This window comes from Rhizobium johnstonii 3841, from assembly GCF_000009265.1.
Lineage (GTDB): Bacteria > Pseudomonadota > Alphaproteobacteria > Rhizobiales > Rhizobiaceae > Rhizobium > Rhizobium acaciae.
In genome coordinates this window covers 2,109,863-2,338,027 of sequence record NC_008380.1, presented here as the reverse complement: position 1 = coordinate 2,338,027, position 228,165 = coordinate 2,109,863, and the positions used below count along the sequence as shown (strand labels likewise).

213 protein-coding genes, 8 tRNA genes and 6 pseudogenes (2 of these 227 only partly in view) are annotated in these 228,165 nt (G+C 59.1%); 105 read left to right on the top strand and 122 right to left on the bottom strand.

The genetic code is table 11. The features are described from left to right. From RL_RS11485 to RL_RS11475, 3 genes are all read left to right on the top strand, one after another. On the top strand, positions 1 to 1,100 hold the 3' portion of the coding sequence (locus tag RL_RS11485; RefSeq protein ID WP_011651811.1) for a GNAT family N-acetyltransferase. It extends 91 nt beyond the left edge of the window; only the last 1,100 of its 1,191 coding nucleotides appear in the window; the start codon falls outside the window, past its left edge; it ends in the stop codon at positions 1,098 to 1,100. A gap of 154 nt (positions 1,101 to 1,254) precedes the next feature. Then, positions 1,255 to 1,686: an HIT family protein gene (locus tag RL_RS11480; protein ID WP_028742055.1), complete on the top strand. Its 432-nt coding sequence runs from the start codon at positions 1,255 to 1,257 to the stop codon at positions 1,684 to 1,686. Between the two features lie 57 nt (positions 1,687 to 1,743). Further along, on the top strand, positions 1,744 to 2,034 hold the full coding sequence (locus RL_RS11475) for a Dabb family protein (RefSeq protein WP_011651809.1): 291 nt from the start codon (positions 1,744 to 1,746) through the stop codon (positions 2,032 to 2,034). A gap of 73 nt (positions 2,035 to 2,107) precedes the next feature. Here the strand turns inward: RL_RS11475 and clpA are convergent, their stop codons facing one another. The 6 genes from clpA to RL_RS11445 all read right to left on the bottom strand — a co-directional run bounded on the left by clpA (position 2,108) and on the right by RL_RS11445 (position 7,974). Further along, positions 2,108 to 4,600, bottom strand: a complete 2,493-nt coding sequence (gene clpA, locus RL_RS11470) for an ATP-dependent Clp protease ATP-binding subunit ClpA (RefSeq protein WP_011651808.1) — start codon at positions 4,598 to 4,600, stop codon at positions 2,108 to 2,110. Between the two features lie 10 nt (positions 4,601 to 4,610). Then, the gene (clpS, locus tag RL_RS11465) at positions 4,611 to 4,961 is read right to left on the bottom strand and encodes an ATP-dependent Clp protease adapter ClpS (protein WP_017988219.1); all 351 of its coding nucleotides are present in this window, start codon (positions 4,959 to 4,961) and stop codon (positions 4,611 to 4,613) included. Positions 4,962 to 5,237: 276 nt separating this feature from the next. Continuing rightward, positions 5,238 to 5,609, bottom strand: coding sequence for a phasin family protein (locus RL_RS11460; RefSeq protein WP_028742056.1), 372 nt, complete (start codon positions 5,607 to 5,609; stop codon positions 5,238 to 5,240). Between the two features lie 273 nt (positions 5,610 to 5,882). Beyond that, entirely contained in the window at positions 5,883 to 6,086 is a 204-nt protein-coding gene (locus RL_RS11455) for a DUF3126 family protein (protein ID WP_003539277.1), read from the bottom strand. Positions 6,087 to 6,226: 140 nt separating this feature from the next. Beyond that, a complete protein-coding gene (gene cysE, locus RL_RS11450; RefSeq protein ID WP_011651805.1) occupies positions 6,227 to 7,060 on the bottom strand; it encodes a serine O-acetyltransferase in 834 nt (277 codons plus the stop codon). Positions 7,061 to 7,188: 128 nt separating this feature from the next. Beyond that, positions 7,189 to 7,974 (bottom strand): alpha/beta fold hydrolase, encoded by a 786-nt coding sequence (locus RL_RS11445; protein ID WP_011651804.1) that lies wholly within the window; start codon positions 7,972 to 7,974, stop codon positions 7,189 to 7,191. Positions 7,975 to 8,132: 158 nt separating this feature from the next. On the opposite strand from RL_RS11445, the gene RL_RS11440 reads away from it, so the two are divergent. Beyond that, entirely contained in the window at positions 8,133 to 8,378 is a 246-nt protein-coding gene (locus tag RL_RS11440) for a zinc-finger domain-containing protein (protein WP_003539274.1), read from the top strand. A gap of 27 nt (positions 8,379 to 8,405) precedes the next feature. Beyond that, a complete protein-coding gene (locus tag RL_RS11435; protein ID WP_011651803.1) occupies positions 8,406 to 9,560 on the top strand; it encodes an FAD-dependent monooxygenase in 1,155 nt (384 codons plus the stop codon). Between the two features lie 30 nt (positions 9,561 to 9,590). Here the strand turns inward: RL_RS11435 and RL_RS11430 are convergent, their stop codons facing one another. Next, the gene (locus RL_RS11430; RefSeq protein ID WP_011651802.1) at positions 9,591 to 10,781 is read right to left on the bottom strand and encodes a cystathionine beta-lyase; all 1,191 of its coding nucleotides are present in this window, start codon (positions 10,779 to 10,781) and stop codon (positions 9,591 to 9,593) included. 360 nt (positions 10,782 to 11,141) lie between these two features. Here RL_RS11430 and RL_RS11425 point away from each other — a divergent pair, with 360 nt between their 5' ends. The 4 genes from RL_RS11425 to RL_RS11410 all read left to right on the top strand — a co-directional run bounded on the left by RL_RS11425 (position 11,142) and on the right by RL_RS11410 (position 15,437). After that, positions 11,142 to 12,167, top strand: coding sequence for an amino acid ABC transporter substrate-binding protein (locus tag RL_RS11425; RefSeq protein WP_011651801.1), 1,026 nt, complete (start codon positions 11,142 to 11,144; stop codon positions 12,165 to 12,167). A gap of 102 nt (positions 12,168 to 12,269) precedes the next feature. Then, positions 12,270 to 13,472 (top strand): amino acid ABC transporter permease, encoded by a 1,203-nt coding sequence (locus tag RL_RS11420; protein ID WP_011651800.1) that lies wholly within the window; start codon positions 12,270 to 12,272, stop codon positions 13,470 to 13,472. 1 nt (position 13,473) lies between these two features. Then, positions 13,474 to 14,628 (top strand): amino acid ABC transporter permease, encoded by a 1,155-nt coding sequence (locus tag RL_RS11415; RefSeq protein ID WP_011651799.1) that lies wholly within the window; start codon positions 13,474 to 13,476, stop codon positions 14,626 to 14,628. Between the two features lie 35 nt (positions 14,629 to 14,663). After that, on the top strand, positions 14,664 to 15,437 hold the full coding sequence (locus RL_RS11410) for an amino acid ABC transporter ATP-binding protein (RefSeq protein ID WP_011651798.1): 774 nt from the start codon (positions 14,664 to 14,666) through the stop codon (positions 15,435 to 15,437). A gap of 161 nt (positions 15,438 to 15,598) precedes the next feature. Here the strand turns inward: RL_RS11410 and RL_RS11405 are convergent, their stop codons facing one another. Further along, on the bottom strand, positions 15,599 to 16,198 hold the full coding sequence (locus tag RL_RS11405; RefSeq protein ID WP_173364439.1) for a hypothetical protein: 600 nt from the start codon (positions 16,196 to 16,198) through the stop codon (positions 15,599 to 15,601). 470 nt (positions 16,199 to 16,668) lie between these two features. Between RL_RS11405 and RL_RS11395 the strand changes: the two genes are divergently transcribed. Both RL_RS11395 and RL_RS11390 read left to right on the top strand, forming a co-directional pair. Continuing rightward, on the top strand, positions 16,669 to 17,118 hold the full coding sequence (locus RL_RS11395; protein ID WP_011651796.1) for a DUF3597 domain-containing protein: 450 nt from the start codon (positions 16,669 to 16,671) through the stop codon (positions 17,116 to 17,118). Positions 17,119 to 17,264: 146 nt separating this feature from the next. Further along, the gene (locus RL_RS11390; protein ID WP_011651795.1) at positions 17,265 to 17,576 is read left to right on the top strand and encodes a hypothetical protein; all 312 of its coding nucleotides are present in this window, start codon (positions 17,265 to 17,267) and stop codon (positions 17,574 to 17,576) included. 185 nt (positions 17,577 to 17,761) lie between these two features. Here the strand turns inward: RL_RS11390 and RL_RS11385 are convergent, their stop codons facing one another. Next, positions 17,762 to 17,941, bottom strand: a complete 180-nt coding sequence (locus tag RL_RS11385; protein WP_003539245.1) for a hypothetical protein — start codon at positions 17,939 to 17,941, stop codon at positions 17,762 to 17,764. A 407-nt stretch (positions 17,942 to 18,348) separates the two neighbouring features. Here RL_RS11385 and RL_RS11380 point away from each other — a divergent pair, with 407 nt between their 5' ends. Then, the gene (locus RL_RS11380; RefSeq protein ID WP_011651794.1) at positions 18,349 to 18,639 is read left to right on the top strand and encodes a DUF982 domain-containing protein; all 291 of its coding nucleotides are present in this window, start codon (positions 18,349 to 18,351) and stop codon (positions 18,637 to 18,639) included. Between the two features lie 230 nt (positions 18,640 to 18,869). Here the strand turns inward: RL_RS11380 and RL_RS11375 are convergent, their stop codons facing one another. From RL_RS11375 to RL_RS11350, 6 genes are all read right to left on the bottom strand, one after another. Continuing rightward, positions 18,870 to 19,658: a DUF4145 domain-containing protein gene (locus RL_RS11375; protein ID WP_011651793.1), complete on the bottom strand. Its 789-nt coding sequence runs from the start codon at positions 19,656 to 19,658 to the stop codon at positions 18,870 to 18,872. 431 nt (positions 19,659 to 20,089) lie between these two features. Continuing rightward, positions 20,090 to 21,907 (bottom strand): TniQ family protein, encoded by a 1,818-nt coding sequence (locus tag RL_RS11370; RefSeq protein WP_041936315.1) that lies wholly within the window; start codon positions 21,905 to 21,907, stop codon positions 20,090 to 20,092. Further along, a complete protein-coding gene (locus tag RL_RS11365; RefSeq protein ID WP_011651791.1) occupies positions 21,907 to 22,893 on the bottom strand; it encodes an AAA family ATPase in 987 nt (328 codons plus the stop codon). The genes RL_RS11370 and RL_RS11365 overlap by 1 nt, the downstream gene beginning before the upstream one ends. Positions 22,894 to 22,895: 2 nt before the next feature. Continuing rightward, complete coding sequence (locus RL_RS11360; RefSeq protein WP_011651790.1) at positions 22,896 to 25,124, bottom strand: integrase catalytic domain-containing protein; 2,229 nt, start codon at positions 25,122 to 25,124, stop codon at positions 22,896 to 22,898. Positions 25,125 to 25,168: 44 nt separating this feature from the next. Next, positions 25,169 to 25,807, bottom strand: a complete 639-nt coding sequence (locus RL_RS11355) for a hypothetical protein (RefSeq protein WP_011651789.1) — start codon at positions 25,805 to 25,807, stop codon at positions 25,169 to 25,171. A gap of 37 nt (positions 25,808 to 25,844) precedes the next feature. Beyond that, a complete protein-coding gene (locus tag RL_RS11350; protein WP_041936314.1) occupies positions 25,845 to 26,024 on the bottom strand; it encodes a hypothetical protein in 180 nt (59 codons plus the stop codon). Between the two features lie 862 nt (positions 26,025 to 26,886). Here RL_RS11350 and RL_RS11345 point away from each other — a divergent pair. The 7 genes from RL_RS11345 to RL_RS11315 all read left to right on the top strand — a co-directional run bounded on the left by RL_RS11345 (position 26,887) and on the right by RL_RS11315 (position 33,814). Next, positions 26,887 to 28,014, top strand: coding sequence for a hypothetical protein (locus RL_RS11345; RefSeq protein ID WP_129557791.1), 1,128 nt, complete (start codon positions 26,887 to 26,889; stop codon positions 28,012 to 28,014). Positions 28,015 to 28,750: 736 nt separating this feature from the next. Further along, the gene (locus RL_RS11340) at positions 28,751 to 29,179 is read left to right on the top strand and encodes a hypothetical protein (protein WP_011651785.1); all 429 of its coding nucleotides are present in this window, start codon (positions 28,751 to 28,753) and stop codon (positions 29,177 to 29,179) included. Positions 29,180 to 29,597: 418 nt separating this feature from the next. Further along, positions 29,598 to 30,467, top strand: coding sequence for an AAA family ATPase (locus RL_RS11335; protein ID WP_041936313.1), 870 nt, complete (start codon positions 29,598 to 29,600; stop codon positions 30,465 to 30,467). After that, entirely contained in the window at positions 30,464 to 30,922 is a 459-nt protein-coding gene (locus RL_RS36915) for a hypothetical protein (RefSeq protein ID WP_011651783.1), read from the top strand. The genes RL_RS11335 and RL_RS36915 overlap by 4 nt, the downstream gene beginning before the upstream one ends. A gap of 1 nt (position 30,923) precedes the next feature. Then, positions 30,924 to 31,421: a hypothetical protein gene (locus tag RL_RS11325; protein WP_011651782.1), complete on the top strand. Its 498-nt coding sequence runs from the start codon at positions 30,924 to 30,926 to the stop codon at positions 31,419 to 31,421. Beyond that, positions 31,418 to 32,299 (top strand): CBASS oligonucleotide cyclase, encoded by an 882-nt coding sequence (locus tag RL_RS11320; protein WP_011651781.1) that lies wholly within the window; start codon positions 31,418 to 31,420, stop codon positions 32,297 to 32,299. The genes RL_RS11325 and RL_RS11320 overlap by 4 nt, the downstream gene beginning before the upstream one ends. A 9-nt stretch (positions 32,300 to 32,308) precedes the next feature. After that, the gene (locus tag RL_RS11315; protein ID WP_041936312.1) at positions 32,309 to 33,814 is read left to right on the top strand and encodes an SAVED domain-containing protein; all 1,506 of its coding nucleotides are present in this window, start codon (positions 32,309 to 32,311) and stop codon (positions 33,812 to 33,814) included. A gap of 24 nt (positions 33,815 to 33,838) precedes the next feature. Here the strand turns inward: RL_RS11315 and RL_RS11310 are convergent, their stop codons facing one another. The 5 genes from RL_RS11310 to RL_RS11290 form a co-directional block, all read right to left on the bottom strand. Next, positions 33,839 to 34,750: an ImmA/IrrE family metallo-endopeptidase gene (locus tag RL_RS11310; RefSeq protein ID WP_011651779.1), complete on the bottom strand. Its 912-nt coding sequence runs from the start codon at positions 34,748 to 34,750 to the stop codon at positions 33,839 to 33,841. Beyond that, on the bottom strand, positions 34,747 to 35,073 hold the full coding sequence (locus RL_RS11305; protein WP_011651778.1) for a helix-turn-helix domain-containing protein: 327 nt from the start codon (positions 35,071 to 35,073) through the stop codon (positions 34,747 to 34,749). The genes RL_RS11310 and RL_RS11305 overlap by 4 nt, the downstream gene beginning before the upstream one ends. 159 nt (positions 35,074 to 35,232) lie before the next feature. Beyond that, positions 35,233 to 36,000, bottom strand: a complete 768-nt coding sequence (locus tag RL_RS11300) for a metallophosphoesterase (RefSeq protein ID WP_011651777.1) — start codon at positions 35,998 to 36,000, stop codon at positions 35,233 to 35,235. After that, positions 35,997 to 37,910, bottom strand: coding sequence for an AAA family ATPase (locus tag RL_RS11295; RefSeq protein ID WP_011651776.1), 1,914 nt, complete (start codon positions 37,908 to 37,910; stop codon positions 35,997 to 35,999). Before RL_RS11295 ends, RL_RS11300 begins: the two co-directional genes overlap by 4 nt. A gap of 36 nt (positions 37,911 to 37,946) precedes the next feature. Beyond that, on the bottom strand, positions 37,947 to 38,336 hold the full coding sequence (locus RL_RS11290) for a hypothetical protein (protein ID WP_049778375.1): 390 nt from the start codon (positions 38,334 to 38,336) through the stop codon (positions 37,947 to 37,949). Positions 38,337 to 38,799: 463 nt separating this feature from the next. Between RL_RS11290 and RL_RS11285 the strand changes: the two genes are divergently transcribed. The 6 genes from RL_RS11285 (at position 38,800) to RL_RS36910 (ending at position 46,517) form a co-directional block, all read left to right on the top strand. Further along, positions 38,800 to 39,333: a PIN domain-containing protein gene (locus tag RL_RS11285; protein ID WP_011651774.1), complete on the top strand. Its 534-nt coding sequence runs from the start codon at positions 38,800 to 38,802 to the stop codon at positions 39,331 to 39,333. A 126-nt stretch (positions 39,334 to 39,459) separates the two neighbouring features. Continuing rightward, positions 39,460 to 40,263, top strand: coding sequence for a DUF3800 domain-containing protein (locus RL_RS11280; protein WP_244432371.1), 804 nt, complete (start codon positions 39,460 to 39,462; stop codon positions 40,261 to 40,263). Positions 40,264 to 41,630: 1,367 nt separating this feature from the next. Then, positions 41,631 to 42,599 carry a hypothetical protein gene (locus RL_RS11270; RefSeq protein WP_011651772.1) on the top strand — a complete coding sequence of 323 codons (969 nt, stop codon included), beginning with the start codon at positions 41,631 to 41,633 and terminating at the stop codon, positions 42,597 to 42,599. 18 nt (positions 42,600 to 42,617) lie between these two features. Then, positions 42,618 to 42,974, top strand: a complete 357-nt coding sequence (locus RL_RS11265; protein WP_011651771.1) for a hypothetical protein — start codon at positions 42,618 to 42,620, stop codon at positions 42,972 to 42,974. A 34-nt stretch (positions 42,975 to 43,008) separates the two neighbouring features. Further along, positions 43,009 to 44,784 (top strand): caspase family protein, encoded by a 1,776-nt coding sequence (locus tag RL_RS11260; RefSeq protein ID WP_041936310.1) that lies wholly within the window; start codon positions 43,009 to 43,011, stop codon positions 44,782 to 44,784. A gap of 170 nt (positions 44,785 to 44,954) precedes the next feature. Then, entirely contained in the window at positions 44,955 to 46,517 is a 1,563-nt protein-coding gene (locus RL_RS36910) for a lipase family alpha/beta hydrolase (RefSeq protein WP_049778374.1), read from the top strand. A gap of 428 nt (positions 46,518 to 46,945) precedes the next feature. Here RL_RS36910 and RL_RS11250 read toward each other — a convergent pair whose 3' ends face one another. After that, positions 46,946 to 48,199, bottom strand: coding sequence for an endonuclease/exonuclease/phosphatase family protein (locus RL_RS11250; RefSeq protein ID WP_011651768.1), 1,254 nt, complete (start codon positions 48,197 to 48,199; stop codon positions 46,946 to 46,948). A gap of 439 nt (positions 48,200 to 48,638) precedes the next feature. Continuing rightward, the gene (locus RL_RS11245) at positions 48,639 to 49,184 is read right to left on the bottom strand and encodes a CHAT domain-containing protein (RefSeq protein WP_348645722.1); all 546 of its coding nucleotides are present in this window, start codon (positions 49,182 to 49,184) and stop codon (positions 48,639 to 48,641) included. Here RL_RS11245 and RL_RS39060 point away from each other — a divergent pair. Then, positions 49,180 to 49,320 (top strand): annotated as a pseudogene (locus RL_RS39060) (flagellin); the annotation flags it as partial. The gene RL_RS11245 and the pseudogene RL_RS39060 overlap by 5 nt on opposite strands. On the opposite strand, the gene RL_RS11240 reads toward RL_RS39060, so the two are convergent. Further along, positions 49,321 to 49,884, bottom strand: a complete 564-nt coding sequence (locus tag RL_RS11240; RefSeq protein ID WP_011651766.1) for a recombinase family protein — start codon at positions 49,882 to 49,884, stop codon at positions 49,321 to 49,323. A 127-nt stretch (positions 49,885 to 50,011) separates the two neighbouring features. Here RL_RS11240 and RL_RS11235 point away from each other — a divergent pair, with 127 nt between their 5' ends. The 3 genes from RL_RS11235 to RL_RS11225 all read left to right on the top strand — a co-directional run bounded on the left by RL_RS11235 (position 50,012) and on the right by RL_RS11225 (position 52,079). Then, positions 50,012 to 50,701 (top strand): winged helix-turn-helix transcriptional regulator, encoded by a 690-nt coding sequence (locus RL_RS11235; RefSeq protein WP_122330863.1) that lies wholly within the window; start codon positions 50,012 to 50,014, stop codon positions 50,699 to 50,701. A 183-nt stretch (positions 50,702 to 50,884) separates the two neighbouring features. Next, the gene (locus tag RL_RS11230; RefSeq protein WP_011651764.1) at positions 50,885 to 51,637 is read left to right on the top strand and encodes a hypothetical protein; all 753 of its coding nucleotides are present in this window, start codon (positions 50,885 to 50,887) and stop codon (positions 51,635 to 51,637) included. Between the two features lie 118 nt (positions 51,638 to 51,755). Then, positions 51,756 to 52,079, top strand: coding sequence for a hypothetical protein (locus tag RL_RS11225; RefSeq protein ID WP_011651763.1), 324 nt, complete (start codon positions 51,756 to 51,758; stop codon positions 52,077 to 52,079). Here the strand turns inward: RL_RS11225 and RL_RS11220 are convergent. The 3 genes from RL_RS11220 to RL_RS11210 form a co-directional block, all read right to left on the bottom strand. Then, positions 52,060 to 52,446 carry a hypothetical protein gene (locus RL_RS11220; protein WP_011651762.1) on the bottom strand — a complete coding sequence of 129 codons (387 nt, stop codon included), beginning with the start codon at positions 52,444 to 52,446 and terminating at the stop codon, positions 52,060 to 52,062. The genes RL_RS11225 and RL_RS11220 overlap by 20 nt on opposite strands. A gap of 466 nt (positions 52,447 to 52,912) precedes the next feature. Further along, positions 52,913 to 54,514 carry a hypothetical protein gene (locus RL_RS11215; protein WP_041936309.1) on the bottom strand — a complete coding sequence of 534 codons (1,602 nt, stop codon included), beginning with the start codon at positions 54,512 to 54,514 and terminating at the stop codon, positions 52,913 to 52,915. A gap of 9 nt (positions 54,515 to 54,523) precedes the next feature. Then, positions 54,524 to 56,971 (bottom strand): phospholipase D family protein, encoded by a 2,448-nt coding sequence (locus tag RL_RS11210; RefSeq protein WP_041936308.1) that lies wholly within the window; start codon positions 56,969 to 56,971, stop codon positions 54,524 to 54,526. A gap of 484 nt (positions 56,972 to 57,455) precedes the next feature. Between RL_RS11210 and RL_RS11205 the strand changes: the two genes are divergently transcribed. The 6 genes from RL_RS11205 (at position 57,456) to RL_RS11175 (ending at position 64,450) form a co-directional block, all read left to right on the top strand. Beyond that, complete coding sequence (locus RL_RS11205) at positions 57,456 to 58,373, top strand: ABC-three component system protein (RefSeq protein ID WP_041936307.1); 918 nt, start codon at positions 57,456 to 57,458, stop codon at positions 58,371 to 58,373. Further along, on the top strand, positions 58,360 to 58,611 hold the full coding sequence (locus RL_RS11200) for an ABC-three component system middle component 6 (protein WP_041936306.1): 252 nt from the start codon (positions 58,360 to 58,362) through the stop codon (positions 58,609 to 58,611). The genes RL_RS11205 and RL_RS11200 overlap by 14 nt, the downstream gene beginning before the upstream one ends. Next, positions 58,608 to 60,368, top strand: a complete 1,761-nt coding sequence (locus RL_RS11195) for a DUF2326 domain-containing protein (protein WP_011651757.1) — start codon at positions 58,608 to 58,610, stop codon at positions 60,366 to 60,368. Before RL_RS11200 ends, RL_RS11195 begins: the two co-directional genes overlap by 4 nt. A 120-nt stretch (positions 60,369 to 60,488) precedes the next feature. Further along, on the top strand, positions 60,489 to 61,250 hold the full coding sequence (locus RL_RS11190) for a metallophosphoesterase family protein (protein WP_011651756.1): 762 nt from the start codon (positions 60,489 to 60,491) through the stop codon (positions 61,248 to 61,250). Positions 61,251 to 61,469: 219 nt separating this feature from the next. Next, complete coding sequence (locus RL_RS11185) at positions 61,470 to 63,320, top strand: nuclease-related domain-containing DEAD/DEAH box helicase (RefSeq protein ID WP_041936305.1); 1,851 nt, start codon at positions 61,470 to 61,472, stop codon at positions 63,318 to 63,320. 857 nt (positions 63,321 to 64,177) lie between these two features. Continuing rightward, entirely contained in the window at positions 64,178 to 64,450 is a 273-nt protein-coding gene (locus RL_RS11175; RefSeq protein WP_017959920.1) for a hypothetical protein, read from the top strand. Between the two features lie 296 nt (positions 64,451 to 64,746). Here RL_RS11175 and RL_RS11165 read toward each other — a convergent pair whose 3' ends face one another. Then, on the bottom strand, positions 64,747 to 64,941 hold the full coding sequence (locus RL_RS11165) for a hypothetical protein (RefSeq protein ID WP_003577126.1): 195 nt from the start codon (positions 64,939 to 64,941) through the stop codon (positions 64,747 to 64,749). 1,272 nt (positions 64,942 to 66,213) lie between these two features. Between RL_RS11165 and RL_RS11160 the strand changes: the two genes are divergently transcribed. The 3 genes from RL_RS11160 (at position 66,214) to RL_RS11150 (ending at position 68,644) form a co-directional block, all read left to right on the top strand. Then, a complete protein-coding gene (locus tag RL_RS11160) occupies positions 66,214 to 67,281 on the top strand; it encodes an IS110 family transposase (protein WP_011649142.1) in 1,068 nt (355 codons plus the stop codon). 686 nt (positions 67,282 to 67,967) lie between these two features. Next, positions 67,968 to 68,186, top strand: coding sequence for a hypothetical protein (locus RL_RS39685; RefSeq protein WP_129557789.1), 219 nt, complete (start codon positions 67,968 to 67,970; stop codon positions 68,184 to 68,186). Between the two features lie 191 nt (positions 68,187 to 68,377). Continuing rightward, the gene (locus RL_RS11150; RefSeq protein ID WP_011651748.1) at positions 68,378 to 68,644 is read left to right on the top strand and encodes a DUF982 domain-containing protein; all 267 of its coding nucleotides are present in this window, start codon (positions 68,378 to 68,380) and stop codon (positions 68,642 to 68,644) included. Here RL_RS11150 and RL_RS11145 read toward each other — a convergent pair. Next, the gene (locus RL_RS11145) at positions 68,628 to 69,038 is read right to left on the bottom strand and encodes a hypothetical protein (protein WP_129557788.1); all 411 of its coding nucleotides are present in this window, start codon (positions 69,036 to 69,038) and stop codon (positions 68,628 to 68,630) included. The genes RL_RS11150 and RL_RS11145 overlap by 17 nt on opposite strands. A 72-nt stretch (positions 69,039 to 69,110) precedes the next feature. Here RL_RS11145 and RL_RS11140 point away from each other — a divergent pair, with 72 nt between their 5' ends. Further along, on the top strand, positions 69,111 to 71,501 hold the full coding sequence (locus RL_RS11140) for a hypothetical protein (RefSeq protein ID WP_011651746.1): 2,391 nt from the start codon (positions 69,111 to 69,113) through the stop codon (positions 71,499 to 71,501). A gap of 434 nt (positions 71,502 to 71,935) precedes the next feature. Here the strand turns inward: RL_RS11140 and RL_RS11135 are convergent, their stop codons facing one another. Together RL_RS11135 and RL_RS11130 are read right to left on the bottom strand one after the other, a co-directional pair. Beyond that, positions 71,936 to 72,166 carry a hypothetical protein gene (locus tag RL_RS11135; RefSeq protein ID WP_041936301.1) on the bottom strand — a complete coding sequence of 77 codons (231 nt, stop codon included), beginning with the start codon at positions 72,164 to 72,166 and terminating at the stop codon, positions 71,936 to 71,938. An 89-nt stretch (positions 72,167 to 72,255) separates the two neighbouring features. Further along, positions 72,256 to 72,438 carry a DUF3606 domain-containing protein gene (locus RL_RS11130; RefSeq protein ID WP_011651744.1) on the bottom strand — a complete coding sequence of 61 codons (183 nt, stop codon included), beginning with the start codon at positions 72,436 to 72,438 and terminating at the stop codon, positions 72,256 to 72,258. Between the two features lie 336 nt (positions 72,439 to 72,774). Here RL_RS11130 and RL_RS11125 point away from each other — a divergent pair, with 336 nt between their 5' ends. The 3 genes and pseudogenes from RL_RS11125 to RL_RS40525 all read left to right on the top strand — a co-directional run. Continuing rightward, a complete protein-coding gene (locus tag RL_RS11125) occupies positions 72,775 to 73,683 on the top strand; it encodes a Ku protein (protein ID WP_011651743.1) in 909 nt (302 codons plus the stop codon). Positions 73,684 to 73,694: 11 nt separating this feature from the next. Continuing rightward, the gene (locus RL_RS11120) at positions 73,695 to 74,507 is read left to right on the top strand and encodes a Ku protein (protein WP_011651742.1); all 813 of its coding nucleotides are present in this window, start codon (positions 73,695 to 73,697) and stop codon (positions 74,505 to 74,507) included. A 1-nt stretch (position 74,508) separates the two neighbouring features. Then, positions 74,509 to 74,763: pseudogene (locus tag RL_RS40525) on the top strand (hypothetical protein); the annotation flags it as partial. A gap of 172 nt (positions 74,764 to 74,935) precedes the next feature. Here the strand turns inward: RL_RS40525 and RL_RS11115 are convergent. Both RL_RS11115 and RL_RS11110 read right to left on the bottom strand, forming a co-directional pair. Further along, complete coding sequence (locus tag RL_RS11115; protein WP_244432370.1) at positions 74,936 to 75,877, bottom strand: hypothetical protein; 942 nt, start codon at positions 75,875 to 75,877, stop codon at positions 74,936 to 74,938. A gap of 210 nt (positions 75,878 to 76,087) precedes the next feature. Next, positions 76,088 to 76,300 (bottom strand): annotated as a pseudogene (locus tag RL_RS11110) (transposase domain-containing protein); the annotation flags it as partial. 306 nt (positions 76,301 to 76,606) lie between these two features. On the opposite strand from RL_RS11110, the gene RL_RS11105 reads away from it, so the two are divergent. Beyond that, positions 76,607 to 76,786, top strand: a complete 180-nt coding sequence (locus RL_RS11105) for a hypothetical protein (RefSeq protein ID WP_025393262.1) — start codon at positions 76,607 to 76,609, stop codon at positions 76,784 to 76,786. Beyond that, positions 76,773 to 77,870, top strand: a pseudogene (locus RL_RS40520) (recombinase family protein); the annotation flags it as partial. The gene RL_RS11105 and the pseudogene RL_RS40520, both read left to right, overlap by 14 nt. A gap of 774 nt (positions 77,871 to 78,644) precedes the next feature. On the opposite strand, the gene RL_RS11090 reads toward RL_RS40520, so the two are convergent. The 8 genes from RL_RS11090 to RL_RS11050 form a co-directional block, all read right to left on the bottom strand. Next, a complete protein-coding gene (locus RL_RS11090) occupies positions 78,645 to 80,225 on the bottom strand; it encodes an IS66 family transposase (protein WP_244432369.1) in 1,581 nt (526 codons plus the stop codon). A gap of 69 nt (positions 80,226 to 80,294) precedes the next feature. Then, positions 80,295 to 80,648 carry an IS66 family insertion sequence element accessory protein TnpB gene (gene tnpB / locus RL_RS11085; protein ID WP_011651739.1) on the bottom strand — a complete coding sequence of 118 codons (354 nt, stop codon included), beginning with the start codon at positions 80,646 to 80,648 and terminating at the stop codon, positions 80,295 to 80,297. Continuing rightward, the gene (locus RL_RS11080; protein ID WP_011651738.1) at positions 80,645 to 81,034 is read right to left on the bottom strand and encodes an IS66-like element accessory protein TnpA; all 390 of its coding nucleotides are present in this window, start codon (positions 81,032 to 81,034) and stop codon (positions 80,645 to 80,647) included. The genes tnpB and RL_RS11080 overlap by 4 nt, the downstream gene beginning before the upstream one ends. A gap of 831 nt (positions 81,035 to 81,865) precedes the next feature. Then, positions 81,866 to 87,325, bottom strand: coding sequence for a DUF4011 domain-containing protein (locus RL_RS36905; protein ID WP_162039365.1), 5,460 nt, complete (start codon positions 87,323 to 87,325; stop codon positions 81,866 to 81,868). Positions 87,326 to 87,476: 151 nt separating this feature from the next. Continuing rightward, on the bottom strand, positions 87,477 to 88,790 hold the full coding sequence (locus RL_RS11065) for a HEPN domain-containing protein (protein ID WP_011651734.1): 1,314 nt from the start codon (positions 88,788 to 88,790) through the stop codon (positions 87,477 to 87,479). Between the two features lie 278 nt (positions 88,791 to 89,068). Further along, on the bottom strand, positions 89,069 to 89,782 hold the full coding sequence (locus tag RL_RS11060; RefSeq protein ID WP_244432368.1) for a hypothetical protein: 714 nt from the start codon (positions 89,780 to 89,782) through the stop codon (positions 89,069 to 89,071). Beyond that, the gene (locus tag RL_RS11055; protein WP_011651732.1) at positions 89,740 to 90,474 is read right to left on the bottom strand and encodes a hypothetical protein; all 735 of its coding nucleotides are present in this window, start codon (positions 90,472 to 90,474) and stop codon (positions 89,740 to 89,742) included. The genes RL_RS11060 and RL_RS11055 overlap by 43 nt, the downstream gene beginning before the upstream one ends. A gap of 228 nt (positions 90,475 to 90,702) precedes the next feature. Next, positions 90,703 to 91,632 carry an ATP-binding protein gene (locus RL_RS11050; protein ID WP_011651731.1) on the bottom strand — a complete coding sequence of 310 codons (930 nt, stop codon included), beginning with the start codon at positions 91,630 to 91,632 and terminating at the stop codon, positions 90,703 to 90,705. 269 nt (positions 91,633 to 91,901) lie between these two features. Between RL_RS11050 and RL_RS11045 the strand changes: the two genes are divergently transcribed. Together RL_RS11045 and RL_RS11040 are read left to right on the top strand one after the other, a co-directional pair. Beyond that, a complete protein-coding gene (locus RL_RS11045) occupies positions 91,902 to 92,096 on the top strand; it encodes a hypothetical protein (protein ID WP_041936300.1) in 195 nt (64 codons plus the stop codon). Positions 92,097 to 92,207: 111 nt separating this feature from the next. Further along, on the top strand, positions 92,208 to 92,534 hold the full coding sequence (locus tag RL_RS11040) for a hypothetical protein (RefSeq protein WP_041936299.1): 327 nt from the start codon (positions 92,208 to 92,210) through the stop codon (positions 92,532 to 92,534). A 541-nt stretch (positions 92,535 to 93,075) separates the two neighbouring features. On the opposite strand, the gene RL_RS11035 is transcribed toward RL_RS11040, so the two are convergent. From RL_RS11035 to RL_RS37445, 5 genes are all read right to left on the bottom strand, one after another. Next, the gene (locus tag RL_RS11035) at positions 93,076 to 93,696 is read right to left on the bottom strand and encodes a hypothetical protein (RefSeq protein ID WP_011651728.1); all 621 of its coding nucleotides are present in this window, start codon (positions 93,694 to 93,696) and stop codon (positions 93,076 to 93,078) included. Between the two features lie 157 nt (positions 93,697 to 93,853). Then, a complete protein-coding gene (locus tag RL_RS11030) occupies positions 93,854 to 94,396 on the bottom strand; it encodes a hypothetical protein (RefSeq protein ID WP_011651727.1) in 543 nt (180 codons plus the stop codon). Between the two features lie 87 nt (positions 94,397 to 94,483). After that, complete coding sequence (locus tag RL_RS40135) at positions 94,484 to 94,639, bottom strand: hypothetical protein (RefSeq protein WP_173364438.1); 156 nt, start codon at positions 94,637 to 94,639, stop codon at positions 94,484 to 94,486. 44 nt (positions 94,640 to 94,683) lie between these two features. Beyond that, positions 94,684 to 95,739 (bottom strand): hypothetical protein, encoded by a 1,056-nt coding sequence (locus tag RL_RS11025; protein ID WP_011651725.1) that lies wholly within the window; start codon positions 95,737 to 95,739, stop codon positions 94,684 to 94,686. 85 nt (positions 95,740 to 95,824) lie between these two features. Next, positions 95,825 to 96,670, bottom strand: coding sequence for a thermonuclease family protein (locus tag RL_RS37445; protein WP_011651724.1), 846 nt, complete (start codon positions 96,668 to 96,670; stop codon positions 95,825 to 95,827). A gap of 114 nt (positions 96,671 to 96,784) precedes the next feature. Here RL_RS37445 and RL_RS39835 point away from each other — a divergent pair, with 114 nt between their 5' ends. Then, positions 96,785 to 97,009, top strand: a complete 225-nt coding sequence (locus RL_RS39835) for a hypothetical protein (protein ID WP_157865197.1) — start codon at positions 96,785 to 96,787, stop codon at positions 97,007 to 97,009. 48 nt (positions 97,010 to 97,057) lie between these two features. Here the strand turns inward: RL_RS39835 and RL_RS11020 are convergent, their stop codons facing one another. The 3 genes from RL_RS11020 to RL_RS11005 form a co-directional block, all read right to left on the bottom strand. After that, on the bottom strand, positions 97,058 to 97,831 hold the full coding sequence (locus RL_RS11020; RefSeq protein WP_011651723.1) for an SOS response-associated peptidase: 774 nt from the start codon (positions 97,829 to 97,831) through the stop codon (positions 97,058 to 97,060). Positions 97,832 to 98,398: 567 nt separating this feature from the next. Beyond that, positions 98,399 to 98,866: a hypothetical protein gene (locus tag RL_RS11010; protein WP_041936297.1), complete on the bottom strand. Its 468-nt coding sequence runs from the start codon at positions 98,864 to 98,866 to the stop codon at positions 98,399 to 98,401. 465 nt (positions 98,867 to 99,331) lie between these two features. Beyond that, entirely contained in the window at positions 99,332 to 100,375 is a 1,044-nt protein-coding gene (locus RL_RS11005) for a hypothetical protein (protein ID WP_011651721.1), read from the bottom strand. Positions 100,376 to 100,771: 396 nt separating this feature from the next. Between RL_RS11005 and RL_RS39680 the strand changes: the two genes are divergently transcribed. After that, positions 100,772 to 101,284: a hypothetical protein gene (locus RL_RS39680; protein WP_011651720.1), complete on the top strand. Its 513-nt coding sequence runs from the start codon at positions 100,772 to 100,774 to the stop codon at positions 101,282 to 101,284. 10 nt (positions 101,285 to 101,294) lie between these two features. Beyond that, complete coding sequence (locus RL_RS39675; RefSeq protein WP_129557786.1) at positions 101,295 to 101,513, top strand: hypothetical protein; 219 nt, start codon at positions 101,295 to 101,297, stop codon at positions 101,511 to 101,513. A 98-nt stretch (positions 101,514 to 101,611) separates the two neighbouring features. Here the strand turns inward: RL_RS39675 and RL_RS11000 are convergent, their stop codons facing one another. From RL_RS11000 to RL_RS10990, 3 genes are read right to left on the bottom strand one after another with little or no spacing between them, the layout of a single operon-like run. After that, a complete protein-coding gene (locus RL_RS11000) occupies positions 101,612 to 104,872 on the bottom strand; it encodes an error-prone DNA polymerase (protein WP_011651719.1) in 3,261 nt (1,086 codons plus the stop codon). Beyond that, positions 104,869 to 106,383 (bottom strand): Y-family DNA polymerase, encoded by a 1,515-nt coding sequence (locus tag RL_RS10995; RefSeq protein ID WP_041936296.1) that lies wholly within the window; start codon positions 106,381 to 106,383, stop codon positions 104,869 to 104,871. The genes RL_RS11000 and RL_RS10995 overlap by 4 nt, the downstream gene beginning before the upstream one ends. Beyond that, positions 106,304 to 107,059, bottom strand: coding sequence for an ImuA family protein (locus RL_RS10990; RefSeq protein ID WP_041936556.1), 756 nt, complete (start codon positions 107,057 to 107,059; stop codon positions 106,304 to 106,306). Before RL_RS10990 ends, RL_RS10995 begins: the two co-directional genes overlap by 80 nt. Positions 107,060 to 107,368: 309 nt before the next feature. On the opposite strand from RL_RS10990, the gene RL_RS40515 reads away from it, so the two are divergent. From RL_RS40515 to RL_RS10975, 3 genes and pseudogenes are all read left to right on the top strand, one after another. Continuing rightward, entirely contained in the window at positions 107,369 to 107,536 is a 168-nt protein-coding gene (locus RL_RS40515) for a hypothetical protein (protein WP_244432367.1), read from the top strand. Then, complete coding sequence (locus tag RL_RS10980) at positions 107,533 to 107,868, top strand: hypothetical protein (RefSeq protein ID WP_011651715.1); 336 nt, start codon at positions 107,533 to 107,535, stop codon at positions 107,866 to 107,868. The genes RL_RS40515 and RL_RS10980 overlap by 4 nt, the downstream gene beginning before the upstream one ends. A 116-nt stretch (positions 107,869 to 107,984) precedes the next feature. Beyond that, positions 107,985 to 108,275 (top strand): annotated as a pseudogene (locus RL_RS10975) (DNA polymerase IV); the annotation flags it as partial. Here the strand turns inward: RL_RS10975 and RL_RS39980 are convergent. The 4 genes from RL_RS39980 to RL_RS10960 form a co-directional block, all read right to left on the bottom strand. Beyond that, positions 108,271 to 108,411, bottom strand: a complete 141-nt coding sequence (locus RL_RS39980) for a hypothetical protein (RefSeq protein ID WP_162039350.1) — start codon at positions 108,409 to 108,411, stop codon at positions 108,271 to 108,273. The pseudogene RL_RS10975 and the gene RL_RS39980 sit on opposite strands and share 5 nt — an antisense overlap. A gap of 132 nt (positions 108,412 to 108,543) precedes the next feature. Then, positions 108,544 to 110,835 carry a hypothetical protein gene (locus RL_RS10970; RefSeq protein ID WP_041936294.1) on the bottom strand — a complete coding sequence of 764 codons (2,292 nt, stop codon included), beginning with the start codon at positions 110,833 to 110,835 and terminating at the stop codon, positions 108,544 to 108,546. A gap of 65 nt (positions 110,836 to 110,900) precedes the next feature. After that, positions 110,901 to 111,194 (bottom strand): hypothetical protein, encoded by a 294-nt coding sequence (locus RL_RS10965; protein WP_041936293.1) that lies wholly within the window; start codon positions 111,192 to 111,194, stop codon positions 110,901 to 110,903. 1,024 nt (positions 111,195 to 112,218) lie between these two features. Beyond that, positions 112,219 to 113,178: a hypothetical protein gene (locus RL_RS10960; protein ID WP_011651712.1), complete on the bottom strand. Its 960-nt coding sequence runs from the start codon at positions 113,176 to 113,178 to the stop codon at positions 112,219 to 112,221. Positions 113,179 to 113,556: 378 nt separating this feature from the next. Here RL_RS10960 and RL_RS10955 point away from each other — a divergent pair, with 378 nt between their 5' ends. Together RL_RS10955 and RL_RS10950 are read left to right on the top strand one after the other, a co-directional pair. Next, positions 113,557 to 114,717, top strand: coding sequence for a RelA/SpoT domain-containing protein (locus RL_RS10955; RefSeq protein WP_011651711.1), 1,161 nt, complete (start codon positions 113,557 to 113,559; stop codon positions 114,715 to 114,717). Between the two features lie 165 nt (positions 114,718 to 114,882). Then, on the top strand, positions 114,883 to 115,437 hold the full coding sequence (locus RL_RS10950; RefSeq protein WP_011651710.1) for a DUF5710 domain-containing protein: 555 nt from the start codon (positions 114,883 to 114,885) through the stop codon (positions 115,435 to 115,437). A gap of 310 nt (positions 115,438 to 115,747) precedes the next feature. Here the strand turns inward: RL_RS10950 and RL_RS10945 are convergent, their stop codons facing one another. The 3 genes from RL_RS10945 to RL_RS10935 form a co-directional block, all read right to left on the bottom strand. Next, positions 115,748 to 120,301, bottom strand: a complete 4,554-nt coding sequence (locus RL_RS10945; protein ID WP_011651709.1) for an ATP-binding protein — start codon at positions 120,299 to 120,301, stop codon at positions 115,748 to 115,750. Between the two features lie 363 nt (positions 120,302 to 120,664). Further along, a tRNA-Arg gene (locus RL_RS10940) sits at positions 120,665 to 120,741 on the bottom strand. A 57-nt stretch (positions 120,742 to 120,798) separates the two neighbouring features. After that, entirely contained in the window at positions 120,799 to 121,104 is a 306-nt protein-coding gene (locus RL_RS10935) for an ETC complex I subunit (RefSeq protein WP_003539138.1), read from the bottom strand. Between the two features lie 640 nt (positions 121,105 to 121,744). On the opposite strand from RL_RS10935, the gene RL_RS10930 reads away from it, so the two are divergent. Next, positions 121,745 to 121,821 (top strand) — tRNA-Pro (locus tag RL_RS10930). A gap of 59 nt (positions 121,822 to 121,880) precedes the next feature. Here RL_RS10930 and RL_RS10925 read toward each other — a convergent pair. Both RL_RS10925 and RL_RS10920 read right to left on the bottom strand, forming a co-directional pair. Then, entirely contained in the window at positions 121,881 to 122,369 is a 489-nt protein-coding gene (locus RL_RS10925) for a DUF192 domain-containing protein (RefSeq protein ID WP_011651707.1), read from the bottom strand. Positions 122,370 to 122,371: 2 nt separating this feature from the next. Then, entirely contained in the window at positions 122,372 to 122,950 is a 579-nt protein-coding gene (locus RL_RS10920) for a cold-shock protein (protein WP_003539135.1), read from the bottom strand. Between the two features lie 195 nt (positions 122,951 to 123,145). Between RL_RS10920 and gloA the strand changes: the two genes are divergently transcribed. From gloA to RL_RS10895, 5 genes are all read left to right on the top strand, one after another. Next, complete coding sequence (gene gloA / locus RL_RS10915) at positions 123,146 to 123,586, top strand: lactoylglutathione lyase (protein ID WP_011651706.1); 441 nt, start codon at positions 123,146 to 123,148, stop codon at positions 123,584 to 123,586. A 167-nt stretch (positions 123,587 to 123,753) separates the two neighbouring features. Next, a complete protein-coding gene (locus RL_RS10910) occupies positions 123,754 to 124,821 on the top strand; it encodes a YcbK family protein (protein ID WP_011651705.1) in 1,068 nt (355 codons plus the stop codon). A gap of 197 nt (positions 124,822 to 125,018) precedes the next feature. Then, positions 125,019 to 125,093: transfer RNA gene (locus tag RL_RS10905), tRNA-Glu, on the top strand. Positions 125,094 to 125,167: 74 nt separating this feature from the next. Continuing rightward, positions 125,168 to 125,242: transfer RNA gene (locus RL_RS10900), tRNA-Glu, on the top strand. 253 nt (positions 125,243 to 125,495) lie between these two features. Further along, positions 125,496 to 125,570, top strand: a tRNA-Glu gene (locus RL_RS10895). Between the two features lie 48 nt (positions 125,571 to 125,618). On the opposite strand, the gene recJ is transcribed toward RL_RS10895, so the two are convergent. The 5 genes from recJ to RL_RS10870 all read right to left on the bottom strand — a co-directional run bounded on the left by recJ (position 125,619) and on the right by RL_RS10870 (position 131,151). Then, complete coding sequence (gene recJ, locus RL_RS10890; RefSeq protein WP_041936292.1) at positions 125,619 to 127,421, bottom strand: single-stranded-DNA-specific exonuclease RecJ; 1,803 nt, start codon at positions 127,419 to 127,421, stop codon at positions 125,619 to 125,621. A gap of 80 nt (positions 127,422 to 127,501) precedes the next feature. Continuing rightward, a complete protein-coding gene (locus RL_RS10885; RefSeq protein WP_011651703.1) occupies positions 127,502 to 127,747 on the bottom strand; it encodes a hypothetical protein in 246 nt (81 codons plus the stop codon). A gap of 159 nt (positions 127,748 to 127,906) precedes the next feature. Further along, the gene (locus tag RL_RS10880) at positions 127,907 to 129,232 is read right to left on the bottom strand and encodes a homoserine dehydrogenase (protein WP_011651702.1); all 1,326 of its coding nucleotides are present in this window, start codon (positions 129,230 to 129,232) and stop codon (positions 127,907 to 127,909) included. Positions 129,233 to 129,298: 66 nt separating this feature from the next. Continuing rightward, a complete protein-coding gene (locus RL_RS10875) occupies positions 129,299 to 130,516 on the bottom strand; it encodes an LL-diaminopimelate aminotransferase (protein WP_028742066.1) in 1,218 nt (405 codons plus the stop codon). Positions 130,517 to 130,737: 221 nt separating this feature from the next. Continuing rightward, a complete protein-coding gene (locus RL_RS10870) occupies positions 130,738 to 131,151 on the bottom strand; it encodes a hypothetical protein (RefSeq protein WP_011651700.1) in 414 nt (137 codons plus the stop codon). Positions 131,152 to 131,301: 150 nt separating this feature from the next. Between RL_RS10870 and phaC the strand changes: the two genes are divergently transcribed. Next, positions 131,302 to 133,137 (top strand): PHA/PHB synthase family protein, encoded by a 1,836-nt coding sequence (phaC, locus tag RL_RS10865; RefSeq protein ID WP_222277490.1) that lies wholly within the window; start codon positions 131,302 to 131,304, stop codon positions 133,135 to 133,137. 207 nt (positions 133,138 to 133,344) lie between these two features. Continuing rightward, positions 133,345 to 134,685 (top strand): DUF2778 domain-containing protein, encoded by a 1,341-nt coding sequence (locus RL_RS10860; RefSeq protein ID WP_011651698.1) that lies wholly within the window; start codon positions 133,345 to 133,347, stop codon positions 134,683 to 134,685. A gap of 39 nt (positions 134,686 to 134,724) precedes the next feature. On the opposite strand, the gene RL_RS10855 is transcribed toward RL_RS10860, so the two are convergent. Continuing rightward, entirely contained in the window at positions 134,725 to 135,882 is a 1,158-nt protein-coding gene (locus RL_RS10855; protein ID WP_041936291.1) for a pyridoxal phosphate-dependent aminotransferase, read from the bottom strand. Between the two features lie 211 nt (positions 135,883 to 136,093). Here RL_RS10855 and RL_RS10850 point away from each other — a divergent pair, with 211 nt between their 5' ends. The 5 genes from RL_RS10850 to aat all read left to right on the top strand — a co-directional run bounded on the left by RL_RS10850 (position 136,094) and on the right by aat (position 139,924). Then, positions 136,094 to 136,852 (top strand): DsbA family protein, encoded by a 759-nt coding sequence (locus tag RL_RS10850; protein ID WP_011651696.1) that lies wholly within the window; start codon positions 136,094 to 136,096, stop codon positions 136,850 to 136,852. A gap of 161 nt (positions 136,853 to 137,013) precedes the next feature. Continuing rightward, entirely contained in the window at positions 137,014 to 137,451 is a 438-nt protein-coding gene (aroQ, locus tag RL_RS10845; RefSeq protein ID WP_011651695.1) for a type II 3-dehydroquinate dehydratase, read from the top strand. A 20-nt stretch (positions 137,452 to 137,471) separates the two neighbouring features. After that, positions 137,472 to 137,942: an acetyl-CoA carboxylase biotin carboxyl carrier protein gene (accB, locus tag RL_RS10840; RefSeq protein ID WP_011651694.1), complete on the top strand. Its 471-nt coding sequence runs from the start codon at positions 137,472 to 137,474 to the stop codon at positions 137,940 to 137,942. Positions 137,943 to 137,946: 4 nt separating this feature from the next. After that, the gene (accC, locus tag RL_RS10835; protein WP_011651693.1) at positions 137,947 to 139,302 is read left to right on the top strand and encodes an acetyl-CoA carboxylase biotin carboxylase subunit; all 1,356 of its coding nucleotides are present in this window, start codon (positions 137,947 to 137,949) and stop codon (positions 139,300 to 139,302) included. A gap of 7 nt (positions 139,303 to 139,309) precedes the next feature. Further along, a complete protein-coding gene (gene aat / locus RL_RS10830; protein WP_011651692.1) occupies positions 139,310 to 139,924 on the top strand; it encodes a leucyl/phenylalanyl-tRNA--protein transferase in 615 nt (204 codons plus the stop codon). A 131-nt stretch (positions 139,925 to 140,055) separates the two neighbouring features. On the opposite strand, the gene RL_RS10825 is transcribed toward aat, so the two are convergent. The 5 genes from RL_RS10825 to gatB all read right to left on the bottom strand — a co-directional run bounded on the left by RL_RS10825 (position 140,056) and on the right by gatB (position 143,601). After that, positions 140,056 to 140,496, bottom strand: coding sequence for a DUF2155 domain-containing protein (locus tag RL_RS10825; RefSeq protein ID WP_011651691.1), 441 nt, complete (start codon positions 140,494 to 140,496; stop codon positions 140,056 to 140,058). A 115-nt stretch (positions 140,497 to 140,611) separates the two neighbouring features. Continuing rightward, on the bottom strand, positions 140,612 to 141,010 hold the full coding sequence (locus RL_RS10820; protein WP_011651690.1) for an NADH:ubiquinone oxidoreductase subunit NDUFA12: 399 nt from the start codon (positions 141,008 to 141,010) through the stop codon (positions 140,612 to 140,614). 103 nt (positions 141,011 to 141,113) lie between these two features. After that, positions 141,114 to 141,587: a GNAT family N-acetyltransferase gene (locus tag RL_RS10815; RefSeq protein WP_011651689.1), complete on the bottom strand. Its 474-nt coding sequence runs from the start codon at positions 141,585 to 141,587 to the stop codon at positions 141,114 to 141,116. A gap of 4 nt (positions 141,588 to 141,591) precedes the next feature. Then, on the bottom strand, positions 141,592 to 142,095 hold the full coding sequence (locus RL_RS10810) for a GNAT family N-acetyltransferase (RefSeq protein ID WP_011651688.1): 504 nt from the start codon (positions 142,093 to 142,095) through the stop codon (positions 141,592 to 141,594). Positions 142,096 to 142,098: 3 nt separating this feature from the next. Continuing rightward, the gene (gene gatB / locus RL_RS10805) at positions 142,099 to 143,601 is read right to left on the bottom strand and encodes an Asp-tRNA(Asn)/Glu-tRNA(Gln) amidotransferase subunit GatB (RefSeq protein ID WP_011651687.1); all 1,503 of its coding nucleotides are present in this window, start codon (positions 143,599 to 143,601) and stop codon (positions 142,099 to 142,101) included. A gap of 129 nt (positions 143,602 to 143,730) precedes the next feature. Between gatB and RL_RS10800 the strand changes: the two genes are divergently transcribed. Next, positions 143,731 to 144,042: a DUF1294 domain-containing protein gene (locus RL_RS10800; RefSeq protein WP_011651686.1), complete on the top strand. Its 312-nt coding sequence runs from the start codon at positions 143,731 to 143,733 to the stop codon at positions 144,040 to 144,042. Between the two features lie 4 nt (positions 144,043 to 144,046). Here RL_RS10800 and RL_RS10795 read toward each other — a convergent pair whose 3' ends face one another. After that, the gene (locus RL_RS10795) at positions 144,047 to 144,556 is read right to left on the bottom strand and encodes a GNAT family N-acetyltransferase (RefSeq protein WP_026237065.1); all 510 of its coding nucleotides are present in this window, start codon (positions 144,554 to 144,556) and stop codon (positions 144,047 to 144,049) included. 310 nt (positions 144,557 to 144,866) lie between these two features. Here RL_RS10795 and RL_RS10790 point away from each other — a divergent pair, with 310 nt between their 5' ends. Further along, complete coding sequence (locus RL_RS10790) at positions 144,867 to 145,124, top strand: YjhX family toxin (RefSeq protein ID WP_011651684.1); 258 nt, start codon at positions 144,867 to 144,869, stop codon at positions 145,122 to 145,124. 49 nt (positions 145,125 to 145,173) lie between these two features. Here RL_RS10790 and RL_RS10785 read toward each other — a convergent pair whose 3' ends face one another. The 5 genes from RL_RS10785 to RL_RS10765 form a co-directional block, all read right to left on the bottom strand. Next, complete coding sequence (locus RL_RS10785) at positions 145,174 to 145,449, bottom strand: hypothetical protein (protein ID WP_011651683.1); 276 nt, start codon at positions 145,447 to 145,449, stop codon at positions 145,174 to 145,176. Positions 145,450 to 145,471: 22 nt separating this feature from the next. Continuing rightward, a complete protein-coding gene (locus RL_RS10780; protein WP_011651682.1) occupies positions 145,472 to 145,972 on the bottom strand; it encodes a GNAT family N-acetyltransferase in 501 nt (166 codons plus the stop codon). Continuing rightward, entirely contained in the window at positions 145,963 to 147,444 is a 1,482-nt protein-coding gene (gene gatA, locus RL_RS10775) for an Asp-tRNA(Asn)/Glu-tRNA(Gln) amidotransferase subunit GatA (protein ID WP_011651681.1), read from the bottom strand. Before gatA ends, RL_RS10780 begins: the two co-directional genes overlap by 10 nt. A gap of 56 nt (positions 147,445 to 147,500) precedes the next feature. Further along, positions 147,501 to 147,788 carry an Asp-tRNA(Asn)/Glu-tRNA(Gln) amidotransferase subunit GatC gene (gatC, locus tag RL_RS10770; RefSeq protein ID WP_003539052.1) on the bottom strand — a complete coding sequence of 96 codons (288 nt, stop codon included), beginning with the start codon at positions 147,786 to 147,788 and terminating at the stop codon, positions 147,501 to 147,503. A 69-nt stretch (positions 147,789 to 147,857) separates the two neighbouring features. Beyond that, the gene (locus RL_RS10765; protein WP_011651680.1) at positions 147,858 to 148,562 is read right to left on the bottom strand and encodes a metal-dependent hydrolase; all 705 of its coding nucleotides are present in this window, start codon (positions 148,560 to 148,562) and stop codon (positions 147,858 to 147,860) included. A gap of 281 nt (positions 148,563 to 148,843) precedes the next feature. Here RL_RS10765 and ruvX point away from each other — a divergent pair, with 281 nt between their 5' ends. Next, positions 148,844 to 149,338: a Holliday junction resolvase RuvX gene (gene ruvX / locus RL_RS10760; RefSeq protein WP_011651679.1), complete on the top strand. Its 495-nt coding sequence runs from the start codon at positions 148,844 to 148,846 to the stop codon at positions 149,336 to 149,338. On the opposite strand, the gene RL_RS10755 is transcribed toward ruvX, so the two are convergent. From RL_RS10755 to RL_RS10745, 3 genes are all read right to left on the bottom strand, one after another. Beyond that, positions 149,275 to 149,607 carry a DUF6105 family protein gene (locus RL_RS10755; protein WP_003539041.1) on the bottom strand — a complete coding sequence of 111 codons (333 nt, stop codon included), beginning with the start codon at positions 149,605 to 149,607 and terminating at the stop codon, positions 149,275 to 149,277. The two genes, ruvX and RL_RS10755, sit on opposite strands and share 64 nt — an antisense overlap. Further along, complete coding sequence (locus RL_RS40130; protein ID WP_028742072.1) at positions 149,604 to 149,777, bottom strand: hypothetical protein; 174 nt, start codon at positions 149,775 to 149,777, stop codon at positions 149,604 to 149,606. The genes RL_RS10755 and RL_RS40130 overlap by 4 nt, the downstream gene beginning before the upstream one ends. Positions 149,778 to 149,907: 130 nt before the next feature. Next, entirely contained in the window at positions 149,908 to 150,567 is a 660-nt protein-coding gene (locus RL_RS10745) for a TetR/AcrR family transcriptional regulator (protein ID WP_011651677.1), read from the bottom strand. Positions 150,568 to 150,814: 247 nt separating this feature from the next. Here RL_RS10745 and map point away from each other — a divergent pair, with 247 nt between their 5' ends. From map to RL_RS10715, 6 genes are all read left to right on the top strand, one after another. Next, the gene (map, locus tag RL_RS10740) at positions 150,815 to 151,651 is read left to right on the top strand and encodes a type I methionyl aminopeptidase (RefSeq protein WP_003558931.1); all 837 of its coding nucleotides are present in this window, start codon (positions 150,815 to 150,817) and stop codon (positions 151,649 to 151,651) included. Between the two features lie 7 nt (positions 151,652 to 151,658). Then, complete coding sequence (gene radC / locus RL_RS10735) at positions 151,659 to 152,486, top strand: RadC family protein (protein WP_011651676.1); 828 nt, start codon at positions 151,659 to 151,661, stop codon at positions 152,484 to 152,486. A 186-nt stretch (positions 152,487 to 152,672) separates the two neighbouring features. Next, positions 152,673 to 153,860 (top strand): alpha-hydroxy acid oxidase, encoded by a 1,188-nt coding sequence (locus RL_RS10730; protein WP_011651675.1) that lies wholly within the window; start codon positions 152,673 to 152,675, stop codon positions 153,858 to 153,860. A gap of 219 nt (positions 153,861 to 154,079) precedes the next feature. Beyond that, positions 154,080 to 155,486, top strand: a complete 1,407-nt coding sequence (sthA, locus tag RL_RS10725) for a Si-specific NAD(P)(+) transhydrogenase (RefSeq protein ID WP_011651674.1) — start codon at positions 154,080 to 154,082, stop codon at positions 155,484 to 155,486. A gap of 64 nt (positions 155,487 to 155,550) precedes the next feature. Further along, a complete protein-coding gene (locus RL_RS10720; RefSeq protein ID WP_011651673.1) occupies positions 155,551 to 156,354 on the top strand; it encodes an endonuclease/exonuclease/phosphatase family protein in 804 nt (267 codons plus the stop codon). A 157-nt stretch (positions 156,355 to 156,511) separates the two neighbouring features. Next, positions 156,512 to 158,281 (top strand): B12-binding domain-containing radical SAM protein, encoded by a 1,770-nt coding sequence (locus RL_RS10715; RefSeq protein ID WP_011651672.1) that lies wholly within the window; start codon positions 156,512 to 156,514, stop codon positions 158,279 to 158,281. 134 nt (positions 158,282 to 158,415) lie between these two features. Here RL_RS10715 and RL_RS10710 read toward each other — a convergent pair whose 3' ends face one another. The 5 genes from RL_RS10710 to RL_RS10690 form a co-directional block, all read right to left on the bottom strand. Beyond that, positions 158,416 to 158,838 (bottom strand): nuclear transport factor 2 family protein, encoded by a 423-nt coding sequence (locus tag RL_RS10710; protein ID WP_011651671.1) that lies wholly within the window; start codon positions 158,836 to 158,838, stop codon positions 158,416 to 158,418. Between the two features lie 176 nt (positions 158,839 to 159,014). Beyond that, positions 159,015 to 160,499, bottom strand: coding sequence for a trigger factor (gene tig / locus RL_RS10705; protein WP_011651670.1), 1,485 nt, complete (start codon positions 160,497 to 160,499; stop codon positions 159,015 to 159,017). A gap of 200 nt (positions 160,500 to 160,699) precedes the next feature. Then, positions 160,700 to 160,784: transfer RNA gene (locus tag RL_RS10700), tRNA-Leu, on the bottom strand. 153 nt (positions 160,785 to 160,937) lie between these two features. Next, positions 160,938 to 161,528, bottom strand: a complete 591-nt coding sequence (locus tag RL_RS10695; RefSeq protein WP_011651669.1) for a GDYXXLXY domain-containing protein — start codon at positions 161,526 to 161,528, stop codon at positions 160,938 to 160,940. Beyond that, on the bottom strand, positions 161,525 to 162,628 hold the full coding sequence (locus tag RL_RS10690) for a DUF2157 domain-containing protein (protein WP_011651668.1): 1,104 nt from the start codon (positions 162,626 to 162,628) through the stop codon (positions 161,525 to 161,527). Before RL_RS10690 ends, RL_RS10695 begins: the two co-directional genes overlap by 4 nt. An 872-nt stretch (positions 162,629 to 163,500) precedes the next feature. Between RL_RS10690 and RL_RS37100 the strand changes: the two genes are divergently transcribed. The 3 genes from RL_RS37100 to trmFO all read left to right on the top strand — a co-directional run bounded on the left by RL_RS37100 (position 163,501) and on the right by trmFO (position 165,612). Continuing rightward, positions 163,501 to 163,647, top strand: a complete 147-nt coding sequence (locus tag RL_RS37100; RefSeq protein ID WP_003539019.1) for a DUF1127 domain-containing protein — start codon at positions 163,501 to 163,503, stop codon at positions 163,645 to 163,647. A 294-nt stretch (positions 163,648 to 163,941) separates the two neighbouring features. After that, complete coding sequence (locus RL_RS37095) at positions 163,942 to 164,085, top strand: DUF1127 domain-containing protein (RefSeq protein ID WP_003539017.1); 144 nt, start codon at positions 163,942 to 163,944, stop codon at positions 164,083 to 164,085. A 93-nt stretch (positions 164,086 to 164,178) separates the two neighbouring features. Then, the gene (trmFO, locus tag RL_RS10685; RefSeq protein WP_011651667.1) at positions 164,179 to 165,612 is read left to right on the top strand and encodes a methylenetetrahydrofolate--tRNA-(uracil(54)-C(5))-methyltransferase (FADH(2)-oxidizing) TrmFO; all 1,434 of its coding nucleotides are present in this window, start codon (positions 164,179 to 164,181) and stop codon (positions 165,610 to 165,612) included. Between the two features lie 113 nt (positions 165,613 to 165,725). On the opposite strand, the gene RL_RS10680 is transcribed toward trmFO, so the two are convergent. From RL_RS10680 to yajC, 5 genes are all read right to left on the bottom strand, one after another. After that, on the bottom strand, positions 165,726 to 166,193 hold the full coding sequence (locus tag RL_RS10680; protein WP_011651666.1) for a hypothetical protein: 468 nt from the start codon (positions 166,191 to 166,193) through the stop codon (positions 165,726 to 165,728). A 71-nt stretch (positions 166,194 to 166,264) separates the two neighbouring features. Continuing rightward, a complete protein-coding gene (locus RL_RS10675) occupies positions 166,265 to 167,122 on the bottom strand; it encodes a phytoene/squalene synthase family protein (RefSeq protein WP_041936290.1) in 858 nt (285 codons plus the stop codon). A gap of 2 nt (positions 167,123 to 167,124) precedes the next feature. After that, positions 167,125 to 167,511, bottom strand: a complete 387-nt coding sequence (locus RL_RS10670; protein ID WP_011651664.1) for an Mth938-like domain-containing protein — start codon at positions 167,509 to 167,511, stop codon at positions 167,125 to 167,127. Positions 167,512 to 167,515: 4 nt separating this feature from the next. Beyond that, on the bottom strand, positions 167,516 to 170,056 hold the full coding sequence (gene secDF / locus RL_RS10665; protein WP_011651663.1) for a protein translocase subunit SecDF: 2,541 nt from the start codon (positions 170,054 to 170,056) through the stop codon (positions 167,516 to 167,518). A 45-nt stretch (positions 170,057 to 170,101) separates the two neighbouring features. Continuing rightward, positions 170,102 to 170,449, bottom strand: coding sequence for a preprotein translocase subunit YajC (gene yajC / locus RL_RS10660; RefSeq protein WP_003539006.1), 348 nt, complete (start codon positions 170,447 to 170,449; stop codon positions 170,102 to 170,104). Positions 170,450 to 170,759: 310 nt separating this feature from the next. Between yajC and RL_RS10655 the strand changes: the two genes are divergently transcribed. Then, positions 170,760 to 171,632 (top strand): ATP-binding protein, encoded by an 873-nt coding sequence (locus RL_RS10655; protein WP_011651662.1) that lies wholly within the window; start codon positions 170,760 to 170,762, stop codon positions 171,630 to 171,632. Between the two features lie 164 nt (positions 171,633 to 171,796). On the opposite strand, the gene RL_RS10650 is transcribed toward RL_RS10655, so the two are convergent. The 13 genes from RL_RS10650 to RL_RS10590 all read right to left on the bottom strand — a co-directional run bounded on the left by RL_RS10650 (position 171,797) and on the right by RL_RS10590 (position 187,480). Then, the gene (locus tag RL_RS10650) at positions 171,797 to 173,398 is read right to left on the bottom strand and encodes a M23 family metallopeptidase (RefSeq protein WP_028742081.1); all 1,602 of its coding nucleotides are present in this window, start codon (positions 173,396 to 173,398) and stop codon (positions 171,797 to 171,799) included. 241 nt (positions 173,399 to 173,639) lie between these two features. Then, positions 173,640 to 174,293 (bottom strand): protein-L-isoaspartate(D-aspartate) O-methyltransferase, encoded by a 654-nt coding sequence (locus tag RL_RS10645; RefSeq protein WP_011651660.1) that lies wholly within the window; start codon positions 174,291 to 174,293, stop codon positions 173,640 to 173,642. Then, positions 174,290 to 175,063, bottom strand: a complete 774-nt coding sequence (gene surE, locus RL_RS10640; protein WP_011651659.1) for a 5'/3'-nucleotidase SurE — start codon at positions 175,061 to 175,063, stop codon at positions 174,290 to 174,292. The genes RL_RS10645 and surE overlap by 4 nt, the downstream gene beginning before the upstream one ends. 4 nt (positions 175,064 to 175,067) lie before the next feature. Then, entirely contained in the window at positions 175,068 to 176,351 is a 1,284-nt protein-coding gene (gene serS, locus RL_RS10635; RefSeq protein WP_011651658.1) for a serine--tRNA ligase, read from the bottom strand. Positions 176,352 to 176,551: 200 nt separating this feature from the next. Then, a complete protein-coding gene (tatC, locus tag RL_RS10630) occupies positions 176,552 to 177,379 on the bottom strand; it encodes a twin-arginine translocase subunit TatC (protein WP_011651657.1) in 828 nt (275 codons plus the stop codon). Continuing rightward, positions 177,376 to 177,987, bottom strand: a complete 612-nt coding sequence (gene tatB, locus RL_RS10625; RefSeq protein WP_011651656.1) for a Sec-independent protein translocase protein TatB — start codon at positions 177,985 to 177,987, stop codon at positions 177,376 to 177,378. Before tatB ends, tatC begins: the two co-directional genes overlap by 4 nt. A gap of 50 nt (positions 177,988 to 178,037) precedes the next feature. Further along, the gene (locus RL_RS10620) at positions 178,038 to 178,229 is read right to left on the bottom strand and encodes a twin-arginine translocase TatA/TatE family subunit (RefSeq protein ID WP_003538990.1); all 192 of its coding nucleotides are present in this window, start codon (positions 178,227 to 178,229) and stop codon (positions 178,038 to 178,040) included. Between the two features lie 183 nt (positions 178,230 to 178,412). Then, positions 178,413 to 179,129, bottom strand: a complete 717-nt coding sequence (scpB, locus tag RL_RS10615; RefSeq protein ID WP_011651655.1) for an SMC-Scp complex subunit ScpB — start codon at positions 179,127 to 179,129, stop codon at positions 178,413 to 178,415. Further along, on the bottom strand, positions 179,126 to 179,983 hold the full coding sequence (locus tag RL_RS10610) for a segregation and condensation protein A (RefSeq protein ID WP_028742082.1): 858 nt from the start codon (positions 179,981 to 179,983) through the stop codon (positions 179,126 to 179,128). The genes scpB and RL_RS10610 overlap by 4 nt, the downstream gene beginning before the upstream one ends. A gap of 18 nt (positions 179,984 to 180,001) precedes the next feature. Continuing rightward, complete coding sequence (nagZ, locus tag RL_RS10605; RefSeq protein ID WP_011651653.1) at positions 180,002 to 181,015, bottom strand: beta-N-acetylhexosaminidase; 1,014 nt, start codon at positions 181,013 to 181,015, stop codon at positions 180,002 to 180,004. A 116-nt stretch (positions 181,016 to 181,131) separates the two neighbouring features. Next, positions 181,132 to 184,377 (bottom strand): SPOR domain-containing protein, encoded by a 3,246-nt coding sequence (locus RL_RS10600; protein WP_173364436.1) that lies wholly within the window; start codon positions 184,375 to 184,377, stop codon positions 181,132 to 181,134. A 62-nt stretch (positions 184,378 to 184,439) separates the two neighbouring features. After that, positions 184,440 to 186,197, bottom strand: a complete 1,758-nt coding sequence (gene argS / locus RL_RS10595; protein ID WP_011651651.1) for an arginine--tRNA ligase — start codon at positions 186,195 to 186,197, stop codon at positions 184,440 to 184,442. A gap of 65 nt (positions 186,198 to 186,262) precedes the next feature. Next, positions 186,263 to 187,480 (bottom strand): deoxyguanosinetriphosphate triphosphohydrolase, encoded by a 1,218-nt coding sequence (locus RL_RS10590; RefSeq protein ID WP_011651650.1) that lies wholly within the window; start codon positions 187,478 to 187,480, stop codon positions 186,263 to 186,265. 222 nt (positions 187,481 to 187,702) lie between these two features. On the opposite strand from RL_RS10590, the gene erpA reads away from it, so the two are divergent. Both erpA and xth read left to right on the top strand, forming a co-directional pair. Beyond that, positions 187,703 to 188,035 carry an iron-sulfur cluster insertion protein ErpA gene (gene erpA, locus RL_RS10585; protein ID WP_003538958.1) on the top strand — a complete coding sequence of 111 codons (333 nt, stop codon included), beginning with the start codon at positions 187,703 to 187,705 and terminating at the stop codon, positions 188,033 to 188,035. A gap of 121 nt (positions 188,036 to 188,156) precedes the next feature. Then, on the top strand, positions 188,157 to 188,948 hold the full coding sequence (gene xth / locus RL_RS10580) for an exodeoxyribonuclease III (protein WP_011651649.1): 792 nt from the start codon (positions 188,157 to 188,159) through the stop codon (positions 188,946 to 188,948). Positions 188,949 to 188,992: 44 nt separating this feature from the next. On the opposite strand, the gene exoR is transcribed toward xth, so the two are convergent. From exoR to RL_RS10550, 6 genes are all read right to left on the bottom strand, one after another. Further along, positions 188,993 to 189,796, bottom strand: coding sequence for an exopolysaccharide production regulator ExoR (gene exoR / locus RL_RS10575; RefSeq protein ID WP_011651648.1), 804 nt, complete (start codon positions 189,794 to 189,796; stop codon positions 188,993 to 188,995). Between the two features lie 19 nt (positions 189,797 to 189,815). After that, positions 189,816 to 190,427: a hypothetical protein gene (locus RL_RS10570; RefSeq protein ID WP_244432366.1), complete on the bottom strand. Its 612-nt coding sequence runs from the start codon at positions 190,425 to 190,427 to the stop codon at positions 189,816 to 189,818. An 89-nt stretch (positions 190,428 to 190,516) separates the two neighbouring features. Continuing rightward, positions 190,517 to 191,797 carry an OmpP1/FadL family transporter gene (locus tag RL_RS10565; protein ID WP_011651647.1) on the bottom strand — a complete coding sequence of 427 codons (1,281 nt, stop codon included), beginning with the start codon at positions 191,795 to 191,797 and terminating at the stop codon, positions 190,517 to 190,519. A gap of 397 nt (positions 191,798 to 192,194) precedes the next feature. Then, entirely contained in the window at positions 192,195 to 195,038 is a 2,844-nt protein-coding gene (locus RL_RS10560; RefSeq protein WP_011651646.1) for a valine--tRNA ligase, read from the bottom strand. A gap of 115 nt (positions 195,039 to 195,153) precedes the next feature. Continuing rightward, a complete protein-coding gene (locus RL_RS10555; RefSeq protein WP_011651645.1) occupies positions 195,154 to 196,035 on the bottom strand; it encodes a PopZ family protein in 882 nt (293 codons plus the stop codon). Between the two features lie 334 nt (positions 196,036 to 196,369). Then, positions 196,370 to 197,035 carry a protein-L-isoaspartate O-methyltransferase family protein gene (locus RL_RS10550; RefSeq protein WP_011651644.1) on the bottom strand — a complete coding sequence of 222 codons (666 nt, stop codon included), beginning with the start codon at positions 197,033 to 197,035 and terminating at the stop codon, positions 196,370 to 196,372. Between the two features lie 475 nt (positions 197,036 to 197,510). Here RL_RS10550 and RL_RS10545 point away from each other — a divergent pair, with 475 nt between their 5' ends. Further along, entirely contained in the window at positions 197,511 to 197,813 is a 303-nt protein-coding gene (locus RL_RS10545; protein ID WP_028742090.1) for a hypothetical protein, read from the top strand. A 70-nt stretch (positions 197,814 to 197,883) separates the two neighbouring features. Here the strand turns inward: RL_RS10545 and RL_RS10540 are convergent. Then, positions 197,884 to 197,957, bottom strand: a tRNA-Cys gene (locus RL_RS10540). Between the two features lie 306 nt (positions 197,958 to 198,263). Between RL_RS10540 and RL_RS10535 the strand changes: the two genes are divergently transcribed. Continuing rightward, positions 198,264 to 198,584, top strand: coding sequence for a hypothetical protein (locus tag RL_RS10535; RefSeq protein WP_011651642.1), 321 nt, complete (start codon positions 198,264 to 198,266; stop codon positions 198,582 to 198,584). Here the strand turns inward: RL_RS10535 and RL_RS10530 are convergent. Beyond that, positions 198,581 to 199,033 carry an ATP-dependent DNA ligase gene (locus RL_RS10530; protein WP_041936288.1) on the bottom strand — a complete coding sequence of 151 codons (453 nt, stop codon included), beginning with the start codon at positions 199,031 to 199,033 and terminating at the stop codon, positions 198,581 to 198,583. The genes RL_RS10535 and RL_RS10530 overlap by 4 nt on opposite strands. A 310-nt stretch (positions 199,034 to 199,343) precedes the next feature. On the opposite strand from RL_RS10530, the gene RL_RS10525 reads away from it, so the two are divergent. Continuing rightward, on the top strand, positions 199,344 to 199,682 hold the full coding sequence (locus RL_RS10525) for a KTSC domain-containing protein (protein ID WP_011651641.1): 339 nt from the start codon (positions 199,344 to 199,346) through the stop codon (positions 199,680 to 199,682). Here RL_RS10525 and RL_RS37435 read toward each other — a convergent pair. Then, positions 199,679 to 200,020, bottom strand: a complete 342-nt coding sequence (locus RL_RS37435) for a hypothetical protein (protein ID WP_011651640.1) — start codon at positions 200,018 to 200,020, stop codon at positions 199,679 to 199,681. The two genes, RL_RS10525 and RL_RS37435, sit on opposite strands and share 4 nt — an antisense overlap. Before the next feature lie 96 nt (positions 200,021 to 200,116). Continuing rightward, the gene (locus RL_RS10515) at positions 200,117 to 200,434 is read right to left on the bottom strand and encodes a membrane protein (RefSeq protein WP_017991186.1); all 318 of its coding nucleotides are present in this window, start codon (positions 200,432 to 200,434) and stop codon (positions 200,117 to 200,119) included. A gap of 117 nt (positions 200,435 to 200,551) precedes the next feature. Between RL_RS10515 and RL_RS10510 the strand changes: the two genes are divergently transcribed. From RL_RS10510 to RL_RS40505, 3 genes are all read left to right on the top strand, one after another. Continuing rightward, positions 200,552 to 200,626, top strand: a tRNA-Asn gene (locus RL_RS10510). Between the two features lie 973 nt (positions 200,627 to 201,599). Then, complete coding sequence (locus RL_RS41130; protein WP_041936287.1) at positions 201,600 to 201,854, top strand: hypothetical protein; 255 nt, start codon at positions 201,600 to 201,602, stop codon at positions 201,852 to 201,854. A 158-nt stretch (positions 201,855 to 202,012) separates the two neighbouring features. Further along, positions 202,013 to 202,147, top strand: a complete 135-nt coding sequence (locus RL_RS40505; protein WP_222277485.1) for a DUF3482 domain-containing protein — start codon at positions 202,013 to 202,015, stop codon at positions 202,145 to 202,147. Between the two features lie 69 nt (positions 202,148 to 202,216). Here RL_RS40505 and RL_RS40500 read toward each other — a convergent pair whose 3' ends face one another. After that, entirely contained in the window at positions 202,217 to 202,396 is a 180-nt protein-coding gene (locus RL_RS40500; RefSeq protein WP_003558829.1) for a hypothetical protein, read from the bottom strand. A 336-nt stretch (positions 202,397 to 202,732) separates the two neighbouring features. Between RL_RS40500 and RL_RS10500 the strand changes: the two genes are divergently transcribed. From RL_RS10500 to RL_RS10460, 9 genes and pseudogenes are all read left to right on the top strand, one after another. Continuing rightward, on the top strand, positions 202,733 to 203,629 hold the full coding sequence (locus RL_RS10500; RefSeq protein WP_011651638.1) for a hypothetical protein: 897 nt from the start codon (positions 202,733 to 202,735) through the stop codon (positions 203,627 to 203,629). A gap of 206 nt (positions 203,630 to 203,835) precedes the next feature. Further along, on the top strand, positions 203,836 to 205,953 hold the full coding sequence (locus RL_RS10495; RefSeq protein ID WP_011651637.1) for a catalase: 2,118 nt from the start codon (positions 203,836 to 203,838) through the stop codon (positions 205,951 to 205,953). 285 nt (positions 205,954 to 206,238) lie between these two features. Then, the gene (locus tag RL_RS10490; RefSeq protein WP_011651636.1) at positions 206,239 to 207,330 is read left to right on the top strand and encodes an extracellular catalytic domain type 1 short-chain-length polyhydroxyalkanoate depolymerase; all 1,092 of its coding nucleotides are present in this window, start codon (positions 206,239 to 206,241) and stop codon (positions 207,328 to 207,330) included. A 54-nt stretch (positions 207,331 to 207,384) separates the two neighbouring features. Beyond that, positions 207,385 to 208,518, top strand: coding sequence for an ABC transporter substrate-binding protein (locus RL_RS10485; RefSeq protein ID WP_011651635.1), 1,134 nt, complete (start codon positions 207,385 to 207,387; stop codon positions 208,516 to 208,518). A 4-nt stretch (positions 208,519 to 208,522) separates the two neighbouring features. After that, a pseudogene (locus RL_RS41125) lies at positions 208,523 to 209,586 on the top strand (FecCD family ABC transporter permease). Next, entirely contained in the window at positions 209,583 to 210,341 is a 759-nt protein-coding gene (locus RL_RS10475; protein WP_011651634.1) for an ABC transporter ATP-binding protein, read from the top strand. Before RL_RS41125 ends, RL_RS10475 begins: the two are co-directional and overlap by 4 nt. Then, entirely contained in the window at positions 210,338 to 210,955 is a 618-nt protein-coding gene (locus tag RL_RS10470) for a hypothetical protein (RefSeq protein WP_011651633.1), read from the top strand. The genes RL_RS10475 and RL_RS10470 overlap by 4 nt, the downstream gene beginning before the upstream one ends. Then, the gene (locus RL_RS10465; RefSeq protein WP_011651632.1) at positions 210,952 to 211,572 is read left to right on the top strand and encodes a hypothetical protein; all 621 of its coding nucleotides are present in this window, start codon (positions 210,952 to 210,954) and stop codon (positions 211,570 to 211,572) included. The genes RL_RS10470 and RL_RS10465 overlap by 4 nt, the downstream gene beginning before the upstream one ends. Then, complete coding sequence (locus RL_RS10460; protein ID WP_011651631.1) at positions 211,569 to 212,075, top strand: hypothetical protein; 507 nt, start codon at positions 211,569 to 211,571, stop codon at positions 212,073 to 212,075. Before RL_RS10465 ends, RL_RS10460 begins: the two co-directional genes overlap by 4 nt. Before the next feature lie 41 nt (positions 212,076 to 212,116). On the opposite strand, the gene RL_RS37425 is transcribed toward RL_RS10460, so the two are convergent. Both RL_RS37425 and RL_RS10450 read right to left on the bottom strand, forming a co-directional pair. After that, positions 212,117 to 212,416, bottom strand: a complete 300-nt coding sequence (locus tag RL_RS37425; RefSeq protein WP_011651630.1) for a DUF6074 family protein — start codon at positions 212,414 to 212,416, stop codon at positions 212,117 to 212,119. Between the two features lie 109 nt (positions 212,417 to 212,525). Then, complete coding sequence (locus tag RL_RS10450) at positions 212,526 to 214,451, bottom strand: adenine deaminase (RefSeq protein ID WP_049778371.1); 1,926 nt, start codon at positions 214,449 to 214,451, stop codon at positions 212,526 to 212,528. A gap of 224 nt (positions 214,452 to 214,675) precedes the next feature. Here RL_RS10450 and RL_RS10445 point away from each other — a divergent pair, with 224 nt between their 5' ends. From RL_RS10445 to RL_RS10420, 6 genes are all read left to right on the top strand, one after another. Continuing rightward, positions 214,676 to 215,716 (top strand): ABC transporter substrate-binding protein, encoded by a 1,041-nt coding sequence (locus RL_RS10445; protein ID WP_011651628.1) that lies wholly within the window; start codon positions 214,676 to 214,678, stop codon positions 215,714 to 215,716. Positions 215,717 to 215,817: 101 nt separating this feature from the next. Further along, the gene (locus RL_RS10440) at positions 215,818 to 216,642 is read left to right on the top strand and encodes an ABC transporter permease (RefSeq protein ID WP_011651627.1); all 825 of its coding nucleotides are present in this window, start codon (positions 215,818 to 215,820) and stop codon (positions 216,640 to 216,642) included. Further along, positions 216,639 to 217,430: an ABC transporter permease gene (locus RL_RS10435; protein WP_011651626.1), complete on the top strand. Its 792-nt coding sequence runs from the start codon at positions 216,639 to 216,641 to the stop codon at positions 217,428 to 217,430. The genes RL_RS10440 and RL_RS10435 overlap by 4 nt, the downstream gene beginning before the upstream one ends. Positions 217,431 to 217,437: 7 nt before the next feature. Continuing rightward, entirely contained in the window at positions 217,438 to 218,496 is a 1,059-nt protein-coding gene (locus RL_RS10430) for an ABC transporter ATP-binding protein (RefSeq protein ID WP_011651625.1), read from the top strand. Between the two features lie 17 nt (positions 218,497 to 218,513). Further along, positions 218,514 to 219,911 (top strand): dipeptidase, encoded by a 1,398-nt coding sequence (locus RL_RS10425; RefSeq protein ID WP_011651624.1) that lies wholly within the window; start codon positions 218,514 to 218,516, stop codon positions 219,909 to 219,911. Positions 219,912 to 220,047: 136 nt separating this feature from the next. Beyond that, complete coding sequence (locus tag RL_RS10420; protein WP_041936285.1) at positions 220,048 to 221,313, top strand: glycerate kinase type-2 family protein; 1,266 nt, start codon at positions 220,048 to 220,050, stop codon at positions 221,311 to 221,313. Between the two features lie 83 nt (positions 221,314 to 221,396). Here RL_RS10420 and RL_RS10415 read toward each other — a convergent pair whose 3' ends face one another. Continuing rightward, complete coding sequence (locus RL_RS10415; protein WP_028742102.1) at positions 221,397 to 222,353, bottom strand: NAD-dependent epimerase/dehydratase family protein; 957 nt, start codon at positions 222,351 to 222,353, stop codon at positions 221,397 to 221,399. 94 nt (positions 222,354 to 222,447) lie between these two features. After that, complete coding sequence (locus tag RL_RS10410) at positions 222,448 to 223,431, bottom strand: lytic transglycosylase domain-containing protein (RefSeq protein WP_011651622.1); 984 nt, start codon at positions 223,429 to 223,431, stop codon at positions 222,448 to 222,450. 196 nt (positions 223,432 to 223,627) lie between these two features. Between RL_RS10410 and RL_RS10405 the strand changes: the two genes are divergently transcribed. Then, a complete protein-coding gene (locus RL_RS10405) occupies positions 223,628 to 224,350 on the top strand; it encodes a glutathione binding-like protein (RefSeq protein ID WP_011651621.1) in 723 nt (240 codons plus the stop codon). Between the two features lie 243 nt (positions 224,351 to 224,593). Further along, positions 224,594 to 225,364, top strand: coding sequence for a gamma-glutamyl-gamma-aminobutyrate hydrolase family protein (locus tag RL_RS10400; protein WP_028742105.1), 771 nt, complete (start codon positions 224,594 to 224,596; stop codon positions 225,362 to 225,364). Between the two features lie 67 nt (positions 225,365 to 225,431). Here the strand turns inward: RL_RS10400 and RL_RS10395 are convergent, their stop codons facing one another. From RL_RS10395 to RL_RS10380, 4 genes are all read right to left on the bottom strand, one after another. Beyond that, on the bottom strand, positions 225,432 to 226,091 hold the full coding sequence (locus tag RL_RS10395; protein ID WP_011651619.1) for a peroxiredoxin: 660 nt from the start codon (positions 226,089 to 226,091) through the stop codon (positions 225,432 to 225,434). After that, positions 226,088 to 226,342 (bottom strand): hypothetical protein, encoded by a 255-nt coding sequence (locus RL_RS10390; RefSeq protein WP_244432363.1) that lies wholly within the window; start codon positions 226,340 to 226,342, stop codon positions 226,088 to 226,090. The genes RL_RS10395 and RL_RS10390 overlap by 4 nt, the downstream gene beginning before the upstream one ends. A gap of 109 nt (positions 226,343 to 226,451) precedes the next feature. After that, on the bottom strand, positions 226,452 to 227,822 hold the full coding sequence (locus tag RL_RS10385) for an IS1182-like element ISRle11 family transposase (protein ID WP_011651618.1): 1,371 nt from the start codon (positions 227,820 to 227,822) through the stop codon (positions 226,452 to 226,454). 113 nt (positions 227,823 to 227,935) lie between these two features. Further along, on the bottom strand, positions 227,936 to 228,165 hold the 3' portion of the coding sequence (locus RL_RS10380) for a TRAP transporter substrate-binding protein (protein WP_011651617.1). 769 nt of this gene lie beyond the right edge of the window; 230 of the gene's 999 nt are visible here — the last part of the coding sequence; the start codon falls outside the window, past its right edge; its stop codon occupies positions 227,936 to 227,938.

Here is a 228,165-nt window from a genome sequence, read left to right as displayed (position 1 = left end):
GTGCTACGATTGCCTACAACCCTTTCGTTTCGCACGCCTTTTTATCGTCGCTGGAAGACTCCGGCTCGGCCGACGCCGAGACCGGATGGCTCGGCCACCATCTACTGCTCGAGACCGGGCGCGGCGAACTGATCGGTGCCCTGCCCGGCTATCTCAAGAACCACAGCCAGGGCGAATATGTCTTCGACCATGGCTGGGCCGACGCCTTCGAGCGAGCCGGCGGCCGTTACTATCCCAAACTTCAGTGCTCGATCCCGTTCACCCCGGCGACGGGCCCGCGGCTTCTTGTCGCCGAGGGGCTGCAGCGGCTGCCGATCCAGAGCGCGATCGCCGAAAGCCTGAAGGAGGTGGTGCGCCGGCTCGGCATCTCCTCGGCCCACATCACCTTCGTGCCGGACGAAGAGATCGGCGTCTTCGAGATGGACGGCTATCTGCACCGCACCGACCAGCAGTTCCATTTCATCAATGACGGCTATGCCAATCACGAGGAATTTCTCGAAACGCTTGCCTCGCGCAAACGCAAGGCGTTGCGCAAAGAGCGCCGCGCCGCCCTCGAAAACGGGATCAGCATCGACTGGCTGACCGGCCGCGACCTGACGGAACGCATCTGGGACCAGTTCTTCAAGTTTTACATGGATACTGGCGGGCGCAAGTGGGGCCGGCCCTACCTCACCCGCAAGTTCTATTCGCTGATCGGCGAACGCATGGCCGACGATATCCTGCTCGTCATGGCCAAGCGCGAGGGGCGCTATATTGCCGGCGCGATCAACTTCATCGGCGGCGATACGCTCTACGGCCGTCACTGGGGCTGTATCGAGGATCATCCCTTCCTGCATTTCGAGGTCTGCTATCATCAGGCGATCGACTTCGCGCTTTCGAAAGGGCTGAAACGGGTCGAGGCCGGAGCGCAGGGCGAACACAAGCTCGCACGTGGTTACCTGCCGGTGACGACGCATTCCGCCCATTATGTCGCTCATGCCGGCCTTCGCCGGGCGATCGGCGACTATCTCGCCCGCGAGCGCGCCGATGTCGAACAGATGAGCGAGTTGCTGACCGAGCACAGTCCTTTCCGCAAGGGCGAGCGTCAGCAGGAGGATTGACGCCGCCGCACCGGCCGCGTTACCCGATCAACGCATAATTCCCTAAATCGGAATCGATTTTGGGGATAAAATTATGCAGTAGTTCAAAGTGCTACAGCGTCCTTTGCGCGTTTGAAAAGACGCACGGCGCTGTGAAAAACGAGGAGATTTCGTGATGACCAGCCCGGCCGCTTATGACGACAACAACATCTTCGCCAAGATCCTCCGCGGCGAAATCCCTTCGCACCGGGTTTACGAGGACGAGCATACCATCGCCATCATGGATGTGATGCCACAGGCGCCGGGCCACGTTCTCGTCCTTCCGAAGGCGGCATCGCGCAATATTCTCGACGCCGATCCAGCCACCCTCACCCGCGCGATATCAGTCGTCCAGAAGATCGCCAATGCGGTGAAGGACGTCTTCGACGCCGATGGCGTGTTCATCGCCCAGTTCAACGAGCCGGCCGCCGGGCAAACGGTGTTCCACCTGCATTTCCACGTCATCCCGCGCCATGAGGGCATGGCCCTCAAGCCGCATTCCGGCAAGATGGAGGACGGTGCCGTGCTGGCCGGCAATGCCGAAAAGATCAGGGCCGCACTGGCGTAGGGTCAACACCCGTCGATTTCAGAGAATTCAATCCAGACAACCATTTGGAACACGATCATGATCCGCCATACTGTCGCATTCCGCCTGAAGCACGAAGTTGGCTCGGCGGAAGAAACGTCGTTCCTCGCCGACGCGCTGGTGCTTGCCAAGATCCCGAGCGTGCGGAACTTCGAGCAGCTTCGGCAGACGAGTCCAAAGAACGATTTTACCGTCGGCTTTTCGATGGAATTCGACGATCAGGCTGGCTACGACACGTACAATCTCCATCCGCTGCATGTCGCCTTCGTGCGTGACCGCTGGATGCCCGAGGTCGCCGATTTTCTCGAGATCGACTACACCAGGCTCTAAAAAGGGCGCATGCAGATCCGGAAACGCAAAAGGCCGCGAGTGACGCGGCCTTTTCCAATTCGGTGACGGTATCTTACTTCTTGCGTGGAACCTTCGGAACCGCGCTTCCCTTCTTCGGGGCGTCGCGGACCTCAGGCTCGGCCTGCGGCACCGCTTTGGCGCGGGTCTTGCGGGCTGCCTTCGTCTTCAGCTCGCCGTCATCCCCATCATCGCCTTCGGGATGCACGACCTCGGCTTCGGGCTTCGGCTTGATCGGCGCCGTTTCCGAAATGGCTTCCAGCACGATGCCGGGTTTGCCGTCTTCCTTCGGGCCGACGGTGACATTTACGACGCCGCCCTTCTTCAGCTTGCCGAAGAGGATCTCGTTGGCGAGCGGCTTCTTGATCGTATCCTGAATGACGCGAGCAAGCGGGCGGGCGCCCATCTTCTCGTCGTAACCCTTTTCCGCCAGCCAGGCGATCGCGTCCTCATGCAGGTCGAAGGTGACGTTCCTTTCGGAAAGCTGGGCCTCCAACTGCATGATGAACTTCTGCACGACCTTGTGGATGACAGCCGTCGGCAACGCCGCGAAAGGAATGATCGCGTCGAGACGGTTGCGGAATTCCGGTGTGAACAGGCGGGTAAGCGCCTCCTCGTCCTCGCCGGTGCGCTTGGACGAGCCGAAGCCGATCGCCGCCTTGGCCATCTCCGACGCACCCGCATTGGTCGTCATGATCAGGATGACGTTGCGGAAGTCGATCTTCTTGCCGTTGTGGTCGGTCAGCGTGCCGTGGTCCATGACCTGCAAGAGGATATTGTAGATGTCGGGATGCGCCTTCTCGATTTCGTCGAGCAGGACCACGCAATGCGGGTGCTGGTCGACGCCATCAGTCAGAAGACCGCCCTGGTCGAAGCCGACATAGCCGGGAGGTGCGCCGAGCAAACGCGAAACCGTGTGCCGCTCCATATACTCCGACATGTCGAAGCGCAGGAGTTCGACGCCGAGCGACGATGCCAACTGCTTTGCCACCTCGGTCTTGCCGACGCCGGTCGGACCGGAGAAGACATAGGCGCCAATCGGCTTGTTCGGCTCGCGAAGACCGGCACGCGCCAGCTTGATCGAGGTCGAAAGGGCTTCGATCGCGATATCCTGGCCGTAGACCACCGAACGCAGTTCCTGCTCGAGATTGGCGAGCACCGCTTCGTCGTCCTTGGAGACGGTCTTCGGCGGAATGCGCGCCATCGTGGCGACCGTTGCCTCGATCTCCTTTTCGGTGATCAGCTTGCGGCGCTTCGACGGCGGCAGCAGCATCTGGGCGGCACCGGTTTCGTCGATCACGTCGATCGCCTTGTCGGGCAGCTTGCGGTCGGAGATGTAGCGGGCCGACAATTCGACGGCCGACTTGATGGCGTCGTTCGAATAACGCAGGTGGTGATACTCTTCGAAATAGGGCTTCAGGCCCTTCATGATCTCGATCGCATCATCGATCGACGGTTCGCTGACGTCGATCTTCTGGAAGCGACGGACCAGCGCCCGGTCCTTCTCGAAGAACTGGCGGTATTCCTTGTAGGTGGTCGAACCGATGCAGCGAATGGCACCCGATGACAGGGCCGGCTTCAGGAGGTTCGATGCATCCATCGCGCCGCCCGAGGTGGCGCCGGCGCCGATCACCGTGTGGATCTCATCGATGAAGAGCACGGCGCCTGGATATTCTTCCAGTTCCTTGACGACCTGCTTCAGGCGCTCCTCGAAATCGCCGCGGTAGCGCGTGCCGGCGAGCAGCGTGCCCATGTCGAGCGAGAAGATCGTCGCGTCGGCGAGTGCTTCGGGAACCTTGCCTTCGACGATACGCTTGGCAAGGCCTTCGGCGATCGCCGTCTTGCCGACGCCGGGATCACCGACATAGAGCGGATTGTTCTTCGAACGGCGGCACAGGATCTGGATCGTGCGGCTCACCTCGGCGTGACGGCCGATCAGCGGATCGATCTTGCCGCCCTTGGCCTTCTCATTGAGATTGACGCAATAGGCCTTGAGCGCATCCTGCTGCTTCTTGGGGCCGCCCTCTTCCTCGCCGCCGCGCGCCGTCGGCTTGCTGCTTTCGGCTTCGTCCTCAGCACCGCGCGGGGGACGCACATCCGAAGCACCCGGCCGCTTGCCGATGCCGTGGGAGATATAGTTGACGGCATCGTAGCGGGTCATTTCCTGCTCCTGCAGGAAATAAGCGGCATGGCTCTCGCGCTCGGCGAAGATCGCGACGAGCACGTTGGCGCCGGTCACCTCTTCGCGGCCGGACGATTGCACGTGGATGACGGCACGCTGGATGACACGCTGGAAGCCGGAGGTCGGCTTCGAATCCTCGTCATATCCGGTGATCAGGTTGGAAAGTTCGTTGTCGACATATTCGACGAGCGTCTTGCGCAACGCGTCGAGATCGACATTGCAGGCACCCATGACCGCGGCCGCATCGGCATCGTCGATCAGGGCGAGCAGCAGATGCTCGAGCGTCGCATATTCGTGGTGCCGCTCGTTGGCAAAGGTCAGTGCCTGATGGAGCGCCTTCTCTAAACTAGGCGAAAATGTTGGCACGTTCAGATCCTCACTTCTTTTCCATGACGCATTGCAGCGGATGCTGGTGTTGCCGGGCGAAGTCCATCACCTGGCTGACCTTCGTTTCCGCTACCTCGTATGTGAATATTCCGCATTCGCCGACGCCGTGGTTATGGACATGGAGCATGATGCGGGTGGCACTTTCACGATCCTTCTGAAAAAAACGCTCCAGAATATGGATGACGAATTCCATGGGAGTGTAGTCGTCATTCAAAAGCAGCACACGATAAAGATTGGGCTTCTTGGTCTTCGGCTTGGTGCGTGTGATGACCGAGGTTCGATTTGCGTTGTCCCCGTTCCTTTCGCTGTCGTTCTGCATCCGGATCGGCTTTGCGATCATTGTCATTCATTCCTCAAGCAATCCGGCGGAGCATGGGAGGGTGCTTTTCCCACCGAATATCTGAAACACTAACTTAGTTCATAATAGGCTGATTTTAAGCCCCCTGTCAGACACTGCAATCAAGAAATGGCCGGCATGCACGGGAAAGACCAAAAAAGTCCCTGGTCGATCCCATGCGGGCGCTGCAGCGAAAGCGGAAACAAAAAGACCGGCCACAGATGCGTAGCCGGTCCTCGTTTTTCAATATGTAGCGCAGGTTGCGCCGTCAAAATCACGTCATGCGGCAGCAGGTGTCGCCGAAGCGACCGACTTGGGGGTCTTGCCGACGGCAGCGGCGATCGGCGCTTCATAGGGCTTGTAGGCTGATTTGGCGAGATCGGCATACATCTCACTGAGCTTCGTCGTCTCGGAGACAAAGCCTTCAAAATACGCCTTGACGTAGCTCGTCTGCAGCTCGAAAGCGGCCTCGAAGCTCTTGACGCCGGCCAGCGTTTCGAAATGCGTCACCGCCTCCTGAAAGGATTTTTTCGAATATTCAGTGGCTTCGGCGGCGATTGCCTGAAAGCCCTTGGACGTGTCGGTATAGGTCTTCAGGGCCGTGTCGACGGCTTCCTTGCTCTTCTTGTTGGCGTCTTCAAAGTTGAACATGAGCCATCCTCCGTTGGGCTGTTGGTGGCCGCAGGGTAGCTGCAATGCACAAATAGTCAAGTAGTCTTGTGCGTTGCAAAACATCCAAAGGTTGTATTGCAATAACATAACAAAGGCAGCGCGCCGGGGCACGTACGTCTTTAACTGATTTTGCTAAAATATATCAGAATGCCGCAACCGGAAGTTTTGAATAAATTCTCGTTGCGAATCGAAAAAACGAAAAAAGGACCGAACGGATCGCGCGTTCGGTCCTTTTGAAGCTTTCGAACGCGATCAGAGATCGACGTCGAGGATCGCCATCGAAAAGTTGTAGGAGCGGTCGCCGTCCTCGTCATCGATATAGACGACACCCAGAAATTCTTCGCCGAGATAGACTTCCGCAGAATCATCCTTGCGCGGACGCGCCTTGACGATCATCTGCGGGTTGAACATGCGCTTGAAATAGGCGTCGAGCTTCTTGATTTCTTCTGGCTTCACTCTGTCATCTCCGTAAGCGGTCTTGATTGGCCGCTTCTTGCACAGGAAATGCAGCGGTGTAAAGGCAAGGTTGCCGTTTGCTCATGGCCCTCCCCGCTCGGATCCCGCCGACTTTTCCTATCCTTGTTTCCAATGGGCGCTCAGATATCGGCGCCAATCACCTGGTCCATGTTGCGCGACGGCTCGGAACAACCGGCCTCACCGACGACCTTGGCCGGCACGCCCGCCACCGTCTTCTTGGGCGGCACCGCCTTCAATACGACGGAGCCTGCGGCGACTCGTGAGCAGTAGCCGATCTCGATATTGCCGAGGATCTTGGCGCCGGCGCCGATCATGACGCCGGAGCCGATCTTGGGATGGCGGTCAGCGCCCTCCTTGCCGGTGCCTCCGAGTGTGACGCCGTGCAGGATCGAAACGTTGTCGCCGATGACGGCCGTCTCGCCGACGACGAGGCCGGTGGCGTGATCGAGGAAGATGCCCTTGCCGATACGGGCGGCCGGATTGATGTCGGTCTGAAAGACGCTGGAGGAGCGGCTCTGCAGATAGAGCGCAAAATCACGCCGGCCGCGGTTCAGCAGCCAATGGGCGAGACGATGTGTCTGCAGCGCGTGGAAGCCCTTGAAATAAAGCACCGCCTCCATGAAGCGCAGGCAGGCGGGATCGCGGTCATAGATCGCCTGGATATCGACGCGCAGGATGGAGCTCCAGTCCGGCCAGTCGAGGAGCATTTCCTCGAAGGTCTGGCGAAGCAGGTTCGCCTGCATGTCGGGGTGATCGAGACGCTCGCAGATGCGGTGGATGACGCATTCCTCGAGCGAGTGGTAGTTGATCACGGTCGAATAGAGGAAGGCCGCGAGAACCGGGTCCCGTTCGGCGGCGAGCCGGGCTTCCTCGCGCAGGCTGTCCCAGATGGGATCCATCACCTTCAGCGGATGGCCTGTCTCAAAAGCACGGATGTCAGTCTTTGCGACCATCGCCGCTCTCCTCGTTGCCGGAAGGAATGCCGTTTTCGGAATGCCAATATATAGAGGAAAACGCCAATAACATATATGGGTGCCGTCGCCATGGTTTTTTAGCATGGATTTTCGGCATCAGGATGTTGTCAGCGATGGGCGACCCTTGCATAGAAGGCCAGCACCGCCTGCTTGAAAACCTTGTCGCCGACGGCGAGCATATGATCGCGGCCCGGAATATCGAGCGCTTCGGCATTTTGCATCAGCGCCGCCAATTCCTGCGGCGAGCCGGCGATATCATCCTTGGTGCCGACGCCGATCAGCGTCGGCATATCGAGCTTGGCCATATCGGAGCGGGCGACGAGATCGCGCGAGCCGCGGATGCAGACGGCAAGGGCGACGTGGTCGCTCTTCGTCTGCTCGGCGAAGGCGCGGAACATGCGGCCGCGGGTATGCGTCACCGCCTCCAGCGAGGGCGCCAGAAGTGCATCGGCAATCGGGTCCCAGTCACCGACGCCGTCGGTCATGCCGATGCCGAGGCCGCCGAGCACCAGTGAACGGACGCGATGCGGATTGGCAAGCGCGGCAAAAACGGAAATGCGCGCGCCCATCGAATAGCCCATGACATTGGCCTCTGGGATGCCAAGATGGTCGAGCAGTGCGATCGCATCGCCGGCCATGACCCAGGGACGATAGGCTTCGGCATCATGCGGCTTGTCGCTTGCGCCGTGGCCGCGATTGTCCATGGCGATCACCCGGTAGCCGGCATCGCCGAGCGTCTTCAGCCAGCCAGGATGCACCCAATTGACGTTTGCGGTCGAGGCAAAGCCGTGGATCAACAACACGGGGACGCCGGCCGGATCGCCCTCATCGAAGAAGGCGAGCTGCAATCCGTCATGGGTGAAGCTCGAAAATGTGGGCGTATTCAGGTTCATCGGGCCTTCCTTTTTGGCGCGACCATAATCGAGCGGCCTTTCGTCGTGAAGCCAAAAACTGTGGCTAAAAACTGTGCTTGGCGAGGCGGTTTGGCTCTACACATTTGCGGCGAAGGCTTATAAGGTTCGCGCACATTTCAAAGTATTCGGAGAGCGACATGGCCGGCCACAACATTCCCCACTTCCAGAACGACGGCGGTCACCGCGTTATCGAAGTCGGCGTCAAGGAATTCATGTGCACCGGCGCTTCGGCTCCCTTCGATCATCCGCATATCTTCATCGACATGGGCGACGACAACGAGAAGGTCTGTTCCTACTGCTCGACGCTCTATCGCTTCAATTCCGCTCTCAAGCCGAGCCAGACCAATCCGGCCGGTTGCGTTTTCCACGTAAAGGCGGCGTAGTCAGTCCAGATCCGGACCGGACGGACAATGCCGATCGAACATGCCGCCATCGTCGGCGCCGGGATATCAGGACTGACTGCTGCCCTCGCGCTTTCGCGCCGGGGTATCAGCTCGGAGATCTTCGAGCAGGCGGGCGAACTCACCGACATCGGCGCCGGATTGCAGGTTTCGCCGAACGCTTCCCGCATCCTTGCCGAACTTGGTATCCTTGAGGGACTGTCTAAGGTCTGGCTCGAGCCGGACGCGATCCGGCTGAGATCGGGTGGGTCGCTCCGCCAGCTCGCGGCGGTGCCGGCCGGCAAATTCGCGCGAGAACGCTGGGGCGCTCCCTATGGCGTCCTGCACCGCACCACATTGCAGAAAGCCCTTTTGGCTGCGGTTGCGGCCGATCCGCTCTGCCGGCTTCACCTTGGTGTGCGGATAGATTCGACCCTACCGCTTTTCGAGCGGGCGGCCGATGTCGTCATCGGCGCCGACGGCGTCTGGTCGAAGCTTCGGCAATCCGTGCCGGGCAGCCCCTCGCCGCGCTTTTCCGGCAATATCGCCTACCGTTTTACGATTGCCGAAACGGAGGCGCCCGCTTTCCTCGACCGGGCAAGCGTTTCGGCTTTTCTCGGCGGTTCGGCGCATCTCGTCTGCTATCCGCTGAGGGAGACCGGCAGCTTCAACGTAGTGGCGATCACCGCCGGCAATATCGCGTCGCAGGCCTGGCAAAGCGAGCCGACGGCTGAACAGCGCGCCGAGTTGCGGGCACGCCTTTCCGGCTGGAATGCCGCGATCGTCTCGCTGCTCGACAGACAGAAGAAGCTGACGTTCTGGCCGCTGTTCGAAACCACATCGGGCGTATGGCAGGACGGCCGCAGGACAGTTCTGATCGGCGACGCAGCGCATGCGATGATGCCGTTTGCCGCCCAGGGAGCGGCGATGGCGATCGAAGACGCCTATGAACTGGCCACGTTTCTTTCGAACCACCCCGTGGCGGAAGCGCTGGCGCTCTTCGAACGACATCGGGCGCCACGCATTGCGAGGCTTCGCCAGCGCGGCGCCTTCAACCGGTTCGCCTATCATGCAAAAGGGCCGATCCGGATCGGCCGCGATCTCGTGCTCGGCCTCAAGCCGCCGCTGAGCCTCGCGGCAGATCTCGACTGGATCTACGGCTATCGGGCTGTCGATCTGCCGTGAGGCGGGACCACGACGGCAAAATGTGTCTGATCAGACCGCGCTTGCCGCCGCAAAACCCCGTTCGATATCGGCCTTCAGGTCGGCCACGTCCTCGATGCCGATCTGCAGGCGGATGACCGGACCGTCCGTCGGAGCCTTGGCGACCGTGCGATCGTTGAGATAGGCGTGCAAGGCGAGGCTTTCAAAGCCACCCCAGGAATAGCCGAGACCGAAAATCCTCAGCGCATCGAGGAAGGCATGCGCCTTTGCTCTGGACTTCTCGGGACCGTCTGCGGCCAGCACGAAGGAGAAGATGCCGCTGGCGCCTTTGAAATCGCGCTTCCAGAGATGGTGCGAGGGGAAACTCGGCAGGGCCGGATGCAGCACGCGGGCGACGTCGTCCCTGCCCTCCAGCCATTTCGCGATATCGAGCGCGCTTTCATAGTGCCGCTCGAGGCGCAGGCCCATGGTGCGCAATCCGCGCAGGATCTGGTAGGCATCATCGGGTGCGCCGCAGATGCCGAGCACACCGTTTGCCTCCTTCAGCCGCTCCCAATGCTCGGCATTGGCCGAAACCGTCCCGAGCAGGATGTCGGAATGGCCGGACGGATATTTCGTCGATGCGTGGATCGAGATGTCGACGCCGTGATCGAGCGGCCTGAAATAGACCGGCGTCGCCCAGGTATTGTCCATCATGACGACGGCGCCGTGGCGGTGCGCAACCGCCGAGATCGCCGGAATATCCTGCATCTCGAAGGTGTTGGAGCCAGGAGCCTCGGTGTGGACGAGTTTCGTGTTCGACCGGAACAGTGTCTCGATGCCGGCGCCGATCTCCGGATGGTAATATTCCACCTCGACGCCCAGGCGCTTCAACATCGTGTCGCAGAAATGACGCGTCGGGCCATAGACCGAATCGACCACCAGCGCATGATCGCCGGCTGCGACGAAACCCAGAAACGGAATGGTGACGGCCGCAAGGCCCGACGGCACAAGGATTGTTCCGGCCGAGCCTTCGAGTGCGTCGATCGCCTCGCAGAGCGCATCCGTCGTCGGGGTGCCGCGCGTCCCGTAAGTGTATTTCTGCGTGCGCGTCTCCATCGCCCGCGCGTTCGGAAACAGCACTGTCGAGGCATGCACGACCGGCGGATTGATGAAGCCGTGATAATCGAAGGGGTCGTTGCCGATATGGGTCAGGCGGGTGTTGATGCCGGCATTTTGCAGCAAGCTGTCTTTGTCTTTCATGTCGGGAATAGCCTTTGGCGAAGGGTCGCGAAACCAGACTTTTGGACGCCCCGCCGTTTCCGGTCAACCCCTTGAAGATCGGTTGAGGCGACGATCCGAAATCATGGAAATTTCGATTTTCGCGTTATTTTTCCGCAACCGGACGCCTATTTCCTAGTCAACCGCCCATGAATGCAGCGCTATCTGCCAAAATGTTGCATTTCGCCGCAATTATTGGGCGTGACACTTGACCATAGTGACATTTGCGACTGTGATAGGGTCACTCGCGCCGGGAGGGTGTCGAGACAATGGGGAGGCGGCACGGATTGTCGGCACGCACTCCCCACAAGAAAAGATAAGACAACGGAAAAGGTTGGGAAAATGAAAAATAAGCTCCTGTCCGCCGCCATCGGCGCAGCAGTTTTGGCAGTTGGCGCCTCGGCCGCCTCCGCCACCACTCTGTCAGACGTCAAGGCAAAGGGTTTCGTTCAGTGCGGCGTCAATACCGGCCTTACCGGCTTTGCCGCACCTGACGCTTCCGGCAATTGGGCCGGCTTCGACGTCGACTTCTGCAAGGCCGTCGCTTCGGCGGTGTTCGGCGACCCCACCAAGGTCAAGTACACGCCGACAAATGCGAAGGAACGCTTCACCGCTCTGCAGTCCGGTGAAATCGACGTTCTCTCGCGCAATACGACCTGGACGATCAACCGCGACACCGCACTCGGCTTCAACTTCCGTCCCGTCACCTATTATGACGGCCAGGGCTTCATGGTGCGCAAGGGCCTGAACGTGAAGTCGGCTCTCGAACTCTCCGGCGCAGCAATCTGCGTGCAGTCGGGGACGACCACGGAACTGAACCTCGCCGATTATTTCAAGACGAACAATCTGCAGTACAATCCGGTCGTCTTCGAAAATCTTCCTGAGGTCAACGCGGCCTACGACGCCGGTCGTTGCGACGTTTACACGACCGACCAGTCCGGTCTCTATTCGTTGCGTCTGACGCTGAAGAATCCCGACGAACACATCATCCTTCCTGAGATCATCTCCAAGGAGCCGCTTGGCCCGGCCGTCCGTCAGGGCGATGATCAGTGGTTCGATATCGTTTCCTGGACGGCTTATGCGCTGATCAATGCCGAAGAGTTCGGCATCACCCAGGCAAATGTCGACGAGATGAAGAACTCGCCGAACCCTGATATCAAGCGCTTCCTCGGCAGCGAGACCGACACCAAGATCGGCACCGATCTCGGCCTGACCAATGATTGGGCCGCCAACGTCATCAAGGGCGTCGGCAATTATGGCGAAATCTTCGAGCGTAACATCGGCCAGGGCAGCCCCCTCAAGATCGCACGCGGCTTGAATGCTCTGTGGAACAAGGGCGGCATCCAGTACGCACCGCCGGTTCGTTAATCGAGCACCGGCAGTGAAATACCGGGAAGGCGGCCAAGCCGCCTTCCCACTCCAAAAAGTAAAAAGAAAGCCCGAAAACGGGCACAAGGGGATTGGCGCGGCATGACGCATGAGGCTGTGGATACGACACCTTTGCATGGCACCGGCTGGAGTTTCCGGTCGGCAATGTACGACCCGAAATACCGGAGCATATTTTACCAGATTCTAACAATCGTTATTCTCGTGGGTTTTGTGTGGTGGGTGGCCCACAACACGGCCGTGAACCTTGCCCGCAGCAATACGGCATCGGGTTTCGGCTTTCTTCGCGGCCGCGCCGGTTTCGAAATCGGCCAGTCGCTGATCACCTTTTCGAGTGACTCGACTTATGCGCGCGCACTTCTCGTCGGTATTTTGAATACCTTGCTGGTGGCGGTGACTGGTATCTTCACGGCGACCATCATCGGCTTCCTGATCGGGATCGGCCGGCTGTCGCGCAATTGGCTGATTGCCAAGCTCTGCACGGTCTATGTCGAGGTTTTCCGCAACATTCCGCCGCTGCTCGTCATCTTTTTCTGGTATCTCGGCGTTCTCTCCGTTTTGCCGCAGCCGCGAGAGTCGGTGGGTCTGCCGTTCAGCATGTACCTCAACAACAGAGGACTGGCCTTCCCGAAGCCGATCTTCGACACGGGCATGATAGCAGTCGGCATCGCCCTGGTGATTGCGATTGTCGCCAGCATCATCATCGCGCGCTGGGCCCACAAACGCCAAGCCGCAACCGGCCAGCCGTTCCACACCGTGTGGACTGCGATCGCGCTGATCGTCGGCTTGCCATTGCTGGTCTTCGTTGTCTCTGGCTTTCCGCTAACCTTCGACGTTCCGGTTGCCGGAAAATTCAACCTAACGGGCGGCTCCGTCGTCGGCCCCGAATTCATGTCGCTGTTTCTCGCTCTGTCCTTCTATACCGCCTCGTTCATCGCCGAGATCGTTCGCGGCGGCATTCGCGGCGTTCCAAAGGGACAATCCGAAGCAGCCGGAGCGCTGGGGCTGCATCCGTCGAGCGTGACGAGACTTGTCGTGGTGCCGCAGGCGCTGCGCATCATCATCCCGCCGCTGACGAGCCAGTACCTGAACCTGACCAAGAACTCCTCACTCGCCATCGCGATCGGCTTCTCGGATCTCGTTGCCGTCGGTGGCACGATCCTCAATCAGAGCGGTCAAGCGATCGAGATCGTCTGCATCTGGGGTATCGTCTATCTCAGCTTGAGCATTCTCACGTCGCTGTTCATGAATTGGTTCAATGCCAAGATGGCACTGGTGGAGAGATAAGATGTCGGTCGCCGATAAACCCTTTGTCAGAACGTCCATCCTTGCAGCCGAACCGCCGCCCCCCGGCGAGAGGGGAGCCGTCGCCTGGATACGTCGCAATCTCCTGGCAACTCCGAAGGACGTGATCCTGACGATCCTCGCTCTTGCGCTCATCGCATGGGCCGTGCCGCATCTCGTCAACTGGCTGTTCATCCAGGCCGTATGGTCCGGCCCGGACCGCACATTCTGCGCGACGACGCTCCAGGGCGGCATCCAGCCTGACGGCTGGAGTGGTGCATGCTGGGCCTTCATCAGCGCCAAGTACGATCAGTTTATCTTCGGCCGCTACCCGCTCGGCGAGCGTTGGCGGCCGGCGATCGTCGGGATCCTGTTCATTCTGCTGCTGGTTCCGATGTTGATCCCGTCGGCGCCGCGCAAGGGCCTGAACGCCATTCTTCTGTTCGCCGTCCTGCCGGTCATCGCCTTCTGGCTTCTTCACGGCGGCTTCGGCCTTGAAGTGGTGGAGACTCCGCTCTGGGGCGGGTTGATGGTGACGCTCGTCCTGTCCTTTGTCGGTATTGCCGTGTCCCTACCCGTCGGCATTCTGCTTGCGCTGGGACGCCGCTCGAGGATGCCCGTCATCCGGATGCTCTGCGTTACCTTCATCGAGGTCATTCGAGGCGTTCCGCTGATCACCGTTCTGTTCATGGCAAGTGTCATGCTGCCGCTCTTTCTTCCGACAGGCTGGAACGTGGACAAATTGCTTCGGGCGCTGATCGGTGTGTCGATCTTCACGTCGGCCTATATGGCTGAAGTGATCCGCGGCGGCCTTCAGGCGATCCCGAAGGGACAGTTCGAAGGCGCCGATTCACTCGGCCTCGGCTATTGGCAGAAGACCCGGCTGATCATCATGCCGCAGGCCATCAAGCTGGTCATCCCGAGCATCGTGAACACCTTCATCGGAACGTTCAAGGACACGTCGCTGGTCACCATTATCGGCATGTTCGATCTGCTTGGCATCGTCAAGCTGAACTTCTCCGATGCCAATTGGGCAAGCGCCGTCACGCCGATCACGGGCCTGATCTTCGCGGGCTTCATCTTCTGGCTGTTCTGCTTCGGCATGTCGCGCTATTCAGGTTTCATGGAACGCCATCTTGATACCGGCCACAAACGATAAGAACGCTACAACGATAAGAATGAGGGAAAATAGTCATGGCTGAAGCTCCAGCGAAAAAGCTCACCGTTTCCGCAACGGAAGTGGCGGTCGAGATCGTCAACATGAACAAGTGGTACGGCGATTTCCACGTGCTGCGCGACATCAACCTGAAGGTCATGCGCGGCGAGCGCATCGTCATTGCCGGCCCGTCGGGTTCGGGCAAGTCAACGATGATCCGCTGCATCAACCGCCTTGAAGAGCATCAGAAAGGCAAGATCGTCGTCGACGGCACCGAGCTCACCAACGATCTGAAAAAGATCGACGAGGTGCGGCGCGAAGTCGGCATGGTGTTCCAGCACTTCAACCTCTTCCCGCATCTGACGATCCTCGAAAACTGCACGCTGGCGCCGATCTGGGTCCGCAAGATGCCGAAGAAGCAGGCCGAAGAAGTGGCCATGCACTTCCTGAAGCGGGTCAAGATCCCGGAGCAGGCCAACAAATATCCGGGCCAGCTCTCCGGCGGCCAGCAACAGCGCGTGGCGATCGCCCGGTCGCTGTGCATGAACCCGAAGATCATGCTGTTCGACGAGCCGACCTCGGCGCTCGATCCCGAAATGATCAAGGAAGTGCTCGACACCATGGTGGGTCTCGCCGAGGAAGGCATGACCATGCTCTGCGTCACGCATGAAATGGGCTTTGCCCGCCAGGTGGCCAACCGGGTCATCTTCATGGACCAGGGCCAAATCGTCGAACAGAACGAACCGGCCGCCTTCTTCGATAACCCGCAGCACGAACGCACCAAGCTGTTCCTCAGCCAGATCCTGCACTAAAGCGCGGTTGCGATCTTTCAGATTCGCGTGCCGCGCTTTAGGCCTTTGTTTTTCCGCATGTCTTTGTCGCAAAACCGCTGCACACTTTTGCGAGACATGCTTTAGGAAGTATCCTTTGAAAAGACCCGCCGAACCCTGTGGTTCGGCGGGTCTTTTCACGTTCAGCGGGAGGCTGTCGCCTGCAGCAGACTGCAGAGACCGGCAAGACCGGAATCACCGCCGGAGGCGGAGATATCGGCGCAACGGACGAGCATCTTGCGCTGCTCATTGACAGGCCTCGCCTGGAAGGCCGCCAGGGTGCGGATCTGGGACGCGCTGAGGCTGCGCTCGCCCGCGGGTCTGCCGCTGCTGCCTGCCCCGTCTACCCTGCCGATGGCGAGATCGGCATCGACGCCATTACCGCTGCCAACCGAGGCCGTGGCGTTGGCATCGATTCCATCGGAACCGCCGGTGCGTGCATTGAGATCGGCATTGACGCCCCGCCCGATCCTGGCGTTGACGTCTGCGTCGAGACCGCGGCCGCCGCCGGCACTGGCGGTCGCATCGGCATTGACGCCGTTCGAGCCGCCAACGGAAGCATTGGCATCGGCGCTGATGCCGCGCCCGCCGCCAATCGAAGCCCCGACATCGGCGCTGACGGCATTGCCTGCATTCACCGACACGCCGACATCGATCGCACGCGCATTGCTTGCCGGCATGGCAAGGAGGGCGCAGGTGGATGCGAGCACTGCAAAGAACAGTCTATTGTGGTTATGGGTCATGTCTTCCTCCGTTTCCATTCCGCCGGACGATCTGCCCGGCAGTCGAAAATCGAGGAACGCGCGTACCTTCGATCGATCGGACGCCTGCAACTTCAGGACGTCCATGGCAAGGCAACGTGAAGGGATGACGAATGTTTCACGACATGGCGCAGCAAGTCGGTTCGGCGGCGTATAATGATGTTTCGCGGTTATTGAATTGCGAATCGCCCGACCGACTGTGCCAAAAGCGGGCATGTCTGCTGACAGTCGGAGGGCTGCTGAAGTATTCGCTCCGATGGCGCCAGCAATCTTCAGCCGGCGGCGAATAATCCGATGACAGCTTTTCCTTGATATCGACCACAGCTGTCGCGGGCATTGGCTTTTCCACCAGCGATTGAACATGCTAAAAATAACTCCCTTTCCGCCTGGATATATCAAGCGGGAAGTCCATGTTTCAGAATGTTCTCATCTGATGGAACTGGAGGTTTAGAATGGGCATTTTCGACAAGATCAAACATGCAATCTTCGGAGAGGCGAAAGCAGCCGAACCCGTTGCTGCCGGCGCACCGACGACAGAGCCGGCGCAAGCGCCTGCCTCACCGTCGGCAGCCCCCAGTCCGGCGCCTGCGGCCCCTGCCCCGCAGAGCAAGCCGGTCGCCACGGCCACCGCACCAGGCACAGCGACAGTCGATATCGTCCCGATCCTTGACGCGGCGGTGAAGAAGAGCGGTCAGAAACTCGATTGGCGCCGCTCGATCGTAGACCTGATGAAAGCCGTCGGGATGGATGCGAGCCTGCCCGAGCGCAAGGAACTTGCCGCCGAACTCGGCTATACCGGCGACACCAACGATTCCGCAAAAATGAACATGTGGCTGCACAAGGCACTGATGAAGCGGCTTTCGGAAAACGGCGGCAAGGTACCGGCCGACCTCCTGGATTGATCGACGACGGACAGCTGCCGCCATTTCTGTGGCGGCAGCGATGCGGGCAACGTCTCCGGCAGATGCGGATCCCCTTGCCCGCAGGCGCTGGAACCAATAACGTTTGGCTCGATACTTGGTAATCGATCAGGGGAGAATTAAATCCGATGAGATTGATGGCAGTCGTTGGTGTTGCACTTAGCCTGGGCTGTATATCGGCCGCAGAATCTCCGTCAAACTATCAATCCTACAGCGGCATTCGGGTCGATACCGACCCGGTTCTCCTGGCTCGATACGACAAGGCACTCCAACACTGCCTGCAGGAGGCAAGCTCATGGCGACGAGGCTCGCCGGACCCACAAAGCCTGCACTACAACGCGGCTCTCAGAAATTGCCTCTATAGGCGCAGCTTCGTCGACAGAGGCGTCTACGCCTACCCCATCCCCAAGGTCTACTTCGATCATTTCCTGGATCGCTGAGAAGAACCGCGCCCTTCAGAGGCCTGTCAAACAGAAACCCCGCCATTTTGGCGGGGCTGTCTTCAATCGCGATTCTGCTTCTCCTGCATAACTCCTTAAATCGGATCCGATTTAAGGATAAAAGATGCAGCCATTCAAAGTGCTGCAGCGTCCTTGCGTGTCTCAAAAGACGCGCGGCGCCACAGTCAGCGTTTGCCGCCAGCTGGTGGCCGGCCCTTGCCTGCCGGGCGGTTGCCGCTTCCGGACGCAGTCTTGGCGTCATTGCCCTGACCGAAATTGGTGCCGCCGAGATGGCCACCGCCGCTGGTATTGGCAACCTGGCGCTGCGCTTTGCGCAACAGTGCCTCTGCATTGGTCTTGCTCATGAAATTCTCCTCAATGGCTGGAAACCCAGCCGGAATGCCGGCACTGACTTCCGCGGTCAAAGACCGAAGGCATATCAGGCAGCGACGATGTGCGTTTGCTGGAGGCTTGCGTCGATCAAAGACTTGCCTGCATTCATGACGATTCCCCCTCAACCGGCATGACAATCACCCTCCGGCGGCTGCCGGACGGCGCAGAAATCGATTTTGAAAGGAAAGATCAGCCGGGACGCCAGAGCGCAAACCAAGCTCGACAAGCAATTTCGATAGATGAATCAATATGACGGCAATGTGTTTAAAACAAGTTCCCGGCTTCCTGCCTGGAGAAGCGTTGCCGACTGCTTTTGCCGATTCATAGAAGATAATCATCCTGCGGCGTCAGTTGGAACGCTTCTTGCAGAGTTACTAATATGTTTATGATGCAAGGACCAAATGTCATGAATCGGTACACATCGCATCAGTTTCCCGCGCTGAGGATCCTCATGAGCGGCCAGGAAAAATACAGCGTCGTCAGGACCCTCGGAGATGCAGCGACCATGCTCATTTCCGAATGGCCGGGCGATGATGGCGAGGAGTATGTCGTGGCGGTGAGGACATGCCTCGACGCCATCCGCGGAACCACGCCCCCGGGCGCCGCGCGGGAAGCGTTGATGAGAGCGGCTGATGAAGCCGGCATCCGCTACCTCTCGGTCGTTCACTGAGATCGCTCGAGCAGATTACAGAGAAGAATTTGCGGAAACGCTCGAGCAGTGCAAATCCGCCGCGACTTTGGTTTCTGCCCAGCTCATGGCCTGTCCTGGCGTTTCTCCCGTGACATCAGTTGGCTAACCGCATCCTCAGCCATTTGTTTTTGCCAGATTTTTTGACGCCCTCCGAGCCCACCACTCTAACCTTGTTTCGAGGGACTTACAGACCGGTTCGCCGCCTTGGGCTAAACCTCAACCACGGGGGCGTCGTCGTCTGTAGTCGGAGCGCTATTTTCTGCGATCTGGGCTCGGCCTGTCGCGATGGCGGCTTTTTTCTGAGCGGCGATCGACTTAACCGCCGCCAACCGTTGCTCGCGCTTGTGTCGTGCGACATACCACTCGTCAAAAAGCATCTCGATCAGTTCAATTAAGGCCTGAGCTTCGCCGGGATCGACATCAACGATCAGGTTGATGTCCTTCTCCATGTGTGCGCCAATATTACCGATGTCGCGCACCGCGTCGATTGCTTCGACACTCTCAGGCTCAACGCCGCGGGGAGCCGTTCCTTCATTAAGGCGCTTGTTCAATTCCTTGATCTCATCGATCAGCCGGCCTTTGGCGATACCGCAGAAATCACGGATCATACCCTGCAGGCATCGACGCGCGAGCGTCGCAGAGGCCTTGGGGCTTTTGTCCCGAATGAGGCAAGCCTCGTCATAGTCCTCAAGCAACACAGCAGGAATGAAATCTGGCTGAACCTTCGAAGCGCTTTCCGGTCTTAGGCGCCAAGCTTGCACGCTGCCGAAGACCTCGTAGTCCTGAATTTGGTGCCTGAACCGTGTGCTCCCGTAATCGAGCGTTAGCGCGACCTCGTTGCAATCAGAATTTGCGCACCGAATCGCCGTGATTTCGAAGCCGACGTTTCCATACCTCGACTCGCCCACATTCAAGAGCCGCGCGAAATGGTCGGCGTTTTGCTCGACAACGACCTGATCTCTATCACAAAAAGGACAGGTCCATTGGAAGGGGTCCATGAATTCCTCGCGACTCGTGTTGCAACTGTAGGAGCGTCGCAGAGGCCGCGATTGACAACAATAGGCTGTCGATTTAGCGCTTGTGGATAAGAGAGCGCGAGTTTCGCCCGGTCCCAGTCGCTGTCGAAGACAGCTGCTCCGCTCGCTGAAGAACAAAACGGCACTTTGTCCGGGACAATTCCGGGACTTTCAGCGTCCATTCCGGTAATTTGGAGCCTTTTTGTTGCCTAAACTGCCGCTGCGGCGCAAATCGGTGATTACGCGGCCTTGGTTTGTCCATTTTGCAAACACGTCCATTGAAATCACTTGGGAATTTTGTGACCTTCCAAACAGATGCGGGCATTCCGTGGCGTTTGATTTGGGCACATTTCCAAATGGGGCGCAAAAAAGCCCGCCGGAGCGGGCTTCAAAAATGAAAATGTGAGGCTTCGCTAGAGCGGAATGCCAGCTTGGATTAGGTCCGCCCTTCTATAGAAACGGGCGATGAAGCCTTCGGGTTCGAAGATCGGCGCGAGGCCCGCAATCTCCAATTCGACCTTGATGGCGGCCCTGTAGCCTTGACGAGACTCCGCGATCTCGGTCAGGGAAACGTGTGCGGCCTGAAACTCCGCCAGGGACTGCCGCTCGATGAACTTTACCTTCCGCCTGGTCTCACGACGGATGGTTCGCTCGCGAAGATAACCGCGCTTGATCAAGTCCGCGATTGTGATGGTTGTGGTACCGAGCGCCAGCTCAGCTTCCTTGAGACGCATAAGTTCGTCGTCGCCTCCACTCAACGGATTCACATCCAGCCTCAATGCGGAAGATGCGAGGCGGACCCGTGGCAAAATCGGTGTGGAACCTGGCACGACAAAGGCTTCCATGCTCCCATCAAGGATCATCTCCACGAGTTTGTGAAAGGGACGACGCCACGACCGAGCGGCTGAGGTGAGCGTCATAAGTCCATCATCGCTTGTTGGCTTCAACGTTTCTGTCAGCCGGCGCGTCAGTCCATCCACCTCTCCCCTGGTGAGACGGGAGTACATCCGCTCGTCACCGGTTTTCGTCTCGACGGGTTCCAGAATGCCGGCGTTAAGAAGATCGTGCACCCGCTCCTCCCGCACTCCCAACAGACCGCCAGCCTCGGTGCTTGTCATTGTCTCCGCCGCAGCCACTAGAATTGGCCGCAAAGCTTCGGCGTCGAAGTAAGTGCTGCCGTCGGGAAGCCCATCTCGAAACGCAGGATCATTTGCTTTCATCAACGACCTGATCCGGTTATGAGTGAGGCCATACTCAGCGTGGGCGGAGCCGACGGAGTAAAGGTAGCGGGTCCGCACTGGTCTCACGATGGTCTGGTCTTCCCCGAAAGGCATATTTCGTTCGAGGATATCCTGCATGAGATCGATCACCGGAACGTATGCGTTGTTTGCGGCGTTGCGCCGAAGCCATTTGATCATCGGACCCACGACGGACTCAACATACTGCGTTGTTGGCCGTTTGCGGTCGATTACCTCCACAACAACCCGTCGGATTTCATCCTCGCCCCTTACTGCTAGGTTGAAGCCCCATTCGCGCGGATCGGTCTCTTCCCGCATCCTCGCCTTGAGGTCGTGAAGGACCAAAAATTCACCGAGATAGCGAGAGAACTCAGCAGCGACGTGGGCATCCAGCCTATCGAGGAAGCCGTCTCCCACATCCCGGAATACGCGGTCGCGAAGATACCGATCAAGCTTCGGTTGACGGTTTGGGAGGGGAGCCGCTGCCGCCTGCTCGATCAATGTAAGGTTGGCCTCTACAAATAGCGGGAAGTCGTGGACATCGCCGTCGGCGGCTACCGCCACTTCCGTAAGTCGACAGGCGTGATCGGGACACCCGTCGATGCCGCGGATCGACCACCAACCACGGCGATAGGCGCGCGATACCATGCGCCCCGCCTCCCTTTCCCGATCTTCCAGCACGCATCCGGCGCAAAATCGATGCCGCCTGCCAGGTCGCATGTCCTTGCTGAGGGTCGCGCAACCCATGCGCCACGTGCCGCCAGCACCAGATGCTGCGATGGCCAGGCGTCCGAGCCGCGATACCTCCACGCCGGACCACAAGCTAACCATCGGCAGGGCCTCTGCCTCACCATGAGCGATGGCATTTGCAGTGACGTCCGTGTGGCCGAGGAACGACCGCAGCGACGAGAATCCGTTCGCTGCGGCAAGCCGGGCAACGAGATCGATTGCCGTCTCGTCGTCGTGATGTTGCAGGGTTACAGGCAGAACCATCACTTGCGTCCCTTCTTTTCGGGGGTCCAAAGATCGGCCACGGAGTTATCGGGATCGATTTCACTCCACCGGGCGGCGGTGTAGATATTGTCACTCGGCAGGCAACCACTGGTCCGTGAGTAGTTGAATGCGAAGGCGCGGAGATCGACCGTGTCCTTGCCCTTACTCATGGCCAAGAAGCAGGCCGCCTGAACTGCCTTGACGATCTCGCCGAAGCTGCCGTTGTTGGCCCAGCACAGCCGCCCGAGGAAGTCATCGGTGCGGAGTTCTTCGGGAAGCATCAAGCCACACTTTCCTTCGACGATGTCGGTCAGCACCCGCTGGATGTCGGCTCGGTCCTTGGGAAGCTTCAACGGTACGAAGCGCATGATCAACGAGCGGTTCTTAACCTGGCCGTCTCCACCCTTCAGCAGATCGGCAAGGTCCGGAACCCCCGAGAAGATCATATGCAACGGCCAGTCAGCGATCTGCATCAACGTCTTGATGCGGTCTTGCACGTCGAGGATCGCTTGGCTGCTCGAGTGACGGCGCAGATGCTGGGCTTCGTCCACGTGCAGGAAGATGATCCCGCGTTCGCGGAACTGGGTCTTCACAGTCGCGTAGAGTTCTCCTTCCGTCTGCCTGGCCTTCGACGGCACCCCGATAGCATCCAGGATCGCCACCGCGAAATCCTTCGTCCCACAGGGCTTGGGTGCCTCCAAACTCAGAAGCGGCCGCACCGTCTCGCCATACTCGTTCACCCGCGGCTGGAATTCCGGCATCCGGCGGAAGTGATGAAGCAACGCGGTCGACTTTCCGGTGCCAGAGCCCCCCATCAGGAACAGAGCGCGACGTCGGGACCCAATACCGCGGCGGCAGAGTTCAACGTTGTCGATCAGCTCCTGCAGCATCTCGGTCAACATCTTGTCGCCCGGATTCTCGATGTAGTCGTAGACGTCCGGACGGTTGTCGCCGTTGGTATCGTGTTCGATGTTCAAGGTGACCATACTCAGTACTCCTCGTAGTAGTTGTCAGAGATTTCGACCGTCACAGCCGCGGCAGTTTCAACCACGGCATTCTCGGCCGCGGCTTCGCGCTTTTTCTTCCTTGCGTCGCGCTCGCGCTCTGCGTGGTAATCGGGGATCAGGCGGGAAGCGGAGACCGATCCAATGCGCAGCGGATCATCAGGAAGCGCGTAAGCCTGCGTAACGGCAGGCGTGTCGGCTGACTTGACCGCGACCCATGCTCCAAACAGCTCCGCATCGACGACGTCGTAGTGTTCCGCCGTCAGGTTGCGAGGCGTCAGGTTCGCTCGCAGAGCCGCTGCCCTACCGCTTTCGGCAAGGCGGTTGATGGTACGGTTCATCGCCGCAAGACCGGCTTCCGCCTCCACGGCGTGCTGTGTCCGAAGATCGTGACGAGCAACGATCCACTCAGCCAGGGACAGATTACGCACGATGTCGACCTGGTTCTCGACGACGAACCAGCCCTTGTCGCCGCGGACAGCGACATGCCCGAGGTTCTCGGTATCGACCTTGATCTCGAATTCCATCTGACCGTACTTCGTGCGCTGGCGGTGCAGCTCCTCGTTGGCGTACGGGATGCCCATGAAGGGGATGCCGTACTGCCCGATGCGGCGTTTGAACTTCGTTCCGAAGACGTGCAGCATGAATTCGGGGTCCTGGCTCGGGAACTCGATGTCGTGTTCCTGAGTGGCTCGAACCCATGCGTTGTGTGGAGACGCCCCACCAAGGCCGCTGTGCGGTTTGTTGTGATAGATGTCGCAGACGCCCAGCGTGAAGAGCTGGATCATCTCGTCGACCTGCAGGCTGAGCTGATGCTCCGGGTTATAGTCGCCCTTCTCGGCGATCGAACCGAACGTCCTGCCCGCGAAGAACGACGCGATCAGCGGACCGATGGAGTGGAAGAGGCTTTCGATGAAGGGGCGCGCCTTAGGATTTCCCGCTTGCGGCCGGTTGAACGTGATCTTGGCCGCCCGCATGATGCCTTCGACCAGCGCGTTAGCGAATTCCTTGCCATTGTCACTGAAGATATTCCGCGGATGGACCATCCCGATCCAAGGGGTCTCCGCGCCGACAAAGTCGGAGATGTGCCGCTTGTCCGACATGATCATGCGGATGGCAGCCGCCGCCGATACGGCGTTCGGGTTCGTGCTCGCCCTGAAGGCAAGGATGTAACGCGTGGCGACATCGATAGCCGCTGCGAACCAGATGCGCTTACCGACCACCGCCTCCTTGTACGAGGGCGGAAGGATGTCCCACATCCCGGTCTCAACGAACAACGTCATGAGATCGACGTTCCAGAAGTCGATCTCAATGCGCTCGCCCACGGTCAACGCATTGATGCCGCGCTTGAACATCCCGAAACGCTTGAGCGCCGAGGCGCGACCGTGGCGGCCGTCCCATTTGTCGAACTCGTCGAACTTCGAGATCATCGCCTCGAACTTGTGACGGGTGACCTTCAGGAGCGGCGTGGCACGTTCTGCATTCACCTTCCCGAGCGCGGCGAGATACTCTTGATAGAGCTTCGCCATCGTGGGCTTTCGGTCCGTCATGTAATTGAGCGCGTGTTTATAGGCGAAGGCCGTCGAATCCGCGTCGACCTTGCGAAGGTGGAGGCCTGGACCATGATGGCGGTGGACGATCCCAAGCACCTCGCCGCCGCAGGCGTGGTAGCGTTTATAGTCGCGTCGGAACGTCTTCATCGACGGAGTGCCGAACGCTTGGACCTCGATCATCGCGTCGGCACGGGCGTCCGTCTCTTCTTCGTCGAGGCCGAGCATCTCGGCGATGATTTCCTTACGCCAGCCGCGAAGCTTTGCCTCGAACTTTTCCTTCGACCACCGCGGCTTCTTTCCCAGAGCAAGCCATTCCTTGTCGAAGCGGTCGATCAGCTTCTCGCGGAAGAGTGCGAGCTGACGGCGCTTGCCGGTGATGTCCTCGAAGGTGTCGTCGCCGAAGATCGCGCGCAGACGCTGGTTTTCAGGATCGTTGTATCCGTAGCGGAGCTTGGCCCCGCCGCTGACGAGCTTCGAATACATTTCGCCATGCGCCACGAAACGCTCGTCATTCGCGTTGGCCTCGTTGGTGAAGGTCCAGCCCTCTTTGTCCTGCTTTTTGGGCTTCCAGTTCACGTCGTTCTCCGTGAAGCGGTCAGCGACACGCATCTTGACGATGGAGTGATGGAAGAGGCTCGGCTTTTGGAAGTCAGTCAGCATCGGAGGCTCCTTGAAGGGCGATCGGAACACGGGAGTGGTTGGGATTATCGGCGGACCATCAACATGGTCAGGTCATCGATACGGCCAGGCGTCTCGGGTACGAGAACGCACTCGTCGATCAGCAACAGGAGCGCCGTGCGGCGAGCCCCGCGGTTCTCGCATCCGCGAAGGAGTTCGCCGAAACGGAATGGACCCTGGAACTTCTGGACGGCTTCAAACGCGCGGTCATACTCCGCATCGATACGCATCCGGCGGGCACGGAGGATGCGTTCGGCGTTCTCATATGCACCGTATGTCGCCTCGCGCTCGGTCATGAGGCGGATGCTGTGGACCGCGCCGGGTGTCATCGAGCCATTCTGGTTCTTTCGGAGGAAGCCTTCAGCCTCGATGCGCTTCAGCAGATCGCTCATCACATCGGACTTGCGGGCGTGCTTCACCGCGACGGCGACAACCTCACCATCGTCGAAAACCACACAGAAGTCGCAGATATGTTCGCGCCACTCGCCCTCGGCATCCCGATACAAAAGCACCGGAAACTGCGAGTAGATGGCCTTCACGTCCTTGCGAAGCTGGATGACCATGGATACGCGGCGTTCGAGATCGCTCTCGTGGTAGACCACCGTCTCCTGGAAGATCGAGAAACCGCGCAGCGTCTTGGCGTGCGTAGCCGGCGGCTTGCGCACGGCACGTTCGGCAACCGGCTCATTCCAGAACTTGGTCTCAGTCGTCGTTCCTACGACGATTCCGCGTTATTCCGCTTTCCCCGGCCTCGGTGGGGCCGTTCTCGGTCATGCGGTTGGCCTGACCGAAGGTGCGCGGGCTGATAGCCGGCATGCTCAAGAAGCCGAGGCCGGCCTTGTGAAGCGCGATGTGTTTGGAAACCTGACGTGCGAAATGCATGGAGCCCTCCTTTAGGCCTGAACACGACGACGACATACGGTGGCACCAGACGGATTAATCCGCCCGATGATTCACTTTGCTCGTATGCCTATCCTGTTCATTGCCTGGCTCCTCGGTCAGCGACCGTCTCTGTACATGTTTGCTCGGCAGATAAAAGGGGGGCAGATGCCGAAACGGGTCGAAAACGACTGCAATGTGCCCCTGATCGGTGCACTTAGTTATGATTTGGTTAGCGAATGGTTGACAACCGGTTCTTGCATCAAACTTGCCTCAACTTAGCTACAGGCTACGATGTGGCAACCCCAGGCGTCGCGCCGCGTGATGGAAAAGACTGGTCTGAGCGATGCTCGCACACGACGTCGATTGGTCTGATCCAATTCCGGGCAGAGAGCACGGCGAAGTTTGGGAAGGGTTGATGCGCTGGGGATCGAGCGGCAGTTAGACGCCGCAGATGGCGAAAGTGAATAGGGTCACGACCTCGTCGACCTGCAGGCTGCTCTCGTCCTCAGTTTTGGTTCAGCGCTTCGCGAGCCCCTGGTTCCAGTTCCTGCGTTATGATTGCTATCACAAACCCTCGATGCGCTTCGTCCACGCTATGTTTCGCAAACCAGCCCTGGTCCGCGATCAAGGCCATGCTCGAACTGCTCCACGTCCAACCTCGACAGGTTTGCATATGCACGCTCCGCCCGAACTCACCCGCATTGTAGAGCGTGTCTGGACCATGTCCGCGGCGCGATCGACGGACATATCGAAGACCCCAGAGTTTCGCGAACTGGACCACGTTTGCGGTGGCCTCTACGGAAAGGGAAAATGCACATACGCACTCGGGAACGCCCTCCGCTCACTAGGCTTGCCGTGTACGTTGCCAGCCGACAGCCAATTTTTGGCAATCGCCCCAACTGCGGCAGCGGAGGCGCTGCACGAAGCGTTTGTTCGAACGACTGTCAACCGTCGTTATCTCTGCCCACTCGATCAAGCTGACGACCTGCCGCATATCACGTTCGGCGCGAACCGAGTTGGGGAGTTCACAAGTTACGAATTGGCCGTTCTGATGGACGCCCAACGGCTGCGCAGGCATTTCCCAACCTACCAACTTCCTGTGAAGGAGTACGCGCAATTTCGATGGCTGGTCGTTGAGGAAGAAGTTGCCGTAACCGCGAGTCCCTTGGGCCGGGCGCTTCCTTTTCTCACCGTGGATTTCAGCACGGATTTCGGGGAGATCGATCCTCACCTGGGGCGCTTCCCAAAAGTCGTCGAGGCCGCCTTGTTTTTCCTGCTCCTCGCGCCGTGGGAGGATTGGGTTCAATCCCAAGAGGTGAACTGGCGCGCCTTCCACCTGCCCTGGATACACACGATTGATGACGACCTGTTCGTCTGGCCTAAAGTACCGCAAAGTCCAAGCACACTGTCGCGCGAACCAGACGTCGTCTATGAGCGGCACGGCAAAGAGATCGACCTGGGGGAGAAGCCCAAGGTCCTGCCGCTCAACGATGAGTTCGAAACACAGTTGCTGCAATTTGGCGAGGCAGCATGGGTGGCCGTCGAAACGGCAAGAGCAACCCCCTTATTTGAAACCCCTGTCGTTCACTTCCTCGTCCGCGCATTCGTGGCAGACGGCATGGACGAGATCATGGCTCACATGACCGCGATCGAGGCTGGGCTTGGACTGATCAGTGACCACAAGAAGGCGCAGCGGCCAAAGCCCGACCCACACAAGAACGTGACGCCGACAAACAGGGTCGCGGCGAGACTCGCGGCGCTTTTGCAGGACCCGGGTTGCGTAGCCACTTATCAGGAACTGTTCGAACTCCGAAGCGCCTTTGTTCATGGCAGAGGCGGGCTTTCGCTGATCTCCACTTCTCAGCGTGTGAGCGCGCGCAACCTCGCTCGACGTGCGGCCCAGAGCCTCGTCAATGAGGGCGCGAGGTTTTCGGGAACCCGAGAGGGCAAGTTGGAGCAACTCCTCGATGCCGGCGTGCGGTTTCTCTGACCTTACCCAGCGGGCGAGCCGACGCCGAACGCTGTGCGGACGGCCACGATAGCAGATTCAGTCGTCTTCATTCTTCCCGATCTGCTCGGGTTCTCTGACCTTGACCTTGAGCCCTTTGTGATCATGCCGTGGGCCAACAATGATGCTTTTCGTGTGCGGTTCAAAGTCCGCACCCAACCCAGCTCCGAACGAAGCTAGTCCATCTAATTGGATTTCCAGGGGCGGAACGGCCTTTGGCAAATCGACCTCTCTACAGTTGGCTACACCCTATCAGAGGCGACGCTGTTCTGTCGAGAAACAGCCGATCCTGTCAAATCAACGCTTTCCCATAAGGTCCCCTTAACGACGTTCGATCAACGCGATCCACCGTTGCCATTTTGCCTCCGCTGGTACAGAAAACATGCTCACCTTCTGCTGGAACTTTTATCGCTAAATGCCAGACTTTTATCCATATATTTGAAACACACTTGAAAGCATAGAAATTCCAGCATGTGTGATCGCGCAGAAAATCGACGCAACATAGGCGTCTCGGTAACGATGGACGTTGCGCAGAACGCCGTCACTGACTAAGTGGGCGATAGTTCAACCATCCGTGCCAAGCGGATGGTTCACTGGGGGTGCCGTATGGAAGAATCTGTATCGCAGTCGCGTCGGCCCCGAGCGGAAGCCGCTTTTCTCATACCCAGATCGATAGCCGAGGCGAAACGCCTCGATCTGGGGTTTGAAAGGAAAAAAGATGGCTTCCAAGCAATCCAAAACGTCCGCGTCGAAAATTGGTAGCGCTTTCGATGAAGAGCATTGCCGCCGCCGCCTCGCGGCTATCGCAGTCGTAGCAGAGTTGTTGTTGCGTCTTCAGCACGAAGACCCCGACCGCGACCTGACTGAGATGGCCTTGTTTGTTAGCGCGGATCAGGCACGGCTGGTGCCGAAGGACACTGCGAGCAAACACAACACAGCCGTCATCCCGATGCCTGCTCGGGCCTGTGCGCGCCACCTCCTTAACGCGCTGCTGGTCGATGATGGAGATGCTCCGATCGCGGTGAAGCTGATGTCATATCGCTTCGCCGCCGCCGCTCGTGAGGGCAAGCGGCTGGAGATGTACGAGCACGAGGAAATCGGCCGTCCGGCGGTCGCACTCCACCTCGCGGTCCGCTCGGAAGTATAATCGGGTCCTTGCCGCTCCTAACCGAGCCGCGCTGCCATCTTTTTCCGAGATGGCAGCGCGAATATTAGGCGCGGTCCTGGAAATTCGGCCCGCAAATGCTCGCCGTTCAAAATCGTCCGCGCAAGCAGCGAACCCAATTTACAAGGTTCCGCTGCTCATCCAGAGTTACGAGAAACCAGCGATCCTGTTAAATCGCCGCCTCCTGAAAGTTCGGAGTAGGCGTATTTTTTGTTCTTGACTTTTCCTCGCGGCATCCCACATTTTGTTCGGTGTGGCGGCATGGTAAATGCTTCCTTGCCGGCACTCGGTGCTTATGTTGTGTCTTATTGCGTTTTATGACACAACATGTAGTATCAAGTGAGTTTAATCGTGAGGGCCTCATCGCTGGACACGACCCACGCCGGAGAGAGTGAGCACTATGGATTCCATTGTCGAGAATACGCTGTTGCCGCGCAAAGACTTCGGCGAAGCCTGGGACGCGATCAAAGTGGAAGGTTCTGTCAAGCAGCGCCTTTTGGCCCAGTCGGTGCTCTCGCTGCAACTTCGGGAACGATACTCGTTCGAATTGATGCCCGTCCACGGGTTGATCGTCTTGACCGGTCCTCCCGGCACGGGGAAAACCACGCTCGCCCGTGGTCTCGCGAACCAGGTCGCGAAAGCGCTGGGATCAGTGCGCTATATCCAGCTCGACCCACATGCTCTCGGCAGTTCCTCCCTCGGCAAGAGCCAGAAGGAGGTTTCGAAGATTTTCCAGCAGACGATTCCCGAGTTTGCCGCCAACGAACCGACCATCGTTCTTCTCGATGAGGTCGAGACCTTGGCGGCGGACCGCCAGAAAATGAGCCTCGATGCGAATCCTATCGACGCACACCGGGCGACGGACGCCGCGCTGGCGGGAATCGACCTTCTGTGCCGAACCCACCGAAACACCCTTCTCATCGCGACCACCAACTACCCAAAGGCAGTCGACCGCGCCTTGCTCTCGCGAGCGGACTGGATCGAGGACATCGGCCCGCCCAATGCCGAGGCGCGCCGCGAGATCATTCACGACGTACTGGGCCTACTCGCCAAGCACTGGCCCCAGGTCGGCGACCTGAAGAAGGATATCGCCTCCTTCGTCACTGCCTCGGACGGCATGGACGGCCGCAGGCTCCGGAAAGCGATCACGGCCGCCGGCGCGATTTCGATCGAGATCGCCAAGGACCTCAACAAACTCAAGGCCGACCACGTGCTGGCGACGCTCAAGCGGGCGGCGGCGCAGGCGGACGTTCAGGGAGACGCAGCATGAAGGTGAAGCGCACCATTGCATCCATTCCCAAACGATCCGCGGCCGAGACCTGGCGGACGATCAGGGAGCTTATCACTAGCACCGGTTCTGTCGACGTCGACAAGCTCGTCGCGGCGGCCAGCGTAATGGAATCGCTGATCGCCGACGAGCACCCCGGTGCCGTTCCGATCGTCGTCAAGGGTGTCGGCTCCCGGCTCGTGATCTACTGCCTCTACGGCGAAGACGCCATGGAAGCGGACCTCGAGGTTGAGAAGCTCACATGGAATCCGACGGCAGGTAACTGGGCCATGACCGCCCCCACCGACGCCGACGACGTCAAGTGGATGAACGACACTCTTGCGAAGCGTTGCTCGCGAATCACGGTCCACGACGTGAATGCGGCACCTCAAGAGGAAGAGGAAGACTCTGCGGCAACGGCGAAGTCGCTGACCGTCAACTGGGGAGCGATCGAATAAGATGGCTGTCAGCACGCACAATTACACGAGGACGAACACGGCCATCTATGTTTCGGACAAGGTCCGCAACCTGATGCGCCTTCTCATTATCAACTACAACCTTGACCCGACCAAGCTGGTCGATGCCTGGTCGGATTGGGTTCAGGACGCCGCCCGCCAATGGATGGAGGATGGTGATCTGAAAAGCTTCATCATCGAGTTCTACAAACCGGGCGCGTCCGTCGCCTCCGCGCGATGGGACTTTCCGATCCGTTATGACGGCTCTGACATCGATCAGATGTGGATCGACACCGATTTCCTCAAAGGCACGTTCGCGAAAGCGCCGTCGCCTCCGGCCGGATGCACCTATCGGATTCTGCTCCAGCCGACCGCCACCGCCCGACCGCTACCCGGCATGAGCAGCGCATCGTACCTCAGCTTGGCGGGCCTTACGGCTCGCGAGGCGGGCACGGTGATTGGAACCCCTGACATCATGGCATCAGCGAAGTATTACCGATGATCACGACGGAAGAAGCATTCGAGAAGTTTCGCCAGCGTCTCGAGCTGAGCGAGGCCGAGCGTAAAGACACCATCAAGCGTCACGAGGAGGTGCGGGGCGTGATCAAGGCAGACTTTGCCGTCGATCGTGACGTCCTCACCGGCTCGTACAAGCGCCATACCAAGACCAAGCCGCTGAAGGACGTCGACGTGTTCTTCGTGCTCAGCAAGAAGGAGCGCGACAAGTACAGGGACAAGCCACCCGCGGACCTGATCAACGCCTTCGTGAAAAGCTTGCGCGGCACGTACGGTTACGACGCCGTCGAGCCGGGACGTCGCTGCGCCACCGTCGAGTTCGAGAAGAACACGAAGGACGAGGAAGGCAAGGTCCTATCGATCGACGCCGTTCCAGCCTTCGACATCGGTGACTGCTACGAAATCCCTGACCGGGTTCGGGGCGACTGGGTCAAAACCGACCCGGAAATCCACATGGAGCAGGCGACCAAAAAGAACAAGGAGCTCGGCGGGAAGTGGATTCCGCTGGTGAAGATGATCAAGCGGTGGAACCGGTCTGCCGGGAAGCCGATCAGGCCCGCGTTCCTGATCGAGGTGATGATGCAGGACCTCGTCGACCCGCCGTTCACGACCTATCCCAGCGAGGTACGGCGCTTCTTCGCGGCCGCGCAGGAGGCCATCGAACAAGTGTGGCCTGATCCCGCCGGATATGGCCCTCCGGTTTCGGAACAGATGACGCCTGAACTCGTCAAGGCGGCCAAAGAAGCGTTGCGTCAGGCCGACATCAAAGCGGCTCTGGCCGTCCGCCTTGAGAAACAGGGCAAGCAGGGGGAAGCGATCGCACTCTGGCGCGAGATCATGGGGCGTTACTTCCCGACAAAGTGAGGTGCTGCAATGGCAGAGGCGGTGTTGGCCCGACAGCAGGGCGATGATTTCCAGGCCCGGATGTTCTGGCTCAACGCCGCGCTTCTTTTGCGTGACGACGGAGCCGTGACAAAGGTCTTTTTCGAAACCGGTCCCAAGGCCTTCGACGACGTGGTGATTGACTACGCTCCCGACAAAGCCCCGCTCGACCACCATGGCAAACGGTATTTCCGACTGCACAAACAATGCAAATGGCATGTGAAACCGGGTGAATTCGGAGCCAGCGATCTGGGTGATCCTGGGTTCATCGGCGCGGAGGCGAATTCCTTTCTGGGGCGCGCTCGCGATGCCCAGCTTGCGTTTGCGCCGACGGGCGAAGGTGCCATGTTCGAGCTTCTGACGAACTGGAACATGCGGCCCCGCGATCCTCTCTGGAAGCTGACTCGCACGCAATGGAATGCGCTTGACCTGGAGGTGCTCTTTAAGGGCGGGCCGACCAGCGAGATGGGCAAACTTCGTGCGGCTTGGGCCGGCCACCTCGGAATCGACGAAGATGAATTGCGAATGCTCGCCAGGACTCTGATGATGCACACCCGCATGCAGTCGGGCGCACAGCTTCGCGAGCAATTGAACGACAGGTTCGCTTCGGTGGGCATGCGGCAGATCGGTTCCGACGAAACGGGCTTTGCCTATGACGACCTGATCCGGAAGCTTCACCTCCAAGGACGCAAGGAATTCGACCGCAAAAGCTTCAAGGACCTTGTGCGTGAAGAGAATCTCCTGGAGGGGCCGCCGGAACCTCAGAGGACGACGGTTGGCGTTCGATCATTCATGCATCCGATCGACAACCTCTCGATCCGCGTTTCCGACGTGCTTGACCTCGTCGAGGAATTTGATGGGCGCTATCTCAGAGAGGGCCGCTCGTGGAACGAGGACCTCCTTCCGCGGCTGCGCGAATTCGTCCTAGATGCCGCGCGACAGGGCGACCACATGCGGCTAGTGCTGGACGCCCATGTGTCGTTGGCGTTCGCGGTCGGGTCGATCCTCAACGTAAAGGCCGGAAAGTCGATCGAGATCGAGCAACGGACAAACGGCAAGCGTTTCTGGAGTGCTGCCGACGTTCCGATTGACAGTGTATGGCCGACGATAGTGACCGCCCGCACCGAAATGGAGAGTGGTGGCAGCGATCTCGCTGTAGCGATCGGGCTGACGCATGACATCGTGCCCATGGTCCATGACTATCTGAAATCGCGACCGGACATCGGAGCGCTGCTTACGGTGACTCTCGACAAAGGTTCTGCCTCCGGGGCGAGTGTCAAATCCGGGTCACATGCAATGATGCTCGCGGAGGCCGTGGCGGCTGCGGTGCGCAAGGAAAGACGCGGATCGACCCTGCATGTCTTCATAGCTGCGCCGAACGGGTTCACGTTCTTCCTCGGGCAGCAGCAACAGGCGCTTGGTCGAACGGCCGTATATGAATGGGACCACGATGGCCCTAAGGGCAATGGCTATTCCGAGGGTATCATCGTGGGCTGAAAAGCATCGCCGGGCGCGTGGGCCTCAGCGCCCTCTTCGCGCAAAAAACTGGGTATAGGCGTCGCCAGCTTCCTCCGGCTCCGCTTGGTATGCAGGCCCCTTGCCGTCGAAATGCAGGAGGGTGAGTTCGAAATCATACCGGTCAGTGCGCATACACATCTCAATCACGCTCTCGGGAAACCAGACCCCGGCGGCTTGGCGAACTCCGGCAAGAGCCTCTTCAGCGTCAACTTTTCTGACTGCGAGGCTGGAGGCGGGCATCTCGTACATCTCGTTCCGGGTCCGGATGAAGCGCCCCGATTTCAATGCCGCTTCGCTCGGCTTGGCCCAGTGGGCGTAGCCCTCCGTCGAAGATATGAGCATCGCTCTAGTTGTCGTGTAGCTCAGCCACCGAAGGGTCGCGGCGGTGAGAGAGACCCCATATCTTTGGGCAGCCTGGCCGAGCCGTTCAAGATCGGCTAGCTCGTTCGCGGGAATTATGCGGCGGAAGTCGTCTAGCGGCATCAGAAGCGTCGCCGCGAACTCATTTGCTTCCTTTTCAATATCCTTACCCGACCCGTGTTCGACCGCCTCTTTCGAACACCGGAATCCGCCATCGAAATCCGGGTCCTCATCCACGAGACGTCGGTGGAGCATGAAGTGACCGAATTCGTGAGCAATGGTGTAAGCGCGTCGCCCGCGGTTCTGACGTCGGTCGTAGATGATGCCCCATCTGCGCGGCTTAGTTTCGCCCGGCACCAACGCACCCTCGCATCCGTCGAGATCATCCGCCACGATCCGCTCTATGTACTCTCCTTGTGACCCCGCCGTACGCCGGGTGTACTCGACAGCCAGGCTCTCGACGTCAACGGGTCCTCTGTCGAAGCGGTCTTCGCCTATCACCGCGTTCAGCATCAGTGTGAGGTCATTGGCGGCACGCCTGGGCGACCTGGTCATTCCTTGGCGTCACTCCCAAGCAATCTTGCCATCGCCCTGATCTTCTCGCGTGTCGCCTGAGGCATGTTGCTGTATTCCCGAAAAAACGCCTTATCTTCCGCCGTCTCCAAGGTAGTTTCTCGTCCAATCAGATAATCGGTCGTCACCTCGAGTACGGCCGCTATCTCCGATAGCTTCTCGGCCGACGGACGCGGCGGATTCTTGTTCTCGAGCTCCCAGATGTAACTTTTCGACGAACCGGTTGCACCTGCGAGATCATCGAGGGTCATGCCCTTCTTCGTCCGCAACTCTTTTATTCTTTTGCCGAAAATCGCGGTCGCCATATCCCAGCTCTCCTTCCTGAAGGTTCGGAGTAGGCGAATCCTAACTCCCTTCGTAGACGACTTCAACCATTCGGAACCTTAACGTGACCTTACGCCGCTACGCGAGGACTTAGAATTCCTCTGCAAAATTTGCAGAACGGGCAGCATGATCGTGGTGTCCTAGATGTCGATCACCAGCCGCGGATCGAACTTGGACTCCTCGCCAGGATATCCCCGCGGATTTGAGACCACCCTACTCTCTCCGATCATGTAATCGTTCCGGCGATGAACATGACCATGCACCCACAAAGCCGGCCGTGTTGTTATGATCAGGCTGTCCAGATCAGAGGCGTAACATGCAGAGAAGCGGTCGTCTCGGAGATCAGGTTCGATTGAAAGGATTGAAGGCGCGTGATGGGTCACGACCACCGTCTGTCGCCCTTCGCCGTCTCGAAGTTCGGAGGCGAGAAAATTCCGTGTTTCCTGGTGCTTTCGATAAGCATGGATCGGTCGGAATTTCCGGAAGGGACGCTTCTCAAATTTGATGCGCCTGTAGTCGTTCATCCCCGCCTGGGCGGCTACCATCGCAAGTTCTGGATCGCCGCCGAGGACGCGGAAGTCGGTCCACAGTGTTCCGCCTACAAATCTGACGCCCCCGATGTCCACCGTGTCATTCTCGAGATAGTGGATATTAGGGTGCCGATCTGCGACGGCACGCGCATCCCTGATACTCTCCTGCATCGATGCGCCATAGAATTCGTGGTTGCCGGCGACAAAGACGACGGGCATCGCCTCGGCGATGTTCGCCGCCAGCCATGAAATGCTCGGACCGATGCCCCGTGTCAGAAGATCACCGGCGCAAACGAAGATATCGGCACCGTCGGGCACGGTCTGCGAAAAGGGTTGGCCGAACTCGAGATGCAAATCTGACGCGACCCAGAGTTTCATAGCCCAGTCTCCTGCCCATAGCCATCTTCCCGACTGGCTAAGCACGCGTCTCGCACGTCCTCTCCGCTGAGTTCGAGGGTCTCTGCCAAGCGCGACGCCAGTCGTTCCAACTCGTTTCGCCTTGCCGTCAAGATATCCGTTGCTCTCTGGAACTCCGCGTCCAGGCGCTGCCGGACCAAAGCCTGAAGATGCCGATCAACAATTCTGAGGCTTTCCAGTGGTCGCCTACCTGATCCCAGGTCGGTCAGAAGCCCGTCGCCGAAACCGAAGGTTCGCTCCATCATGGTCGCAAGATCGTTTGCGATGCAAAGATCGGCCCCCTCGTCGCCTCCCGCCCCAGTGGAATGATCGCCGAACACAATTCGTTCTGCCGCCATACCGGCTAGCATGATGGCAATTCTGTCTACCAAGTAGTTCGCCGTTGCAATGACCGGTAGCGGATCGTCAAACGTGGTCTTGCCGAGCGCCCCCGAACCGATTCCGACACGCCGGCCACTACTAATGGCCACTTTGACGAGCGATGTCGGCCAAAGCGTAGTCCCGACGATCGCGTGGCCGACCTCATGAACAGCCAGACGAAACCGCTCATCTGCGTTGAAAGTCCTGATCGGCGGCATGGCCTCCAACAATTCCGCTTCAGTCACGCTGGAGCCGTTGCGCTTGCGTGTCGTCCGGCGGGCGTCACGAGCGGCCTTCTCAATATCCGCGCCAGAAAATCCTTCCGAGGCCTTGGCAAACTGATCGAGGTCACCCAATGACGCGTCGGGCAAATGATAACGGACGATCGCTTTGCGCGCCTCCGCGTCAGGCAGCGGAATTTCGATAACCTTTTCGAGCCGACCAGGTCTGAGCAACGCAGGGTCAACTGCGCTCACGTTATTGGTGGCACCGATCACAACGACTCCCTCACGACCGTCGGCAGGGTCAAGGCATTCAAGCAGCCCGTTGATGACCTGCCGATTGTAGTCGTGGTTCGAAGTGTCGGCGATTGATCCGCGATCACCGAAGCTATCGAACTCGTCCAGGAACAAAATGGCAGGCTTTTCAGCCTCGGCATCACGGAACGTTTTCCGCATCGCCTTGAGCATGTCGCCAAGATGCCCTTTTGCCTGCCAAACAGCCGCCGAGCCCAGAACTAAAGGAATGCCGCAGGTAGTCGCAAGGGCGCGGGCATAGGTCGTCTTTCCTGTGCCGGGTGGCCCCGAGAGAATGATGCCGCGATCAACATCAGCCCACGTGATCGTCCCGCGCTTCCACGAAGCAATATCCTCGGCCAGTTGTAGCCCCCAGCTTTTCGCTTCTCCGTATCCTGCCAATTCCTCGAGCCGGACCGAGCCATGCTCGCGCGCCTTCGGAGGCGGCTCATCGTCAGGTCTACAAGCCGCCTTCAGATGTCGGACCACTCTGCGAATGGGTCGGTCGCGCCGGATTGCCAACCAGACTGCCGTCAAACCCAGCGAGGCCAGGTAATCTGCGTCAGTATCTGTGAGGTGCTGCCCCAGTCTCATCGCAGCAGCCTTGAAGTGGACCGGACGAGTCGGAGCCATCACCACACGATGGTCGATGATGAGTCCGAGATCGGCGGAGATTTCCGTCGCATCGGTGTAGAAAATGACGCCTCGACGAACGTGGTCGAATCTCGCGAGCAGATGCCAGCCGCTCTGGGAGATGTCGGATGCTTGGTCAACGACAACCGTCCGTTTTCCATCGACATCGATATGTCGATCGGCATTAAGCAACTGTCGGGCAGCCATTTCGTAGAGCTGTACATCTGCCGCATTCGGAAGCTGAATAGCGACAACAAAGCTCGACGCCGAGAGGAATGGGCGGATGGTGCTCTTGAGTACCATAGCGGCGACGATTGTCGCCAGATTCTGCGCGGGTTTGGCCCGCGTGGGCAGGAATGTCATGATGAGCCTCGGAGATTGATGGGACGACGAGAAGACTCAGGCTCGTATTCGTCGCACCATCGTTTCCGGGCCGATGAGGGCTTCGTCCAGCTCTACTTCGAGGAGACCCTGTAGGATCAGAGATGCAAGCGCCGGGACGGGTTGCGTTTCCCGGACCACGCGAAGGCAATCGGCAAGCGAAAGCGGTCCATGTTCGTCGAGAACGGAGAGAAGGCGTACGCGGTCGCCAAGAGGTACATTGTGACCGACGTATCGGAGAAGGTCCTTGGCGTTCTGCAGCCGGAAGCCTTCGTAGATTTCCGATCGGTCGACAACTCGGTAACGATGCGAATGCGCTCTCGCCGCCTCCACGACGATCCCCAGTTCGAACGGCACCTTTCGATCGGGCGCATCCAGAAGCCAGGATGTGCCGTCCGTGTCCTCCATGTGCAAATCAGGTGTATATCCCCCTCGCCCAACGGCCAGCGGCGGCGGAGGGCAGCTCCATGAACGAACACCTGGATTCACATCCAGGATGCAAACCATGTCTCGCACAGTTTTGGACCGGAAAACCGGTCGCGACGGACCTTTGAAACGGGCACGATTGCTTGAAAGCTGAGAAGCTTCTGTGGGTTCATGACGCGTCTGCTGAACACGATCTTCGGATGCCATACCTGACCTCAATACAAACCGAATGGACACTCCGCTTGCGCGGCGGTGTTCAACGTATTCGTATTGGAAACAGGGCGATCTTGATCATGATGTGAACATATAGAGAACAACAAAACTGGAGTCAACGGGGTCGCACCGTCTAAAATTGAGACGAAAACGCATAGCTCGATTTACGCTCCGTTAACCACAAACGGGCAAACGTCAACGAATCTCTCCTGCGAACGCTCGGATCGCAAGCATGACTGACGATATCTTTCTGCTCGACACGAATATCATCAGCAATTCCAGCAAGCGGCGGCCGCATCCAAAGGTCTCAGAATGGTTAATGGCGCAGTCCCGCGTCGCCATTCCATTCGCGGTCATGCTCGAAGTCGAAACGGGGATAGCAGAGAAGCACCGATCCGATCCGGAAAAAGCCGAGGCGCTCTGGGAATGGATGGACCAACTTCTCGACACTGAGTTCGAGTATCCCGCCCCCACCCCACAAGTGGCCCGGCTGCTTGCGAAGCTTATTTGCTGCCGTCCATTGACGCAACTTTGGCTCGCCAATCCAAAGGCCGACAACAAAAAGCCAGGACAAGACCTCTTCATTGCTGCAACGTCGATCGTATACGATATGCCGATCGCCACGCTCAATGCCAGGGACTTCGAACTGATCGACGGCTTCTTTCCGTTGCCAGGCGTCTACAATCCCGCATTTGAGGTCTGGGCGGTGGCGAGATGCAAAGTTGCGGCACGGGCAGACAGGACGTTGGCGGTCAAGGTTGCATGACGTATCAGAGGCATAGCCATGAGTCCCGCCATGCAAGGTGCCATGGTATCAGGCTGGTCCTATGATGCTCGGGGAATATCCCTTCAATACACCTTGAACATGGGTGACATTCAGGCTATGTAGGTTGTGGCTAGTGAGTCCACAGTCTCAACCGGACGCCTGAGAACACTTCTCGGGTATCCTAAGCGCGGTGTAAACGCGCGGCAACTTGGCATAGCCAACAATTTCCATGGCCCTCGCTTTGCGGGGGCCATTTTCGTTGGTGGATATTCATTGTCAAACGCGCTTGTTCTTCTCGACGAAAGTGGCGACTTAGGATGGCAACTTAACCTCCCCTATCGCCAAGGGGGTTCCAGTCGGTATTTCACCGTCGGTGCAATAGTTGGGATAAACGATAACCACCGAGTCCCGGGCAAAGTCGTGAAAGCTCTCAAGAAGGAGTTCGACTGGACCTCCAACAACGAGAAGAAATGGATCGGCATCGGCTCAGGCGTCCGGCGATCATTCGCCCATCGAGCCGTTAAAATGGTCAAGGAGAATCCCCGAGTTCATTTGCTCGTCGCGGTGATCGACAAGCAAAAGGTGCCGAAGCATATCCAGGGACACTTCCATCTTTTCTATTCTTGGATGGCATCCTCCTTGATTGGCCCGACGGTTCGTCACCTGCGCCAAGTGTCGATATGTCCTGACGAGCTCAATGCAGGTCTAGGATACGACGTTCTTATCGAGAGCATCCTTCGCAAAGATTTGTGGTTTCACATGCGGTCGCAGACCGAGGTTAGCAGGATCATCAGATCGAAGCCTCTAGAGGATGGCCTGGCATTCTGTGACTACCTAGCCGGAACGTTTCAGAGCCATTTCGAGGATGGTGATTCCGAGGCGTACAATATCCTAAAGGATCATGTCTATCTGCATATGCCGTGGTCATAGGTCAGCGATCGATCAACCGGACGCGCGGTCAGCCAGTGTTGAAGCGGGACTTTCCTTGGCGGCTTGCCTGAGTTCGCCTTCAAACGTCACCTCTTCGGCTGTGAGTTGGTCGTTGCCACGCGAAACGGAAAAAGCTGGCAGAGGAAATTCCATTCTTGGAAGTCCATAACGCGTCGTCTGGACTCCCGCCTTCGGCGCTATTCACCGTCCGGACCGCCACGCGCGAGTACTTTGCCGGCTGGTTCCTTTCCCGAGATCGCGATAAATCGAATTTCGAATGACCCGCCAACATCTCGGATAATTTGAAGATTGCCAGCCTTGGCTCCGTCAAGAACCTCTGGGATGCGCCGTTCGGCCTCGATCCTGCTCCACTCTCGCACGTGACTCATCAGATCGAATCCTTTGTTACTCAACACAAATGCTAACGCGTCGAACGTTGGGTGAAAAGAAGACGTCGACGCAAACCCGTCCCGAGTTTCCTCGACTTCGTCAGATGGAACATAAAAAGAACATCCCGCCCGTGTCAATCAAATAGAACATATCATCTCGAAACCTCAACGAAAGCTGCGGCTGCAATGCACGACCGACGCTATCTATGGGAGAAAATCCTCCGCGACAGAAGGTGGACGAAAATTCCGGCGTTCGAACGGATACCAAGGACTAGATGAGCATTCGGAGCGTTCGGGGATCAACGTCGACTCGCGGAGAATGGCGGCGTTGAAGCCCCTGAGCCATCTATCATCATCCAACGTCACAACAACTTCCTTTCCCTTTTGGGGATGACACAGGCCACCACGTCAGGTGCGGTTGGAAGCCACACTTTGACGCCAGTTCCCCCAGGTGGGTCTCCTCCGGCGGCGTCAGTTTAGCGACAACCTTACTGCAAATGACGAAGCGCTTGTCGGGTTTGCGCATAACGGCGACGCCGATCCAAATTTTTCAGGACAGTTCGAAACATTGCGCCCGGCTCATCGATTGCTTTCACCCGCGCACTCTCACTAAGACGCTTCTTGCCGGGTGATATTCAGCTTAACGAGGAGCGCGCCTGACTTCAGCCTGCATAACCATCATGTGCGGCGTGCGTCGATGGCACTCGTGTCCCGCGGCATCCCGAAAGCCATTGATCAGACTACAACGCATTAAAAGCCCGCTGAATGAACTTGATATCGCTTGGCCCAAAAATGTCGACGTCCCTTCCCTAAACCGACCGACTCGCAGAACGAGCATGGCCTATGGGTTATTCGTAGACCAACGTCGCTTTACGAAACACGACTAAATTGCAAAAATGGAACAGACACACTCGACATCACCCGAAAATAAATTAACAATACAAAAAGGCATCATCTCTAAGGGGCGGAGTAGTTGCAATGTATGCCAAGGCTTGGCTTGGGGTCATGTTACTTGCTAGCGGCTGCGCCCTCCATCCAGTTCCTGAAAACTACATGCGCATATCTACGCTTAATATTGTCAAGCAGGTGCGCTGTGAAACTCGTAACGCGATCATGGAAAGCGCGATTGGCTGGCTCACGCATGACAAGGACGTCGATGGCGTATCGAGGCAGGTGGGCTTTTCTTTACAGGCTGACCCCGACAAATACACCAAGCTGACGCCCGCTCTCTTCAAGGGCAGAGTTCACGAGCTCTTTTCCCTTTTCTGGCAAACCGGCATCGCGTTTGACTATGTCCTGGACATGACCGAAATCAACAACGTCAGCACCGAATTCAATCTGCTCAGTGTTTTCACTGGCTCAACACGCACGCTAGGTTTCAGCGCGGGCTTAGATCGGCAGCGCGAGAGCGAGCGCATTTTCACAACCACGGACACCTTCGGCAATCTGATCCACGGCGTCAGAGACGATTTTTGCGAGGAACATATCGCGAAAGAGAACATGATTTATCCAATAGCGGGCAAAATCGGGATCGCTGGAGTAATTCAAGACTTTATGCGGTTGACGCTCTTCGGAAATCTGGCGGGCAGAGCTGAAAACCGAAGCGGGCCGCCGACCTTGGCAGAGAGACTTCAGTTTACGACGACGATTACCGGGTCGATCTCGCCGAAAATAGTGTTCGCGGGACCTGGCGGACCAAGCTGGCGTTTGGCCGATGCCTCTTTGTCCAGCGCTGTTGCAACGAGAACAGACAACCATCAGGTCACAATTGGACTAGCGATCGCGTCAAGCGATGCCGGGGCCGTCGGACCACTCCGCGGCACGCTTTACGGTCCCCTGCTCACTGCGACGGGCAACCCGACTGAGCTATTGGCCGCTTCTGCAGCCCAGCAGTCGATTTCCCGCGACTTGGCCAAGCAGAGAACAACCGTGGTTATTTCCCCATAGATGGAGAGGAGCAGTCTCATGGAAAAGAAGCCAGCACCAAAGGCTAAGAACCGGAAGAAGGCAGTCTCGGCGGCGGCCGATTTGGAAACGGGACACCCGCCTCAGCCAACCTACTTGACTGGCGAGGACCCCATCAACGTCGACCTCCATGTCGTAGCGCAAGTCATGAAGCTCATAGCCAATCACGAGCAAACGTCGGCTTTTTGCGCGGAGGCCAAGAAACTCGGAGCTTTCGTGACCGTCTCACCTCAGACTATCAACTTTGTCAAGGACTTCATCGCCGCACACGAGGAAATGCGATTGCATCCGACCGGTGTGAGCGTCGTAAACCCTCGGGGCGTCTCAAGGGACTATGACTGCGATTTCGGGGGCTGAGGCAAGTCGATCAGCGGCTGCTCGGGAGGAGCAAATGACAGACAAGGTTCTAAAAGTTCTGGGAGTGCATGGTCTGGGAGACCAAAGGGCCTCGGGATGGGCAGAGGTTTGGACCGGGGCGCTGGAGTCAGCGTTTCCAAATGTGCCCGGCCTCGCGATCACACCAGAATTCATGTCGTATGATGATATCTTCGAAACCACTGAGATTTCGTTCGCCGAGAGTGTCTCAGCGATCTGGAAGCTGGCGAAGAGCGGCGTGTCGGAGATCGGCAGAAGAGACCGAGGGTTTGTTTCCGACATCTCTGACCGCATCAAATGGACTGCAGGATATGTCGTAGCGTGGGCCGAGGACGAGAAGTTCCAGCAAAAAACGCGGAATCGGGTCTTCGCTGCCATTCGCGAACATCAGCCGGACATCGTTCTCGCCCACAGCTTGGGATCACTCATAACATACAACGCCTTCACCCATTCAGATGCGAAAAAGGCGGACATGCCCGAGTTGCTGTCAAAAGTACGCTATGTGACGTTTGGCTCGCAGATCGCCAATCCATTCGTGATCCGGAACCTCACCAACGGCCGTATCCAGCCTCTAGACGTGAAATTTTGGTACCACCTCTACAACGTCCACGATGACGTCTTCACCGCACCTATCAGACTCCCCGACGCGAACAACTTCAGCCAAACCGAGACGCCATTCGATGATGCCGGCATGGCTGACCATTCGGCAGCCGGTTATCTGACCAATCCCGCCACCGTGGCGAATGTCTGGCGTTCGATTGCCGCTGAATCCACCAACGCAAGGACGTTTGCTCCTTCGATTGTCGCTCAAAGTCGTTCGGTCGTCGGCAAGCCTCGGAAAAAGCAAAAGGCCCTGTTGGTAGGGATCAACGACTATCCCGAGGCAGCTAACCGTCTCGAGGGTTGTGTCAATGATGTCTTCACGATGAGTGCAGTACTCCAAGACTGCGGGCTGCCTCCGGAGTCGATCCGCACCTGCCTCGACGCCCGCGCGACGGCCGATGGCATCGTAACGCGGCTCAAATGGCTACTCGACGACCCCGAACCCGGGGACGAGTTGGTATTTTATTACAGCGGCCATGGCGCTCGTGCCCCGGAGTACGGCGAGAATTTCGAACCTGACCACTATGTCGAGACGCTGGTTCCTTGGGATTTCGATTGGTCGCAGGAAAAGTACATCGCGGACGACCAAATCTATGACCTCTACAGCCAGCTTCCCTACGATTGTCGCCTAGTAATGATTTTTGATTGCTGTCACTCAGGTGGCATTCACCGTGACGGTGGTGCACGGCCGCGTGGGATAACCCCGCCTGACGATATTCGCCATCGGGAGCTGAAGTGGGACGGCAAGACGCAAATGTGGGTCAGCCGGGATTTCACGCGGATCAATGACAAGTTCACACCGAAGAAGGATGTCGCAACTGGCTATTTTGGAAAGGAAGGAACGACCCAGCGGATCGGACGTGCCTCCATGCTTCGCGGCACCTCGTCAACCGAATACAGCCGCCTCAAAAAGCAGGACCCCGCTCTGGCTGCTGGTCCCTATCTCCCCGTCATCATCGAAGCCTGTGGCGAAGATCAACTGTCGTATGAGTACCGGCACGGTGCGACAAGCCACGGGGCCTTCACATACAGCCTTGCTAATATCCTGAGGCGCGAAAAGAAGATCAGTTTTGAACAGTTGATCGAAAAGACACGCAGTCAGTTGCAAGAACTGCAATACAATCAAAAACCCCAAATCCTGGGCCCGACCGCAATCCTGCAACACGAGGTTCCCTGGAGCGCCACCTGACATCTAATTTCGCGACGAACGACGTCGTCGATTGTGGTTTGCCTGGCTGCCTTTGGGCTGGTGCAAGGAGCCGGGGACTCCCGTGAAGTGCAACCGGGGCCACATGGCCAAACGCCGTAGCTTTGTATGCCTATTGCGCTGAACTGATCTGAGAGGTGAGATCGACCGTCATGAAGGGCACTTGGCTCTCGCAACCCCAGAATGGCACCGTGGTGATCTTTGTTCACGGCGTAATGTCCGACGCCGAGGCTTGGCGGAACGCCAACGGCACGTACTGGCCAAGCCTGCTCACTCAAGACCCTCGTACGCGCGGTGTCGGAGTCTACATCTTCGAATACGAAACCGGGCTTTTTTCCGGGACCTATCGCATCAACGACGCGGTTGATGCCCTGACAAACCATCTGCGTCTGGACAAAGTCCTGACCGCCCAACGGCTCATCTTCGTCTGCCACAGCATGGGCGGTATCGTGGCCCGGCGATACCTGCTGCGCGAAGAGCGCGATCTCCTGGAAGCCAAAATCGAGATTGGCCTCTTTCTGGTAGCATCACCCTCTCTTGGGTCCGAGTACGCCACCCTTCTTAGCCCTTTATCCTCCGTGTTGTTCCGACACGCACAAATCGACATCTTGAGAAGCTCGGCCATGAACGCCTGGCTCCTTGACCTGGACCATGATTTCAAGGCCCTGCTCAACGCAAAGCGGTTAAAGATCATCGGCAAGGAGCTGTTTGAAGACAAGTTCATTGCAAAGAAGTTCTTCCTCATGCGAGCCGTCGTCGATCCCATCTCAGCCGCCCGATATTTTCCTGAACCTTACCGGGTGCCGCTCTCCACGCACTTCACGATCGCCACGCCCGAGGATCGGAACGCGATCCAACATCGTCTGCTCGTGGAGTTCCTCGGCACACTGGACCCCCATGTGCAGGCGGGTATCGAAGCCGTTGGGAAGGACGGCCGAATCAAGGTGGGATTCCCGGACGGAGTCCGCGCCGATGTCGTGAAGTGTCAGGTTGCACTGAAAGAGGTTGAAGGGCAGCTTCCGGGTGTCCTCTCGGTCTGGCCGGAAAGCACGCTGGCATTGGAGAAGCTGGTCGCCGGTCTTCTGGTTGAGGCTGCGGAGCACGAGAAGCCCACGTCAAGATTTCATGGTCAGCCCACGGAAACCATACGCGCGTTCCTTGATCGCGGGTATGGAAGCACCAAGAACGTGGCACGCATCCGCGCAGGGGTCGACAAGCGCGCGGAGCTGATGGTGGCCCGGATGCAGGGTTACTGGCTGCCAGTGTTTGACAATATCGTTGCCAGGAGCCTTTCGAACTTCCTCACGCTTTGTCATTTGAGCGCGTTGCAGGACCTCTCGCAGCTGCTTGCGAGCATAGACTTTCTCCGAGAGCTGATACCGGCCGACATTGAGCCGTGGATTTATCAGTCCTATTCGCGCGATGCATACCGGCAAGCCTTCGCGATCCAGCAGCCGCTTGCGTATGCCAAAGTCGATGCCCTGTCCGGCGTCACGCTAGACCACTATCGGTTCTATTGGGGGCCGGAGAGCGAGGTGATAGAGTCCGCAAGGCGGCGCGATGGTGATCCTGTGACGGGAACTTGGATCGACAAGTACCTGTACGCCCAGAACGAGCTGCAGCTGCTGAGAGGAGATTCCGCAGAAAAGTTCCGATACACGGAGGACGTCTCCATCATCAAGGTAACGGATTCGTCGGGACAAGAGCGCTTCTGACTGCCCGGCTGGTGCCGCTCGCACGAACTACATGTGCTCGTTGAAGGTCGCGCCGCCGCTGCCTCGTGTGGGAGCGCTAACGAAGGCTAATGTCGGCTTTTGGCGCTTTGCGGACCATGACCACAGGCTTCGCGTAGGCCCAAAGCTGTCAGCGCCGCAGTGCTTTCGGTTGGTGGCATTTGCTACATCATTCCGTGAAAAAGTATCGCGCGAAGAAGACGACGGTGATGGGAACTACCAGAACACATAGCGCGCAGGCACCCTTCTTTGCCTGATAGATAGTTGCTGAATTCATCGCTATTCCCGTTCTGCATGTCTAAGCTCGGTTGAATAGTGCATACCAAACGACGGCCTTGGCTGACGCGTAGGCCGATTCCAGCGACCGTGCTCGCTTGTCGCACGAGACCTCGGGCTTCATTCGGCGAAGCTCAATCACTTACCACGGCAGTGAGAGGGCAATGATCCGACAGACTGAGCAGTGGGTTCGGATGCTCCGCCGACGCTGATAGGGTCCTACCTTGCCTCCCCAAAGCTACCTTCTCGGCAGGGTGCGGGCTCGAGAATCCTGCGCCGATCATTATATGATCGAGGCCGACGGGGTTCCGACACCCGAGGTTCTCGCTGCGCTTCAGTAGCTTCTCGTCATCTGACATCTTCGCGGATTTGAGCCTCTTGCAGGCCTCATCCGAGGCCGTGTTGATGGGGCATGCTTCATCCAGAAGCGTGAGCTTGCTGCCTTCTGGTGCGCCGTCATTCACCTCGTCGATCAGCTTCCGGACCTTAACCGTCGACGGCAGCTCACTCTTGGGATCGGAGCCATCCGTCCGTGTCTTCCCAGGTTCATGGGTCTCGTGCCAGACGTTGCGATTGAAGTCGCCCAGCACGACCACCCTGTTGGTATCGGCCGACTTGCGCTCAATCCATTTTTCCAATGGAACCACTTGCTGTTGGAGAGTTATGCAAGGGTCGTCATCTCCCGCGTTGCCGTCGAGCGCATCGGGCGGATTGTCGAACGGAGAGACGCAGCCTGATTTCAAATGGACGTCGAGAAATCGGGTAAGCTTTCCATCGATCGTCAACGCCAACGCCAAGCCTGGCCGCACGCGATCCTTCTCCGCCAGCGACGACGACAAACTGAGCGCGTCCTCGACTTCGCATTCGACCGCCGGCCCGAACTCCTTCTTCCACGCGAATGCCAACCGCTGAACCTTATGGCTCCCGAAGGAGCAGACGAGGTAATCCGCCCCGTCATTTGGCAAGACATCACGCACCGCCTGTTCGCCGCTTACCTCCTGGAAGGCGATGACATCGGGCGCGATTTTATTTTCGATGAAGGTAGTCAGTTGTCCCGAGCGCTTAACGTACGCCGCCTCTGTCACCGGCACGGTGTCGAATCCCGGTGTTTTGAAAACGTCGCATGGCGGCAGGACAGATATGTTCCAGGAGATCGGTGCGTTCCGACCCCAAGGCAACTCCCAGCCTGGAGTACCGCTTTCGGCCGGCTCCCAGAGACCAGTAGCCCCATTCAACTGGAAAGGCGCGCTGCATTTGGCGATCCACGTGGTCGCCTCGGCCTTGGAAACATGCCAGCCGAGGTTCCATGTGGCGACCTTCAATTCCCTGGCATAAGCGCCTGGGCACAGAAGCAAGAATATCGAGAAAATGGTTGAAATGCGCATCATCGATCAGGCCCCCTTAGATCGAACACACCCTCAAATTGATTTCCTGACTTTATAGACAATCAACCACAATTCAATCGGTGGTGGAGCGCAGATTCAATTTTGGATATGCAAGAAAGCACTCGAGCCGAGATGCCGATTTATCTCCGTCCTGATGGAAATTCTTTGCGCCAGGCCTTCATTGTCCGAGGTCGGCGGGCGCGATCTGGAACGTCATTCACAAGTCGTCGTCGCGTAGTCAGCCAAATGGGCGACGCGGCGGATGCTGGCCACCGATCGCGTACGAGTTACCAGCCAGCGGCTTTTCTGGGCCGCCGAGTTGAGCGCCGGTCGCGACAATTATAGGATGGACAGGGTACTTCCCTCGTCACTACCTCCGACAGCCTCCCCATCAAATCAAACGGTTGTCTCGACGTAATTTCGGCAAGATTGCGTTGCTTCCTCACATATCCGCCCCTACGACCTCGAACGGACCCCAATATAGTGGGTGGGCGAATCGTCCCGCGTCTACCGCCCTCAGGTCGCGCATCGCATCGCCAAGAGCCGATGCATACGATTTGTTCGCGGCCTTGGCTCTGTTTTCGAACATTTGGGTGGTAAGCGCCGCCGTGGCCGTGGAGTCGACCGCCCAATGCGAGACGACAAGGTTACGGGCTCCCGCGAAGAAAAACGCCTTCGCAAGTCCCGACAGTCCCTCGGCACCCACCTGCTCCGGCGCGGCGGTGTTGCAGGCGGAAAGAAGAACGACATCAGTGTTCAGGTTCAATGCTGCGATATCGCTGGCCGAAAGATATCCGTCATCGATCGCCGTCGCGGCGGCGGGAGGCGTCATGATGAGGCCTGCCTCCTGAAGACCGCTGATTTCGCCCGCGAGCAGGCCGTGCGTCGCGAATGCCAATGTCTGGAAACGGGTAAGGTCTTCTGCCTTGAGCACCGTCTCCGTTGCATTCTGCCCGAGCAGCAATGAATCATCGGACACGAAGGGCATCGGGCGGTTGGTGGACGCCGACATGGAAAACACCGCCGCGAAATTGAAAGCGCTGGAGGCTCAGCAGCAGCTCGCGGTCCAGTCGCTCAACATTGCCAACGAGGCTCCCGGCAAACTCATTTCCTTGTTCCAGTGATCACTGGCACCGCATGCGCTCGATATGTCTTGCTAGAGTCCGGGGGTGCACTCGATACCGCTTTGCGACATCCGTCGCATTTTCGCCGTCGATGATGACTGCATGGTAGGCCGCGACGCGTTCATCATTGTTTAGCCGTGGCCGGCGGCCGAGCCGAGTACCTCGCGCACGTGCTGCCTCGATTCCCGCCAGCGTCCGCTCTCGAATCAACTGCCGCTCGAACTCGGCCATCGCGGCTAGCAAATGAAAAACGAGCCGGCCGCCGGCCGAGCCCGTGTCGATATGCTCCGTGAGCGACTGGAATTCCACTCCCCTCTTCCGAAGCCTTTCAATAATCCGAAGGAGATCATGTATCGATCTGCCCAGGCGATCCAACCTCCACACGACCAAGGTGTCCCCTCGCCTCACGAAACGCAGGATCGCATTCAGCCCCGGCCTGCTGGATTTTGCCCCTGAGATGCCATGGTCTTCGAAAACTCGGCAACAGACGCCGCGCAATGCAAGCATCTGAAGGTCGATGTTCTGATCATGCGTCGAAACGCGAGCGTAGCCGACTTTCGCCATTGAGGTCTTTCCATCCCGCGGCTTGACAGAAACCACCGTTTTCGACGGGCGGATACGCGGAAATGCACGATTACAATCCGGGAATAGTTGCAATGATTTAGGCAAGGGACAAAAACACGGACGACCGATGACAAAAACGGTCGTTTCTGGCCACGCCTGTAGACATTTTACGGGACACCATCCGCCGATGAGGTTCGTTTCCTTCGGCGAGTTTGCCCAGCAGCTGATCGACGTCTGGATTTCCCGGGATGATATCGAGGACCCGCTTTCCCTCTATCAGGGGGTCAGAGAGCGTCTGGCAACAAACATGGTCCTCGCCGTCATCGATTTTCCCGTCGGCCGACTCTCTAAATTTCGGGTCAACGTCGTCCGCGACTACAGCATTCCGACGAGCTATGAAGAAGTCCCTGAACTCCTCAAGACCCGGCTTCCCCTATTGCCAAGGGGGCATCTCCATCCATCGGTTGAGAAGGCGATTGCCACCCGGCGGCCATCGCTAATCGCAGAAACCGTACGCCACGGCGATTTGCAGACAAATTTCGAAATGCTAGCGCTGCCGCATCAACTCGAGAAGCATGGGGTGGATTGGTGTCTTGTCTTCGGCGTCATCCATTACCTTCTGAAATCCGCCCCGCTACGCAAGGACCTCGATGACATCGACTTGGCAATCCTCCAGCTCTTGCGCGAAGGACTTCAGATGAGGCAGATCGGGCTTCGAGTCCAACTGTCCCCACGCACGGTTGAACACCGCGTCGAACGCCTCAAAAGTCTGGCAAATGCGAGAACGCTCCACGACCTCGTCGCCCGTACCTTGTAAGCGCCGTTCGGACAGATTTAGCAGTCGGTAACGTTGCTACCTTTTGTGGCGTCTTAATTTCCCGCAGAGGGTGAAATCCCCGTCGAAAATTGCCGAAAACAAAACTCGGATGAGGGAACGTGTTCACATTCGGGCGCGCATTGATGCGACCGATTTCAGACCTCAACAGACACCGGGGACATCATGAAAATCACGTTTCTCACCGCCGTTGCCGCGCTATTCCTCGGAGGAGTCGCTGCGACGCAGGCGGCCGAAATCGACATCAATGGAATGGCTCTGGGTATGAGCGCCGACCAGATCATCGCGAAATTCCAGGAAGCCAGGCCGGAAGCTCAGTACGAGTTTGTGCGCTGGAAGCTCCCGGAAGGCACTGAATGGGTCGCAAATGGGAGGACCCTGTATAACGACCTCGCCAATCCGGATGATATGGAACACGAGCGGATGCAATTCGCGTTCACAGGATTGGGGTCGGGAAACAAGCTGTTTGCGGTCCGCCGAGAGTTGAAGTTCAGGCCGTCGCAACGCCCGACTACCGAGTCGGTGTTTGCAGCAGCCATTCAGAAATTCGGCGAGCCTTCAGTAATGGGTAAGAGTTCCACCGGCGGCATCTGGGCAGCGTGGAAATTCGGTGCCGAGCGCGCAACGGCCGAAAAACTGGAATCGCCATTGGGCTGCATCGGCATCAGTGACTTCCCAGTCGGCCTTGACGAATTCACGGTCAAGAAAGCAAAGCAATCCGCAAGCATGTGCGGCATCTATATCGACTTTGACGTCCGGGGAGATGATACGGGCCTAGCGACTGAACTCGACATGAAGATGATGAACCAGCTGCATCTGGCGCAGGATTTCGACGCCGACAATTCCGACGCGAGGAAACGGATCGATGCGGCGAAAGCCAGGAACACCCTCACTGCGGCACCCGCCCCAAAGCTCTAGCGTTGGATGCCCATGGACGATGACCGTCATCGCGCCTTCGTATCTTCAGGAAATGGCGTACTTGCCAGCTTGCGCCGGCTGTTTTCTCATTCGAAACTGATTGAGAATGAGGTGCAAAATGTATCAGATCGCGATCAATAGAGTGGCGGGCGGTTTACGCTTGTTGCGTTCTCTTATCGATATGGGAGATGTCGCTATTCTTCGTGGTGTCTTCCATCGTAATGAGGCATACATCGAGCGCCATGCAACGGAAACGGAGCGCCTCGTGCTGGCATCGGTTCGGAAGATCATGGATTCGATGATCGAGGAAGAACGCAATCTGGGCGTCGGGGCATGTCTAAATCTTTCTCATCCATCCGTCGCTGAGGCATATCAGCGCCCAGTGAAGCGGATAGTCGATATCGTCGATGCCCGCGGGGGCCTCAAACTCCAGGGAGGCTGAGGCCGTTTTCGGGATCAGCCGCTGCGGCTAGCTCTGCGACAGTCGTAAACGTATTTGCGGCGAGAAATTCAGGGTCACCGGAGGCGATCTCCCAAATTTCCTTCTGCTTGCGAAAGAAGACTTCGGCTCTTTCCAAATTCAGATTTCCCAGTTCTTCAAGAAGCGCGGCAAGCTTGGCGAATACGGCATCTTCCAGAGCGTCGACTGCTGCGCGCAGTCTATTCTCTCCTTCTGGTCCTATATCCCGGAGGCTCACGCCATCGACTAAAACCCAGTATTCTTGGTTTAGGCTGGACAGTTCAGATGATGGCAGGTCTCGAACCTTGCCAACTCCCGGCCTCACCACTTCGATTATGCGACAATCCATTGAGACGGCTCCTATTTCGGCCGTCTTACCTTTCAGGAATTAATGAAGTCTGATGGGTGGAATTCAATTACTCGCGGTTTTCTGCATTCCATCGCCACGAATTTAAAACCTGGGCCGGCGCGTCCGTCTCCTCATGAGATGAGCGTCGAAATCCGGCAATGGCGATCTCCGAGGCGGAGCCTGCATTGGTCTTGCAAAACCTTGGATAGGCGTGCCGGCTAACAAGTGGTCAACCACGCTCTGGCGGCGAACGGGGGTCACGATCACGCGCTCGCGTCGAAGGTAATTCAGCAGCCAAAGCACTCCCATGGCAGGCAGCCAAGGCAGCGGAAATTCAGCCTCACCGAAATCCAGAAACAAAGGGCGGCTCCCTCCTCGCCAACGCTCAATGATCGCCGAGGCACCATGGCTGGGCTCTGACACGAGGAGTATCGATCAGCGCGCGGGCGCTTTGATCATCTTTCGCTCAAGCTCCAAATCGCCCATCGTCGGTCCTTTGGATGAGCCCGCAAGACGCGCCGAGTGCCAGCATCGTGTATAATCGGTCAGCAGTCGGGACGAAATTGCCGGTCGCACGCTTCCGGACTCGCATCCAGCCAGCTTCTTCAAGGGCTATCCGCAATCGTTGATTTCCGTCCCCGCCCCTGACGGCCGACCAATGAACGTGTTGTCCGATCACCCAGCCTTGAATGATCTCAGCCCACATGGAAGCACGCGGTCTTTCCGAAATTGCTTCGAGCCGGGTCGACATCAGACTCATCGGCAACCGGTCTGGACGTCCGTCAATGACCCTTTGTGACGTCTGAGGAAGATCGGTTAGCTTTAGCGCATCGTTCACTGCCTTTACGACGGCGAAACTACGAGCGGCCAGACCGGGTATTTGCGTCGGGTCTTTCTGCTGAGCCTCACGTAGGGAAACCATAAGGTCAACAACAGCAGTCCCGGGTTCCGCGGCGCTTTCTGGCCACCCCGTGTCCCCACCCATCGAAACGATGGACGCGAGATAGCCGCCCACCGTTACCGATGCCCGGTAAGAGTCATCCAGGCTGGCTGCGGCAGCATCTGCTCGGTCAACCAACTCCTCAGTAGATATTGACCGAGCCGCTCCCCCGACGCTCTCCTCGGTGAGAACTCGCTCAGTCCACAGCAGCATCGCCTCGGTCGCCAGCCTCTGAAGCTGTCGGGCCTGAAGATACGCCAGCATAATCGCGGAGTGGGTAACGTGTTCGACAGCGCCGCCGATGTCTGCCGGGAGTCTGTTCGCGACGAAGCGCTTGCGTATATCGTCCTGTGTAGAGGGACCTAGCTCTTTGAGCACCCCGATCAGGTAGTCGATAGTGCCTTTGCGGCGGCGCATCGCCGGGGAGGCCAATTCATCGGAACCGATTTCGTGGAACATCAACCGGAAGACCGCGCGCTCCACATCGGACGGGTCCTCGACAGAGAGCCTCGTGGCGAAACTTTCGATCTCGGAAGCTTTGATCGAAGGCGGCGCGACGGCGAGGAGATGCGGAGACAGCACCTCCTGAACGCGTGCCTCGAAATCCATGACAGCGGGCATCACCTGCTTTGTCACGATGGCCTCATCGAGACTGAGGTAACGGAGGGCTTTGATAGAAGGACCGTATTCGGTTGGAGCCATGATGTTCGTGCGGGTCCGCTTATACTTTTCCCAAACCTCGCCCTCGAAACGGAAGGCCTGCCCCTCGGGCGTCCGCGCGATCGTCTGCCTCAGCGAAGTTGCACCCCTGAAGGGTCGACCGTCGAGGAGATGCGACCATGCATACAGGGCTTCAAATCTTTCCATGAGGTCGGCGATGACCTGCGGATCATCGACACCCTCCATGGCTGCCTGTGTCGACGCCTTCCAAGCCGCCCACGCGACGAATGTGTAATAGCGAACGTGCTGAGTGACGTTATTGATCCCCGGCGCAACGTTGTCCATGAGGTCGAGGTTGATTTGCCGGAGACCGATCGGATCGACGCCGCTCTCTCGCACTTCCAGCGCCGCGACAACCCGCACGCCACCGGCGTCGTCGAAGAGCTTGTCTATGTCGGCAAGTTTCATAGAGCCCTCCTATAGGGACACGTCAATGACGACCCGGCCGCACCTGTAGTTTTCGCATGTCGCGATCCTGTGCCGCCTGAATTTCGATGCCTTTACGCCGGGGAAGCCATGGCCGCATTTCGGGCAACCTGGCCTTTTGTCGTACTTGGTTGCCATCCAGACGATGCGGTCGTCACGGCCTTGCCTGGTGGAGTACCGCGAGATGGTGACCTCCTCGTCAATGGTCGCGCCGGCTGGTGTGACGTATGGTCCGTCTTTCGTGGCAAGCGCTTTCCGAAGATCATTCATCTTGTTCCACGGCGTTTTAGTCTCGAGAATAGATGACCATGTCTGCGTCCACTGGCTTTGCGTCATTCCGGGCGCGAGAGCCTCTTCGTTCAGCTTTCCGGCTTGAGGTTCACAAGGAACTGCGAACTCCTCTGGTACCTCCCCTCCGGTCCAGGCCTGGAGGAATTCGTGCATAGCCTGGGCCTTGCCCGGATCACCGATAACGAGCCTGGACACCGTTGCGGCAACACATTCATCCAGTCCAGTCGGATCTACATCAACGGGCCTCGAACCGGCCGCTGTCTGTAGCCACTTTGCCAGTAAGCGCGGGGTCAACTCTTCGCCGAGTGAACTGCGAGGCGCGATCTTGGCGATCATATCGAAGACTAGGAATAGTCCTGGCGCGCGGGCCGGACCAGGAGGCACTCTCACCAGTTCCTCGAAGAGTCGGCTGAAGGCCGTCTCCATGATCTGGGGCTTCACCCTCTGGGTCTGCCCCCCACTCTTTGGCTCTTTGCCGCCCCCGTGCTTACGTTTATCGCTTCCTTCCTGAGGAGAAAGGTCGTCCTCTTCCTCGTCATCGCCGCTATCGTCGTTTTCTTGCGCAGCGGCGGTCGCAAGCATACGAACAAGTGCGTCGATCAGTTCATCGCCATTGCTGACGATGCCCGATCCTCTGGCTCCATCGTGGGACAGTTCAAAAGCGTCACCCGCAGCGAAAGGTCGAATAACCTTCAGGCCCGCCGTCTGCTCACGATCTGATCTCCCTCCCCCAGTCCGCTGAGCGGCATCGATAAATGCCCGCGGTTCTCGCGACACGTATTCCATGATAGCCGTGAGGTCATTGAGCGTTTCGATACCTGCGATCATCCGCCCCAGCGAGCGAGCGATCGGCCCCCGCCTGTTCATCGCGTCGATGAAGCCGCGAAGGATAAGCCACCCGCGAAGCTCGACCGCGTCCCGCAGCAGAATTAGCTGGACCGACGATGCAACCCTCATCGGATCGAACGAGCTCGGTGGCTTGAATGCGAAGTAGCCATCTTCGTCGATGACAACATCCGGTCCAGCTTCCCTCCTCGCGCCCCAAGCGATGCTGACTGTCCAAGTCCCGGTGGTCACGCCGCCTCCCATGACACGTCCTCTGATGACCCCTCCGTCGTAGTCGACGGCAAGCGAGGAACGCTCCTCCTCTTGCGGGGCCTCTTCTCCGGTCGTATGGCATCGCAGCGCATTGGCCGATATCCAGCCGAACATCGGCGCGCGGTCGTGGATACGGGCGACGACTGCTTCGACGTTTGCTCTCCCGAGTGCCTGAACCGTCGCATTGGCGCTTCCGCTGACTATCAATCGCCCCCGGCGACAACCGATGTCGAACACCTTCGAGTGAAGCGAGCGGCTGTCGTTGAATTCGTCACAGGAAACCGGGCGAATATTAAGACCGGTGGCAGAAGCAGCCGCGAAATCGAAAACCGATGGCGCTCGTGGTGGCACCGCGATCCGGATGTTGTCGCATCCGATCGCTTCCGAGAGGGCGGCGATCCCGTGATGCGCAGAGAAGAACGGCGACACCACTGTCAGCTCCTCAGCGCCTCCCAACTCTTCTACCAGGCCCGCGATCTGCGAAGTCAAGGTGCCGGCCATAGTGTGTAGGAGACGGCCGGTTCCGCTGCCTGGCACCAAGGAGGATCGACGGGCCAGCGACACGTAGTTATGGAGGTCGGGAGAGCGTAGGCAATCGAGGAACCCTTCGGGACGAGCCTCGCGCTGAATTGCTTCGATAAGATCGGCCAATCCTGAAAAGCATGCGGAGTCCCTGCCGGGGCGAAGGACTTCCAAAACCTCGTTGTTGTAGCCCCATCCACCGAAGGAGAGATTTCCCGACCCTACGGTTGCTCTGACCTCGCCGTCTTGATCGGCGAACAGACCGATTTTCGGATGGAATACCCCGGTCGCGCAGTGAACGGGGACGAGATTGTAATCGCGACCGATACCTACCGCGCCGACATCCGCCAGCGACGAACGGTAACCTGCGATGTCGGTTACGACGGTGAAATCGCGATAGCTTCGACTGACCGCCGCCAAGGGAATGGCTTCGAGAAACGAGAGGCTGAGCGAGTAGGTCGTAAAGAACACAGATGTCCAAGCGTGCGATGCTAGCAACGCGCGCGGCGAAAAAGACAATTCCGACAACAGATTACGGCCCTCCACCACTCCCGCGAGTAGGGATATACATCGGCACGTTGAGCGCCGGAAGAGCCTTCGTTAAAAATCACACGCGAGATTGTCGTAATACTAGCAAATCGAAATCTGGACCAGGATCGAAGAGAACGGCCTATGACCGTAGGTCATAGGCCAGTCACAGTGAGTGCGTGCACGTGGTTCTCTTCGTCGCCCGAAGCGGCAGACGGGAGATCGGTTGCGCTCGAGCGCCGCCGACCGTGCGTCATGGCGAGATGCCATGCGGCAAACAAGGGATCAGCTCGTCCGCCGCGACGAGCACATATGAAGAACAAGATCGCTTGTCAACGGGATTTAATCAATGAATTCCGGAGCATGAAAAGACCTCGCGGATCGTATTGCCTTGCAGGAACCCGCATACGATACTTTTACGAGATTCTAGTAAAAGTCGTGCCAATCAACAGATGGGGGACACGTGACGCGGGTTTGGAGACAGATGCTGGAGCTGAAGCTTCGCAAAAGCCACGGCACGGCGTTCCAGGACTTCCTCGGCGAGTTCATGGGCCGCATCTATCCGGGGGACTTTGTCCCGATAAGAGCGCACGGACGTCTGGGGGACGGAGGAATGGACGGCTACCACAAGAGCACCGACACGCTCTATCAATGCTACGGTGCGCGAAATGGGGCCGTGGTTGACGTGGCAAGCGTCCGCGAGAAGATGGTTGAGGACTTCTACACCGCGCGCCGCACCACGCCGCAAATGAGAAAATGGATGTTCACTCACAATCTCATCGATCTGCCGCGGCCGATGTACGACACGCTCCGCGAGATTGATGTCATCGCCGCCCAGCACGGCATCGAGTCGGGCTTCTTCGACATACACATGTTCGGCAGTTTGCTACCTCGCCTTAGCGAGGACGATCTTGAAGACCTCATAGGAATACGCGTGTTCAACGATGCTGATCGGGATCGACTTCCTGAGACGGTCTCAAACATATTCGCAGGCATCGTTGCCGCGATGGATCAGAAGTTGCCCGACCCCTCGGAGATCGGCGAGGTGCCGCTGGATAAGATGGATTACAACCTGATCCCAACGCGATGGCGGAACAATCTCACCCTGTTTTATAGTTACTCCCCGATCGTCACAGAGATTTTGGCGGCTTATCCAGAGGAACTCGCCACCGAGACTATTCCGGCGTATCTGCGTTCCGAGTACAAAAAGCTCAAGGCGCAAGGTAATGATGCCGGATCAATCCTCAAGCATCTGCACGAAGGTCTCGCGGGTTATGTGAACGAAAGCGACGGCCGCCACGAGGCTTCGATGGCTATTCTCGCGACCATGTTTGAGTCGTGCATTATCTTCGAGGATAAAGAGGATATCCTGGTCCCGGAACTCGTCGATGATCCTGCCTAGCAAATTCCTGCCGGCTGAGCGCTCGCTGATTGTTGTCGGCGGCGAGGTCCTCAATGTCATCAAGGACAGTCCCAAGTCCGTGAGCGAGGTGTGGGAGCATGTTCGTGGTGACCGCAACAAGCGTGGGCTGACGCTGGGCTTCGATTGGTTTACCCTCGCCCTGACCTTCCTCTACACCGTCCATATGATCGACATGAAAGACGGCCTTTTGACCATCCAAAGGGCGCGCGGGCAATGATCCACGAAATCGGCAGTTCAATCCCCACATTTCGCACGCTGACATTTCGGGCCGGGTTGAACATCCTGCTCGCCGACCAGAGCAGCGAAGCCACCGACAAAGACAGTCGCAACAGCCTCGGCAAGTCGAGCATGCTCGAGATTGTTCACTTTCTGCTGGGATCGAGCATCTCTGCGGACTCTCCCTTTAAGGCCAAGGCGCTTCGCGCATCAAGCTACTGGGGGCGGTTCACGATCGGCGGCACGCGACTGCGCGTGGAAAGGCGTGTCCACAGCCCCGACAAGGTGTTCGTTTCATTTGAAAGCCCGCCGGCAAAGCGGCTCATGCAAGAAGATGACCTCCTGGACCCCTACACCTCGATCAAAGACTGGACGGCATGGCTGGGGAACCAAATTTTCGACCTGCCGCTTATCCGCGAGGGCACCGACTTCGAAAATGGCGGCCCGTCTTTTCGGAGCCTGTTCGGCTATTTCGCCCGCCGTCGATCCGACCAGGGATTTATCGATCCAGTCAAATATGCCAACGCGATCCCCGACAACGACGCGCAGGTCGCTCTTTGCTACCTGTTCGGCCTGGATTGGACGATAGCCCGCGCCTTCGAGGAACTGAAGCAGACGCAGAAGAATCTCGCATCGGAAGTTAGGTCTAAGGGACGCGCCAACCCGGAGCTAAAGACGCTGGCGGCGGTCACTGCCGAACATCTAGTTATCGAGCAGCGCGCGTCGATCCAGCGCGACGCGCTTTCGAACCTACAGGTGGCGGAGCACTACGACGAGCTGGTCAATGAGTCTGCGGCGGCAAAGAGAGAAGCGGAAACCCTGAGTTTGAGTCTTGCCGAAGTCACGAACGTGATCAATCACATCGAGGCGAGTTTCAACTCTGAAACTACCGCCAGCCTGGCTGATGTCGAAAAGCTTTATCAAGCCGTTGGCTTCCAGTTGCCGGAGAGTGCTCGACGGGGAATTGAGCGGGTCGAGGCCTTCCATGAGTCGGTGATCAGCAATCGACGTCACCATCTGTCCGAGGAGCTGAACCGGAATATCCAGCGCCGCGACAAACTCGAGGGCGAGCGACGCGCACAGACGAAGCGCCGCACGGAAATCCTGTCCTATCTCTCCGACAAGGGTGCGTTCAGCGATCTCGGGGTCATGCAACGCCGCCTCGCCGAGTTGGACGCCAAGGTTGCTTCGCTGGCGGCTCAAAAAGATGCTCTCCAGGAGCTTGAAGACAGTAAGTCGCAGAACCGCATCAGCCGCATCAAGCTCAAGGGGCGGTTCGAAGCAGACATGGGGGAGCGAAAGTTGGCAGTGCGGGCAGCCATCCTCGCCGTCGACGATGCGTTGAACGCGCTTTACACCGATGGGCGTCAAAAGTTCCTCAGGATCGAGAGCACCGAAACCGGGCCGAAATTCATCATCTGGATTGCGGGTGACCGCAGCGGTGGAATTGCCAACATGGAAGTCTTCTCCATGGACTACGGGCTCTACAAGGTGGTGTCGGGTAAAATGAACGGACCGCGCTTTCTCGTCCACGACAGCCACCTTTTCGACGGCGTCGACCCGCGTCAGACCAGCACCGCTATTGAGCTTGGCTCCAATCTGGCCGACAAGGTGGGCGGCCAGTACATTGTGACGTTGAACAGCGACAAGTTCGACAAGCTCGCGTTCTCCCAGGGGTTTGACGCCTTGAGCAAGGTGATGCCCGTCAGGTTGGAAGACAGCGAGACCGGTGGATTATTCGGATTCCGTTTCGAGTAGCGAGGCCCGCTGTGTCGGGATTGGACACAGACGAAAGGTGGCGGTGTTGCTGACAGCGAGGCGCTTTAGGAAGTGATGCCAATTATGTAGGGTGCGCTCGAAACAGACGGGAGGGCGCGTGTGGCAAGGTTTCTGGCCTGCTCGGACATTCACAACGACGTCATCGCTGTCCGCCAGCTTAGGGCTCGGGAGGCCAACGATTACGACGCGGTGATCGTGGCGGGCGATATCGGCAGCGAAAGGCCCGACGAGGTTTTCGATATCCTGCGAAGCTTCGAGTGCCCGGTTCTTTACGTCTTCGGCAATTGGGACCGGCGTCTCGAGCGCAATCGGAACTTCGGCGCGGATTGCCATCGTCTGCATCTGACGCCCTTCTCTATCGGCGGTCTCTCCCTCGTCGGCGAAAGCATTGACGGCATAGACCCAGACTGGGAGGCATCCTTAGCCGCGGCGGCGGCCGACCGTGCCCTCGCCTGCCAAGCTCATCTCGCGGAAGAGCGAGCCAAGCTCCGCACGATCATCGCGGCCCAAGCGCCTGAACGCACCATTGTCGTCAGCCACTACAGGCTGACCAAGACCAAGACATTTCTCCCCGGGGTACCACTTTTCCTCTTCGGCCATATCCATCGGTTCGAGGATGTCACCTATCGGGGACAGCGCTTCGTCAATGTCAGCGCTCTCGACAAGAAGGTGATGGTTTCCAGGAAAGGCGAGCGCGTGAAGCCAGGCGGCTACCGGTATCTGAATGACGGCAGCTATGTCGTCATCTCGCACAGCGAGCATGCGGGGTTCACCGTCGAGCCCCGCCGCTTCGATCCCGACTTCTCTGGCTGGGAGCGGATCGACGGCATATTCCATTCGTCGGCCACCGAAGTGGAGTAACTCCACATCGAGAGGCCGCCGGGAACCTTCCAAAGACACGAGGCGCAATGTCCGCGAGACTTACTATCGGCCTATCCGACGCTTTCGCGGAGAGGCTCGCACTCAAGATTTCCACGGCCGACGTTCGGCTTGTCGACGCGGTCGAGCAGCTGTTGACTGAGACCTTCATCCGCAACCACGGGCCAACAACAATCATTGCGTTACCGGAGTAGCCATGTGATGGATGATCGAGTTATTTCCCCGCCCTTAGCCCAATTGGCAAAGCTTAGACAGCCATTGACGGCGGGAGAACGCGCCGTCCTTCAGCTTTTTCGTCAGCACCTGCCCAAAGACTGGGAAATTTACTTACAGCCTCATCTGAACGGCCTGCGTCCAGATTTTGTCCTCTTAAACCCGAACGGTGGTATCGCAGTCTTTGAGGTGAAGGATTGGGACCTAAAGGCCATGCGATACTTCACCAAAAAGGGGCGATACGGACATGAGCTTTGGGCCGAGAGAAATGGCGAAGAGTTTTGCATTCAGAATCAGAATCCAGTCACCAAGGTCAATCTCTACAAGAAGGAAATTTTTGACCTCTATTGTCCACGGCTGAAAGCGAATACGGGATGGGCTGCAATCACCGCAGGCGTGATCTTTCCCTTTGCTGATGTCGACGCCGTGAAAAGCCTCCTATCTCCCTTCTTGAAAACTCAGGACGGTGAAAAGTTTGCGCAATACCAACCTGTCAGCGGGATAGTTGAGGTCACGGCCGGCAAAATCCTAGATGTCTTCCCAGAAGCAAATCGTACCAACTCCAAGATAATGTCGAAAGGCTACGCTGACGATTTGCGAGGATGGCTCCTGGAGCCAGACCTCTCGTCAACTCAGCGGACGCCGTTGGTTCTTGATCGGAACCAATTGTCGCTTGCAGAATCCAGAACCGAAAGCGGTTATCGCCGCATCAAAGGGCCTGCGGGGTCAGGAAAATCGCTGGTTCTTGCAGCCAGAGCCGCTCGCCTTGCGAACGAGGGAAAATCCGTTCTGGTGGCAACCTTCAACATTACGCTCTGGCACTACCTGCGGGACCTCATCGTTCGAGGTCTCGATGCGCCTGAGAAGTTGAAAAATGTCCGGTTCACTCACTTCCACCTATGGTGCAAGCACGTCTGTTACGACGCAGGGTGGGATAAAGGATATGAAAGGCTTTGGCACTCGAACGATCCTCGGGAGGTATTGAACACAACGCTGCCTCTCCTCGCAGATGAAGCTGTGACGCTTCCCAATATCGAACGGTACGATGCAATTTTTGTCGACGAGGGCCAGGATTACCTTCCGCTGTGGTGGAGCGTTCTTCGCAAGGCGTGCAACCCAGGTGGAGAAATGCTCTTGGTCGCCGATGCGACACAGGACGTTTATGGAACTGCCTCATCTTGGACGGATGAGGCGATGAAAGGTGCGGGTTTCGGCGGGCGATGGGCGCAGCTCGCGACCAGCTATCGGCTCCCTCCAGAGGCACTCGGGCTCGCTCGCAACTTCGCGGAAGCGTTTCTCCCAAAAGATGCCATTGATCTTCCAGAAGCGGAGCAAGGATCGCTCGACCTTTACCCATGCCGCTTACGGTGGGTCCAATGTTCTCCCGACACTGCCGGTGCGGTCTGTTCCAACGAGATACTATCGTTGATGCGTCAGACCGGAAAGCGCGGGCTAGCGAATGCTGACATCACAATGCTCACCGGAGATATGCAATCCGGAATGAACGTGGTCAACCGTCTCGATGAATACGACATCAACGTCGTAAATACGTTTGGCGACGACCATCGGCGGAGAAAGATGGGCTTCTATATGGGGGACACCAGAATCAAAGCGACCACACTGCACAGCTTCAAAGGATGGGAGTCTCGTCTGCTCGTCATATATGTGCCCGACGCGGCCCATGCCCAGAGCTTGGCTTTGGTGTATGCAGGCTTGACGCGATTGAAGCGAAGCCAAGAAGGCAGCTGGCTTACAGTCGTGTGCTCGGCCCCAGAACTGCATGAATTTGGCAGAAGCTTCCCCGACTACGCCGACGGTGCCTCGGCTACTGTGGTTTAAACACGAAGTACCTGGAAGTCGTCGACGTATCTCTACCACGTCTTGAACTTCCTCTACGGCGATCTGGACGGCAAGGAGTTGGTCCATACACTCCTCGAAATCCTTCTTTGCAATTGTCGGCTGTTTGGGATCAGTCCGGTCAAGCCTTGACCGAATGCGGCGCTTGATCGATTTCATTTGCCGATAAGCCGGAAGCGCCGTCCCTGTCACACCTTGACCAAGAAGCTTGCTACCAACTCCAGTGCTGCCGCCATGACGGGGACGGCAGCTTCGCGTCGCCAATTGCGATCGGATTAATGGCTTCTTTACGTTGGGATAAGGGAAAGCAGCTCAGCCATTCCCTTGCTTCTGGATGGCTTGTAAAACGCCTCGTATGTTGGAGCTATTGACTAGCGCGCATGAGAGCATCAATTTTTCCATCAGGGTCGTGCTCGGCATAGACGTTGCGATCTTCGTTGCCGGTGGCATGTATCACTTGATCATGAACGAGCGCCTTGCTGCCAAGGCTTCGAAATTCGGCAACATTACCTACACAACTCCGTTCACGATCCACACCGGGATCGCTTGGGGCTCTCCGGAGTGTCCGCAAGAGATCAGAGACGAGTATTTACATCTTCGCAGTCAAAGGCTGAAGCATAGCGCTGTCGTTGCGATCCCCATGTTGTTCTACCTCATTTTCCTTCGGCCTTATTATCAGTAGCGACACGAAGACCGCTTCTCTAATCGGGCATTTCGTCGCTTCTTCCTGGAATGTCCGCTGGATGGGCGATGGGAACTTCGGTGTCTCGCGGCCGTTTGGTTGCAGATGCGGCGTATCGGGCGGACATCCTGCGCCTCGGGCGGCAAAAGAGATCGTCATGGCAAGGGATGCCGACATAACCATATTAAGAAAGCGCGGAATGCTGGCGACCGTGCGCGGCGTCGTTGCGCATAGCGTGGGCGGGGCCGAAGTCGAGACTGCGCCCTGCGATATGCTACTGGGTAATGCAATTCTGCATGTCGCGAGACTGGACGTTTCGGTTTGCACGACCGCCGCCGCGAGTGTCGTTGCGGAGGGCATTATGTTGAATTGCGAGGACTGCCGTCGGCTCGCCTTGAAATATGGCGACAAGCTTGAAGTTCGTGAGTAGGAAGCAAGAGCACTGAGCACTGGCCGACCAGCTTGCTGGGGCCCAAGGAACCTCAATCGGATATCAACACGACAACCGGCCTCGGAGCCACGAGAGAATTCAGTTCGATGCTGGTGTTCGGGAGTTTCATGGTTGAGACGTGGGGCATTGGACCGCCTCGGCTGATGGTCTTTCGTCCACCATTCTTCACCTTTGAGTTCTCGTAATCGAGCAGCGTTGTGAAGCAGATGGGGATTGCGTTCATGTCGGCCTCCGATGACGGACGCCGCATGACGTAGAAAAATATCTCCTGCCATTCAGTGCGACGTGATCGCACGACCGCTGGACGCGAGATGCTCAGTAATGGCGCGCCGGATTTCGGTAACCGTGTCGAAGAGCCTGTTGTCCAAGTCGATGACATTGAAGCGGACAGCGATGAATTTGAGGCGGTTTTCGACAGGGACCGCGATCCCGACTTCCTGACCGTTGAATACGACAGCTTGCTTTTGCATAACAAACCTCGGGCGCGCCACACGGGAGCACCATCTTAGAAAAGTGGAACAAAGGGTTTACGACGCGTCAAATTGCCGTCGTAGTTCGGTATCGGATAGAGACGAGATCACGCACTCGCTGCACCATTGCGAAGAAACGAAGTCGGGCAAACAACGTCATCATCCTCCTCAAGCAAGGTCAAACGACCGCTGAGTATCGCCGGCGAGGGCCGGTTATTTCGGAACTATTCTGTAAAAAACGTAGTCGAGAAACTTCGAGTAAGCAACTGATTTTTGTTATTAATTAGCGTTTTGAATCGTATGACAATTACCGCAGGTGCGAAGTAACAAATGATGTACGTTCGTCCGACCCATCGTCGAAGGCCGTCAACGGCTTTACTGTATCGTTTGATTGTCCCGAGTCCGAAAGAGGCTGAAAGACGGTCACTTCTACTTTTAGACCTAGATAGCCTTTGTTGCACGTCGCTCTCATCGAAAGGACCACGGACTTGAGATGTTTAGGGACCGAGAAACTCGAGCGTTTCGCAAGTTGCGTCGGGATGTCTAATTGCTTTAAAATCAAAATCGACGCCCCCGGCTCTCGTCAGATACGCATCAAACCCCGGCAATGGCGATCTTGGCGATGGAGCGGGCATTGGCCTCGCAAACCCCTGGATCGACGTTCCCGAAAGCAGGTGGTCGATCAAGCTCTGCCGGACAACGGGGGTCACGATCACTCGCTCGCGTGGAACGTAATCAGCAGCCAGAGCACTCCAGTCGCCGGAAGCCAACGCATCGGAAAATCAACGTCACCAAAATCAAGGAATGAGGGGCGCTTCCCGATTGCCGAGGCGCGCTCCCATAGGACCCATGCTCGAGTTTTAGTCTCGGCCGATGGGGCGCATGTGGTGCTTTCCTCGCGGAACGACGACAGGTCTCGTTTAAGACGTAAACTCAGGGCGGCAGGCACTTATATTGGATGAGATTGTTCATTTAGACGTGCGCGGCGCATTGCTTGGCGCTCCGACATTCTGGGCGAACCAATGCCTCATGAAAGGACTCCCGGGTCGACTGCGGGCCGCCCACAGACTTCTCGGACCTAAGTCCCTATAGCGAACCAAATTACCTGTCCGCTGTTTCCTTCCTATCACGAAGGAGGTGGCATGAAAGAGGCCGCGCCCGTTGAGAGAACGGATCACTGAGATGCAGATGATGATCGAGGGACAGTCACACTTCCAGCCTTTCGGCTTATCCTATTGGGGTTTCGAAGATCTCAATAAGGGAGTTGGAAGCATGACTGCCTCTTATGAATACCATATCGGGGTCGACTACCACAAATCCTACAGCCACCTGGTGGTTCAGGACAGCAGCGGCAAGACGCTGAGATCCGGCCGGGTGAAGAACGACCGACAGTCGCTCGGCGGGTTTCTCGAACGCTATCGGGAGAACTCGCATGCGGTTGTCGAAGCGACGCGCAACTGGATGGTGATGTACGACTGGCTCGACGACATTTGTGATGATGTCGTTCTCGCTCATCCGCTGAAGGTTAAGGCGATCGCCGACGCCAAGATCAAGACCGACAAGATCGACGCGACGGTGCTGGCACATCTGCTCAGAGCCGATCTGGTACCCGAAGCCTGGGCGCCAAGCGAGAGATCGCGGGACCTTCGCGTCGCGCTGCGCGAGCGGATGTTTTACGTGCGGCTGCGCACGATGACCAAGAACCGCATCGTCACGGTGTTCGACCGCTATCCGGAGCAGACGGCGCAATTGAAGAAGCTTGGCGACCTGTTTGGCAAGGCCGGCCGCGTCCAGCTGGCTCAAGTGAACGTCTCTGAGATCGACCGCATCCAGATTGACCGTGGTCTCGCCTTCATCGGCGACATCGACATGCGGATCAAACAGTCGGAAGCAACGATCCGGGCGATGACCAAGGCCAATGCCAACGTCAAGCTGTTGAAGACGATCCCCGGCATCGGCGAGTTCTTCGCCCGGCTGATCGATGCGGAGATCGACGACATATCGCGGTTCCGCCACTCGAAGAAGCTTGCCGCCTATGCCGGGCTTGTGCCGTCGACCCATTCCTCCGGCGGCAAGACCTTCCACGGCAAGATCATCAAGCAGGGCAACAAGTGGCTGCGCTGGGCCTTCGTCGAAGCCGTCGCTCCTGCCATCGCCAGCGATCCACAGCTGCGCGCCCAATACGAGCATCTGAAGATCAAAGGAATAAACAAGGCGCGGGTGGCGATTGCGCGCAAGCTTTTGACGATCACCTTCCAGATCCTGCGTGACCAGCGCGCCTACGAGCCGCGCGGCGAAAGCACCATGGAAGGCGCGTCGACGATATCCCGGTTGTCCTGATGGCAGTCTAGCGAGCCCGGTAGAACTGGGTTGCGCTTCTCAAGGAGAATGGGAAACCGGGAGCCGAACGCCACTCTGTGACCGAAGCCCCAGGCATCAGGTCACGCATTGGAGACTGGTTCAAGAACCGAAGGACAGCAAAGCGATCTGTCCGGCGGAAAGAGAGACTTTGCCGATCGGTGCGAATGCCGGTCAAAACTTAACCGAACCCAAGGAAAAGCCGCCAAATGGTGGTGTTCTGCCCCTTGCGTTCTTTCATTGGAGGACTGCCATGACCTTTGAGCCGGAAAGCCTAGCCTACGATCAGCTTGCGAGCGTGCAGGCCGCGGTGTCCGCGGAACCAGAACTGAAAGGCGCGTCCATTTCTGTAAGCATGGTGGGCAGAAGCGTCCTGTTGGAGGGCTATGGTGGCAGGCTACGGTAATCGGGAGAAGGCGACGGCGATCGCCGCTTTGATCGCGGGTCCGGAGAACGTGCATGATAGGATGCAGGACCGCGACTCGACGACAGATAGCTAGCCACACGCCGGGAATAATGACAGAACTGGCTCCTAGTGCACAGTCCGCGTTGCGGGCACTTCGATCCGATCACCAAAGTCCTCATGGATCAATGGCAGCATGCCCACGGTCAGGGAGTCTCGCGAACTCCACCCTAAGACTTTGAAGGATTTCCTCCCGGGAGTGACCTTGGGAGCGCAGGTCTACGACCCGCGCCACGAAGCCCTGATGGTCTGGAGTAATCTTCAGCTCATTGCATGCATCGACGAGGATCGCCTGGAGGAATTCGAGGTCGTCAATGTCAATCGCGAAATCAGAAAGCAGGCCCAATTCCCCTCCCCGCAGACAGAGGCAGAGAGCGTCAACATCTCCCAAGCTGGCCCCCAAAGACCAACCGAATCATCATAGCGCGAATGCATCCGCAATCCAGCGAAATTCCGATCGTCTCCAACTAAACAAAATCGTAGAGCGCCCACTCCTTTTCAGCCGCATGCCTTCACACCCGGTCACTCCAGGTAATCAATCGTCAATTACGAATTGGGAATACACGCGTATATTACCCCTCGGGGATTGCGATCCCTGCCCTGAGGTCGACGATAATGGACTGGGACGCAACCTCTGCATTCACACCCGTCGGGCTGGCTCTGCGCGGTCAGCCAGCTCACAGGATCGTCCGCACCCTCGGCGACGCGGCATACATGCTGCTCAAGGACTGGCCCTCCGATGACGGCGAAGAATACGTCACTGCGGTGAAGGCTTGCGTCGATGCGATCAGCGGTGAAATCACTCCACAGCAATTTTGGGACGCGTTCCTGCGTGCGGCCGATGAAGCGGGCATCGCTGCTCTGACTATCGTTCACCGATGACAGCGAGTAAAAGAGGCGGATGGTTGGAAAGAGCTGTCAGCTCCGCCTCGATCCTCGCAGGCCCTCCTGCGATAGCATCGTCCTGAAGCCGCCTGGCCTTCCGGTATGCCTTTTCCATAGGTTCGGGACCGATCGTAAGGAGCAGGTTGGCAACCTCTCTCTGATGGGTCTGGAGATATCTGGATTCGGCTTCGTCGAGATTGCGTGCTTTATCGGATAGTGCCAGCGCCGCTGCGCCACGCTCCGCTTTGGCTGCCCAGTTTCTTATTGTCCAGCCGAGAACGAACGCCGTCGCAATGCCAAGATATTCCCACGTGTGCCCTCCCGGTGCCCGACGACCTATGGTTGCCACGCCGAACATCGGAAGGCGAGCCCTGCTGCCATAATTGTCCATTCATTATCGCCCTATTCGATTGCGCTCGACTTTTTGAAGGCCTTCCGGCACGAAGGGTTGGGAAGTGATTGAATGGACGTACCCCCTTGGGCAATCATGGCAGGGCTTGGCGCGCTCGAGCGCCGCGAATTGGCGGACCTCCTGGCAAACTTCGAAGCGACGACGTTCCTGAACATCTCACGGGATAAAATCGCGGACATTCTCGACCGTCTCCAGAACGGAAGCCGTGATAAAGAAGTGGCTTCCTTTACACGCCGCTTGCGTGACCTCTCCGACAAGACCGTCGCATCAGAGGCTTCGACATCCACGTTGCGTCTGCGACTCTGGACGATTGTCATGCAATCACTTGAACTCGACCCCAAATTTCCGCTCTCAACGAGGACGTCCGCCGCGACATGCGCGAGCCTGGCAAACGCCGCCGCGACCGTGATCGCGCAGCCTCTTCCAGAAGAGGGTGATGCGGCCGGCAAATCGCTTGTTGGGAGCACCATTCGGCGGATGACAACGATATCGACCGGAGGAAATGTCGCGGATTTCGATTTTCTGTTGAATGAGAAGGCCAAACTCATAGCCGATACCGTCGTCAGGGCTACTCAAACCGGCGAACTGAAGGCTGAGGATACGGCCGAGATCGAAAGTAGGGTGCGCGCTTATATCGAGACGCTACCCCCGGAAGCCCAGGATGCAGCGGTACGGGACGCACTGAAGAGGGGCGACAATGCGGCCCTTCTCATGGCTGTGTCAGGAACATCTGCTCTCGCGGTAGGGGTTGGCGTGAATCTCGCTGGCTTCAGTGCCTACGTCTTAGCCGCTCAAGCGTCCGCTTTCATTCCCTTCGTGAGCGGCCCGGCAGCAGCCTCAACGCTGTTCATGCTCGCGAACCCACTGTTCAGCGTTCCTGCTGTCGCTGGTATCGGGTATTTGGCAAGCCGACATGTCGATGGCCAGAGCGCCAGCCGACTAGCGGCGAATGTCGTCGTTCACCTCGGCCTTAGGGGGTTGTCTTTAGGGGCCGATGGACTCGCGTCTGTTCTCGATCAGTTTCGGATGGCACACTCCGGCGATCTGACCGATCTCTCCGTCGTTGATCGCCAGGCATTTCAGACGAAGATGGTTTCGGTATCAAAAACGGTTGGCGGCCATCTCCCGAAAGCACCTCGAGGTTTTCCCGGCCAACAAAGTGCCAACGGTTTTGCCAAATACTTCGAGGGTGTGGTATCCGCGGGCCGAGGCGACGCCTTGGAGATCTCAGCCGTTGGCGCAGCGACCGCGGCAGACATTCTATTCAATGCCGCGTCAATCGATCCGATGGTTGTATCCGCAGCGGACTTCTCAAGGATCGAGGACATCAGCAACATATTCAAGTTCGGGCAGTTCGCGGATCGTATTACCTCAATGACCGGCGTAGCGGCCGTTGGAGCGGGCAACAACCTTCGTGGATACGTGTCTGAACAGATCGTAGCTGCGCGGTTGGCAGAGCACGGATATGTGGTGGAATTCCCTGAGACATCGAATAACCCGGGGTTCGATCTGTTGGTCGACGGAAATCCCTTCCAGGTAAAGTGCTTGCTCGGCCTGGACGGTTTGCGCGAACACTTCTCAAAGTATCCAGACATGCCCGTGTACGCAAACGGCGAGCTTGCCGATGCGGTCCTGGCGAGCGGCGAGGCATGGGCGTCAAAGGTCTTCTATATAGATGGCTTTGATCACGAGATTGCCGACCTGATAACGCGAACTTCTCTAGAGGCTGGCGAAGCGCTCGGCGACCTTTATGTTCCCTATTTCGCGATGGCCGCGTCAACGGGTCGAAATTTGTATCGCTGGTGGCGCGGTCGTATGCCGCTGTCCGAGCTGCCGTTGTCAATTCTTGTCGACAATGCGTTAAAGGGCGGGTTGGCGACTGTAGGTGGGCTATCCGGAAAAACGATAGGGCTTCTGGCATTCGGTCCGGCTGGAGCGCTGGTACTCGGCGGTGTAGGTGGCCTCGGAGCGCTGTTTGGCACAGGATGGACCCGGGAGCAAACAACCCGGCTTCTGTCCTCTGAATGGCTTGCAGAGCTTGATGAGGCGACAGAGCGGTTTCGAGTGGTGCTCGGCGCGGCAATTCGATCAAAGATCGAACTGCTCGGGGAGAAACGAACCAAGCTTCCCGAAGGCGAACATCCGGTGCGCGATTGGGTCGACGCCCGATTTTCGGACGAGATCGTCTCGCTCGGAGAAGCTCGCTACGATCTTGAGCACGGTTTCCGTAACCTGCGTCAGCCGACGAGGGCAAGGGCATGCCTTGAGGTCATGAGGGAAGCGGCCGTACACCCTGTCGCGGTCGAAGCCGAACTGACGGGCCTGCTCAAGGTATTAGCCTCGGAGCCGTCAAAGACGAAGGCAGCGGGAAAGAAGGCTACTCAGGTGTGGAACAGTTTGGCTTCCAATATGCCAATCAAACGCAAATCCAGAGATGCTTAGACCGCCACTTGGCCTGGAATCGTGCCCGAAAGAAGGAACCTGAGACATGGACGTCAAGTATCCAGCAGCACGGGCAAACTTGTTCGACGCATTCAAGCGCAGTATGCCGGCTGGAACAAAAGCCCGTGGACGCTCAAGTTCCGATGCACGTAGTGCGACGGCCTGAAAATGAAGATCACGTGCTAACTCTTTGATCCCGATCTGCGCAGCCGGTCATCTGGAAGCCGGTGCAGGTGAAGTACGCGACGGTCCAAGTCCCCCGTCGGGTTCATGAGGTATCGCCACCCTGTACGCACAGCAGAAATAAAGGGGCGCAGGATAAACGGTGCATCCTTAGGTCATTGCCTAAGGACGGGTGCCGAGCAACTCCTACCAAGGCGATTGGCTCCGTCTACCTCGGCGTCGTCTATTCACGATAAACGACGACGGCGGAATCAATGCACAGCGTCGGAAGATGGCGCGTTGATGCGAGTGGCGGCCAGGCCGACGTAGGTCCCGATCAACGTCGTCGCCATCTCGTCTACCGATCGGCAGCCTTGGTCATAGAGCTCGATCGCGACATCGCAGAGAAACGACGACGCCTGGTCGTCCCACTCGACCTCGTAGTACCTGTACCATTCTCGGACAGCTTGCGACATGATGCGATGGTCAGTGTCCCTTGTCATTGAAGACCTCAGAAAGGCTCCTGCTTCGACTTGGCGAAGTAAGAGATCGCCGGGTTGATCGACCTTGCGAGCTTGAATTGGCCCACGGATCAATGCCGGCCGATCTCGGCTTCGACCTTCTTGCGGGAGTTTCCGGCGCTCTTGACGGCTTTTTTGACGGTGTCCTTGGAGACGCCTTCCTTCTCCGCTTCGTATTTCACCTCGTGATCCTGGCCACCGGCGACGCTGGCGCGATCCTGTACGCGGCCTCGAGATGTCTGTGTCTTTGGCATCGGGTTTCTCCTTCGAATGTACGTCCGCAGTAGAAACTCACAACGATTCCGGTGGTTCCCGAGAGATAGTGGATGATGATGCTGCGCTTGAAGCGGCTGCGGAATTCCCTAAGCGGTGCCCGGCATTGTGCTGGAGGAAGGAGGTTGCTGTGGCTGTCGAACTGAACATATCTCCACCGCTTTCCACTACTGCCGGGCGCAATTCGACTAGCGGAGACGGCGGAATCAATTTGAGAGAGAATTTCCGTAAAGTATTGAAAAATGATTCGTTTTGAGTCGGAACGAATCACCCTGACACGTCTTTGAGTCGCGTATTAATGATTCGGAGTATTTGTCATGCCGTCAGGACAGCGCGCACAATGGAAAGGCTTTCTGAAGTTCGGCGAGGTAAGCTGCGGCGTCGCTCTCTACACGGCAGCCTCGACTAGCGAGCGCATCACCTTCAACACCATCAACAAGGCCACGGGCAACCGCGTCAACCGGATCTTCATAGACAGCGAGACCGAGGATCCGGTGCCGAAGGAAGCCCAGACCAAGGGCTTCGAGATCGAGAACGGCCAGTACATCATCATCGATCCTGAGGAAGTTTCCGCCGCGATCCCTGAGAGCAACAAGACGCTCGAGATTGAGGCGTTCATCCCCTGCTCCGACGTCGACGACGTCTACTTCGACAAGCCGTACTACCTCACGCCCGACAAGATGGGCGGAGACGCGTTCGCGGCTCTCCGCGATGCGATGAAGAAGTCGATGGTCGCGGCCATCGCCCGCACCGTCCTATTTCGTCGAATGCGTACGGTGCTGATACGGCCGCACGGCAAGGGCCTGATCGCCAGCACGCTCAACTACGATTACGAGGTTCGTTCCTCCGAAAAGGCTTTCGAGGAGATGCCCAAGCTCAAGATCCAGGGCGAGATGCTCGATCTCGCCAAGCATATCATCAGCACCAAGAAGGGCGAGTTCGATCCGGCGACCTTCGACGACCGCTACGAAGCCGCCCTCGCGGATCTGGTCAAGGCGAAGCTGGAAGGCAAGTCTCTTCCGAAGCCGAAGAAGGTGCAGGTCTCGAAGCCCAACGATCTGCTGGCCGCGCTCCGCGAGAGCGCAGGCATGATGAAGGCCGCTGCGGACAAACCGAAACGCACTGCCGCCAACGCTAACGCTGGCACTGGGAGGCAGCGCGCCACGCGCGGCGCGGCAGCGAAGTCCGCCGCTTCAAAGGCTGCCCCGCAGCGCAAAGCCAGCTAGGGAGATAGACGATGGCTCCGAAATATTACTGGAAAGGCTATCTCAAACTTTCCCTGGTCACCTGCCCCGTGGCTATGACCCCGGCTACGAGCGAAAGCGAGAAGGTTCGCTTCCATACACTCAACAAGGAGACGGGCAACCGCGTCGTCTCCCGGTACATCGATTCCGTCACGGGCAAGCCCGTCAAGGACGAGAACGAAGTCAAGGGCTACGCTCGCGGGGAGAACGACTACGTTATCCTCACCGAGGACGATCTGGATGCCGTTGCGCTCGACACGGTGAAGACGATCGACATCGACAAGTTCGTCCCGGCCGACAGCATCGAGTGGATCTACCTTGAGAAGCCGCATTACCTGATGCCGGACGACGCCGTCGGCAACGAGGCATTTGCGGTGATCAGGGATGCGATGAAGGCCGACGAGGTTTTCGGCGTGTCGAAGCTCGTGATGGGCCGCCGAGAGCGGGCGGTCGTCCTGGAACCGCGCGGCGAAGGCATCGTGCTCTGGACGCTGCGTTTCGGCGACGAGGTTCGACCGGAGGAGAATTACTTCGAGGAAATCGACGAGAAAGCAGATCCGGATCTTATTCCGCTCGTCCAGAAGCTCATCAAGCAGAAGACCGCGCGCTGGTCGCCGGACATGGTCAGCGACCCGATCCAGGAAAGCCTGCTGCGGCTCATCGAGGAGAAGAAGAAGCTCCTCAAGCCGAAGAAGGCCGCCAAGGGTAGGAAGGAGGAAGCCGCTCCTGCTTCGAACGTGGTGAACATCATGGAGGCACTTCGCAAGTCGGTCGAAACAGATCTCAAGAACAAGAAGGCGGGATGACATGCATCTGGCGGATACGAGGATCGAGCACGACGCCGGCGGTTGGAAGATCGATTTCATCGGAGATGACGGCGACGCCGTCTCTGTGAAGGTCGCCGACGAGCACGCAGTCAGCGCTGATGAAGCCCTCGAAAGAGCGAAGGCCGTGATGGTGCAGTTGACCGCATACGGAACCCGAGGTGGGGGCCGTAGCCTCAACTCATACGACGCCGTCAGCAATGGCAATTTCGACGATGACGAACCGCTTCTGGACAGTACGCGGTGTTCTGATCGCACCTTCCGGATCAGTGCTCGATTGACGATGTTCGGTCCATCGATTTTCAGCTTACGCTCGAACCCCAAGAGCCGGTGCGCCGGGTTGACGTCTTTACCAGCGGGCGGCGGTTCGAGTGGAGCGACGAGCAAAAGTTGCAGATCGTTGCCGAGAGTTATGAGGCGGATGACTTGTTTGGCGGCTTCCAGCCCAATTCAGCCATGACGAGGCCATCATACCGCTCGCTTATGACGGCGCGTCTCATATTCTGCGCAAGCGGATCGTGGAATATTTCGAGCGCTCTTTGAGACTCTTCAGCCGAGAGCCAACCGTCGGATAGTCGCCAGCGTCGATAAAACATCCAGTCGAGTTTGCCTGACCGGCTATGCTCGACGCCAGCACGCGCGCGCGCCAGCTCAATTTCCGACGGGACAATCTCGGGAGGCGCGACGTCCTGCCCTCGTCGCTTGGCGTTGCCATAGTTTGAGTCTCTGACCTCGCCGCTGAGTATCACCCTCTTTTCCACATCGTCGTCAGTGATCGTCACGAGGCGGTCCATTTCGTCGTTGATGTCATCAGGCATTGTCTCGCAGGCAATTTTGACTGCTTCCACAAAGCGAACGTCTTGGACGTTTGAAGGCTTCCAGCCGTCCGCACCTCGCCAGTGGATCGTCTCTGAAGCTTCTGTCCATCGCCCGGTCTCCGTGAGACCGAGGATGGCGAGCAGCGGTAAAATGTCTGTGCTAGCCTGTGCCGCGTCCGCTGTCTTGTAGGCAGCGATACTCGCATCTGGGGCTGTCCGAGCCGGTTGATATCTCCCGGGTGGGGTGGGCGCTCCCGGATGCAAGAACGTCACATCCGCCAGTCCCAGGACAGTCACGCATAGGTCATCCCAGCGCGGTAGAATTTCGGGTAGTTTTGGACAGTCCTTCGCCAGCGCGCCTGGCCCGAAGCGCTCTGCCTGTCCCAACGCCACCAACGCATCACACCCCAACTGATAAGCTGTCATGCTGCCATCGGACCATCTCAGCGGTGATCGACTGTCCACCGGCAGACTTTCCCTCAGGAATTCGATGACAGCCCTTGGCCAATCGTCGTTCGGTCCATTCGCACTCATTCGCTTCTCGCCACTTTGCCGGGATGATGCAACTATTGCATGTCGTCGGCAGAGCGTCATGGATTTTGGCGTTGTGCGATGGATGTTGGTCAACAATCTCCTTCGAAACCAATCAGTGCCAACGAGACAGCTACAGTCAGCTCCATCGAAAGTGCCTATCGCAAGTTATTCAGACGTCTTCACGATGGAGCGTCGAGCCAGCGATCGATGTTATCTTGCTAGGCAATTCCACGGCAGCAGTTCTTCGACGCGGCTTTGTTTGTGACCGTTGACGACGGCGCTGAGCGTGGCGGTCAGATAGGCCAGCGGATCGACGGCATTTAGTTTGCAGGTCTCAACCAGCGAGGCGATAGTTGCCCAGTTCTCTGCTCCAGCGTCGTGCCCGGCGAAGAGAGCATTCTTCCTGTTCAAGGCAATCCCCCGTTCATTCTGCCCATGTCGGCGACGAAGTCGAAGTCCATTATCGCTGGCATCCGTATTTCGGCCAAAAGGTGTCTGTTCGGCGCGTCGAAGAACGAGCGACAGGTCGGTTTTTGAAGGTTTTGGGACCGACAGGTGTCGTGATCGCGATTTCGGGGTGGATGATAGATCCTGTGGTGTGCAGCGGCATGACCATGGGAACGGCACGCGTCGATCTTGCGGCGCTGATCGAACTGAACAGACTGGTCTCAGGCGGTGCGAAGGCGGCACTCTTCCGAGGTGAACATAGAATCACTCAGGAGGAAGATGATGAGATCCCGCAACACGCTGGTGCCGGCGTCGGGCCGGCAGCTCGACCTGATATTCAAAACCCGCACGCTCGACGGACTGAGCGACAAGGATCGCAAGAAGGCGATATCAACACTGGCTTGCCTGCTGATGCAGGCGGCCGGTCTGGCCGTCGAGGAGCTCAACGATGATCAGCACTGATCTGATTCCGACAGTGCTGCTTGAACGCAAGGCCGTCGTTTACGTTCGGCAGTCCACTCAGTCACAGGTGATGACCAATCTGGAAAGCCAGCGACGGCAGTATGACCTTGTTGACGTCGCACGACAGCGCGGCTTTCTCGACGTTGAGGTCATCGACGATGACCTCGGACGCTCCGCCAGCGGAACGGTCGCGCGCCCCGGCTTCGATCGTCTCGTCGCCCTGCTGTGCGCCGGCAAAGTTGGTGCCGTTTTATGCTTCGACGCCTCACGGCTCGCACGTAACGGCCGCGACTGGCACCATCTGCTCGAACTATGTGGCCTCGTTGAAGCCCGCGTCATAGATCACGATGGTGTCTACAATCCATGTCGGCCCAATGATCGTCTGCTGCTGGGGATGAAGGGCAGTATCAGCGAGTTCGAACTTGGCGTGCTGAGAGCCCGCATGCTCGATGCCGCCAGATCGAAAGCGCGCCGTGGCGAATTGCGACTTTCCGTTCCGTTCGGCTACATTTGGCATCGGGAGGCGGGGCTTGGACTGGACCCCGATCTGCGTCTGCAAGACGTAATCCGATCTATATTCGCACGCTTCCACGAGCTTGGAAGCGCGCGTCAGGTGCTGCTGTCGATGACGAAAGATCAAATCCACTTTCCGCGGCCTTCGGATGAAAGGCGCATGACCAACTTCGTCTGGACGCCGGTCCGTTATCGCAATGTAATCGGCATCCTCAAAAACCCCTTCTACGCCGGCGTCTACGTCTATGGGAAGAGCGAGAAGCGGACTGCCATCGTTGATGGACGAGCGCGTCGCAGCTATGGGCATGGCAAGCCTGTCGGCACCTGGGAGGTGATGATCCGGGATCATCACGAAGGTTACATCAGTTGGGACGAGTACGAGCGCAACCAACAGCAATTGGCGCTCAATAATTATGGCCGCTCGGGCGGGACTAAATCGGGCCGTGGCGGCAAAGCGTTATTATCGGGACTCCTGACCTGCGGACGGTGTGGGCGGCGGCTGAGTGTTGCTTATACGGGCAATCCACACAATCCTGTCTATCGCTGCGACAAGCAGAATCTAATGATGGGCTTGCCCCGGTGCATGACGTTCGGTGGCCCGAAGGTCGATGCGGCGGTTGCGCGCGAGTTGTTGCGCGCGGTAGAACCGTTAGCGATCGAAGCGACCTTTGAAGCAGAGCGGATGCACCGGGAGCGGCAAGAAGACCAGCGGCACATTCACGACCTGGAGCTACAACAGGCTCGCTACGAGGCCAGCCTGGCTGAGCGTCGCTATGCGGCATGCGATCCCGACAATCGTCTCATCGCCGCGCAGCTTGAGAAGAATTGGGAAACTGCATTACGCCGCGTGCGGGATCTGGAGGAGCGCAAGCCTGCCGACAGTCCTTCGACAATAGCGGTCGATCCAGGCACTTTCGCGAACTTGGCCGACAATCTCTTAGCTGCCTGGGAGTCGCCCGATGTGACCATGCGCGTGCGCCAGCAACTGCTGCGTACACTCATCGCCGACATTGTCGTTGATGTCGACGATGCGGTGCGTGACGTCGTGCTGACGATCCATTGGAAGGGCGGCCAGCATTCGGAACTCAAGGTCCGTAAGCCTCAGACCGGTGAACACGGTTGTGCCACCACTGAGGATGCCCTGGCGGTGATGCGCAGCATGGCTGGTCGCTGGTCCGATGAACATATCGCCGCGTCGCTGAATCGAATGGGCATGCCAACGGGGCAAGGAAAAACCTGGACCGCCCATCGGGTCGCTTCTGTAAGGCGGGTACGTGCGATCCACGCGTACAAATCAGCCGACAAAGACGGCGAATGGCTGACCATGACTGAGGCTGCGGCGGCATTAGGCGTAACTAACCATCGAATACGCCATCTGATAAAGATGAAGGTGTTGTCCGCCGAACAGGTGGTTCGCGGTGCGCCGTATCAAATCAGGGTCAGCGACCTGGCTTCTGCGACGGTCCAAGCCGCGATAGCCCTGAAGGGCCGCCCGTGTCGCATTGCTGACACGGAGACGCTTCCAATGTTTACAGATACTTAGAGAAGGAGCGCACAATGACTCAGGTCCGGCTATTGGCCGAATGGTTCGCTCGACGCTGTTGCTGTCGATCTCGATGCGGCCGTCGGTGAGGAAGAGCTTCAGACCCTCCCAGTATTTGGCCATATAGGCCAAAGCCTCGCCGAGTGGGGACTTCGTACCGACACGGGCACGGTGACTGACAAGCCAGGCCTGCATGTCAGTGATCAGTGGCGCTGATCGTTCCTGCCGTCCAGCAAGGCGAGCCTGCGGATCAAGGCCACGCAATTCGGCCTCGATACTATATAGTTCTCCGATCCGTCTGACGCCGTCATCTGCAATCGGCGCTGTTGCGTTGCGGGTGATCTCCACCAGCTTGCGACGAGCGTGCGCCCAGCAATAGGCAAGCCGGATCTCCAAGCCGACACGCTCAGGTGCGACCAGTCTGTTATATCCGGCATAGCCATCGACCTGCAGGATGCCCGAGAAGTCCTGCAATATGCGCTCGGCATGAACGCCCCCGCGACCCGGAGCGTAGGTGAAGGCAACGCCCGGTGGAGCGCCGCCGCCCCATGGGCGATCATCCCGCGCCAGCGCCCAGAAGTAGCCGGTCTTGGTCTTGCGCGAGCCGGGATCGAGAACCGGGGCACGGGTCTCGTCCATGAAGAGCTTGGTCGAGCGCTTCAGGTCCGTGATCAATGCATCGAAGACGGGGCGCAATTCGAACGCTGCTCGCCCGACCCAGTCGGCAAGCGTGGATCGGTCGAGATCGATGCCCTGGCGGCTCATGATCTGGGCCTGGCGGTAAAGCGGAAGATGATCGGCATATTTGGAGACCAGCACATGGGCGACGGACGCTTCCGTCGGCAGGCCAGCCTGGATCAGGCGTGCCGGAGCCGGAGCCTGAACCACACCGTCGGTGCAGGCACGGCATGCATATTTGGGGCGGCGAGTGACGATGACGCGGTACTGCGCCGGGACGACATCCAGCCGTTCGGACACATCCTCGCCGATGCGATGTAGGCAACCGCCGCAGGCGCAGACCAGGCTTTCCGGCTCGATCACCTCCACCACACGGGGAAGATGTTTTGGAAGAGAGCCGCGATTGATCGCGCGTGGCTTGGCAATCCTATTTCCAGTAGGAACGTCCGCCTCATCCTCGGCATGGATCGTGGCAATTGCCGTTTCCAGGTCTTCCAGTGCCAGATCGAACTGGTCGGGATCGGTCTTCTCGGACTTGCGCCCGAAGGCTGCCTGCTTGAAGGCCGCGACCAGCTTCTCAAGCCGTTCGATCCGCTCGTCCTTGCGGGCAATCTGGGCGTCTTTGCCTGACTCGCGTGCCTGGGCTGCAATCAGCATCGCCTTCAGGGCGGCAACATCATCGGGAAGATCGGCGGTATCAAGCATGGCCAGAATTTACCAAATCCCGCGCCGATTTGCCCTTGGAATCTGTCGTGCTGAGTCACAGTGCCGCAGCTATTCGATAGCCTCCGGCGTTCTCGTCTGGACGGCATGAACCCGCCGCCAGTCGAGGCCCGCAAAGAGGGCTTCGAACTGGGCGTGGGTCAGCGTCATCAGTCCATCCCGTATGCCGGGCCAGGTGAAGGTGTGATCTTCCAGCCGCTTGTAGGCCAGCACAATCCCGCTGCCATCCCAGTAGATCAGCTTCAACCGGTCCGCCTTGCGCGACCGGAACACGAAGACTGTTCCGGTGAACGGGTCCTTGTGCAACTCGTTCTTCACAAGCGCCGCCAGTCCGTCATGCCCCTTGCGGAAGTCGACTGGTTTGGTCGCGACCATGATCCGAACGCGGTTCGATGGAAAGATCATGTCGCCGCCGCCAGGGCACGCGCGATGGCGGCGATCCGGGCAGCAGGCGCACCTTCCTCAAGACGGATGGTGACAAGGCCGACGACAATCTCGGCGCGGGACACTGCTTTGGGGGTCGGCGGCTCCGGTGCGGGCATCTCGACAACCATGGCCGCGAATTCGACTGCGTCTTCCGGCTCCGGTAAAACCAGCTTCCCCTGCCGCGCCAGCGTTCGCCAGGACGACAGATGATTGGCTTTCAACCCGTGACGTTCCGCGACCTCGTTCACCGTCACGCCCGGACGCAAGCTCTCCGAAACGATCCGTGCCTTCACCTCGTCCGACCATTGGCGGTGAGCCTCCCGTCGGCTCCGTCGCTTCGTGAGAACCTCCAATGTAGTCTCCATGGAGAAACTCCTTGTCGCTCGTCCATGGAACGTCGATCACAGATCAGGCGACAACGGGCAATGTGGGGCCAGAACACCGGTTACTCTGGACACCCGGCATTAGCTGCCAAAGCTTCGTCCCCGACGCCCCTGGCCAAAATAAAAAAGGCCGGGGCGAAATCGCACCGACCTTTCCAACATCGCTCTTCACACCAGTGCCAGTACATCCGTGGTCAAAAGAGATAAGCGACTTCGGCAGTCGCGAACGCTCGCATGGAGCACTCACCAGCAACGCCGATGACCGTCAAATAGTGTCGGATTGCGTTCAATTCAAGTTGCCCGGCAAGAAGCGCCGCCAATCCGACGGAGCGCCATTGAGTGATGGCTGCCCGGGGTAAGCAACAATCGCCGAGCGACCGTAAATACGGAATTGTGTGGCAACTGGCACAAGACGTACTATGGTGGCTTGTTGCAAGCGTCGTCCGCGAGTCCCGTGATGCCAAGGCAAACCTCTTTAGACCCACATGACCGAGAACGCAAAGCAACCGCCGCGCGGCTTCGCTTTGAGAAAGCTACCGTCGAGATAGCCGCTGAGCACCGTTTTGGCGACCCTTGTGTTCGATCCACTGAGATCGAAATGTTGGAAGAAGCAAGTCGGCTCGTCAAAGACGCTCGACCGAACAGCTGACGATCCTATCGGTTGTGGTATTTGCGACATAACTCCGCGAATTTCCGGACGTCATGATTTCGTTCATGAGGTTCTCTACTCACGCGACAGGAATTAGCGCGCGGCGAGCCCCGTAGCATGCTCGGCCGAGGGAACTCCTTCCAATGGAACGTCGATCACCAGATTTATCGGGATATCTTCTCAACCACCGCCTTCCGGATTAGGCTGCCGAGCAGGATTTCAATCTCCTCGCCTTCTTCCGTGTCTATCACGCCCTTCGCCAACGGCGCTGACTGGTTCACGATCCCACGCTCCGGTTGGCTTGGCTCCTTTACGATCTTGAACTGGTAGGTTTCCTGGTTTCTGTCGAGGTAGCGCAGACGGATGGTGTCCCCTAGCCTTGCGGTAATTGTCTTTGGAGCCGCCGATCGTGCGATGGGCTCGGGTTTGGGCTCGGGTAGCGTCAGCTTTGCCTGCCTGTCGTCCTCATGTGGACGTGGTTGGGCTGGCGACGCCGTCGATTGGGTGGGCGCAATCACGATCGGCTGCTGGGACAGCGGGCGGGTCGCGCGTGCCTTGAGCTCCGTCAAGCGGGCGGTGATCGCCGTGCGAAGGCGTTCGGCTTCCCTACGTGGATTGTCGAACCAGTCCGTGCTCCAAACACGGTGAATTTTCCAACCGAGGTTTTCGAGGACTTCCTGGCGATGACGGTCGCGATCGCGCGCCGATTTGGAAGAATGATATGTCGCGCCGTCGCACTCGACGCCCATGATGAATCCATTAGGCCATTCCGGGTGCCGAAGGCCGAGATCGATGGAGTAGCCAACGACCCCTACCTGCGGAACCGCGGTGCATCCCATGGCTTCGATCTGCTGGGCGATGTACTGCTCAAGCGGTGAATCAAATGCACCGTGCGTTCCTGTGGAAGATTCAAGGAGCCCGCCGGCGCTGTATTCGAGCCAACGCTTGAGCATCAGCGCCCCTTCGTTGCCTCCCTCTTCCGCCATGATGTCACCGCTTGTCATGGACGTAAATGTGCGGACCTGCTCCTTGGCGCGGCTGAAGAGAACGTTGAGACGACGCTTACCGGTCGCCCCGTTTAGCGGACCGAAAGCCTGGCGGATGCGTTCGCCGGGTGCAGGTGGACCATATACGGTCGATATGAAAATCACATCGCGTTCGTCGCCCTGCACGTTTTCTAGGTTCTTGACGAAGAACTCCTCGAGGCCGCCTCTCTCCGCGTTCCAGCGCTCGACATAGTCGGTCGCCTTCTTGTCTCTGGCGATAGCGTATTGAAGGCGCTCGTTTATGAAGTCCGATTGTGACTTGTTCATCGCTACGATCCCGAGCGACCGATTGGGATCGGTTTTCATGAAATTCAGAGCGGCCTCGACAACTGCCTCACCCTCGATGGGGTTTAGGCCAGCTTTGTAGATGCCCGACGTGAACGTCGAGAAGACGCCCATGGACGGATCGTCCTCGTTCGATGATGGGAAAACGACCAGATCGTCGTCGTACATCATCCTATTCGAGAATCTGATCAACGCAGAATGACGCGAGCGGTAATGCCAACGCAGCATCCTACGCGGCCGGAAAGCGCTGTTTGCCATTTCCAAAACCGATTCCTGTGTGACCGCGTCGGGGTTCTCGTCATCCTCGTCGTCGCCCGCGTAAATCTTATGGAAGAAGTTCGTTGGCGGTAACTGTTTCGTGTCACCGACGATCATGGCCTGATAGGCCCTATACAACGCGCCGATGGCATCCTCGGGAGGCATCTGGGATGCTTCGTCGATCACACAGATGTCAAAGTGGATCGACCCCTTCGGAATGAACTGCGCGACGGCAAGTGGCGACATGATCCAGCAAGGCTTGAGTTCAAGCAGTGCCCGGCCCGCGCGACGCGTGATATCTCGCAGTGGAACGCGAATTCGCCGCTGGCCCGCCAGGTGCTCAAGCAGCCCCATTTCAGCATAATCGGCAACGCGGCCGCGCGAGTTTCCCGTCGCTGGCCTTGCCTTCGAGATGAGTTCCGACCTGAGGGCCTTGCGTGACAGCTTCCTGACGTTGTCGTCGGCATGCTTGAATTCCGCTCGGATATCTTCGATCTGCTTGCCGGAATAGCCGGACAACTCCGACCCATATGTCCCGTATACGCGCTCTGCGGCTGCTCGACGCACGAGCGATTCGACCATTTTAGGAAGGTTATCCGATGCGGGGACCTGCCTTTGCAGCAGATCAACTGTTTCCTGCATCCCGTAGCGGGCAACATCAGTTCTGGCCTTCGAGAGCAGGATCGCTGTCTCCAGCCCTTCTCTATCTTCCGCCGCCTCAGACAGGAAAGCACTCATGGCAAATGCATCCGGGTGGATGGCGTTAACTTTGAGGTCGCACGCGGCCTCCAGCGACGCTTCGGCCAATGCAGCACTCGCTGCCTCCCCGGCGGCCACGACAGCATTTATCTCTGCGACCAGACGTGGGAATACTTGGTCCTGGAGAGATTTGCGAAGGATTTCACCGGATTTGCCTGCCTCTTCAAGCAGAACGCCAATCGCAACAAGCGGCCTCGCTGCGGGAACATCGGTTTTCCAGCCTGCGAAGCGTCGCCCGAGTTTCGCTGCCTCAGGGAAAGAATCCAGTTGGACAAGCGTTGTCCGTAGGCGATCAACGTCGGCCGACAGCGACCGCATCGCCGACGGCGGAAGTACCTTTCCCGCTGGCCGCAAGTGGGCCTCCAGACGCGACAGCTCCTCGTGGACCTCACGCAGTCTCGCGAGAACCGCAGACGAGTCCCTGCTGAATCCCTCGACCGCCCCGAGCTTCGTCTCGGGAAGCAAGTCGCCAACGGCTGGCATGCTCTCGACGAGATCGGCGTCTGCAGTCTTCAGGAAAGACCTGATCTCGCGATGTTCGAATCCCGGTAGCGCCTTGTCGATGGCCTCGTAGAAGCGGATCAGTTCTTCAAAGGTCTGGAAATCAGTATCCCGCCCCTCGAAGCTCGGGCCGAACACTCCGCTTCGGATCGCCCGTTCGTTGAACGTTTCCTCATCTTCCAGGAAGGTTTGCAGTTGTTGGAGATCAGCGATTGCTGTGTTCTTATCGAAGGTGCCCCGCTTTGAAATCGACAGGTAAAACGCCTTCGCCTGCTTAAAAGCCCCTGAAAGAAAGCTGAATGCTCCGGCTTGTCTGATTGCAGAGAGAGGGCCTTCGATCTCGGACGCCTTCAGACGATTTTTAACCGTCACGGTCGCACTCAATTCCGTGTGCCGTTGGCGGATAACAATCGCGCGTTCCAACAGGCCTTTTAGGGTCTCGATCGAGGCAGGGTCGATCAAGCTGGCGCGGCGTTGCGCGACAACGCGTTTGCTTGTTTCCGACCATATCCGGACAGCGTTGCGAACATCTCCGACTGTCCACTCCCCGGCTCCCGAAATTCGGTGTACGAAAGCCGAGACACCGGTAACAAGCCTTTCTGCCGCAGCCGTTGCGCTCAGATGGAACTCTATTTGCAGCAACCGATCGGATGCGTCCAATTTTCCGATTCCGTTGTCCTTGCAGACATCTGCGATGCGGGCGAGCGCCTCTGCGAGGTGCGGCATCTGAGGATCGTTGACCACTTTTCCAAGGTCTGCCGCCTTCGTTTGGGCGACCACACATCGATCCAGGAATTCCGAGATCGTTGAGGCGGAGTCCATGACGGCGACCACGATATCGTCGTCCGACAGGAATTGAGGATTCCGTTCGGCGAGACGATTTGCCCACTGCGCCAGGTCGGCAATGTCGACGAGCGTGAAAGCCGGAATACCAGTCCGTTCGCCCAGCGCGGTGCATGCTTCACCAAGCGTCCGATAGGCCGCCGCGGCCTTTTCGGTTCGGGCGATGATTGAGTTCATTTTGAATGGACTTGTGTCGAGAGAAGTAGTCCCGCGCCAATATGAGCGCTTGGCGGCATCCGTGGATGATATCTGTGCAAGCCTTCGGACTGACTCAACCAGGCTGCTGATCTCGTGCTCCTTGAGGTCGGCTGTTGGCAGCCGATGCTCTGAAACGGCGGTCGGAGCGAGACTCATCAAGGCGTCTTGCGTCGCTATCGCCGCGCCCAAAACCGAGTGAACCGATCTGCCGCTTCCGTTCCATTCTTCGGAAAGGATGCTGACGTAGCGTGCGAGACGGTCCCGCGCCGCTGTGTACCTTTCTCGTTCTTGTTGCAGATAACGGGGAGACGGCTCGACTACATCAAGGCGGGAGCGGAGCGAGTCCATGAACTCCTCGCGACTCCCCTTGCCCGCGAGAAGCGGCAGGACGAATTCTCCCAACCCGACCTCTTCGAGGCGAGAATGGACCACCTTGAGAGCTGCGGACTTCTCCGCGACGAAGAGCACCTTCTTACCCTTCGCCAGCGCCGCGGCGATCGAGTTGACGATCGTGTCTGATTTCCCGGTCCCAGGCGGACCTTCGACGGCGATGTTGTTGCCTTTTACGAGATCGACCAGAACGCTGAACTGAGAAACGTCCGCCTTCTTCACCAGGTACGGCACCTGGACCTCAACATCCGGCGCATCGACTTCATATTCGTTCGCGATCGCGCCGGTCTTTCCAACCTCGGAGCCAACAAGCAGGTTCTCGATGACACTGTTTTCGGAGAAATCCGATACCGCCGTATCAAGGTCCTCGTACATCGCCATACGTGCCGCCGGAAACACACCGAACACGATCCACCGACGAACCCGCCAGGCAACCTTGGTCTGCTCGACCGCTGACACTTCTTCGAAATAGGCCTCAAGAGAGCCTCCGCCGAAAACTGGCAGTTCGATGTCGAATTCGCGTCGAAGCTTCTCGCGCAGCACGAGGTTGGTCTCAGCTTCCTCCCCTGCTCCTTCAACGGTGAACAGCGGACCTGCTGCAGTCTTCTGTCGCGACATCGTCGTTGGCAACAGAACCAGTGGCGAATAATAAACCCGGTTGTCGCCGCGCTTCGGGTCCTTCCACTCAAGGAAGCCAAATGCGCCTCGAAGCAGGTTCAGGCCCGTTTCCTGTTGCCAGGTTTTGCCCTTAGCCATAAGGCCGTTGAGCTTGCGCTCCAAATCCGGTCCCAGAAGCAACGTCTGGATGTGATCGTCGTCGTGTTTCGGGTCGATATGTTCACTCGGTGCGGGCAAATCGAACCCGGGATTGATGTCGTGATTGCGTGCATGCTGCGTGAGAGACTCGTCCTTCCGCACAATCCGCTTGGGCATTCCAAGGTTCTCGCGGATACGGTCCTTTAGGTCCCGCTCCAACTGACGCACGAGATCAGGATACTCGACGGCATCCGCGTTAAGCTTCGATTGTTGCTCCAGGTAGAAGGCATCTGTCACGAGCCCTATAGCGAACGCCTCGAGAAATGGTGCACTCTGTTCGTCCGGGGGCCCATCCTCGAGCGGTGGCAGAGCACGAAAATTAAACGAGCCGTCGGTAGACAGCGTAAAGAACACCCTGTCAGGAAGTTCGTCGATAACGCGAACGTACCCAGCAGAGCGCGAACCAAAACTCAACGAGACCAAGGGGTTTTTTGCGGACAGATCAAGTAGTCGCGGTCTGATCTCATCGATCTTCGACCGCACCAACTGGCTAAAATCCTGCGTTCTGGAAGAGATCGCGTCGGACATGGGGGACTCGCATTGCATTAGTATTTGCGAGGTGTCTCATGCGAAGGCTGTGCAAATCAAGCGAGAATCCCGTTGTTCACATTGCTACTCATAGATTGCGATAATGACGTGATCGTAAAGCCTCAGTCTTGGCGCAACTGTTCTCGCTAGGTCAGTTACCCTCATTCGGAACGAGCAACGCCTTCCATTTTCCTCCGAAAGTCGCTTCCTTTATGTCCGTGAGAAAATCCTCGTGCTTCTGCGACAGATCGACCTTGTGAAGTACGAGGTGGGCTAGATTCCATGCAATGTAGTGGATGTTGTTCAGCTCTAGTTGGGCGACACTACGATGCCCAGTGTGGACGATGCGCGACCGCAATCCGTACAGCTTCTTGAGGGCCGTATAGAAGGCAAACCGCGTCGTTTCATTTGAGGTCCACATGACGCCGGCAGCCCGAGCAATGGTATCAGTGATCGGGGCGTCCTTGTCGCCTCCAGTGAGGAGGGATTCGATAGCGGTGAAGAACAGGAGGACTCGCTCGGCTGGCTCCTTCGCCTGCCTCGCCCTTGTCATCCAACCCAACATCTGCTGGAAACGCTCGGCGACCGATTTGTTGTCTGGATTGAAGACTTTCCTGGCCACTTCGACCACTGACGCACTTTCAAATATTGTCGCGATGCCCTCGTCGACTTCATACCACGTGGGGGCTGTTCCACCGCCGAAGCTCGGCCCCTCTGGCCCAAGAGTAAGGCCTTCCATACTCCATTGATACGGATTGATTGGATGTGGCTCGACATCAGCCAATTTTGGAAACAGGCCTGGCTGCGTCTTGTATTGCAGCCTGATAAACGAGACTGCCACATCGATGAGCCATTGCGCCTGTACATCGAGAATTTTCGGCATCCCTCGCACAGAGACATCCCAACATACCTCGGGTAGATGTATAAGAGCCTCGCGGTCCCCATCCTCCTCTGTATAAGTGAATGCATTATTTCCCTTCGTTTGTTCGGAAATGCGGATTGCATCGTATTTGGCCGCTACCTCTTCAGCCAACAGCCTTCTGCTTACGATACGAACCGGGCCAACACGCACATCTTCTATCTCACCGCTAAAACGAAAGAGCTGGTTCGGGCGGATTTTCCTGTACTCGTGGTTGGCGGCATCCCTGATCGCAGCGACAACAGCAGCAGCCACTGTTTTCGAAGGTACTGTGACGTCGCTATCAAAGACCGTGTTTCGCGCGACCTCGTCCACAGTCTTGTCATGAATGCTCGAAGAACCGAAATCTTTGATCGCTCGATCCGAGAGCGCGCGAGCTGCCGCCAGAAGTTCATCGGTAAATTCGACAACGCCATGTGCCCCGCTGCTGAAGCCCCTTCCTCGCCCTTGCAATAACTCGCGAAAATCCTTGTCACTTTTCACGATCGCGGCTCGAAAGGCTTCTACATAGGCTTGAGCTGCATGCAGTATCTGCTGGTTGGTCATTTTTCGAACTCGTCAACGGGGAAGAGAAACTACGAAGTTCCATATTTTCTCGTCCAGATAGTTCTCGGCCGCGCTCTCGGCACTGAGGCAGATCAACTGGATAGGATCATCGTTGGAAAGTAATATGATAAGTTTTCCGGCTTCTCTCATCGTGCCCTGTGCTGCTCTCTTCCAATGTCCCGACCGTGCCGTACCGCTCCCACGAGATGTCTTCCATCTACCTTCGCTCCGTTCTCAGGTGATGGAAAACCATGTCCCGCAGAAATGCCAGCAACAAGTCAGGGTTCTGCGAATGTTATCTCGAGTTTCCTCGAAATGAGCCGTTTCGCACGCGCGCAGAACGCGATGACGGCTTCCTTCGAGGTCATCTGGGCAAGCGGCACGTCGAGCTGGGAGGCGGCAAGGACGCCTTCCTCCATGGTGATAAGGCCGTCTTCGTCCGGGTCCTCGATATCCTCGGGCCACGGGGCGTTTCCCCACACGTGGTGAAACCAGTTTTGCCACTCCGGAACCTCCTCGACGCACTTGAACACCATGATCGAAAGCTTGCTGTCGGCGGTCTCCACGGGAGCGAACCGCGAGGCGTCGGGCTCGATGCGTCTGTCCTGCATCTCCCAACCGGTGTCCGTGAGAATCCTGACCTCGACCAGCCAATCGCCGACACCCGGACGCGATCCTCCTCCGTCTCTCGGAACGAGAAGGAGGGATGACCTGTAGAGGGGCAGAAAATGCCAACCCCAGTGGTTGCGCGGGTCGGTCCTGGCGACCGGGACAGCCGTGAGCTCACCAGGCTTCCAGTTATAGAATTCGGTTTCGGGAAATCGCTGGCCGATCAGTGTCAGCATGTCGAGGCAGCGCCGCTGATAATCGGCGAGGAGGCGATAAGCGTGCCGGACGTCAACGAGCGCCGCGGCGAATGATTGTTCGTCGATGGACATGAGATCGCCTCTTATTTGAAATCTCTGAGGGCCGCTGATGCGGACGGGTTCCACGGACGGGCATTCCTGGCCATTGCTCCCGGGAGCTTGAGGTGCTGGTAGTCGGCGAGGCCGAGTGCCGCGACGACATCGTCGATGATCCTCGTCGTTGCGCGGGGCATCGGCTTTAGACGTTCCTCTTCGAGGGCGTCCAGGAGATTGTCCCAGCCGGCGGCGGCAACCTTGATCTCATGTCCCAGCGCCGAGACTTCGGCGGCGATCCGCTCAACGGTCACGTCTATCTTCCCTCCCAGGCCCCCGATGGCGCAGAGGAAGACGGCGTGACCGTCGTCGCCGTTGGCGTCATGATAAGCAACCCATTCCCTGGCCCATTGGCGCGCCGCTTGCGACGGATATTTCCAGAGCTTCGCTTCCACGATCAGCCGCACGGGCGTGGCAGGGTCGCCCAGCTTGAAATCGAGGAAGACATCGGGTTCCACCTTACCGTCGTCCTCGATCGCGTCACTCCATTTCGGCCAGAAGGCAATGTCCTCGAGTTCGGCGACCCTTAGGTCCGGCAGCGGCGCACCGAAAGTGCGCCGCATGATGCGCCACAGCACCTCGTCATCGAGATAGGCCAGCCGTCCGAACACGGAGGCGGTTAACAAGTCCTCCGAAATGCGGAAAGCCTTGCGCCATGAAACGCTTTCCTCGCCATTGGCCACCGGAAACCGGCCGGCTTTGCTACTGATGACCGCCTGTAGCATCCGTCCTCCTTGCGCTCGCGAGTGTCACAGGTGGCGCAAACCGGAAGCAAAGGCAAGCCCGAGTTGTGATTGCGGTTCCTACGTGATCCTTATAGTCTTCCCCCCAATGAGTTTGAATCTGCGGTAACACAGACGACGTAGAACTCGCCTCGGATCACGACCGCCCATTGTCGGCGACCACTTGCACGGCACTGGGCCGAACGAGCATCCCGAAATCTCGCATTCGCTTCAATTCTGGGAAAGCAAAGGCGCAAACCGAAGTGTGGTGCTCTTTGGCTGTAACGAGTGTTCAAGGGCCTTGATGTTCAGTTTAAGAGGCATCTGTCCTGCCATCCCGCTGAATATGCAGGTTCCCGTCGGGAGGGTTGGTATCGACTCCTCGGTCAGTTTATCGATGTAGGATACCGCACTAGCAATGGACTGCAGGTCTTTTTGATTGATCAGCCTGTGAATGAAGTAGTTGTGGGCCTGTGAGGTGATGGTCGGTGAGATGTCGTTCGGTCGCTGGCTGGCGATGGTTACGAAGACTCCGAATTTACGGCCTTCCTTGATGATCTCCTCGAACGTTTCGAGGCGATAGTCCTTCCAGCTCTCCGTCTCCCGCGAGGACTCGGTCGATAGGATATTGTGCGCTTCGTCGATGACGATGTTCAGGGTCTTGCCCTGGAAAGACGTCTTGTGTTCCTGATAGATGCGACGACACAGCAGCAGCGGGATCGTCTTCTTCATTTCCAGATTGACGTCGTTCAAATTGACGACGACCACGTTACTCGCAAAGACATCGCCTTGAATCGCCGGATTGAAAACCTTTCGAATGTCGTTCTGCTTGCTTCGCAGCTTATGGATAACAGGCGCGATATGTTCATTCTGGGCACGGTTTGCGAGAACGTCATAAATAAGCTGAACATACGAGAAGGTCACGAAGTCCGCGATAATGTCGTCCTCGAACACTAAACTTGCGACGTGCCCATAGACTGCCGTATTCTGGATCGCCGGCAAATTGCCACGGAGCCATTCCTGTCCGCACTTGTACTGGGCCGTAGTGTTGTGCCATTCGAGGTCCGAAGCGAGTTCAACCATGTTTCCGTTCTGGTCGTGCTCGGGAAGAACCTGCCGCAAGTAGTCGAACAGCAAATCCGCCCTGACCTTGTCCGACATTTGAAGTATCTGCGTAATCTGCTGCCGAACGATGTTTCTGAGATGCTCGGTCGGATCATTATGTGATGGAGCTACGCGGCCTGGTAGGCAAGTGCTTACTTATGGTTCCGAGTTGGAGCGAGCTTGTGCTGACGCCGACGTAATCAAATATATCGTGCCGCAAGTATGTGCCGGTGCACAACGTCGACGAAGATGGAGCAGTCGACGGAAATACCTGACAGGCGCTATGCTTGGCGAACCTTCCGGAATCACTAAATGGGAGCATCAGCATGCCAAGCCTCACCCAAATGACCGGATCATTGCATATTCATCAGTTCTATATCGGCAAGTTGAAAGCTAAACAGGAACAGCTTTTTGATAGCGATCCCGAATTGGCGATGCTTCTCGATAATGTGGCTGCCGTTCTGTCCGAGCACGCTGAAGTCCTGGCTTGCGACATCGCTGACATGGAATGCGATGATTGATAGGGCGTGGCAGCCATTGAGCCACTCAGTCTCTTGAATAGAATATGGACACAGACGCGAAAGGCCAGAGCCTCGTCCTGCGCCACAGCACGTCGGAAGGATCAATTTTCGATGATCAAGCCTGAACTCGCGTTCGCCATCATACTTATGAGCAACTTCGCAGCTCCGATCTTGGCTTTTATCGCTGGCCGCACATGGCCACGTTGCCGGAAGACATTGCATTTTTTGGCGGTGATCTGGGTGGTTCTGTCAGTATACGTATGCGACAGAGTGACGTTCACGCCAGATATCGCCGATGTGGGCGACGCCTCTTATGACGGACTAGATCAGTTTATATTCGTCGTCGCGATCTTCTTGCAGCAGCTGGCCATTCTAGTGACCTATATAGCTTGGTATGTGTGCAGCGCATTCGTTAAGCGGCAGCGGGCATCCCAATGACCAGACTGCCATATGGGATCGAGGCGGAGAGCAGTGCGCTCCTTGTGAATCGAAGCAGAAGTATCGTCGCCAAATGGCAAATGTCATCGCCTTCGTCGCGTGTTTGACTACTTTTCCGAGTTATCGCCGCTGTCTACGATGTCTCCCCATCCGTCAGCCGACAAATTTCAGAATGCCGTCTCCTGGCGCATTCCGGAATATGTCGGCCCAAACCGACGAATCGACTAGTTTCAGGCAGGACGTCGTTGAGGTGTTTGGTTCTGTGGCAGCCGCGGCCGTGACTGCGTGTCGCACCGCTGGCAGCGTGGGTTTAGGCGAGCGTCTGGTGGCGTTGAGAGCCAACTGATGTTATCTCTACGCCAGCAAGGAAATTCTCGTCGACAGCGCGACTTGCCGGCCAAGTCCGCATGTCTGCGATCAACGGCGCTGACCGTGCGGGTGCGATTGAAGCCCCCTTGCTATCGTCCTGACACGATAGACATCACGGCTGCCGTGGTTGCAAAGCGAGGCGAGATTTCTGTCTTCGACGATGACCAGCCATTTAGTACGGCGGATTTTGAATCGTCGCAAAGTTAAAAGTATCAACCATGGTAGCAATGGGGTCTGGGAAATACCGGTAAGTCGCAACGCGCTTTCCATGCACAATGTAGTCTTTTTGCTCGACGTCTCCCATCACGATCAGGGAAACCGTCACCCTGGAAGTTCCAAGCATCTTGAGGGCAACGATTTTTTCCTGGGGGTTCGGGCATTTTTCCCCGACGTCACACAGCCTGCCAATCAACCTCATTTGAGCGAAAGGCTCGAAACCTTGGAAAGACGAACCGCCTATGAACTTAACCATATCCTTGAAGGCCGACCATTCTGTTCCGGCGGTAATCCTCTCAAACATCGCGGCGGCATTTTTGAAGGTGAAGTCCTTTGCACCGAAAGGTGCGACCGAAGAGATCAAAAGCGTGACATGCTTTTCGCCGATCCAGCAGTCGATCCACAGATGGTTGTCGTCAGGCGCGTTGCGCTCGATGTCGCGACCTTTACAGGCTGGGTCGGCAGCCATGCTAGTGTTGGCTGGCCCCCTTATCAGCCACATGGCTGCGGATGATTTCTCAGCGGAGACAGCCCAAAGCGCCACAAGACATATGATTGCATTTAAAAATCTTGGCATCAAATTTCCTTTTCAGGCCCGTTGTGAAACTCATCCAGCGCCTACCTGTCAGACCCATTTTCCGAACCATCAAAGTCGCCACGCCGCCGAACGTTTCGGGGCGAGGCTCGATGGCGTGTTGCGCCACCGTATGCGTGTGCGCGATGGACAACCTCGCTCAGCCCCGTTGTGAGCTTTCAAAATACCGATTCACAATGACCTTGACCTCGCTTGAACTGTATCCTGGAACCCTGTGCGGTATCCCGAATGTCCTGTTTCGAAATGGCTGCCACTTGTACAGGTGTTTAAGTATCTCCGGATCAGCGTCCTTGCGCACGGTCAGATAGATCAGCCCCGCCCGCCCCGCCTGAGGAGTTTCAACGCGCTCGATCATCGACCATGGGATGAGCTTTGGCAGTTTTTGACCAGTGATGCCGTTGGGACCGATCACCATTACGGGTTTCGTGTAGTCCAATCGCCGGGCCTTCAGCGACACAATAATGATGCCGAAGAATAGCAGGATCGCGATCAGCCCATGCCCGACCCCGCTGGTGGGTCTGCTCATTTCGATCCACCCAACGGCGACGAGTGAGGTGTAGACGAATAAGAGCGCCAAGACGCAGATGACACTGATGACGGCCCTGATGCTTGGTCGCAATACGAGGACCGGCTGCGTAGCGCTCTGGTCGCGATTGGCAATAGAAGAATGGCCATCAGTCATCTTTATATCATCTCATTCGAGTGAGGGTGCGTCCCGACAGTATCCGCCAGCCGCGCACCCCTGTGACCCGAACGCCAATGCCGGGCGTCAAGTGCGGTACATGTAAAACAGCACGAGGGTGATGAGCATGATTACCATCGCGATAAATACGCGCTCCACCCAACGCATAAACACCGATTTCGATGAATTGCCCGTTAGCCACTCGCTCAGGATGTCTCCAAGGAAGAAAAGCAAACTGTCCATTTTTTTCCTGTAACCAGCTCCCAATTAACATTCACGGCTCCTCCTCACAGAGTGCTGAAGCCCGTCAGCACCCACAGCAACTGCTTACCGTCCTTCGACCACGTCGCATCCACCGACATGCTATATGGTATCGATCTGAAGGCCCGCCGAATGATGCCCGTGGTCGGGAATTTCGGACCGTCCTTGCGTATCGAGTGCACGCCGGTAACTCGCAACGTGCCATCCAGCTCTACATAAGGGCGAGCGCTACTGAAGTTCGGGTGCACGTAGAAACCTTGGGCTTCGAACCAGTCGGTTGCGTAGGATAGATTCTCGAAGGAGCCCAGCAGTCTGAACACACAGACCTCGGCTTCGTCCGCGTTATCGATCCGACCCCAGTCCATCTCCTTTAGGCGATCTGTCGACAACTCATTCGTTTCTGCCTTTTTGAGACAGGAAGATGGATCAGGGAAATCCATCATGGCGACCTTCTTGGACGCGGTCATTTCTCGTTCGAATCTGACATGAAATGGAGGCGTTCCGGGGTCAGGTTCGGGACCAGAACTGACCCAGAGCAGCTTGCCGCCATAATAGACATAGCCGGAAAGTTGGTAACCGAGATATGCCAGGACGACGTAGGCGGCATAGTTCAGCAGTTTACGGCAAGCATTGGGTTCCCGTGTCCGCCAGGCCTGCAGCCAATCACCTGCGGATTTTCCGGCGAGAAGCCAGTAGAGACACCCAGTTGCAGCAGACGCAAGCAGCGCGGCTGAAAGCCGTAAGGGATCAGTGATGGGGAAACCCGTTGCCAAAAGCCCGGCGATGATCCAGATGGTGAGATACCATCTCCAACTCTTCGCCGATTTCCATTCTGTCACCGCCAGAACGATCAGCAACGGGATTGTGCCATTGAAGAGATAGCCAGGCGCACGGAATACCACTCCCCACACGAGCGCATCGAAGACCAGCGGACCTCTCGGATTTGTGAGGCCTGCCTGAGGATGATCTGGGAGAGAAAGATGTGTCGGGATGGCGTTCAGAAACTCGAACAATGCCGCGAAAGCGACGATGCATAGGATTGTGACGAACGCGATCCTCGGCAATCGAACGAGGATTGTCATGTCAAATGTCCACGAAAGTCATCGCGCTTCGAGAGTGCGGGAAAGAAAAGGCTGCGCCCATTCGGCGGGCTTGTCGGCGGAATGATCATGATTGCTGCCCGCACCAGGGTCGAGGCGTTCTCGGACAGCGGTTTCCTTCACAGATGAACGGGACGGCAAGGCCCTCCCCGATCAGGATTTGTCCGACGTCGCGGCCGTCGACCTTTAAGACGCCGCAGCTACGTCCATGATTGCAGGCGTCCGTTCCTTCAGAACCGGCCGGACAAGCACACGGCACTTTTGTAAGCTGAAGGTTGGGGGATTTGACCAATTCCCTCAGCCGGGACGATGCACGCTCTCCCAGCTTGCGTTCATATTCACATTGGGGCGAGAACTTCTCCGGTGTGTTGAAACCAACTAGCCGTGTCCCTGCCCGCTCTCCTGCAACGTGGACCGTATCGCCGTCCGTGACGGTGAATGCTTGGTCGACCGGCCCCATTACATGCGACGACTTGCCGACCGTGCCAAGAAAGGATTGCACCGGTCCAGTTTCGAATACTGAGTAGAGAAGACCGACCATCACGATGAGCGCCACGACCACCGCGTCCCGGGCAAGCCGCCTGCGCGACCACCTGATCTGTCGTGACAGGAAGGAAGGAGAGCGGAAGCGCGGGCGACGTGTGTGCCGGGTCGTACGGGACGTCGTGACCCGATCTTGACGCGGCGTTCCATTGCCTCCGAGGATTTCATTCAGCTTCAGGAGTTGTTTATGGCTCAACCGTGCACGGTTGCCATATCTCTCCAATTTGGAGAGCACATCCGAGAGAAAGGTCCGCTGCCACGGGCTCAGAACCGCTTCCACCAATGCCCTGCGAATATTGGCTTTGAGATGTTCCGTCTCAAAGAGCGCGAACGTTGCGCCGCCTGGCTTCGAATCCGAATAGCTCTGCATCTAGCGAGACGATCCGATGCACCGAGTCGACTTTTTATAGTGAACCCAAATGGCAGCAAGAAAGGCGAGCATCGCGAAACAATACCAGCTGAAAATCAAAACAAGGAGCCATAGATGCTCGCCGTCGCGAAGGGCTACAGCCCCTGCGACCAGCGCAATATGAGCAAGGAGAAATCCAATCGTAATGAAGAGCACCCAGTGCAACCCTTGTTAGTAATTGATTGTACGCAAAACAACCGCCGCTTCCAAGATGGGGCTGCTCCCGGTTTAAAACCTGGTAAATGCCGAATTACGAAATGGGTCTGGCCTGCTGGGCAAGTGGTCGAGGATCGTTGCTAAAGAATGACCGCGCCCCGGAAAAGACGGCGCGATTGTGATGCCCATTGCCTAGAGAAGAGTCGGCTGGGACACCTGCTCCCCGGACGTGGTCACGATGGTCGAACCATAGGGCTCCCGTGAAGTCACCACGATCTGGTCATTCGGAAGCGGCCGGGCGAGCGCCTTCGCCTCCTCCCAGGGTGCACGCATCCATACGTCCACCTCTTCCTGCGTCAGCAAGAGGACCGGCATTGCCTTCGGGTGAATCGGTTTGACGACGTCGTTGGGATCGGTCGTCAGGAACGCATAGAGGTCGTCTGTGGTCAGGCCGTCTTTCACCTTCCGAACGCTTTGCCACTGGGGAACGTGAACACCCGCAAAAAACATCAGGGGCTTGCTTTCATCACGCGCGAACCATGCATTCGGCGTGCTTCCACCGTCCTGTTTGCTGGCGGGGTCGGGTTCGGCAAAGCTGGTTACCGGCACGATGCAACGGCTCTGCACACCGAACCATTTCTTCCAGTGGGGAACATTGAGGTTCCGGATGTTGGTGACGCCCTTGTCCGGCTCCATCCGGATGAGCATGTCCATGTCGACGGGTTTGCCCTTCTGGCGCAACTTCTCTGCCCGGGCCTCGGCCGCCTGCTTGATCACGAAAAATGGCGACGGCAAGCCCCATCTCGCATGGGCCAGTTGCTTGCGTCCGTCAGTTGTGTTGCGAACGATTGGCCCAGCTTGGTCCGGGTTCATCTGGTAGGCAGGCATGAGGTTGATCAGGCTCTCGGCATCCTGAGCCCATTTGCTAACCCAGTCTTTATCCTCCATGCGGTAGAGATTGCACATTGATCGCAACGACCTCCATTTCGCCTGGCCGATAGCCTAATCGTTCCGATCAGGACGTCAAATATTAGCCCATCACGCGATATTGGTGGGTTGCGATGCTTAGGGCTCCGGCCAAGAACCTGACGGGCACCGGCGCGTCGGAATGTTTTCGCCGAATAACGGCGACGTTGCCCCTCATGCTGGCAGTTGGTAGACGTGGATGCCGTTGCTGGAGCACAAAAGAATGCGACCTGATCCCGCCAATGCAGAAGAGACTGTCAAGGTTCTTGAGGCCAACGACCGCCTAAAGCGTGTTTGGATCGTCCAGCGATCTGATGGGGTGTACGTTCTCCGACCGGAAGAATGGTATCAAGACGTGTTCGAAGGGGAGATCGTCGCAGAAGGGTGGAAACCCATATATGGGAATTTCGGACTATTCGGAAGCGCCGACTTAGCCGGGAGTGAAGCGATCGCCAGTTTTGAATGGCTATTGCACTCTTCACGTACGAATATCTAGCATGCGGCAGAGATCGCACATTGATTGCAACGACCTCCATTACCCGGGAGCCAATGCGTTCGTACAGGACGTCAAACTCTCGGGTGAGAGCCCATATCATCGCCAGTGATATCGTCCGTCGGATAAAACTGACTTTCATGCGCCGATTCGGCCTCGGCTTCTTCAAGCTCGTTCGGGGAAAAGTGGTAGATGACGAGCTTGTCGAGAACATCGTCCACGTCCTGCACCATTCCGAGCAGGTCCATCGTCTTGCCCATATGGCCACGCTCACCGAACCTATCGAAGCACATGCCAGAGACCATATTGTGGAGGTCGAGCACCTTCTTCGTCGTCTCCGGCGAGAGATATGGTTCGTTCCCAAAATCGAGGGAATCGGACACGGCCTGCGCTCGACGGGACAGACCTTCCGACCGAGAGCTCGAACCATCTTCCGCGAAAACGTCATAGCACTGTCTGCCAACATGCTCCGCGTAGATCGCGATCTTCATGACATCGGAGGGCGAGATATTCTGATTGTGTCTGTACAAAATAGTGGGCATGCCAAATCCTCCACTCAGAAATGGGAATATCAGTTGCCGCATGGATGTTCCCATTTTGTTCTTTTTGACGGAGGAGTCAAGGGCGTTTTTTGTTGAGGACATCAGCGCAGCTTTTATCATTTGTAGCAACGATCCGTGAGAGTATGGACCGTTCTTGGACGGGCGGCGATGACCGCTTATGGCGCGAAGCAGTCGTCCCGTCGTGGCCACAGTCTTCGAAACTGCTTAAAGCATCTTGGTCAAGGCGGCCGGGACACCGCTTACGCCAAAAACTGGGCCTGAACGTTTTCTTGGTCCGGCCGCGAGCGGACAGCTGCTCCTACCTCCGATGGTAGGGTGATCCGATCTTGTGTCATTGCAGCAGTGAACGTTGAACGCCTATTGCTACCTTTCCTTCTGGCAAAGATTGATGATGCCCCGGGGACTGTACGGCGGAGCGCCTTGCCGCGCATAGCGAATGAACGTTCATGGTTTGAGAGAATTGAAGATCGCTCGGGCATTGGCCGCGACGACCACCGACTGTTTTATGAAAAGCTCGGCTGTGGTTCTGAATTCGTACGAGATGGCGAGCTGTTCTGATAACTCCTCTGTTGCCGTGCAGGAGAGCCAAGGTTGGCTTTTGGATCGATGGTCGTGGCATCGAGCGAAATATCCGTCCGGCCGCTGCAGATAGAAGTCGTTTTGGGAGCGATAGGTTCTGAGGCCATCGGACGCCACAATGGCCTGGTTCTTCAACATGACCTCACGTTCGCGGACCGAGGGATCGAAGCCCGGAGCCTTGACGGAAACCGTCATTTGGACAGGCTTGTCGGGAATAACGTCGGTCGGGATCAGGTGGCAAGCCATCTCGGCCCAGGGATACTCCGGTTGAGGACGTGAGCAGAACGGTCGTTTGGTCTCCATTTCTCGCCGCGCCGGACTGCCATCCAGCATGAAGACCACGGACTTCAAGGTCGCGTTGCCTCCATCCGCCTCGCCACAGAAGGCGCGGGCATCTGGATTGCTCCAGAGAATGTAATGCTCGTCACTCATTCCATTGCCGAAGAGCAAGATACCAGGCGCGACCGGAATCGCGACAGCGACATCGGCAATCCGGGCCGGATGCAGGTTGTCGAGACATGCGGCAGCAGGCGGCGCATAGCGAGCCTCCCTGATTTTCTGCTGGGTCCAGGTGACTGCGAAATAACTTCCGAAACCTAAGATGAAGACGGCAGGAAGCACGTATACGGCCCGTAGCGCCCGCAGTCGGGTCATACGGCCGATCAACACAACTCCACTTGCTATAAAACCGCTGGCGGCACCAATCATCGCGAATACCACGAGGATGATCCCGAATGCCACGCCGGCCCCGTCCGAGGCATTGACACTGGCGTATTCTGTTTTGACCAGACCTGCCGCCACGAGCCCAGCGGGTACGAGCAACCACCAACGCCGCCAGAAACATAAGGCAAGGAAGCCAATGGCGTAGGGTACGCCTACGAAACTGAGAAAGTGCCCGAGGTAGTGCATGAAGTCATCGTGTTCCGCGCTGGATGATGCTTCTATCGCATCAACCTAAAGACGAACCATGAATAGCTTCGGTTAAATTGCACGCAAAAGAGAGTTCGCGGCGATGATGAGTGGCGAGGCCTGTTAAAAAGTAGGCGCGGGCGGAATAGCCGTTTGGCGACAGGCAAGGCATTGAAAGCCGCGACATTTTATGATCAGCGCAGGCCCAAATGGCATTATTCGGCCCAAGGCGAACATAGAAAGATACGTGTACTCGGCACAGCGAAAGTAATTTTAGCTTGCATCACAAGAGAAATAGTGCATTAATCTTTAGTTATACACACTGTTTCATGTGCCGTTTCAGCGCGTCAGGCATGTAGTCGACCTACACTGCCTTGCCAGTGCACGAGGGTCGAAATGCGCAATGTTACAGCTCTCACCGCAATGTTGTTATTTGCTGCGGCGCTTGTACCTCAAGCAAGCATGGCACAAGATGCGATTGAGGTTCGCGCAGCCAAGGTATGCGCTGGCATTGGTAGTCTGGTGAGTAAATCTCAAGGTGAGGTGACTGTTGATAACCTTGAACTATCTACCACTGGTAACGGAACCGTTTCCATTAGCCGAGACGGCGTTGACCTCGGAAAGGTAAACCAGGCCGAATATAAGGACTATGTAAGCTGCCTGACCACAGTGATCGGCCTTCTATCTCCTCAGCCTAAGCCTCCTCCGCCAACCGTGACTTATCGCGTATGCTCTGGCGAGTATGAACGTGCATGCAAACCCCACGATGTTTATCTTTATTGCTATGCGGATGTAAAGTCATGGGCCGCAGCACGCTGCGAGAGCAGTATTGTACAGCGCATGAACACGTATGCCGGAAATAAATGTGGGTATTCAATAGACACAGTCGTATGCACTTCACCAAAGTAGGAAACATACCGTGCAAACGAAACTTATATTAATTATTGCCTCCGTTGGAATGGCAATAATAGGAATAATATCAATAAGTATAGTCGGTGCCGTGATATATTCATCTATTACGTATGGAAAGCCGCCAGAAATTCTTAGCAATTGGGGCGGATTGATTATAGGATTTTTTATTGGCTCATTTTTTAATTTTGTTCGCGTGGCTCTAGGAGTTGGTGATCCTAAGGGATAAACAAATCCTAGCCTTTCATCTGATTAGCAATGATCGGTATTGGTGCGATGCTGCCAATCGAAAGCAGTGAGCACCAGGGCGGGACACCGAAGTGCCATCTAATGAAAATTCCGGCTCTTCAGTCTTAGCTGATCGATATGCAAATCAGGAATGAAAATATCCCGAGACTTCATTCCCGTTGACCGCTTGCGTGAATCCGGCCTACCAGGCGTGCCGTGGCTGAATTCATCTCCCTTCCCCGTCGGCAGCCGGAATTCCAGATCGCGATCTGCAAGGCCTGTCAGGCTTCCCGAGAGATCGAACAGCTGCTGTGCAACCAGGTGAACGACATCGCCTTCGCGCTGAATGCGACCGTTGATCGCCATCATCGACGCTCCGAGCGCCACCCGCCTCGACCGCTCGAACAGCTTGGGCCAGATGACGACGTTGGCGACGCCTGACTCGTCTTCAATGGTCATGAAGATCACGCCCTTTGCCGACCCCGGCCGCTGACGCACGAGAACCAGACCAGCCGCCATTAGCCAGCGGCCGTCACGGGCCGACATCGCCTCCGTGCAGGTGACGATCCGGCGTTCCGCGAGTTCTCGACGCAGAAAGCTGACAGGGTGTTCGCGCAACGTCAGGCCGGCATGCCCGTAATCCAGGACCACGTTGTGCCCCTGCGTCATCTGTCGCAGTTCGACCGCTGGCTCCTGCTGCTCGGCAATGGTTTTTGCCTCCCGCTCTGCCGCCGCCGCAAACAGCGGCAAAGGCTCGTCTCGCAATGCTTTGATCGCCCAGAGCGCATCGCGGCGCTCCAGCCCGAGAGATGGATGAAAGGCGTCCGCTTCGGCCAGTTCTACCAGCGATGCAGCAGGAACGCCGGACCGCCGCCACATGTCGTCGACGCTGTCGAACGCTTGATCCGCTCGTGCGGCCACGATACGGGCAGCATCCGCCGTTGCCAGACCTCGCACCATCCGCATTCCAAGCCGCACAGCATGTCGGTCGGTGTCCCCGACTGGTTCCAGCGTGCAATCCCAACGGGACTGGTTGACGCATACCGGGCGAATCTCGACGCCATGCTCGCGGGCATCGCGCACGATTTGGGCCGGAGCATAGAAGCCCATCGGCTGCGAGTTTAGGAGCGCTGCGCAGAAGACATCAGGGAAATGGCATTTGATGTAGCTGCTTGCGTAGGCGATCAGGGCGAAACTCGCGGCGTGACTCTCGGGAAAGCCATAAGAACCGAAGCCTTCGAGTTGGCTGAAAGTCTTCTCCGCGAACTCCGACGTATAGCCATTGCGGACCATCCCGTTCACAAGCTTGTCCTTGAAGCGGCTCACGCCTCCGGTGAACTTGAAGGTCGCCATGCTCTTTCTGAGCTGATCCGCCTCCCCGCCCGTGAAGCCGGCGCAGACCATGGCCACCTTCATGGCCGACTCCTGAAACAGCGGCACGCCAAGCGTCTTGTGCAGGACCGCCTCCAGTTCGGGTGTTGGGTATTCGACCTTCTCCTTGCCCTCCCGGCGACGGAGATAGGGGTGCACCATGTCGCCCTGGATCGGACCCGGCCGGACGATAGCCACCTGGATGACAAGGTCGTAGAAGGTCCGAGGCTTTAGACGCGGCAGCATCGACATCTGCGCTCGGCTCTCGATCTGGAATGTGCCGAGCGTGTCGGCCTTCCGGATCATCGCATAGGTCTTGGCCTCCTCTTGCGGGATTGTCGCGAGATCGAGATCGACGTCCTTCTCCTGGTTAAGGAACGCAAAGCTCTTGGCCATGCAGGTCAGCATACCGAGCGCCAACACGTCCACCTTCATGAACTTCAGGGCTTCAACATCGTCTTTGTCCCATTCGATGACCTGGCGATCTACCATCGAGGCCGGTTCGATTGGCACCAGGTCGTCGAGCCGGTCATGGGTAAGTACGAAGCCGCCCGGGTGCTGACCGAGATGGCGTGGGGCTCCCATCAGTTGTTGCGCCAGTTGAAGCGTCAATGCGAGACGGCGGTCGTCAGGATTGAGATTGAGTTCCCTGACCTGCTTCTCTCCCACTTCCTCGGTCCACGCCCAGACCCCGGACGACAATGCCTTGATCAAGTCCTCCGGAAGGCCGAGCGCCTTGCCGACATCACGTATCGCCCCTTTTGTGCGATAGCGCGTCACGGTCGCGCAGAGTGCGGCCTTGTTGCGGCCATAGGTCTCGTAAATCCATTGGATGACCTCCTCGCGGCGTTCGTGCTCGAAGTCAACGTCGATGTCCGGAGGTTCGTCGCGTTCCTGGCTGACGAAACGCTCGAAGAGCAGATCGTTGGTTTCCGGGTCTATGGACGTGACGCCAAGGACAAAGCAGACGGCGGAGTTGGCGGCCGAACCGCGCCCCTGGCAGAGGATTCCTTGGGACCGGGCAAAGCGGACGATCGAAAAAACCGTCAAAAAATAGGGGGCATAACGCATGATCTCGATGAGCGCGAGTTCATGGCGGATCGTTTTCTCGACGTGGGCCGGCAGACCATCCGGATACCGATTTGGCACACATTCCCAAACATACTGCTCAAGCGATGCTTGAGCCGTTTTGCCGGGTACAACGATCTCTTCGGGATACTGGTAGGTCAGTTCCTCGAGACTGAAGCGGCAGCGGTCGACGATCTCCATCGTCCGTGTGAGCGCTTCCGGAAAGCGCGAGAAAAGCCGCTCCATCTCCGTCGCCGGCTTGAGATAACGGTCGGCATGACGCTCACGCTCGAAACCGACATCGTCGATTGTAGTCCGATTTCGGACGCAGGTGACGACATCCTGGAGCTGGCGGCGGGACGGATCATGGAACAGGACATCATTGGTCACGACGGTCTTCACTTTGTGCCGGACCGCCAAGTTGGACATCTCGTGCAGTCGCATCTGATCGTTTGGCCGGCGGCGCAGGCAGAGCGAGAGGTAAGCCAGGTCGCCAAAGACCTCGGCCATCTTCCGAAGCTGGATCGCGCAGGTCTCATCCGGCAGGTCCGGCAACAGGATTCCGATCAGTCCCTCAGAATAAAGTGCAACGTCGTCGAGATGCAGGATGCAGTTCGCTTTCCCGCCCCTGCTCTTCCCAAGCGTCAGCAGCCGAGTAAGCCGAGAGTATGCCGCGCGGTCGGTCGGATAGACCAGGATAGACATGCCGTCCTGAAGATCGAGACGGCAGCCGACGACCAGCCGCAAGCCAGTCGCGCGCGATGCCTCCAACGCCCGCACGATGCCGGCCAGCGAATTGCGGTCGACAATGCCGAGTGCCTCGATGCCCAGCCGCTTTGCCGTCGCGAACAATTCTTCCGCCGAGGATGCCCCGCGCAGGAAACTGAAATGCGTCGTGACCTGGAGCTCGGCGTACCTCATGCGAAGGTCCCGTGGATGAACCAGCGATGAGAACCGGTCTCCGGATCGACGCCGTCGCCGGATCGGTAAATCCAGTAGCGTTCGCCGGTTTCGTCCTCGACCGTGAAATAGTCACGAACGGCGGCCCATTCGGATGTTCGTTGCCACCATTCTCCGAAAATGCGCTCAGGCCCGTCGGCACGTTTCACCCGCCGCCGTTTTCCGCGCCAGGTAAACCAAACCGGCGGATGGTCAGGCAGTAGAGCCATCACGTCGATCAGCTCCGGGTGATCCATCAATCGCACCGGGCGCGGCCAGATCATCGGCCAGCTCTGTCCGTTCTCGTCGGCAACTGGCGAAATCCGCTGGACAGAGCGTTCGGGCACGTCGCTGGCGACAGGGGCCAGGCGGTAGATGCGTTGCGTACCGCGGTTCCCAAGGATATCGATTAGCGACGTGACGTCGACCTCGGCGGCATCGACCAGTCCGGAGACGGTCTGCTTCTCGTCCAGCGGCTCGACCATGATGGCTACGAGGCTGAGCTTTTCGATGCCGAAGCCGGGGTCAATACGTTCGATGCGGTCATGCAGGAGCTTCGTCAACCAGGGAATGTCCCGAACAGGTTTGGCTGTCCCCGCCCGCAACGCCTGAACGGTATTGTCGACGCGATGGACGATCAGGTCGGCGCGACGAACTCCGAGACCCTTTTCTTGCAAGGCGTGGCAGAGCCTGCGGACGAGTTGCGCGACATACTTGGCGATGGTTTCCGGTGCTCCGATGGGTTCCGCGAAGGAACGATGGACTTCGACGAATTCGGGCGAGCGGATCGAATCGATGGGTTCGGCCACTCTTCCGAACATCTGGTCGAGCTTGCGGGCGATTTCCGGTCCAAAACGTAGCGTCAGCGGTGCCCTCGGGGTTGCTGCCAGTTCGCCGACGGTTCGAAAACCGAGGGTGCGCAGGCTCTTCACGATCTCCCCATCGAGACGAAGCGAGGAGATCGGCAGCCGGGCCACGGTATCCGTCGTCTGCCCTGGCGGGACGATGCGCGTTTCGCCGGCGGCCGACCGCGCCAACGCATGGGCCGCTCCCCAGGTGTCGGCCACAACCGCACGGACCGGAAGTCCTTTGGCGCGGAAGCTGTTGACCAGGCGCGAAAGCATCGGTTCCTCGCCGCCCTGCAGGTGATCGGCTCCTTCGGTGTCCATGACGATCCCGTCCGGGGGGTCCATTGCCACGATGGGCGAATATTGGGTGAGCATCCACAAGGTCAGCCGTTCAAGCGCCGCGAGATCGGCAGCCGGATCGGCGTCGACCATATGCAACCCCTGGACAAGCGCCTGGGCCTTGGCCGCGGGCATGCCCGGATGCAGCCCGAGCCGAGCGGCATTGGCGTCGACCGCGAAGAGCCACCGTTTCGATCCGCTCCTGGCGACAATGACAAGCGGCGCTTCAACCGGAATAGATGGATCGGCGCGTCTGACCCGATCCGTCGGCAGCGTCGGAAGAAATACTGATACGACCCTGGCCATCACATGCACCTACTACGAAATCCGCGCTCTCTCCTGCCTTGACCCTGATCAGCTCCGCCAGCCACCGCGCCCGGCCGATCCCGGGAACCGGCAACGGTTCCGAGGGCAGGACCGATATGCGCCAGCGCGAGGCGGCCGCGGTCGGGTGTCCGAAATCCCCTGCCTCGGTCGGCCTTCGCCATCGTCGGACGATCAAGCCAATGGTGCCGGAGCTTTCGGCGGCAAGCTGCAGGCGTCGCGAGGCGACCATGGGTAACCGCACCAACTCGGCGACGACGGCCCCAAGCCCGCCGAACCGCAAGGCCTCCTCGAAACTTTCGAGCACATACTCTTCACGGACCGCCTCGACGTAGATGACACGATCCGGATGGAGTCCGACTTGGGCCAGTGCGGGCGCGAAAAGGTCGGGCCGCGCCAGACACCAGACGACCTTGCCCTTTGTCCGCGCCGCCACTCCCGCGGCAAACAGGGCAGCGGCCGCTCCGTCGATGGCCCCTGCCCCACCTCCGGCGAATTCATGGACCGCACCGTAGGCGAGCCCGCCACTCGGAAGCCGCTCATCGATCTCTCGCACCCCAAACGGAAGAACAGCTTTCGGACGGACTACAGGTCCTTCGAGATGCTGGATGCGATCTCGGAGTTCGGAGATGATCGGGTTCGCGCTGATCTGCGCCATGTAGGGCTTCATCAAAATTGGTTTCCATTACCCGCGAAAGCGAGTATGTTCCCTATTTGTTCCCAATCCAAATGTGAGTCAACGCGCATATATCGGGCGGGCATTTCGGAGATCGGTCATCCACACCGCTGCTGGATCGGAAGATCGAACGAATTCAAATCGGTAAGTGCCTACCGTCCACAGGCTTAGAAAATGTCATCGATAAGAAAAAATACCTATGGCGAACCGACGACGCTCCGAGACTATCGCGGGAGTGTCATTACGGTCGAGTGCAGGGCATATGATCGGAATGCAAAGCTGGATCGAAAGATGTTGGTCAAGCAATACGGTGCGAGTTTCACCTTCCTTCAGCTTCGCCGGCGACTGACCCTCGGCTGCTCCCGGATGAATACTGACGATGGCATCGACCGCTGCCAGACCCGCTTTCCCTGCCTGCTCGCCGCCGGTCTTTCATTTAACAAGGAGGATATCCCATGACGGAAAATGTGGTCTCGTTCGAGGAAAAGCGGTTTGAATTGTTAGCTGGCACGATCTTCGGTAGGTCGGCGGAGGAGCTGAATGCGGCAGCGATCCGTTCGAACATCGAGTTTGCCAGAAACGAGCTGAAGCTCGTTCAGAGCTATATCGATCTCGCCTATGGCGCAGAGATCGCCATTACGATGATTGACGGCAGCGGGCCGCCACTGCAAGCCCTTGCGCATCTTGGCAACGTTCTTTCCAACTACGAGCAGGTGCTGTTCGATCAGATCGCCAGCCTTGAACACCAGCTGGAAATGCTGGACTCTCCGCCTGACGAGGATGAGGATTGAGGCGATCGGGAAGCATGTGCAATCCCCTGCCCTGATGACCAACCAGACCGCGATCCGTTCCTATGTGCCATGACATTACCGAGACGTCGACCGCCGAGCCCCGACCTGTTCGCGCGATGACTGAACTTGAACCTTCGCCACAAGACCGGCCGCGAAAGATCATCCATATTGACATGGATGCCTTCTACGCCTCGGTGGAACAGCGCGACAATCCGGAGCTTCGGGGCAAACCGGTCGCCGTCGGGGGATCGGAGGCGCGTGGCGTCGTTGCCGCCGCGAGCTACGAAGCCCGCAAGTTCGGCGTTCACTCTGCCATGCCATCGGTCACGGCCAGGCGCAAATGTCCCGACCTGATCTTCGTCAGGCCGCGTGTTGACGTCTACAAATCAATCTCGCTGCAGATCAGGGCTTTTCGATCGCCTTTCCGGATTCATCGAGCTTGGTTTCGATGCGCTTCTTCCCCGACTTGAACGAGAGTTTCGAGCTCTCGCGTATCGGTGCCTCCAGACTTTCCTCCTCGGCCCCGGCCCCGGCAGAAGACATGTTGGCGAAACACGTTGATGGTATACTACATTAATCTAAGCGAAACAGACGTTGCCATTCGTCACTGTCGCCGTCGCCGCGAGGCACTACCTCGCATCGTCGTCACGCAACCGCCGTAGGGTTTCGCTTACCTCAGCCCATGTTCGCGAGCTTTGTCTCGGTTTCTTTGACGACTGTCGCGATCACACCGCGCTTGTTCATGGTGGCGATGGAGGTCTTCAGCACCTTAATCGCCTCCTTTTTGTCGCCTGACTTCTCCAGCGCCTCGGCCAGCCGGGCCAGGTCGGCGAAGTAGTCGATGTGGCCCATGGTATCCGCTGCCGCGTCTGGTGTCTTGAGCAGCGTCTCTATCTGCATCTTCGCCGCCTCTGCGACTTTGGCCGCCGTGCCTTTGACTGTCAGCGTCGCATCGGGACCGGCCGCCAGCAGCTTGTAGTTACGGAGCATCGGTGAGGAGACGGCCACCGCCGCGTGGGTCGCGGCCGGGTTGTTAGGGCAGCGCTTCACAACGTCCCGCAGCGTGTCGGTGGCCTTCGCCAGCTCCGGCGCTCCTTCGAAGGCGATGACACGGGCCACGTCCTCAGTGAAGTAGTCCGGTGCCAGCTTGCTCTCCGCGTCCGAGGCGGGCGGCGCGACGTAGATGCGCAGGACGTTTGAGATGACGATCTCCCCGTTCATGTCGACCGCCGCCTGCAACGTATAGAAGCCCGGCTCGTCGATCAGCCACCCGTTGGTCGAGATTCCGATCATGTGCGCGCCATAGATCGACGCGCCCGGTGCGATGGTGTCATGGTGCATCTCGTGGCAACGCGTCACAAACGGGCTCCAACGCTTCGTTAGCCCGCCTTCGCGCCCGACATAGACCGCAATGTGCTTGCCGTCGTCCAGCATGTCGGCCTCCACCTCTTTTGGTCCGCTCGACGCGTTGGTTAGCTTCAGCTCCAGTTTCACCGGCTCCATGAACGCATACTCGTTGACGGCGCGGTTCGGCCGAATCTCCAGCCTCCAGTTGCGTGGGAAATCGAGCGCCGTCGTGTCCTCAAACGCGTGGTTCACGAACCAATCGGAGTTGCCCATCTGTACGAAGCGCCGCGGCGCATGGCGCATGAAGATCAGTTCCTGGTCGCTGAAGCGGAACCGAAAGTCCGAGAAGAAGCTCGCCTGGCCACCTGCAACGTTGAACGGGTAGTTCATAAAGCTGCGAGCCTCCGGCTCGTTGGCGAGCGGAATCCACGGGTTGCCAAGCGCCTTCTGCCAGCTGTGCGCGAGATTGAAAGCGTGGCCCATCTCGTGAATCGCCGTCCAGAACACCATTCGGTTACGCCATGCCGCGGGGTTTGGATCGCCCGCGGGCACGGTCTGGATGAAGCTGTCGGTGAAGATGGCTGTGCCCTGTCGGTGGTTCGGGCCGATGTCGTCGAACATTATCCCGCCGAGCGAGAAGCCCTGGTCGTGTTGGCGCGCGAACAGCACCCACATCGCCCATAGCGGCTTGTCCGCGAAGCGCGACCAGAAGGCCACCATAGCGTTGTGCATCTCGCCGTCGGACCACGTGCTGTTGGACCCTGCCCCTGTGATGGGGACGAGGGACGAGTTGGGTGACATCGTCACCTCGAAGCCCGCGCGCTGATAAACCGTCGCCATCGAGATCGTCTCGTTAGGCAGGTCAGCCGGGCGGTTGGGATGGCTCTGGGTGGCGTGCGTCGTGGTAGGCGCTGCCGCGTCTGCAACGCGGTCCACCTCGAACTCCACCGCATCGAAGTAGATCGACTGGAACGCGAGGCTGTGCGTCGCGACGGTCGTTCCGCCATTGCGTAGCGTCAGCGTGTAGGTGCCGTAGCCGCGGCCTCCAGCCCGCTTGGCCTCGAAGATCAGGTTGTCGCCGGGGATCAGTGCCGCTGGACCGTCCCTATAAGTGATCCGCGCAGCGATGCGGCGCTTGAAATAGCCGATGCAGGCGTCCGACGTCACCTCGGCGATCAGGTGCGAGGTTTGGTTCGGGAACAGGCGGCGCGCCTCGACCGAGATGCGGCGCTGGGGGAAGAACCGGTCGACATCCACACGCACCGTGATGAAAGTGGGCGGAAACAGTGTCGGCGGCTGGGTCGGCGGCACCGGAAAGCCCGGCAGCAGCGGCAGTGGCGCGATCTGTCCCGGCGGCGGCACCAGCACCCGCGCGTAGCGACCGCTCACCGGCCCGCAGATGTTCAGCGGCAGCGGCACCAGCGGTCCCGGGAGCGGTGTTGGCGGCAGCGGCAGGGGGAACGGTCCAGGATTTGGCTGCAGCGGGAACTCGTCTATGGCGGCCATCGCGGCCAGGTCGTCCGGATCGCTGATCATGCCATCGGCGTAGTCGGGATGCTGGTCATCCGGAATCATCACCGCGGGCTCGGGCGTGTCGTCGGGAGTCGGTTTCTTGGCCATGGTGAAGCTCTCCTCCAAAAGTGTGGGCCGGGCCGGTCTGAACGACCGAGGCAAGCAGGCTGCTCCTACAGATATCCGGGCGTGGTCTCGGTGGCCTCGATGCGCAGCGCGCCGTTTTTCAATGTCACTTGGATGAAAGGCCGGCCGGCGACGACTCGGTGCTCGGCGGACAGGCTCAGGTCTGGCAGGCGCACGACCACCGTTTGACCCGGCTTCAGCCGCAGTTTCTCGATATGGGCAAGACCGGTCTGCATGCGGGTGCGGGCCTCGACCCGCGCAATCTCCACACCGTCCACCTCGATCACGACGGTCTCGCCGTCGAAACCTTCCTGAAGGTGCAACTCGAAGTCGATGGCCATCGCGCGATCCACGGCTTGCGTCGGCAGGGCGAGATTAGGGCACGGTCATGACGATTTCCTTCCCCGGGTGTAAAACGGCAAGAAGGACTCCGGGAACAGACGTCGCACGACCATAAAAGGCGCTTCTGCGCCAAATAACGAACTACTCTTAAAGAGAGATACTATGCAGTTTTGCAACCTGTGTCAATGACGATGCTCTCTCTGAAGTGATTTTATTAGGTATGTCTTTGAGTCTACTGAGGATAGACCAAGTGATTATGGAGATGGCAATAAGGCAGAAGAATTTCCAAGTTGACGTTTTTATCGTCTCAGCCCGCCTACACATTGGCGTTCGCCGTTATCCTGGACGCGTACAGCCATTCTACATCAGGACGCTAGTAATTCCAAAACCATGGATTTGGGTTTGGTGGGCTTCACCCTCGCTGGCTGCCGAATAAGACCGAATGATGACCGATCTCTTGTGGTCGTAACTCCCGAAGCAACGCTCCGTGAACGGAAAAATGAGGCTGCAATTTTACATAGAAATCAAGGAAATCAAACAAGATTACGGAACCGACAATCTCGATCTTGTTTTGGCAACTGGATATATAGCCCGCCTGTTTAGCAACGCTCGGATTGTCGGCATCTCGTCCGATTCTATCTAGATGTTTTGTCGGAATTTTAGAAAATTACTGATATGCGCAAGGCTGCTTGACGAACAAATGGAATGATCTGAAATTCGATATTTCAACATAGGAACAAAGCCCACGGAACGGGCTCGGGGAGTCTTCAGTCCAGGTTTCTGGTGACGTGTACCGGTTGTCCTAAATTGCAGAATTATGTAGCAAATGCCACCAGACTTGCGCCTCTGAACTCGTAGGCTCTTCCGCTAGGCACGATACAGGTCAGCGTCCGTTCGCGGCCGCAACCCGAAGGTTAGGCTGATAGAAGCGTTCAAGCGTCAATCAGCTCGGCCTAACATTGTGATACATTAAATCGCAGCAGGAGGGCGTGATCGGTTGGCTCGGGGATGCAAAGCTCAAAGTCATAGATGCGGCGGCCTGCCAAGCGGGCTTTTCTCATTTGCCTCCTTCTGCTGGTTTGCGATTGTCGCGGTTGAAAGCGGTGCCATCGGCACTAGGCCGGCCTGATTTCCAAATCCCTTGAGTACGGTCGTGCCGAGATAATCGCCGACCAGGCGCTCCGAAAAGCCAGCAAAAAACGCAACGATAAATGCAAAGTGCACCATCTCTGGTCCCTTTGCGGCGATATCAAATTTGTTCTCGCCGAGCGCAAACGATATGAGTTTGCTCTTAAACAGGGCAAACAACACAACAGCCGAGATCGCGCCAATTACAATTCTAAGGGTGGCATCAACAATATTATCTCGAGTTCTGAGATCGGTATGGATCGTGCGGCTCCGGATTCCAATTGCAATTGAAAACAGTGCGCCAAGACAGCCGATACCAGTCGCCAGCCACAAACTGTCTTCCGCCGTGAGTACGCCGAAGGCCGTGCTGTCATCGACACTTTCCCCACTGCTCAGCAAGGCAAAGATGGAGAAGATGAGGATGGAGCAAATCGTCGCATAGATGATGTAACTCGAGCGCCCAATCGACGTGCGCTCTTCAACAAGATCGACCTTCACAGCCCTAAGCAACGCCTCAGCAGACATTTGGTCGCCTTGCAGAGCGACCACCATTGCGTCGGCAGTGCGACGGTCATACCGTTTCGCCTTAGATGTATGGGTCCACGGCCAAGGCAATTGGCTTTTGCGCCAGCCGTCAATGATACCGTTTATTTCTCCCCGCAGGGGCGCAAGATGGGCTAGGGCCAGACGTTGTTCGCTGCCAAGTCCCGCATCATCGGCAAATTGAACCATGACACGCTCGGGATTGCAGTAAACGGCGTAAACGTTGCTGACTTTGCTATAGACGGCTGTTATCGGCAATCCAGTGTAGTCTTTCTCACCGACGACGATACTCGCAACGGTTTCTCCGCTCATGTGGAATCCCCCAAACCTTGTCTCCATTAGAATATACTAAACTACCAATGGTTGATGCAAGTATTTCCACTTCGACTGAATTAAACAGCAGCTGTTGATATCGGGATTCCTGCCACGCCTTGCCCAACAGCCTGAATCTTGGGATTTCCGTCTGCCGAATTGGCGTTTTGTGTACCAATGTGATGCCAGAGCTGTTTTGGCTCGCCCGACCTCCGAGACGATGGAAGAGCTCGCCGAGCGGCATCCGGAAAACGGTCACGCGGTTGATGGGAGTAGCTTAGTTTGCGCGTGTCGATCTGTGCATTGCGCTCTTTGGTTGATGATTGCTCCATTGCGAAATGCTAAAATGTCCGAGTGGACACTTGGACCCGATTCGTGATGCCGATTTATCCCGAACTTCAATTCAGCATACAGGAAGTACGAGCGGCCGGGAAAAGGCTGAAAGACGAACTGAGCCTATATTCCGATGTTGACTGGCGGGATGCGCATCATGTTTTTGCCGTCGCGAATTCGTGGCGCGACAGCCATTTCTTCCCTATGCGCTCCGTCTATCTCTCTGCCGCATATCGCATGCGCAAAATTGGCATCAAGGGTGATATGGCCGCTCGACCGAAGCGCATGCCCAGCATTCGACGGAAGCTCCGCGAGTCCGACATTCACCTCGACCGCATGCAGGATATCGGAGGCTGTCGCGCCATCCTCGATGATATCAAGGGTGTTCGATCCTTGCTTGCTGAGATCAATGAAGGATTTCCTCATCATGACCGGCGGCAATGGCCTTATATCGATGCGCCGAAAGACGACGGGTATCGTAGCCATCATATCTCTTTCGAGTTTTGCCCTCGGAAGAAGGAACAATCGGTCTTTGCCGGTCGCCGGGTAGAGTTCCAAATTCGCACACGCCTCCAACACTCATGGGCGACCGCAGTCGAAGCGGTAAGCCTGTTCAACGGCGAGGATTTGAAACATCATCACGGCAATGCCGACTGGCTCCGTCTCTTCAAGCTTATGTCGGGGGAGTTCGCCTATGTCGAGGGTTGCCCGGCTGCGCCCGGCGTGCCCGACCGGTCGCTTCGAATTGCCGAAATCAAAGCTTTAGAAACGAAGCTGGACGCGATTTCCACTTTGGAGAATATTCGCACAGCGACCACCTATGCCGAGACATACCTCTACGGTGATGGGAAGTTCTTCTTAATCGTTTACAACAACGATGACCACACCGTCACAGTCCAGCGATACTCGGAAATATTGCAGCTTCAGGCTCGCCTCGCAATCATCGAACGGCAGATCGAGGATGGCCTCACACGTTCGAAAGTCGTGACCGTCGAAGTCTCACGCGTTAACAACCTCGTGCGAACATACCCGAATTATTTCGGCGACGTGGGTGTCTTCTTGAACAACCTGAGAAGGATTGTTCAAGGTCAGGATGCTCTGGAATTCACTCTGATTCAGCAAGAGCGCGTGAAAATTCCGAAACCGCAGCCCCAAGGGGATGTGCGCAATCTGAACCGGCACTATACACGCTGGTATCCAAGCTGAAACTCCTGAGACGATAGCGGCGGCTCGAAGCGCGCCACCGCAGCACCGCCTTTGTGGCACAGGTGAAAGTAAGCGAACTTGTTTGAATTCGAGCTCACCTGGGTGCACCCAGGCGCGGGCCGGACCTTCAAATGCAGCTGGATTTGAAAAAAGAAGGTTTAAGGCATGCACGAGGATGATTGGAGGGACATCGATGGCCAGAATGTCTTTGAAATGCTCGTTGCCAACGGTGGGCCGGGGTTCTGGATACGCCGGACCACCTGGGGCGGGACCCTGGCACGCATCATCCGCGCTGGTATGTTTACCAAACATGCTCCTTACTTCGGCAATCCATCGGTCCTTATGGATGTGTACGGCCTTGAGGGCGGTCTGAAGGAAGGCCTTGCGATGGTCCCGGTCCCCGGTACCTACAAGACCTGGCGAAGAATTGAAGCACCGCCATGGGCGGAGCAGGCTAAGTTGCGACCGCGCGACGATCCCGCAATCGACGTAGCCTTGGCGGCCCTCGACCGAAGACGTGGCAAGGGAGGCCGCAAAACGCCGCACATGGAATCTGCTCCGGATACGATACGAGTCCCCCTTTCGGTCCCATACGCGCGTAAGGACCAAGCTAAGGGCATCGGGGCGCGCTGGTCTCTGACCGACAAGAGTTGGTGGTTGCCGGCGGACGACAGCTCCGCACTCTCCAAGGCGCGGGCACTCGGCTTTCTTGACGTTTAAGCGTGGGAGAGCGGGCGGGCGGACAAGTCGCGCTAATGATCGGACCACCCGAATTTGACCAAAAGGAGCTTCTTCACCCGTTTCCCCTGTCGAATCATGAGCGTTCGAGATGCCGCACCCGCGGCGCGTACTCACGTAATTGAAATCAGATACACAAATGCGTCCCCGGACGAGCATCGATAGTACAACACGCCATCGCGGCCCGTTGAGGCATGACACCAAAGCGAACGACAGGCCGCCCAACTCACCAGACGCCTAACTCTCCAGGAACCGATGCGTGGGCGAGGCGGAACGGCCAACCAACCTTTACTCAACGTTCGTGTTTTTTCAGAATCTGTTCCGCACCACGCAGTTCCAACAACAGCACTCGATCGACCACGTCGAGCAACCGCTTTCTGAGCTCAGGTTCCTGCTCCGAATTAGCGTATTCAAGGTTGATGAGTTCGTGAAGTTGGTGCCAGGCCATGTCATGTTTTTCGGGACCGTCGGCCGACGTGGTTGCATCGGCTAGTAGCTTCTCCGCGCTTGCGATAACCAGATCAGCCACATTGCCCTGCACTTCCTCCAGTAGATGTAAAAAGGCGAAGGAATCTTCATAGAAGGCTCTGCTATCCAGGAAGTGTTTGGCCAAATCGGTCAAAAGATCGAACTGATCGCGTGGGATGTGTCGGAACGTCTGAGCCGCTTTCTTTCGGACGCCATCGTCTTCGTCATCGAAGTAGCGCCGAACCTTGTCGACCGATCGCGCTCTTAGCGTCGCCTCTGCGATTGCCTGCGAGGCGATATCCGCGGAGAGCCGTCTCGCATCCAGATGAGATCGTTCCAAGCTCTCGGCCCAATCTACGTAGGTCGAATCATGGTAACTCGCGCGCATGACATGCCACGCCGCCACAAGACGAGTTCGCTCGTCTTCAGAGACGGCCATTCGGTTTAGCAGACGATTTCCGGTATCGGGAACCTGATGAATGAAATACGGCAGCAAGGCCGTAGCAGGACGCGTGATCAGGGGTGACAAGGCATTATCGGGAACCAGGCTTTGCTCTACCAGCCGTTCGAGCAGACACGCACAACGTATCTTGTCCACATTGAACATCGGTGTCAGCGGACCTGTCAGGCAGCATCGAACGCTCAGGTCCGTCTCTGTGCCAACGCGACTTTCCAACAGCTCCCACGCCTGGGAACGACGCTGCGGAATATGCCACAAAACCTGGGTGAGAGCTTCCAAGGCCCATCCACGTACGCTGTTGATCCCTCGGATGTGTAGCTTGCTTCCTCTCTCGACGAGGTACTCGATCGTCACGAGCTCCTGCCCAGCAAACGAATCGCTGAGCTCCCGGCTGTCGGTGGCGTGACCGAATTGAATATACCACAGCAGTGCGGTCCAGCACGGCTCATCCTCGCATAGGTCAGGGTAATTGTGGAAAGCACGACATATGATCTCGCCGAAAGGCCGCCCAACCCTTTCATGTGCATTCAGTATTGCTACGCGTAATGTGTCCAAGTCGACGCTCACGGCCTCCACCAGCCCCTGAAGCAATTGGCCGGCATAGACATGATTGGCATTGCTCGGAATTCGGGGAAGTAAACGAGCGAAGCGAACTGGATGCGCTTTGGTGACGCTGTTTAAAACCAAAGCTAGCTGTCTGGCTCCTCCGGTCCGTCGATCTCCGCGATCCCGTCTACTATCGCTGTGATATTCTTCAATCGCCTCGAGCCAGTTCTCGTCACTCATATGCTTGGCTCTGCTGTCCGAAATTGGAGAGCGGACCAAGGTCATCTGAAACTGGTTTGGCTGCCCGACATCCTCCTCTTGGAACTTCCTCCCGAGTTCAGCGAGGCGGCTCCGAGCTGCGCGCCCCAAGGTTTCCGGACCGATCGTGTGCAAGATGCAAAACTGCTCGTAACCGGACCGCGCCAGGTTTCCCAGACAGTAACGTCGACCTTCTGCCGTGGAATCCGCTGCGAACTCCTTGGCGTAGGCGATCTCTGGCCAATGCGTGAGGACGACGTCCTCGACAGCGCACCGGTCGACCTCTGCCAGATGCGGTAATGTTCCTCGGGCTGCGTCTGCGAAAGACTTCCACCGCGCTCCTTCCCATCCGGCCTCGAAAACCTCCGGAAACTCAAGAACGGCGAGGAAATAAATCGAAAGTGCGCTTGGATTCGCGGCAACGGTTTCAAGGTGCAGGTGGATCGCCGCCACATTCTTCCGAGGATCAATGCGATCGAGGAGGCCTCCTGCAACGTCGGGGTTCTCCAGTGCGACTCGTTGGAGCGCGCTCCGGATGAACTGCAGAAAGCGATCTGATCCTGTAGTTACTTCGCCCAAGGGCCTATAATGAAAGGTGTAGTCGACAGCACCCGAGATCGTTTTCTCCTCGATGATTTGAAAGGTGCGTGCCAAAGCGTCGACTGTCCCCTCCAGCAATGCCCTTGGTGATTTCTTGCCAAGCTCGGACAGAGAATGCAGGTCGAGTTCCTTGATTGCATCGCGCGCGAACGGGTGGTCGTCTGGGTGATGCTCGAACCACGCGTTGAAATAGGTTTTCAAAATCGATGACGAGCCGTCCACGTTTTCGCTCGCTATCCACGTCGCTATGAGCAGCTCACGGCGGAGATCATTCCCTGCAAATAGGATTGATGGCTGCGAAGCCATCAAGCGGGTGCAAAGCTCAATAAGGGCGGTGTCAGTCTTCTGTCGCCGGATGTAACCAAACCACTGAAACAAATCCGTGGCCCTCTTATCGTCGCCGCGCCACCAAGCGTCGAGGATAGCCGCAACGCGCTCCGGCCGATCGCCCGCAACACTCTCCAGCCACCACAAGAGTACACGTCTTCGTTGCTCCACCGGGCTTTCTAGCTGTTGAGCCAACCATCCGTTTTCTACGAGTATATCGAACCAGCCAGCCGTCCCCTGGATTGCGGTTCGCACAACAATGGAAAAAGGCTGACTGTGATCGTCAAGCGCGAGGACGATATTGCGCTCGGAGATGGTAGGAGAACCCAAAGCCGCTAACCATTTTGCGAGTGCGATCTTTATGTGAAACCGCACGTCCGATGAATTCAAAACTTCCTTCAATTCGCACAGGTAACGAGAGTGATCACTCTGTCGTAGACTTTCCAAAATCTGGCGCACTTGGGTGCGCCTAAACAGGTGCTGTTCGGTGGAAGTCAGCAGATCGACAACGCTTTGTTTTCCCGCAGCGAATGAACGCGCAAACACATAGTCGAAAAAACTTTCGTGGAAGAAACTGACCGTATTTCGTGATCTCACAATGAGGTGTTCGGATGCGAGGATATCAACGCCTCGATGAAAGTCGTCGAGAACGCTGGCAGGTGCGTCCAGTTTCTGGCGCGAGCTCATCCATTCGCTAAGTCGCGTCAACGGAGCCATTAGCGCCCAGCCCGGCGGCGCGCGGTTTTCCACGATGGAACTCTGCTTTTTCCTAAGCAGTTTTTCGAAGAGGTCGTTGCGGCTGGCGAACTGCGTGTCGCCAGCCCCGCCGATCTCGGCGAAAACGGCGAGATTGAGTGGCAGGCGGAGTAATTCCTGTTGCGTCGTGTCTAGCGCTTCGGCGTTGACTTGAAGTTTGGCGAGCAACGGAGCAACATCGTCCTCCCACTCCAACAGTGGAATATTCACTTGATTGAAGTCGCTGCTCTGCTTGAGCAGCTTGATGCGTTCGTCGTTCTCTATGTCGAACGTGCGGCAAACTAAAACGACGCGCACCGTCGCATATCGGCGTGCTTCGTCGATCATGCGGAGAACCGCGTTCTTGGAGGTTCCGTTGCGGCCGGATATCTCGCTGATGGCATCGAGCTGATCCACAACGAGCACAGCCGTCTGCGTCGGGGACAGCCCCTTCAGGACAGTTACCGGACTCTCTTCTGAACCGAGGAGCGCCTTGCCGAAATCCAAGGAAGACTTGCATTCCAAATGTTGATCAACCCGGAATGCCAGGTGCACAACCTCACGATCATCGAGGTCTTTCAATACCTCGCGGACGACTCCCGATTTGCCGCAGCCGGCGACACCGCTAACCATGACCACACGAGGCCCGGATGGGTTCTTGAGTAGTGAGATAATCTCGTCAGCCTGCGAACGTTCGAGGATGTGTCCTGATGCGCCGAACGGTGTGAAAGAGTTCAGATAGCCTTCGGTTTCGTCTTGCAGTTTCGAACGAAGGGTTGGCTTCAGGGACCATTCTTTGATCCGCAGCTCGGTATCGGAAGGGATTTCCGCTCGGACGGTTTCAGTGGTGAGGTCGCGATTGAGCCTGCCTTCCAAGTAGGCCCGCAATGCAGGATACGCTGCATCCGCTTTATTCTCGAAGAGTAGACTGGCGAAGTCCTCGACCGTCGCCATGATCTCGTCTTGGGGTAAGGTTCGAAATTCGCAGCGGCGAAGCCAGTCGAAAGCGACCGCCGGCTCCACCTCCACGGTGGAATAGAAACTGACGAACTTTTCTCTGGGGGTCGGTAGCAGGCCTCGATCGAAATCGGCGAAGTCGCTTGCGTACGAGGCCTTGCTCGACAGATCGGCGAGATCGACGGCAGGACTCTGCGAAACGAACACGCAGCGGTCGCGCGTTGTTGCAGAAAGACGCGCTGCAAATGCGTCCAAAACCCCTTCCCGTTCCAACGCGCGAATGGTCCAGTTCTGGCTCTGAGCATTTATCTTCGTCTGATGCCAAGACTTGAAGTCGCCCTCGTCGATTGCGAACTCAAATCCCTTGAACTCCTTGCTGATGCCCTCAAGGCGGATCGCTCTTTTCCGACCGTAGAGCACATCCAACAGTTGACGGACCGCCCAAAGGGATTCGTATATATTCCCGAATTTGTCAGAAACGCCGCCGCCAAACAAAAGCCCCTCCGAATCTCTTCATAGCCTCTGCCAGTAATTCTTTAGCTGGGAGTCGACAGCGTTGTCACTGCTCGACCCATCCGTTTGCGCTGTGCTGGTCCTATTTTGTCCGGAGAATACCGAAGCTTGCGATTATCGGCCTGCCCCGCCCCTCCCCGCCGATGAAAATACGGATTCATCCGAACAGATACCGAGGTCGAAAGCGTAACGATCTAGGCAGACGGTTGTGACGCAGTACGAGTGAAAACCAAATATGGACAAACCATAAGCCGCAAAATGCCCAGATCAGCCAGCGCAGGGACAAACCAATCCCGCGAAAACAATCGGATGATTCAAAAACAGATTTAAAATCAATTAGTTGAGTGGCGACCCCTGCAGGAATCGAACCTGCGACAACCTGCTTAGAAGGCAGGTGCTCTATCCAGCTGAGCTAAGGGGCCGTCCGGCGGCCGCGTCTCACGAGCGCGACCGGATGCGGCATATCTGGACCAGAAATCTCAATGCGTCCAGGGCTGCGTGCGGGTATAGCGGAAATTGTCCGGATAGGCGACGACTTGGCGGACCGGATCCTTCGGTGCGATGACGCGGTATTCGATGCCGTTGCGCTGGGCGTAGGCTTCGGCGAGTTCCTGCGTTTCGAAGGTGAGCTTCACCTGCTGGCGCATATCACCCGAGGAAGTGTAGCCCATGATCGGATCGATCTTGCGCGCCGACTCCTGATCGTATTCAAGCACCCAGAGATGGGTCTTGGCCTTGCCGGACTGCATGGCGGTCTTGGCTGGACGATAGATCTTGGCAGACATGACTGCAGCGTCTCCGACTATGCGGGCAGCGCCCGCCTTTCATGGTCTCAATCCCGTTGCCGGCCCGTTCTCGGGCCTTGGCATCATCGCTGAGGATAATGCCAAGAGATGAATTTTGCTTAGCCGCGAATCCCCGCTTTTTCAAGAAAAAAGGCGGTGCGCGACACGGCTGCCGACTCCGTTCGCATGACGGCCGACACCGCCTCCCTGCAAATCCGGTGATTGCCGGCCGGATTTCGCAATATTTCCGCTTGTCTCACCTTGTGATCACAACCTGATTGCCGCTGCCTTCCCTCGGCACTAGTTTGCGGCTCAATCGATTCAGTGGATTTGCAGCTCATGATCAAACGTTCGGCGGAGTTCAATGCCATTGTCATAGGTGCTAGCATCACGGCGTTCTTCTACGTTGTCATCAGCTACGCCCAATATATCGGCCTGATCGCCCACGGCTAAGGTAGCCTTGTGCTGACGTACAATTGCGCCAGGCACACCGAACTCGTGCGCCCGGCAAGCAGGCTGGCGGCCTATCAAGATTTTTCTGTCTTGCATCCACAGGTCCGGCGAGGAATCTTCGGCCAGAGCTGGATTTATGGGTTGCGACGGCGAAGTGAACCGTGTATCTCCCCTGCCATTCACGGCACGGAGTGTAGCGCAGCCTGGTAGCGCATCTGGTTTGGGACCAGAGGGTCGGGAGTTCGAATCTCTCCACTCCGACCATTCAAATATCCCGATATTGTTGAATTCCTTGACAGCCGCGTCGCGGCTCGCATGCGCCGTCACTTCGCCTTCTTCGTCGTCGTGGCGCTGACGATCCTGTCGCCGGGCTTGATTCCGAGTTTGGCAACGATGCCGGCATTGAGTTCGACGACGTATTTCACCGCAACCATCGAATCGATGATGTCGCGCGAATAGGGCACTGCCTTTTCCTTGACGTGGCGGATCGTGCCGGTGTCGTCGGCAAAAAGCATGTCGAGCGGCAGGATGGTGTTTTCCATCCACATGGTGACGCGCCGCGGCTGGTCGAAATCGAAGATCATGCCGGCATCATCGGCCATCGTCTTGCGAAACATCAGTCCGCGGGCGCGCTGATCCGGGGTCGCGGCGATCTCGACGGTGAAATGCAGCACCTTGCCCGCAGCGGTCTGGATGAGCAGCGGCTCCTTGTCGAACCGCATCTCCTCGTCAGCCAAGGCCGGCAGCGCAACCATGAAAAAAAGCGCCAATAAGGCGCTTCTGATGGCATCAAATAGGATTAGGCCGCGCATGTTCAGTGCGACCGGCTTGCCGGGCTCGGAACGTCGGGATGGATCTCTGCGGCCATCAGGCCCTTTTCGCCGTCGCCGAAGCGGACGAGAACCACCTGGCCGGGGCGGAGCTCCGTCAGGCCGAAGCGGCGGAGCGTCTCCATATGCACGAAGATATCTTCGGTGCCCTCGCCGCGCGTCAGGAAGCCGAAGCCCTTGGTGCGGTTGAACCACTTGACCAGCGCACGCTCGAGGCCGCTCGTCGCGGTAACCTGCACATGGGTGCGTACCGGCGGCAGCTGCGAGGGATGAACCGCGGTCGACTGGTCCATCGAGAGGATCTTGAAAGCCTGGTAGCCGCGCTCGCGGCGCTGGATGAGGGCAACGATGCGCGTTCCCTCAAGGATCGTCTGGTAACCGTCGCGGCGCAGGCAGGTCACGTGCAGGAGAACATCCTGCAAGCCGTTGTCGGGTACGATGAAGCCGAAACCCTTGGCGACATCGAACCACTTGACGACGCCGGTGATTTCAACAAGATCGACCGCCTCTCCTGATAGCTCGTCGAGGTCGGAGTATTCGTTCGATGAAATCCTGTCAGCCATTGTCGCCAGCCCCTCGAATACGCGTCACACTGTTACGGTTAACTGATTCTTGAAATCAAGATTAACATCTTGGTAACGGATAAGCGCAAGTCCTAGTTTTCGGTTATTCCCAGGTGCACATTTTATAAAGTTGACTTGCCCGAAGCTGACCTCGGTTCGCCGAAAAAAGCCAGCCCCAATAAAGGAGTAAATAGAATGCGTTATCTACATACAATGGTTCGTGTCAAAGACCTGGACACGTCGCTTGCCTTTTACACCACGCTGTTCGGACTGGAGGAAATTCGCCGCCACGAAAACGAGAAGGGCCGCTTCACCCTGGTTTTCCTGGCTGCTCGCGACGATCTCGACCGTGCGCGCAGCGAAAAAGCCCCCTGCCTCGAGCTTACCTACAATTGGGACACGGAAGATTATAGCGGAGGTCGCAATTTCGGCCACCTCGCCTATGAGGTCGACGATATTTACGCCACCTGCCAGAATCTGATGGACAACGGCATCACCATCAACCGGCCGCCGCGCGACGGGAACATGGCCTTCGTGCGCTCGCCCGACGGCATCTCGATCGAAATCCTGCAGAAGGGCAACCCGCTTCCGGCCACTGAGCCCTGGGCCTCGATGGGCAATACCGGCGCCTGGTAAGGGTTTTTGCCGCAAGGCTTTTGCGAGGCTTGCGGCTTTTTCGATTTCGGGTCCGGCCGGCGCCTCGGCGCTTGCCGCGATCCGACGCCGCAGGCAATCTCCTGGCGACTCGAAGCGGATAGAGAAGCGTTTTTCGCTTATTTTCCGCATCAACTGGAGACTGTCGCTTGCGTAAGATGCAGATGCGGATGCCCGTGACGGGCGCTTTGCTGATCGCCACCTCGGTGCTGGTGCTGTCCGGTTGCGCGTCGGACAAGAAGGCGCTGGATTCGGCGGCGGTGGTTCCGGCTGTGCCGGCCGCAGCACCGCAGCTGGCCACGGCAGCGCCTGCAAGCCCTGCCCCACGTTCGGTCTATACCGATCCCCGGCTCGTCAACGTCTCCGGCGTCCAGGGTGCGCCTCAGGTGGTGGCACAAGATCCGAATGCAGCAGTCCCCCCCGCCGGCTCGGCGACGGCGGCGCCCGCCAATATCGGCGGGCTCGTCCTGCAGTCGACCCGGATCAACGCGCAGGCGATGAGCATCTTTTCCGATCACCAGCCGGCGCCGCAGAACAACAGCACGTCCACCGTCATTCAGCCGCAAGCCTATGTGCCGGTGGAAGGTGCAGCACCTGCGCGAAGCAGCGTCTACAGCCAGCCGCCCGTGCCCCAACAGCCGGCGGAGCCGGTGCTGCCGCAGCAATCATCGCAGAATAGCAGCACGCAGCTTGCGCCCGTGCAGACGGCGTCGCTGGCGACGGGCAGCATTCCGACCGCGACGATGAACGCGCTCTACAGCGCGCCGAAGCAAAACCTGCTCGGCAGCCTCTCGGGCCTGCTGCACAAGGCGGCCCTGCCCGGCATGACGCGCATCGCGCCGAACGGGCTGCATCTCCAGAACGACAAGGTCGAGGTCGGCTGCTTCAAGCCCGACCTGCTGAAAGTGATCAAGATTGTCGAAAGTCATTTCGGCCGGCCGGTTATCGTCACCTCCGGCTACCGTGACGAAGAGCATAACCGCCTCGTCGGCGGCGCCGACGAATCGATGCACAAGAGCTGCGAGGCTGCCGACATCCAGATCGACGGCGTGACGAAATGGGATATCGCCGCCTATATCCGCTCGTTGCCCGACCGCGGCGGCGTCGGCACCTACTGCCACACGGATTCGGTTCACCTCGACACTGGCAAAACCCGCGATTGGAACTGGGGCTGCGGCGGCAAGCGCCCACCGATAACGACGGCAAGAGCGATCTGACGGCCGCGCGATTTCCACATTACGTTAGGGCAGCGCCGCCTCGTCTCGTTAAAGCAACAACCGGCAGCTTATTGATTCAGCTTCAATAATCGGCTTCCCGAACGCACTCGGATTTCCTGTCATTTTTTTGAAAGAAAACCGCAATTCCGCTTGCGGGATTCAAAACGCCTGACTATAAGGGCGCCACCACGAAGGAAGCGCCCTTCGTCTATCGGTTAGGACACCAGATTTTCATTCTGGGAAGAGGGGTTCGACTCCCCTAGGGCGTACCACTTTCTCTCCATAAAGAAGCCATCACTTCCGCTTGCAGAAGCCGGCGTGCGCTCCTATTTTAACGAGGCTGCCTGCGCCCTTCGTCTATCGGTTAGGACGACAGATTCTCATTCTGTAAAGAGGGGTTCGACTCCCCTAGGGCGTACCACTGTTGATGATAGGCCATCGTCATCCGTTTCGATCGACCTTGGCCGGCCCTATGAGTCCCCTTGAGGAGAACCCTTCGGGTTCGCGCAACGCGGCCCATCCTAGCCCACCGGCTCGATTTTTCTCCACTCCGCCGTAACCAACGCCGCGATTTTCCACAGCAGCAAAAAAATCGGCGAAAACGATGATTTTTTCGTGCCTTGGCGCTTGCGGCCTTCGAAGGTGCTGACTATAAGGGCGCCACCACGAAGGAAGCGCCCTTCGTCTATCGGTTAGGACACCAGATTTTCATTCTGGGAAGAGGGGTTCGACTCCCCTAGGGCGTACCACTTTCTCCCCTTGGCACTTCCCATCGTCAGCGCTCTTGCGCGACTGCTCTATTTCGCCGGCGCAGCATCGCAGACGCGGAGCTGGATGCGGCGTGCACCCTGGTAGTGGTCGGCACCGAGCGAACCGGCGACATGCAGGCTGGCGCCGCGTGAATTGATGAGAAGATTGCCAAGCGGCGTGTCGGCGGCGCGGAAGGCGATGCCGTCGAGTCGCGATCCGTCCATGGCCTCCAGCGTCACCTTCACATGTTTCTCACCGACCAGGCGGGCGTCGCGCAAACGATGCGCCGGCACGGCAAAGAGCGGCTGTGCGTGGCCAGAGCCATAGGGGCCGGCGGCCTCCAGGCGGTCGATGAGTTCGAGGGTGGCCCCGCTTGCGCCGATCGCACCATCGATCTTCAGCGTCTCGTTGGCGACGAGGCCGGCCACCGTCCTCTCGGCTTTCTCCGTGAAGAAGGTTCTCAGCCTGCCGAGATTGGCGCGCTCGACCGTCAGCCCCGCGGCCATGGCGTGACCGCCGCCCTTGACGAGCAGTCCCTCGTCGACAGCAGCCCGCACCATTCTGCCCATGTCGAAGCCGTTGATGGAGCGGCCCGAGCCGGTGCCCCGGCCGGAGGGATCGAAGGCGATCGCGAAGGCAGGCCGTTTGAACTTCTCCTTCAGCCGCGCCGCGATCAGCCCGACGATGCCGGGATGCCATTTCTCATGGGCGGTGACGATGACGGAGGCGCCCTCGCCGTCGCCATATTCGGCAAGCGCCTCGGCTTCGGCCTCCTGCAGCATGATCGCCTCCATCGCCTGGCGTTCGCGATTGAGCTCGTCAAGGCGCTGCGCGATCACATCAGCCTCTCCGGCGTCATCAAGCGTCAGCAGCCGGCTTCCGAGTGCCGCGTCGCCGATCCGCCCGCCGGCATTGATGCGCGGGCCGATCAGGAAGCCGAAATGATAAGGCGTCACGGGACCCGCGAGCCCCGCCTTGCGCAATAGTGCGGCAAGCCCGGCATTGCTCTGGTGGCGGGCAGCGACCAGCCCCTTCACCACATAGGCGCGGTTGAGGCCCTTCAGCGGCACCACATCGCAGACCGTCGCAAGAGCCACGATATCCAGCCATTGCAGCAGGTCGATCGCCAGGATGCGCTTGTTACCGGCCGCGCGCAGCAGCCGGAGCGTCGCGACCAGCACCATGAAGACGACGCCGGCCGCGCAAAGATGCCCCTGCCCCGAGAGATCGTCCTCACGGTTCGGGTTGACCAGCGCATGGCAGGGCGGCAGCTCATGTGTCACCTGGTGGTGATCGATGACGACGACATCGATATTGCGCGCGGCAGCGGCGGCCAGCGCCTCGTGGCTGGTGGAGCCGCAATCGACGGTGACGATCAGCTGAGCGCCATTGTCGACCAACTGATTGATCGCCGCCGGATTGGGGCCGTAACCTTCGAAGACTCGGTCGGGGATATAGATGGTCGCCCTGACGCCGAAATGGCTGAGAAAGCGGAACATCAGGGCCGAGGAGGCTGCGCCGTCGACGTCGTAGTCGCCGAAGATAGCGACGCTCTCGCCGCGCTCGATCGCGCGCAGGAGGCGGGTCGCGGCCTTTTCGCAGTCTGTCAGCTTATGGGGATCGGGCATCAGGCTGCGGATCGTCGGGTCGAGGAATTCGATCGCCTCGTCTACCGTCACGCCGCGCCCGGCGAGCACCCGGGCGATCAGATCCGGCAGTCCGTGGATTTGCGACATGGCCAGCGCACGGTTCTGCCCGGCCTGGTCGAGCCGCGCGACCCAGCGATTGTCGAGCGCGGATTTCTCCACGCCGAGAAACGCGCGCTGTATCGGATCGACGAGATCTGCCATGCCATACTCCGCTGACTTCATCTGCTCTTTCTACAGGAGCAGCGGAGATAACATAGCGGTGGATTTGCAGACACGCATTTTTACCAAAACACCGCCCAGATGATCATGGCGATGCCGGCGAACTGCACCAGCACGAACGAAAACAGCGTCAGCAGAATGGCCCAGTTACGGCCTTCCGTGTTTTCCTCGTCATCAGCCTCATCAGAGACCTCTTGACGAATTTCACGGTAGGCCGGCTTGAGGATTTCCTCAAGCATATCAGTATGGTCCGGCGGCACCTCGCTCGGGCAGCCATACCCCTTCCCGGCGTGGCTGTCCTTGCTCATGAAATTCTCCACGCAGACGACTCACCATCTATGGTTTAGTTATATCAATATTTCGGTATCTGTTAATATAGACTTCTGTAACGGAGGGTTGAACGAAAAGCAGAAAAACCGCCCTGCAGAGACAGGGCGGCTCAACGTCCTCCGGCAAGGGAAAAAGGTTCAGCCTTCTTCCTTGGGCCGCTCGATGCGAATGACCTGCGGCTCACCGAAGAGATAACCTTCCGACTTGATCGAGGCGACCGCCTTGCGCACCGATTCTTCCGTCGTCGCGTGGGTGACGAGGATGATCGTCTGGTGGTGCGATGGCGCCAGATGCTGTTTGGAGCGCTGGACGATCGATTCCAGCGATATGTTGTTTTCGGCCATGCGGGTTGCGACGCTGGCAAAGACGCCGGTGCGGTCGAGCACGGTCAGGCGGATGAAATAGCCGCCCTCGTGGCTCTGCATCTGCGCCTTGCGGTAGGGCTCCAGCGTCGCTGCGGGATGGCCGAGCACCGGCACGCGCTGGGCGCCCGGCTGGCTCTTGGCGATATCGGCGATATCGCCAAGCACCGACGAGGCCGTGGCGTTGCCGCCAGCGCCCGGGCCGACCATCAGCAGTTCGCCGAGCACGTCGGATTCGATCGCCACCGCATTGGTGACGCCGTCGACCTGGGCGATGACCGAATCGACCGGCACCATTGTGGGGTGGACGCGCTGTTCGATGCCGGTATCGGTGCGCTGGGCAACGCCCAAGAGCTTGATGCGATAACCGAGCTCGGCAGCGGCGTGGATATCCTCGATCGAGATGTTGGTGATGCCTTCGAGATAGATGTCGTCGGCGGCGATCTGATTGCCGAAGGCGAGGGTCGTGAGGATGGAAAGCTTGTGGGCCGTGTCGTTGCCCTCGATATCGAAGGCCGGATCGGCCTCGGCATAGCCCAGCCGCTGCGCTTCCTTGAGGCATTCGGCGAAGGAAAGCCCCTCCTTCTCCATCTTGGTCAGGATGTAATTGCAGGTGCCGTTCATGATGCCATAGATGCGCGAGACGGAATTGCCCGTCAGCGATTCGCGTAGCGCCTTGATGACCGGGATGCCGCCGGCGACTGCTGCCTCGAAGTTCAGCAACGAACCCTTCTCCTCGGCAATCGTCGCAAGCTCGACGCCGTGATAGGCAAGCAGCGCCTTGTTGGCTGTCACCACATGGAGACCACGCTGGAGCGCCGTGCGCACGGAGACGTTGGCAGCCCCTTCGGCGCCGCCCATCAACTCGACGAAGACGTCGATATCGCCTTTTTCGGCAAGGTCTTCCGGCCGGTCGAACCAGGTAACAGTGGAAAGATCGATGCCGCGGTCCCTCGCCTTGTCACGTGCCGAAACGGCCGTGATGGTGATCGGACGCCCGCAGGTAACGGCAAGCTCGTTGCTTTTCTGCTGAATGATGCGGACAAGCGAGGCGCCAACGGTGCCCAAGCCCGCAATGCCGATTTTGAGGGCATCTGCCATGGATCGATCCTGAAATGTCTCTCGTGAGAGACAGCCGCAGATCTGCGGCTGTCTTCAAGGTTGGAATTAACGGTGGGCGTTGAGCGAGATGACGTTGTGCATCGTCTCGTCCGCCGTCGACATGAACTTTTTGATGTTGCGCGCAGCCTGGCGGATGCGGTGTTCGTTCTCGACAAGTGCCAGACGGACGTAGTCGTCGCCCATTTCGCCGAAGCCGATGCCCGGGGCAACGGCGACGTCGGCCTTCTCGACCAGCAGCTTGGAGAATTCCAGCGAACCGAGATCACGGAACTTTTCCGGGATCTTCGCCCAGGCGAACATCGTCGCAGCCGGCGGCGGCACGTCGAACCCGGCCTTGCCGAAGCTTTCGACCATGACGTCGCGACGGCGTTTATAGACGTTGCGGACTTCCGCAATGTCGGAACCGTCGCCGTTCAGCGCATGCGTCGCCGCCACCTGGATCGGCGTGAAGGCGCCGTAGTCGAGATAGGACTTGACGCGGGTGAGCGCCGCGATCAGTCGCTCGTTGCCGACGGCAAAGCCCATGCGCCAGCCCGGCATGGAGAAGGTTTTCGACATCGAGGTGAACTCGACGGTCACGTCCATCGCGCCCGGCACTTCGAGAACCGACGGCGGCGGGGCGCCGTCGAAGTAGATTTCCGAATAGGCAAGGTCGGAGAGCACGATGATGTCGTGCTTTTTCGCAAAGGCGATGACGTCCTTGTAGAAATCGAGCGTCGCGACAAAAGCCGTCGGGTTCGAGGGATAGTTGAGGATCAGCGCCAAGGGCTTCGGGATCGAATGCCGGACGGCACGTTCGAGCGGTTCGAAGAAGCTCGCATCCGGCTCCACCGACATGGAACGGATCACGCCGCCCGCCATCAGAAAGCCGAAGGCGTGGATCGGATAGGTGGGGTTCGGGCAGAGGATCACGTCGCCGGGCGCGGTGATTGCCTGCGCCATGTTGGCGAAGCCTTCTTTGGAGCCCAAGGTGGCGACCACCTGGGTATCCGGGTTGAGCTTGACGCCGAAACGGCGGGCATAATAGGCGGCCTGGGCGCGGCGCAGGCCCGGAATACCTTTGGAAGAGGAATAACGGTGCGTGCGCGGATCCTGCACGACCTCGCACAGCTTGTCGACGATCGACTGAGGAGTGGGAAGGTCGGGGTTTCCCATGCCGAGATCGATGATATCGGCGCCGCCCGCTCGCGCGCTTGCCTTCAAACGGTTGACCTGTTCGAAAACATAAGGCGGCAAACGCCGGACTTTGTGAAACTCTTCCATCTCATTCCCCATGGAAAGGCGGCATTTCGGGCCGCAGTCGAAGTTCGTTCCGTCTCCCGGCGGCTGCGACACGAACTTCAGAATCGCAACGCCGTATTCATCAGACCCAAGCGACGCGGCGAATCTTTGACGGAAAGGCCGCGAAACGCGCTTTATCGGGAAAATCGTATCTTCCGATCCTTGCCGAAGGCTTTGCGTCCAAATTGCCTGAAAGGCAAGGTCTATTTGGAGATTTCAGACAGCGTATCAGTGCCGTGTTCGGCGGCGAGACGCCGCATTTCGGCGACCTTGGCCTGATATTCGGCTTCCGAAAGCGCGCCTGCCTTGCGCCGGGCGGCAAGTGCCGTCAGCTGATGCTGCAGTTCGGCCGCCTGCTCGTCGCTCATCTGGACATTGGCGGCGGTCAGCGGCGCGCCGAAATTCGGATAGCCGTCCTGGTATTTTGCAAGGCCGCCCTCGGCCGCCTCGCCCTTGGTGGCCGGCATGACGACGGCGGTCGGCGCCGCTCGCTTGGCGGCGGCTGCAGCTTTTTGTTCCGCCGTCAGATTGCATCCGGCAAGGGCCATCGCCGCCGCGGCGCAGATCAGTGCGGTGCGGTTGAAGGTTGCGATGTGCCGAATGCCGTTCTTCGTCATGCCTCAAAAATCCAGTTTTGACTGCTTCGACTGTTAAATTTGTCGCAGCCACAAAGCAATAGCATGAGCCGATGCGGGTGGAACTTGTTTTCTCGTTCGATCACGATGTACAACGAATGGATAAAAAGAGTGGTGCTGCCGCCGGAGGAAATGGTGACCGACAGCAAGCAGGAGAATGGCGGCAAGGCCGGCTTCGACGCGACCGATCTCGATCCCTATCTATTGAAGGATCCTGAGGCCATGGCGATGAATTTCGCCCGGGCGCTCGAAAATCTCGGACAAGCAGCCTCTGCCTGGCTTGCGCCGCGCGAACGCGGCGAGATCACCGAAAGCGCCGCCGATCCGATGACCGACATGGTCAAGACGCTTTCCAAGGTCACCGAATACTGGATTTCCGATCCGCGCCGCACCTTCGAGGCACAGACGCAACTGATGTCCTCGTTCTTCGGCATCTGGATGCGCTCGATGCAGCGCATGCAGGGCGATCCCACGCCACCCGAGCCGGACACCCGCAAGGACAAGCGCTTTTCGGACGAGGACTGGCAGAAGAATCCGTTCTTCGATTTTCTCCGCCAAGTCTATTTCGTCACGACCGACTGGGTGGAAAAGATGGTGTCGGAGACCGAAGGACTCGACGAGCACACCAAACACAAGGCCGGCTTCTACGTGAAGCAGATCACGGCAGCGCTTTCGCCGACCAACTTCATCGCCACCAATCCGCAGCTCTACCGCGAGACGATCGCGACCAGCGGCGCCAATCTGGTGCGGGGGATGAAGATGCTGGCCGAGGATATCGCTGCCGGACATGGCGATCTTCGCCTTCGCCAGACCGACATGACGAAATTCGCCGTCGGTCGTGACATGGCGCTGACGCCAGGCAAGGTGATCGCCCAGAACGACATTTGCCAGATCATCCAGTACGAGGCATCGACCGAAACGGTGCTGAAGCGGCCGCTGTTGATCTGCCCGCCCTGGATCAACAAGTTCTATATTCTCGACCTCAATCCGCAAAAATCCTTCATCAAATGGTGCGTCGACCAGGGTCAGACGGTCTTCGTCATTTCCTGGGTCAACCCGGATGCGCGCCACGCCGACAAGGACTGGGCGGCCTATGCCCGCGAGGGCATCGATTTCGCGCTTGATACAATCGAGAAGGCGACCGGCGAGAAGGACGTCAACACCGTCGGCTACTGCGTCGGCGGCACGCTGCTTGCCGCGACACTGGCGCTACATGCCAAGGAGAAGAACAAGCGCATCAAAACCGCGACACTCTTCACCACCCAGGTCGACTTCACCCATGCCGGCGACCTCAAGGTCTTCGTCGACGAGGAGCAGCTTGAATCGCTTGAAGAGCATATGCAGGCGGCCGGCTATCTGGACGGCACGAAGATGTCGATGGCCTTCAACATGTTGCGCGCCTCCGAGCTGATCTGGCCTTATTTCGTCAACAACTACCTCAAGGGCCAGGATCCCCTGCCCTTCGACCTGTTGTTCTGGAACGCCGATTCGACCCGCATGGCAGCGGCAAACCATGCCTTCTACCTGCGCAATTGCTATCTCAAGAATGCACTGACGCAGAACGAGATGATCCTCGACGGCAAGTCCGTGTCGCTGAAGGACGTAAAGATCCCGATCTATAATCTCGCCACCCGCGAGGATCACATCGCACCCGCCAAGTCCGTCTTCTTCGGCAGCCAGTTCTTCGGCGGCAAGGTGGAATTCGTCGTGACCGGCTCCGGACATATCGCCGGCGTCGTCAACCCGCCCGACAGGAAGAAATATCAATACTGGACGGGCGGCCCCGCCAAGGGGGACTACGAGACCTGGCTCGAGCAGGCGACCGAGACGCCAGGATCATGGTGGCCACATTGGCAGGCCTGGATCGAGACGCATGACGGCAGACGCGTGCCGGCACGCAAACCCGGCGGCGATGCGTTGAACGCGATCGAGGAAGCGCCGGGAAGTTATGTGATGGAGCGCGCCTGAGAAGGCCCAACGCATCTCTTTTTGAGACGTCGAAAGAAAGAGCGACGCAGCGTAAACAAATTAGAAACCATAATTCGTCATCCTTGCGAGACAGTCGGACGTCGTGGGTGGTCTAAATTCGGCCCATTTACGCCTGTACCGGCCCCGGCGAAGTGTAGTCAGTCAGTGCCGCCGGCCTGCGTAGCGAGTTTGAAAGACGAGTGTAGTATGGCGTGTGCGGTCGGGACGTTCGATGACGTCACCCCTCTTGGCGGATCTGCTTTCCGTTGGCGCAGATCTCGCGGTTTCCTTTACGGTGTTGTCGGCGCCGGATTTCTGACCTCGACATGGCTGATCGCGACCTTCGCGACGATGCACTCGATAGCCGCTCCCTATTCTCCGTCCGATCGCCTGGCACAGCTCGGCGCTGCGCCGAAGGTGGCTCCGTCAACGCGCCATGAGAGGCTGATCCATGTCGGCAAGGCCGACCGGCTGGCCGCCTTCGATGCGAAGCCGAAGGTCCCGCTGACGGCGAGCCTCATTCAATCCCATGCCGAAAAGACCGCCGCCGCTGCAACGGCGCTTGCGGTTCTCGCTAAAAACAATCGGCTCGCCATGGCTGCCGAACAGCCGGTCGTGGCGGCGATCTCCGACAGCGCCAAATTCCGCAAGGACGACGTGATCGCGGCGGCGCCAGTCGAGGTCGCCTCGGCAGAGACGGCCGAAGACGACGGTGACCGGATCATTGTTCCCTCGAAGGAGGCGGTCGCCGCAGCCGAACTCCCGACCTTGCTTGCTCTTGCCGATGCCGGATCCCGGCAAATCGCGCCGACCCCGGTCGAGCCAACCACACCTCCTGTCAGAACCGCCTCCATTCCCGCCTCGGCACCCACACCGGTGGCCGTCGCCGCGGCGGACGACGCGCCCCCCTTCGATCTCGTGCTGGCGCCGGATGAAGGTTCGGTGCCGCTGCCGATGGCACGTCCCGATGGCCTCATCGGCAAACCGACACCGGCCTCCAAGGGTTCGCAGCGCTCAGCCGAGCCTGTGCTTGCCTACGCCCAGCCAAACTCGCCGATCGAGGATGACGAGGACGATGCAGTGCCGCGCTACGACAAGCCGGTCTTCTCGCCGAAGCTGCGCGCGGGCGTGGCGATCTACGATATCGAAAACAGCATCGTCTATCTGCCGAACGGCGAGCGGCTCGAGGCCCATTCCGGGCTCGGTAAGATGCGCGACAACCCGCGTTTCGCAAATAAGAAGATGCGCGGACCGACGCCGCCGCACACCTATGTTCTTACCATGCGCGAGAGCCTTTTTCACGGCGTCGAGGCGCTGCGGCTGACGCCGGTCGAGGGTTCGGACGCCATCTTTGACCGTGTCGGCCTGCTCGCCCACACCTACATGCTCGGCAAGAACGGCGATTCCAACGGCTGCGTCTCGTTCAAGGATTACCGCCGCTTCCTCGCCGCCTACAAGCGCGGCGACATCAAGCAGCTCGTGGTGGTGCCGCGGCTGAACAACAAACCGTCTTCGACGCTTGCCTCGCTGTTTTCGCGGCGTAGCTGAGGATTGGAGTGCGCACCGCCGCTTGCCCGGCAGCGGACGTTACTTCAACCAGGCTGCGATTCGCTCCACCGCCTCGGCGATCTCCGCCTCCGAACCCGCATAGGACAGACGCAGCGTTCGATTTCCCTCCAGCGGATCGAAATCGAGACCGGGCGTTGCGGCGACGTCGATTTCCGCGAGCATGCGTTTGGCAAAGCCCATGCTGTCATTGGTGAAGCGGGTGACGTCGAGATAGGCGTAAAAGGCGCCGTCCATCGGCGAGGCGATCGAAAGCCCGATCTGCGGCAGTCGTCGCATCAGCAAATCGCGGTTGGCGGCGTAACTGGCCTTGTAACGATCGAGCTCGGCGCCGGCGCTTAGAGCGGCCGTGGCGGCGATCTGAGAAAGTTCGGGCGGGGATATATAGAGGCTCTGCGCCACCCGCTCGATCGGCCGAACCAGGCGCTCGGGAAGCACCATCCAGCCGATTCGCCAGCCGGTCATGCAATAATATTTGGAGAAGGAGTTGATGACGATCGCCTCGTCGGTCAGCTCCAGTGCGCTCGCCTCTTCGCCGGCGAAGGTCAGCCCGTGGTAGATTTCATCGGAGATGAAGGCGATGGAATGGGCCGCGCAGTAATCCGAAAGCGCCTTCAGCCCCTCGCGGTCGGTCACTGTGCCAGTCGGGTTGGCGGGGCTTGCGAGCAGCACGCCTTTCAGCGTGATGCCGCTTTCCTTCTGCGCCGCTTCGAGGCTTTGCGGCGTCAGGGTGAAGTGGGTCTCGGCCGTTACAGGCACTTCGAGAACCTTCAGGCCCAGCGCGCCGAGGATATTGCGATAGGCGGGATAACCGGGTCTTGCGATCGCCACCGCATCGCCGGCATCGAAGAGCGACAGGAAGGCGAGATTGAAGCCGGCCGAGGAACCGGTGGTGATGGCGATGCGCTTGGGATCGATCTCCAGGCCGTGGCGATCCTTGTAGTGCCAGGCGAGCGCCGATTTCAGCCGTGCCGTCCCCAGCGCATCGGTATAACCGATCCGGCCTTCGGCAAGGGCTGCGCGCGCCGCTTCGAGGGCCCCTAGAGGTGCCGCATGCGAGGGCTGGCCAACCGCCATCGAGATGACGGGATGGCCGGCCGCACGCCGCTTCGTCGCCTCCGCCAGGACGTCCATGGCGTGAAAAGACTCGACTTCGCTGCGTTTCGATATGGAAAACAAGATCGTTTCTCGCTCAGCTTCTGAAATCACGGCCCGACAATTGCCGCATTAATCGGCTCATCACAATCCCGCGAGGGCCGCGCGCGGACGAAAAATTCTGGTTTGAGCAGAACCGAACGCACCGTACCTTGACGCGACGCATTCAAGTCCATTAACCCGGCGACGGTCTTCTCGATGAAGAGACGACCATATCGCCGATGACGAGGATATCATGGCATTCTTCCCGAAGACCTTCACCGCACTGGCGCTTGCCGCATCGATCGCCCTTCCGCTTCCGGCGGCAGCGCTCGACGACCAGCAGAAGAAGGAGTTCGGCGAATTCATCAAGCAATACCTGATCGAGAACCCCGAGATCATGCTCGAAGTCCAGGATGCGCTGCAGAAGAAGCAGGAGGCCCAGCGGTCGGTGAAGGCCAATATGGCGATCGAAGAGAACAGCACCGACATCTTCGAATCGAAGAATGACGTTACGCTCGGCAATCCCAAGGGTGATGTCACTGTCGTCGAATTCTTCGATTATAATTGCAGCTATTGCCGCCATGCGCTTCCCGACATGCAGGCGATGCTGAAGAAGGACAAGAACGTCCGTTTCGTCCTCAAGGAATTCCCGATCCTCGGGCCGGATTCAGTCGCCGCCCACAAGGTGGCCGACGCCTTCCGCAAGCTCGCACCGGAGAAATATGCCGATTTCCATGTCGCCCTTCTCGGCACCGAAGGCCGCGCCTCTGACGAAACGGCGGTCGCGGTCGCCGCTTCGCTCGGCGTCAGTGAGGACAAGATCCGCGCCGAGATGGCAAAAAGCCCGAATGACGGTATAGTCCAGGCGACCTACCAGCTCGCCTCCAGTCTCGGCATCAGCGGCACGCCCTCCTATGTGATAGGCAACGAACTGGTGCCCGGCGCCGTCGGGCTCGACGATCTCGAAGCCAAGGTCAAGAACATGCGCAGCTGCGGCAAGACCGCCTGCTGAGCAAACCAGTCGCCAGCCGTCAGCCCATCAAATCGCCAAAATCGAAGTGTTTCAACCATGTGGACAAATGTGGCACGATTGCCGCTGGCCAATCCGTAAGGGCTTTCATTCAGCCTTCGCGGAGTCTATAGGTTGCCGTCGTACATTTTACGGAACATTCGATGACGCAAACGATTTTTGTCCTGAACGGCCCCAACCTCAACATGCTGGGTAAACGAGAGCCCGGCATTTATGGCGGCAAGACGCTCAAGGACATCGAGGCGGACTGCAAGGCCGCGGGCCGCGAACTCGGCCTCGATATCGACTTCCGTCAGAGCAACCACGAAGGCACGCTCGTCGACTGGTTCCATGAGGCCGACGAAAAGGCCGTCGGCGTTGCCATCAATGCAGGCGCCTATACGCATACATCGGTCGCGCTGCATGATGCGATCCGCGCTATTTCCATTCCCGTCGTCGAGCTCCACATATCCAACGTGCATGCACGGGAAGAATTCCGCCACAAGTCGATGATCGCGCCCGCATGCAAAGGCGTGATCTGCGGCTTCGGGCCTCACAGCTACATCCTGGCGCTCCACGCGCTGAAGAACATCACGGCATAAGAAGAAGACAGGGCAACACCATGGCTGAAAAGAAATCGGGTATCGACCAGGCACTGATCCGCGATCTCGCCAATATTCTGAACGAAACGGATCTGACGGAGATCGAGGTTGAGCAGGACGACCTGCGCATCCGCGTTTCGCGCGCCGGCACGCCGCAATATGTCCAGGCGCCGATCGCAGCACCTGGTTATGCCGCGCCCGCAGCCGCCGCTGCGTCAGCCGTTGCTGCGCCTGCCGCAGCTCCCAGCCGCAACCCGGCCAATGTCGTCAATGCACCGATGGTGGGTACCGTCTACATGGCGCCGGCTCCGGGCGCGCGGCCGTTCATCGAAGTCGGCGCAACCGTCAAGGAAGGCCAGACGTTGATCATCATCGAAGCGATGAAGACGATGAACCAGATCCCCTCGCCGAAGTCAGGCAAGGTGACCGAGATCCTCGTCGATGACGGACATCCCGTCGAATACGGCCAAGCCCTCGTCGTCATCGAATAGGCCGATGCCCATGATTTCGAAAATCCTCATCGCCAATCGCGGGGAAATCGCCCTTCGCGTGCTCCGGGCCTGCAAGGAGCTGGGTATCGCCTGCGTCGCGGTTCATTCCACCGCCGACGCCGATGCCATGCATGTGCGCCTTGCCGACGAAAGTGTGTGCATCGGCCCGCCCTCCTCGCGCGAGAGCTATCTCAACATCCACCAGATCGTCGCCGCCTGCGAGATCACCGGCGCTGACGCCGTGCATCCGGGCTACGGCTTTCTGTCGGAGAATGCCAAGTTCGCCGATATCCTCGAAGCCCACGGCATTACCTTCATCGGGCCGACGGCCGACCATATCCGCATCATGGGCGACAAGATCACCGCCAAGACGACGGCGCTCGAGCTCGGCATTCCCGTCGTTCCGGGCTCGGACGGCGAAGTGAAGACCGAAGAGGATGCGCTGAAGACGGCGGCTGAAATCGGCTATCCCGTGCTGATCAAGGCCACGGCCGGCGGCGGCGGACGCGGCATGAAGGTCGCCAAGAGCGAGGCCGACCTGATCGAGGCCTGGTCGACGGCGCGCACGGAAGCGGCAGCCGCCTTCGGCAACGATGCCGTTTACATGGAAAAATATCTCGGCAAGCCGCGCCACATCGAAATCCAGGTGTTCGGCGACGGCGAAGGCAATGCCATCCATCTCGGCGAGCGCGACTGCTCGCTGCAGCGGCGCCATCAGAAGGTCTGGGAAGAGGCGAATTCGCCGGCACTCAACGTCGAGCAGCGCATGAAGATCGGCCAGGTCTGCGCCGACGCCATGAAGAAGCTGAAATATCGCGGCGCCGGCACGATCGAATTCCTCTACGAAAACGGCGAGTTCTATTTCATCGAAATGAACACCCGCCTGCAGGTGGAGCATCCGATCACCGAAGCGATCACCGGCATCGACCTGGTGCACGAGCAGATCCGCGTCGCTTCCGGCGGCGGTCTCTCGGTGACGCAGGATGAAGTACATTTTTCCGGTCACGCCATCGAATGCCGTATCAATGCCGAGCACCCGCGCACCTTCGTGCCTTCGCCCGGTACGATCACGCATTTCCACGCGCCGGGCGGCCTCGGCGTGCGCATCGATTCCGGCGCCTATCAGGGCTACAAGATCCCGCCCTATTACGACAGCCTCATCGGCAAGCTGATCGTGCACGGCCGTACCCGCGTCGAATGCATGATGCGCCTGCGCCGGGCGCTCGACGAATTCGTCGTCGACGGCATCAATACGACGCTGCCGCTGTTCCAGGATCTCGTCTCCAACCAGGATATCGCCAACGGCGATTACGACATCCACTGGCTGGAAGAATACCTCGCCAATACACCGGCGGCATAGGACAGGAATGGCAGGATCGCGCAGGAAGTCACCAGGCATAACCCCTGACATTCTCCTGCGCGCCTATTCCATCGGCCTCTTCCCGATGGCCGAATCCGCCGACGACCCGGAAATCTTCTGGGTCGAACCGGAACTGCGCGGCGTGCTGCCGTTCGACCATTTCCATGTGTCGAAAAGCCTTGCCAAGACGGTGCGCAAGAAACCCTTCGAGATCCGTTTCGATCACGCTTTCGATCAGGTCATCGCTGCCTGTGCGGAGGAGACATCCGGGCGCCCGAGCACCTGGATCAACAGGACGATCAGATCGCTTTATTCGACGCTCTTCGACATGGGCCATGCCCATACCGTCGAAGCCTGGGAGGGCAATGAGCTGGTCGGCGGCCTCTACGGCGTCTCGCTCGGCTCGGCCTTCTTCGGCGAAAGCATGTTCTCGCGCCGAACGGATGCCTCGAAGATCTGCCTCGTTCATCTGGTCGACCGGCTGCGGGAAAGGGGCTTCACCCTGCTCGACACCCAGTTCACCACCGAGCACCTGAAGACATTCGGAGCGATCGACGTTCCGAAGGCCGATTATGCCGCGATGCTTACCGCGGCGATGGAATCGCCGCACCTTAAGTTTTAACCCAAACGCTGCCTGCTTCGGGCGGCACGCGCCAAAGCATGTCGCGCAAAAGTGTGTAGCGGTTTTTCGATGACGACATGCGGAAAACAAAGACAAGCGCGAGGAGCGAATCTGAAAGATTGCGATGCGCTTTAGCGGGCTGTCGCCTTGGTGCCGTCAGGAGCCGGGACGTCCGAGCTTGTCTTGCAGTCCTTCAGCCAGACGTCGTAGATCGGGTGCTCGACGGCGTTGAGGCCGGGGCTGGCGGCGAACATCCAGCCGGTGAAGATGCGGCGGATTTTGCGGTCGAGGGTGATCTCGTCGACCTCGACGAAACCGTCGATCTTCTGTGCTTCCGACTGGTCGCGCGAATAACAGGCCTTCGGCGTTACCTGCAGCGCACCGAACTGTACCGTCTCATTGACGTAGACGTCGAAGGTCGTGATGCGGCCGGTGATCTTGTCGAGGCCGGAAAAGACGGCAACCGGATTTTCGATGCGTGCGGCATTTGCCGCAACTGGTGGAAGCAGGGCCGAGAGCGCCAGCAGCGATCCGGCGGCACGCAGGACCATGTTCCGCGTGAAGAGCTTCATATGTACCCGTCTCCAGACATTTTCAGTTCGCGGCCGCGGTCAAGCGCGGCCAACCTGCGGGTAAAGGTCAATTGTGGCCAAAAGCCGGGTCTTTGGATCGCCCGGTCGAGCCGTCTCAGTTGCCCGGCGTCCAGGCATCGTAATCGCCGGTGACGCGCGGACGTTCACCCGGAACGGCGATGGAGCCCGCCGGACGATAGGCCTGCGGCGAACCGGTATGGTTGGGCCGGTGCGGCTTCTGCCAATCCTTGGCGACGTAGTTTTCCTTGGACGGGGGAACATCGGTGCGATGATGCATCCAGCCATGCCAGCCCGGCGGAATGGCGGAGGCTTCGGCATAACCCTTGTAGATCACCCAACGCTTCGGCAGGCCGTAGGAGGACATGCCGCCTTCGTAGTAGACGTTGCCGAATTCATCCTCGCCGACGCGCTTGCCAAAACGCCAGGTCGCAAAACGCGTGCCCATCGTCTGACCGTTCCACCAGGTAAAGGTCTGAACCAGAAGATTCCACATGTCTTTTCCTTGTGCCCGCCAGATGCGAGCCAAACCAGAATTCGTTTCCTCGCTTATGCCGTCGCCAAGCCGAATTGTCCAGCGATTCCGCGACAGTCACGGGTCATTTCAAAGCCATCTTGAAGCCGAGATGCGAGGGCTTGAAGCCCAGCCTTTCATAGAAACGATGGGCATCCTTGCGTATCGCATTCGAGGTCAACGCTACCCGCCCGATACCGCGGCCTTTTGCCTCGGCAATGGCGAATTCGATCATCAGTCCGCCGACCCCCTGCCCGCGCATATCGGCGCGTGTCTGCACCGCCTCGATAATCATCGCCGAGGAGCCTCGGCCGGTGAGCGACGTCGTCACCATCGTCTGGAACGTGCCGACGACCTCGCCGCCGCGCTCTGCGACGTAAAGCGTCTGGTCGGGCGAAGCCTCGATGACGGCGAAGGCCCTGAGATAATCCGGGAAGGCTTCAGCTTCCGTGGTATCGCCGTGACCGCCGAGTGCGTCGGCCGAAAACATGGCCACCAGCGCCGGCAGGTCTTCCCGGCGCGCCGGACGAATGAGAATGTCGGGCAACTCGGCCGCCACAGTCTCAATGCCCTTCGAGTGGTTTTTCGAAGATCAGCGCCGGAATGCCGGATTGTCCGGCTCCGCTATTCTCGTTGCGGCCGATCTCGGTGAAGCCGTGCGTGCGATAGAAGGCGATCGCGGCAGCGTTTTGCGGTTCGACTTCGAGGCGCATGATCTCGGCATCGGGAAAGCAGGTTTCGAGCTCGGCGAAGATATCGCGGCCGATACCTTGGCGCTGCAGCGCCGGCCTGACATAGAGGAGATGCAGCATGACAGTCTTCGTCAATTGCTGCGACATTGCCGCATAACCCATGCCGCCAATATTGCGGCCGTCATCGGCAACGAGGAATTCGGCATCCTTTCGCACGAGGCGCGTCTTCAGCGCCGCCGGCGAAAAGAGATGGGCGATCAGATCCGCCACCTTGGCTTTGCCATGCAGGCTGTCATAGGTGGCATGAAAGCTCTCCACCAAGAGGGCGCGCACCTTCTCCAGGTCGCGCTCGCCGGCGGTGCGGACGAAATACACCGCTTACTCCTCGATGCCGAGCTTCGCCTTGACGAGGGCCTGAACAGCCTGCGGATTGGCCTTGCCGCCGGTCGCCTTCATCACCTGGCCGACGAACCATGCTGCCATGGTCGGTTTCGCCTTGACCTTTTCGACCTGATCGGGATTGGCCGCGATGATCTCGTCCACGGCCTTTTCGATCGCGCCGGTATCCGTCACCTGCTTCATGCCGCGCGCCTCGACGATCTCGGCGGGATCGCCGCCCTCGGCGAGCACGATCTCGAAGAGATCCTTGGCGATCTTGCCGGATATGGTTCCCGCCTTGATGAGATCGATGATGGCGCCGAGCTGGGCCGGCGAAACCGGCGTCTGCTCGATGTCCTTGCCGGTGCGGTTCAGTGCGCCGAGCAGATCGTTGATCACCCAGTTGGCGGCCGTCTTGCCGTCACGGCCTGCGGCGACGGCTTCGAAATAATCGGCGATCGCTTTTTCGGAAACGAGCACCGAGGCGTCGTAGATCGACAGGCCGAGCTCGCGCACGAAGCGCTCCTTCTTGTCGTCAGGCAGTTCCGGCAGATCGGCTTCGAGCGCCTTGATGAAGGCGTCGTCGAATTCGAGCGGCAGCAGATCCGGATCGGGGAAATAACGATAGTCGTGCGCATCCTCCTTGGAGCGCATCGAGCGCGTTTCGCCCTTGTTCGGGTCGAAGAGGCGAGTCTCTTGATCGATCTTGCCACCGTCCTCCAGAATGCCGATCTGGCGACGGGCTTCATATTCGATCGCCTGGCCGATGAAACGGATGGAGTTGACGTTCTTGATCTCGCAACGCGTGCCGAAATCCTCGCCCGGACGGCGGACGGAGACGTTGACGTCGGCGCGCATCGAGCCCTCGTCCATGTTGCCGTCGCAGGTGCCGAGATAACGCACGATCGAGCGCAGCTTGGTCATATAGGCCTTGGCCTCGTCGGACGAGCGCATATCGGGCTTGGAGACGATCTCCATCAGGGCAACGCCGGAACGGTTGAGATCGACATAGGACATGGTCGCGTGCTGGTCATGCATCGACTTGCCGGCATCCTGTTCCAGATGCAGGCGCTCGATGCCGATCTCGATATCTTCGAACTGGCCCTGGCGATCCGGCCCGAGCGAAATGACGATCTTGCCCTCGCCGACGATCGGATCCTTGAACTGCGAGATCTGATAGCCCTGCGGCAGGTCGGGATAGAAATAGTTCTTGCGATCAAACAGGGAGCGCTTGTTGATCTGGGCTTTCAGGCCGAGGCCGGTGCGAACAGCCTGCTTGACGCATTCCTCGTTGATCACAGGCAGCATGCCGGGCATGGCGGCGTCGACCATCGAGACGTTCGAATTCTGCGGCTTGCCGAATTCCGTCGAGGCGCCGGAGAAGAGCTTCGAATTGGACAGCACCTGGGCATGGACTTCCATGCCGACGATGACTTCCCAGTCGCCGGTGGCGCCGGGGATGAAGCGTTTCGGATCAGGCGTGCGGACGTCGACAAGGGTCATCTGATGCTCTTTGCAGGCTGTTCTTTTCCACTGGTGAGGTAAAGGAAATGGCGTGCCGGTGCAAGGCTTTCGCCATGGCGCGCATTGCGGTTTTGCCGTCCATTAACGGAGCCGCGGTAGGGTTCCCCTATGACGATGATCGATATTATCAAATGGGCCATACTGTTTCTGGCGCTGAACCTCTTGGTGTTCTCGATCTATTTCTTTGACAAGCAGGCGGCACGTCACGGCAGGCGGCGCATCAGCGAGCGCACACTTCTCATCCTTGCGTTGATCGGCGGCAGCCTTGGCGCGCTGGCTGCACAGCAGCTGCTGCGGCACAAGACGAGAAAGGAGCCGTTCCGGTCAATCCTGGCGGCGATCCTGATCCTGCACGGCGCACTGATTGCTGTGCTCGCCTTCTTGCCGCAATGGAGCCCTCTCCTTCTTCAGGATTTTTGAAGCATCAGAATTCCAGCCCATACGCGCCTTGGCTATCCGAAACGAGCTGTTTCGTCAGTCCAACGGAGGGTACGTCGCGATCAAGCTTCGGATTGTAGGCGACCGACAGCCAATGGATGCTGTAGCCGTGCTTCCGGAAGAAGCCGATCGCCTCGCTATTGCCGGAATGGGTCTGCATCGCCGCCTTCTCGAGGCCCTGATCGGCGATCTCCTTTTCGATGCGGACGAGAAGGGCCGAACCGAGGCCCTGGCGGGTGAAGACGGGATCGATCCAGAAATCCGAGATGGTTTCGTCCAATCCCTCGCGCGCCGCCCAGCCTGCGACCTGGCCGTTCTGCTCGACGACGGTGATGGTCAGCCAGTCGTTTTCCACGAAGTTCCGAAAGGCGTTGCGCGCTGCATCGATCATCGCGTCCGATTCGCCGATCGACGCCATCGCATTTTGCCAGGCCCTCAGCCCGATCTCGCTCAATAGCTCCGCTTCACCGTCGCGGGCATTGCGAATGTGGATCAACGACACCTCCGCGTTACACCTCAACTAGACCATTGAGTCGCGGAATTTACCAGTACCTCCAAAGGGATGATCGGGCAAAAGTGAGGTTTTCGACTGGTTTTGAGCTGAGAACACGCTCTTGACCGAATTTTCCGGGCTGAATAATAAACCCTATCGAGGTGTTTTATGTTGAGCCTGCCTGAGACCCGGTAAAGGCCCTGCCCGCAAGTTCGCTTGCGCGCATGGGCCCGAAAAAAACGAAGCCCTGACGTTCGAATGAGCGCCAGATCGTTTTTGTGCGCCCTGCCGGGCGCGATACCGGATCTCACACATGGACATTTCTCGCACGGAGCAGCGCATCCTGCATCTCATGGCCCAAGGCGGCCGCATTGAAATTACCCGCGACGACGACAGGAAGATTGAGGCGGTCAGTTGCTTCACCCGCGACGGCTGGCTCTATCCCGGCGTCGACCTTGATCTCTTCCGCAGGCTGAAGCGCCTGAGGGCAATCAAGTCCTCAGGCGGTCAGCCCTACCGGATCACCGAAAGAGGGCTGAGATTGGTCAGGTCGCAGCTGAACAACAGGTAATAGTGGCACTCCTGATCGCGTCTCGAACGGGCGCGATCGGGATATCGCCTCAAGCCTTTGCAGAGAGTTCCGTCCGCATCGCCGACCACTCGTCGGCCATCGTGCCCGTGCCACGCGCCTTGCCGGCGCGGCGATACCAGTAGTCGGCGTTCCAGTCATCGCCCTCGATGCGATGGCAAAGGGCGTGCCCCCAGTCGAACGGCTGTTCGCCTTCGTGGCGCTGGCAGATGTCGTGGACCGCCTGCCACTCCGCGCCCATGGTGAAACCGCTGGCAGCGAGGCGATCAACTGCCTCGATCAATTGCGCAAGATCACTGTTCGCCATAAGACCTCCTTGCTGGTTCCCGCTATCGGTCAGCCAACCGCTTCTCCAGATGCACCTTTTCAAGCGAGACGCCCATGCTCTTGGAAAATTCGCGGCCACGCCAGAAGATGGTGAAGCCGCAGCGTTCGTAGAGCCGGATTGCGCCCTTATTCCCGGCGTGCGTGTCGAGCCTGGCCGTCGCCAACCCCTCTGCAGCCATCAAGTCGCACAAATGAAGCAGGAGAGCCCGGCCGACGCCGTTGCCCTGGTGATCGGGATGCACCCAGAGGTCGGACATATAGTTCGATTGATTTTCACGCGCGCCCCAGCCGACGATCGTCTCGTCCCGTTCGGCAACGAAGACCTCGCCTTTCGCTTCCTTAGGAAAGATGGCGAACTCGTGCCGCACCCTGGCGATCACATCGGGATCGAGATAGCTGTCCTCGAAGGCATCGCTGGCGGCCCATGCGGCAAAACCGACGGCGCCGACCGCTTCGTGGTCGGCAGCCGCTATTCTTCGGATCGTTAGATCCGTTACCACCACTTGGCCGGCGTAAACCGGCCGGCTGCCTGCTCGATGACATGGGCGGTCTTGAAGAGGGTTTCCTCGTCAAAGGGTTTGCCGATCAGCTGCAGGCCAAGCGGCAGGCCCTTGTGGTCGAGGCCGGCGGGCACGGCGATGCCGGGCAGGCCCGCCATGTTGACCGTCACCGTGAAGATGTCGTTCAGATACATTTTCACCGGATCGGCGGCGAGGTTCTCATCGGCAACGCCAAAGGCCGACGACGGCGTTGCCGGCGTCAGGATGGCATCGACACCGGCGTCGAAGGCGAGTTCGAAATCGCGCTTGATCAGCGTGCGCACCTTCTGCGCGCGGATGTAATAGGCATCGTAATAACCGGCCGACAGCACGTAGGTGCCGATCATGATGCGGCGCTTGACTTCCTTGCCGAAGCCCGCAGCACGCGTCTTCTCATACATGTCGACGATATCCTTGCCGTCGACACGCAGGCCGTAGCGCACGCCGTCGTAGCGCGCGAGGTTCGAAGATGCCTCGGCGGGAGCGACGATGTAATAGGCTGGAAGAGCGTATTTGGTATGCGGCAGCGAGATGTCGACGATTTCGGCACCGGCTTCCTTCAGCCAGGCGATGCCCTGGCGCCAAAGCGTCTCGATCTCATCCGGCATGCCGTCGACACGATATTCGTTCGGGATGCCGATCTTCATGCCTTTCAGCGATTGGCCGAGAGCTGCTTCGTAATCCGGCACCGGCAGATCGACCGATGTCGTGTCCTTTGCGTCGACGCTTGCCATCGACTTCAAAAGGATCGCGGCATCGCGTACGTCGCGGGCGATCGGGCCTGCCTGGTCGAGCGAAGAGGCGAAGGCGACGGTGCCCCAGCGCGAGCAACGGCCATAGGTCGGCTTGATGCCGACGGTGCCGGTGAAGGCGGCCGGCTGGCGGATCGAGCCGCCGGTATCGGTTGCGGTGGCGCCGGCGCAAAGATGCGCAGCGACGGCTGCGGCCGAACCGCCCGACGAGCCGCCGGGCACGAGCTGCTGGTTGGAGCCTGCGGCGCGCCAGGGATTGATCACTGGGCCGTAATAGGATGTTTCATTCGACGAGCCCATGGCGAATTCGTCCATGTTGAGCTTGCCGAGCATGACGGCGCCGTCATCCCAGAGGTTCTGCGTGACGGTCGATTCATAACGCGGCTCGAAACCATCGAGTATATGGCTGCAGGCCTGGGTGTGGACACCCACGGTGGCAAAGAGATCCTTGATGCCGAGCGGAATGCCTTCGAGTTCGCCTGCCTTGCCGGCGGCGATGCGCTCGTCGGAGTTCTTCGCCATGACGCGGGCGAGATCCGGCGTGACCTTGATATAGGCGTTAAGCCGGCCATTGGCCGCATCTATCGCCGAGATATAGGCTTCGGTCAGTTCGATCGCGGTGATTTCCTTGGCGCGCAGCTTCTGGCGGGCTTCGGCAATGGTCAGGCTGGTGAGTTCGCTCATCGTGTTTTCGCTTCAGATCTGGAATGGCAACAGGGTCGGAAAGAGACTTCGAAGCCTTATTCGACGACTTTCGGCACCAGGAAAAAATTGTGGTCGGTGACGGGCGCATTGGCGACGATATCGGCTGCTTTGCTGCCGTCGGTCACCTCATCGGTCCGCTTCTTCATCGCCGTCGGGGTCACCGACGTCATCGCCTCGACGCCGTCGACATTCACTTCGGAGAGTTGCTCGACGAAGCCAAGGATGCCGTTCAGCTCGCCGACCATGCGATTTGCCTCGTCCTCGGAGACGGCAATACGAGCAAGGCGGGCGACGCGCTTCACGGTGGCAAGATCGACGGACATGGCATTCTCCGGATAGGATTTTTCCTACCCGCTATAAAGGCCATGTCCGCCGTGTGCAACGGGATTTCGTCAGATCGACAGGCTCTCGGAAGGCCTGATCGCCTTCACATCCGTCTTCGATCCGTCCATGCCGGCAACGAATTTTTCGGCCGTCTGGTCGATGATCGGAAAGGTGCCGTAGTGGCAGGGGATCGCGGTCTTGAAGTTGAAATAGCGCCGGCAGGCAAGTGCTGCCACAGCGCCGCCCATGGTGAAGCGGTCGCCGACCGGCACGAAACCGATATCGGGCTGGTGCAATTCATTGATCAGCGCCATGTCGGAGAAGATGTCGGTATCGCCCATGGCAAGGATCGAGGCTTCGTCGTCGAAATGCAGCATCAGGCCGTTGGCGTTGCCGAGTGCGTGCGAGACGCCGTCCTCGGTGATCTGGGCGGAGGAGTGCAGCGCATTGGTGAAGGTTGCCGAGAAGCTGCCGAGCGCGATCGTGCCGCCGGTATTGCCCATCTCGATCTTGTCGACGCCCTTGGAGCCGAGCCAAGCGGCGAGATCGGCATTGGCGAGAACGACAGCGCCGGTTTCCTTGGCGAGTGCCACGGTATCGCCGACATGATCGCCATGGCCGTGCGTCAACAGGATGTGAGTGATGCCTGCAGAAACATCCTTGATATCCTGGCCGGAAAAGGAGGCGTTATAGCTGAGGAATGGATCGAGCAGGATCTTCGCCTTTGATGTCTCGATGCGGAAGGCGGAATGGCCGAGCCAGGTGATCTTCATGAAATGTCTCCTTATTACGTGATGCAAAGCCGGTTTCGATGCCACATCAAAGAATGAGAGCATGATGTCGTCCGAAAACCGCTCACACTTTTCGGCGTCATGCCCTAAAACGCGTCGCAATCTTTCAGATTCGCTCCAGCATTTTAGATCTTTGTTTTTGCGCATGTCGTTATCGCAAAACCGCGGCACACTTTTGCGCGACATGCTTTAAGGACATATCTTATGCGGCCGCAAAGAAAAGCGGCGGCGACTTCAATTTGTTTTGACGGGATGAAACGGCGATGACGGTGCTGACGATCGAGGAAATGGCCGAAACGCTCGCTCCGCGACAGGCAATTGCCGGCCTCGATCTCGGCACCAAAACGATCGGGCTGTCGATGTCCGATCTCGGACGGCGCTTCGCCACGCCGCGCACGGTGATCCGCCGCGTCAAGTTCGCCATCGATGCGCAGGCGCTGCTCGACTTCGCACAATCGGAAAAGGTCGCAGGCTTTGTTATCGGCCTACCCATGAACATGGATGGATCAGCAGGTCCGCGCGTGCAGGCGACACGCGCCTTCGTGCGTAATATGGAGCAGAAGACGGCGCTGCCCTTCGTCTATTGGGATGAGCGGCTTTCGACGGTTGCGGCCGAACGGACGCTGCTCGAAATGGACGTCTCCCGCGCCAAGCGGGCCGAACGGATCGATTCGGCCGCGGCAAGCTTCATCCTTCAGGGCGCGCTCGACAGGCTTTCCTTGCTGGCAAGGTCTGATGGAGACGAATTCAGCGCCTGACGCGCCTTCCACCAGGCAATGATCGACTTGCGCTTCCGGAAGGCCAGGATGGCGAAGACGACGAGGCTGTCCACCGCGATCGCGCGGGCAACGAGCGGCGGGATGGTCTCCGGCGGAATGCCGAGCGCCTCGCCGTAAAGTTCGAACGTCAGGTCATGGACCTGCCGGCTCAGCATGAAGATGCCGAAACTCATGTCGTAATAGGAAAGCCAGTACCATCCGCCCAGAAAGACGATGGGGCCGGCCCAGAAGATCAGAAACCACTTCATGCGGCCTCTCCTCCATGCTTGCGCGCCAGGGGCAGATCGAGGGAGACCAACCAGGTCGACAATGCCATGATGCAAAGCACTAGCGTCGGAATTGCGATATCCAGCGCCAGGACTGCGAAAAACATCATCGCCGTCACCAGAAACGCGGCTTTAGCGATCTTGGTTCCCATGGGCGTCACTCGGGGCTTCTACTCATACCATCTCTGCTCGCCGCCAGACTGTCGCGTTAAGCACCCCCACGCAACGTAAACCATTTGTTAAGGTTAACACGGCGCCCGCCCCCTGTGGATAGGGCAGGTATCAGCCGTAGACGCCACGCACGATGCGCTTCAGCGCCGTTGCCGCCTTCTCCCAGTCCTTGGGTGTTTTCAGCGACAGGCCGGCGCACTGCCCGCCGGCCGCAGCGGCAAGCACGAGGTGCTGGATCGCGGCGATGACGACGGCGTTGACGGCTGCGGCATCCACGGCCTTCGGCGGCGCCAGCGAGCCGCGCATGCGTTCTAGCCAGAGAGCGAGCGCCTTCGAACGCGCCTCGGACAAGCGCCTCACCTGCTCGGTGTTTTCCGATATCTCCCAGGCGAGGATGCGGCGCATCAGCGGATCGCTTCTCAAGGCGTCGAGGAGAAGAAGCGACAGCCGCTCCATCAGGTCGCCATAGGTGAGCAGGAACATGCCGCCGGCGTCTTCCGGGATGCGATCCTTCACCCACGTGCCGAGATCGGCGCCGATCGCCTCGACCAGGCCGTCGAGGCCGCCATAGTAACGATAGATCAGCTGCTTGTCGCAACTGGCGCGGCGGGCGACCGCATTGATGCCGAAATTCTGGAAGCCTTCCTCGGCGAGCAGCCCCTTGGCGGCGGCAAGGATGGCGCGCTCGGTGGCGCCGCGATCACGCACGCGCCGTTCCGGCCCCTCGCCGGTCCCGGGTGAATTTTCAAGATTTACGGCTTCATTCAGCATGATCGACCCTTCCCCGCTGTCACCAATCGGTGAGTAACGGGGAGACTTCACGCAATCAATCCTATCCCTTTGGGAAGATTGTGGATATTCCAGCCGGACCGAGGATTGTCCGTCGAACGGATGTGGAAGACTGCACGTTGGGCGATCGGATCCGCTCAGAAATCTCGTCCGGGCGGTTGATCGTGATGGACGAACCCGGCATAGCTGCATTATGAACAAATCTAACAATCTCCGCTAAGGCCCTGCAATGGTGAACTATATCGAAGCCTCTACTGCGCCCCCGAAGAATACGGGCGCCATCCGGCTTTATGACGCGCAAGCATTCGAGGGCATGCGAAGGGCATGCCAGCTGACCGCTCGCTGCCTCGATGCGCTTGCCGACATCGTCAAGCCCGGCCTGCTGACCGATGAGATCGACAGGTTCGTCTTCGATTTCGGCATGGATCACGGCGCCTATCCGGCGACGCTGAACTATCGCGGTTATACCAAATCGACCTGCACCTCGATCAACCACGTCGTCTGCCACGGCATTCCGAACGACAAGCCGCTGCGTGACGGCGATATCGTCAATATCGACGTCACCTTCGTGCTCGACGGCTGGCATGGCGATTCCAGCCGGATGTATCCCGTCGGCGTCGTCAAGCGTGCTGCCGAGCGGCTGCTCGAGGTCACCTATGAATCGCTGATGCGCGGCATTGCCGCCGTCAGGCCTGGCGCCCGCACCGGCGCGATCGGCGAGGCGATCCAGACCTATGCAGAGGCCGAGCGCTGTTCGGTGGTGCGCGATTTCTGTGGCCACGGTGTCGGCCGGCTGTTCCACGATTCGCCGAATATCCTGCATTACGGCCGCGCCAATGAGGGGCCGGAACTGCGCGAAGGCATGATCTTCACCATCGAGCCGATGATCAACCTCGGCCGGCCGCATGTGAAGGTGTTGGCCGACGGTTGGACGGCAGTCACCCGCGACCGCTCGCTGTCGGCGCAGTACGAACATACCGTCGGCGTCACCTCCGATGGCTGCGAGATCTTCACACTGTCGCCGGGTGGGCTCGACCGCCCCGGTCTGCCGTCGCACAACGGGTGACGATCCGATGGCGAAGGGGCCTGTTTCGACATCTTCCGACGACGAGCTGCCTTTCGAGACGCAAGAACCGATTGCCGCCGATGAACGTTCGTTTTTTGGCGGACAGCCGCAGAAACCGTCCGCACCAAATGCCAGGGCCGCCCTACCCGCCTCGCTTGCCGGCCAAGAGCATTATCACGGCCATCGCGAGCGGTTGCGTGACCGCTTCCGGGAGCAAGGCGATGCGGCGCTGGCCGACTACGAAATCCTCGAGCTCTTGCTTTTCCGTCTGATCCCGCGGCGCGACACCAAGCCGATCGCCAAGGCGCTGATCGAACGGTTCGGCTCGCTCGCCGGCGTTTTCGGTGCGCCTCAGGCGCTGCTGATGGAAGTCAAGGGCGTCGGCGAGGCCGTGGCGCTCGACCTGAAGCTGATCTCGACTGTCGCCCATCGGACCCTGAAGAGCGAGCTCAGGACCAAACAGGTCCTGTCCTCGTGGTCTTCTGTCATCCAGTATTGCCATGCCGCCATGGCGCATGAGACTCGCGAACAGTTCCGCATCCTCTTCCTCGACAAGCGCAATGTGCTGATCGCCGACGAGGTGCAGGGCCGCGGCACGGTCGACCATACGCCGGTCTATCCGCGCGAGGTGGTCAAACGCGCGCTCGAGCTTTCGGCAACGGCGATGGTCCTGGTGCACAACCACCCCTCGGGCGATCCCACGCCATCGCGTGCCGACATCGACATGACGAAGGTGATCATCGATGCGGCCAAGGCGCTCGATATCACCGTCCATGACCACATCATCATCGGCAAGGATGGCCATGTCAGCCTGAAGGGGCTGAAGCTGATCTGAACAAACACTGCGGCTGATCGCCGACGAGACGCAGAGCCCCGGCGCGTCGACCATGCCCTGGTCCATCCCGCGAGAAGACTGAGGGATGCCGGAGTTGACAGCACTCGGTGGTGCGCGATTGTATGCAGTCCGGCACCACCACAGCCTGGACAATGCCCGCCCGAAATACCGAGAAGATGAAGCTCCATGACGATCCGCAGCGGCAACACCGATCGATCGACCCGGCTCTGCCGCGACGTGCTCTGCCTCGATGACTTTGAAATAAAGGCGCGGCGACATCTGCCAAAGCCGCTGTTCGGTTACATCGCAGGCGCAACAGAGACCAATGCGTCGCTGCGGCATAATGCAGAGGCTTTCCAGGCCTATGCCTTCCAGCCTCGTGTCCTTCGGGACGTCTCGAAACGCAGCACCGAGACGAGCCTCTTCGGCAAGACCCATGCCGCACCATTCGGCATCGCGCCGATGGGTATCAGCGCGCTGATGGCCTATCGAGGTGACATCGTGCTTGCGCAGGGAGCGGATCAATCGGGAATCCCGATGATCATAAGCGGTTCATCGCTTATCCCCTTGGAAGAGATCGCTGCAGTTTCGCCGCAAGCATGGTTTCAGGCCTATCTCCCCGGCGAACCCGACCGTATCGATGCTCTCATCGATCGCGTCGGCGCGGCCGGCTTGCGCACGCTTCTGCTGACCGTGGATACAGCCACGCTGCCAAACCGTGAAAACAATGTAAGGGCCGGATTTTCGACGCCTCTGCGTCCCGGTCTCCGCCTGGCATGGCAGGGCATCTCGCACCCGCGCTGGACCACCGGCACATTCCTGCGCACGATCGCCCGGCACGGCATTCCACATTTTGAAAATTCCTATGCCACAAGGGGCGCGCCGATCATCTCCTCGAATGTCACGCGCGATTTCGGCAGGCGCGACCATCTCAACTGGAACCATCTGGAGCGGATACGCAACAGATGGTCCGGCAAACTCGTGGTGAAGGGGATCATGCATCCTGACGACGCGGCGCGGGCTGTCGACACCGGGGCGGATGGCGTGATCGTCTCCAACCATGGCGGCCGCCAGCTCGACGGTACCGCATCTCCCCTTCAGGTCCTTCCGGAGATTGCATCCCGTGTTGGAGACAGCGTTGCCGTCATGGTCGATGGCGGTTTCAGGCGTGGGACGGACATCATGAAGGCCCTCGCGCTCGGGGCCCGTTTCGTGTTCGTGGGCAGGCCGTTCCTTTATGCCGCTGCCGTCGCGGGCCTGCCGGGCGTGCTTAAGGCGGCCGATATCCTGAAGACGGAACTGCATAGCAATATGGCGTTGCTCGGCGTCACCAAGGTCGGCGATATTTCCGCGGACTACATCACCCGTGCATGAAAAGCCGTCGAGCCACCGAGCATGCCAAGCGCCCATGCCGTTCTTCGTCGGCTACGACCCATGGCGTAAAGCTGTTTCTCGCAGGGCTCACTTGCCCGAAAAAACACCCGTCAGGACCAATCAGGTGGCCGTAAAACAATCTGTAACATTGACCGGCTAACGATGGACGGGCGACATTTTGCGTCGCAATATGATTCCTTTCCAATCCGGGGCTTGATGATGCTTCAGTACGATCTCGTTGTGGTGGGCAGCGGTCCCGCAGGGCGCCGCGGCGCGATCCAGGCGGCAAAACTCGGCAAGAAAGTGCTTGTCATCGAGCAAGGCAAACGCGTCGGCGGCGTGTCAGTGCATACCGGCACCATCCCTTCCAAAACGCTGCGCGAGACTGCGCTTAATCTTTCCGGCTGGCGCGAACGCGGCTTCTACGGCCGGTCTTACCGCGTCAAGGAAGAGATCAGTGCAGATGACCTGCGCCGGCGCCTGCTGATTACGCTCAACCACGAGGTCGAGGTGCTGGAACACCAGTTCGCCCGCAACCGCGTGCAGCATATTCGCGGCAAGGCGAGCTTCATCAATGCCTCGACGCTGCAGGTAATCAAGGATGACGGCGAGACCACGCAGGTCACCGCCGCCAGCGTGCTGCTCGCCGTCGGCACAAAACCGTTCCGCCCCAATTACATGCCCTTCGACGGCAAGTCCGTTCTCGACAGCGACGAACTGCTCGACATCCAGGATCTGCCGCGATCGATGGTGGTCATCGGCGCCGGCGTCATCGGAATCGAATATGCGACGATCTTCAGCGCGCTCGACACCGCCGTCACCGTCATCGACCCGAAGGCGACAATGCTCGACTTCATCGACAAGGAAATCATTGAGGATTTTACCTACCAGCTGCGCGACCGCAATATGAAGCTGTTGCTCGGCCAGAAGGCCGACAAGGTGGAGAGGCTCGAAAACGGCAAGGTCGAGCTGACGCTCGACAGCGGCCGGCGCCTGACGACCGACATGGTGCTTTTCGCCGCCGGCCGCATGGGGGCGACTGATGCGCTGAACCTTCAGGCCATCGGCCTCGAAGCCGACAGCCGCGGCCGTCTCAAGGTCAATCCGGAAACCTTCCAGACATCGGTTGCCAACATCTATGCCGCCGGCGACGTCGTCGGCTTTCCGAGCCTTGCCTCGACCTCGATGGAACAGGGCCGCATCGCCGCCCGCGTCGCGGTCGGCGCGGTCGCCAAGGAGCCGCCGAAATATTTCCCTTACGGCATCTATGCCGTGCCCGAGATTTCGACCTGCGGCCTGACCGAAGAAGAGATGAAGGAGCGAGGTATTCCCTATGAATGCGGCATCGCCCGCTTCCGCGAGACGTCGCGCGGTCATATCATGGGCCTCGACACCGGGCTTTTGAAGCTGATCTTCTCGCTGAAGACCCGCCGCCTGCTCGGCGTGCATATCGTCGGCGAAGGCGCCACCGAGCTGGTGCATATCGGCCAGGCGGTGCTCAATCTCAAAGGGACCGTCGAATATTTCGTCGAGAACACCTTCAACTATCCGACGCTCGCCGAAGCCTACAAGATCGCCGGCCTCGATGCCTGGAACCGAATGGGCGACATCAAGTCGGAACTCTAAAATCCGTCGCGTCGCCGAGGGAACGGCCGTCTAAGTCCGGCCACCAAAACGGAGCCGAATCACATTGCGCATCATTTCCTTGAACGCATGGGGCGGCAGGCTTCATGAGGCGCTGATTGAATATGTGACGGCGGCCGATCCCGACGTGCTGTGCCTGCAGGAGGTTTTGCGCGCACCCGGCACCCGCTCGGGCTCGTCGGTCTATCGGGACGGCGACGTCGAGCTGCTGCAGCGCTTCAATCTCTTTACCGAGATCAGCACCGCCCTGCCCGGCCACGACGGTTTCTTCTGCCCGACATCGAGAGGCGAACTCTTCGACGGCGATACCGTCATTGTCGCCGAATTCGGGCTGGCGACCTTCGTGCACAAAACGCATTCCGTCATCGCCCAAGGGCTGGACTTCGTGCACGGCAGTTTTTCCGCTGATGGCTGGGGCGAACATCCTCGGCCGCGAAACGCCCATTGCATCCGTCTCTTCAGCCATGAGCACGCTTCTACCGTGACCATCGCCCACATGCATGGCCTGCGCGATCCCGCAGGCAAGGGCGACACGGCGGCGCGTGAAAAGCAGGCCGCGGCGCTAGTGGGGCTCATCGAGCGGGTCTGGCCCGGCGACGAAGGGCTCATCGTCTGCGGCGATTTCAACGTGCTGCCTGATAGCGCAACCTTTGCGATTCTCGGCAGACTCGGGCTTTCCGACCTGGTCACCGGAAGCGGCCTTGTAGACACGCGAACCTCCTACTATCTGAAGCAGGGCCGCTTTGCCGACTACATGCTGGTGACGCCAGGGGTGAAGGTTGCCAAATTCGAGGTGGTCAAGGCGCCCGAAGTCTCCGACCATCGCGCATTGCTGCTCGATATCGGGTAGTATATTGAGGAATGATACACTTCGCGAAGCGTTTGCGCGCCGTGCGGATTTTTACGCCTTAGTTTGACCTCCTAAATCGCATTGATACGTCGTGCTTGTATGTGTCTTCAACGCCATTTTGCCTTCGGGCAAAGGTTCTAAAGAAAGATAGATACTCTTGTCCCATGTCTTGGAAGCTGCACGCAGACGTTTTCAGCTGATCCTGATCAAGCCGTCGCATTATGACGACGACGGCTACGTCATCCGCTGGTGGCGGGCGATGATCCCCTCCAATTCGCTGGCGGCGCTCTACGGCATTGCCGCCGAATGCGCCGAGCGCAGGGTGCTCGGGGACGATACGGCGATCGATATCACCGTGATCGACGAGACCAATACACGGATCGATATCGCCGGACTGCTGGCGCAGTTCAAGCGTCACGACAATTTCGGCATGATCGCGCTCGTCGGCGTCCAGACTAACCAATATCCGCGCGCCCTCGATATCGCCCGTCCCTTCCGCGATGCCGGCCTGCCGGTTTCGATCGGCGGCTTCCACGTTTCCGGCTGCCTGTCGATGCTGGATGGCAAGGCTGTCGGGCTCGACGCCTGCCGCGACATGGGCATCTCGATGTTTGCCGGCGAAGCCGAGGGCCGGCTCGACATGGTGCTGCGCGATGCCGCCGCCGGCGAGCTGAAGCCGCTCTACAATTTCATGAACGACCTTCCCGGCATCGGCGGCACACCGGTTCCCTTCCTGCCGAAAGACAATATCCAGCGCACGCTCGGGCTCAGCACCAGTTTCGATGCCGGACGTGGCTGTCCCTATCAGTGCTCGTTCTGCACCATCATCAACGTACAGGGACGCAAGTCGCGCTTCCGCTCGGCCGACGACGTCGAAAAGCTGGTGCGGATGAACTGGGCGCAGGGCATCCACAAATTCTTCATCACCGACGACAATTTCGCCCGCAACAAGGATTGGGAAGCGATCTTCGACCGGTTGATCGAACTCAAGGAACGGGACGGCATTCCGCTCGGCCTGATGATCCAGGTCGACACGCTCTGCCACAAGATCCCCAATTTCATCGAGAAATCCAGGCGCGCGGGCGTCACCCGCGTCTTCATCGGCCTCGAAAACGTCAATCCTGACAATCTGACCGCCGCCAAGAAGAACCAGAACAAGATCACCGAATACCGCAAGATGCTGCTCGCCTGGAAGGCACAGGGCATCATGACGCTTGCCGGTTATATCCTGGGCTTCCCCGCCGATACGCCGGAATCGATCCGCCGCGACATCACGATCATCCAGGAAGAGTTGCCGCTCGACGTCATCGAATTCTTCATCCTGACGCCGCTGCCCGGCTCCGAGGACCATCAGGTCCTGTGGAAGAAGGGCGTCGAGATGGATGCCGATCTCAACATCTACGATGTCGAGCATGTCTGCACCGCGCATCCGAAGATGAGCAAGCAGGAATGGGAAGACATCTACCACGAGGCCTGGGCGCTCTATTATTCGCCTGATCATATGAAGACGCTGCTGCGCCGCGCCGTGGCAACCGGCGTGCCGCTCGCAAGGCTCGTCAAGGTTCTCGTCTCCTTCGCGACCACCGTGCCGCTGGAAAACGTGCACCCGCTGCAAAGCGGCCTGCTGCGCCTGAAGACGCCGGGCGAGCGGCGCCCTGACCTGCCGCGCGAGAATCCTCTCGTCTTCTGGCCGCGCTTTGCCTGGGAAACCTTCCGCAAACATGCCTCGCTCGCCGGCACGATCATTGGCCTGACGATTTCGGCGTTCCTGATTTCAAGGGACGCGAAGTCAAAGACCTATATGGATCAGGCTCTGACGCCGGTCGCCGACGACGAAGAGGAAACGCTCCACCTCTTCACACAGACCGCCGGAGGCGCCGCAGCCGTGAGCCATGTCAGGAAAGTCGCGCAACTGACAGCGCATTGAGCGGTAATTCTTGAACGGCGGCTGAGCCCGAAAACATGGGCAGCATCAAACTCTAAGCCAACGCATGTTGCTAAAGCGCGCCGCATGAATCAAGTTTGACAACGCGCTTTGAAGGCTCCGACTTTGTTGGCCGTTTAAGCGACTTGGATCATCTTGGTCGTCTCGGCTACTTGCAGCGTGTCTACGAATTCGACGATCTTGACCGGTTTCCCATCTCGGAAATGGATCTTGTCGACGAATTCCGTATGGAAGCTCACGCCCGATGGGATGTGCCTGACCTCGCCTTCGCGGTGGGCAAAGACCATCTGCTCATCTTCGTCCACATAGATGCCGGCTGTCCTGATATTCGATAGATCCCACACTGTGATAAGCTGGGTTATCGCTTGGCGAAAAGAATCCCCGCTTGCTTCAGTCGAAAAAGGCGCCAGCCGGGTATTGCCGACCATGCGAAAGGTGCAATTCTCGCCGATCAGCGCCAGCGTAGCTTCGACATCGCCACGGTCACGCACAGCATAAATTTCCTCCACGAGCTTCTTCATGTCGTGCTTTGCAGTCATTTTCAGGTCCCTCCCACCATCAGCGAAATCTGCATCTAATTATACTTTAATGCAACTCTTTGTTGTTCCGGATGAATAAACACAATGGAGTAGGCGGCGAGAATGAACTGCCCTGGATAACAGAAAAAGGCCCCGCACGATGGCGAGGCCTTCAAAACTTCTGAACCGAAAAGCGATTATTCGGCGCTTTCGTCAGCCGCCTTCTTCTTCGGAGCAGCCTTCTTCTTCGGTGCGGCTTCTTCGCCTTCACCGGCGTCAGCTGCTTCGGCCTTGGCGGCAGCCTTCTTCTTCGGCGCGGCCTTCTTGGTTTCGGCCTTCGCTTCGCCTTCTTCCTCGGCGAGCAGCTCTTCCTTCGTCACCTTCTTGTCGGTGACGTCGATTTCGGTCAGCAGGTGATCGATGACCTTCTCTTCGAAGATCGGTGCACGGATCGAAGCGGCGGCACCCGGCTGGCTGCGGAAGAATTCGAGGATCTGCTTTTCCTGGCCCGGATACTGGCGCAGCTGATCGTAGATGGCGCGCTGCATCTCATCTTCGCTGACTTCGACGCCGGCCTTTTCGCCGATTTCAGAGAGAACGAGGCCGAGGCGAACGCGACGCTCGGCGAGCGTCTTGTATTCCTCGCGAGCCTTCTCCTCGGTCGTGTCTTCGTCCTCGAAGGTCTTGCCGGACTGGGCGAGGTCGTTGTTCACCTGGCTCCAGATGCCGTTATATTCGGCGTCGACGAGCGAGTTCGGGGTCTCGAACTTGTACATCTCGTCGAGCTGGTCGAGAATCTGACGCTTCAGCTTCTGGCGGGTCAGCGAACCGTACTGCGATTCGATCTGGCCACGGACGATTTCCTTCAGGCGGTCGGCGGATTCGATGCCGAGCTTGGAGGCGAGTTCGTCGTTGATCTCGACATCAGCAGGTGCGGCGACTTCCTTGACAGTGACGTCAAAGGTCGCTTCCTTGCCAGCGAGGTTCTTGGCCGGGTAGTCGGCCGGGAAGGTCACGGTGATAGTCTTCTCGGCGCCGGCCTTGACGCCGACGAGCTGGTCTTCGAAGCCCGGAATGAAGCGGCCGGAGCCGAGCACCAGTTCGGCGCCCTGGTCGGTGCCGCCTTCGAAGGCTTCGCCGTCGACCTTGCCGACGTAATCCATGGTGATGCGGTCGCCATTCGCGGCCTTGCCGGTCTTGGTCTCGTATGCGCGGGCGCTTTCGGCGACCTTCAGGACCTGCTCGTTGACTTCGTCGTCCGAGATGTCGATGACTTCGCGCGTGACCTTGATGCCCTTGACCGACTTCAGTTCGATCGGCGGCAGCACTTCATAGGAGAGCGTGAATTCGAAGTCCTGCTCGGCGGCGAGGATCTTGTCGGCTTCGTCCTTGTCTTCCGTCATGGCGATTTCCGGCTGCGTGGCCGACTTCTCGCCGCGGCTGGACAGGATGGCGGCCGGCTGCTCGCGGACGATCTCGTTGACGAGGTCGGCCATGATCGACTTGCCGTAGACCTTCTTCAGGTGAGCAGCGGGCACCTTGCCCGGACGGAAGCCGTTGATGCGAACCTTGTCCTTCACATCGGCAAGACGCTCATTCATCTTGTCTTGCATGTCCTTGGCCGGGATAACGACCTTGATTTCGCGCTTCAGCCCTTCAGCGAGCGTTTCGATAACCTGCATGTCTTCCTACCTTCATTTCGTGGCGGCCGTGCCCAGACGCCGTTCGTTTCGATGAGCACGACGCCGGCGATCCTGCCGCGCGTGGCTTTTCCCAATTCCATATCATTCCGCCCAAAGCGGAATGGCACTCGCGGGCTATTCGGGACAACTCTCAATTGTTCTGGAACAACCGATTCTTAGTCTCCCGCCTGCAAACAGCTTGGTGCGGGTAGAGAGACTTGAACTCCCACGCCTTGCGGCACCAGAACCTAAATCTGGCGTGTCTACCAATTTCACCATACCCGCGTTCACAAAACCGCATGCCTATGCCTGCGCATGAGGCCTTCCGGAGCGCGGCGTCTCTATATCACCCGATTTGGTCGAGGCAAAGGAAAAATGAACGGTCAATGACAGGGGATTTGCGGCCCTGGAGCCGACCTGCCCCGAAGTGCGACGAGATCAGTAAAGCGGCTCGTCGTAAACCGGCTTGCCGTCAACGAGCAGGCTGCGGATCTGTGCGCTTCCACCAGGCGAGACACGCACTGCGATGGCGACGTTGCCGTCATTGCGGGCCTCCTCGATCGGCTTGCCCTCGCCTTCGGGAACATAGTAGCGCTCGATGCCGTATTCGACACGCATGCTGTCGCCGGCGGCAAGTCCACTACTATAAAATGGCTGGCTGCGCAGGATCACGGTCTCCGGCTGCGGAGGCAGTTCGCGAAAGGACGATTCGGTCACCGTCCAGAAACCGTCCTCCTGCTTCTTCAACCGGACCCATAACACCCGTTCGCCGGCCTCGGCCGGAATGCCGCCGGAAACCGTCTGCACCGGCACCGAGGAAATGTCGTAGTTCAAGACGACATAGTCGCCGCGCAGGAAATCGCGCGGATCGACGGGCGCCGTCTTCAGCAGCACCTCGGCGCCATCGCTGAGGATCGACGCCCGGCTCTGGATGATCGTGCCGAGGATAAGGGTCTGCAGACCGGCGACGATGATGGCCGAAAGCAGATAGCCCTTACCGGATTGCAGCTTTGCGATGAACGAGTTCATGCCCGCTCCCCCTGTGCATTCGCCGAAAAACGCCGTTCGAGACGGATGACCATCCAGGCGACCAGCGCGACCACGAGACCGGAGAAGAGGAAGAGGCTCGACGTGCCGAGGATCGAGCCGACGGTGACGGAGGCGAGATAGAGCATCTCCGCGGCAAAGGTCGCGTAGGCGAGATATCGCACCGCGCCATTATCCCTGCCACGCAGGACGATCGCCAGCACGGAAGCGGCAAGCGTCACCACTCCGAGCACCACCAGCCCCCAGCCATCCTCGATCTCGATATGCAGCAGCAGGAAGCCGATTACGGCGACGAGGAAGCTGTAGAAGGCAGGAGCCGCACCGGCGCTTCTGACCAAGGAGGCAATAGGCCGGAGCGGCAACGCCGTCAGTACGAAGGCCGCCATGCCGCCGACTGCAAAGGCAAGCGCCACGGCGATCTCCTCATAAAGAGTATAGAGCCAGGCGAGCCAGCCGATCAGCAGCAGGTAGGCCAGATGGCGGGCTCGCTCGGCGCCGGTATACCGCACCAGCCCGATGACGATCATTGCCATGACAGGCGCCATCCAGGGGTCGAACCCTATCCAATGCGTGTCGTTATTCTCAAGACAGACGGCGAAGGATGCCCAGGAGAGGAAGCCGGCGACGACGGTCACGGCGGCTGAACGGAACAGGATCGCCGAGATCGTCGCGATCGCGAACCACAGATACATCACCGTCTGCTCGTCTCCGGAGAGGTGATACATCTGCCCGACCAGCGAGATGGCGCCGCCGAAACTCATTGCGCCGATGACCAGCAAGCCGCCTGCGGCCGCTGTCGCACCGCGGGCAAGCATCCGGGCGGCGGCGATATGCACGAACCAGATCAGGGCAAGGATGCCGCCCACGCGCACCAGGCGCGGGATGGCCTCCCAGTTGGAGGCGACGACCAGCAGGATGGCAGCTGCAAGCAGCACCGCTGCCAGCGCCATCAGCACCCTGCCGAGGCTGAAGCTTGCCGGGCGGCTGTCATATTCGGCGAGAAGCGCACCTGCCGTTTCCTGCCCGAGCAGGCCCTTGCCCACCCAGAGCGAGAGATCCCGCTCCAATCTGCCGCGATACATGCTCAACCCCTCGATTTCCGCAACGTCGACTGCGGCGCTGCAGCTCACGCCGTTATAGACGCAGCACGGGTGTTCGCAAACGCTCTTGCGACAAATATACAAGTTCCTCATTGGTCTAAATAGTATCGAGTGTTAACCGGCCGCTAACGTCAGAGGCACTAATATAAGCCTATGGACGGAGAGGTATGCGATCTATGCATACCTCTCATGAAATTATTGCACTGCACAATACTCATTAGTCATACTATTGATCAACACATCGAAGCACGGGGATGGCGCCCCGGCCCGGCATTAGCCGGAGGCCTGCGGATGCTTTGTCCGTGACGAGATTCGTAGCCGCGCACTCCTCCTCCCAGCGCGCTGCGATAGACTGGCAACACTCCTCCTCCCAGTTGTCAGTCACCATAACGCGCCCGCCGGATCCTCCCCCGGCGGGCGTTTTTGTTTAGCCAAAGCTTCATTAAAACCTTGGCGGCGAGAGGATTTTCGTCCCAGGGCGCCGTCATGCCACATTGTCGTCACGCCGCCCCACCAACCCCGCGAAGGGGTGGGCGACTTCCAATCCGAAACGGAACGCCTCTTTGCAGCGGAAGCACGGGCGGAATCACCGGAGGAAGCAGCGTTTTCTGTTATGGCAACCCATTCGCCTCTCCCAATCGAACTGCTTTCCCAAAAGTCATTCTGCCTATTCGTTGACCAAAAAATGGTAAGTCTGCGTCAAATACCCTTTGAGCATTGCATAACTCGCATAGGTGATCTGAAAACTTGTCTGTTTTAGTCTTTCGCGTCGCAACATATATTCCAGTCATCAAATAGAGGTCAGCGCCGATCGGTGGCTGCTGGCGGATGAAACCCTCGGAAAGGGGCTTAACATGAACTTCTCTCGCTCTTTCAATAACTGGCGCAAGTATCGTCAGACCGTCACGGAACTCGGCCGCATGACCAACCGCGAATTGCACGATCTCGGCATCGACCGTTCGGACATCCATCGCGTTGCCCGTGAGGCTTCTCACCGCTAATTCCAGGCGATCGCTGCTCCTCCCAAGCACGATTGTTCTCGATCGAAACGCCCGCTGTACCCACAGCGGGCGTTTTCTTTTGTCTGCACGTGGTGGCCGCGGCGGTTGCAGGTTTTTCCCACTCGTTAGCCCGCTCAAAAAATATCCTCTGCTCAATTGAAGAGCATCATAGTGCACAATTGCATGGCAGACGCCTTTTATTTGCACTGCACAATCGGACGGTTCTCGCCTATATAAACATCAACCGCAGAGAGACAGGCGATCCCGCCGTCCCGCGGACATAGGAAGAAGACAATGAACCCGATCCGCATTGCAAGAAGCTGGCTCAGCTACCGTCGTACGCTCAATGAACTCGGCGGCCTTTCGAACCAGACCCTGTCCGATATCGGCGTTAGCCGCTATGACATCCGGAATATCGCATCCCGCTCGTTCCGCTAATAGCGAGTACGATGCTTCCAAGACGGCGCCCAAGGGCGCCGTTTTTGATTCCGGGGTGTTGGATCGCACCTTCCGACATGATATCAGCCCGGAATGAACACGATCTCTTCCCATTCCCCTATCCACGTCGTCGGCGGCGGGCTTGCCGGTTCGGAAGCCGCCTGGCAGATCGCCAGTTCCGGCGTTCCGGTCATCCTGCATGAAATGCGCGGGGTGCGCGGCACGGATGCGCACAAGACCGACGGTCTTGCCGAACTCGTCTGCTCCAATTCCTTCCGGTCCGACGATGCGACCAGCAATGCCGTCGGCGTCATCCATGCCGAGATGCGGATGGCGGGCTCGCTGATCATGGCCGCTGCCGACCGGTGCCAGGTACCGGCCGGTGGTGCGCTCGCCGTCGATCGTGATGGCTTCTCCGAGGCGGTGACCAAAGCGGTCCATGACCACCCGCTCATCACCGTCGTGCGTGAAGAGGTCACCGGCCTGCCGCCGAGGGACTGGGATCTTGCCATCGTCGCCACCGGACCGTTGACGGCGCCGTCGCTCGCGAGCGCCATCCAGACGGAAACCGGCGAGGATTCGCTCGCCTTCTTCGACGCCATCGCGCCGATCGTCTATCGCGAGAGCATCGACATGGATATCTGCTGGTATCAGTCGCGCTACGACAAGGTCGGCCCCGGCGGCACCGGCAAGGATTACATCAACTGCCCGATGGACGAAGCGCAGTACAATGCCTTCGTCGACGCGCTGATATTAGGCGACACGGTCGGTTTCAAGGAATGGGAGGGCACGCCTTATTTCGACGGTTGCCTGCCGATCGAGGTGATGGCCGAACGCGGCCGTGAGACGCTGCGCCACGGACCGATGAAGCCGATGGGGCTGACGAACGCGCATAATCCGACGGTCAAGGCCTATGCCGTCGTGCAGCTGCGGCAGGACAATGCGCTCGGCACGCTCTACAATATGGTCGGCTTCCAGACGAAGCTGAAATATGGCGCGCAGGCGGATATCTTCCGGATGATCCCGGGTCTGGAAAATGCGGAATTTGCCCGTCTCGGCGGTCTGCACCGCAACACCTATATCAACTCCCCCACCCTGCTCGATCCGTCGCTGACGCTGAAATCGCGGCCCGGCCTGCGCTTTGCCGGCCAGATCACCGGCTGTGAGGGTTATGTGGAAAGCGCCAGCGTCGGGCTGATGGCCGGGCGTTTCGCCGCCGCCGAACGCAAGGGCGAGGCGATTTCGCTACCGCCGGCGACGACGGCGCTCGGCTCGCTGCTCGGTCATATCACCGGTGGGCACCTCGTCACCGACGAGGAGCCCGGCAAACGATCGTTCCAGCCGATGAACATCAATTTCGGGCTGTTTCCGGAGCTCCAGCCGGGGTCGATCGTCAAACCCGAAGGCGTCAAGCGCTTTCGTGGCAAGGACAAGACGATCATGAAGCGGCAGCTGATCGCACGCCGCGCGCTTGCCGACTGCGCGACCTGGCTCGGTCAAGAATCGACGCTTGCCGAAAGCGCCTGACCGGCGCTTTTCAAGCGCGTCGCCTCGAAACTGGCTCGTGCGACCCGCTTGACGTCTTTGCTGTTATGCATGTCGTCCCCCCAAAACCGATGCACACTTTTGGGCGACATGCATTATTGCTTATTCGCCGCCGAAATATTGCCGGGTGGCAGGTCCTTATCCGGCTCGGCGATATAATTGCCGAGCAGCCAGAGCGAAACCTCCGAGGCTTCCTTGGCAGAAGCGAATTCGAAATTGCCGTTGTGATGGGGTGCATCGAGGAAGTCGATCACCAGTCCCCTGCCCGTTTCCGAGCCGATGACGCGCACCCGACCCGGCTCGATCAGGTGGCAGGAGAAATGGCGCGACATGTTGCGCATGAAGCCGGCCTTGTTGTCGTGCAGGCGCACAAAGACGGCTTGGCCGTTTTCCGTCGCCTGCAGCTGACGGATCGCCTCGTTCGGAAAGGCACGGCCGAACTCGATGATGGCGAGGCCCGTGTCATGCAGGCCATCTTCCTTGTTCTGCGCCGCCATGCGCGTTGCCACGAAAGCAAAGAAAATGACGATGGCGAAAAGGACGCACCAGACGATAATGCCCACGCCGAGTCTCCGTTCAAAGGGTAGCGGTGGAAGCCTTGTAACGCGCGAGACTTGCGCGAATTTGACCGATATCAGATTTTTCGCCGTGCAGCAGCCAGCCCCATCCGCAGCTGGCGGCGCCATTGCGGCGGCTGCAGCGGCCGGTCGAGCAGCAAGGCGCCGCGTTTCTGCGCCTTGATAAGCACCGGTTCGGCAAGCGTCGCCGGCAGGAAGGCTGGAAAAACGGCCGGCGCAATCGGCCCCGCCGCCCTCGCCTTTGCCAGATGTTCGCGACCGAGGCCGGCAAAGGCCTCGATGGCGGCAGAGATGCGCGGCCTGTCTTCGCCAGCGAGGAAGGCATCGCGGTCGAGACCGGTGGCCGAAAGGATCTGCAGCGGAATATAGATCTGGCCGCGGCGGCGATGCAGCGGCATCAGCAACAACAGCCCGGCGACCGCCTGGGCGACGCCGGCATGGCCGGCGGCGTCGGCCGAGCGTGCGGCTTCCTCCGGCGAAAGCACCAGGCTTGCGAGCTGAATCAGCGCCGATGCCGTTTCGCCGGCATAGCCTTCAAGCGAAAGACGCGTTTCCATCGGATCGTCATAGAGATCGAAGGTACGGGCCTCGATCATGTCGATCAGCGTCTTGCGCGGCAGGCGGTGCGTTTCGATGGCGATCAGAAGGGCAGCGGCGACGGGATTGGCCGCCGTCGAGCCGTGTGCGCTGCCCTCCAGAAGATCGTGCCAATATTGCAGCCGCACCTCACCGGGCAGCGGCTCGTGGACGAGATCGCGGATGCGGGCAAGCTCGGCATTGAAGGCGTAAAGAGCTGCGAGAGCGCCGCGCTTTTCCTCCGGCGACAGCAGACAGGCGAGATAGCGGTCGCGATCGCTGTCACGCAGCATCGCCAGGCAGATCTCCTGGTTGGTCGCCATATGCGCTTCAGTCATCGTCAGACCGCAATCAACGCCGCGGCGACGGCACGTTGCTCGGCGAGCATGATATTGAAGGTGCGCACTGCAGCCCCCGTGCTCATCGGATCGGAGGAGATGCCACGCGACTTCAGCGCCAGCCTCAATTCCTCGGGCAGACGGCGAAGCTCGGTTCCGGTACCGACGAGCAGAACCTCGATATCGGCGGCCTCATCCAGCACCCGGCGAAAATTTTCAGGCGACAGCGGTTTCGACATGTCCATGTCCCAGCCATGAATGCCGGTGGGCAGGCAAAGGATCGAGCCGCGATGCGACATGTCGGCAAAACGAAAGCCGCCATTGCCGTATGCATCGATCGGAGCGCGCCCGGGGAAATGCGCGGCGCGGATTTCTATGCCTTTTGCCATGTTTTCAAACCACCGTGCCGGATTTTACACCAGCATCCGTCTTGTTGCTCTCTTCCCCGTCGGGAGCCTCCGGCCGCAGCCGGAAGACGATCAAGACAGGAGCGGCGATATAGATCGAAGAGAAGGTGCCGAGAGCGACGCCGAAGAGCATCGCAAAGGTGAAGGAACGGATGACTTCACCGCCGAAGAGAAAGAGCGCCAGCAAGGCGATCAGCGTCGTCGCCGCGGTCAGAACGGTGCGCGACAGCGTCTGGTTGATCGAAGCATCGATCAGGATCGGCAGCGGCATCTTCTTGTATCGCTTCAGATTCTCGCGCATTCGGTCGTAGACCACGACCGTATCGTTCAGGGAATAACCGACGATGGTCAGCACGGCGGCGACGCTCGTCAGGTTGAACTCGATGCCGGTCAGCACGAAGAGGCCGAGCATGATGATGACGTCGTGCAGCGTTGCGACGATGGCGCCGACCGCGAATTGCCATTCGAAGCGGATCCAGATGTAGATGAGGATAGCCGCAAGTGCCGCAAGCACGCCGAGCGTCGCCATCATCGTCAATTCGCCCGAGATGGCGGGGCCGACGACCTCGACGCGGCGAAAATCATAATCTTCCTGGAGCTCGCCGCGCACCAGCGTCGCCGCCGACTGCTCGGCATTTTCGCCGCCGCCCTGGGAAGCGATACGGATCCGCGCGTTCGCCGGCCCGCCCGTGCGCTCGACACTGATCTCACCGAGATTGAGATCATTGAGGCGCGCGTTGAGATCGGCGATGTCGGCATTGCCCTGCTTTGCCGTCACCTCGATGAGCGAGCCGCCGGTGAAATCAATGCCGAGATGCAGGCCGACGGTGGCAAAGGCGGCCATGGCGATCAGCGAGATGACCGCCGACGCCGTAAAGACATAACGGCGGATCCCCATGAAGCGAATATTGGCGTGCTCGAAAAGATGGGTCAGCACGCTCTTCGGCAGATGCCGGGGGTGGCGCTTTCTCACCCAGACGGCAACAATCGAGCGTGTCAGCGTGAAAGCCGTGAAAACGGTCGTCAGGATGCCGACCGCAAGCGTTACCGCGAAACCGCGAATGGATTCGCTGCCGAGGAAGAAGAGGATGATGGCGGCGATGAAGATCGTCACATTGGCGTCGACGATCGTGGCGAATGCGCGCGAGAAACCGCGGCCGACCGCCTCCGCAAAGGAATGGGTGGTTTTTTCCTCTTCGCGGATTCGCTCATAGATCAGAACATTCGAGTCGACCGCCATGCCGACGATCAACACGATGCCGGCAATCCCCGGCAAGGTGAGCGTCGCGCCGGCAAGGCTGAGCACCGCGACGATGAGGATCAGGTTGAGGAAGAGCGAGGCGACGGCGATGAGGCCGAGGATGCGATAGAGCGCGATCATCAATGCCGCGACCAATACGACGGCGACGAGCCCGGCAACGAGACCGTTGAAGATGGAATCGGCGCCGAATCTCGGGCTGACGCTGCGTTCCTCAACGCTGGTCAGCGTCGCCGGCAAGGCGCCGGCGCGCAACATGATCGCAAGGTCGCGGACGCCATCCTCGGAGAAGTTTGCCGAAATCTGGCCCTCGCCGCCGGTGATCGCCGCATCGATGGCCGGTGACGACATCACCTGGCCGTCGAAGACGATGGCAAGGTGTTTGCCGATATTCTGCCCCGTCGCCTGCGCCAGCCGCTGCGTGCCTTCGGCATCGAGATCGTAGGCGATCGAGGTATCCTGCGTCTGTGGATCGACGACAGGCTCGATATCGACCATGTTGCCGCCGGTGATGAAAGCCGTGCGGTCGACGAGATACGGTACCGGCGGATCGTCAAGCGAATAGAGCACCTGCGATGTCGCCGGCCAGCGGCCGTTCAGCGCCTCCTGCCCCGACATGCTTTCGTCGATCAGATGAAAGGAAAGCTTGGCCGGCTGGTTCAGGATATTCTTCAGCCGCTCCGCATCGACCGATCCCAGCACCTGCACGACGATGCGGTCGGCGCCATCGGGGCGAACGAGGAAATTATCATTGCCCAATCCGGCGATGCGGCGGCCAACGATATCGAGCGAGCGGGTCCGGGCGGAAGCGACGGCGGCAGTAATGCCGGCGTCGGAAATCTGCAGCGAGAGCTGCCCCTGGTCACCCTGCTGCAGGGCGACCTCAGGTCCCGAATGTCCGCCAGCCGTCGTCAAAGGCTTCAAGAGATCGACCGCTGCCTGTGTCTGGGCCGCATCGGTGATGCGGACGGTGACGGTCTGGTCATTGCCGGTCAGCCCGGTATAGCGGATGCCGGCGCCGCGCAGCGCGTTGCGCACATTGGCGACCACCTCTTCCAGGCGGTCCCTGACGATATCGGAACGCTCGACCTTCAGAACGATATGCGAGCCGCCCTGCAGGTCGAGACCAAGCACTACGCGGTCGTGCCGCAACCAGTCCGGCAGGGAGGATCGCTGCGCCTCGGTCAACAGATTGGGCGCAGCGATGACGATGGCCGCAAACGCGGCCAGCCAAATCAGAAGTGTTTTCCAGCGGGAAAAATGCAACATTCTCTCGACGATCTTCCGATCCGGCAGTCCTGCCGTTATCGCTTGTTACGCTGCGTCGGCCTTGACCGGTTCACCCTTAACGCGAATTTCGGAGATGCCGCTGCGGACGATGCGCACGCGCACGCCGTCGGCGATCTCGACTTCGACTTCCTTTTCGTCGATCACCTTGGTGACCTTGCCGACGAGGCCGCCACCGGTGACGACCTGGTCGCCGCGACGGATCGCCTTCAGGGTTTCCTCACGCTTTTTCGCCTGTGCGCGCTGCGGACGGATCAGCAGGAAGTACCAGACGACCATCAGCGGCACGAACAGGATGATCATTTCGAAACCGGAGCCGCCGAATCCCGTTGCGGTATCGGTCGCGCTCTGGGCGAATGCCGGGGTGATGAACATGCTAAACTCCTCAGGCTTGGGCGGCGGAACTCCGCCTCTCTTTTCAGGTTGCCGGACTATAGTTACGGCTTCGATGAATGCAACAGAAACAGCCGGAAACAGTACCGATTCCGCTGCCTCATAACCTTTCCGCCGTCAAAACGCCATGCTAAAGCGCGTCGCATCGCACTTGATCGATGCGACGCGCTTTGGCTCTTTTGTTTTCAAGCATGTCGTTATCCCGGAACCGCTCCACACTTCCGGGCGACATGCATTAGCGGCATCGAAAGATCAAAGCGGATTGCCGCAGTGAGACATCAGGAGGCCACCGATGACCGAGGAAACCAACACAGCCCTGCTTGCCGAGCTGAAGCGGCTCGCAGACGCCGTCGAGCGTCTTGCCGGACCGGCACCCGCCCTCAACGATTGGGATGCTGCCGACTGTTTCGTCTGGGCGCCATTGCGCCAGCATCTGCAGCCGGTCAGGAGGCCGAACCGGGTGGCGTTGACGCTCATCCGCGGCGTCGATCACGTGCGCGACATCCTGCACGAGAATACGGTGCGTTTCGCCGAGGGTTATGCCGCCAACAATGTGCTGCTCTGGGGCGCGCGCGGCATGGGCAAATCCTCTCTGGTCAAGGCCGTGCACGAGGATGTCAGGCGCGAAAGCAGCGCTTCGCTGAAACTGGTCGAAGTCCATCGGGAGGATATCGCCAGCCTTCCCAATCTGCTCGACCTCCTGAAGGACACGCCGTACCGCGTGATCGTCTTCTGCGACGACCTCTCCTTCGATCACGACGATACCGCCTACAAGTCGCTGAAGGCGGCACTCGACGGCGGCATCGAAGGACGGCCGGACAATGTGCTCTTCTACGCCACCTCCAACCGGCGCCATCTCCTGCCGCGCCACATGATGGAAAACGAGCAGTCGACGGCGATCAATCCGTCGGAAGCGGTCGAGGAGAAGGTTTCGCTTTCCGACCGCTTCGGCCTCTGGCTCGGCTTCCACAAATGCAGCCAGGAGGATTATCTCGGCATGATCGACGGCTATGCCGATCACTTCAAGCTCGGGCTCGAACGCGACAAGATGCATGCCGAAGCGCTGGAATGGGCAACGACGCGCGGCGCACGCTCCGGCCGCGTCGCCTGGCAGTATATTCAAGACTTGGCCGGACGAATGCAGGTTCACATCGACCGGGACTAAACATCTAAAGTACGTCGCATCGAACTTGATCCATGCAACGCATTTTCGGTCTTTGCTCTGTGCAGGTCGTCCTCCCAAAAGCGCTGCACATTTTTGGGCGGCATCCATTAAATGACAAAAGCCCGGCTGGCGGCCGGGCTTTTGCGTTTCCTGGTACGCTGTACCTATTCCAGGAAAGTCATCGGGTTGACCGGGGACGCATCCTTGCGCACCTCGAAATGGACCTGTGGCTGCTTGACGTCGCCGCTCATGCCGGAGACGGCGACGGTCTGGCCGCGCTGGATCTTCTGGCCGCGGGCAACGCTCAGCGTATCGGCGTTGCCGTAGACGGTGACGGTACCGTCGTCGTGACGGACGAGAACCGTGTTGCCGAGTTCCTTCAGGCCGTTGCCGGCATAGATGACGACGCCGTTTTCGGCAGCCTTGATCGGCGTGCCCTGCGGTACCGAAATGTCGATGCCGTCATTGCGGTTGCCGTTGACGTTGGCGCCGTATGAAGCAATGACCTGGCCGCGAACCGGCCAGCGATATTTGCCGATGCCGGTCGATTCAGGCGCGGCGGAGCTGACGTCCGACTTCTTCTCGACATCGTCGACGGTCTGCGTGGCGGCCGGCGCCTTATAGGGTGCTGGCTGAACGGAAGCCGTCTGCTGTGCAGCCGCCGGCTGAGCCGGCTTCGGATCGACCTTCTCAGCCGGGATCGAGGCGGTCTTGATATTGTCGGCGGTGCCGTTCGGGATTTTCAGAGCCTGACCGATGCGGAGCGAGCTGGCCGAAAGATTGTTGGCGGCCTTGAGGTCGTCGACATTGCTACCGGTCGCCTTGGCAATCTTTGCCAGGGAATCGCCTTGCTTGACGACATAGGTGCCGGCAGGCGCCTTCGGATCCTTGCCGGTGCCGGCGGGAAGTTTGCCGGTGACATCGCCACTCGCCAGCGTCTTGTCGCGGGCGGAATTAGCGCCCGGAACGACAGCGACGTTCTGCTCAGGCGCCTTCGGCGCCGGCATCTTGCCGGGCTTGGAAAGGTCAGCCGCCTGCGATGCCGCCTTGGCGGCATTGCCGCCGTTGAAGGTCGGGATCAGGATCGCCTGGCCGGGCTGAGCGGCAGATGCCGTCTTCAGAGCATTGACGCGCAGGATTTCCTTTTCCGGTACGCCGAAACGCCTGGAGAGCGTGGCGATGCTTTCACCCGGACGCAGCGTCACCGAAGGAGCGTTGGTCGCGGACCAGCCGGAAACCTTCGGCGTCGTGCCTGTTGTCAGCGTATCGGGCGTCACCTTGGGTGCCGCCGGCGCTACCAATCTGGGCTTTTCGGCCTGCGGCGCAGATGGGAAAGGCTGGGCGAGCGCGACATCCTTATCTCGCTGCCGGGACGGAGCAACGGCCGTCGGCGCGGCCAGCTCTGAACGCTGCACTGAGACCGGCGCGGAAGCGAGACGTGCGCTCGAGCTCGACGTGCGGGTCGGATCGTAACCCTGGCGTGAGGGATAAGGCTGGTTCACCGCATCATTGCCGCCGCCGTACCCCGACTGGCTGGCAACGGCCGAACTGCTAAGATCGGCGCGCGGCACCGGATCGCCCTGAGGACCGTTCATATTCCTGCGCGGAATGGAACTTGTGGTGATCTGGTCCTGCCCGGAGGAGGAAAACAAGCCGCCAAACCGTGTCACATCGGAACTGCAGCCCGTTGCGGCACTTGCCAGCAGGCTAACAACCAGAAGATTACCGGCCGACTTCCCGAACTTTGGCGAAAGACTGAAACGCATGACTCGACCCACTGAGAACGCAACCATTTGTGAGTCTATTAAAACGCGTTAGTATTACCACGCAGTTAAGATGCTGGAATCAGTGCGATTTTTTTGAGAAGTTGATAACCATAGTTTACGGGTGAAAAATCGCAGTGTGCTGAGCGTGATGCCGAAAAGTCTCAGCGGTTCTCGGACGAGACCATGCGCGCTCTTTTCTGATGGCAAATCTCAGGCCTGTCCGGCCTGAAATCATCCACGTCTACAGCAGCGAGGCAAGACGCGGAACGATCGGCAAATAGGGCGCTTCGAACAGTTCCTCGCGTTCGAAACGGCTGCCGGTTTTCGTCAACCGCACCATCCGACACTCGTTCTCGGAAATCATCAGCGGCGCGATCATCGAGCCGCCGGAAACGAGCTGGTCGGTATAAAAGCGCGGCATCGCGTTGAAGGCGGCTGTCACCAGGATGCGGTCGAAGGTGCCCTCACCCTGCATGCCGGCGCTGCCGTCGGCCTGGCGGATGACGACGCTGCGCAGACCAAGCGATTCCATGCGCCGCTGCGCGGCTGATGTCAGCGTCTTATAGCGGTCGATGGACAGAACACGCTCGGCCAGGCGGCCCATCACGGCGGCGGTAAAGCCGCTTCCAGTGCCGATCTCCAGGACGCGCTGGCCGGGCTTGAGCTTCAGGTGATGCAGGATGCGGACGGCAAAATCGATGCCTTCGAGGAAGGAACCGCATTCGATCGGGATCGTCCGGCTCGAATAGGCGTCGTCGGCGAATTGCGGCGGCACGAACAACGAACGCTGCGTCTGCTCGACCGCCGTCAGCAGGTCGAGGTCCGAGATGCCTTCGGCACGCAATCTGAGGACGAGCGCCGCAAAGCCCTCCTTCTCCGCCAGTCTTGCCGTCAAACTTGTGCTCCGTATCCCAAGGCCCGCGCCACGCGGTCCGTCACGGAATAATCGGTCAGATCCAGTTTCAAAGGCGTTACCGAGATCTTATTATGCTTCAGAGCGTGAATATCGGTGCCTTCGACGAAGGCGCCGGCGCGCTCGCCGAACTTCAGCCAGTAGTAGGGAAAGCCCCGGCCGTCGGAGCGGGCATCGACCTGCAGATTGAAGGCGAGCTTGCCCTGCATGGTCACCTCGGCGCCGTCGACCTCGTCGGGACGGCAGTTCGGGAAGTTGAGATTGAGGAACGTGCCCTCCGGCAGGTCCAGGACCATCAGCTTTTCCAGAAGAGCCGGCGCATGCTTCTCGCAGACCTCCCAGGGCACGATGCGTGCACCGTCCTCATAGAGATAGGCCTGGCTCAACGCGAAGGAGCGCACGCCCTGCATCGTGCCCTCGATGGCGCCGGCGATCGTGCCGGAATAGGTCACGTCGTCGGCAACGTTCGAACCTGAATTGACGCCTGACAGGACGAGATCCGGCTTGATGTCCATCACCTGCCTGATGCCCATGATGACGCAATCGGTCGGCGTGCCGCGCAGGGCGAAATGCTTGTCGGAAATCTTGCGCAGCCGTAAAGGTTCGGAGAGGCTCAGCGAATGGGCCAGGCCGCTCTGGTCGGTCTCGGGCGCCACGATCCAGACATCGTCGGACAGCGTGCGCGCGATCCGCTCCAGCGCGGCAAGACCTTCGGCGTGAATGCCGTCGTCATTCGTAAGCAGGATGCGCATCGCCTCAAGCCGCCCGTTCGATTTTGGTCAATCCGCCCATATAGGGCAGCAAAACGTCCGGAATCGTGACCGAACCGTCCTCGTTCAGATAATTTTCAAGGACGGCGATCAGGCAGCGGCCGACCGCCGTGCCGGAACCGTTCAGCGTGTGGACGAACTTGTTGCTCTTGTCGTCCTTGCCGCGGTAGCGCGCATTCATCCGCCGACCCTGAAAATCGCCGCAGACCGAGCAGGAAGAGATTTCACGGAAGGCATTCTGCCCCGGCAGCCAGACTTCGAGATCGTAGGTCTTGCGCGAGCCGAAGCCCATGTCGCCGGTGCAAAGCGTCATCGTGCGGAAATGCAGGCCGAGGCGCTTCAGCACTTCCTCGGCGCAGGCGGTCATGCGCTCATGCTCGGCAACGGCGCTCTCGGCATCGGTGATCGAGACGAGCTCGCATTTCCAGAACTGATGCTGGCGCAGCATGCCGCGCGTATCGCGGCCGGCAGAGCCTGCTTCCGAGCGGAAGGACGGCGTCAGCGCGGTAAAGCGGAGCGGCAGCTTTTCCTGATCGAGGATTTCCTCGCGCACCAGATTGGTCAGCGTCACTTCGGCCGTCGGAATCAACCAGCGTCCATCCGTCGTCCTGAAGAGATCCTCGGCGAATTTCGGCAGCTGGGCGGTGCCATAGACGGCCTCGTCGCGCACCATCAGCGGCGAGCTGACTTCGATATAGCCGTGCTCACTGGTGTGGAGATCGATCATGAACTGGCCGAGCGCACGCTCGAGCCTGGCGAGCGGCCCGGTCAGAACCGTGAAGCGCGAGCCGGAGAGCTTGGCGGCGCGCTCGAAATCCATATAGCCGAGCGCCTCGCCGATTTCGAAGTGCTCCTTCGGTGCGTGGTTCCAGCGCGGCTTTTCGCCGACGGTGCGGGTGACGATATTGTCATGCTCGTCCTTGCCGACCGGGACGTCGTCGAAGGGGATGTTCGGGATGCGCGACAGCGCGTCATTGAGTTCGGCTGTCAGTTGGCGATCCTCTTCCTCGATCGCCGGCAGCAGGGTCTTAAGTTCGGAGACCTCCGCCTTCAGCTTCTCGGCCAGCTCGCTATTCTTCTGGGCCATCGCCGCGCCAATCTCCTTGGAGGCGAGGTTGCGGCGGGACAGCAGGTCCTGCGCCTTCTGCACAGCGGAGCGGCGCTTTTCATCGAGGGCAACGAGACTTTGGGCCAGAGGCTCCGCGCCGCGCTTGGCTAGGGCGGCATCGAGCGCTTCGGGATTCTCACGGATCCATTTGATATCGAGCATCGTCGTTCCAGGTCGTTGCAACAGAGGTGGCCCGGCCAAAGCCTGATCGGGCCTCGACCGGATGTTACGGCGCCGCCCTGTCTTTTCAGACGCGCAAAGGACACCGCAACACTTTGAATTGCTGCCTAAATCCTTAAACCGATTCCGATTTAAGGATTACGCAGTCGACGGCGTTCATGAAGGGATTCCGGGATCGCCGCTTAGACGCTGTCCGTCTTGGCAACGTCTGCGGATCCGGTTTCCTTTTCGACCGCCTGCCGGGCACGCTGGCGCTCCACGAGTCGCGCCGCATAGATGGAAATCTCGTAGAGAAGGATCGTCGGTATCGCAAGGCCGATCTGGGACATCGGGTCCGGCGGCGTCAGCACGGCGGCGACGACGAAGGCGAGGACGATGGCAAACTTGCGCTTTTCGGCGAGCCATTGCGACGTCAGAAGACCGACACGGGCGAGCAGCGTGGTGATGACAGGCAGCTGGAAGACTAGGCCGAAGGAGAAGACCAGCGTCATGATCAGGCTCAGATATTCCGAGACCTTCGGCATCAGCGAGATCGCTATCTCGTCATGACCCGGCGCCTGCTGCATCGACAGGAAGAACCACATGACCATCGGCGTGAAGAAGAAATAGACGAGCGCGCCGCCCATCAGGAACAGAACCGGCGAGGCGACCAGGAACGGCAGGAAAGCCTGACGCTCGTTCTTGTAGAGGCCGGGCGCCACGAACTTGTAGACTTGGGCGGCGATGATCGGGAAAGCGACCACAAGGCCGCCGAACATCGCCACCTTGACCTGGGTGAAGAAGAATTCCTGCGGCGCGGTGTAGATGAGCTGGGCCTTCTCGACGTCGAGATTAGCCCACTGGACCGCTGTCTTGTATGGGATGACCAGATAATTGAAGAGATTCTTGGCAAAAAAGAAGCATGCGATGAAGGCGACGAAAAACGCGCCGATCGACCACATCAGCCGCGTGCGCAGCTCCATCAGGTGCTCGATCAACGGCTGCGGCTTGTCTTCGATATCACCGCTCATGCCTCGTCCTTCTTTGTCTGCGCAGGCTTCTTCAGCGTTGCAGGCTTCCTGACTGCCGTCGTGCGTTTCGGCTTTTCCACAGGCACGGCAACGGCAGCCGCAGCATCGACCTTGTCAGCAATCTTGCCGCGCGGCTTACGCACGGCCTTCGGCTTGGCGGCAACCGTATCGGCTTGCACAACCGCTGCGGCGACCGGTTCCGACGGCGCAGGTGTCGCTACCAATGGCGGCGTTTCCGGCAAGCTCATCGACGGCGTCGGGGCTGCGACAGCATCTGGAGGCACCTCGGTCTTGTTTTCCGTGACTGTGGTCGCCTTCTGCAGGTCGGCCTTGATCTCATTGCCCATCTGGCGGAGCGGGTTCATCGCCTCGCGCAGGCTGTTGACCGGGTTGAGCTTCTGGGCGTCGCTGATCGTCTGGCGGACATCATCAAGCTCGGCTTCGCGCAACGCTTCATCGAACTGCGCACGGAAATCACCCGCAACCTTGCGGGCACGCTGCGTCATCTTGCCGAAAGCGCGCAGCATCGGCGGCAAATCCTTGGGACCGACGACCACGATCAGTACGACCGCGATGACCAAAAGCTCGGTCCAGCCAATATCGAACATGCAAGGCTCCTGGACGGGAAGCGCGGGGGCTGCGCTTTTCCCGGACTTGGTTACTTCGTTTCGTCGGCCTTGTGATCGACGGTCTTTGCCGTATCCGGCGCGTCTTCGTCCGTCATGCCCTTCTTGAAGCTCTTGATGCCCTTGGCAACGTCGCCCATCAGTTCCGGGATCTTGCCGCGACCGAACAACAACAGCACGATGACCAGAACGATCAGCCAGTGCCACATGCTAAAAGAACCCATTACGCTAACTCCCTGTTTCTATGTTCCCACGATGTAAGGATTTCCCACACCGTTTCCAACATCAAGCCCTTTGGATTGAGCTTAATGTCACGGTATCGCCCTTTGTGACAAGCCGTTGACCCATCGAAAAGTGGTGGCCACCATTGTTTTCGCCATGCATGGCAAAAGCAAGACGCAGGCCCCTCAATCTTCAGGGGTGCCGCGCGGTGCGAGCAACCCCAGTTCCTCGAGGTCCATCTGGGTGATCGGGTCTTCGTCCTCGGTCAGTTCGTCGTTCATCAACGGCGAGGGAATGTTGAAGTTTGCCGGAATGCGGCCCGACAGCAAGCCCGCTCCCTTCAACTCTTCGAGACCGGGCAGGTCACGCAGCTCTTCGAGACCGAAATGATCGAGGAAATCGCGTGTGGTGCCCAATGTCACCGGCCGGCCAGGCGTGCGCCGGCGACCACGAAACCGAACCCAGCCAGCTTCCATCAGCACGTCAAGCGTGCCGCGCGAGGTCTGGACGCCGCGGATATCCTCGATTTCGGCACGCGTCACCGGCTGGTGATAGGCGATGATCGCCAGCACTTCCAGTGCGGCGCGCGAAAGCTTCTTCACCTCATTGTCATCACGGCGGATGACGAAGGACAGGTCGGCGGCGGTGCGGAAGGCCCAGGCGCCTTCGACCTGCACGAGATTGACGCCGCGCGGCGCATATTGCTCCTTCAGGCGCAGCATGATCGCATGCACGTCGGTCTTCTCAGGCAGGCGCTCGGCGAGGAAGCCTTCGGAGACCGGTTGCGAGGAAGCGAAGACCAGCGCCTCGGCGATGCGCTCGGCCTCAATCTCGGCCTGCAGGTCGCGGCTCCTGTCTTCGAAATTACCTTCGAAATCTTCTTCGCCCTTCAGATCGATCAAGCCGGCCGCTCCTGTTCGACCACCTGCAGCGTGGCATGTTTCGGACCGCGGCGCATGTATATCGGCTGAAAGGCGCCGTCCTGGCGGATTTCGAGCTTGCCCTCGCGCACCAGCTCCAACGAGGCGGCAAAGGCGCTGGCGATTGCCGTGACGCGTTCTTCGGGCGCGGCGAGATACCGCAGCAGATAATGCTCCATCGCCGTCCAGTCGGCGACCTCGCCGATCATCTGGGTCAGCAGCTCGCGGGCATCGGTCAGCGACCAGACGGTACGCCGCTCGATCGTCACCTGGGTGACGGCATGGCGCTGGCGCAGCGCCGCATAGGCGGTCAGGAGATCGTAAAGGCTCGCCGCATAAGCGGATTGCTGGCGATCGGGAATATGCTCGGGCGCGCCGCGCACGAAGATATCGCGGCCGAGGCGATTGCGGTTGACGAGGCCGTCTGCCGCCTGGCGCATGGCTTCGAGGCGTTTCAGGCGGAAGGCGAGCGTTGCCGCCAGCTCTTCGCCGGAAGGGCCGTCATCCTTGACCTGCTGGGGAATGAGCAGCTTCGACTTGAGATAGGCAAGCCAGGCTGCCATGACGAGGTAATCGGCGGCAAGCTCGATGCGGATACGCCGGGCGCTTTCGATGAACAGCAGATATTGCTCGGCGAGCGCCAGCACCGAAATGCGCGACAGATCGACCTTCTGGTTGCGGGCGAGATAGAGCAACAGGTCGAGCGGGCCTTCGAAGCCGGCGACGTCGATCACCAGCGCCGGCTCGTGGCTGGCGCGCTCGGCACCGTTATCCTGCCACAGCTTGTCCATCGGCGTTGCCGACTGCGGACGTTCCGTGCCCTTGACCGTGTTCACCTAGTTGCTCCCTTACGATCAGACCGTCGCAAACATCGCCTCGAATTCCGACCTCAATTCCGCTTCATCGGCGGTATCCGGCGCCGCAAAGCCTGCTTCCACCGCTTTTGCGCGAGCAAGCGATATGCCGGCGAGCGGCGGAACATTTGCCACAACCTCCCGCATCTCGTCCATATTGCCATTGCAATGCAGCACGATATCGCATCCGCCTGCAATGATATTCGCCGCACGTTCACCGATCGTGCCGGAAAGAGCGTTCATCGAGCTGTCGTCGGAGAGCAGCAGACCGTTAAAGCCGATGTGCTCGCGGATGATGCCGTCGATCACCTTGCGCGAGGTCGTCGCCGGATTGTCCGGGTCGATGGCGGCGAAAACGACGTGGCAGGTCATGGCCATCAACTCGTCCTTCATCGCGACAAAGGGCGGGAAGTCATGGAGCTCCAGCTCATCGCGCGAGACGGTGACGACGGGCAGTTCCAGATGTGAATCGGCAAAGCCGCGACCGTGGCCGGGCATATGCTTCATCACCGGCAACAGGCCACCGGCCTTCAGCCCCTCGGCAGCCGCCCGGCCCATCGCGATGACGGTCTCCGGATCGCCGCCATAGGCGCGGTCGCCGATGACGTTACTGCTGCCCTCAACCGGCACATCGAGCACCGGCAGGCAGTCGACATCGATGCCGAGGCTCGAAAGGTCGAAGGCGTGCAACCGCGACATCAGCCAGGCGGCGCGCAGGCCGAGTGCGCGATCGCGGCGATAGAGATCGCCGAGCACCTGGCCGGAAGGATAACGCGCCAGAACGGGTGGGCGGATGCGCTGGACCCGGCCGCCCTCCTGGTCGATCAGCACCGGCGCATGCCAGCCGACGCTATCGCGCAGTTCGGCGACGAGATGGGCGATCTGCCGTGCTTCGGAGATGTTGCGCCCGAAGAGGATGAAGCCCCAGGGTCGCTCGCCCCGGTAAAAGGCTTTCTCTTCGGATGTGAGGGCAAGGCCGCTACAGCCAAGGATCATCGCTTTTGATTCGGTCATGTAAGAATCATAGACGGCGCCCGGCCAAATGCGAGCAAGGTCGGGCGCGATGCACAAAAAAGAGCGGCGGACCGATCCGGCCCGCCGCTCTTATATTCCATTCAAAAAACCCGATCCTACCTGGAGATCAGGCAGCTTCCACCCGCCGCGCGATACTGTTCGCAGAGTGCTGCGGCCTCATCCTTGGAACCGGCCGGTATGCGGACACGGTAGAAAGTGCCCTTGCCGGCGATATCGGCCCTGCGGATCTCGTGGCTGCGGCCGCCGAGCACGCTGGCGAATTTCTTCGACAGGTTGGCATAAGATTTGGTCGCCTCGTCTTCCGAAGGCAGCGAGGCGATCTGGATGCCGTAGCCGCCGGCGGATGCGGCCTGCTGCGGCTTTGCGGCAGCTGGTGCTGCGGCCGCGACCTCAGTCGTCTTCGGCTGCTGTGCGGTCGGGCGGACATTGCCCTTCTCGGTCACGGTGCCGACAACGTTGACGGGCTGATCGACCGGACGGGCGGTCGGAATCGGAGCGGTATCGGCAACCGCCGCGGTCTTGACCGGGCGCACCGGCGGAGCGACCGGAGCGGGATTTGCGGCCTGCGCGTCGGCACTGCCGGCGAGCGGCGGCTGTACCGGCGCGGTTTCGACAGGGGCTGCAGAACGCGCATCGGCGGAAGCAACCTCGGCGCTTGCCGGGAAGCTTGCGGCCGTTCCACCGACGGGAGGTACAGGCGGGGTCGATTGCCCGGACGGGGTCGACGGAGCCGTCAACGCCGGCTGAGCTGGCGGCATCGGCTGGGCCGACGGCGTCGCCTGGGCAGACTGTGTCGCCTGGTCAGACTGCGTCGGCTCGTCGACGGGCGCCAGTTCCTCGCGGGCGACCAACGTACCGTCAGGCTTGACGATCATCGTGCGGACCTTGCGCGGCGAAACGGACGGAGTCTTGTCGGCGTCGGTTGCCGAAGCGTTGTCGGCGCTGTCCTGGGTTGGCAGTAGACGCGGATCCTCCGTCTCACCGACCGCAGTCGGCGTGACCTGATCGTCGACGCTGGCGTTGTCGTCGTCCTCGGGCAGCGCTTCGGGTGTCAGCGTGCGCTGGACCACATCGACGGGCGCCTCATCGGAAGAAACGAGCGCCTTCTGCTTCGGCTCTTCGGCAGAACCCGCAACGCGGTCGTAGACGGCCTTATCCTGGTTCGGCACGGTCTTGCCGCCAGGATTTTCCGGAACGACCTTGACCGGTTCCTTGTCGGCGGTGATCACGCGCGGCTCGCCGGACGCGACAATGCCGAGCCCCTCGCCGTTCCAGACGGAGGAATAGACGCCATAACCGACGCCGGCAAAGACCACGAGCACCACGGCCCCGGCAAGCAGCTGGCGCATCGATCGAGCGCGGCTGAAATCAGCGGCCTGGCTTGCCGATTCGATGCGGACCTCGGAGGTCTCGCGGCGCTCGACCGGCTCGCGCACGCTGCGGCGGAAATCTTCCTCCAGCGCCCGTTCGAAATCATCGAGGCCATCGGCGATGGTGGGCTTGACCGGCTGTGCAGCGGCGGCGGCCGTATCCCGGACCGGCGTCGGTGTTTGCCGCGGTTTGGCCGGTTCAAAGAAGCTGGCAATCTCGGCGTCGAGATCGAAATCGAAATCCGCAGATTTCGCGACCGGCGCGGGCTGCTCGACCGGCGGCAGCGCAGGCACGTGCATGTCGTCGACGGCCTCCGGACGATCCTCCGGATCGGAGATCATCGCCGGATCGAATGGCAGGTCTTCGGTCGATTCGGAGACAGGCGTCCAGTTGAAAGCCGGAGCTGGAGCTTGAGCCTGAACCTGCGGCTCGGGAACGAAGGCCGGAGCGGACCGTGCAGGAGCGGCAGCAGCCTGCTCAAAAGCAGGAGCCGGCGGCTCAGGAGCAAAAACTGGAGCGGGCCGAGGAGCGGCGGCGGCCTGCTGGGGAGCAGGGGCTGGCGGCTCAGGCTGCTGTGCTGGTTCGGACGGCTCGGAGAAATCGAGATCGGTCAGTTCCAGCTCAATGCCGGCAAGATCCAGCTCGAAATCATGGCCGGCGAAGGGGTCGTCGGCTTCCGGCGCCGGCTGCGGCGCCGGCGAATATGCCGCTGCGGCAGGCTGAGGCGTAACGCCACCAGCAAGCTGCGGCGCGATCGGTCTTGCGGCTTCGGCCGCATAGACCGGAGCCGGCTCGACCGGGGCAGACCGGACGGGTGCTGCGGCGAGCGGTGCGGGCGCGATCACCTCGGACTGAACAGGTGCGGCGGCCACGGGAGTGGCCGGGACGGGCGCTGCCTCGATCGATGCGGGTTGCGGCGAGACGGGCGCCGGATTGGCACGTTGCGGCACCGGATAACGCGAGACGTCGGCGAGCAGATCGTCGAGATCGAATGTGCCGGCGGTGTGCGGAACATCGGGCACGACCTCGGTCAGCGCGGCATCGGCCTGGATCTCGCCGTCGACGGCGGCGGCGATGAGATCGAAACCGGCGTCGGACCCGAAATCCTCCAGCTCTTCCTCGATTTCGACGAATTCTTCGGCCTCGGCGGTCTCTTCCGGCGCGATCACTTCATCATGGCGATCGAGCTCGGCGGGAAAGCCAAGTGACGGAGAAGCGGATTCGAATTCCTCGGAAGGCTCGACCGCGGCGACAAGCGGCGAAGGCTCGATGACAGGTTGAGGCTCGACCACAGGAAGATCGACGGATGGCGCTTCAGCAACCGGTGCGGCGACCGTTTCGGCCACAGGCTCCGGCAAAACAACCGGTTCCTCGCGCCTCGGTGCATGGAAATTGGCAAGCGGCAGCCTGATGCTGGCAGCCGACCATTGCGGCGCCTTGGTGGGCTGCGCCAGCGAAGAGACCGGTGCTGCGCCGATCGACAGCTCAAGCTCCTCGATCAGGTCGCGCGCACCGCCGAAGGCCGATTGCACCGACGCATCGGGCTCGGGGGAAAGCTGCTCCGCCCAGTCGGCGGCAGATGCGTCCCCATTCCCTGCGGCGGGCAAAGCTACTTCTTCTTCAGCCTCGACGGGGGCGACGGAAACCGGCTCGAGGGCCTCCGCATGTTCGACAGCGGGAGAAGCGTCGAGAACGGGCTCGACGTAATCTTCAGGAGTGACATCATCAAAGATCGGCTCGGCGGGCCGGTCGAGCTCTGCAAGCGGACGTGGCGAATCGTAGCGGTCGAACTCGCGCCCAAGCTCGTCCTCGAGATCGAGGGCAGGCTCGCGGCGTGCGGTCTCCGTCACCGTATTCGCTGCAACACGCGGCTCGAAGCCGACGATCCGGGCCAGTTCAGCCAACGGATCATCGTCGGCAAACAGATCGTTTTTTCCGCGCGTATCATACGCAAGTTGTTTATCAGCCATGCCTATTCCCACTCGCAAACGCCAACGCTCAAATGCCAGCGCATTGTGGGGAAATGGTGACGTTATCGCATTTCGTCCGGTGCGGCAGTGCCTGTAATGGCAAGTCCCGACTTCAAAACCGACGCGACGGCGTACACCAGCCCAAGTCTGGCAATACTTGATTCTCGGTTTTTATCATTAACAAATCGTAATTCCGGCTGATCTTTACCTTTGTTCCAGTGCGCGTGGAACGAACTTGCGACATCGTAGAGGTAAAAAGCGACGCGATGCGGCTCCTGCGATTGAGCCGCCGCCTCGACGATACGCGGGAATTCAGCGAGCTTGGCGACAAGCTGCAATTCGGCCGGATCACCAATGCCTGCAACGGTTTTCGCGAGATTCTCGGGCGAAACATCGAGGTCGGGAAAAGCCTCCCTCGCCTGCCGGAAGACCGACATGCAGCGAGCATGCGCATACTGCACATAAAAAACAGGATTATCTTTCGACTGTTCCGTCACTTTGGCGAAATCGAAGTCGAGCGGCTCGGAATTCTTGCGGTAAAGCATCATAAACCGGACCGAATCACGGCCGACTTCTTCGACGACGTCCCGAAGCGTGACGAAATCGCCCGAGCGTTTCGACATCTTCACCGGCTCGCCGTTGCGATAGAGCTTGACGAGCTGGCAGAGCAGTACCGTCAGCTTCGCCTTACCGTCCGAAACACCGCGTGCAACCGCTTCCAGGCGCTTGACGTAGCCGCCGTGGTCGGCGCCGAGCACATAGATCATCTCGTCGAAACCACGGTCGAACTTGTTCTTGAAGTAAGCGACGTCGGCGGCGAAATAGGTGTAGGAGCCGTCCGACTTGATCAGCGGCCGGTCGATATCGTCGCCCACCTCGGTCGAACGGAACAGTGTCTGTTCGCGATCTTCCCAGTCCTCGGGAAGCTGGCCCTTCGGCGGCGGCAGCGTGCCCTTGTAGACATAGCCCTTGAAGGTCAGGTCGTTGATCGCCGTGCGGATCGCGGCCGCACCATTGGCATGCAGGGTGCGTTCGGAGAAGAAGACGTCGTGATGGACGTTCAGAGCCGCCAGATCCTCGCGGATCATCACCATCATCGCATCGATGGTGCGATCCTTGACGATCGGCATCCATTGGTCTTCCGGCATGTTGTGCAGCCGCACGCCGTAATCGGCGGCAAGCGACTGGCCGACGGGCACGAGATAGTCGCCGGGATAGAGACCCGAGGGGATTTCGCCGATCTTTTCGCCGAGCGCTTCGCGATAGCGCAGGAAGACGGAACGGGCGAGCACGTCGATCTGCGAGCCGGCATCGTTGATGTAATATTCCTTCTCGACGCCGTAACCGGCAAAAGCGAGCAGGTTGGCAAGCGCGTCGCCGACGACGGCGCCCCGGCAATGGCCGACATGCATCGGGCCGGTCGGATTGGCCGAGACATATTCGACATTGACCTTCTTGCCCTCGCCGAGCGTCGAGCGGCCGTAATCGGTGCCGGCGCCGATCATCGAGGCGAGCAGCCGCTGCCAGTAGCCGACGGCGAGACGGATGTTGATGAAGCCCGGACCCGCGACCGAGACATCGGCGACGTCGGCATCTTCCTTGAGCTTGGCGATGATAACGTCGGCCAGCGCGCGCGGGTTGGTTCCGAGCGGTTTAGCCAGCACCATTGCGGCATTGGTCGCGACATCGCCATGGCTCGCGTCACGCGGCGGCTCGACGGTGATGCGGCCGAAATCGAGCTCGGATCGCTTTTCCCTGACCAAATCGATCTGTTCAAGGGCGGTTTTGATCCTGGCTTCGAAGTCGGTAAAAAGGTTCATCGCACTCTTCCATGCATAGGCTGTGCCAAAGGCTCAAATCGGCCCTCGGCGTGGGCGACCGCTGCCTATCGCAAATCCGGAGTGTGGTCAAACAACCGCCTGTGGGCGCTGATGGCATAGGTGTCGGTCATGCCGGCGAGATAATCGCCGACATGGCGGGCCTTCGGCGCATCGGATAGACCGGCGATATGATCGACCCAGTAGTGGCTCTGCATCTCCTTGGGATTGGCCATGTACGCGGCAAAGAGATCGGTGACGATCTGGGCGGCACCGGCACGGATGCGCATGATATCGGGATTGCGGTAGATGCGCTTGAAGAGCATGGCCTTGATCTGCCTGTCGGTCTCGGCCATTCCCTCGGAAAAGGTGGCAATAACCCGGTCGGCAGCGCGGATGTCGGCCGCACTCTCAGGGCGCAGCAGCGACAGGCGCTGCTGTGCCACGCCAATCACGTCCTCGACCATGCGGGTAATCTGGCGGCGCATGATCTCATGGGTGAAGCGGCTCGGCTCCAGATGCGGATATCGCGCCCTCACCTCGGCCATCAGCCCGGCAAGAAACGGGATTTCCTCCAGCATGTCGAAAGTCAGGTAACCGGAGCGCAGGCCGTCGTCGATATCGTGGGTATTATAGGCGATGTCGTCGGCGATCGCCGCGACCTGGGCTTCAAGGCTGGCATAGGTTGCAAGCTCGAGATCGTGCAGCTCGCAATAATCGAGGATCGGCTGCGGAACGGGACCGCGAGTGCCTACTCCATCAGCCGTCAGAAGCGGACCATTGTGCTTGACAAGACCTTCGAGGCTTTCCCAGGTCAGGTTGATGCCGTCGAATTCGGCATAACGCCTCTCCAGTTTGGTCACGATGCGCAGCGATTGGGCATTGTGATCGAAGCCGCCATAGGGCAGCAGCACCTCGTGCAACGCGTCCTCGCCGGTATGACCGAACGGCGTATGGCCGAAATCGTGCACGAGCGCCACGCCTTCGGCCAGATCCTCGTCGAGCTTCAGGGCGCGGGCAAGCGCGCGGGCGATCTGGGCCACCTCGATCGTGTGCGTCAGCCGGGTGCGGTAATGATCGCCGTCCTGGGCGATGAAGACCTGGGTCTTGTGCTTCAGCCGGCGGAAGGCGGTGGTGTGGACGATGCGGTCGCGGTCGCGCTGGAAATCGGAGCGCGTCGGGCTTCCATCCTCCTGATAGAGCCGCCCGCGCGTCGTCCAGGGGTCGGCCGCATAAACCGCCCTCTCACTGCTGCCGAAACCCAAAGCACGCGTATCGATCGTCATTCTTCACCGTCATCCTGCATGTTGCCGCATCTGCCCATTGACGCCGCCTAACGCTCTTCATACCTATAGCCCGATGAAACGGCAAAGAGGCGCTTTCCTAACCGCTTCGGCGCATCATCGCCTTTTCGCAGATATCATGGTAAGTTTCTTTGATATCAGGTATTTGAACATTCAAGTGCCAAAACCCATTCTCTCCGGATCTTGACCCCGGCAGGAGGAAACATGACGGATACGAGTGTAACCCTTTCAGATGCCGCGGCAAAGCGCATCGCTGCGATCGTCGGCGCCGAAGCCGGCAAGAGCGCCTTGCGCGTTTCTGTCGAAGGCGGCGGCTGTTCGGGCTTTTCCTACAAGTTCGATCTTGCCGACAGCGCTGACGACGACGACATCATCGTCGAAAAGAACGATGCCAAGGTGCTGATCGACAGCCTTTCGCTCGTCTATATGGCGGGCTCGGAAATCGACTTCGTCGACAATCTGCTTGGCCAATCCTTCCAGATCAAGAACCCGAACGCGGTGGCAAGCTGCGGCTGCGGCACCAGTTTCTCGATCTGAGCGTCTAAACGCACATACGCCCCATCAAACCGGCCGAAGAATTGCTTCCGGCCGGTCTATCGTCTTGTCCGGGGATGAAAGACCGCGATAAAAGAAGCGCACGCAGCGAACAGGGGAAGAGATGAAGATCGCGACTTGGAACATTAACGGCGTCAAGGCGCGCATCGACAATCTCACGCAATGGCTGAAGGATTCCAATCCGGATATCGTCTGCCTGCAGGAGATCAAGACGGTCGACGAAGGTTTCCCGCGGCTGGAGATCGAGGCGCTCGGCTATCATGTCGAGACGCACGGCCAGAAGGGCTTCAATGGCGTCGCGATCCTCTCCAAGAGTTCCCCTTTCGAAGTGAACCGCGGCCTGCCCGGCGATCCGCTGGACGAACAGGCGCGTTTCCTCGAAGCGGCGTTCACCCTGTCCGACATGAGAATCCTGCGCGTCTGCTGCATCTACCTGCCCAACGGCAATCCTGTCGAAACGGAGAAATATCCCTACAAGCTCGCCTGGATGGAGCGCCTGCAGACGTTCGCCGCCGAACGGCTGGCCTATGAGGAAATGCTGATCCTTGCCGGCGATTACAACGTCATCCCGGAACCGCACGACTGCTTCGATCCCAGGGTTTGGGAAAACGATGCACTGTTTCTGCCACAGACGCGGGAGGCGTTCCGCAGGCTCGAAAATCTCGGCCTGACGGATGCTGTGCGCGCGACGACGGATGCGACGCAGTTTTATTCCTTCTGGGATTATCAGGCCGGCGCCTGGCCGAAGAACAACGGCATCCGCATCGACCATCTGCTGCTGTCGCCGGAAGCTGCCGACCGGATGACGTCGGCTGCGATCGAAAAACATGTGCGGGCCTGGGAAAAGCCGTCCGACCACGTGCCTGTCATCGCCTATTTCGATTTCGTGGGCTGAGGCTTTCCGCCTGCAGCTTCACGCCTCCGAATAGACGTGGGGGCTTAGTCGTCGGTACCGCTCGCGATGGTGTGCGACAGCGATACCGCTGTGCGGCGGTCGGCCTCGTTGGCAACCGAGAAGGCCTGCTCCTGCAGCGCTTCCATCCAGCCGCAGTCCTTAGGCTTGCAGCGGTCGAGTGCTGCCGTCATCAGCGCCAGACCGCGGGCCGTCTGGCCTTCGTCGAACAGAATATTGCCGAAGACCGCCATGGCGCCGGGATGGCCGCTCTTGCGGGCCTGGTTCAGCCATTTCTTCGCCTGCTGCGGGCTGGCATTGCCGCCCTCGCCGGCCAGCATCATCTGCGCCAGCTGGAACTGCGCCTCGGGGACGCCAAAGGTGGAAGCCACCTGAAAATAAAGCTGGCGGGCCTGGCTGAGGTCGATCCTGACTGGACTGCCGGCAATGCCATGCCTGTAATAACTGGCGAGCGAAAGCAGCGCGTTGACGAAGAAGCCGGTATCTTCCGAGCCGGGTTCGACGCCCTGCTGGGCGATCTCGCTGTAGATCTTGAAGGCTTCGAAATCATCCTGCGTGACACCGTCGCCATCGGCATACATGTTGGCGAGCGCCCAGCGCGAGCCGGTGTGGCCCTTTTCGGCAGCGTATTTATAGGCTTCGACCGCTTCTTCCTTCTGGCCATTCTTATAGGCTTTGAAGCCGAACTTGAAGAGATCGAAGGGTCCGGATTCCTTGCTGACGCCACCTTTGATGTCGAATGCACGGCACGGACCGGACAGCGCCAGCGCTACGGCTATCGACATGCCCATCAGCATGAATTTGAACAGTTTGAACTCGGACGTCACCATTTCAACCGATTTCTTTCGCTCATCCCAGGCAGGCGGCAACGGCGCTCATGCCGTGCATCCCGCGGATGTATTCCTTCGAGGCGAGCGATCCCGCGGCGAGCTCCATGGCTCCTTTACCCGCGTCGCATCCAGCCCACTGGCCTTTTCTCAAAGGCGATATTCTCAGCCCATCCTTCAGAACCACCCGGCTCCCGGCATGGCTCGACTGCAATCTCCGTGGCACTCTTTCGGCAGGTGCGGCATCCGCCTTCCCGCCTCTATCCCATTCGTAAACAGTAAATGTGACGAAACCGGTATCGACCTTTCCGGCAAAGCAGGGCTGCTCATTCGAGCAGGTCGAAAATAACGATAATGAATTAATCGACGACCTCATCGCGAGGCCGGATCGGCGACCGGAATAGCCTTGTTCGGAAAGCGAAACGACCGCAATCAAACGATTGTCGCCAATCGCGCCGTACGATTTGATGTACCCGGAAAAAAATCGACCCATACTACTATTTACACGCACCGTATGCCTGCCATCACCTCGCCCGCAAATATCGCTGCGCCCTCTTTGTGGCGGGAAATGGACAAATTCGTCCCACCACCACCATACGCCAAACGTCGTAAAAATGTGTTGCTGAATCGTCACAAAATGGGATCGGGAAATGGCATGATTAACGGGCGCGAATAAAGAAGAGCCCGGCAGTGCCGGGCTCCTCAATTCTTCAAATGTGAGAATTAGAACTTGATCTTTAGGCTCGTCGACAGGGCAGCGACCATATCGTTGTCAAAGGAGTAGGAGACATCATCTCCAAACGTGACGCCATTCTGGGTCACGACGCCGGACGAACCGCTCGTCAAAACGCCCACGGCACCGGCAACGCGCCATTCGATATGTTCGGTCGGCGTGAAGGCTGCACCGAGCCCCAGCGTCCAGCTATCGGTTTGCGCACCATAGCCCTGGCTGGTGCCGCGATCCCAGGTGAGGCTGACTGCACCTGCCCACTGTTCATTGAATTTGTGGCCAACACCACCGGTGATCGTCCAACCGTCCTGGTAAAGAAGGTCGAGCGAGGTCAGCTCCGTCGCACCGCCGGAGGTGCAGGCGACCAAGCCCTTGGTCGATTTTGGGCAGAAAGGCACGGACTGCAGGACACTCCAGTTTGTCCACTTTACCGATCCGAAGGCGAGCCAATCCGGAGCGATACCGCTTTGCAACTTAAGCTCAAGCGAATCCGGCGCTTCGGCAGAGCCGAAGACATCCGTGACCCTTCCATAAGGAGCGCCATTCAGCGGTGCAAATGGTGCAGTCACCTGAGTCAGATCGACCGTACCGGTCAGATTGTCGTATTTTACGCGGCTGTTATAGACGAGGCTCGCCCGCATTGCATATTCCGGAATCTCGTAGGCGAGACCGGCGCGCCAGCCCCAGCCACTATCTTCGAGATCGAGGCGGCCAACGCCGTTGCCGGTACCGACCAGAAGCGGAACGGTTGAAACCAGACGTTCCTTGAAGCCCTCGACTTCCTGATAGAAAGCGCCGCCGATGAAGCGAAGCTGCCCAGGGCCGACATCAAAACGATAGGAGCAGGTGCCGCCATAGTTGCGGGTTTTGATCTCCGTCTCAATGTTATTGTTGGCACCGGCCCAGTTCAGACCGGGGTCGGTATGCCCGCCGAAGGGCTCTGAATAGTCGACCAGGCAGTCGATTGCATCGCCAAAACCAGCCTTAAAGCCAATATAAGGGATGGTGTAATTTGAGCTATCGTCAGCGGTGTTTGGACGGCTGTTCAGATTGCCACCGCCTGGAGATGTCGACGTATCCGTGTCACGGACGTCCTTCAGCTTGCGCTGCGGCGTGACGTAGGTAACGCCCGACTGAAACGAGAAAGGCGACGTATCGAACAGCTGATCGATGTTATAGCCGCCACGCTCCAGGCCGCCGGCAAAGGACGGCGATGCAAGCGACGAAAGAAGAACGAGCGACGTTACGCCCTTGGAAAACCTACGCGATGCCATTGTGTCTCCCCCACTACAGCAGTTGATGTGACGACACAGTGTAAGTGTTCGCCGGAAATGGCAACGCGCCCCACGGCAGCGCCTCTAACCATTGCGACTGTCAATTTACGTAAAGAAATTGACGGACACGTCAAAAAACCTGGTTAATAAAATTTTATTCCAGGCTTGTTGAATCTCAGGTGGGCTTTTGGGTTTTCATTCCAAACATTGCAGAAGCTGTATCAATCCGACAACAGTGGCAGTTTTCGCCCACTGGATGCCCATTCAGCCACAATCCACAGGCTCCGCGCCTGAAACCAGCCGTTTTCATGACCGAATCGCATGCGCCGGAACGACAAAAAGACGCGCCGGCAGAGGCGCGTCTTTGAAATAACTTACCAAAATGGGTCGGTGAAACTTACCCGGCTTCGCTCACCCTGGAAAGAGCGATCCCCAGGCTCGCGATCTGACCCTTCAGTTCCTCGAGGCGATCACGCTCGGCCTCGACCACTTCGGGATTGGCGTTGGCGACGAACTTCTCGTTGGAGAGCTTGCCGTCGATGCGGGAGATCTCGCCCTCCATCTTGGCAATCGCTTTTTCCAGACGAGCCTTTTCGGCGGAAAGGTCGATCAGCTTGCCGAGCGGCAGGCAGATGGTGGCCTCGGCGATGACGATCTGAGCGGCACCCTTGGGCGCATCGTCAGCCAGCGATATCGCCTCGACGCGCGCAAGGCGCTTGATGGCGGCGTCGTGGCGGAACAGCCGTTCACGCGTCAGGTTGTTGGCCTTGACGACGACGAGCGGAGCTGTCGCCGATGGCGGCACATTCATTTCAGCGCGCACCGAGCGGATTCCGGAAACCAGGTCGATCAGCCAGTTGATCTCGTCGGCGGCCCCATCATCGGCGTAGGACGGCGCCGGCCAATCGGCGTGGCAGACCAATGTGTCGCGCTCTTTGCCTTCGCCTGCCGTATGGGCCCAAAGCTCTTCGGTCATGAAGGGCATGAAGGGATGCAGCAGCTTGTAGATCTCTTCGAGAATATAAGCGCTGCAGGCCTGGGCTTCGGCCTTGGCGCCCTCGTCCTCACCATTGAAGACCGGCTTCAACAGTTCGAGATACCAGTCGCAGACCTCGTTCCAGACGAAGCGGTAGAGCGCGCCGGCGGCGTCGTTGAAGCGGAAGGCCTCAAGTGCTTCCGTAACGTCACGTTCCGTACGGGCAAGTTCCGTCAGGATCCAGCGGTTGATGGTGAGCTCGGCTGCCTCGGGCACGAAATGCGGGTCGCTCTTTGCGCCGTTCATCTCGGCGAAGCGTGTGGCGTTCCAGAGCTTGGTGCCGAAATTGCGGTAGCCGGCGATGCGGGCAGGATCGAGCTTCACGTCGCGGCCTTGCGCCGCCATGATCGCCAGGGTGAACCGCAGCGCGTCGGCGCCGTATTCGTCGATCAGTTCCAAGGGATCGATGACGTTGCCCTTTGACTTCGACATCTTCTGCCCATTCTTGTCGCGCACCAGCGCGTGGACATAGACGGTCTGGAAGGGCTCGACCGGTTCGCCGTCCTCGTCCTTCATGAAGTGCAGGCCCATCATCATCATGCGGGCAACCCAGAAGAAGATGATATCGAAGCCGGTGACCAGAACGTTGGTCGGGTAATAACGCGCCAGTTCCGGCGTCTCGTCCGGCCAGCCGAGCGTCGAGAAGGGCCAGAGTGCTGAGGAGAACCAGGTGTCGAGCACGTCCTCGTCACGCGTCAGGATCTCGCCCGGCTTGAAGTTTTCAAGCAGGTCCTCGACATAGGCCTTCATCGGCCCCTCGTGCGAAAGGTAATGCTGGATCGCCGCCTGCAGCGCCTCTTCCTCGGTCTTTTCGACGAAGACCTGGCCGTCCGGGCCGTACCAGGCGGGGATCTGGTGACCCCACCAGAGCTGACGGGAGATACACCAGGGCTGGATGTTTTCCATCCATTCGTAATAGGTCTTGTCCCAGCTCTTCGGCACCATCCTGGTGCGACCTTCGCGGACCGAGGCGATCGCCGGTTCGGCGAGCGTCTTCGCATCCACATACCACTGTTCGGTCAGCCGCGGCTCGATCGGCACGCCGCCGCGGTCGCCGTGCGGAACCATGTGCTTGTGCGGCTCGATCTTGTCGACGAGGCCCGCCTCTTCGAAAATCTCGACGATGACCTTGCGCGCATAGAAGCGGTCCTGGCCTTCCAGGCGGTCCCAGGCGCCGTGCAGCGCCGCCGGATTGCCGAGACCTTCAAGAAAGTCCTCATTGTCCTTGATGGTGATCGTGCCGTCGCCGTTCATAATATTGATGACGCGAAGACCTGCGCGCTTGCCGACGTCGAAGTCGTTGAAATCGTGCGCGGGCGTTATCTTCACCGCGCCGGTGCCGGCAGCCGGATCGGCATAATCGTCAGCAACGATCGGAATTCTGCGGCCGACGATCGGCAGAATGACATGCTTGCCGACAATGCCCTGATAGCGTTCGTCCTTCGGATTGACGGCAACACCGGTATCGCCCAGCATGGTCTCCGGTCGTGTCGTTGCGACGACCACATAATCGCGCGTCTCGAATTCGGTCGGCTTGCCTTCCTCATCGAATGCAATCGGGTATTGGTAGGTTACGCCCTTTTCCAGCGGATAGCGCAGGTGCCAGAGATTGCCCTTGACCTCGTGCTGCTCGACTTCGATATCGGAAATCGCCGTCAGCAACTTCGGATCCCAATTGACCAGACGCTTGTCCTTGTAGATCAGCCCTTCCTTGTAGAGCGTGACGAAAACCTCGAGCACGGCCTTTGAGAGGCCTTCGTCCATGGTGAAACGTTCACGCGACCAGTCGCATGACGCCCCCAGGCGCTTCAGCTGGTTGAAGATCAGGCCGCCTGATTCAGCCTTCCATTCCCAGACCTTGTCGATAAAGGCTTCGCGGCCCATGTCGCGGCGGCCCGGCAGCTGCTGTTCCATCAGCTTGCGCTCGACGACCATCTGCGTAGCTATGCCGGCGTGGTCCATGCCCGGCTGCCAGAGCACGTCCTTGCCGCGCATGCGCTCGAAGCGGACCAGGATGTCCTGCAGCGTATTGTTCAGCGCGTGGCCCATGTGCAGCGAACCCGTGACATTCGGCGGCGGGATCACGATGGTGAAGGTCTCGGCTCCGGGCCTGGCGTTCGCGCCGGCGCGGAAAGCGTCCGCCTCATCCCATATCGCGGCGATTTTCGGTTCGACGGCAGCGGAATCATAGGTCTTGTCGAGCATTTTTTGACCAATTTCGAGGTTCGAGGGTGGCGTTTGTAAATAGGATGGTCACGGCCAAGTCAATAAAAAAGCCGCCCCGGAGACCGGAGCGGCTTTTCAGGAAAAAGCAATCCGATCAGCGGCGCGGGCCGCGCGCCACGCGCTCGATTTCCTCGCGCACCAACCGCTCGACCAGTGTCGGCAGATTATCATCAAGCCATTCGCGCAGCATCGGGCGAAGCATGTCCTCTGCGATCTCGTCCAGCGAGCGGCGCTCGGCACCGTCGATCGCGGCTGCGAGCTCCTCGAAGGAGCGGCTGATCTGCAGGCCGGCATCCTCCGAAAGCAGCGTCGGCTGGACCTCGTCCATAACGCTCGGCAGGAAACGCTCGGTCGACGACTGAGTGGCTTCCATAGCCGGCAGCGCTGTTTCGACAGCAGGCGCCGGCTCGGCGACGGCAACCCTTTGCATTTCCGTGAACACCGGCTCAGCCGGCTGCTGGATCGCAACATGCTGGATGGACGCTGCGGCATCCGGGAAAACAGGCTGTGCCGGCTGCGGCTGCGGCTGGGGTTGCGGTGCCGCGGCGCGCGGCGGTTCCGGCATTACGGCCGGCTGCGGCTCGGGCTGACGGAAGCCGCTCGGAATTTCGCGCAGGGCCTGACCGGCCTGCACGGCGCTGCGCTCGGAGGCGGCGCGCACGCGGGCGGCGACATCGGCAAGCGACAGAGCGCGGGCCGGAACGTCTGCTTCGGGGGCGGTGCCGGCCGAATTGGCGGCGACGAAACGCGGATCGGAGGAGCGCATGACCGGTTCGGGGAATTCCACGCCGGCATAGGTATCGTCGACCGTCAGATGAATTTCGGAGCCATTGTCATCCTCATCGGCGCCGTAGACCGGCGGCAGGGATGCAGAAATCGCCTTGCCGGCGCCGGGCTCATTGCTTTCGATGATCTGGCGGATGGACGCCAGAATTTCTTCCATGGACGGTTCACGCGCTACGCTTGGCTGAGCCATTTCTATCCCCGTTATCCCAAAACAACGACCGGATGGTGTGGAGCATTCATCCGAATCACCACGACCTTAGAATACCCCAGACGTGAAAAAAATCATCGCGAATCAAATGAATGTGGCCATGCACAGTTTTGTTACCTGATGTTTGCCACCCGCAAAGCCTGTCGCGATTTTGCGGCGGAAACATCCCATGAAACCGAAGTTGAAGCGCATAACATCCGTCCGATCCGCCGTGGCGGCGTCAGCCTAGATGATGTTTGTGAAGGCTTTCGAGCGGCGTTGACAAAAAACGGGCGCCAATGGCGCCCGTTGCTGAATGTCATCGATAAGAACGATGTCAGAAAACGAATTCGCGCGCCTTGGCGAAACCCGGCAGCGGCTTGACCGAGGCGTTGAAGAAGACGTTTTCCGAAATGGCGCCGCGCTCGGCGACGAAGACCTTGGCGCGGGCGGCATTGCCGTAACCCTCGACGGTGATCAGACGGCCACCATCGCGCAATTGACCGAGAAGGGCGGCCGGAACCTCTTCGACCGCGCCGTTGATGAAGATCAGATCATAGGGAGCGCCGGCAGCGTAGCCCTTTTCGAGCGGGCCGGTCACGACTTCGACCTTGGCGTAGCCGGCAAGCTGCGCCTTCGCTTCAGTGGCCAGCGTCTCGTCGCATTCGAGCGCGATGACGGAGCCGGCAATGATCGACAGCAGCGCCGAAGTGTAACCCGTACCGCAACCAACCTCGAGCACGAAGTCGTCTTTGGTGATCGCTGCCAGCTGCAGCAGCTTGGCAAGCGGCGATGCTTCCATCAGGAAGCGGGCCGGCTTTCCCGGTGCAGCTGCGGAGATCTCGACGTCGTTGTCGATATAAGCCAGCAGCTTCGCCTTCTCCGGCACGAAAGCCTCACGCGGCACCGTGAGAAACGCCGTCAGCACGGAATGCGAGGTAACGTCCGTCGTGCGAACCTGGGTATCGACCATCTTTACGCGCGCTGCTTCGAAATCCATCATGTCCTCTCGCTCTTGAAAAGCGGTTCCTGTCCCTCGTCTCTTAATCCCCGCCACGGATGCTTTCAAGGCTTGGCAGGCGCCGGCGAAAAGAATCCGGCAGGCGCCTCTTCCGCGCCACAGGGGCAGGATGGACGCTGCAACTCCAGCGTGGAATCTTTTTGCCCCTCATGTTATGATCTGTAGCGGAGGAAATAGGAGGAGCAGGCCATGTCTGCGATTTTCGAATATTTCACGCTGTTCGACTTTTTCATCGTCGCAGCGCTCATCGGCATATTCTGCTGCGGGCTGCTGGACGGCGAAACGACTTGGAGGCGATAAGCGCACTCGGAGGTATCCCCGCATCGCGTCTGCGGCAATACATGTCGGCGAGCGCTGGTCTGGCATGCGTTCTTTTCCTTTGAAGTCCAGCCCTCGACAGCCGCACGCGCATTAACGTTACGTCAACCATTTTGTTGCGGCGCCCTCGCCTTCCGCTATGGGAGTGCGCATGCAAACCTTCTTGATCCAATCGCGCGGCATAGAAGCGCTTCACTACAACGCCGATGCCCGACTGCTGCTGATCAAATACAGCAAAGGGGACATTCGCAGCTTCACCCGCATTTCGCCGCAAGGCATGCGGCGGCTGCTCGGCGCCGGTCCCGACATCGATGAGGGGCCTGAATTGAGCGATCTGCAATATCAGGCGCAAATCCGGAAAGGCGGCCTGAAGGCGCTCTACCGCCTCACGGGAATCAATCCGTTGCAGTTCGATTTTTCGCCCGGCCAGCGGGTCTGGTAGCATCGCAAACGCCAATGCCGTGCCACTGAGCCAGCCGCGTTTCACATAGATTATGTCATGTGGAAGATGTTGGAGGCCTCGCCCGGAATTGAACCGGGGTACAAGGATTTGCAGTCCTCTGCGTCACCACTCCGCCACGAGGCCTCACCTGTGACCGACATCGAAAAATATCGTGTGGTGGCCGCGATTTAGACCAGCTCTAGAATGAGCGCAAGACTTTTCATTCTGAATGCAGTCCTTTTTTCATTCTGAATAGCCGTTTGCTGAACGTTCCGGAAACACCCCTACCCGATCTCGTAAACTGCCGCGTTGTCGGACGCGGCAGCGGGCCTTAGCCGGTCGACTGTTGAACAACTGAACGCTTGGTAACCAATATCACAAAAGTCCAGAAATAATGCTTGCGTAATTACTCGCGTGAGCTGTAGCTAATTACTTGGGGCGGGGAGATTCATGAATATAATTAATCACGCAGGCATGTCCTCTGCGGCTGCCATAGCGTCGCCGGACGAAGAAGTTATACAGCTTCTGTATGTGACAGCGAAGGAAGTTGATCTCTGTTGTCTCATGACTGATGGGGAATGGGAAGATTACGACAAGACCGTTGTAAATCGCGCATGCGATCTCGGCTTGGTCACTATTCATAGTCCCGGTGGCGGGTGGAGTTACGTGACCGGCTGGCGGCTCACAAAGCTCGGCAAAGAAACAATAGGAATTCCGGCAAAGCTCGGCATCCTCTCGCGTCTTCTGGCACTCACCCGCTTTGAACGCTAGTCGATCTCATGAGCCGCCGCATTGTTCTGAACCTCGCGCAGCCCCTTATATGATGCATGCCGGGCCTTGCCGTCATGCGCCCACGCCCGGTATTTCAACCTCGGCCACCAACGCCGGCTTGATCCAGACGACATTTTACGCCGGCCGGAATATTTCGCCGCCGGCGCCTTGATCTTGTCCATCGCTTCGCGGAGCTGTGCCTCGCTGCGTTCATTGAAGCCGGTCCCAACCGAGCCGACGTAGACCAGCTCGCCAGCCTTACGTGCCGCCAGCAATAGCGAGCCGATTTTCCCGAAAGCAGATCCTGACTTCTCGTAGCCGACGATCATGAAGCCGTCGCTCTGGACGCATTTAATTGTGAGCCAATTGCCGCCCCGGCCGGAGCGATAGGGCGCGCGCCGCCGCTTCGAAAAAACGCCTGAAATCGCGTTCTTGTTCAGAACGCCCATTGCTTTTGCTCAGCTTGCGGGGATTTGCAATCCTCTGCGTCACCACTACGCCACGAGGCCTCACGCGCTCGTATCTAAGCCGTGGAGAGCGTTTAGAATGATCGTAAGAGGGCATTTCGGAAAAACGCTATTCCGCAGTTGCTGAAACGACCATTTTTCCATCCCGAAACGGAGCGGGCGCGGGCTGGAATTTCCACCGCGGTTACGATGCCCCATTTCCTGCCAATGATGGCATTTGAAACAAATTCTTGACTTGACTTCGATCACCGTCCGGGACTCAATTACCCGCGGGAGGGTATAGGAGCTTGAGATGGATTGGGCTGCCCTCAAATCGAAGCGCGTGCATGCAGCATACGACGCCGAAACCCGGGATCTGCATGTAAAGTTTCCTGGTTCTTCGCCGGTGAAACATGCGGATATTCCGCCGCACGTCCACCAGAACCTGCTGGAAACGGATGATCCATACTTCTATTACCAGTACTATATAGCGCCGTCTCGCGTATCACCAGGCCCTCGACAACCGGCCTCCGTGGCGTCCCACGCAGTGAAGCTCGTCCTCCTCCTTGCCGCCTGCAGCCTGCTGATGACGACCGGCCTCGATCCGGACCATGGCGGAACTTTTGAAGAAAGCGAACTCAGATCCAACTAGACCCGAATGTGGATGAGCTGCGCGCCCAGCCCAATCTCAGGGCCTGCGACAAGGCGGCTGGTTCCGGCGTCGAAATTGTTGTCGCTCCTGTTCTGAGAACGGTAGCGCCGATTGTCCCGCTCGCGGTCGTTCCTCCCATCGCGATCATTCCGGCCGTTGAAATTGCGATAGTTGCGAGGCCCGTTGTAGCTGCCGCCCTGACCGTGGTCGACCACGCAGCCTTCAGGACGGCGACAGATGCCGCGAGCGTCAAAACCGCGGCTGTCTACTTGGGCCTCGGCGGAAACGCCTGAGAGAAGCGCCGCTGCCGACAGGACGACAACAAAAGATACTTTCATTTCCTCACCTGGACCATTGTGACGCGATTTTGCGTTTTACATTCCATAAACCACGAATGCGAAAAGCGACCCACAGTTCCACGCCCTCCTTGCCGATCAGCCAGCCGGTTTTCGCCGCCTGTGCCACCAGACAGCCAGCCGCCGCCGAAGCCGGCGCGCGAACGGCAGATCGTGCGAGAGCACGAGGAAGCCGAGCGGCAGCATCCAGAAGCCGAGGATGGGCAGGAAACCCAACACGCCGCAGAAAATGAGGGCCATGCCGAGTGCCATCCGCGCGATGCGCGAGCGTGGCATGCCGATGCTGAAGGAGCCGAGCACGAGCCTGCCGCTTGCATGATCGATGCCGAAGCGCCCTGCCCGCGCCTTGCGCTTTTCGTCGCCACTTGTCTCACTGCGATCATTCACATTTGCCATTCCCCAGAGATGGGCGCAGGCATCCCAAATACAAGTTCATTTCATTTTTTTGAAAAAACCGCTTGGCAAATCGGGAAAGCGTTTGTATTAGCCCACTCACACCGCGCCAAGCAGTGATCCCTGGTAGCTCAGCGGTAGAGCATTCGACTGTTAATCGACAGGTCGCCGGTTCGAATCCGGCCCGGGGAGCCATTTTTCAAGTTAAGCGCCTGTTTCGTTGATAACTCCGAATGCAGGCGCTTTCTTCCCCACTTTCCCTCCCGCTTTTTGAAATCGATTTGTTGAAATTGGGGGTCAATAAATTTTCTTGATAATTTCTTCTGAATCTTGAATTCGCTATGACACTAAGGTTTTGCGGTCGCCCCGATGATCGACTGGACGGATCGGCCAAGCAACTATCGCCCTCAGAGCGCGTGTCGTATTTCTCGTCGTACCGTGGTTATTGCGCCTCCCTCACCTAGCCCTAAATCGGCACCCCCCTAATCCTTGCGAAAATTCACGAGGCGCATAGATTCAATCTATCAGATGGCTTTTGCTGGTGACCACGGATGTACTGGCACCCTGCTGATGCAATCAAAGAAGGGTCGGCGCTACCATTCGCCCGACCCTTTCTTTTTATCCAGACCGTTTTGTGGCTACTGCCGATAATCCCCATCCCTGGCCGACACCCCCCCTTAATCTCCTGGCAGCGCAGCTGGTCAGACCCGGACAGGTAGCGACGTAGATTGCCAAGCCGCATGTCCTTGTGCCGTGGGCAGTTGCCCTCGGTCTTATGAGGCTTGCACAGCCCGCACGACGCCTTGCGAGGACGCTTTCTCTTGTGATGCATGTCCATCTCCGAACGAAATCGGTGCGCCCCGATGGCGCACGCGTATGTTTCGGAGATGAAAAAGCGATTGCGTTGTCATGGTGCCGTTATATCACGGCTTGGGAGCGAGAGAAGACCGTCGGCGCCGCCCTTGGCCCACCGCGTTTTGAACGTAGACTGTGAATAGAAAACGGGATCAGCTCGGCGCCTATGATTGCAATCTTCATCAACGGTCTCCCAAGCTATGGAATATACCGCCATCCGCGCGCACTTCGCCGTCAAGCCGGCAGCCATGCGCTGTTACGATGGGTAGGCAACCGCTGGCCAAAAAACTGCCGGCGGTGTACAGCAAACGCCATGGCGCTAGATCCTGAAAAAGCATTTTTAGATTACAGTGCGGCGGACTGCAGCGTGCAGTTCTGGACCGCTAACGCACCAGCCGTGCAATTCACCTCTTTGGAAGCCGCCGTCAGGTTCGCAAAAGAGCATGGCGGCAGGTGGGAAGAGATTGAGATAACAGTCCACCTGCCGCGCGAGGACATCGTGTTCGCTACCGGAAAAGTGCATCAACTCATTGATGCTTTGCCAAGTGACCTCCGGAAGAAACGGTAATGAGGCGGATCGGCAGTCAATAGAACGGGCCGGCTCGCCTAGGAACGACGCTCCTCCCCGGTGCGGCCGGTTGGAGATATGGACAAGGTGAAGCCAGAGCTACCCTCGATTGCGATCATCACATACTATCGCCGCAGCACCTGGATAGGGTCACGGCCATGGCTCTGGGTATGGCGATAGGAATCGGAATAGGCGCCGCAGTCGGCCCGATGCTGTTCGATGACACCGCGATCGGCATCACGTTCGGTGTCGCGATCGGCGCTGCCGTCGGGGCTGTCATCAAACTGAAATGACCGCTTATGGAGCGCCGCCTGACGCTCCTCACGATCCCGCTTCTTGTACCAGCAAAGAGACGGCCACCTTTAATAGCTGCACGAACGGCCATCACCGGGTCGGAATCCATCGGCGCAAGCCGGGTTCATCGAATCTCCCGGCTGATAGCCTGATGCCGAGCCATATGAATTCGGCGGTGTCGAGCAGGCCGAAGTCATGGCGGCAAGACTGATTGCTCCGGCTGCTACAAATGCTCGAAATTTGTTCATCGATGCCTCTCCAGTTTAGGCTGTGACCGAGTGACGAGAGCTTCTGCTCTCTCCTGCCAAGATCACCTTGTCCCTCAAGATATGGCGCTCTCTTCGCCGGACGTCAGCTCCGAACGCACAAGATTCTTATCAATCTCGATCAGCTCCGCATGAAGAGCGTCGACGACCAAGCCGGCCGGGAACAAAGACCGTGGTTCAAAGTTGAGTGGCATCAACCACGTAACGTCAGTTTCTGACAGGAGGTCTTTCATGGGTCGCGGTATTCTGCTTTGGCTGCTTGGTGTTCCACTGCCGATCATCATCCTTCTTGCTCTGTTTATGCGATAGGGACAGATCATGTCGGTTTCAATGACAGGTTCCGGAGAGATTGCTACTCCGGTCGAATCCTCCAAATCCGCCATGACATGGGGGCCCATCTTCGGAGGCGCCGCTGCTGCCATCGGCGTGACCCTCATTCTTTTGCTGCTTGGATCCGGGGTTGGGTTGACGATGGTGTCGCCCTGGTCGGGGCAAAGCAGTTCGCTCGGCACGGTCGGGGTGACGGCGGCGATCTGGCTCGTTGTCGTGCAATGGCTCTCCTCTGGGCTCGGAGGTTATATCACCGGCCGGCTGCGCACCAAATGGGCGGCTGTCCACACCGACGAGGTGTTCTTTCGTGACACTGCGCATGGCTTCATCAGCTGGGCGCTGGCAACGATCTTCGTTGCCGGATTTCTCGCCTCGTCGCTGACCTCGCTTGCCGGTGCGGGTGCACAAGCCGTGGGTTCGGCGGCCACCGCGGCAGGTACGGCGGCGTCATCGACGGCATCGGCCGCGGATCTGCCTACCGCCTATTTTACCGATGCTTTGCTGCGTCCTGAGCAGGCCCGTGCAGGAGCAACATCCGATGATGCTGCTGCAACAGCTGAGGTTTCCCGTATCCTCCTCAACGGTGCCGCCGCCGGCCAGATCCCGGACGACGACAAGGCCTACCTTGCCACCATCGTCTCTGCTCGTACCGGTCTTTCCGAGGCCGATGCACGCACCCGCGTCGACACTGTGCTGAAACGCATCGACGACGCCAAGGTCGCCGCCCAGAAAACCGCCGATGAGGCACGCAAGGCTGCCTCCACCACGGCATTGTTGGGCGCATTGTCACTTCTGATCGGGGCTTTCATCGCTGCTGCCGCCGCAGCCTTTGGCGGGTCGCAACGCGACGAAGAGGAAGATCTCATCGTTACACCCCGGATCTAAGGCCCGGGGCTCAGGATCAACGGAAACCGGGGGCGCGGGGTCGACAGGCCACGCGCCCCATTTATGTCGGGCCATCCCCGGTTCTGCTGTGGTTGGATCATCGTCCGCCCCCAGACCTTTTTCTCAGTGGCGGTTTATTTGGCATCAAGCGGAACATGTGGCCGTCGTTGAGCTTCGGTTAGGTAAACCCTTTCCGGAGAATGTAGATGGCCAAGAAGACCTCCCAAACCTCGCCCTCGGACAACGCAACGATCCACGATCAGAAACTGCACCGGGGTGCAGGCGGCGAGCTTCATCAGTTTGCCGAAGACGGGATGCCGGTGCTGACCACAGCGCAAGGCGGCCCCGTTTCCGACGATCAAAACACGCTGCGTCTCGGCGCCCGCGGCCCTGCTCTCATCGATGACTTCCATTTCCGCGAGAAAATCTTTCATTTCGACCACGAGCGTATCCCCGAGCGGGTCGTGCATGCGCGTGGCTATGGAGCCCATGGCTACTTCGAAACATATGAGTCCCTGGCCGCCTATACCCGGGCCGATCTTTTCCAACGGCCCGGCGAAAAGACGCCGGCTTTCGTCCGGTTTTCGACTGTCGCCGGCAGCAAGGGTTCCTTCGATCTGGCGCGCGACGTGCGCGGTTTCGCCGTGAAGATCTACACTCAGCAGGGAAATTGGGATCTGGTCGGCAATAACATCCCGGTCTTCTTCATTCAGGACGCGATCAAATTTCCCGACGTCATTCATTCCGTAAAGCCGGAACCCGACAGGCAATTTCCGCAGGCGCAGTCGGCGCATGACAATTTCTGGGATTTCATCACCCTCACGCCTGAAAGCATGCACATGATCATGTGGGTGATGTCGGACCGCGCCATTCCGCGGTCGTTCCGCTTCATGGAGGGTTTCGGCGTTCACACCTTCCGCTTCGTCAATGCAGCGGATGAATCGACCTTCGTCAAATTCCATTGGAAACCGAAGCTCGGCCTGCAGTCCGTCGCCTGGAACGAGGCAGTCAAGATCAATGGTGCGGATCCGGATTTCCATCGACGCGACCTCTGGCAGGCGATCCAGTCGGGAAACTTTCCGGAATGGGAACTCTGCGTGCAACTTTTCGATCAGGACTTCGCCGACACGTTCGACTTCGACATCCTCGATCCGACGAAGCTCATCCCCGAGGAGATACTTCCGGTCAAACCGATCGGCCGTCTTGTTCTCGACCGAATGCCCGACAACTTTTTTGCTGAGACCGAGCAGGTCGCCTTCATGACGCAGAACGTTCCCCCCGGCATCGACTTCAGCAACGATCCACTGCTGCAGGGACGGAATTTCTCTTATCTCGACACACAGCTAAAACGTCTGGGCGGTCCGAATTTCACACATCTGCCGATCAACGCGCCGAAGTGTCCCTTCCACAATTTTCAGCAGGATGGCCATATGGCGATGCGCAATCCTGTCGGACGCGTCAATTACCAGCCGAATTCCTGGAATCAGGGGCCGCGGGAATCGCCGGTTCAAGGCTACCGGCACTTCCCGGCCGAGGAGCAGGGTCCCAAGGTTCGGCTGCGGCCGGAAAGCTTTGCCGATCATTACAGCCAGGCCCGACAGTTCTACATCAGCCAGACTCCGCCGGAACAACGCCATATAGCCGCAGCGCTGATCTTTGAATTGAGCAAGGTCGAAACGCCGGTCATTCGTGAGCGTATGGTCTCGCATCTCTCGAACATCGATGAGACGCTGGCCAGTAAAGTCGGCCATGCCCTCGGCTTCAAATCGATGCCGAAGCCTGCCGATGCCGCCATGCCGACGCGACAGGATCTCGAGCCGTCGCCGGCGCTCAGCATCGTCGAGCAAGGTCCGAAGCGGTTCGAAGGACGCAAGCTCGGCATTCTTGTCAGCGATGGCACCGACGCCGCTATCTTCAAGGCGCTGCTTGCCGAGATCACCGAGCAGAAGGCAACGTTCGAAGTGATCGCACCAAAGATCGGCGGCGTGACGCTCTCGGACGGCAACTGGATCGAGGCACATCAGATGATCGACGGCGGACCTTCAGTACTTTACGACGCCGTCGCCCTCCTCCCCTCAGCCGAGGGAACCGGCGATCTGCTGAAGGAGGCAACGGCCCGCGATTTCGTGGCCGACGCCTTCGTGCACTGCAAGTTCATCGGCTATGTGGAAACAGCGCTGCCGCTGATGCAGAAGGCCGGAATTGCCGATTCACTGGATGAGGGCGTGATTGCGCTCGGAGCGGCTAGGGATGTTATGACTTTTATCAAGGCGCTTGGCAAACTGCGTGTCTGGGGCCGGGAGCCATCGGTCAAATTGAATTGACCGTCTCGTCGCCATAACGGCACGAGAGTGACGGGTCAGAATGAAACCCGCGGAAACGCGGGTTTTATGTCGTTTGCCGCCCCTATTCATTGAGCCAAGGGGATGGAAGCTACTCCATCCCCAGTTTTACGCGCTGGTGGAGAGCCGTTCGCGCTGGCTCTTTCGACAGATCTCTGACTTGGCCGTCTTATCGAAAAACATTGTGCACCGCAGCAACCTTTTCGTAGGCTGACGCGTTTAGTTCAGCATCACCGCCATCCCGGCTGCTGATTGGCGGAGACTTTCATGAGATCTATGTCGGACACTCTCGCACGCCTTGCTGCGCTGCGAGGAACCCTTCGCGCCCAACCGACGCAGGACAACCCTGATCTTGTCACCTTGGACGCATTTGGCTCAAACCCAGGCGCCTTGGGGGGCTACACCTATTTACCGTCGAAGCGCGGGAAAGACATGGCCCTGGTCGTCGTCCTGCACGGCTGTACCCAGACTGCCGCAGGGTATGATATCGGATCGGGGTGGTCACGATTGGCCGAGGACTATGGCTTCGCGCTGCTGTTTCCCGAGCAACGAAGGGCAAACAATCCAAATTTCTGCTTCAATTGGTTTAACCCGGAGGACATAAGCCGGGATCACGGCGAGGTCTTTTCCATTCGCCAGATGATCGTAAAGGTCGTTGCGGAACACGGTATCGACGGCAGGCGCGTGTTTGTGACCGGGCTTTCGGCGGGCGGCGCCATGGCCGCCGCCATGCTCGCTACCTATCCCGAGGTTTTTGCCGGCGGCGCGATCATTGCGGGCCTGCCATATGCAAGCGCCGCGACCATTCCCGAGGCGTTCGATCGAATGCGCGGTCACGGCGGCCCAACTGCCAAAGAGCTTGAACGGCGATTGAAAAGCGCTTCAGGGCACAAAGGCCCGTGGCCGACATTATCACTCTGGCAGGGAACCGCGGACAGAACCGTCGTGCCATCCAATGCGAATGCGATCGTGGAGCAATGGAAAAATATCCACGGCGTCGACGCATCGCCGGGCCGCGTCGAAGATATCGGAAGACACCAGCGAAAGGTCTGGACCGATGCTCACGGTGTCGACGTGATCGAACTCTATACGATTGCCGGGATGGATCACGGCACGCCGCTCGATGTCGGCACCGGCTACGGGACAAGCGGCCCCTTCATGCTTGACGTCGGAATTTCATCGACCGTCGAAATTGCCAGGTCCTGGGGTGTGGTCCCCTCATTTGAAAAACGGCACGATGCAAAACCCTCTGCTGCGCAACCGGAAAACGCCGCAGGCCCATTCGGCGCGGGCAGCGACCGAGGCGGCATTCAGAAGGTCATTGAAGATGCCCTCCGGTCCGCCGGGCTGATGCGGTAGTCATATCTAATTAAAGTGGAGATTTGTAGACAAGAATAAATACGCGGAATAGGAATGGCGCTCATCGTCATACGGGGAGACACCATGGTTCCGCTTTCGCTTTTTATCACAACTGCTTCGCGCCGCCGCATGGCGGCTGCACTTGCCGCCATGCTGTTTGCACCGGCAGCTTTTGCCGAAGTGATCGTCTTCAAGGATCAGGGGAACCGCGAGGTGCGGCTGGCAAAGGCTGCCGAACGTGTCGTCTCGATCGTCATCCCGATGGCTTCCACCGTCATCGCGCTGGATGGCAGCACCCGGAAGCTCATTGGCATGAACCCGACGGCAAAGAGCGCCGTGGTCGAAGGGATTCTCGGAAAGATCTTCCCCGAGGCCAAGGATATTCCGTCTGATGTGACGGCGCCGAACTTCGTGCCGAACGTCGAGGCGCTCACCGCCGCCAATCCCGACCTCGTCATTCAGTGGGGTGATCGCGGCGCCGATATCGTCGCACCCATCACCAATGCCGGCCTCACCACGATGCTGATCCTTTACGGCACGGAAGAGCTGACCCGCGATTATATGACCATGGCTGCGAAGGCGATAGGCAAGCCGGAGCGGATCGGTGAACTGGTGGAGTGGCGCGACCGCGTCCAGAAGGATATCGAAGCCAAGGCGACTGCTATCCCCGACGAAAAGAAGCCGAACGTTCTCTACCTCGGCCGTGCGCTCTCCGATATCAGCGCCTCCGGCACGAAGGGCAATTACAACGCCTGGTCCATCCAGCTTGCGGGCGGCAGGAACGCCTCGGTCGAACTCAACGGCACCGTCTCTGTGAACAAGGAGCAGATCGCCGCGTGGAACCCAGACGTCATCTTCCTGAATGCATTCGAGGCAAAGCTGAATGTCGACTGGGTCTATAATGATCCGATCCTGTCTCTCACCAATGCCGCCAAATCAAAGCGGGTCTACAAGATGCCGCTCGGCGGCTATCGCTGGGATCCGCCGAGCCAGGAATCGCCGTTGTCCTGGATGTGGACGGCCAACCTGCTCCATCCCGAGATCTTCAAATACGATCTGCGCGCAGAAATGAAGACGGCCTACAAGACGCTTTACAACTACGACCTGGCCGACAGCGATATCGATAATATCCTTTGGCTTAAGGAACAGGGCGCTGCCGCCGACTACGCGCAGTTCGAGGCAAAGTGACGTCATGGCGACGATGACGCAGGAGGAAACGGCGCCGGCTGTCCGTCGGATTCAGCTCGCCAGACAGACGCTGGTCTTCGCCTTGCTGCTGATGCTGCTGGTGGTCGCCTTCACCGTCAGCCTCTGCGTCGGGCGGTTCTCGGTGCCGGCTGGACGCGCGCTGGAACTGATCTGGCAGGGGATCAGCGATCCGTCGCGGGAGCTTACCGCGATCGACGAACGCATCGTGCTGCTGGTGCGTGCGCCGCGCGTCGTGCTTGCTGCGCTTGCCGGCGCCGGGCTTGCCATCTCGGGCGCCGGCCTTCAGGGCGTGTTTCGAAATCCGCTGGTTTCGCCCGACATACTGGGCATTTCCCACGTGCAGCCTTTGGCGGCGCGCTGGCGATCATGCTCGGCATCTGGGGATTTCCGCTGATTGCCATGGTGTTCCTCTGCGGCATGGCGGCCGTCATCCTCGTGGGGCTGCTGTCGCGCATCAACGGCCGGTCGGAAACGGTCACCGTGATCCTGTCGGGGCTGGTCATCAGCTCGATGTTCTCGGCGGTCGTCTCCCTGCTGCAATTCATCGCCGATCCCAATACATCCCTTCCCGCCATCGTCTACTGGCTGATGGGATCCTTTGCGACGGCCACATGGGAACGCACGCTGGTGGCGGCACCCGGCCTCATCCTCGGAAGCTGCTTCCTGTGGATGCTCCGCTTCCGGCTCAACATCCTGTCGCTCGACGAAGCCGAAGCCCGCAGCCTCGGCGCCAATACGATACGCGAGAGATGGCTGGTCTTCTGCCTCATCGCCGTCATCGTCGGCAGCCAAGTCGCAGTCTCCGGCATCATCGGCTGGATCGGCATCGTCATTCCCCACGCCGCCCGTCTGCTGGTCGGCCATGATCACCGCGCGTTACTGCCGGCAGCCGCCGTGCTCGGCGCAGGATTCATGGTCTGCATCGACACCCTCGCCCGCACGGCGACGGCGGCGGAAATCCCGCTCGGCGTCATTACCGCCCTCGTCGGTGCGCCGATCTTCGCAGCTCTCCTGCGCCATCACTATCGTGAAAGGACCGGATCATGATCGGATTGACGGATGCGGTCGTCAGGTTCGGGGCGCGCACCATCCTCGATCGCCTGAGTTTCTCGGTTCCCGTCGGGCGGTCGCTCGCCATTCTCGGCCCCAACGGACGTGGTAAGACGACCACACTGAAAGCCATGCTGGGCTTTCAGCGGCTGGACGAAGGCAGCCGGGTGGCGCCCGCCATTGTCGGCTACGTCCCGCAGACCGGAAGCAGCAACCAGCGCTACCGCGCCATCGACGTCGCCGTCATGGGGCGGGCAGCGCATCTCGGCCTGTTCGGGCAACCGGGACCTTCCGATTTCGAGATTGCCCATGCCGCGCTCGAGCGGGCGGGAGCGGCCCGCTTTGCCGATCATTTCTTCGACCGGCTTTCCGGCGGCGAACGGCAACTCGTGCTTCTGGCGCGGGCGCTCGCCACCGGGTCGAAGTCGATCGTCCTCGACGAGCCGGCTGCCGCCCTCGACCTTCGCAACCAGGAGCGGTTGCTGAACCTGCTCAAAAGCCTGCGCGAACCGCGCGACAAGGCAATCGCCTTCACGACGCATGATCCGAACCATGCGCTTGCCGCCGCCGACGATGCGCTGCTGATGATGCCGGATAGTCAATCGCTGTTCGGTCCGGTCGCGGAGACGATCACGCCGGAACACCTCGAACGGCTTTACGGTGTCCCGATGCGGGTGGTCGAGCTTATCGGCCCGACAGGCGACAGGCATCAGGCGGTTCTGCCAGCCTTTGCAGGAATTTGCGCCGCATGAGCATCCTTCTGATCCAGTCGCATTATCAAGATCCTTTCGGCATGAGCCCGCCGGCTTTCGCCGAGGCGACCGCGCAAGGCAAGCTGATCACCGTACGCGAGATGGAGCTGACCGAGGCGCATTTCGCTGCCGCAAGCGGCCTCATCACCACGACCCATCTCGATCAGGTCGGCTTCCTCAGATACGCGCCGGCGGTGGCGTCCTTGCTCGACCGAGGCGGCCGGTGGATCTTCAACGGCCACATGCTTCGGCCGATCCTGCCGGAACTCGGCGCCTATATCCCGATGCCGCAGCCGAAAAGAGCCGACTTCGTACAGGTCAGGCAATTCGATCATCCTGTTTTTACCGGCATCGACCAGAGGATGCTGGAAACGAACCGCGGCGTCGCCGGTTTCTACGGCCGCGGACACAATCCAATGCCATCAGGCGCCGTTGCGATCAATACATTGGGACCGGCTGCGGTTCCCGTCGACTGGATCTGGGCGCGGCCGGCGGGCGGAGAAATATTGTCGCATGCCGGAAACGAGTTCTGGGGTTGCGGAGACGATCCCGACATCAAAAAGCAACTGGCCGGCCGTGTTATCGCCTGGCTGGCGGGGGACCTGAACCGATGAGCGTGCTCGCGATCCATCCCGGCGCCTACTACCACATCGAGACGCTGGAAGCGCCGCGTTACCGGAATCATTTCGACAGACTGGTGCGCCCGGAGGAGCTGCCCTCGACCGAACTCAGCGAACACCAGGTGCTGTTCATTCCCTGCCGGACGCCGGCGGACCGGATGGCGCCGCATGCGGCGCAACTGCGCGCCTATCTCGACCGGGGCGGCACGATCGTTGCGACCGGCGAGACGGCATGGGAAGCGTTCCTGCCGGCGATCCATTTCACGCCGCAACCGACAAACTGGTGGTGGTGGCTGACCGAGGGCGCCGATCTCGGCGTCAGGATCGCAGCACCCGGCCATTCGCTGTTCGAACATCTCGGACAGGCCGACCTGACCTGGCACCTTCACGGCTGGTTCGACCCACCCGAGGGCGTCGAGGTTCTGGCGGTGAACGAGGGAGGCAAGCCGATCCTCTATGTGGACGAGGTCACGACGGCGGGGCGCATGGTGATCACCAGCCTCGACCCCTGCTTCCACCACGGATCGCATTTTATGCCGGCGACGACGCGCTTCCTGGATGGTTTCCTTCCGTGGATGCGCAAGGTACTGGACAAGGGAAAATCGGAATGAACGAAACAAAGATCGAAGTGCTCGAAGACGGCAAACCGCTTGCCTACGGCTTCACCGACATCATGCATTATCACGGCTATGGTTTCCCTGGCGGCGTCGCCCATGCCTTCAAGGTGATGGAGCGCGCCTTTCCGCTGCTCAGCACCGACGGACCGCCGGAGCGCCGCGAAATCTCGATCCGCACGGCCTTTCGCGGCCCGGGCGGGCGTGACGCCTTCGAAATGGTGACACGCGCATTGACGGAAGGACGCTATAGCGTCGACCCCTTGCTCGATCGGCCGGAGCGCGGCGACATTCTCGCCCGCTACGTCTTCGAGCTCAGCTATCGCGGCCGCACCGTCACCCTGCAACTGTGCGACGGTCATGTCCGCGAGGAATTCATCATGCTCGGCCGCAAGCCCGACAGGACACCCCAGGAAGAGGAGCGTCTCGCCTGGCTAAAGCAGGAGATGGCGGACCGCCTGCTGGCGCTGCCGCCGGAGGCGGTTTACGAAGAGGCATAGGACGACCACTCAGATTCGGCAGACCTCCCCGAAGATCGCCACTATCGGTTTTGAGACTTGGGCAGTGGTCCGTTTTGGTGGCTGAAGACCAGTTCGCTCTGGACATCTTGCTGAAACTGCAGCACCCGCTGACCGATATCGCTCTCCGGCATCCCGGCCGCCAGAAGCTGATCGGCAAGCCTGCGGCATTCGGCCTTCCAGAATTCTATCGCATCTGTGCCGTGCCGCCGGCCGAGTTCACGCGCGCAGCGCTCGACATTGGCAGTTCCGGTTCCAGCGGGAAAGGCAATAATTCTGCCTTCATTGGCGCCGGCAGGCCGGCGGGTCGTTTCAGTAGCCATCGAACACAGGTTCCTTTGATCCTGTTCGTTGTCTACGGGACTATGGTTAACGCTTTCTATTTGTTGCGGTAAGAAGATCAATCAGGTGGGATTTTGGCGGGCCGCGATGTCACCAGACAATCGGATGGGTTTTGCCGGTGAGCACGTTCACGAACCCATCCGGCGCCAGCTCCGACGGCGCGACCAGGACCCAGCGCCAGGGTGAACAGGTCAGCGTCGCAAACGACAGACGCTCAGGAAAGCCCGGCCACCATCGAGGCGAAAAGGTCGGCTCGTACATCCAGTCGATCCCGGCGCCGGCGGCATAAAGAGCCTGCATCTCCGCATCGAGCGCTTCGGCCGAACGCGCCGTCATCAGGCCGCCGACCTCGTAGCGGACGCGGGCGAGAATCTTGCCACCGGATACCAGCACCCAGCCGCCCTGCTGCTCGTTCAGAGCATTGACTGATATCGCCATCGCCTCGTCGGATGAGCCGACCGTCCAGATATTGTGCTTGTCGTGCCCGAGCGTGGAGGCGAGCGCCGTCTCCGGCGTGCGCGGTCCGGTGCCCAGCCAGAACATCCTGGAGACCCTGGCCTCTCCGGAAAACCGATCGACAATGGAGAACTTGGTGACATTGCGCGCGGCATCCCGCTGCACGGCGCCCTCTTCCACCGGCAATTCCATGGTGATGAAATCGTCGTGCCAGTGAAACGGCCGCAAAAGTGCTGCGTTGACCGTGGTCCGGTTCGGCGGCGCCTCGATGCGGAAATCGTCAGCCGTGACCGTCCTGTCTATTTTCACGGTCCGCGTCGCCCATTGCGGCCAGTCGATTTCAGGGCGCACGCCAATGAATGTCGCGCCCTCGGACGCAGGGCGCCCGTCCGCCCATACCTTTTCGATCGACAGGCTGGCGACGTCGCTGAGAAGAACAATATCGGCGAAGCGGCCCGGCGCGATCGATCCGACCCACGGCGTCAGCCGCATATGGCGTGCCGGATTGAGGGTGACGCACTGGATGGCGGTCTCCGGTGCAAGGCCGTTTTCAATGGCAAGCCGGACATTGTGGTCGGTCGCACCGATTTTCAGTGTGTCCGAGGCGCTGCGGTCGTCGGTCACCAAGGCGATCTGCGACCAGTCCGTCAGCCCCTTGTCGATCAGACCGCGGATGACTTCCGGCAGGGAATGCGGCCTGAGCTCGATGAAAAGCCCGTGGAGCAGCTTCTGCCAGATTTCATCGAGAAACCAGCCCTCATGATCGGAGGCGAGACCTGCCGCGGCAAAGGCATTGATCGAGGCCATGTCGCGCAGTCCGGCGCCGTGGCCTTCGACCACGCCGCGCTGCTCGAAGGTCGCGCCGATCATGCCCCACAGCCGATCGTAGGAGGGATTGCCAGGATCGGATATGGACGGCCAGTCCATGACCTCGTCGAGCCCGGCGACCATCAGGCTTTCGGAAAGGAAGGCCTTCTGTTCGTCGTAGCCGAACCAGCCGCCACCCCATTCATAGGCGGTCGGCGGCACGGCAGAGCCAGGCAGGGGAAAGATTTTCATCGGCGATCCGCGCCGGCGCGCTTCCAGCCAGAATTCCAGATTGCGGGCGCCGTTGACGTTGGAAAATTCGTGGCTCGCCTCGCATGTCCAGGTCACGCCATGCGGCATCACCAGAGCCGCCTCCCATTCCGGCGTCAGATGGGAGCTTTCGATATGTTTGTGCGCCTCGCCGAAGCCCGGCACGGCCGCAAGATCGGGCTCCGAGAACCGCTCGTTCACTTCGCCTGCGTAACTGCCGGCCGGGCCGACATAGGCGATGCGGCGGCCCTTGATGACGATCTCCTGATCGTCAAGCCATGTCCTCGAATGGACATCGAGCAACCTTCCCACGCGCAACAGCCTGTCGGCGGGCCGGCGTCCGAGCGCCGTCAGCACGAGATCCTGGCGTGTCAGAACCTCGTCGGACGCGTTAATCAGCAGATCATCAGGAAGAACAGTGCGCGAAGTGGCCATGAATGGAATGCCCGTGAGAAGCTGGAACCGCCGGACCGTAGAGACCATGCCCGGATGTGTAAAGCGCTGATGAACCACACGTTTTGTGAGCAACGACGAGACCCCATCAACCGGGAGTTAACCGATGGTCCGATCCCGGAAAATTCTCCGCACAAGAGCGTATTTGCCCAATTATTGAGCTTGCGGCCCGATCGATCAAAAAATAGTATCCCTCAAATCCTGGGGGTATGATCCCGATTGCCAACGCCGCTTTTCACAGAAGGACATTGCTCATGAAGGCCAGACGTTTTGCCCAAATCCTGTCTCTTGCGTTGCTTGCCGCCGTCGGCAACACCGCCGCGGCCCATGCGCAATCGAAGACGCTGACCATCTCCTGGTGGGGCTATAACGGCGAGAAGATGAATGCGAACATCATCACGCCGTTCAAGAAGATCTGCGGCTGCGAGATCGTGTTCGAAACCGGCAACAATGCCGACCGGCTCAACAAGCTGAAATTGCGCGATGGCAAGGGCGTCGATGTCATCTATCTCACAGACAGCTTCTCGCAGCTCGGCATCGAACAGGGACTGTTCCAGGAAGTCGATCCGTCGAAGATCCCCAACCTCGCGGATAGCTACGAGCTGGGCAAGGCGCCTCAGGGCAAGTACGGCCCCGCCTATACGATCGGTCGCGTCGGCATCGTCTATGATTCCGCCAAGGTCAACCCGCCGATCACCGCCTGGGGCGACCTGTGGCGCGACGACCTGAGGAGCTCCGTCTCCTTGCCCGGAATCACCACCACGGCCGGCCCGCTGGTCGTTCTGGAAGCCGGCAAGCATGGTGGCGCAGATGCCTATGAAGACACCGACAAGGCCTTCGCGGAAATCGAGGCGCTGAAGCCCAATGTCGTCAAGAACTACAACACCGGCTCGGAGCTGGTGAACCTGATATCAACAGGCGAAGTGCGCGTTGCGCTGGCCCAGGACTTTACCTTGGCATCGATGCAGGCGGCCGTTCCGACGATGACATGGGCCAAGCTCAAGGACGGCGATATCGCCACGCTGAACACCGTGAACATCCCGAAGGGTTCGGAAAATGTCGAACTCGCGCATCAGTTCATCAACTTCATCCTGTCGAAGGACGTCCAGCAGGCTGAAGCCGAACAAGGCGTCGATGCGCCGATCTCGACCAAGGTCAGCCTGACGCCGGACCAGGCGAAGATCTGGACCTATGGCCCGGATATGGTGGCAGGCCTCACCCGCATCGACTATGCCAAGATGAACGCTGCCAAGGCCGACTGGATCGACCGCTGGAACGAAGTCTTCGGCCAGTAAGCTGCCCCGATATCCCGGCCTGCGGCCGGTTTATTGCCAGACCTGGAAGCGCCGCACATGATGCGGCGCTCCTGATATCAGGACATGCCACGAGTTTCGAGATGAAGCATTTTGCCAGATGGGGATTGACGATGCCGGCAACGATTGCCGTCGTTGTGCTTCTCATCATTCCCGTCGCCATCACCATTGCGGCGACGTTTGCAGAGCCGAAGGGCATATTTGCGCCCTATGTGACATTCTTCAGCAGCGGCTTTCGACGGGCGGTTCTTAATCGGACGCTGGAGGTCGCCCTTGTCACGACGGCGATTTCACTCACTGTGGGTTTCATCACGGCCTATGTGATCGCGCAGATGCCCGGTCGCGCAAAGAGCATCATGATCGTCGCAGCGGTTTTTCCGCTGCTGACGGGTGTCGTCGTCCGATCCTTCGCATGGCTGATCATTCTCGGGAAGAACGGCATCCTGAACGCCATGCTGATCTCGACCGGCATTATCGGGGAGCCGCTTTCGATGCTTTATACCGAAGGCTCGGTGATCGTCGCCATGGTCTATCTCTTCGTTCCCCTGATGATCCTGACGCTTGTTGGCGTGCTTGAAGGCATCCCGCGCGATCTGATCGATGCCTCCGCCTCGCTCGGCGCGAGGCCGTTAATGACATTCTTTCAGGTGATCCTGCCGCTTGCGACACCCGGCCTCATCGTCGGCGCGGTCCTGGTCTTCACCGGCAGCTTCACCTCCTATGCGACACCGCAACTGCTCGGCGGAGAAAAGCAGATGATGATGGGGACCTTCCTCTACCAGCGCGCCATGGTGACCTTCGATTGGGTGGGCGCATCGACGATCGCCGCCATCATGGTGGTACTGACGCTCGGCGTCGTCCTCATCATGAGCCGCATCGCACGCCGGCTCAATCCGATGGCGGTGTGATGGAGAGGCGCATTCACCCGATCCTCGCCGCCTTTGCGGCCTGCGTTTTCTTCTTCCTGCTCGCACCGCTCGTCATCATCGTCGGTGCGGCCGTCAGCGACACGACCTATCTGACCTTCCCGCCGCAGGGCCTGACATTGCGGTGGTTCGTCAATATCTTCGAAATCGAGGCCTTCCGCACGACCGCGATCACCAGCCTGCAGGTCGCCTTTCTCGGCACGGCGCTCTCCCTGCTGATCGGCGTCCCGGCGGCCTATGCGATCAACCGCTATCGGGTGGAATTGCCGCGCTGGCTTTCCACCATCTTCGTGCTGCCGATCCTGGTGCCGGAGATCGTCTTCGGATTTTCGCTGATGAAATCCGTCACGATCGGCCTCGGGCTGCCGATCTTCATCAGCCTGCTGGTCGGCCATGCGCTGCTGATCCTGCCCTATTCGGTGCGTGTCGTCGGCGCCAGCCTGGCGGCCTTCGATTTTTCCGTCGAAGAGGCGGCGATCAGCCTCGGCTGCCCACCATTGAAGACCTTCCTGACCGTGGTCCTGCCGAATATCCGCGCCGGGGTCATTGCCGCCTTCATCCTCGCCTTCATCACTTCGATCAACGACGTGTCGGTTTCGGTCTTCCTGACCGGGCCGGGCATCTCGACGCTGCCGATCCAGATCCTTGCGCATATGGAGCAGTTTTTCGATCCGACGATCGCATCGGTCTCGGTGCTGCTGATGTTCGTGACAGTCGGCGTCATGGCCGTCGTCGAGGCCACGCTCGGCCTCACCTTCCTGACAAAGTAGAACGCTCTTGACCGTATCCCTTACCATCGATTCCATCTCCGCCCATTACGGCAGCACGCAAGTGCTCAAGGATCTGTCGATCTCAATCATGGCCGGGGAACTGGTCTCCCTGCTCGGCTCCAGCGGCTGCGGAAAGACGACGACATTGCGCCTCGTGGCCGGTTTTCTGCAGCCGAGCAGTGGCAGCATCAAGCTCGGCGAGCGCGACCTGACCGGACTTCCCGCGCATGCGCGCGACATCGGCCTGGTCTTTCAGAACTATGCGCTTTTTCCTCATCTGAGCGTCCAGGACAATGTCGCCTTCGGCCTGAGGCAGCGTCGTATTCCCCAGCCGGAACGGGCGAAAAGAACGATGGCGATGCTAGACCGCGTCGGTCTGTCGGCCTTCGCCGACCGTCTGCCGTCGGCCCTGTCAGGCGGCCAGAAACAGCGTGTGGCGCTCGCCCGGGCGCTGGTCATCGAGCCGCCGCTTCTGATGTTCGACGAGCCGCTTTCCAATCTGGATGCAAAGCTCAGAATCGACATGCGCGTCGAAATCAGGCAGCTCCAGCGCGCCAATGGCACGACGTCGCTTTACGTCACCCACGACCAGGAGGAGGCATTCTCGATCTCCGACAGGGTGGCGATCATGAATGCCGGGCGCATCATGCAGCTCGACGCGCCGGAGGTGCTGTACCGCCAGCCGGCCAATGCCTTCGTCGCCCGTTTCGTCGGTTTCGAGAACCTTGTCCGCATGAAAGTGACCGGGCGCAGCGGCGCGCTGGTGACGGCCGAAACGAAGGGCGGAGCACGGCTGCAGCTGTCGCAGGACACATTCGGGCCGATCAAGGACGACTTCGTGCTGGCTTGCCGCGCAGACGGTCTTGCCGTCAGCCGTGATGGCGATGGCATCGCGGCCGTGCTCGGCACGCGCACCTATCTCGGCCGGGCCTATCAGTACAAATGCATGACATCAGCTGGAGAGATCACCGCCAATGGCGCGCTGTCCGACCCGCTGGAAACAGGGGCGTCAGCAGTGCTGACGCCTGTAGCAGAGCAATGCTGCATTCTCGATCCGGAAGATTGAAACGCTGAGGAGAGACGATGACTAGTGCCATGGACCAAGATATCGATGCCGTTCTTGCCCATGTGGACAAAAGCCTCGATGGCAGCCTGGCGCGGCTTTTCGACCTGATCCGCATTCCGAGCGTCTCGACCGACCCGGCCTATCGCGATCACTGCCGCACTGCTGCCGAATGGCTGAGCCGGGATCTGGCTGCCATCGGCTTCGAAGCATCGGTACGCAAAACGACCGGCCATCCGATGGTCGTCGCCCATGAAAAGGCGGCATCCGGACCGCATCTGCTGTTTTACGGTCATTACGATGTCCAGCCGGTCGATCCGCTGGCACTGTGGACGAGCGATCCGTTCGAGCCGCGCATGGAAGCCTTGCCGAATGGCGATACGGCGATCGTCGCGCGCGGCGCGTCCGACGACAAGGGACAATTGATGACCTTCGTCGAAGCCTGCCGCGCCTGGAAGAGCGTCACCGGGAAGCTGCCTGTGCAGGTGAGCGTGCTGTTCGAAGGCGAGGAAGAGGCCGGCAGTCCGAGCCTCGCGCCCTTTCTGGATGCCACGGCAGACGAGTTGAAGGCCGATGCGGTTTTTGTCTGCGACACGGATATGTGGGATCGCGAAACGCCTGCCGTCACGACGATGCTGCGCGGTATCTTCAGCACGGAAATCGAGGTCACCTGCGCCGATCAAGACCTGCATTCCGGCATGTTCGGCAATGCCGCGCGCAATCCGCTGCAGGTGCTGTCGGACATCGTTTCGAGCCTGCGGCGCGCCGATGGCGGCGTCGCGGTCGAGGGTTTTTATGATGGCGTGAAAGAGCTCCCGGACGCCATCAAGGCGCTGTGGAAAAGGCTGCCCTTCGACGAGGAGGCCTTTCTCGGCGATATCGGCCTGAAAGATCCGGCCGGCGAGGCAGGCCGTTCCGTCCTCGAACAGATCTGGGCGCGGCCGAGCTGCGAGATCAATGGCATGAATGGTGGTTATACAGGCGAAGGCTTCAAGACGGTCATTCCGGCGAAGGCAAGCGCCAAGATTTCGTTTCGCCTGGTGGAAGGACAGGATCCCCAGGCGATCCGCGATGCCTTCCAGCGGCACGTGCGCGCACGTATCTCTCAGGATTGTTCGGTCAGCTTCAGGGATTACGGGCTTTCGCCGGCAACGGTCATGCCGATCGACAGTCCGTTTCTCACCAGAACGCTTCAGGCGCTTTCGACAGAATGGCAATGCGAAGCGGCCCTTGCCGGCACCGGAGGCTCGATCCCGATCATCGGGGAATTCAAACACCGGCTCGGATGCGATGCCCTGCTGGTCGGCTTCGCCCGCTTCGACAACCGCGTCCACAGCCCGAACGAAAAATATGATCTCTCGAGCTTTCATAAAGGAATACGATCCTGGGTCCGCATCCTGGCGGCCCTCGCCGACTGACGCGAGTGTGCCGCGCCGCGCAGCTTTTCGGGAGCCGCAAATGACGCTGTAACACTTTGAATTGCTGCAGTATGCAGTAGGTATGGTGCAGCAAAGCCCCACATCACCATCGATACCGAGGCAGCAGAGACCACCGATGACGATAACCGCTCCCCGCGATTTCCTGAAAGCCCTGTTTGACGCAGCGGTTCGCGCCGCCGATCCGCTGACCGGCATCAAGGCGCATCTGCCTGAAAGGCCGAAGGGAAGGACCATGGTGATCGGCGCCGGCAAGGGCGCGGCGCAGATGGCGCGGGCGCTCGAAAGCGTCTGGGACGGAGCGCTCGAAGGTGTGGTGGTCACCCGCTACGGCTATGGCTGCGAGACCCGCGGCATCGAGATTATCGAGGCCGCCCATCCGGTACCTGATGCGGCTGGCCTTGCCGCCGCGAAGCGGCTGACGGAGACGGTGAACGGGCTGACGGAAGACGATCTGGTGATCGCGCTGATCTGCGGCGGCGGCTCGGCGCTGCTGCCCGCCCCACCGGACGGGCTGACCCTTGAAGACGAGATCGCGCTCAACGAAATGCTGCTTGCCTCGGGCGCGCCGATCTCGGCGATGAATGTCGTGCGCAAGCATCTCTCCACCATCAAGGGCGGCAGACTTGCGGCAGCGACCGAAGCGAGGGTCGTCAGCCTGATCGTCTCGGATATTCCCGGCGACAACCCAGCCCATGTCGCCTCGGGGCCGACGGTGCCTGATGGTTCGACACGACACGATGCGCTCGAGATCATCAGGCAATACGGATTGCAGCTGCCGCAGGCCGCATTCGACCATCTCAACTCGCCGAAGGCCGATGCACCGCGGCCGGACGATCCGGTCTTCTTGCGGCACGCGCATCACATCATCGCCTCCGCCGGTGTCTCGCTGGCGGCGGCTGCCGCCCTGGCAAAATCGCAGGGGATCGAGCCGGCTATCCTTTCCGATGCGATCGAGGGGGAATCGCGCGACGTGGCGCTGGTGCATGCGGCCATCGCCCGCGAAGTGTCGGGCCGGAACAGGCCGTTTCCAAAGCCGGTCGTCATCCTTTCCGGCGGCGAGACGACGGTGACGCTGAGAGCCAAGGGTGGCAAGGGCGGACGCAACGGCGAATTCGCGCTCGCCATGGCGCTTGCGATCGACGGACAGGAGGGCATTCATATCCTCGCTGCCGACACCGACGGGATCGACGGCTCGGAGGATAATGCCGGCGCCTTTGCCGATGGCGGCACCGTGAGGCGCCTGCGCGCCGCCGGGCTCGATCCGCGCCGGTTGCTCGACGGCAACAACAGCTATTCGGGCTTTGCGGCCACCAGCGATCTCTTCGAAACCGGCCCGACCGGAACCAATGTCAATGATTTCAGGGCGATCCTGATCCGTTAGAGCAATTTCAGGCAAAGTGCGAGGCGGTTTTCCGTCCGGAATTGCGTAAACAAAAGCAGCCGGCCGCCGGCGGCGCTCGCGGATCACGTCTCGATCCGCCCCTGCCCGACCAGCCAACCCACGGATTCCTGCACCGCCTGCAGGGAGGTGTATCTCGGAGTGTAACCGAGCAGGCGTCCGGCTTTTGCGATCGAACAATTCGGGCTACGGGCAATATGTTCCCAGGTCGCCTTTGCATCCTCAGCCGTCTGACTTTCGGCCCAGGCGTCGAATGGGGCGAAGCTGAGATTCGGCTCGTGCCCGAACCAGCGAGACATGGATTCGGCATAACCGCGAAGGGTCAATGCCTGCTCCGAAACCGCGTGGAAACTTTCGCCGGTCGACGCATTCCAGTTGGCGATCGCATCCATGAACATCGCCGCCACGTCATCGGCATGGACGTGATGAACGGTCTCCAAGCCGAAATGGGGCAGCGCCAGGGTCTCTCCGCGGGCAAGGGTTGAAAAGACCTGCAGGTTGAAATTGCCGGCCGGATTGAGCGGCGTCCAGCCGGGACCGACAATGTGCCCGGGATGGATGATGGTTGCCGGAAATCCGCGAAGCCTTGCCTGCTGCAGCAGATAGGTTTCGATAGCCGCCTTCTGCGTCCCGTAATCGCCGAAGGGAAATTTCGGCGTCTCCTCCAGCGTCGGTACGACCGTCGAATGGCCATGCGTCCAGATCGTGCCGGTATGCAGGAAGTGACCGACATGCCCCGACAGCGCCGTCACCAGATGCTCGGCACTTTCCAGCGAGAAGCAGATCATGTCGATGACGATGTCGGCTTTCACACCACGCACGGCCGGGCCGAAATCACCCGTCTGCTCCATGGCTGCCCGATCCATCTGACGCTGATCGACGGCAGCCCAGGCGTGGTTTGCCGTATAAGGCTTTGCCGTGCCGCGGCTGATCGTGACGACGTCATGACCGGCATCCACCAGACGGGGAACGAGATAGGTTCCGACATGGCCCGTTGCCCCGATTACCAAAACCCGCATCATCGTTCCTCCCTTGGTATTTCCGTGTCGAATATGCTGCGCCCTCAGGTGATCCTGCAAGCAGACTTTTCGTGATCAAAGGGCTGGACCGCGCCCCCTATCGATTCCTGAACACTAGGCAGGTGCCGCCATGTTTGCGGATCTGGCTGCAGAGGTTGTTGGCTTCCATGCGCGTCTGCCGGCCGATGCGGGCGGCATAACGTGGGCGAAAACCGAAGCTGCGATCGCGCTGGCGCAGGATCAGCGGCTGCTCCGCATTCAGGGGCGCGGGCAGATCCTGCACGGCATCAAGAAACATGCGCCGGGCCACCGCGACATTCGCATTCGCCGCAAGCTGGACGCCCCAGGGCGCCCATTCACCCTCCTGACGCCAGGGCGTGTCCTTCAAGGTCCGTCTCTCCGCAAGCGTCACGCAGCCATCGAGGAAGGACTTGTCCTTGTCGAGCGGGGCGGCCGCATCTTCCGGCGGGTTATCCTTCCATTCCTCGACTGTATGCGCGGTGATTGCCAGGACGTAGCCGCGCGTCTCGTAAGGTAATCTCCCTGACGTTAGGTAAGAGGAAAGTCCGTTTTCGCCGGTATTATAGGCGGCGGCGGCAAGGCCGAGATTGCCGAAACGATTGCGCAATTCGTCGAGATACTGCGCCGATTTCCGCAGAGCTTCCAATACCTGGTAGCTGTCTTCAAGACCGCGCAGTTTCGCCGTTCCGGGCATGAACTGCGCAATCCCCTGCGCTCCTTTGAAGCTGACTGCATCGGGACGAAAGGTGCTTTCTCGCCAGATGAGACGGGCGAAATAATCCGCTGGCAAGCGATTGGCGTGGGCGAAATGCTCGATCGCGACGCAAAGGTCGTAGTTGAAACTGTCTTTCCGGATGCAGAGTGTCTCACCCGATCCCGCCGCCGAAGGTCCCGAATACAAGCAGGCCGGCGACCCGGCGCTCCCCTCAGGCTGGGCCTTTACTGTGTCCATGGCGGGAAACAGAAGACAGAGCGAAAGCAAGGCCTTCGTCGATCTCCTCGCAATGTCGGACTGACGCTTTCGACGTATCATCGGATCTCGGCGGGTTCGAACTTCCATCGCGACGCTGGATTCTAGATACCATTGATAAAGGCGCGACGCTTCCCCCCCATTTCCATACCTGCACCCGAATTGGTGCCGGGACGGTCACAGGTTTCTATTTTCGCCACCGATTTTGGAACAAACAAATTCGACCTGCCATGGTCGTAGCGTCATCCTGATTGCCAGGAAATCCCGAGCGAACGAGGATAAGCAGATGATTGATCTCCACTACTGGCCGACGCCGAACGGCAAGAAGGTTTCGATCTTCCTGGAGGAAACCGGCACGCCCTATCGGCTGGTGCCGGTCAATATCGGCCGGGGCGACCAGTTCAAACCCGATTATCTCAGACTCAACCCCAATCACCGCATGCCTGCCATCGTCGATCACGCGCCTGCCGATGGCGGCGGTCCGTTGAGCGTCTTCGAATCCGGCGCCATCCTCTTCTACCTCGCCGAGAAGAGCGGCAAATTCTGGCCGCAGGATCTGCGCGGCAAATACGAGGTCACGCATTGGGTGATCTGGCAGATGGCGAACCAGGGGCCGAAACTCGGCGAGGCCGGTCATTTCCGTCGCCTTGGTGATCGCGAAGGCGACCAGTCTTATGCAGTGCGGCGCTTCACCGACGAAGCCAACCGCCTTTATGGCGTTCTCAACATGCGGCTTCGCGACCGGCGCTATCTGGCCGGTGACGAATTCACCATCGCCGACATCGTCAGCTATCCCTGGACCGTCAACTGGCAGGCACAGGGTCAGGACATCGACGAGTTCAAACACTTCAAGCGGTGGTTCGAGGAGGTCGGCGCAAGACCCGGCGTCCAGCGCGGCCTTGCGGTCGGCGCCGATCTTAGCACCGACAACAGCAAGCTCTCCGAAGAGGAACAGGCACGCATCCGCAAGATCCTCTACAACCAGCGCGCCCTTCCCGTTCCGGATTGAGCACCGGCCCGGCCAAGGAAATTCGCTTCTCCGAGCTTCGCCTTGTTCAGGCTTTTAACGGACCTGCCTTGGCGGTCGCAAAAGCTCTTGCACCTGCATCGCGACCAAGGATAACCATATAGTCACAACCGAGCGGCAGTCAGCCAGAGGCCGGTTCCGGTTTCGCGGCGTTGCAAATCACCTGCCCGAGGGGCCAGGCGGCTTGGGTAGCAGCTGGCGTTGCGACTTGGGGTGTGAGAAGCAATGGCAAGACCTGTAATCGGCATCATCGGGAACGCCCGCATCATCGAAAGCCGCTTTTCGACCCAGCTTGTCGGAGAAAACAATTTGCGGGCCGTGGCCGATGTCGCCGAAGCGTTGCCGCTGATGTTTGCCGGCAATCCTAAACTGGCCGATATCGCGGATCTGCTGGCTGTTGTCGACGGCATTCTGCTGACGGGTGCCAGAGCCAATGTCCATCCCAGCCGATTCAACATGGTGCCGGATCCCAAGCATGAGCCTTATGATGAGGATCGTGACGGGCTGGCACTGCCATTGATCGAAGCCTGTGTCGCGCAAGGCGTTCCTGTTTTCGGCATATGCCGCGGTTTTCAGGAAATGAATGTCGCCGCCGGCGGCTCGCTGCATCCCGAAATCCGGGAATTGCCCGGACGCATGAACCACCGAATGCCGCGCCTGGAGACCGGTGAGATCCATCCCGACCCTACCATCGTTTTCGGCGATCGACACGACGTTCAGCTCATTGCGGATGGGATGTTTGCGCGGATCCTCGGCCGGGAGACGATCCGGGTGAATTCCCTGCATGGACAGGGCATCCTCGAACTCGGCGAGAGGGTCGTTGCCGAAGGCATTGCCGAGGACGGGACGATCGAGGCGATACGGTTCAAGGACGCGCCGGGATTTGCGCTCGGTGTGCAATGGCATGCCGAATACGATCCACAAACCAACCCTGTTAATCGTGCGCTGTTTCAGGCATTCGGCGATGCGGTGAGAGCCCATAAAGCCATCGCTTAGTCTGATCGGTAAAAAGCCGCCGCGAAGTGCTTTCGCGGCGGCTTTTGGAATGGCTTGAGAGCAGTAGTCAGGCCGTCGGCTGCTTGGTCTTCCTGAGATAGGGCAGAACCGTATCGAAGGAGCCGAAACGCGTGATTGCGTCTTCGTTGGAAACCGCGGCGGTGATGATGACGTCCTCGCCCTGGTTCCAGTTCGCCGGTGTGGCCACCTGGTGCTTGGCCGTCAGCTGGATGGAATCGATGGCGCGCAGGATCTCATTGAAATTGCGACCGGTAGTCATCGGATAGGTCAGGATCAGCTTGATCTTCTTATCCGGACCGATGATGAAGACCGAACGCACGGTGGCGTTGTCGGCAGGCGTGCGGCCTTCCGAGCTCTCGCCGGCGCCGGCCGGCAGCATGTCGTAGAGCTTGGCGACCTTGAGGTCCTTGTCACCGATCAGCGGATATTCGACGTCGAAGCCGGTGGCGGTTTTGATGTCGTTCTTCCACTTGGCATGGCTTTCCACAGGATCGACGGAGATGCCGATGACCTTGGCGCCACGCTTGGAAAATTCCGCGGCCAGGCCGGCCATGGCGCCGAGCTCGGTCGTGCAAACCGGCGTGAAATTCTTCGGATGCGAGAACAGGACGGCCCAGCCGCTGCCGATCCACTCATGGAAGCTGATCGGTCCCTGCGTGGTGTCGGCGGTAAAATCGGGGGCAATATCGTTGATGCGTAAGCTCATGGTCGGCCCTCCAAAGCCTTGTGTTCAATTTTGTTTATCTCAAATCGAGGCCATGGGATCCGTCCGCCGGAAGCGGTCGCGACATTGCGGTCAACAGGATCGCACCGGCCGAAGGTAAAAACTTCCCATTCCAGGATTTTAAGTAAGTTATATACCACGATCACCGAAGGCATGCTCTTTCGATTTCCGGCCTGCTCCGGCATTATTTTTCCGGCAAGTGCGCGCGATGAAGAGACCGATGGTTTTTCCATCGGTCTCAGACCGCTGACAAACCCGTCGATTTTTCGGCGGGTTTTGTTTTTGCGGATTGGATTTTTTTGGCGGCATTGTTTTGGCGGAGGTGAAGAAGGATGTATCGGCTCACGCCATGGCTGGTTTTGGCGCTTTGGTGAGCGCCATTGCGATCTTCTTGATGTTTTGGGCGGCCGCAGCCAACAGGCACTGGCATGAGACGCGGGTGAGACTTCGGAAGCGGGCATAGCGATGCCCGTGAAGCTGCTTGGCATCGGCGAAGGAACGTTCGACCGTCTCCTTTCGCCGCTTGTAGATTGCCTTGCCCCAAGGGGTCAGGCGGTTGGCATCGGTGCGCTGGCGGGCATCGGCCCAGACATGGCGGGTGATGGTACGTGTCGCCGTGGCGTTATTGGTGCAGGAGGCCAACAACGGACAATCGCGGCAGATGGCAGGATCCGAACGATAGTGGCGATAACCGTTGCGGTCGGTGGTGGCATAGGCGAGCAGTTGGCCTTCGGGGCAGCGGTAACCGTCTGTCTCGGGCTCATAGCCGAATTTCGACTTGCGCATCATGCCGGCTCTGGGCGGGGTCGGATTACGATAGCCGGTGACACCGAGGATGGTGCGGTCTTCAAGACCCTTGGCGATGCCGGATGTCGCATAGCCGGCATCCAGCCCGACAGCACCGACCTCGAAGCCGAACCGCTCACGCTGCCGGTCCAGCCGGTGGAGATAGACGATACTGTCATGCACATTGGCGGGCGTGACATGGGTGTCGGTGATGATCGCCAGCTTGCCATCCACCGTGCGGTGATCGAGGTAGAAGAAGCCCTTCGGCTTGCCGTCGCGCACCATGTAGCCGCTGTCGGGATCGGTGCGCGACACCTTGGTTTCCTTCACCTCCGCCTCGCGCTCTTTTTCCTTCAAGGGCTTCTGGCCGTGGAGTGCCCGCTCGGCCTCAATCGCTCGGTCGAGGTCGGCCCAGTAATCGGAACGCGACTTTTCGATCATCGCAAGATCATATTTGCCCTTGTTGGCATTCGCCTTCAGATGCGTTGAATCCGTATAAAGCACCGTGCCATCCACCAGGCCATGACGGATCGCCTGCTCAACGATATGATCAAAGATGTCCTGTGCAACCGAGGTGTCGTTGAAGCGCCGGCGGCGGTTCTGCGACAGCGTCGAGGCGTCAAACACACCATCCGTCAGCTTCATCTGCAGAAACCAGCGATAGGCGACGTTGACCTCGATCTCGCGCACCAGCTGACGCTCCGAGCGGATGCCGAACAGGTAGCCAAGGAACAGCGCCTTGAACATCAAGGTCGGATCAAGCGGCGGGCGGCCGTTGTCGGCGCAATAAAGCCCCGCAACCCGGCCATGGATGAAGGAAAAGTCGATCACCGCATCGATCTTGCGAAGCAAGTGATCCTTTGGCACCAGGCTGTCGAGCGTCACCATCTCAAGAGCCGTCTGGGCGGGGGCAGGTTTCTTCAACATGTCCCAATGAATCACAAACCCCTGGACGGTGCCAGGGGTTTGTCAGCAGTCTGAGACCGATGGTTTTTCCATCGGTCTCTTCAAAATCTGCAGGCGACCGCCCTGCCTCTCGCTCAGGCGGCCTGGACCGATTTGATCCTGTCGATGCCGCCGACAACAGGCGCGAAATCGTCCCACACACCCTGGGCGCCCTTCTGCCATTCGTCGAAGGCTTCCGGCTTCAAGAGCTTTCCGCCATGGCCGAGCGCCGTCTCGACGGATTTGGACTCGTCGTCAACGATTAGCTGGTTGAAATAGGTGGCCCCTTCGCTGGAAGCCTGCTGGAACACCGCCTTCTGCTCGT

Bases quoted from the DNA above. Each gene is read 5' to 3' on its own strand.
- RL_RS10485 (WP_011651635.1), top strand. From the start codon at position 207,385: ATGGCGCTCATCGTCATACGGGGAGACACCATGGTTCCGCTTTCGCTT.
- RL_RS10390 (WP_244432363.1), bottom strand. From the start codon at position 226,342: ATGGAAAAACCATCGGTCTCTTCATCGCGCGCACTTGCCGGAAAAATA.
- RL_RS11260 (WP_041936310.1), top strand. From the start codon at position 43,009: ATGACAGACAAGGTTCTAAAAGTTCTGGGAGTGCATGGTCTGGGAGAC.
- RL_RS10850 (WP_011651696.1), top strand. From the start codon at position 136,094: ATGGCATTCTTCCCGAAGACCTTCACCGCACTGGCGCTTGCCGCATCG.
- RL_RS11415 (WP_011651799.1), top strand. From the start codon at position 13,474: ATGTCGGTCGCCGATAAACCCTTTGTCAGAACGTCCATCCTTGCAGCC.
- RL_RS11315 (WP_041936312.1), top strand. From the start codon at position 32,309: ATGGCAGAGGCGGTGTTGGCCCGACAGCAGGGCGATGATTTCCAGGCC.
- tatC (WP_011651657.1), bottom strand. From the start codon at position 177,379: ATGAGCGGTGATATCGAAGACAAGCCGCAGCCGTTGATCGAGCACCTG.
- RL_RS40500 (WP_003558829.1), bottom strand. From the start codon at position 202,396: ATGAACAAATTTCGAGCATTTGTAGCAGCCGGAGCAATCAGTCTTGCC.
- RL_RS10690 (WP_011651668.1), bottom strand. From the start codon at position 162,628: ATGTATCGCGGCAGATTGGAGCGGGATCTCTCGCTCTGGGTGGGCAAG.
- RL_RS10590 (WP_011651650.1), bottom strand. From the start codon at position 187,480: ATGACGATCGATACGCGTGCTTTGGGTTTCGGCAGCAGTGAGAGGGCG.
- RL_RS10935 (WP_003539138.1), bottom strand. From the start codon at position 121,104: ATGTCTGCCAAGATCTATCGTCCAGCCAAGACCGCCATGCAGTCCGGC.
- RL_RS11340 (WP_011651785.1), top strand. From the start codon at position 28,751: ATGGCTTCCAAGCAATCCAAAACGTCCGCGTCGAAAATTGGTAGCGCT.
- tatB (WP_011651656.1), bottom strand. From the start codon at position 177,987: ATGTTCGATATTGGCTGGACCGAGCTTTTGGTCATCGCGGTCGTACTG.
- RL_RS11175 (WP_017959920.1), top strand. From the start codon at position 64,178: ATGGCAAGGGATGCCGACATAACCATATTAAGAAAGCGCGGAATGCTG.
- RL_RS10560 (WP_011651646.1), bottom strand. From the start codon at position 195,038: ATGCTCGACAAGACCTATGATTCCGCTGCCGTCGAACCGAAAATCGCC.
- RL_RS11020 (WP_011651723.1), bottom strand. From the start codon at position 97,831: ATGTGCAATCTCTACCGCATGGAGGATAAAGACTGGGTTAGCAAATGG.
- RL_RS10820 (WP_011651690.1), bottom strand. From the start codon at position 141,010: ATGTGGAATCTTCTGGTTCAGACCTTTACCTGGTGGAACGGTCAGACG.
- RL_RS36915 (WP_011651783.1), top strand. From the start codon at position 30,464: ATGAAGGTGAAGCGCACCATTGCATCCATTCCCAAACGATCCGCGGCC.
- RL_RS37435 (WP_011651640.1), bottom strand. From the start codon at position 200,020: ATGAAAGTATCTTTTGTTGTCGTCCTGTCGGCAGCGGCGCTTCTCTCA.
- RL_RS11040 (WP_041936299.1), top strand. From the start codon at position 92,208: ATGATCAAGCCTGAACTCGCGTTCGCCATCATACTTATGAGCAACTTC.
- RL_RS11080 (WP_011651738.1), bottom strand. From the start codon at position 81,034: ATGGAGACTACATTGGAGGTTCTCACGAAGCGACGGAGCCGACGGGAG.
- RL_RS37100 (WP_003539019.1), top strand. From the start codon at position 163,501: ATGAACTTCTCTCGCTCTTTCAATAACTGGCGCAAGTATCGTCAGACC.
- RL_RS10445 (WP_011651628.1), top strand. From the start codon at position 214,676: ATGAAGGCCAGACGTTTTGCCCAAATCCTGTCTCTTGCGTTGCTTGCC.
- RL_RS10790 (WP_011651684.1), top strand. From the start codon at position 144,867: ATGGACATTTCTCGCACGGAGCAGCGCATCCTGCATCTCATGGCCCAA.
- RL_RS10535 (WP_011651642.1), top strand. From the start codon at position 198,264: ATGAATATAATTAATCACGCAGGCATGTCCTCTGCGGCTGCCATAGCG.
- RL_RS10920 (WP_003539135.1), bottom strand. From the start codon at position 122,950: ATGGCTGACAGGATTTCATCGAACGAATACTCCGACCTCGACGAGCTA.
- RL_RS10875 (WP_028742066.1), bottom strand. From the start codon at position 130,516: ATGGAAGAGTTTCACAAAGTCCGGCGTTTGCCGCCTTATGTTTTCGAA.
- RL_RS11385 (WP_003539245.1), bottom strand. From the start codon at position 17,941: ATGAGCAAGACCAATGCAGAGGCACTGTTGCGCAAAGCGCAGCGCCAG.
- RL_RS10730 (WP_011651675.1), top strand. From the start codon at position 152,673: ATGACGATCCGCAGCGGCAACACCGATCGATCGACCCGGCTCTGCCGC.
- RL_RS10530 (WP_041936288.1), bottom strand. From the start codon at position 199,033: ATGGGCGTTCTGAACAAGAACGCGATTTCAGGCGTTTTTTCGAAGCGG.
- RL_RS11265 (WP_011651771.1), top strand. From the start codon at position 42,618: ATGGAAAAGAAGCCAGCACCAAAGGCTAAGAACCGGAAGAAGGCAGTC.
- RL_RS11285 (WP_011651774.1), top strand. From the start codon at position 38,800: ATGACTGACGATATCTTTCTGCTCGACACGAATATCATCAGCAATTCC.
- RL_RS11215 (WP_041936309.1), bottom strand. From the start codon at position 54,514: ATGAAACTTGCCGACATAGACAAGCTCTTCGACGACGCCGGTGGCGTG.
- RL_RS11165 (WP_003577126.1), bottom strand. From the start codon at position 64,941: ATGCAAAAGCAAGCTGTCGTATTCAACGGTCAGGAAGTCGGGATCGCG.
- RL_RS10695 (WP_011651669.1), bottom strand. From the start codon at position 161,528: ATGAACTCGTTCATCGCAAAGCTGCAATCCGGTAAGGGCTATCTGCTT.
- RL_RS11220 (WP_011651762.1), bottom strand. From the start codon at position 52,446: ATGGATTGTCGCATAATCGAAGTGGTGAGGCCGGGAGTTGGCAAGGTT.
- RL_RS40135 (WP_173364438.1), bottom strand. From the start codon at position 94,639: ATGGACAGTTTGCTTTTCTTCCTTGGAGACATCCTGAGCGAGTGGCTA.
- RL_RS37445 (WP_011651724.1), bottom strand. From the start codon at position 96,670: ATGCAGAGCTATTCGGATTCGAAGCCAGGCGGCGCAACGTTCGCGCTC.
- gatA (WP_011651681.1), bottom strand. From the start codon at position 147,444: ATGAGCGAACTCACCAGCCTGACCATTGCCGAAGCCCGCCAGAAGCTG.
- RL_RS10400 (WP_028742105.1), top strand. From the start codon at position 224,594: ATGGCAAGACCTGTAATCGGCATCATCGGGAACGCCCGCATCATCGAA.
- RL_RS11115 (WP_244432370.1), bottom strand. From the start codon at position 75,877: ATGAGTGCGAATGGACCGAACGACGATTGGCCAAGGGCTGTCATCGAA.
- RL_RS11370 (WP_041936315.1), bottom strand. From the start codon at position 21,907: ATGGTTCTGCCTGTAACCCTGCAACATCACGACGACGAGACGGCAATC.
- exoR (WP_011651648.1), bottom strand. From the start codon at position 189,796: ATGGTGACGTCCGAGTTCAAACTGTTCAAATTCATGCTGATGGGCATG.
- map (WP_003558931.1), top strand. From the start codon at position 150,815: ATGGTGAACTATATCGAAGCCTCTACTGCGCCCCCGAAGAATACGGGC.
- RL_RS10415 (WP_028742102.1), bottom strand. From the start codon at position 222,353: ATGATGCGGGTTTTGGTAATCGGGGCAACGGGCCATGTCGGAACCTAT.
- RL_RS11380 (WP_011651794.1), top strand. From the start codon at position 18,349: ATGTTTATGATGCAAGGACCAAATGTCATGAATCGGTACACATCGCAT.
- RL_RS10465 (WP_011651632.1), top strand. From the start codon at position 210,952: ATGAGCGTGCTCGCGATCCATCCCGGCGCCTACTACCACATCGAGACG.
- RL_RS10525 (WP_011651641.1), top strand. From the start codon at position 199,344: ATGGATTGGGCTGCCCTCAAATCGAAGCGCGTGCATGCAGCATACGAC.
- RL_RS10675 (WP_041936290.1), bottom strand. From the start codon at position 167,122: ATGACTGAAGCGCATATGGCGACCAACCAGGAGATCTGCCTGGCGATG.
- RL_RS10880 (WP_011651702.1), bottom strand. From the start codon at position 129,232: ATGGCAGATGCCCTCAAAATCGGCATTGCGGGCTTGGGCACCGTTGGC.
- RL_RS10475 (WP_011651634.1), top strand. From the start codon at position 209,583: ATGATCGGATTGACGGATGCGGTCGTCAGGTTCGGGGCGCGCACCATC.
- RL_RS41130 (WP_041936287.1), top strand. From the start codon at position 201,600: ATGGCGCTAGATCCTGAAAAAGCATTTTTAGATTACAGTGCGGCGGAC.
- aat (WP_011651692.1), top strand. From the start codon at position 139,310: ATGGCAGGATCGCGCAGGAAGTCACCAGGCATAACCCCTGACATTCTC.
- RL_RS11325 (WP_011651782.1), top strand. From the start codon at position 30,924: ATGGCTGTCAGCACGCACAATTACACGAGGACGAACACGGCCATCTAT.
- RL_RS11435 (WP_011651803.1), top strand. From the start codon at position 8,406: ATGCCGATCGAACATGCCGCCATCGTCGGCGCCGGGATATCAGGACTG.
- argS (WP_011651651.1), bottom strand. From the start codon at position 186,197: ATGAACCTTTTTACCGACTTCGAAGCCAGGATCAAAACCGCCCTTGAA.
- RL_RS11335 (WP_041936313.1), top strand. From the start codon at position 29,598: ATGGATTCCATTGTCGAGAATACGCTGTTGCCGCGCAAAGACTTCGGC.
- RL_RS11250 (WP_011651768.1), bottom strand. From the start codon at position 48,199: ATGATGCGCATTTCAACCATTTTCTCGATATTCTTGCTTCTGTGCCCA.
- RL_RS10565 (WP_011651647.1), bottom strand. From the start codon at position 191,797: ATGGCATCGCGTAGGTTTTCCAAGGGCGTAACGTCGCTCGTTCTTCTT.
- cysE (WP_011651805.1), bottom strand. From the start codon at position 7,060: ATGGTCGCAAAGACTGACATCCGTGCTTTTGAGACAGGCCATCCGCTG.
- RL_RS11130 (WP_011651744.1), bottom strand. From the start codon at position 72,438: ATGCCAAAGACACAGACATCTCGAGGCCGCGTACAGGATCGCGCCAGC.
- RL_RS10495 (WP_011651637.1), top strand. From the start codon at position 203,836: ATGGCCAAGAAGACCTCCCAAACCTCGCCCTCGGACAACGCAACGATC.
- RL_RS36910 (WP_049778374.1), top strand. From the start codon at position 44,955: ATGAAGGGCACTTGGCTCTCGCAACCCCAGAATGGCACCGTGGTGATC.
- RL_RS39835 (WP_157865197.1), top strand. From the start codon at position 96,785: ATGCTCGCCGTCGCGAAGGGCTACAGCCCCTGCGACCAGCGCAATATG.
- RL_RS11430 (WP_011651802.1), bottom strand. From the start codon at position 10,781: ATGAAAGACAAAGACAGCTTGCTGCAAAATGCCGGCATCAACACCCGC.
- RL_RS11320 (WP_011651781.1), top strand. From the start codon at position 31,418: ATGATCACGACGGAAGAAGCATTCGAGAAGTTTCGCCAGCGTCTCGAG.
- RL_RS10500 (WP_011651638.1), top strand. From the start codon at position 202,733: ATGTCGGTTTCAATGACAGGTTCCGGAGAGATTGCTACTCCGGTCGAA.
- RL_RS11140 (WP_011651746.1), top strand. From the start codon at position 69,111: ATGGACGTACCCCCTTGGGCAATCATGGCAGGGCTTGGCGCGCTCGAG.
- RL_RS10420 (WP_041936285.1), top strand. From the start codon at position 220,048: ATGACGATAACCGCTCCCCGCGATTTCCTGAAAGCCCTGTTTGACGCA.
- RL_RS11135 (WP_041936301.1), bottom strand. From the start codon at position 72,166: ATGACAAGGGACACTGACCATCGCATCATGTCGCAAGCTGTCCGAGAA.
- RL_RS10460 (WP_011651631.1), top strand. From the start codon at position 211,569: ATGAACGAAACAAAGATCGAAGTGCTCGAAGACGGCAAACCGCTTGCC.
- RL_RS11440 (WP_003539274.1), top strand. From the start codon at position 8,133: ATGGCCGGCCACAACATTCCCCACTTCCAGAACGACGGCGGTCACCGC.
- RL_RS10410 (WP_011651622.1), bottom strand. From the start codon at position 223,431: ATGGAAGTTCGAACCCGCCGAGATCCGATGATACGTCGAAAGCGTCAG.
- RL_RS11305 (WP_011651778.1), bottom strand. From the start codon at position 35,073: ATGGCGACCGCGATTTTCGGCAAAAGAATAAAAGAGTTGCGGACGAAG.
- RL_RS10655 (WP_011651662.1), top strand. From the start codon at position 170,760: ATGACCGAGGAAACCAACACAGCCCTGCTTGCCGAGCTGAAGCGGCTC.
- RL_RS10965 (WP_041936293.1), bottom strand. From the start codon at position 111,194: ATGGCCATCGACTTCGAGTTGCACCTTCAGGAAGGTTTCGACGGCGAG.
- RL_RS11230 (WP_011651764.1), top strand. From the start codon at position 50,885: ATGAAAATCACGTTTCTCACCGCCGTTGCCGCGCTATTCCTCGGAGGA.
- RL_RS10450 (WP_049778371.1), bottom strand. From the start codon at position 214,451: ATGGTCTCTACGGTCCGGCGGTTCCAGCTTCTCACGGGCATTCCATTC.
- RL_RS11045 (WP_041936300.1), top strand. From the start codon at position 91,902: ATGCCAAGCCTCACCCAAATGACCGGATCATTGCATATTCATCAGTTC.
- RL_RS10990 (WP_041936556.1), bottom strand. From the start codon at position 107,059: ATGGCGCAGATCAGCGCGAACCCGATCATCTCCGAACTCCGAGATCGC.
- surE (WP_011651659.1), bottom strand. From the start codon at position 175,063: ATGCGCATCCTGCTTACGAATGACGACGGCATTCACGCCGAAGGTCTT.
- RL_RS11090 (WP_244432369.1), bottom strand. From the start codon at position 80,225: ATGCTTGATACCGCCGATCTTCCCGATGATGTTGCCGCCCTGAAGGCG.
- RL_RS10785 (WP_011651683.1), bottom strand. From the start codon at position 145,449: ATGGCGAACAGTGATCTTGCGCAATTGATCGAGGCAGTTGATCGCCTC.
- RL_RS10885 (WP_011651703.1), bottom strand. From the start codon at position 127,747: ATGAGCAAGGACAGCCACGCCGGGAAGGGGTATGGCTGCCCGAGCGAG.
- RL_RS10995 (WP_041936296.1), bottom strand. From the start codon at position 106,383: ATGGCCAGGGTCGTATCAGTATTTCTTCCGACGCTGCCGACGGATCGG.
- gatC (WP_003539052.1), bottom strand. From the start codon at position 147,788: ATGTCCGTCGATCTTGCCACCGTGAAGCGCGTCGCCCGCCTTGCTCGT.
- RL_RS10825 (WP_011651691.1), bottom strand. From the start codon at position 140,496: ATGAAGCTCTTCACGCGGAACATGGTCCTGCGTGCCGCCGGATCGCTG.
- RL_RS40505 (WP_222277485.1), top strand. From the start codon at position 202,013: ATGGCTCTGGGTATGGCGATAGGAATCGGAATAGGCGCCGCAGTCGGC.
- RL_RS10555 (WP_011651645.1), bottom strand. From the start codon at position 196,035: ATGGCTCAGCCAAGCGTAGCGCGTGAACCGTCCATGGAAGAAATTCTG.
- erpA (WP_003538958.1), top strand. From the start codon at position 187,703: ATGACGGATACGAGTGTAACCCTTTCAGATGCCGCGGCAAAGCGCATC.
- RL_RS11410 (WP_011651798.1), top strand. From the start codon at position 14,664: ATGGCTGAAGCTCCAGCGAAAAAGCTCACCGTTTCCGCAACGGAAGTG.
- RL_RS10925 (WP_011651707.1), bottom strand. From the start codon at position 122,369: ATGCGCGGCCTAATCCTATTTGATGCCATCAGAAGCGCCTTATTGGCG.
- RL_RS10670 (WP_011651664.1), bottom strand. From the start codon at position 167,511: ATGGCAAAAGGCATAGAAATCCGCGCCGCGCATTTCCCCGGGCGCGCT.
- RL_RS37425 (WP_011651630.1), bottom strand. From the start codon at position 212,416: ATGGCTACTGAAACGACCCGCCGGCCTGCCGGCGCCAATGAAGGCAGA.
- RL_RS10385 (WP_011651618.1), bottom strand. From the start codon at position 227,822: ATGTTGAAGAAACCTGCCCCCGCCCAGACGGCTCTTGAGATGGTGACG.
- RL_RS10800 (WP_011651686.1), top strand. From the start codon at position 143,731: ATGACGATGATCGATATTATCAAATGGGCCATACTGTTTCTGGCGCTG.
- RL_RS11235 (WP_122330863.1), top strand. From the start codon at position 50,012: ATGACAAAAACGGTCGTTTCTGGCCACGCCTGTAGACATTTTACGGGA.
- RL_RS11405 (WP_173364439.1), bottom strand. From the start codon at position 16,198: ATGACCCATAACCACAATAGACTGTTCTTTGCAGTGCTCGCATCCACC.
- RL_RS10490 (WP_011651636.1), top strand. From the start codon at position 206,239: ATGAGATCTATGTCGGACACTCTCGCACGCCTTGCTGCGCTGCGAGGA.
- RL_RS10470 (WP_011651633.1), top strand. From the start codon at position 210,338: ATGAGCATCCTTCTGATCCAGTCGCATTATCAAGATCCTTTCGGCATG.
- serS (WP_011651658.1), bottom strand. From the start codon at position 176,351: ATGCTCGATATCAAATGGATCCGTGAGAATCCCGAAGCGCTCGATGCC.
- accB (WP_011651694.1), top strand. From the start codon at position 137,472: ATGGCTGAAAAGAAATCGGGTATCGACCAGGCACTGATCCGCGATCTC.
- RL_RS10960 (WP_011651712.1), bottom strand. From the start codon at position 113,178: ATGAGCGGAGAAACCGTTGCGAGTATCGTCGTCGGTGAGAAAGACTAC.
- RL_RS36905 (WP_162039365.1), bottom strand. From the start codon at position 87,325: ATGTCCGACGCGATCTCTTCCAGAACGCAGGATTTTAGCCAGTTGGTG.
- RL_RS11065 (WP_011651734.1), bottom strand. From the start codon at position 88,790: ATGACCAACCAGCAGATACTGCATGCAGCTCAAGCCTATGTAGAAGCC.
- trmFO (WP_011651667.1), top strand. From the start codon at position 164,179: ATGAACACGATCTCTTCCCATTCCCCTATCCACGTCGTCGGCGGCGGG.
- RL_RS10515 (WP_017991186.1), bottom strand. From the start codon at position 200,434: ATGGCAAATGTGAATGATCGCAGTGAGACAAGTGGCGACGAAAAGCGC.
- RL_RS10970 (WP_041936294.1), bottom strand. From the start codon at position 110,835: ATGGCCAAGAAACCGACTCCCGACGACACGCCCGAGCCCGCGGTGATG.
- RL_RS10620 (WP_003538990.1), bottom strand. From the start codon at position 178,229: ATGGGTTCTTTTAGCATGTGGCACTGGCTGATCGTTCTGGTCATCGTG.
- RL_RS11205 (WP_041936307.1), top strand. From the start codon at position 57,456: ATGCTGGAGCTGAAGCTTCGCAAAAGCCACGGCACGGCGTTCCAGGAC.
- RL_RS11475 (WP_011651809.1), top strand. From the start codon at position 1,744: ATGATCCGCCATACTGTCGCATTCCGCCTGAAGCACGAAGTTGGCTCG.
- RL_RS11295 (WP_011651776.1), bottom strand. From the start codon at position 37,910: ATGACATTCCTGCCCACGCGGGCCAAACCCGCGCAGAATCTGGCGACA.
- sthA (WP_011651674.1), top strand. From the start codon at position 154,080: ATGCTTCAGTACGATCTCGTTGTGGTGGGCAGCGGTCCCGCAGGGCGC.
- nagZ (WP_011651653.1), bottom strand. From the start codon at position 181,015: ATGACCGAATCAAAAGCGATGATCCTTGGCTGTAGCGGCCTTGCCCTC.
- RL_RS40515 (WP_244432367.1), top strand. From the start codon at position 107,369: ATGTTGGTCAAGCAATACGGTGCGAGTTTCACCTTCCTTCAGCTTCGC.
- RL_RS37095 (WP_003539017.1), top strand. From the start codon at position 163,942: ATGAACCCGATCCGCATTGCAAGAAGCTGGCTCAGCTACCGTCGTACG.
- ruvX (WP_011651679.1), top strand. From the start codon at position 148,844: ATGACGGTGCTGACGATCGAGGAAATGGCCGAAACGCTCGCTCCGCGA.
- RL_RS10765 (WP_011651680.1), bottom strand. From the start codon at position 148,562: ATGAAGATCACCTGGCTCGGCCATTCCGCCTTCCGCATCGAGACATCA.
- radC (WP_011651676.1), top strand. From the start codon at position 151,659: ATGGCGAAGGGGCCTGTTTCGACATCTTCCGACGACGAGCTGCCTTTC.
- RL_RS40130 (WP_028742072.1), bottom strand. From the start codon at position 149,777: ATGGGAACCAAGATCGCTAAAGCCGCGTTTCTGGTGACGGCGATGATG.
- phaC (WP_222277490.1), top strand. From the start codon at position 131,302: ATGGTGACCGACAGCAAGCAGGAGAATGGCGGCAAGGCCGGCTTCGAC.
- RL_RS11025 (WP_011651725.1), bottom strand. From the start codon at position 95,739: ATGACAATCCTCGTTCGATTGCCGAGGATCGCGTTCGTCACAATCCTA.
- RL_RS10870 (WP_011651700.1), bottom strand. From the start codon at position 131,151: ATGACGAAGAACGGCATTCGGCACATCGCAACCTTCAACCGCACCGCA.
- RL_RS11120 (WP_011651742.1), top strand. From the start codon at position 73,695: ATGGCTCCGAAATATTACTGGAAAGGCTATCTCAAACTTTCCCTGGTC.
- RL_RS10980 (WP_011651715.1), top strand. From the start codon at position 107,533: ATGACGGAAAATGTGGTCTCGTTCGAGGAAAAGCGGTTTGAATTGTTA.
- gloA (WP_011651706.1), top strand. From the start codon at position 123,146: ATGCGTTATCTACATACAATGGTTCGTGTCAAAGACCTGGACACGTCG.
- RL_RS10550 (WP_011651644.1), bottom strand. From the start codon at position 197,035: ATGATGGATTTCGAAGCAGCGCGCGTAAAGATGGTCGATACCCAGGTT.
- RL_RS11290 (WP_049778375.1), bottom strand. From the start codon at position 38,336: ATGGAGGACACGGACGGCACATCCTGGCTTCTGGATGCGCCCGATCGA.
- RL_RS11420 (WP_011651800.1), top strand. From the start codon at position 12,270: ATGACGCATGAGGCTGTGGATACGACACCTTTGCATGGCACCGGCTGG.
- gatB (WP_011651687.1), bottom strand. From the start codon at position 143,601: ATGACCCTTGTCGACGTCCGCACGCCTGATCCGAAACGCTTCATCCCC.
- RL_RS11055 (WP_011651732.1), bottom strand. From the start codon at position 90,474: ATGCTACAGGCGGTCATCAGTAGCAAAGCCGGCCGGTTTCCGGTGGCC.
- RL_RS11360 (WP_011651790.1), bottom strand. From the start codon at position 25,124: ATGCTGACTGACTTCCAAAAGCCGAGCCTCTTCCATCACTCCATCGTC.
- RL_RS11445 (WP_011651804.1), bottom strand. From the start codon at position 7,974: ATGAACCTGAATACGCCCACATTTTCGAGCTTCACCCATGACGGATTG.
- RL_RS11480 (WP_028742055.1), top strand. From the start codon at position 1,255: ATGACCAGCCCGGCCGCTTATGACGACAACAACATCTTCGCCAAGATC.
- RL_RS11365 (WP_011651791.1), bottom strand. From the start codon at position 22,893: ATGGTCACCTTGAACATCGAACACGATACCAACGGCGACAACCGTCCG.
- RL_RS11160 (WP_011649142.1), top strand. From the start codon at position 66,214: ATGACTGCCTCTTATGAATACCATATCGGGGTCGACTACCACAAATCC.
- RL_RS10600 (WP_173364436.1), bottom strand. From the start codon at position 184,377: ATGGCTGATAAACAACTTGCGTATGATACGCGCGGAAAAAACGATCTG.
- xth (WP_011651649.1), top strand. From the start codon at position 188,157: ATGAAGATCGCGACTTGGAACATTAACGGCGTCAAGGCGCGCATCGAC.
- recJ (WP_041936292.1), bottom strand. From the start codon at position 127,421: ATGGCAGATCTCGTCGATCCGATACAGCGCGCGTTTCTCGGCGTGGAG.
- RL_RS11390 (WP_011651795.1), top strand. From the start codon at position 17,265: ATGAGATTGATGGCAGTCGTTGGTGTTGCACTTAGCCTGGGCTGTATA.
- RL_RS11005 (WP_011651721.1), bottom strand. From the start codon at position 100,375: ATGCACTACCTCGGGCACTTTCTCAGTTTCGTAGGCGTACCCTACGCC.
- yajC (WP_003539006.1), bottom strand. From the start codon at position 170,449: ATGTTCATCACCCCGGCATTCGCCCAGAGCGCGACCGATACCGCAACG.
- RL_RS11300 (WP_011651777.1), bottom strand. From the start codon at position 36,000: ATGAAACTCTGGGTCGCGTCAGATTTGCATCTCGAGTTCGGCCAACCC.
- RL_RS10425 (WP_011651624.1), top strand. From the start codon at position 218,514: ATGACTAGTGCCATGGACCAAGATATCGATGCCGTTCTTGCCCATGTG.
- RL_RS10755 (WP_003539041.1), bottom strand. From the start codon at position 149,607: ATGAAGTGGTTTCTGATCTTCTGGGCCGGCCCCATCGTCTTTCTGGGC.
- RL_RS11460 (WP_028742056.1), bottom strand. From the start codon at position 5,609: ATGTTCAACTTTGAAGACGCCAACAAGAAGAGCAAGGAAGCCGTCGAC.
- RL_RS11240 (WP_011651766.1), bottom strand. From the start codon at position 49,884: ATGGCGAAAGTCGGCTACGCTCGCGTTTCGACGCATGATCAGAACATC.
- RL_RS11010 (WP_041936297.1), bottom strand. From the start codon at position 98,866: ATGCCCACTATTTTGTACAGACACAATCAGAATATCTCGCCCTCCGAT.
- RL_RS10395 (WP_011651619.1), bottom strand. From the start codon at position 226,091: ATGAGCTTACGCATCAACGATATTGCCCCCGATTTTACCGCCGACACC.
- RL_RS39680 (WP_011651720.1), top strand. From the start codon at position 100,772: ATGCGCAATGTTACAGCTCTCACCGCAATGTTGTTATTTGCTGCGGCG.
- RL_RS11125 (WP_011651743.1), top strand. From the start codon at position 72,775: ATGCCGTCAGGACAGCGCGCACAATGGAAAGGCTTTCTGAAGTTCGGC.
- RL_RS39980 (WP_162039350.1), bottom strand. From the start codon at position 108,411: ATGTCTTCTGCCGGGGCCGGGGCCGAGGAGGAAAGTCTGGAGGCACCG.
- RL_RS11185 (WP_041936305.1), top strand. From the start codon at position 61,470: ATGGATGATCGAGTTATTTCCCCGCCCTTAGCCCAATTGGCAAAGCTT.
- RL_RS10650 (WP_028742081.1), bottom strand. From the start codon at position 173,398: ATGCGTTTCAGTCTTTCGCCAAAGTTCGGGAAGTCGGCCGGTAATCTT.
- tnpB (WP_011651739.1), bottom strand. From the start codon at position 80,648: ATGATCTTTCCATCGAACCGCGTTCGGATCATGGTCGCGACCAAACCA.
- RL_RS11030 (WP_011651727.1), bottom strand. From the start codon at position 94,396: ATGACTGATGGCCATTCTTCTATTGCCAATCGCGACCAGAGCGCTACG.
- RL_RS11150 (WP_011651748.1), top strand. From the start codon at position 68,378: ATGGACTGGGACGCAACCTCTGCATTCACACCCGTCGGGCTGGCTCTG.
- RL_RS11105 (WP_025393262.1), top strand. From the start codon at position 76,607: ATGAGATCCCGCAACACGCTGGTGCCGGCGTCGGGCCGGCAGCTCGAC.
- RL_RS11245 (WP_348645722.1), bottom strand. From the start codon at position 49,184: ATGCCCTTCGTGTCCGATGATTCATTGCTGCTCGGGCAGAATGCAACG.
- RL_RS10950 (WP_011651710.1), top strand. From the start codon at position 114,883: ATGCACGAGGATGATTGGAGGGACATCGATGGCCAGAATGTCTTTGAA.
- RL_RS10405 (WP_011651621.1), top strand. From the start codon at position 223,628: ATGATTGATCTCCACTACTGGCCGACGCCGAACGGCAAGAAGGTTTCG.
- accC (WP_011651693.1), top strand. From the start codon at position 137,947: ATGCCCATGATTTCGAAAATCCTCATCGCCAATCGCGGGGAAATCGCC.
- RL_RS11000 (WP_011651719.1), bottom strand. From the start codon at position 104,872: ATGAGGTACGCCGAGCTCCAGGTCACGACGCATTTCAGTTTCCTGCGC.
- clpS (WP_017988219.1), bottom strand. From the start codon at position 4,961: ATGATCGCAAAGCCGATCCGGATGCAGAACGACAGCGAAAGGAACGGG.
- RL_RS11225 (WP_011651763.1), top strand. From the start codon at position 51,756: ATGTATCAGATCGCGATCAATAGAGTGGCGGGCGGTTTACGCTTGTTG.
- secDF (WP_011651663.1), bottom strand. From the start codon at position 170,056: ATGTTGCATTTTTCCCGCTGGAAAACACTTCTGATTTGGCTGGCCGCG.
- RL_RS11395 (WP_011651796.1), top strand. From the start codon at position 16,669: ATGGGCATTTTCGACAAGATCAAACATGCAATCTTCGGAGAGGCGAAA.
- RL_RS10545 (WP_028742090.1), top strand. From the start codon at position 197,511: ATGGGAGTGCGCATGCAAACCTTCTTGATCCAATCGCGCGGCATAGAA.
- RL_RS11310 (WP_011651779.1), bottom strand. From the start codon at position 34,750: ATGACCAGGTCGCCCAGGCGTGCCGCCAATGACCTCACACTGATGCTG.
- RL_RS11375 (WP_011651793.1), bottom strand. From the start codon at position 19,658: ATGGACCCCTTCCAATGGACCTGTCCTTTTTGTGATAGAGATCAGGTC.
- RL_RS10440 (WP_011651627.1), top strand. From the start codon at position 215,818: ATGAAGCATTTTGCCAGATGGGGATTGACGATGCCGGCAACGATTGCC.
- RL_RS11425 (WP_011651801.1), top strand. From the start codon at position 11,142: ATGAAAAATAAGCTCCTGTCCGCCGCCATCGGCGCAGCAGTTTTGGCA.
- RL_RS11200 (WP_041936306.1), top strand. From the start codon at position 58,360: ATGATCCTGCCTAGCAAATTCCTGCCGGCTGAGCGCTCGCTGATTGTT.
- RL_RS11145 (WP_129557788.1), bottom strand. From the start codon at position 69,038: ATGGACAATTATGGCAGCAGGGCTCGCCTTCCGATGTTCGGCGTGGCA.
- RL_RS10955 (WP_011651711.1), top strand. From the start codon at position 113,557: ATGCCGATTTATCCCGAACTTCAATTCAGCATACAGGAAGTACGAGCG.
- RL_RS11035 (WP_011651728.1), bottom strand. From the start codon at position 93,696: ATGCCAAGATTTTTAAATGCAATCATATGTCTTGTGGCGCTTTGGGCT.
- RL_RS10860 (WP_011651698.1), top strand. From the start codon at position 133,345: ATGGCGTGTGCGGTCGGGACGTTCGATGACGTCACCCCTCTTGGCGGA.
- RL_RS11050 (WP_011651731.1), bottom strand. From the start codon at position 91,632: ATGTCGGACAAGGTCAGGGCGGATTTGCTGTTCGACTACTTGCGGCAG.
- RL_RS11270 (WP_011651772.1), top strand. From the start codon at position 41,631: ATGTATGCCAAGGCTTGGCTTGGGGTCATGTTACTTGCTAGCGGCTGC.
- RL_RS10745 (WP_011651677.1), bottom strand. From the start codon at position 150,567: ATGCTGAATGAAGCCGTAAATCTTGAAAATTCACCCGGGACCGGCGAG.
- aroQ (WP_011651695.1), top strand. From the start codon at position 137,014: ATGACGCAAACGATTTTTGTCCTGAACGGCCCCAACCTCAACATGCTG.
- RL_RS11195 (WP_011651757.1), top strand. From the start codon at position 58,608: ATGATCCACGAAATCGGCAGTTCAATCCCCACATTTCGCACGCTGACA.
- RL_RS10710 (WP_011651671.1), bottom strand. From the start codon at position 158,838: ATGACTGCAAAGCACGACATGAAGAAGCTCGTGGAGGAAATTTATGCT.
- RL_RS11350 (WP_041936314.1), bottom strand. From the start codon at position 26,024: ATGCATTTCGCACGTCAGGTTTCCAAACACATCGCGCTTCACAAGGCC.
- tig (WP_011651670.1), bottom strand. From the start codon at position 160,499: ATGCAGGTTATCGAAACGCTCGCTGAAGGGCTGAAGCGCGAAATCAAG.